The sequence below is a fragment of the Paucisalibacillus algeriensis genome (assembly GCF_000577245.1).
Classification (GTDB): domain Bacteria; phylum Bacillota; class Bacilli; order Bacillales; family Amphibacillaceae; genus Ornithinibacillus.
In genome coordinates, this window is record NZ_CBYO010000005.1 from 1 (window position 1) to 230,686 (window position 230,686).

The window sequence follows — 230,686 nt, forward strand, 5'->3', positions numbered from 1 at the left end:
AACTGCAGATAATTTTTCTTCAAATGTATATTTAGCCATAAAAAAACTGCACCTCCAATTGTTGTTTGTGTGTCCAACAATTGGGGTGCAGTTCAGTTTTGGGTCTGTCTCAGAGTTTCAAAAAGGAGAAAAAAAGAACGTTGAATAAATTCTAATTTGGATTACCCCTCTGTAAAGTAATTCACAGAGGTGTAATCCCCATATAACAAGAACTAATTAAGGCCAATACCAGAACTGTGCACCGTATGGGTATTCTATTCCGCTATCTACGTGAACATAGGTACCCCCATTATAAGAACCACTAAATCCTGAAGATCTAGTTGCATTTAAAAGAGTATTTAAGGAAATACCAGGAGCTTTAATATCGGCTGCAACTCCATACATGTGCTGACTGTTCGAATGAGCATTTGGAATGCTACTATTATAGGCAACACTTCTAAATCCAGAGTTGACTACAATTGGTTTATTACCAATCTTAACACGAACAGCTTCTAGTTTATACATCTGCCTACGTACATTTTCTTTAACCGTTGTTGCTGACACTTCACCACCATTAAAACCCTGCCCATCACCGGAATAAAATTCACTATACGTAAAGTTTTTGGTTCCAGTTGAACTTTCTAATGAATTTAACTTTGCTTGTGTAGCGGAACCAACAATTCCATCAGCTACTAATCCATATGCCCTTTGAAAACGTATTACCGCTGCTTTTGTTGCAGGACCAAATTGTCCATCAACAACAAGATACGTTTTTGTAGGGGAATCAGCAGCCCAACCGACCACCCTTATTTGTGATTCTCGCACATCGGAACCGCTGGAACCTTCTTGTAATCTATTTTTGAGTAAGGACTTTTGTATGAGGATAGACTTTTATTCTATAGACAAGATAATCCTGAAAATTTAATTACACCCGTCCCACTAAATAGTTGAATATGCTATTCTATAAATAGCGTGAATTTTAATAAAACCATTTAGGTGACAGCATACTATCTGAGAATTTTGTACTAATATCTATATAAGGGGAATAGCTGTAATGAAAAAATTATCTATACTAATTCTATTTATTGGAACTTCGTTATTATTTGGATGCAGTCCAGCAACTTTGTTTCAGGTTGACATGAAATTTGATAGTGAAAAGGTACAAGCTCACTATGAGAATGGTGAATTTGAAGAAGCGTTATCATACATCGATGAAAGAATTGAAAAGTATCCAAATGATGCAAGTCTACATGGAGAGCGCGGATATCTCCTACTTGAGCTTGGACGAGCTGATGAAGCATTAGTTTCATTAGATAAGTCGTTGGAGATAGACCCAGCCTTTGAAGCATCGCTAAGTAATAAATCTTGGGCTTTAAATGAGTTAGGTAGGTTTGAAGAGGCAATTGACTTTGCAAAAGAAGCTATTAATTTAAAGCCAGACGATGATACGGAATATATTAATATGGGAAATGCACTGTCAGCAATGAATCGAGATCAAGAAGCATTGACTTACTATGAAGAAGCGTTAAAAATTAATCCAAATAGTGAATATGCCTTTTATGGAAAAGGGATTGCTAATTATTTTATCGGTGAATATGAAACAGCATTAGAAGCGCTTAACAAATACAACGAATTGATTCCAGGGGATATTGATGCATTGTGGTATTTGATGTATATCCATGATGAGATTGGAAACCTTGAAGAAGTAGTGGCGTTTAGTAATCAAATTATTGCCTTAGACCCTTCACAAATTGATGCTTACTATTACAAAGGTTCCGTATTAGTTGATTTAAATAAGGTAGAGGAAGCTGTTAACGTGTACGACACGATGATCGAGAAGTTTCCCGAGTCCCCATATGGATATTATGGGAAAAGTCTTACGTTAATGTACATGGAACAAAAAGAAGAAGCACTTAAGCTGTTAACCAAAACGATAGAGATTGATCCAAGCTATAAGGATTGGGCATACGAAGACCCCATGTTTCATAACTTAATCGAAGATGATGCATTCTTAGAGATTATCGGATACTAACTTAGCAAATAGTGTTTTATCTTAACGTCATGTAAGAGTACGAAACCCATAAAAAAGAACAGATTTAAACCCATATGGTTTCATCTGTTCTTATTTTCATATTTGATGTTGAAATATATTTTAAAAAATACAAAACATATTAAAATAAAATTATTCTGAATTTCATTATCTTATTGTAGTATATTTGTTTTAACTAGCAATATAAGAGACTTGGTGAATTTAATTGAAATATTATTTCAAAAAATGTTGTTGACTAGTGGAATATTATTTAATATACTTGGTTTGGGTAAAAGAAAAAGCCCAAATAATTTTTTCCTCTAATTGAAAGGGTTTACATATGAATGGAATTTTAAATCTACTAGATTAGTAGAATAGTCCACTTCTGGGGGGAATTAGGGGAGAATTATTGCTTCATAAGTAAAATCATAAGGATGAAAGGGGAATAATTATGAAGAAAAAATTAGGTTTATTAGCCTTTGTACTTGTTATATCAATGCTTGTTCTAGCAGCATGTGGTAACAATGACAAAAAGAGCTCAGATGAAAGTAAGGGGTCTTCTAGTGATGATGAACAAGTCACTATTGAATTCTGGACAATGCAATTACAACCAACGTTTACAGATTATATCAATGGTATTATTGAGGATTTTGAGTCGGAAAATCCAAATATTAAAGTGGATTGGTTAGATGTACCGGCAGCAGATTTAAGTAAGAAAATCCTTACTGCTGTAAGTACTGACACAGCACCTGATGTTGTAAACCTTAACCCAACATTTGCATCTCAGTTAGCTGAATTAGATGCACTTGTAAATATGGAAGAAGCAGTATCCGATGAAGACAAAGCATTATATGTAAAAGGTGCTTGGGAAGCAAACCAAATCGACGGTAAAACGTTCGCTATTCCTTGGTATCTATCTACATCTGTAACATTAAATAACAAATTAATTTATGAAGAAGCAGGACTAGATCCTGAAAAGCCAGCAACAACTTATGAAGAAGCAGCAGAATATGCAAAAATCATTAAAGAAGAAACTGGTAAATACGGATACTTCCCATCAATGGATTTATCATTAGTACTTCAACATATGGTTATGATGGGTGCTGAATTAACAAACGAAGATGGAACACAAGCTGCATTCAATACAGCTGAAGGACTTTACGCCTTTGAATACTTCACAAATCTATACCAAGACGGATTAATTCCTAGAGAAGCATTAACTGGTGACCAACGTTCTACAATTGACATGTACCAAGCAGGTCAAGTTGCATTCTTTGATGGTTCACAATTCATTGTACAAGTTAAAGAAAATGCACCAGAAATCTATAAAAACACATTACCATCTGAAGCAATCACAGGTAAGTCTGGCAAGAAAACAATGTCCGTACAAAACGTTGTTGTTCCAAGTCAAACTGAACATGAAGAAGCAGCAGTTAAATTCGCTTTATTCTTAACAAACGGTGAAAACCAATTAGAATTCTCTAAATTAACACCAATTCTACCATCTAACGTAGAAGCTTTAGCAGATCCATTCTTTACAGAAGCTGGGGAAGATGCTGAAGCAACTGATCTAGTACGTATCGTATCTGCATCTCAATTAGACAGTGCAGAACTACTAGTACCACCAATGGAAAACTATGATGAACTAAGACAAGCGATGTACGACGCAATCTCAGCATCCATGCTAGGCGAAATGGAACCACAAGAAGCCCTAGATCAAGCAGAAAAAGCATGGAACGAAATCCTAGCAAAATAATAGGAACTAAAGGGTAAGGAAATCTATTACTTTCTTGTACTTTTATTGCATAGAATATTTTGTAGGAAATGATAAGTTTATAGAAAACAAGTATTAAATGAAGCACTGAGCGGCCCGAATACACGGAGACTCTTTGAAAAAGAAGAGCGCTTTTTCTGCGTGAGATGTTACGCTGACGAAGCGCTCCTTGTCCTGTGGGAAGATAGGCATAGGTGAGACCCCACAGCAGGAATTAGGGGTTCAAAGGCTAAGATCGCCACTTCCCTGTGGCAACGTCTTTGTGACCAACATCCTTGAAAAAGAAAAACACTTTTTCTGCGTGCGATGTCAATCAAGGAAGATATCCTTGTCCTGTTGGCCCGAGGCTCACCAGCCGCCCATGGAAATCGGAGTGTATTCGGGCCGCGGTCTTCATTAGGACCTAAAATAGATCAAAAACCTCAAAAAGAACGGGGTGGAATCCTTGAGAAACAATAAGCTTACACCATACTTATTTTTATTACCAGGCTGTATCATACTAGGAGCATTTATCTTCTATCCAATGCTACAAGCAATCTGGATGAGCTTCACTGACTATAACATGATCACCGATCCATCATTTGTAAAATTCGATAACTATACACAACTTTTCCAAGATGACCTATTCTGGAAAACACTAACCAATACATTAATTTACCTTGTTGGGGTAGTACCAGCACTTGTAATTGCACCGATTTTCTTAGCAGTACTAGTAAACCAAAAGCTAAAGGGAATCGCATTTTTCCGTAGCGCTTACTATATCCCAGTAGTAACATCCCTAGTCGTAGCAGGTATTGCTTGGGACTGGGTTTATAAAGAGAATGGACTTTTAAACTATGTACTTGATCTATTGAATATAATTTCTGAACCAATTCCATGGTTAACCTCTACCCAAACAGCATTATTTGCTGTCATGGTTGTTACCGTTTGGAAGGGTTTAGGTTACTATATGATTATTTATCTAGCAGGCTTACAATCTATACCTGATAGTTTATATGAAGCAGCGGATATTGATGGTGCAAACTGGTGGCAAAAAATGATCCGTATTACGATTCCGATGTTAATGCCATTTGTTCTGATTGTAACAATTATGTCTTCCATTGCTGCTATGAAAGTATTTGAAGAAATCTACGTCATGACTGGTGGGGGACCACTTCATAGTTCGGAAACACTAGTATTCTATATTTACACAGAAGCATTTGACCGATTAAATATGGGGTATGCAAGTGCCGCTGGTGTAATATTATTCTTATTAACTCTAGTATTCTCACTCATTAACTTAAAAGTTATGGGTAAGGATAATTCGGAATAGGGGGAATCATGATGGCTAAACAAAAGAAACAAGCACCTAATCGGAAAATAGTTAAGAAGATATCCCTTTATATTCTTTTAATCGCTGTGACACTTTTTATGATTGGACCCTTTCTATGGTTATTATCTACAGCATTAAAATCTGGAAGTGAAAATATCTTTCAATATCCACCTAAATTATTACCAGAGGAGCCAACATTATCAAACTTCTCCACAGTAATGGAGGTATTTCCTTTTTGGCGATACTTATTCAATAGTGCTGTAGTAGCAGTATTAACCGTTGTATTGAACGTACTATTTTGTTCTCTTGCAGCATATCCACTAGCAAGGATGAATTTCAAAGGGAAAAATATCATTTTCGTTCTAATCATTGCAACCATGATGATTCCATTCCAACTATTAATGATTCCAGTTTATATTATTTCATTAAAGCTAGGCTTACAGAATACGTATCTTGGTATGGTATTACCACATGTGACAACGGCATTTGGTGTATTCCTTATGCGTCAAGCATTCATGACGGTACCAAAATCATTGGATGAATCAGCTAGAATGGACGGAGCGAACAGTTTCCAAATTTGGCTACGTGTCTTAATGCCACTGGTAAAACCGGCTATGGTGACTTTAACTATTTTTACATTTGTATCGGCATGGGGAGATTTCCTATGGCCATTAATTATAGTAAATGATAATGATATGTATACCTTACCACTTGGACTTAACATGTTATCTGGAACATTTACATCAGATTGGCGATTAATTGCAGCTGGAGCAATCATTTCTATGATTCCAATCATAACCATTTTCCTTCTTCTGCAGCGGTTCTTTATCGGCGGGGCAATGAAGGGTGCAATCAAAGGTTAAGCGGGAGGAATAACAATGAAACTCGGCTTAGAAGTTTTTCTAGAAAAATATACAGAAGAATATGTTGGGAAGCGAATTGGTTTGTTAACCAATTTAACCGGAGTCAACCACAACTTAGAATCAACCATCGATTTGTTTTTTAAGCATGAAAACATACAATTAACAGCTCTTTTTGGACCAGAACATGGTCTCAGAGGTGAAGTTCAGGAAGGGAAGTTAATTGATTCAAGTGTGGATGCTTATACAGGAGTCCCAGTCTTCAGCTTATATAACAAAGAAAAGAAACCTAATGTAGATATGCTGAAAAATGTAGATGTAGTTTTTTGTGATTTACAAGATATTGGTACTCGTTACTATACGTTTATATACTCTTTAGCTAATACCATGCAAATTTGTGGGCGAGAAGGAAAGAAAGTAGTCGTACTGGACCGTCCAAACCCAATCAATGGTAATACCGTTGAAGGGAATCTGGTAGAAGAAGATTTTCGTTCCTTTGTTGGTAAATTTCCTATTCCAGTACGTCATGGGATGACGATTGGTGAGTTAGCACACTTGTTTAAAAATGAGTTCTCCATTGAATGTGAGTTGGAAGTTATTCCAATGGAAGGTTGGTCAAGGGATTTGTACTTTGATCAGACGGATCTATTTTGGGTTTCACCGACACCAAATACAACCACGATGGATATGTGTGTATTATATCCAGGAACCTGTTTAATAGAGGGAACCAATCTATCCGAGGGAAGAGGTACAACGAAGCCATTTGAAGTAATTGGAGCTCCTTTTATCGATGGGAGAAAATTGGCAGATGAAATGAATGCGTTAAACCTAGATGGGGTTCGCTTTCGTCAAGCTGTTTTTAAACCAATGTACTCCAAACATGAGGGCGCAGTCTGCGAGGGTGTTCAAGTTCATGTGTCAGACCGTCAAACCCTTCATGCCTTTGAGATTGGAATCTCATTACTAGAAACAATCTATCGCCTTTATCCGGATAGACTCGAATTTATTCAAGCTGGTAAAAGAAATCAATACTTCTTGGATTTGTTAGCGGGTACTGACCAATTACGTAAACAAATTGAGTTAGGCGATACAAGTGCTTTACGGGCTCAATCAGCAGAACAAAATCAACAATTTGAGAAAATTAGAAAGAACTATTTATTGTATACAACATAAGACAATGCGTAAAGGAGAGGTGAACATGACACAACACTTAGATCAAATGGCTGTGGAGGATTTGCTTACCACCATGAATAATCATGATAAATCCGTGCCATTAGCTGTAGAAAACGCATTAACTCAAGTAAAACCTGTCATTGATGCATGTGTCGAAGCAATTAGAAATGGTGGAAAAGTAATTTATATGGGATCTGGTACTAGTGGTAGATTAGGGGTTCTTGACGCATCTGAATGCCCACCAACTTTTGGAGTAAGTACAGACGTATTTACAGGGATTATTGCTGGTGGTGATCGAGCGATTCGCTTTGCAGTTGAAAATGCTGAGGACGATCAGCTACAAGGAGCAATCGATATTGAAAATATCTTAACTGAAAAAGATGTGTTAATCGGGATTGCTGCTAGTGGTCGAACCCCATATGTCATTGGTGGAATTGAAAAAGCAAAGGAATTAGGGGTTTTTACGGCAGGAATTGTTTGCAAGCCGGATTCTAAAATAGCGGAACTTGTGGACGGACCAATTGAATTACTGGTCGGAGAAGAAATTGTCCGTGGTTCAACACGTTTAAAAGCTGGAACTGCTCAAAAGCTTGTACTCAATATGATTTCAACGATAACGATGATTAAGCTAGGGAAAGTATATGAGGATTATATGGTAGATGTTCAAGCATCAAATCACAAATTAAGAAATAGAACTATTGGTATTATTTGTGAGATCGCAGAAGTCGATGAAGATACCGCCAAGGAAGCGCTACTAGCTTGTGATAATCGTTTGAAAGCTGCTGTACTAGTGAGTAAATTTAGCATTTCATCAGAGGAAGCTTTCGAAATTCTAACTGACTATGAAGATAATTTGCGAGAATCCATAACATATCTAGAGACAAAAAGTGCTGTATTAGGGTGATGTAAAATGAATTATGTAATTGGAATAGATGGTGGCGGAACAAAAACTCAAGTGGTATTAGCGGATAAGGCTGGGAATGTCCTAACGAATAAGCGATATGAATCGACTAATCCCAATGCTGTCCCCCGTGAAACATTAAACGGTATATTTAAACAAATATTCCAAGATATCGAGAGAGAAGTACCAGATAGCTTAAAGCAAGTTACCAGTGTTTTTGCTGGTATAGCAGGAGCAGGTACAAAGAAATCTGCCTTACATATTGCGGAAATCATGACACCTTACTTTTTACCCGAAACAAAAATTAAGGTAGTGCCTGATTCGGTCAATGCACTTTATTCTGGAACGTTTGGTAAACCTGGAATCGTTCAAATTTCTGGAACCGGATCCATTACGTTTGGGGTGAACCGTAACCAAGAACAAGGTCGTGTTGGTGGTTGGGGTTATCTTTTAGGAGATGAAGGTAGTGGTTTTGATGTCGGCAAAAAAGGAATTCAATCAGCATTACAATTTGTGGATGGTCGTGGACCCAATACCGTGTTGTTAGATATGCTTTTTGAATTATATAACGTTCGTACAGGTAGAGAACTTATCGATAAAATATATCATTCGGATAGTCCAAGATTAGAAATATCTCGACTATCAAAGCTTGTATTTGAAGCGGTTGAGAAAAAAGATGCCGTTTCTGTTAATATTCTACGAAAAGTAGCAGAGGAAATCAGTCAAAGCATTATCACTCTTGATCAGAAGCTTTTTAAAGAAGAAGAAAAGGTTGAGGTTATTCTGTGTGGTGGATTATTTTCAAATTCCAATATTCTTTCTGCATTACTTCAAGATGCACTGATTGATTATCCGAAGAGAATGTCATTAGTCACTCCGGAACTTCCACCAGTGTTCGGCTCGTTGATAGGTGCCTATTTAGAGATTGGTAGCTGTGTGAAGGCAGATGTTGAAATGAATCTTCGCAGGTTGATGAATAATAAACAATAAGGTAGGTGTATAACGTATGTCCCATTTGAAGGGCGGATTAACCATCATAAAAGAAATGGTAGATAGCCTACCAAAATCAGAAAGAAAAATTGCACAATTTATTCTGGAGCATCCTAAAGAAGCGGTTTTATTAACTGCCCAAGCCTTAGGACAGGAGAGCAAAACAAGTGGGGCAGCGGTGATACGCCTTTGTAAATCATTAGGTTTTAGTGGTTTTCAGGAATTAAAGCTACGTGTTGCTGGTGACCTTCAAGAAGGTAGTAGCTCTGAATTTCGAGATATTGAACCTAATGAAGATTATCTTAAGATTATTGAGAAAGTAACTGCGAACACGATGCAAACCATTAAGGATACAGTGAATATGGTAAGTATTTCGCGTTTGAAGGAAGCTGTGAAGACGTTAATCCATGCAGATTCTATTACATTTATAGGATTCGGAGCCTCTTTTATAACAGCAAAAGATGCAGAGCAAAAGTTCATTCGTATTAATAAACATGTTCATGCCTACTCTGATTTACATATGGCATCAACTGCAATTGCGAATAAAGGTCCCAATGATGTCGTTGTAGGGATCTCTTTCTCGGGTAATACGATTGAAGTTGCAAAGCTCTTGGAGCTAGCCCAAAAGAAGCGTACGAAAACCATCAGTATTACGAAATATGGGAATACTATGGTAACCAATTATGCTGATATTAACTTATTCACTTCCTCTGCAAGAGAAGCGGTAAATCGAAGTGGTGCAACATCATCCAGAATTGCCCAGCTTCACTTAATTGATATTTTATTTATGTGTGTTGCTTCGGTGGAATATGAGAAGACTGTGGAACGACTTGATGCAACTCGAGAAGCGGTGGAGTATTTTAAAGGACAAATGAATGCGAAAAATAAATAATGGACAAATCCTGAATTGAAAACTAATTTTGCTGAAAGGCTGTCTTTGGGGCAGGTGATTCCTCGTACGGGGAAAGGGATTCGTATGGAATGGCAGTGGACCTAATATACGAGAAGTTAGATGAATACGGAGCGCGTTTTTATCCTGTCCGATTAGAAGAATGAACATCCGAAAATAAAGACCTAGAAAACTATGAAGGGTTGGCTAAAGGAGTTTTACAACTAATACAGGAAAAGGAAATTGGATTAACGAGATAAGTTCTCCTTAAATTGATTCATATAGATCTCAAGCATTGGAAAAAGGCCAGCTTAACACTGACCCTTTTATAAATAAAATTAATACCGCTCTTCAAGTTCAATTCCTGTATAGAAGTGCTTCAGTATCTCTTCATAGGAATACCCATATACTGCCATTCCCATTGCTCCTACTTGGGACATTCCAACACCGTGTCCCCAGCCACCGCCTTCTGCGACAAAGCCTGTGACAGTATCTGTCTCCTCATCTATGATTGGCTCAATTTGGAAAAATGTGCTTCGTAAAACACTCTGGCTACCATTATCATTGATATACTTTAGAGCCCAACGAATCTGGTCTTTGTATTCATAGAAGGTTCCATTATCTGTTACAAATTCGATTTCTATTACTCTACCATTGGAGTAGTTTAGTGCATTAATTTCATGGACTTCATTTACTTCTACACTGAAGTGATCACTAACTACTTGACTCATCTCTTCGTTTGTCCACTCATGACTCCAGCGATAATATCTGGACCATTCTTTTTCAAACTCAATCATTCTATTAATTCGTTGAGAGTTTCTACCTTCTTCTTTATCAGCGGACATCACCCGTTCGCTAACAGGAACGGAACGTAAATAAGGAATCGGACCCGAAGACCAGACATCCTCATTATTTGATGTTATACCACCGCTTGTAGAGTGATAGACAGCGCTTATTAAATCCCCATTGTAGGTTGCAACAACCCCCTCTGTTTCGTGAACAGCTTGAGTGGAGATAGGGTGCTCTGCATCATATCCTCCATACACTTGATCAGAAGTAGTGGGTAGTAAGTCATACCCATCTGAACTACGTTTTCCTAATCCTGAAATGGCATAAGTTCTAGCAGCTACTGCTTGGGACTTCTGGGCTTCAAGTTCATCGTAAGGAGCAGGTGGTAATTCTAGCGGTACTACACCATATAAGTATTCTTCTAATGGTAATTCATTAATTCCTGCTAATGTGCCATTGCTATTAAAACCAACTTCACCGATACCGCGATATTGCTTACCATTAATCTTAATTAATCCATTTTCGGAACTTATTTGAACGGCAGCAGGTATAATCTCATCAAATCCATCAGCGACCAATCGCATCTCTGATTCTCCAGAAGAGATCGTAATTAATCGCCAATACGAATCATTTCCAGCAAATCCTTCTGCAATCATCTGTTGACGAAATGCCTCACGTTCTCCCCAACCAGCATTCTCAGGGAACTTTCCAATTAATAGACGCCATCCACCATTGTAATCTTCAATGTAGGTCTCATGCCCTGCCGCTTCAGCCCTGTTTTTCCAGTCTAGCATTCTAGTTTCATCAGAGGTCCAGGCAGTTTGAAGACGATAATTTGTTTCAATTGTAGAAGTAGAGGATAATTCTATTGAAACTTCATCGCCCTCCCCATTGTAAATGATTTCACCAGTATCTTTATTTGTTATCGTAAAATCATGGCCACTTCCAATACTGACTGAGTCAGTAGATGGCACAACTCCAATACGAATCAATTGTGTCCCGCTCTCAGCACTAGTAGTAATAGCTTGTGTGATAAAAGCTAGAAAGGCTACTAAACCGACAAGAAGTATGGTACATATTTTCTTCGACATAACGAACACCTCCGTTTTTTATAAAGTGCTTTATACTATTACTATTCAACAAACACAAAAATAAACCTCCTTTATTTTTGTAGGTATAAATAACCTTTTTATAGATAAATTAGGTAAAATGATATATTTTGTTGAAATATGAAAACATTTTTTTGTAAAAAATTATGAATCAGTATTTCAATTAATTGATATTAATGTATAATAATAGTGAATTATGGATGAAGAAATGATGAATCTTTTAAATGGAGTTTTCTGAATTCCGGATAATTTCATATTTTTAACAGTGAAATGTAAGCGATATCAAAGATTCATAGTTTAATACCAAAAAAGTGAGGTGTGACAAATGAACGAGAAGAAACATCACGTAATGGTAGTTGGAGCACATTGTGGAGATGCTGAAATCCAAGCAGGAGCAATTGCACACAAATATGCTAAAGCTGGTCATGAAGTAACATTCCTACACTTAACAGCAGGTGAAAAAGGAAATCCTCCTCACATCCAGCCTAACGAATATCGAGAGCAAAAGATAAAAGAAGCGGAAAAGGCGGCAGCCATACTTGGTGGAAAAAGTATAACACTAGATTACAAGGATGCAGAATTAAAAGAGGATGAAGATACTGTAACTAGAGTAGCGAAGATTTTCCGAGAACTGAAACCAAATATTGTGATCACACATTGGGAGAACAGTATGCATCCGGATCATGCCCTTTGCCCTAGAATTGTTCAGGCAGCATGGTTAAAAGCAGCCCTCCCTGGATTTGATATAGATGGATTAGTACCACACTCTCTTACTAGAATGTTTCATAGTGAAAACTGGGAGGATATGGAAGGGTATGTGCCAGATATTTTTGTAGATGTGTCGGATGAATATGATACCTATTTAGAAGCTTTATCACAATATTGGTTCATCATGAACTCTAGTGACTTTCGATATTATGACTATTATAAGGCACTTGGTACGGTAAGAGGATGTGTAGCAAGAACAACGTATGCACAGACTTTAAAATTCCCGATAGGTATGAATACTAGAAAAGGTAAATCTATCCCTGGATTTGAACTATAGACAAACTTGGAGTGATACATATGGATAAAACAATGAAGCAAAAGATTGGACAGTTAATGGTGTTTGGATTTAAAGGGAAGACTGCAACACCAGAGATTAAAAAACTTATTCGAGAACATCATGTTGGTGGAATTATTTTATTTGCTAGAAATATTGGTACACCAGAACAAGTTCTAGCGCTAACAACCGAATTACAACGAGAAGCGAAAAATGCTGGGCATGAGAAACCATTACTAATATGTATAGATCAAGAAAATGGGGTTGTCCGTAGACTTGGAGAAGGTGCAACTATTTTCCCGGGTTCTATGATACTAGGAGCGACTGGTAGAAGTGAAAATGCTTATATCACAGGACTTCTTACAGGACGTGAATTAAAAGCATTAGGAATTAACTGGAACTTGGCTCCAGTGTTAGACGTTAATAACAATCCAGATAATCCTGTCATTGGTGTTCGTTCTTACGGGGAATCTGCTGAAATGGTTTCGGAGTTCGGTAAGCAGGCTGTTAAAGGGATGCAGGATGCTGGGATAATTACGACGTTAAAACATTTCCCAGGACATGGGGATACTAATGTAGATTCACATCTTGATCTACCAACAATTGCTCATGATATGGACCGATTGAAAGAGATTGAGCTAAAACCATTCATGGATGTTATCGAGCAAGGAGCAGATACTATTATGTCAGCACATGTATATTTTCCCGCAATTGAGACTGAGAAAAATGTACCAGCGACATTATCCAAAAAGGTTATTACAGGATTACTTCGCGAGGACCTTGGGTACAATGGCGTCGTTACGACCGATTGTATGGAAATGAATGCGATATCGGAAGGGATTGGAACAGCGGAAGGGGCTGTCGAGGCGCTGAAAGCTGGTGTGGATTTAATTATGATCTCCCATCTTCAAGCAAGACAGTATGAGGCAATTAGTTATATACAGGAATCATTGATGACTGGTGAGATTTCAGAGGATATAATAAATGACGCCTATCAGCGTGTCATGGAATTGAAAGACAAATATTTAAATTGGAATGATATATCACTAGGTTCAGAGCCAATTGTTGCTAATGTTGTAGGTTCTAAGCTCCACGAGGTTGAAGCATATGAGATTTACAAACAAGGAATAACGGTTGTGAAAAATGAAAATATACTTCCTTTAGCTGTAGATGAGTCAGATCGTGTATTGGTTGTTTATCCGAAGAACAGCTATGCCACTCAGGTGGAAGATAAACGATATGCTACGTTTTCTTTAGGAGAAACAGTACAGAACTTACATGACAATACGGAGGTATTTGAGTTATCAAATCCACCAACAACTGAAGAAATAGCAAGTGTTAAAGAGATTGCAAAAGAATTTAAAGCTGTAATTGTTGGAACATTATCGGTTAAACCAGATGACCAACAAGTGAAAATGGTGGAAGAGCTTTTCCAGGTAAACTCTCATGTAATTGTTATCGCAACAAGAAGTCCCTATGATATTTCTTATTTACCAGATGTTAAAGCATATCTTGCAACATATGAGTTTACAGCACCAGCATTACAAGCTGCTATTGAAGCAGTGTTTGGAAAAGTGAAAGTAAAAGGGAGATTACCGATTACACTTCCACAATAAGAAGGGATGATGACCTTGCTTTTTGAGAACGGATTTTGTTATGCGGTTGGTATCATGTCAGGGACTTCCTTAGACGGAATCGATGTTGCTGTAGTAAAGATTTCAGAGGAAGAGGAGAATGTTCAGTTGGAACTGACGCATTTTGATTCCATTCCTTACTCGGCTGAAGTGAAACAGGAAATATTAGAGCTTTGTGATCCAGCAAAGGCAAACATACAAATGATTTCCAGTATGAATATGTTGCTTGGTAGATTGTATGGAGAAGCAGCTTTAACAGTGATTAAAGCCTCTGGTTTACAACCAGAGGATATAGCCTTCATTAGTTCCCATGGTCAAACTATTTTTCATCAACCTGAAGCAATAACAATCGGAATTCATAACGTAACATCTACCCTGCAAATTGGTGATATTAGTACGATAGCGGAACAAACAGGAATTACAACCGTTGGAGATTTCCGTACTCGAGATATGGCGGTAGGTGGCCAAGGAGCACCACTTGTTCCCTATGCAGACTATCTACTTTTCCGTGATAAGGAAATTGGTAGAGTACTAGTCAATATTGGCGGGATCACTAATTTAACCATTCTACCTGCAAATGGGAATGAGGATCTGGTGAAGGCATATGACACAGGTCCAGGGAACATGATTATGGATTATTTCGCAAAAAGAATAACAAATGGAAAACAGGGATATGACAAAAACGGTGAATTAGCTTCTGGTGGTAAGGTAATCCATGATTGGCTAGAGGATTTGTTAAACGAACCTTACTATGCGTTAGAACCACCTAAATCAACAGGTAGAGAGCTTTTTGGTGAAGAGTACGCAAGCTCGTTATGGGATACCGCAGATAAGCTTGCAATTAGTTTAGTAGATAGAATAGCAACGGTTACCAAGTTAACCGCTGTCACGTTAACAGATCAAATTAAGCTACATCTAGAGTCAGCGAATATTCAAGAAGTATTTATTAGTGGTGGAGGATGTTATAATCCGACACTAATGAGGGAAATTGAAAGCGGTTTACCAACAGATATTAAACTCCGAAAAATGGATGAGATTGGTATGCCTGCTGATGCCAAAGAAGCGATGGTCTTTGCGTTACTAGGGTATCAGTATTTGAATAAAAGAACGAATAATTTTCCGCCAGCTACAGGAGCTAAACGTAAAGTCATGTTGGGCAAAGTAGCTTGGGGAACGTTAAGGAGGTGAATAGTTTTAGCATTCATACATTAGTTTTTACTTATTATCTCAAAAAACGTTAGGGGGAAGTTAATCATGAAAGGAAAAATGAAGTTATTTGTCATGATGCTACTTGCAATCAGCTTTGTACTAGTACTTAGCGCATGTGGCGACAATTCAGACGGTGAAACAGGTGAAGATGGTGAATGGACTGGTAAAATCACTATCTGGGATGGTCCTCGTTGGGCACAAGAAGGGGATACATCTGGTGAAGAAGGTAAAGGAAACCAATACTTCTGGTTAGAAGGAAAAATCGAGGAATTTGAAAAAGACCACCCAGGAGTAGAAATTGAATTAGTTCAAGTTCCTTGGGCTGAAATGCCTGACAAACTAGGTGTTAACATTGCAGGTCAATCTTGGCCGGATATTGCACCTGTTGACATCAGCGGAAGTGCAGTAAGTATTGACCATATCGACCAAGGTGTTATAGAACCACTAAATGATTTCTTCACCGAGGAAGAACTTGGCGATTTCTATGAAAATGCTTTAGATGCTTATACGTATAATGATAAATTGTATGGTATTCCAAACTCTATTACTGTTCACTCTATGCTATTAAACTTAGATTTATTTGAAGAAGCTGGTGCAACAGTACCTGAAAATGGCGAATGGACTTGGGATGAGTTTGTGGAAGCAGCGGAAAAATTAACATTTGACCGTGATGGTGATGGAGAAATCGATGTATATGGCTTCTCAACATATATTCTACCTGGGTATTATGAAGCATGGCCGTTCTTCTATATGAATGGTGGTCAGCCTCTAAGTGATGATCTATCTGAATTCACATTTGATTCACCTGAAGCAGTGGAAGCTATTCAAGCGTTAGCTGATATTAAACTTAAGAATGAAGCAGCTCCTGTATCCATGGGTGGTGCTGATGTAGGTGGTACTTTCCAAGCTTGGGCAAGTGAAGAACAACGTACAGTAGCAATGGAACCATGGGCAACATGGGCAATCTCATCTGCTCAAACAGCTTACCCAACAAACTTCATGGTAGCAAACTATCCAACTGGTTCCGCGGGTGAGCCTGTAACAATTGGTGGTGTAGGTGGCTGGACAATGTTCAAGCAAGACAGCGATGCTAAAAAAGAAGTTGTTGCTGAGTTTATGAAATCTATCTCTGACACAGATGAGCAATTCTTGATGTCTCAATCTTATGGAATCTTCCCTGCTCGCATTAGTGCAGCAGAAATGGATCCATTTGCAGACAACCCTGAAATGGCTCGTGCACAAGAAATGTCTGAACAAGTTGTGATGCTTCCTCGTCATCCAGAATGGAAGAAAATCGACGAAATCATCCAACGTGAACTACAACTAGTATTCAACGGTGAGAAAACAGCTGAAGAAGCTATGGCAACAGCCAAACCTGAAGTTGAAGCATTACTAGGAGAATAATTTTGTAGTCTGGTAGACTTCGGTTGGTCCGGAGTCTACCGAATTTTATTGAATGTCAGTGTTGGGGTGAAGCTATAATAATAGCTACTTTCAAGTACATTTCAAGTGGAAAATCGGATGAAAAAGTACATGACAGGTTCTCTCAAGTACATTTCAAGTAGAAAAGCGAATGAAAAAGTACATGACAGGTGCTCTCAAGTACATTTCAAGTAGAAAAGCGAATGAAAAGTATATGACAGGTTCTCTCAAGTACATTTCAGATGCAAAAGCGAATCAAAAAGTACATGATAACCAATTTTATTTAAAATTGAAATAGTAACAAATAGTTACATACCCAAGAAAGACAGCGGGGAGGGAGAAATTTGCAATTATCAGCTCGATTTAAAAATGCTGGAGAGAGTTTAAAAAGAACAGGAAAACAAATGCGTAAAAACTATGCGGCATACCTCTTTTTACTCCCGAAGTTGATTTTATTCACATTGTTTATTGCCATACCAGTTGTATGGGCATTTCTATTATCCTTCCAGGAATATCGGATTGTAGAATCAAACACATTTGCTGGAATTGATAATTATATGAAAGTTTTTGAAAGTGAAGCATTTAGAGAAGCGTTAGTTAATACGACCATTTATACCGTAGTGACGGTACCTTTTAACGTTATTACGGCATTAATTGCAGCATCGTTAATCCATTCGTTAGGAAAGTTTGCTCAGAACTTTTTCCGTGCAGCATTCTATTTACCTACCGTTACGTCCATGGTAATCATTGCGATGGTTTGGCGTTGGATGTATAACTATGAGTTTGGTTTATTTAACCATGTCATTGGTTGGTTTGGAATGGAGCCTATAAACTGGCTCGGACAGACGGATTCAGCATTATGGGCAATTATCATTATGCAAATGTTAATTCCATTTGGTGTTGGAATTATTCTATATATGGCTTCTATGAGTTCCATTTCTGACTCACTTTATGAAGCGGCTACGATTGATGGTGCAAATGCATTTCAAAAATGGCTTAAAATCACCATCCCAATGCTAACACCTTCAACAGTATATTTAACACTTCTAAGTACCATTGGATCCTTCCAAGTGTTCACGCAAATTATTCTGATGACTGGTGGAGGTCCAGGTTATGCAACTGAAACATTAGTACACTTAATCTACAAAACTGGTTTTAGAGACTTTGAATTTGGATTAGCTGCAGCACAATCTGTTGTACTATTTGTTATTATTTTCATCATATCAGTATTACAATACAAAGTTCTGAATCGGAATAAATAGGAGGGAAATACATGAAGAAGCGATTTAAAGTAAATAAGCTAATTACTTACTTGTTGTTATCAGTGGCAGCTGTTATTTCCCTTTTACCACTTTATTGGGTCTTTAGTACATCCTTACAGCTTAAAAGTTTTCAGGATGAAGAGTTGGAGCGCCCAACCTCCTATGTAAATGCCAACCCACCAAAAATGTATCCGATTGGGATTTCGGAATACTTGGAGCATTGGGGAAAAGCAAGAGATGCTGAAAAGGCTGGTGATGCCGAACAAGAAGCATATCATCGTGAGGTAATGAGTACGATTGTTAGCGATACATTCTCTGGATTTAAAAGCTTGTTCCAGAAAAATCAAATGGGCATGTGGTTTTTTAACAGTCTCTATATCGGAATTGTTGTTACCATTGGAATACTATTACTAGATTCGATGGCCGGCTATGTTCTCGCCAAAAAGCGATTTCCAGGACGAAATCTCATCTTCTGGTTAATTATCTCTACGATGATGATTCCATCACAAGTAACACTTGTTCCAATGTTTATTATGATTCGTGACCTGGGATTAATGGACACACACTGGGCACTTATCTTACCAGATCTATCCATGGTATTTGGGGTATTCCTCATGCGGCAATTTATGCTTTCCATTCCCGATGAATTAATTGAAGCCGCAAAAATTGACGGAGCAAGTGAATGGAAAACGTATTGGAAAATTGTCCTTCCACTAGCAAGACCAGGTCTTGCAGCACTAGGAATCTTCACGTTTATGAACGTGTGGAACTCATTCCTATGGCCAATTATCGTCTTAAACAGTGCAAAGCTTTACACACTACCAGTTGGTTTGAAAACTTTACAGGATGCAAACCTAGCCGATTTCAAACTACTGATGAGTGGTGCAGCAATAGCAGCAATACCAATGATTATTGTATTTTTAATCTTCCAACGTCACTTTGTAAAAGGATTGACCCTGGGAGGCGTGAAGGAGTAGTGGGATTGGAATTGGTATAGAGGAGTTTGTTTTAGTTGGTGGAATATGGGGGACCGAGAATTTGGATTAACGTCCAATGGGGTGATTGATGTGCCTAAAAATTAGGACCATGCGCCCAACTGAGTGCTACATGTGCCCGGAAACGCTGACGATGCACCCAATTAAGTGCATCATGTGCCCGAAATCCAGGCACCAAGCGACCATCAAAAAAACACACTCCAAAGCCATACTAGCCAACCCTTACCCAACAACCAAAAGAAATAAAATAGGATGGTATGCGAATGAATAAACTTTCAGCTTTGGTTACGGAAATGAGAAATGAGCATTCGATGGCAATTGATAATATGTCGACTGAGGAGATTTTGTCGATAATTAATAATGAGGATCTTAAGGTGGCTCTGGCTGTTCAGCAAGTTTTACCGCAAGTGGAGCAGGCTGTGGAAAAAATCTATCATTCTTTAAAAAATGGTGGAAGGTTATTTTATGTTGGTGCTGGTACTAGTGGAAGACTTGGGATCCTTGATGCGGTAGAATGTCCGCCAACCTATAGCACACCTCCTGACCTTGTTCAGGCTGTAATGGCTGGTGGAGCGAAGGCAATTGAGAAGGCTGTTGAAGGTGCAGAAGATAGTGAAGAATTAGGTGCCAATGACCTAGAAGAAAGAGGGTTAACCGAAATTGATGTGGTAGTTGGGATTGCTGCAAGTGGTCGTACTCCTTTTGTAGTTGGCGCTTTAAAATATGCACAAAAAGTTGGAGCTGCAACTGTTAGTCTAACAAGCAATCGAAATGCTATTATCAGTCAATTTGCGGAAGTGAATATTGAGGTGGTTACTGGTCCAGAAGTGATTACTGGTTCTACTAGAATGAAAGCAGCCACTGCACATAAGCTTATTCTTAATATGTTGACCACGACTACCATGATTAAGATAGGTAAGGTTTATGAAAACCTTATGGTGGATGTGAAAGTAAGCAATCATAAATTAAAAGAACGAGCAATTAATATTGTATCAACGATTACAAATGTTTCGTATGAGAAAGCAAAGGAAACTTTAGAGCAGTCGAATTATGAAGTTAAGCCGGCAATCGTAATGATTAAGGCGAATGTAAAATTAGAAAAAGCAAAGAATGCCATCCACCATGCAAATGGTTTTGTTCGAAAAGCAATCGAAATCGCAAGAACTGGCAACTGAAGGGGGATTCCACATGATAACATATCGAAGCTATCAATCTGGGGATGAGGTTCAGATCGTCAACCTATGGAACAAGAGTCTACAACGAGACCCAATTACACCATATAGATTTCGAAATTTAGTTTTACTAGACGCTAACTTTGATCCAAGAGGACTTTGCTTAGCATTTGATAAGGGAAAATTAGTAGGAGTTGTATACGGTTTACGTCGACTTCTACCGATGATTGGAACAGAATTAGAAGAAGAAAATGGTTGGATTACTTTCTTTTTCGTTGACCCAGAATACTACCACAGAGGTATTGGTTCTGAACTAATGAATCAAGTGGATGAATTCTTCAAAGAAAATAACCGAAAAAGTATATTCTTTGCCTCTTATGCGCCAAACTATATTTTACCTGGCTTGGATGAAGAGACATACCCAGAAGCATATAAATTTTTACTTCGTCTTGGTTACCAAAAGTTGTATTCACCAGTTGCAATGGACCGTAATTTGTTAGATTTTCAGCTTACGGTTGATATTCTTGAGTTGAAAAAGAAGCGAGAGGCAGAAGGATATAGTATTTCTATTGCAAAAGATAAGGATTTATACGAAGTTATCCAATTTGCTAATAACGTATTCAACCCAGACTGGGGAAGAGCAATACGGGAGGGACTACTTCAAGTCTTACCAACGGAAAGGGTTTTAATTGCCAGACACCAGGAAGAATTGGTAGGATTTTGTTTATATGGTGGATATGAAGGGATACCAGAGCGGTTTGGTCCATTTGGTGTGGACCCAAATCAACAAGGTAAAGGACTTGGAAAGCTTTTACTTCATGAGTGTTTATTCCAGATGAAGGCAGAGGGACTTCATAACGCTTGGTTTTTATGGACTGGTGAGAAGAGTGCTGCTGGACATTTGTATTTAAAAACTGGATTCCATATTACACGAAAATTCCATGTAATGAAAAAGGATATATAGGAAAAGAGATGATCTCATGTCCTACATGACAGGAGGTTTAACGATGCTAACGGAAATGTTACCCTCGTTACCTCCCTCAGAGAAAAAAATTGCAGCTTTCATCATTGAACAGCCGGAGGAAGCTATAAAGCTAACAGCGCAAGAATTAGGAAGAAGAAGCGATACGAGTGGGGCTGCGGTCATTCGACTTTGTAAATCTCTAGACTTAAAGGGATTTCAGGATTTAAAGTTCCGAATAGCAGGGGATTTACAAAAAACTACGAATGAAGGTTTCCGTGATATTAGACCAGATGAAGGATTACAATCCATTATCGAGAAAATGACAACGAATAGTATTCAAACTATTAAAGAGACAGCTGAACTTCTACAGATAGATGAATTGGAAAAGGCTGTACAATTGTTATTGCATGCAAAAAAGATTCATTTTATTGGTGTTGGTGCATCAGGAATTATTGCCAAAGATGCACAACAGAAGTTTTTACGAATCAACAAAACTGTGCATGCGTTTTCGGATATCCATATGGCAGCAACACTTGTCGCTAATGGGGATGAAGATGATGTTGTGGTTGGGATTTCGTTTTCCGGTGAAACAAATGAAGTTGCAAAAGTACTTGAATTAGCAAAACAGAAGAATATGAAGACAATTAGTCTAACACGATATGGTAGCTCGAAAGTGACTGAGCAAGCTGATATTAGGCTATATACATCTGCTACAAGAGAGCCGACGTTTAGAAGTGGTGCTACTTCATCGCGTATCGGACAGTTGCAAGTTATTGATATTCTGTTCATGCGTGTAGCAACATTGAAATATGATGAAACAGTGGAGTATATCGATGTCACTAGAGACGCAATTAACTTTATTACTCAGAACGGCAAGAAAAAGTAAGAAAATAGGCTAACTCCATATGGGTTGGCTTATTTTACTTAAGGAGGAAAAGTCATGCGGTATATGCCTTGGCATATTGAACGGTTGAATGAATTGGTAGCTTTGTGGAATAAGGAATTGCACGTTAGTTTTCCAATGCGAACAGAACTCTTTAAACAAAATAGTTTTTTAGATAAAAATATCTCCTATGAAGGGTCGCGTATCGTTGTTAATGATCATGACGAGGTAATTGGCTTTGTTATCGTTAAGTTTTTCAAAGAAAAAACAGTGGTGAAAATGCGCGATGATATTGGCTGGATTCAAGCTATTCTAGTAGATTCCGCTTATCGTAACCAAGGCATTGGGTCGGAACTTCTTAAACATGCTGAAGCAATTATTAAACAGAGGGGGTTAAATCTTATCTATTTAGGTAGAGACATGTATCACTATCTTCCAGGAATACCAAAAGAGAATCAGCACACAAGAGCATGGTTTGAGAAAAGAGGATATCAACATGACCAATCCAATGTAGATATGACACGTTCCTATGATCCTAACGAGGAAATTTTTTGGCCAAGTAAACCAGATGCTGAGTTTAGTATATTACAAGAATCAGAGAAGGAAGGATTCCTAGGTTTTCTTCATCGCTGCTTCCCTGGACGATGGGAGCATGAGGCAGTACATTATTTTCAAAAAGGTGGAACTGGTCGCGAATTTGTTGTGTTAAAAGAGAAGGATGAAATTGTTGGATTTTGTAGGATAAATGACGCAGCTTCTCCAATTATAATGGGGAATATAAACTGGGCTCCACTATTTGATGGTAAACTTGGTGGTGTAGGCCCGCTTGGTGTCGATGCTGAGAAGCGGAAAAAAGGCTACGGTCTTGCGGTTGTACAAGCTGGTATTGCCTTTCTCAGGGAAAGAGGAATTGACCAGATCGTAATTGATTGGACGGGACTAATTGATTTTTACAGTAAATTAGGCTATGACGTTTGGAAAAGCTATGAAGGCTATCAAAAGGAGATATAATCATGCGTGAAAAAGTAATCGATTTTTTACAAAGGGAAGTAGAATTGAACCATATTCCAGGTGCGGTTGTACATGTTTCACATAAAGGGAATGTGATTTTGCAAGAAGCGGTTGGAAATCGAATCGTATTTCCAGAAGAAGCCCCGATGAAGCTGGATACTGTTTTTGACCTTGCTTCTCTAACTAAGGTGGTGGCAACTTTACCAGTATTGTTAAAACTGATGGATTCTGGAGAAATCAGATTGGATGATCGCGTATCATTTTTCCTACCAGAATTTGGTCAACAAGGAAAAGAAGATCTTACATTAAGGCATTTATTAACGCATACTTCTGGTTTACCATCACATATAGAATATTTTAAAGAAAATTTGAATACCGAAGAGATTTTGAATCGTATATATAACCAAGAACTTGTCTATCCAACTGGGGAGAAAGTGGTATACAGTGACCTAGGATTAATTACACTATACAAAATTGTAGAGACCATAACAGGTGAGAAGTTTGCTGAATTTGTAGGGCGTGAGATTTTTGGCCCGCTAGAAATGCATGAGACCGGGTTTAATCCGAGCTTTGAACAGGAACGTTATGCTGTCACAGAGTTTAGCGAAACACTTAAAGTCTATAAATCTGGTATTGTTCATGACGAGAATACAGAGTCTATGGGTGGTATTAGTGGTCATGCTGGGCTGTTTTCTACGGTTGGTGATCTTGCGAAGTTTACCCAAATGATTGAGAATAATGGTGTATACAATGGAAAGCGTATCTTATCAGAGATAGCCCTCCATCTATCTCGAAAAAACTATACCGGATTTGATGCGGAACATCGTGGACTTGGTTGGATATTAAAGAGTCCGACATATTCCTCATGCGGTGATTATTTCTCGGAGAGCTCCTATGGTCACACAGGTTTTACTGGTACTAGTATCTGGTTTGATCCTGAGGTAGATTTACACGTGATTCTATTAACGAACAGAGTGCATTTTGGTAGAAAACCTCCTATACTAAGATTACGTCCGAGACTGCATAATATTATTCGTTCAAACTTTTGATAGAAAGGAAGAGATGGCTTGCTGAAGCGTAAGTATGGGAACCGTCATGATTGGCAGCGGATTACGAAGAGACGATATGCTCAGTCTTTTTTAGATGCTGAATCGTTTAAGGGGTATATTACCTTAATCGATATGGTTAAAGTAAGGGAACCCCTCTGGATCACATATGAAAATAGAGAGTTATGTTTAGTAGATGATGGTTACATGTGGCTTCAGCAATTTCCTTTTGGTAAGAATCATATGGTAACCACCACATTCGATTGGGAAGGAAATATCGTACAGTGGTACATTGATATTTGTCATGAATATGGGACTGATAAAGGAATCCCAACTATAGATGATTTGTTTCTGGATATTGTTGCGCTTCCTACAGGAGAAGTGTACCTATTGGACGAAGATGAGTTGGAAGAAGCTCTTGCGACAAATGTCATCAATCAAGAGATATATGATTTAGCTTGGGCAGAAGCCGAGCGTTTGTTGAAAGAAATAAAGGAAGGCATATTCGAACTGTTTGATATAGCTGATTTACATAAGAAAATGCTAGAACCGACATTGGAAAGTTCTGTTTAAGGGGTGATCAAGATACTTTCATATAAATATTATCTTTGGGTGTATTTTATCCTCTTTTATCTGGTATGGACTATACGTGAGCTCTGGTTGGTAGATTATATAAATGCAATGGACCCTACTGTCGCTGCAATTGTTGGAGCGGTGATTAAATTACTCTTGTGGGTTGTGCCTGTAATTATACTAGTTAAACTAGTTGAAAAGAAGGACCCATTACACTTCTTAGGATTAAGGAAGAACTTACGAAAGGGGTTTGGCTGGGGAGCTTGGGTTTCGATTGCATTGGTCATTTATTTTATAATGGCAAATCTATTATTCTTACAAACCGATTTAAATTTTGACTTAGGGCTTCATACATGGCTAAATATGGTCATTCTAGTAGGTATTACTGAAGAAATCGTTTTTCGTGGCTTCATCTTGAGAAAACTCTTGCAACAGTTCACTTTTTGGAAGGCGAATTCCATAACAGCATTACTATTCTTAACGATTCATTTTCCAATCTGGTTCCGGCATGGGTTGTTTGAAAGTCCTGGAATCCTCTTCACATTCATCCAGGTCTTTATTATAGGTTTTATATTTGGTGTTATTTATAAAAAATCGAACTCCTTATGGTCTGTCATTATCATTCATTCCGTTTACAATCTTGGTGTATCCATTTTCATATAGAAAGCTAGGTGTATTAATTGAACAAAGAATCAGTTCTAGAAATCTGGGAAGCGTATAAAAAAACTAATCCGAATGCTCCGGATAAGTATGAAGCGTGGGCGTTTGGTAATTCCAAAGAATTAGCTGATAAACTACTTGGACTAGTCCTTGAAGGAACTAAAACAGCGACTGCATCAAATTATAACTATTTTGGTGGAGATAACGAACCAGTACCACAAGTCGGTGATTTAAGCATTATCCTTAACGGTGATGGAGAAGCAGTAGCCATTATCGAAACAACATCTATCGACATCGTGCCATTTGATGAGGTGACAGAGGAATTTGCTTATTTAGAAGGAGAAGGGGACCGTTCATTACGATATTGGCGAGAAGTTCATGAATGGTTCTTCAAAAAAGAGTTAGAAGGAACAGATGAAGAGTTTCATGATAAACTCCTTATTGTTTGTGAGGAGTTTAGGGTAGTATATAAAAAATAATGTTATTACTAAGAAGAGCTGAGTTTTCATAATGTACTTAGCTTTTTTATTCCCATTCAAAATAGTCTAAATACTTCATGCGATTTATGATAGGATGGAATTAAAAGGAAGTAGATGGGAGTATTTGATATGGCAAAAATAGTTGGATTTGAGATTAGTAGTCAAGAGCCGGAAAAAGCTGTAGTATTCTACGAAAAGGTATTCGGCTGGAAAATTGCAGAGCCAAAATGGGATTATTGGGCCGTGTCTACAGGAGAAGATACGAATGGAAGTAGTCTTCAAGGTGGAATTAGTAAAGGCCCACATGATTACCCACATGGTACCCGCATTCAAATCGAAGTGGATTCCATTGATGAGACTATCGTAAAAGCTGTCGAAAATGGTGCACTTGTCGTGAGGGAGAAGATGGAGTTTGATGAATTCTATCTTGCTTATTTAGTAGACCCAACAGGTGTTGGCTTTGGACTTGTCCAATCGAAATAAAGCATGGAGGAGGACTTCTGATGAGAAGAGGTTTCATCATCTTCATGTTCTTTTTGTTAGTCGGATGTAGCCACACCCAGGAACAAGAGGGAGCGGGTAGTCCACCACCTGTACCTTTGGAGGTAGAAGAAACACAGTATAGTATTAAGATGGGTAGCTATAGTTGGACAAAAAAAGGGCCATTTACCTCAGTTACCTCTGTTACGGATGCTCCTTCACCCAATCAACTAGCCGCAGAAATGGAACCTGTTTATGTGAAAGGGAAAAGTGAAATTACAATCGACACGACGGGGAACCCAATTTTAACTGTGAATCTTTGGAATGAAGAAGAGTTGGAAAAAGAAATTCCTAGCCAAGGAAATCAATTTACAGTTCCAGATCAAGCAGGTTAGTACATATATGAAGTCTTTGCCGAGTGGAAAGAAGGGGAAGGCTCCTTTACGATTGTGTTTGAGGTCGAATAAACGGTGGGTAGGAAATGATGAAAAGAGTAATGTTAGTATTTGGGATAATATTGATGTTTGCACTTTTAAGTGCATGTAATAATGTGGATTATGGAAGTGTTCGTGAAGCTAATTTATATCAAGATGAGAACAGAATTTTCAAGTTTACGGATAACGAGCATGCGGAGGAGATTAGGGTATTAGTTAAGGTGGTTAATAAAGTAAGAAGTCAAGTCGGGATGGTGGATATGCCTCGAAGTGATTATCAACTCGAGTTTGTTTTGGACGATGGGGAAGCTATGAGATATTCATTATGGATTGATCCGGATTCATCTTTCCTATTTGAAAATTCTACTTCAGATTATGTGGAGTTATCTTCTTCAGATACGGAAAAGTTGAATCAGGTTATTACAGAATTGGATGCTAGTGGGATTAAACATTTTAATTTCTACTATTTGGTTATGCTAATTCCAGTACTGATTGTTATTCCAATGTTGTTTGATGTTGTGGGAAGAAAACGAAGAGCTAGGTAAGGTAGGGGAAGGATTTGATTTGAGAAATAAATATCTAAAGGAGCAAAATTTTGTTCGAGATATTGGGACACCTACTAATCAATAGTACTTAATAAAAGTAAGGGGTGAAGAATAGATGGAGGCTTTTGGACTTTTTGGTTTGTTTTTTTCTTTAATTGGTTTAATTATTCCTATTGCGGTTACTGTTTTTCTTCTGGTATGGATTCATGGAATTAAGGCAAATAGTGAAGTACAAGTTCAACAAAATCAGAAAATCATTGAGCTTTTGGAGGAAATAAATAATAAATAGGAAAGTGCCATTTCTGCTCTTGAATAGGGCGGGAAATGGCACTCTTTTTGATTAGTTAGATTTAATAAAGTCCTCTAGTATTCTATTAAACTTTTCTGCATGTTCCCAAAACATCATATGTCCACCAAGAACTTCAATTTTAGTGTCTAGGGATAGAAATTTTGTGAATTCAACGGCAGTTTCTGCCCAATGCTCCGCAACAACCGTTAATGTTGGAAGTGTTTCATACGCTTGCTTGGCCTCTTTCCGGTAGTCCGCAAACATTCCCGATGCAAATAGGTTACCAGCAATGTAACATGGTGTTTTCATAGACTGTTCAACCAGCCAAGTCAACTCATCCTCACTCATATCCCGCTGAACCATCACTCCAGTTATGTAGGCTTTTATAAACTCACGCTGCCCTTGTGGAGTTCTAAGAGAGTTATTGTATATAGCAGCAATATCATCCAGTGCCCCTTCAACCCAATCTTCTGGAACAACGGAAAGTGACTTCGGCGGCATATCCACAAATACCATTGATTTAATACCCTCTGTACCATATTCCTTGAAGTATTCCCAAGCAGTCAGACAGCCAAAGGACCATCCCACAAGTGTAGCATCTTTTACTTCTAGTTGCTGCATTACACTGGCTAAATCTGAACCATGTGTAACATAATCATTGCCATGTACCGTTATCGTAGACCTTCCGTGACTTCTTGGGTCGATAACAATTACTCTATTCGTTTTGGAAAAGTACTCCACTTGTTTCTCAAACACCTCGGTCGTAAACGTAAACCCTGGTATAAATACAATTGGATCCCCTTCCCCAACATCCTGAACATAAAGCTCTACACCTGAATCTACTTCAATATATTTACCAGACATAAAGACTCCCCCTCTCTATTAGTTAAAATATATTTTCCTAGTAGGCATAATAGAACAAGTTGCCCCGGTTATTGATCATTTTGATGTGGGTTTTGTGTTGAAGTGAAGATTGATAGAGTCTCTTGGGTCATTTGGTGATGGATTTGGAGGCGAAATGAAGATTGAGAGTTTCTTGTACATCATTTCGGAGTGGACCTGGTGTCGAAGTGAAGAAGAAGAGAACCATACGCATCATTTGAAAAGCAGAATCTAGCATGAAATGAAGAATAAAGCCCCTATCCTCCCCTAACTCCCAAGAAACCAAGATCCACCAAGAGAGGATTGGAAGAAGGAATTTTTTTCTAGCATGTATTTGAAAGTTGTACATATATTTTTAGGAGAAAGAAGGGTGGAATATACTAATGCTTTTCACCTGGATTTTGTAAGTATGTAAAAATAAAGGGGGTTAGTTTGTGGAGGTCAAGAAGCGTTTATGGTTCATGTTGATGATTACATTCCTAATTACATTTGTGGTAGCTTGTTCAGATGATACGGACTCTAGTTCAAATGTTGGAAAAGATGGCGAAATAGCCGGGGATTTGGAAATTCAATATTTTGTTGGTGGTTATGGGGATTCCTGGTGGAAGGAAGTAATCGCTGATTTTCAAGAAGCCTATCCAGATGTCAATATTATCGAACATGCAGGACCAAATATCAATGAAGAAATGCGTTCCAGATGGGTATCCAATGATCCACCTGATGTAGTGTACATTGATGGTGCAGGATCTAGTGAAACACAAATGGTTGAAGATGGTCAGCTATTGGATTTGACAGAATGGGTGGCTGGTATTGAACTTGAAGGTGGCGATAAACTGGCAGATAGTTTTATTGTAAAACCAGCTGACTATGACGGGAAAATTTATTCCTTACCACTTGTATTTGATACGTGGGGAACATGGTATGACAAAGCATTATTTGAAGAAAGTGGATACACAGTACCAACAAATTTTGATGAGTTTATGGAATCGATGAGTGAAATTAAAGCAGGTGAAGGAATTGATCCGTTTGTGACATCTGGTCAACATCCATATTACTTCCTACGCGGAATGCTTTATCCTGCATTTGCAGCAGCTGGTGGGGAAGAGTTACTTGCCGATGTGATTACCGGGAAAGAAGGCGCATGGTCTAGTGAGCAAGTCTTAGAGATTATGAAACGTGTTGAAACAATGGTAGAGGAAGGGATGTTTGATTCTGGTCTAGGTGCATTAAACCATACTCAGTCGCAAATGAACTTCTTACTTCATGAGAATACTTTCATACCAGTTGGATTCTGGTTACCAAATGAGATGAAAAATGATATTCCAGAGGGATTTGATTTTGGATTTATTCCATCACCAATGAATGCTGCAGATGAAAAATATGCAATTGTCCCGGATCTACGTCCGTTAGCTATTGCTCAGGAAGCGGAAAATCCAGATGCAGCGAAAGCATTTGTAGAGTTTGTTTTCACAAGAGAATATGCTAGTTCATTCTCCGAACATACAGGTGCAATCATGAATTTAAATGGTGTCGACTTAACACAGAATGAAAATGTTCCAGAATACTTAATGGAAGCAAATGCGATGATTAATGATCCTGACCTAGTCCAAATCTATGAAAAACCACACCCAATGAGTGCCGACTTGGAAACGCCAATTGGCAATGCCTTAATCTCGTTAATGCTAGGTAACATGACAGCAGAAGAATTCGTAGCAGAAGCAGAAAAAGCAGCTGAAGAATACCGCACAGGACTAGAATAAGAATGAAGGGGACAGTCCCTCAGCGCTTTAAAGTGCTGAGGGACTGTCCCCCAAAAGGAAATGAGTGATTGGATGGTACAGTCTAAAAAGCAAAAATATATGTTTTTGGCTTTCTGCTTAGTTCCTACTTTTATATTGTTTTCTATTTTTACGTTGTATCCATTGTTTAGTGGACTATATTATTCGTTTTTTGATTGGTCTGGATCGTCTAGTAATAAGGAATTTATAGGTTTTGCAAATTATATCAAGTTGTTTAAGGATGCCATCATCCCCGATACGATTATGCATGACTACTTTCTAGTAGTGACAAAAATATTGGGAATAATGGTACTAGCCATGTTCTTTGCAGTTGCACTTACCCAATTGAAAATTAAAGAAGCACCGTTCTATCGAATTGTGTTCTTTTTTCCAAATATAATGTCAGTTGTGGTCATCGGTATTTTATGGACGTTCATTTATAACCCAAGTTTAGGATTAGTAAATTCAGGGTTAGAGTTTTTAGGTTTGGAAGGTTGGGCAAAGCCTTGGCTTGGAGATGAAAAGTGGGCCCTACCGAGTATTGTTCTACCAGCAGTATGGGCTGGTATAGGACTGTTTATGTTAATGTTAATGGGCGGGATTGCTAATATCTCGAAAAGTTATTATGAAGCAGCGAGAATTGATGGAGCTTCGGAATGGCAGCAGTTTTGGAAAATTACCTTACCACTAGTGTGGCCACAGGTGAAAGTTTCTATCTTGTATATTGTCATTACCACATTAAATGGATCATTCATCCTTGTCCAAGTTATGACGGGCGGAGGACCGAATAATTCCACACATGTCATGGGTTCTTACCTATATCAGCAAGCCTTTAAACAATATAATTTCGGTTATGGAGCCACCATTGGCGTAATGATTTTGGTGTTGTCTTTGATAACCGTACTATTCATACAGTTTCTAATGAGACGAGAAAAAGTAGAGTACTAAGGAGGGGTGGACATGAAGCGTAGTGTTGGACAAATATTGGGTAGGACGGGTATTCGAATACCGCTAATACTGTGGACCATTGCTGTTCTGTATCCAATCTTTTGGATGTTTCTTGGGTCGTTTAAATCTAATGCAGAGATCTATCGTAATCCTTGGGGAATGCCAGAAACATTTAATTTTGCTAACTTTGGTCAGGCTTGGACGAATTACAATATTGATATTAGTGTGTTTAATAGTTTGCTTATCACATTGCTTGGTGCCGTGTTAACACTTGTCCTAGCAATCCCTACTGCCTATGCTATTGAACGAATGAACTTTCGAGGAAGTAAAGTACTATTCACGATTTATATATCTGCCATGATGATTCCGATGGTATTAGGTTGGATACCATTATTTTTCCTACTGGACGATTTGAATTTGCTCGATAATATTTTTGGTCTAGCTATTGTCTATGCAGTCAGTCAATTACCTTTTAGTATCTTTGTCCTGACTAGCTTTATGAGCACCATCCCAAAGTCATTGGAAGAGTCCGCTGCGATTGATGGCCTTTCTCCATATGGAATTTTATTTAAGATCGTAACGCCACTTTCCATGTCAGGCATAATAACCGTGACAATTATGAACTGTATTCAATTTTGGAATGAGTATTTTATGGCACTCATCTTCCTACAAACAAAAACCAATTATACGCTGGCTCTAGCAATCGATTATATTAGTAATGAAGCGCAGTATACGAATGCTTGGGGGACTTTGTTTGCAAGCCTTGTGATTGCGATTGTGCCGGTGATTATTCTTTATGGGATATTCCAGAGAAGGATTGCTAAGGGAATGACGGAAGGGGCTATTAAGGGGTAAGATAGAATGTTTGTTCACTTTTGTATGAGGTAAATGTTATAATAGTTTTAGCAATTATATAAGCATGGTGGGCGGTTGGCCATCTTCCTTAAAGGTGAGGTGGTGGAATGACGATTTATGAAGCGGCTAGCTTTACAATACAAACAGTAGTAGCTGTGATAACAGTTATTAGCCTGATTGTTACTATAGTCGTCATTTAAACAGAAAATTACCGCCCCCATTGACCAGTGGATGTGGCGGTTACTTCCATCATAGAATATATATAATGCTTTTCTCGAGGTCAACCGCTCTTTATACGGTTATAATTGTTACTACCGGGTGGTTCCAGCCACTCGTTTTCTTACTTTTATATCATAAAACTGTTCCTATATAATAAAAAATAGATATTACATACTTAGCTTCTTGTGCATGAGTCACTTTTCATTCTTTATCCCTTTTGATTCAATTGTTTATTCATAGAAGCTTCAATTCTCTTAAAATATAGAAGAAAACCAACCCAATATAGACCATAAAGAACAGAAAATAACAAAATACCCACCACAATGGATAGTGGAGTAAACGGAATCCAACCGACAGGAAGAGCAATTAAAAAGTATACCGTAATCGAAAGTGTGAAATGAATGATTGTTTTTTTCAATGGACTCCATTTATCGGTTTCATATATAAAGGATGCTATACTAAAGTATATACCTAAAAGAAAGCTTGCTAACATATGATTCCAAACCTCAGCAGCGCTTTGTTCGATATGGGCAAATTTAATAATGGTAAGGGCAATAAATGTCGTAATACCACCAAAAGCAATTCCCATTATTCTTCTTTTTACTATTACCTTAATCATTTGATTCCCCTCCCATTAAGAGTTTTTCTTTTACCTTTGCCACATAACTTCGCGTGATATATTCTTTATTTCCCGAATGAAAGTAGACACAGAGATTCCCATTAAAAGATAACTCAAATCGTTGAATATGGTTTAAATTACCTATAACAAATTTAGAAAATCTCATAAAATAGTGGGGGATCAAAATTTCTTCAATCTCATAAAGTTTCATTTTTACTTAGATGCTCCTGTTAGGAAGAGCAGCAAATACTTTTCTATTTTCCGCATAAATATAATCGATGTCCCCAGGCTCTAACAATACAGTTTGATCGTGTTCCATACCAAATAGACGCTTTGGTTTTCGCTTTTGAAGGACTTGGATGAATTCCTCCAGCTCCTCTGGCCATTGATTCGCCTGAATCGTAATGGATGTCTCTTTATATTTATCATCAATATCAATGTTGACTTTCATCCCCAAAATGCATCACTTTGTCTTTTCCTCGACCTGATAGGCCGATATCATGTAATACTTCCGTTGCTCTCTTCTTTAGTTCCTTTCCACTTAGTCCATAAAGTTTTCCATAGAAATACAGATTGCTATAGGCAGAAAGGGTTTGTTCAAGGCATATCTCCTGTGGTACATAGCCAGCTATTTTTCTTAGTTGGTCGTTCTTACTAATAATGTGTATGTTACCTTGATAATCTTGGACAATAGAAGCTAAAATTTTTAATAAGGTGGACTTTCCAGCACCATTTGGACCAACTAAACCAAAGCAAGAACCTGCTGGAATCGTAAGTGACACATTATCCAAGGCTACCTTTTTTCTGTATTGCTTTCTTACATTTTTTATCATTAACAAAAAACCACCACCTTTTTTCTTTATTATGACAATGGTTTTTGAATAAAAATGGTGAGTAAGTATAACTTGTTGTTTTTCGAGGATGAATTAACAGAAGTGGTGTATGAGTATTAGATAACGCTTACCTTCCAAGCATACCAATTCATGCTTAATTCTTTTACATTAGTTAAGTCAATGAATTCTATTAAAAAAACTTATATAAAATATCAAAAAAACTATTGAATTACCTAACAAAAACTGCTATATTTTTTTTAGCAAATAGGAAAGTATTATAATCTTTCCCGCTTGCATAAGAAAAACTAACACATTCGTTAAGGGACGAACGAATATGAGTTTTGCTATGTGCAAATCCACCTAACAAGTGATATGTGCTAGATGACTTACATACATTAATGGGGAAAGGACAGAAAGCCTCTTTATAGAGAATTTTAATAAATCGATTTCGTAATACCATATAGTTTTACCGAACAGTACGCACCCAACGGGTAAGGACAGCTTGCGTTATGCAACTCCTTTGCCTGGTAGAGAAGGGTGTATTTTTAATGCCAAAAATTATGACTGATTGTCAGTCTTTCCCAAGATTGTATGTAAAAAAGGCTTAACCTATCGATTTTTCGGGCATTTGTATAGTTATACGCCATAAGGAAAAAGTAAATGTTATGGTAGTGACTCATGAAGCATAGAGGACTGTCCACCTCTAGCGAAAGATTAAAGGAGGGATGTAGTTGGGTGTTCAGATGGTGCAATTAGAACATGTAACAAAAGAGTTTGATGAAACAAATGTAGTAAATGATATAAATCTAGATATAAGAGCTGGGGAGTTTTTAACTTTGCTAGGTCCGTCTGGATGTGGGAAGACAACAACGCTTCGTATGATTGCTGGGTTTGAAAAGCCAACATCAGGAAAAATTCTTCTTAATGGTAAACAAGTTGATGACATGGAGCCATATAAACGAGAAGTAAATACAGTGTTTCAAAGCTACTCTCTTTTTCCACATATGAATGTTTACGATAATGTGGCATTCGGATTAAAGATGAAAAAAGTAAGCAAAGACGAAATTAGAGAGCGTGTGACAAAGGCCCTTAAACTTGTACAGCTTAAGGAATATGGTAATCGTAAACCGAAGCAATTAAGTGGTGGGCAACAACAACGAATCGCCATTGCCCGTGCAATTGTGAACAATCCAAAGGTCCTTCTCTTAGATGAACCGCTAGGAGCATTGGACTTAAAACTACGTAAACAAATGCAGTTGGAATTAAAACACCTCCAACAAACCTTGGACATTACGTTTATCTATGTAACCCACGATCAGGAAGAAGCATTAACCATGTCCGATCGAATCGTGGTCATGAATAAAGGAAAAATCGAGCAGATTGGTCTGCCTCGTGAAATATATGAAAAACCAGTAACACGATTTGTGGCTGATTTTATTGGTCAAACCAATATTATTGAAGGGAAGGTCACAGCGATAAACGATGACACTGCCACAATGGAATTCTCTGGCCAAGCTATTGAAATCCCGAATAGCCAAGATATCGCACTGAATGAAGAAGCATTTATCTCGGTACGACCTGAAAAAATGAAGGCTGGAACGGTTCCATTTGAGGGAACTATCAATTTAAAAGGTACTTTCAAAGAAAGAATTTATGTTGGCTCGGTGACGAAGATTGTGGTTACTATGCCAAATGGGGAAGAGCTTACGATTCATGAATCCCATGATAATATCGAGGAATTAACTAATACTAATGATGTGTACGTAAGCTGGAACCCGAAGAATACGGTTGTTCTAAAAAAGTAACATATAACAAATAAAAAATGAATTGGAGATGGGAAAGATTGAAAAAGTTTCTTGTATTTGCACTTTTAAGTATGTTAATCGTTTTTCTAGCAGCATGTGGTTCCGATAATGAGGACACAAATAATGCTGGTGGAGAAAAGGAATTAAGTGACGAGCTTATCGTTTTTAACTGGAGTGAGTACATTCCTCAGGGTGTAATTGATGATTTTGAAAAAGAATTTGGAGTAGATGTAGTGTACTCTACATACAATTCGAATCATGAAATGCTTACAAAAGTTCAAAGTGGCACTGTTGCTTATGATTTAGTTTTTCCATCAGATTATTATGTGAAGCAAATGGTCGATAATGACCTGTTGCTAGAAATTGATTTTGATAACATTCCAAACTACGAAAATATCGCAAATGCATGGCGTGATATGCCGTTTGATCCTGAAAATAAATATTCCGTTCCATTTATGTATGGATATGACGGAATTGCCTATAACAAAGAATTTGTAAAAGAGCCACCAACTAGCTGGGAAGATTTATGGAATCCAGAATATGCTGGAAAAGTTCTTTTACTAGAAGAATCTAAAGAAGTTTCCAATATGCTTCAACAGCTGTTAGGAAATGATATGAACGACCCAACAGAAGAGCAACTTCAAGCAGGATTCGATAAACTACAGGAATTACTTCCAAATGTTTTAGCATTTGATGGAACACCATCTGACCGTTTAGTTAGCGGAGAAGCTTGGATTGCCCATGGATATTCCGGAGCAGCTGCAACAGCATGGTTAGAAAATGAAAATATTGATTTTGTACTGCCAGAAGAAGGCGGTATCGTTTGGTTAGATGCAATGGTTATTCCAAAAACATCGAAAAACAAATATACGGCAGAAGTATTCATTGACTACCTACTTCGTCCTGAAGTAAGTAAACAGCTTTCCGAGTTCATTCCTTATGGAAATCCGAATGAAGAAGCATTGAAAATTCTACCAGAAAACATTAAAAACAGCCCAGGAATAAACTTCCCTGAAGAAGTTATCAAGCGTGCTGAGTGGAACCTACCACTTGATGCAGATCGTACACAATTTTTGAACCGCTTGTTCCAAGAAGCAAAGGTTGAATAGTTAAACTTCTAGGGGGACAGTCCCTCACCACGTTAAGCGTTAATGTGCTAAAACGATGAGGGACTGTCCCTATAAGTATTCTTTTAGAAGGTAGGTGGAAAATGATGAGACCTAGAACGAAGAAGATTTTGTTTTCGTTTTCCCTACTCGTCTTTTTATTTTTTTATATTCCAATATTATTTGTTATCATATTTTCATTTAATGATTCGAAACTGGGTACTGTTTGGACGGGATTCACACTGGAATGGTACGGCTCTATATTTAAGAATAGCCAGTTAATTAATGCGACGATGAATAGTATTTATCTAGCGGTTATCACAACCATTATTTCAACTATTCTTGGTACTTTAGCAGCGTTAGCACTGCATCGATACACCTTTATCGGGAAAAAGTCCGTCGAATTTCTATTCTATATTCCAGTAGTTATTCCGGATATTGTCGTTGCGGTTGCGTTACTTGCGATTTATGGATTATTGAATATGTCTCTTGGATTAAATACGGCCGTTCCTGGGCATGTGGCGATAACAATCTCTTATGTGATGCTGGTTGTGCTTGCGAGATTGTCTTCGTTTGATAATTCATTGGAGGAAGCGGCTAAGGATTTAGGGGCAAATGAATGGCAAACTTTCTGGAAAGTTACATTCCCATTAATTTTCCCGGGAGTTCTTGCTGGGGCACTATTAGCCTTTACGATCTCTCTTGATGAGTTTGTTATTTCATTCTTCACATTGGGACCTGGAGACAACACACTTCCAGTACTGGTTTACTCGATGGTTCGCCTAGGAGTATCTCCAGAGGTTAACGTACTTTCTACTATTATTATAGCGATTATGTTCATTGTTGTTTTTGTGGTCGGATTAAGAATGCGAAAAGGGGGAGACGTTAAATGAGGAAAAGTTTTAAAAAAGCTTATTTATTGCTATCCCCTAGTCTATTTTGGCTAACGCTATTCTTAGTCATTCCGGTTATCTTTATCGCGATTGTCAGCTTTACAACAAATGGCGATTTTGGCGCAATTATTTACGAATTCAGTACAAAAGCCTATACGTCAGCATTTAGTTCTTTGTATGCGAAAGTCATTTGGCAATCTGTTTGGTGGGCATTTGTTGCAACTGTAGTTTGTTTAGTGATTGCCTATCCGTTTGCTTATTTCATTGCAAATGCTGGTAAGTGGAAAAATATTTTGCTGTTACTTGTAATGGTGCCGTTTTGGACCAATTTACTGATTCGTTTATACGCTTGGATTATTTTATTAAATAATCAAGGTGTTATAAACAATTTCTTACTAGACCTAGGATTTATTGAGGAACCACTACAATTGATGTATTCTCCAGGAGGGGTAATTCTAGGATTGGTATACGGATTCCTTCCATTTATGATCTTGCCGATTTATTCTTCTATTGAACAGTTGGATAAGACTTATTTGGATGCCGCTGAGGACTTAGGGGCGGGGCCAGTGAGGACGTTCTTAAATGTTACCTTGCCATTAACGTTCCCTGGAATTCTTGCCGGTTTTATTATTACATTTGTACCAGCTATTAGTGTGTTCGTGGTGACGGACTTGTTCACTGGTGGAAAACTATTGATGGTTGGTAATGTAATTCGAGATGCATTTCTAGTGGAAATGAACTGGCAGCTTGGTGCAGCACTATCGTTATTATTAATGATATTGGTGTTGTTGTCGTTAATGATCTTTATGCGGTTTACTAATAGGAAGGATCGGAAGTTGTTGGTATAATATAGTTGATGAAAAGCGTGCTCCGGCATGCTTTTTTCTTTACAAAAATTTAATCACCAAAAAAATAATACTTTCTTATCAAATTTTGTCGAATTATGGAAATATTTATAGTATAATGGCACTAAATAATATAGGTTTTACCGAAAAAGGCAAACTTACTGAAAGGTGAGGACGCAAAGCCAAGGGCCTAAGGCACTATTGTTATGGCAGCCTAGCTACCGAAGAAAACTGGGACTTGGTATAGGAAGGAGGACCATTTCTTTGGTTCTCCTTTTTGTTGTGAATGGTGACCTAACTTTTTGGAGACTAATTTTAGGGTTGGGAGGTGTTTGGATTGGAATACAGGATATGGATTTATATTCTTATAACTACTGTTCTTGTATTGATTTTGACCTTATATTTACTTATTAAACGACTTACTAGAAAACCTAAAACAGAAACAGTAGCAACAAAGGAAAAAAGAGAAGTTCCTAAATACCCTACCTATTCAGGAATAAATCATAGAGAAAACTTCCGTGTTAACTTAGAGGATGTACACTGCTTTATTGAATTCCTTGATGTCGATAATGAGGAATTAAATCCTAAGTTCTTTAATGCGGAACTGAAGAATATCAGTGTTGGTGGAGTGAAGTTCGTTTGTGAGCATGAATACCACGTTGAAGAGGATATGCTGATTAAAGTAAGGTTTTCTTTGAAGAATAGTATGTTTATTTTAAAAGGGAGAATTGTTAGGAAGGAACTTTATGCTGTTAGAGATAGATTTGGATATGGGGTGCAATTCACGAGTTTGTTTGATGAGGAACGGGAGTTGTTGTATCATATCTTAAACCGGATTATGGTGGAGAGACGGCGCAAGTTGAAAGCGAATAGTTTGATTGGTGAGGAGTCTATGGTTTAGTGCCATGGGCTTTTTTGTTTCTTCAATACTAATGTAATTGGAGTTTATCTCAAATTTCTACAAAAAAGAATAAATTTTTTCAAAAAAGATTAAACATCTATTTTTCTTGCCGATATAATAGGTACAACATCATAGATGTTAGTAAATGTTTTGGCCAAACATTTAAAATGCGAGACATAAGGATGTGACTCGCAAAATAAAACAATTACATGGAGGTAATACAAAATGATTATCAATCACAATATTTCTGCGTTAAACGCACACCGTCAATTAGGTGTAAACGCTGGAAACACTCAAAACTCTTTAGAAAAACTTTCTTCAGGTCTTCGTATCAACAAAGCTGGAGATGACGCTGCTGGTCTAGCAATCTCTGAAAAAATGCGTGGACAAATTAAAGGATTAGAAATGGCGTCTAAAAACGCTCAGGACGGTATTTCTTTAATTCAAACTGCTGAAGGTGCTTTGAACGAAACTCATGCTATTTTACAACGTATGCGTGAATTGACTGTTCAAGCTGGTAATACTGGTACACAAGAGCCTGAAGATTTAAAAGCTCTTCAAGATGAACTTAATTCATTAAAAGAAGAATTAGGTGGAGTTTCAGGTGGAAGTCCAGGGATTTCAGATCGTACCGAATTTAACGGAAAGTCACTTCTTAATGGAGATTTAGCTTCTGGTGGCTTAACTTTCCAAATCGGTGCTAATGCAGGTCAACAATTAACATTAGAAATTCAAGACATGAGTGCATCAGCTCTTGGTGTTAATGATATTTCATTTGTTTCAGGTACTGGTTCAGGTATGACTGCAAGTGTTTCTTTTGATACTGATATTGCATTAATTGATAAGGCGATTAATACAGTTTCAACTGAACGTTCTAATTTAGGTGCTGTTCAAAATCGTCTAGAACATACAATCAACAACTTAGGTACTTCAGCTGAAAACTTAACTGCAGCAGAATCACGTATCCGTGACGTTGATATGGCGAAAGAAATGATGGAATTCACTAAGAACAACATCCTACAACAAGCAGCACAATCTATGTTAGCTCAATCCCAACAAATGCCACAAGGAGTTTTACAACTTCTAAGGTAATGTTGGCGGGCGTCTAATCCGGTAACGGATTAGAGAATTACTGGGTGAATTGCTGGAACTTCCTAAAGTGTTTTGTACCACAACATAACCGGAAACGGTAGATGTGAAGGTTTGAAAAACAAAACAATGAAACAATGGATAATCAGCAGCCAAGCGCCTGTGGTGAAAGCCTGGCGAAGGTTCAACGACTAGAATGCACTGCCTAAAGCAATGCCATGGCAATGAGATTCGTAGGATGATAGATATCATTCGAAGTGCCCAGCCCCTTAATAGAATTAAGGGTGAAGATATAGTCTATTCTATGATCGAAAGACATAGCGGCAAAGCAAGCCAACCAACAACCACAAGGAGTATTACAATTACTTCGTTAATAAACACTTTTTACAAAAAAAGGGAATCCTTTGTGGGTTCCCTTTTTCTTTGTGTGCCAGGCATGGCGACCATGTAGGTGTTGGAAGTCCACTGTAGGGGTACACATCAACTAACCATTAGAGAATTGCAAGGCTTATCATGAGGTTAGTGCTGAAAGAAGCTTGTATCAAAATCTTGGGTGATGAAAAATTCTGATAAGGCATCAAAACAAGTCAAAGCCCAAAAGATTAACCTCCGTTGTTGGGTTACCATTTTCCTAAACAAAAATGATGTTAATGTAAAGAATTGTAAAAGAGTGATGACCGGAAATGTATATATACCAATAAGTCTATTTTTCATTCTGGTTGTGGCGATGGGCAAACAATTATAATAACCTTCTAAAATTCCTTTATACAAGATTCGACAAACTTCTTTATATTTCCACTTAATGATCCGATAATAAAACTATAGTATAATTCCATCGGAGGTATTTAATAATGCAATTAATCCATAAAAATGAACACTTTTATATCAATAATGGTAATGTCGTAAATGAAATTTTTACAAAAATTAATGAAATAATTGAAAAGGAAAAATTGGTTTTCAGTCATTTAATCATTGATGGTGTGGAAGTATACGAAAATCATGAAGAATATATCAAAGAATACCTAGAAAATATTGAGAAAATAGAAATTACAACTCGAAATATTAATGAAATGATTTGGGAAACGATGGAATCTATTCATTCTTATTTGCTACGAGCAATTCCGGCATTAACAGAATTGGTTGATGTAGGCTATGAAAATTTCTCGAAAAAATCATGGGATGGAATTAACCAATTAGCGGAGGGGATGCAATGGATACTACACTTTATGGAATTTGCGAGATCTGCACCACAACAGCCTGCAAATTGGGTAGAAATCGAGAAAAGTCTAGAGCTATGTGAAATAAGTTTCACTCAATTGCTAGAAGCTGTTAAGGACCAAGACACCGTATTAATTTCTGATATCTTGTCCTATGAAATCACTCCTGCTTACGAATCTTTAAAAAAGAATATGGCAATGTCTCTAAACGACGAGGAGTATTTAAAAAATGTTAATTGAAAATACGTTACTTTTAAGAGAAAGATTCCCTGACATTCGTCATTATTTTCGAGACAATGAGGATGGGGTGGGTAGAAATCATATAACTGTATTGGATTCAAAGGCAGGACCTAAAACTATTCGCTATGAAACGGGAGAAAATAAGCAGCTCATGATTCATAGTCTATACGATCCGATACGGGAAGCTGATAGGATTATTTCTAGCCATAAAGGTAAAATAGGTAAGGATACACATGTGTTTTTCTATGGAATTGGGATGGGATATCATATTGAGAAGTTTCAGGAGTTGTTTCCTGGAAATAGCTATTCAGTTTATGAACCAGTTCAAGAAATATTTTTAACGATGACAGAGCAAAGACAATTAAAACAGATTATTACAGCAAATACAAGGAACTTATATGTTGATACTCATGACACAGAATCAAATGGATATTTGGAGGAATTTGTCACAAATAATAGGAATATCTATGTCATCACATTACCAAGTTATAACAATATTGATAAAGAAAAAATCCTGCATTTCCATAAAAAATTAAAAAAAGGAATTCTTGACCAGCACATGGCACTAAATACAAATGCGAAGTTTCAAAAACTTTGGGTGAAGAACAGTATCTTAAATTTTAATACCGTTTTAAATACACCAAACATTTTAAAAGATATCAATAGGACACACTTCTCGGGAAAACCAGCAATCATCGTATCAGCAGGACCTTCACTTGCTGAAGATATTCAACACCTTAAGTATATTAAAGATAATAATTTAGCTTATATCTTTTCAGTTGGATCAGCAATTAATAGTTTGATTGAGTATAATGTAATACCAGATGCTGTTTGCACTTATGATCCAGGTGAGCAAAATTACTTAGTTTTTAAGAAAATGATTGAGCATAATATTACTGATATTCCAATGCTTTTTGGATCAAGTGTTGGGTATGAGACGTTAACCAGATATAAAGGACCAAAAGTACACTTTATAACTACACAGGATAGAACGTCTCTCTATTTATTAAACAATCAATTGGACTTAAAACAGGATCTTATATTTGATTCTCCATCTATTGCAGTTATGACATTTCAAGTATTAAATAAGCTAGGTGCAGACCCAATTATTTTTTCAGGACAAAACCTTGGTTATTTACATGAGCGGAGATACTCAGAAGGGATAGAATATGATTTCATCCAATCAACTGTTGGTGAAGAAGAGTTGGAAAGATCGATTACTACAGAAGATGTCTATGGAAATCAAATTAAAACAAATTTAGGATTTATTAATATGCGTGAAAGTATAGAGATTTTTGCTAGTAAATATACGGGAGGAACTTTTATTAATACAACAAAGGGCGGAGCTGCAATAAAAGGTGTGCCATTTCAACCGATTGAAAAAGTTATTGAAGAAAATTTACTTCAAACTATTGAAAAAAGTAATTGGTGGGAGTACGAAAACAATTATGATCAAAGTGGAATAGAAAGACAATTAGAAGACCTAAAAAAGGGAAAGCTTGAATTTCAGGATCTAACGAAAGGATTCAAGAAAGTATTAGAATCTATTTCTACTTCAATAAAAATAAGAAACAAATCAAGCCTTATAATAGCGTTAAATCAATTTGACACCCTATACAACCAACAACTTGAAAATGGTTATTATAGTAATTTCCTTTCCTTCTATATCCGTATTCATGTGGAGTATTTGGGGAATGAGATTAAGTCGTTAAATCAGGAGCGAGATGTTTTCACTAAGGGTGAGGAGATTGTAAGGTTGTTTTCTGGTTTTATGGAAGAGTGTAAGCAAGGTTGGATTGATCTAGATATAATAAGTTTAGAGACAATTTTAAGCAGGAAATAACTTTTCAGAAACAACATGAAGTAAGAGAGGATTTAATACATGAAAGCTATAGTTTTTCAAGGACAAAGTCAATATGATGTATTAAGAACTTTTAGTAGTTTTTATACCCAACAATTACAAGAGTATGGGATTGAAGCTATAACATGCGATATGAACATTATAGACAGTAAGATGTATTTAGAATTAGTAGAAAAAATGAAGCCGGATTTCACGATTGGCTTTAATCCAGTCACATATTTTTATGAGAATAATTTAAATCATTATCAGAAAACTAAAATACCACATATAGTAAAATTGGGTGATAATCCATTTTATCATGTTTTTCAAAGAGCATTGAAAAACCCTAATGATCCCTATGTATTTACAGTAGCTCCACAGAAAACCTATCAGTATAGCTTTAATGAATTGGGAGTTGAAAGATTTTGTATTAGTTCTCATAACTATGCTCAAACGAATTATAAAGTTGGATTTAATAATAAGATATTCCCAACAGTATTTTTTGGTTCATTTACTTATCCTGAAAGTATACTATTAAAATTAAAAGAGGTTACTAATTCAAACCAAATTTATAAAATAGTTAATGATTTTTGTTTTCTAATTAAAGAGATTGTAGTAAATATGAAGGAATTACTTAGTGAACCAATTGAAATATTCTTTTCCAATTATTTGGAAAAAGAATATAAGCTTGAGAAGAACCAAATTACTAAATTAACTTTACAGGTGTTTTATTATATTGACAGTTACTATAGAAATCTAGTCCGTCAAGTAGTATTAACTGAATTCGCAAAAGAAGGCTTAGAAATGATTGTATTCGGTAGAGAGGATACAGAGAAACTATTGAGTGAGTATTCTAATGTTAAGATACAACAACCAATTAATTATCATGAGTATATTAATGTGCTCTCTCAAAGTAAAGTTTCAGTTAATATTACACCAATGTTTCAAAGTAGTCATGAAAGGATACCGACAACTTTATTTAATTCCACTGTTCTTTGTACTAATATAATGGATGATTTAATACAAAATAATCCAGGTATTCTTGAAAGTTCTATCTTTTATAATTTAAGTAATTTAAAAGAAACCGTAAATGCCATAAAAGAAGTATCAGAGAACGAAAATGTATACCAGGAACTAATAGACAAGGGGTTAATTTTAGCTAAACAAAATTTTACTTTTGAAAGAGATATTAAGTTAATGTTGGACATATATCAAAGATATTTTAACTGAAGTCTTTGTAATGCTATTTTATAATAAATTAATGATAGTTGAGTGATTTAAATGAAATTAGGAATAATGCAACCCTATTTTTTCCCTTATATTGGATATTGGCAACTAATTAATTTAGTAGATAAATATGTTATTTATGATGATGTAAATTATATAAAAAAAGGTTGGATAAACCGTAACAAAATATTAATGTACAATAAGGATATTTTCATTAATTTACCAATCCATAAATCTAGCCAAAATAAATATATTAATGAGTTAAGTTTATCAAACGACATAATTGACCATAAGAAGAAATTACTTAAGACAATTAGAACATGTTATAACAATGCACCATATTTTAATGAGGTATATAGTATTGTTGAAGATATAGTTACAAATAATGATTGGAATCTAGCTTCATATTTACAATATTCTATCCAGAAGGTTTGTGAATTTTTATCTATAGATACTGAAATTATTGTTTCATCAAATATCAATAAGAATAATTATTTAGAAGGACAAGATAAGATAATCGAAATTTGTGAAGTATTGAAAGCTAAGGAATATATAAATGCGATTGGTGGAAGAGATTTATATACCACTAATGTTTTTAATGATAAAGATATAAAAATTAAATTTTTACAAACGGAAAATATTGAATATCAACAATTTGGTAATAAGTTCATTCCTAATCTTTCTATAATTGATGTAATGATGTTTAATTCAAGAGAGCAAATAAGTGGAATGCTTAATAACTACTCTTTGAGATAAAAAAGTTGGTGGTAAAATTGAAGAAATATAATGTTTTAATATACCCAGCAGGAACAGAGATTGGACTTGAAATTTACAACTCATTAAAATATAATTTGCATTTTGATATATACGGTGCTTCAGGTAAATCAGACCATGCAAAATTTATTTATCCACAGCATCGTTATTTTGAAGATGATTCACTATATATATCAAAACAAAATTTTATTGAACATTTTAATACTGTTTTAGATCATTTTGATATTGATTATATATTCCCAACGCATGATTCAGTAGCATTATTTTTATCTTGCAATTCTGAATTAATTAATGCGAAAGTAATTTGTTCAAGTTATAGAACAACGAAAATATCAAGAAGTAAAAAAGAGATATATAAAGAATTATATAACTATAAATTTACACCTAGAACATATTATAAATTTGAAGAAATATTAAACTATCCTGTCTTTTTAAAGCCAGATATTGGTGAGGGTGGAAAAGGTACTAAGATTGTATATGATCAATTTGAACTTGAAAAAATATACTCAAGAAATATTGATTATGTTGTGAGCGAGTATTTACCTGGGGAAGAGTATACAGTAGATTGTTTTACGAATAGAAATGGAGAACTGTTGTTTATTGGTCCTCGAACTAGAGAACGAATTACTTTCGGAATTAGTTTTCATTCAAGAAATATCTATTGTAGTGACGAGTTTAAAGAAATTGCTAATACTCTGAATGAGAAGTTCAATTTTAGAGGAAGTTGGTTTTTCCAAGTTAAGGCTGATGGAAATGGGCAACTTAAATTATTAGAGTTTTCTGTGAGGCAAGCATCTACCATGGGATTATATAGACAATTAGGTGTGAATTTTGCACTACTCTCGCTTTTTGATTTTATTGGTTATGATGTTAAAGTACTTTTTAATGATCTCAATATAGAACTGGATAGGAGTTTTAGTAATAGTTATAAAATTGATTATGAATATGAACGGGTATATGTTGATTTAGATGATACATTAATTGTTAATGGTGAAGTTAATACGCTACTAATGAGGTTAATATTCCAATGTATAAATAAAAAAAAGGATGTAATTTTAATAACAAAACACATTTATAATTTAGATAATACTCTTAGAATGTATCGAATTAATAAAGAATTATTTGCTGAAATTGTGTTACTTAGTCCTGATGAAAGTAAAGCAGATCATATCAAAGGAAATTTAAAATCAATATTTATTGACAATCATTTCTACGAAAGAATGTCTGTGAAAGAAAAGTGTAAAATACCAGTATTTGATGTTGATGCTATAGAATGTCTAATAGATGCAAGTAAAATATAGAAAATTTGGTGGTAAAGGTGAAGAAAAAGATAGGTTTTGTTGGACCATTTTCGACTGCTAATTTTGGTGATTGGAGTATGCTTGTAAACAATATATATGATTTAAAAACTGAAAATCCTATTATATTTACTTATTCTCCACGTTTTCCAAAGCAATCTCTGAGAGAGTATATCGAGGATATTAATGTGAAATATATAGAGGTTAAATTAAAGGATAGTGTAGAAAGTACTAATGTTAATAATCCTACTCCTTTAGATGCATTAGTTAGCTTAGATAATGCTAGTGAAGTTTATGAGGCAATAAACGAAATAGATATTTTAATTGTAAGCGGTGGGGGGTGGATAAACCATTTTTGGTCGCAGCGAATAGATAAATTATATAAAATACTCATTCCTATATATATAGCTAACCAGAAGCAAAAACAGATTGTTTTTACCGCTAATGGAATTGGACCATTTGATGAAACTAGAGAGTTATTTCGCTACTTCTTTGGTTATATAAAAGGTGCAAAAATCGCGGTGCGTGATAATCTATATTCAATGTCACATCTTCATGAGGTTGGAGTTGAAGGAAAAGAAGTCTTTCACTTACCTGATGATTTATATTTGATAAATCAGAGTATAATTAATAAAAATACACATATTGAAATTTTAGAAAAGGATTATATTGTAATCGAAATGTTTTATCCAACAAACATGTTAAAAAAACATGAGAAAATACTTTTGGATTTTTCGAAAAAAATTTATGAAAAGTATGGACTAACTATAGTATTGTTACCATTTGATTTAGTTCAATTTGGATCAGAACAGGCAAAATATCTTCACTCTATCTTCGAAAAATCCAAGCTAGTCGATATAGATGAATTAGGTTACTTACCCATGCAAGACGCTTATTCAATTATAAAAAATGCAAAACTAATGATAACTTCGCGTTATCATGGGTTAGTATTGTCCTTAAGTGCAGAAACCCCAGTAATCTTTAGGCTTTATGATAAGATGGGGGATTTTAGGTATTCATATAATAAGGGTTTAGGTATGTTGCGGACAGCTTTTGATGGTATAGAGTTTTCTGAACAAGATTTTTTGCAGATTGATTTAATCACTATTTTAAATAACGTTGAAAATAATCTTCAAGATATAGTATTTAATCAAAAGAATATTTATTCTAGTAAAATATTTAAACAAAATAAACTAAAATTAAAGCAAGTTAGATCTAATTATCTACAAGACATCTTAGAACAATAGTTACAAGTACCATTTTTTTATTAATAGTTAAACAAGAAAAGGACGAATGATTTATGAAAGGCGTCATCCTGGCCGGAGGAAACGGAACAAGGCTACATCCAATAACTCAATCTATATCTAAACAATTATTACCAATATATGATAAACCAATGATTTACTATCCGCTTTCAGTACTAATGCTTTCGGGTATTCGTGAGATTTTAATTATTACAAAACCGTTGGAATTACCACTCTTTAAAAATTTGCTTGGTGATGGATCTAAATGGGGATTACAAATTGAATATGCAGTACAAGAGAATCCTAAAGGGTTAGCGGATGCATTTATAGTTGGGGAGTCATTTATAGGTGATGACAACATATGTCTGATACTTGGGGATAATATTTTCTATGGACAAGGGTTTTCTCCATTATTAAAAAAAGCAGCTAAACTGGAAGAAGGTGCTGTTATTTTTGGATACCAAGTTAAAGATCCGCAGCGCTTTGGTGTTGTTCAATTTGATGAGAATTACAACGCAATATCAATAGAGGAAAAGCCTGAAAATCCGAAGTCTCAATATGCAGTAACAGGGCTCTACTTTTATGATAATAATGTAATTCAAATTGCCAAAGAAGTTCAACCTTCTGTTAGGGGAGAACTTGAAATTACTGATATAAATACAGAATATTTAAAAAGAAAAAACCTTAAAGTAGAGTTGTTAGGTAGAGGATTTTCATGGTTAGATACAGGTACTTTCGAAAGTTTACTTCAAGCTGGACAGTTTGTAGAAACTATTGAGAAAAGACAAGGTTTTAAAATCGCCTGTTTAGAGGAAATTAGTTATCGAAATAATTGGATTTCTAGAGAAGATATACAAACACTTTCTAAACAATATAAAAATGAATATGGGATTTACTTGCAGCAGTTGGTCAATGAAAGGTTTTGATAAAAAATGATTCCAGTTTCTCGTCCATTTCTCCCTCCATTAGAAGATTATAATAATCTGATTAACAAGTTATGGGATTCTAAGTGGTTAACAAATAATGGTCACTACGCTCAGGACTTAGAAAGAAAATTGAAGGATTACTTAACTGTGCCATCACTTCATTTTGTAAGTAGTGGTACATTAGCTTTACAACTATCTTTGAGAACTTTAAATATTTCAAATGAGGTTATTACAACCCCCTTTTCATTCGTTGCAACTACAACATCTATACTCTGGGAAAATTGTACTCCTATATTTGTAGATATTAACCCACAAACACTATGTATTGATGCAAATAAGATTGAAGAAGCAATTTCAGATAAAACTGAAGCGATTTTAGCTACCCATGTATATGGTATTCCATGTGATGTTGAAAAAATTGAACAAATTGCAAAAAAATATGATTTAAGAGTTATTTATGATGCTGCTCATGCTTTTGGAGTACGATACAAGGGGAAATCATTATTAAACTATGGTGATATCTCTACATTGAGTTTTCATGCGACAAAACTCTATCACACTGTGGAAGGTGGAGGAATAGTCAATAATCTTGGTGAGGAAGTAAATAGGGATATTCAGATGTTAAGAAACTTTGGATTTGAAAATGGAATTCTCCAACAGCTAGGTATTAATGCGAAGAATTCAGAGTTTCACGCTGCCATGGGTCTATGTAATCTAAAATATATTGATTATATTATAGAGGAAAGAAAAAATATTACTAAGATATACGATTCTTATCTAGGGGAATTAATTCAAAAGCCAGTAATACCTAATGATGTTGAATATAACTATTCTTACTATCCTATAATATTTGAATCCGAAGAAATATTACTTGAAATTCAAAAATGCTTAGAGCAAATAAGCATAGAATCGAGAAGATATTTCAATCCTTCTTTAAATACTTTGCCTTATCTAAATGAGAAAATACAATGCCAATATTCCGAGGATATTTCAAAAAGAATATTGTGCCTACCATTGTATAATGGTTTGGATTCAGACGTAGTTGAAAAAATAGCACATACAATATTGGAGAGAATAAAATGAACCTACTAGTTACAGGTGGTGCAGGCTTCATTGGTTCTAATTTTATTCCATATATGTTAGAACAGCATGAAGATATTAACATAATTAATCTTGATAAATTAACTTATGCAGGAAGTACAGATAACTTACAAGAGGTAAGAAATCATCCACGGCATACGTTTATTCAGGGAGATATTTGTGACGAAGAACTATTAATTCGTTTGTTTGAAGAATATCAAATTGAAGGTGTTATTCATTTTGCAGCAGAATCACATGTAGATAATTCAATTAAGAATCCGAAATCTTTTATTGAGACAAATGTTCTGGGTACTTATAATCTGCTTAATATAGCAAAAGGATTCTGGATGGATGGTATTGGTAGTTTTAAGCCAGAATTAGAACATGCAAGGTTCCTTCATATTTCTACAGATGAAGTGTATGGTACCCTAGGAGCTAAGGGTTTTTTTACAGAGGAGACACCATATGCACCAAATAGTCCATACTCTGCAAGTAAAGCATCTTCTGATTTACTAGTTCGAAGTTATTATCATACATATGGAATGAATGTCGTTACAACAAACTGTTCCAATAACTACGGTCCGAAACAACATAATGAAAAGTTGATGCCTACTATAATTAGAAAAGCATTAGCTTTTGAGAAAATTCCTATCTATGGTGATGGCCAAAATGTTCGAGATTGGTTGTATGTATTGGATCATTGTCGTGCAATTGAAAAGGTGTTTTTTAAAGGTAAGTCTGGAGAAACCTACTTGATAGGTGGACATAATGAAAGAAATAACCTTGAAATTGCAGAAAGCATATGTGAGAAGCTCAATAAAATGAAGCCAATTTCTGTAAAAGGTAAAGGAATATCAACCTATAAAGACTTAATATCATTTGTTGAAGACCGACCAGGACATGATTTTAGGTATGCAGTTGATGATAGTAAATTGATTAAAGAGTTGGGGTTTGAGATAAAGTATAGTTTTGATGAAGCGATAGAGAAAACAGTATCTTGGTACATAAGAAAGAATAAAGATAGGTAGCTTTTGGCTTAAGAATTTTAAACGTTTAGTTAATGTAGATTGGAGTATTACTATGCACCAAACATATAAGAGGGATTAAAGATAATCTTAAGTACGCAATAATTGGTTTAAGTTATTATAGTTTTCATTATGATTTGTCTTAAAGTTTAAATCAAGCAAGGGTGAATTATTATTATCCAATTGTTAAAACAATGCATAAAACTAGCTGAGAAATTAAACCGGGATATAGTGTGGTAGTTTATTATTCTTCCTAAACTATTCAATTAGTTATACTATAAAATTTCCGTTAGAATATGTTTTTTGGAATATAGTATAAAATCCTAGCCTTAGTTAGGTATATTCTATCTCGTATAATTCTTAAGTAGTGTTTTATGTAGTGATATAAGGACGTGACGCCCTCTTTATCTTTAGTTGTAATCGAATAACGTTAAACAAGATATAGAGGGGCGCCACCTTTATTGTAAAATCTTTTGAGGGTTGGTTGGGTGTTCTAAAATTCCATTTGTTTGAAACCACTATGGCTGTATAACTTTTTAAAATATTAAACAGGTCATTTGGAGTAGTTGATTTTTCCAAAATACAAAGAATCAACCCATCGCCCTTCTGTCCAATGTGTTTCTTTTAAAGTGCCTTCTAAATTGAAATTTAATGTATTGAAGAATGCACTTTTTTTATCATCTATTGAGTAAATCTCTGCCCACAGTCTATGTAAATTTAACTCCTCAAATCCGTACTTTTCCATTATCTTTGCTGCATCAATTGCAAATGTATCATCAATATAAAGATTATCCTTACCTATATAAATTGAAAAATCTGCACTTCTATTTATCCAGTCAATGTAGCACAATCCACATGCACCTATTAGTTCACCTGTATCCAACTCTGTAATTGCAAACATTCTGGTATTCGGATCATTCATGACATATTTCTCATACCATAGAAGTTGATTATTATAATTTAATTCTCTATATTCCCTGAAAAACAATCTAAACTCTGGTTTATTTCTCCATTCTAATAATGTTGACAAGTCATTTTTTTCAATAGCTCTTAAACCAACATGCTCTCCTATTAACATGCTTATTACTCCTCCAAATCATCCATGTAAATTAAATCACCCTTCGTTTTGTCAGTAATTAATTTCTTTTTAATAATTTTATCGGCTTCATATGGAAAATAAGAATTATTGGGAGCAGGTCTTAAGAATTCAATATCATCTTGCTGAATGATACTGCCTGCTGGGAGATCCCTTTTTAAGTATATTGCTCTTCTTTGGACTACAACTGTTTCCTTTTCATTTTCTTCAATACTCTTAATTCCGTTTCCAAGAGCCAGTTCTAATTCTCTAGATTTGTCAACCATTTCTCTCCAAGTATGTGGGTTCATTGAAAATGGATGGTCAGGTCCGATTCTATCATTATCATCTGTAAAGTGTTTCTCAACTACTCTTGCCCCAAGTGCTACTGCACCTAGGACTGTTGAGTGTCCCGGAGTGTGATCCGATAGTCCTAGAATCATATTTGGGTACATAGTTGCATAGGTTTTTAAAACATTTAAATTAATATATTTAAAGTTCTCAAGACTACCAGTATAATTTGTATTACATTGCATTAAAACTACTTGTTTATTATATTTTAATACACTATTTACAGCCCTTTGAACATCTTCAAAATTAGAAGCACCACTTGCTAGTAATGTAGGCTTTCCTTTTTTTGCTACATACTCAATAAAATCAGTCCAAGTTATGTCACCAGACCCAATTTTATAGGCTGGTAAATATTTATCAATTTGGTCTACAGCATTATAATCATAAGGAGTTGTGAAAAAGTCTATTTGGGCTTTCTCGGCCTCCAATATTAGCTCTTGGTTCCAATCTCTATTGAATTCAGACTCCTTAAACACATCAAATACACTTTTACTCCAGTTTGATTGGTGACTAGCTTGATTTCCCAATATTTTAAAGCCCTTATCACTAACAATTTTTTCTGCTTTAAAATGTTGAAATTTTACTGCGTTTGCTCCAGATTGTTTAGCTAACCATATCAATTCTTTAGCTCTAGAAAGTTCTCCATCATGATTCGAGGCTATATCTGCTATGAAATAAGTGGGACTGCTAATTGATATTTTTGTAGATCCGATTTTAATTTCATTATCATAATTCATGAAATACACCTTCTTTATACTTTATAATTAAGTTCATTATGACTTCTTCAGAAGAAGGGATAGTATGATGTTTTAGGTAGGTATTAAGTTTATTTATATCTAATCCTAAAGAGTCTGCTCGTAATATTTCCTTTTCCTTTTTTAATTCCCCTTGGTTTACAAGATCCTGCAAACCAAGGATTTCAGCAAAGGATTTGATGAATTGGTATTTTGAGATGACTTCGTTGGACGCTAAATTTAGTATGCCTGTTATTTTATAATTGATTATTTCCCTTAAAATTGCGGAAAAACTATATACATCGATACTAGAAGTGTAATAGTTATTATACCCTGTAATAGGTTGTTTTGAATCAAGGGATTTAATTATCCACTCAATAAAAGATAAATTATCTGGCTTATTTCTATATCCTACAATATTAGTACGAACGACAAGGCTATTCTTATAATTTAATGCATATATTTCTCCTGCATATTTTGTGCGAGCGTATTCGTTTAAAAGGGTAATTTGATCCATTTCAGTATGCGGTTTCTTTTTATCATTAGTATAATAGTGATCCGTGGATATTTGTATAAAATAACTATTTGTTTTTTGGCATGCTAATGATATTAATCCAGGTAATCGAGCATTAATTGTATATGCATCCCCTGGATTTTGTTCGCAATAATTTAAATTGACAATGGCTGCACTGTTAATAATAACATCAGGGTTTTCGTGCTCAATTATATCTATTATATGTTTTCCTTCATTTAAAAGATCCAAATTGTAATCGCACTGATTTCTAGCAACAGTTACTACCTGTTTGTTTTCGCTAATAAAGTCATTATTTAAAGCTTGTCCTAACATTCCAGTTGCTCCGATTAATAAAATTTTCATGAGTCATTCCTTAACTTCTTTTGCTCAATATGTTTGTTAATTTCAATTAATTCTGGTTGATTTATCATTTTTTTAATTATATCGTCTAAAGTAAATAATGGATTCAAAGAATAAAGATCTTTAATTAGAATAGAAATTAGTTTGAAATCTTCTTTTGTATCAACAGTTAATCTGTATTTGCTATTATCCGTCTTAGATACAAATTGACCTATAGAATAGATATTAGGATTTATATATAAGTAGGGCGTTACATGCTCCTTTTCGTAATATTCACTAGCTTGTAGATATGCTTCTTCTAAATTTTTTATTGAAAATACTTCGGTATCCATTCCTCTAGGAAAAGTCCTAACAAGTGTATTAGAAACATAGTCATAGTTATTATCCAAATAAAATTTAATAACATTATCAATTATTTTTGGGTCTATCAACGGACAATCGGATGTCATTCTAACTACAATGTCTGCTTGGTGATGTTTAGCAGCTTGATAATATCTTTCTAATACATTTTCCTCTGACCCTTTATAAATTGGTATGCCTAATTTGCTGCATATATCAACTAAAGGTTTCTCCGACCCATTATTTGTTGTAGCAACTATAATTTGATTTAATAGTTTCGATTGCATAACCCTCTCAAGTTGATACTCAAGTAAAGTAATTCCGTTAACTTTCTTCATTACTTTTCCAGGTAATCTAGTAGACGTCATTCTAGCTTGTATGATACCTGTGATGTTCATCTAATCCACCTCATAATTTTTGAACTAATTAGTAATTGAATAAATAAACACACTACAAGTTATCAATTAGTTCTCTTAATTGTTGAACGGTTAACCAATCACCATTTGTATTACTTTCATAACTAAACCCATCTTTTAAATCTTTACCATCATGTGCAAACTCAGATTTCCACCATGGGAATTCTGGCTGAATGATATAATAATCACCCATATCTATGGTTCTTCGTGCATCATCTGTCGTAATCATCGCTTCATGAAGTTTTTCACCTGGCCTAATTCCGACGAATTCTATTTGACAATTTGGTGCAATGGCTTCAGCTAAATCAGTAACTTTCATACTTGGAATCTTTGGTACAAATAATTCTCCGCCATGCATTCGATTAAAGCTATCGATTACAAATTGAACACCCTGATCTAGTGTAATCCAAAATCGAGTCATTCTTTCATCGGTGATAGGAATTGTTCCTGTATCTTTCATTTTTTTAAAAAATGGTACAACACTTCCACGGCTTCCTACTACATTTCCGTAACGTACAACAGAAAAAGCGGTGTTTTTATCCCCTGCATAGGAATTGGCTGCAATAAAAAGCTTATCAGAAGCTAATTTAGTAGCACCATATAGATTTATTGGGCTACATGCTTTATCCGTACTAAGGGCTACAACCTTTTGTACTCCACGGTCAATGGCTGCTTCAATAATATATTGTGCACCATTAATGTTTGTTTTTATTGCTTCAAATGGATTATATTCGCAGGCATCTACATGTTTCATTGCAGCAGCATGTACAACGTAGTTTACTCCATCAAATGCTCGGTATAAACGATCTTTATCACGGACATCACCAATAAAGAACCGCATCCGTTTATCTTTGAATTCTTGCTTCATCTCATATTGTTTTAGTTCGTCACGGCTGAAGACAATTACTTTTTTAACATCGTATTTCAATATATTTTTAATAAACTTTTTGCCAAATGATCCTGTTCCTCCGGTTACAAGGATTGTTTTATCTTTAAAATTATTCATAATGTATACCTTCTTTGTAATTTAGTCACTTTTTATATCGGTTAATATTGGGCAATTTTGAAACATTAATAACTATTTTATTTTAGCCAGTTAGAGTGCCGAAAGTCAATGTATTCCAGATAGATAGAGCGATGCTGTAAGAGTAGACCAGAACAGGAGATAGCTAGATGTAGTTTGATAAAAGCTTTTTAATGGAACAAATCCATTATTGTAAAGAAAAATCATACTCTAGAATCCTTCAGATTTACCTAATTTTTACCTAAAATTAATATTCATCATGTTAAATATAGGTAAATTTATTTTATCTTATATTAACTATCAATCAGATTATCAAAGTGTAACTAAGACTGATGGTTTCTTATAAACTTTATTTCAACACGCATAGTTCTTAGAAAATCTTCATTAAAATATTAGTAACATAGAGGACTTTAACATGCACATCGTTATCGGTGATTTAACCAGTGAATCCGTAAGTGTAAAACCTTCCACAAAAAATGAGGAAGTATATGCCATTTTTGGAAACTATCCATCACTAGAAGGGATTGTTATTGGGATAGATAATAATCCAGTTGGAATCATCATGAGGACAAATTTTTTCCAAAAGATTTCTATTGAATATGGGTTCGATCTTTTTATGAATCTATCAATTGATCTAGTCATGAGTCAAGATTTATTAAAGGTAGAGCAATCTGTTCCGCTTATGGAGGTAAGTTCACTTGCCATGAATGGTAAATAGGATAATCTTTATGACTAGTCATTGTCACCGAGGGTGACAAGTTATATAGAGTTGTCAGTATACGAGAACTGGTAAATAATCTGTCCGAAGTGCAAATCAATATTGCGAAGTACTCCAATCCATTAAGTGGACTTCCATTTAACCATATTATTGAGGAAACATTACAAGAGTAGTATAAAAGGCAAGATTGGCATTGATATGAACAGTATGTAAAAAGTATGTAAAAATTGCCGAAGTATAGTTCAGAAGCGGGTATTAGTACCACCCTTAAATTTGTTCAGTATTATTTCTATTTCCCCTCTTCACATATCCCGAATTCGTACGATATAAATAGTAGGTCTAAAGTTACAACCACAAAACTGACAAAGGCAAACTTACTGAAAGGTAAGGACGCAAAGCCGTGGGTCTAAGGTTTTCTTAACTACGATTGCCAGGCTACCAATGATAGATATCGATATCTAATTGGCTATTCTTTGGTAAGGATAGGCTTTTTTATTTTATATTGGAGGTTTACACATGGATAAATCATCACTAATCGGAATTATTTTGGGAATTCTTGCAGTAGGGGTTGGAATGGTGTTAAAAGGTGTCGGGCTAGGTGCACTTATAAATCCTGCCGCTATTATCATTATTATTGTTGGGACAATAGCATCTGTCATGATTGCTTTCCCAACAAGCACATTAAAAAAGATTCCAGCACTATTTAAAATTCTTTTTACCGATAAACAAGAACAAAGTGTAGAGGAATTAATTCATCAGTTTTCAGACATGGCAGACATAGCACGTAAAGAGGGTATTTTATCCTTGGAGGCTAAAATAGACCATATGAATGATCCATTCTTAGCATCGGGTATACAACTTGCTGTAGATGGCCAGACCCCGGAGTTTATCCGTGACGTTATGTTAGAAAAAATCGAAGCAATGGAAAACCGCCATCAAGAAGGAGCAGCTATCTTCTCGCAAGCTGGTACTTATGCTCCAACACTTGGGGTGCTTGGTGCGGTAATTGGTTTAATTGCGGCACTTGCTGATATGGCGGATATTACTGCATTAGGAAAAGCAATATCTGCAGCATTTGTTGCGACATTACTTGGTATCTTTACTGGTTATGTGTTGTGGCATCCATTTGCGAATAAGTTAAGACAAAAGTCTAAGAAAGAAGTTGAGATTAAGGAAATAATTATCGAAGGTGTTGTTTCCATCACGGCAGGGGAGTCTGCAAAGGTCGTGAAGGACAAGCTTGGTTCATATTTAACAACTAAAGAGTTAGCACGAATGAAGGAACAGGATAATGCGTAAACATAGGCGCAATAAAGAAAATCATCATGTTGATGAATCATGGTTACTCCCCTATTCTGATTTATTAACATTACTCGTGGCTTTATTTATTGTGCTTTTTGCGATGAGTGAGATTGATATTCAAAAGTATGAAGAAATGTCTGCGTTTTTTAAAAGTGAATTTTCAAGTGGTGATAAAGGGATTATGGAACATCCCAAATCAGTTCCTGAAGTAGAAAATCAAGAAAAGGAAGAACAGGAAAAAGAAGAACAACCAGATGTAGGTCAAACGGAATTATTACATTTACAAGAGCTTCAGAAAAAGATAAATAACTATATTACGCAAAATAATCTGACCGAATCCCTTGCAACAGACTTATCGGATGAAGGGTTAATGATATCCATCAAAAATGATGTTTCCTTTGATCCTGGAAGTGCAGAAGTAAATGAAGGTGGTCAAGAAATTGCAGCAGAAATTTCGCAACTCCTGTATACGGATCCACCACACCAAATTATTATAAGTGGTCACACAGATAATGTACCAATGAACAATGCGAGATTTGGTTCAAACTGGGAATTAAGTGTTATGCGTGCGGTTAATTTCATGAGTTTAGTTTTGGAAAATAACCAACTGGATCCAGCGAAATTCAGTGCCAAAGGATTTGGGGAACATCAGCCTATCGTACCTAATGATAGTGAAGTGAATAGATCGAGAAATCGACGTGTTGAAGTATTGATCTTGCCGAACTATGATATCGGAAACCATATTGACTAAAGAATACAACATAGAGGAGAACACTAATGAAAAATTTATTTAACTTTAAAACTATACGTGTGAAAATGTTACTAGCTTTTTCGTTTGTCATGATTTTGGTAATATTATTTTCTGCTTTTACGCTATTATCACTAAATAAAATAAACAAAAATGCTGAGGAAATAATAAACAAACAGCTCACATTGCTTATTGCAGATGAAGATATTTCTTTTGATATGGCAAACCGGACCGGATTAATGCGAGCTTATTTTTTATATGAAGATGAAAAGTATAGACAATTATTTGAAAATCAAACAGAAAACAGTATTGCCCTAGAAAATCAACTGCTAGAATTAAGTGATTCTGAAGAAACAAAAGAATTAATGGATAAGAAGTTCCAATGGGGAACCTTAACAGACGAAGCTTTTGCAGCGTATGATCGTGGAGACATGGATGAAGTAATACGAATTATGGAAACCCAGATGAGCCCTTTGGAGTCTGAAATTATTAGTGGTTTCTCGGAAGCTTCTACAAATCGCAAAGAAGTTATCACTGAAATGGGACAATCCGTAATAGATAATGGTCAGATAACCATAAGAATAAGTTTCTTCTTAAGTATCGCAGTAATAGCATTAGGTATTTTTCTTGCTTTCTTCTCAGCTAATATGATGTCCAAGCCAATTCATAAAGTATTGGCTAAAATGAAGGCAATTTCAAATGGTGATTTAAGTCAAGAAGCTATTAAAACGAATAACCGTGACGAAATTGCGCAACTAGTTCATGCATCCAATGAAATGAATGATAGTATTCGTGGATTGTTATTTCAAATTCAATATGTATCAGAAACTGTATCTAGCCAAAGTGAAGAGCTTACCCAATCAGCTAGTGAAGTTCGAACCGGTGCAGAGCAAATTGCTATGACGATGGAAGAATTGGCACATGGCACAGAGAACCAAGCAAATAGTGCAGGTGACCTTTCTTCTGTGATGAGTTCGTTTACCAAGAAAACAGAAGAGGCAAATGATAAAGGTGAGAATATTGTTACGGATTCGAAAGATGTTTTACGTTTGACAAATGAAGGTAGTAATTTAATGAAAACTTCAACTACACAAATGCGTAAGATTGATCAAATTGTTCAAGATGCGGTGGTGAAAGTGGAAGGACTGGAAACCCATACCAAACAAATTACTAATCTAGTTTCGGTTATTAGAGATATTGCAGATCAAACGAATTTACTAGCTTTAAATGCTGCAATTGAAGCAGCACGAGCAGGGGAACATGGTAAAGGATTTGCGGTAGTGGCTGATGAAGTTAGAAAACTAGCAGAACAAGTTTCGTTATCCGTGAATGATATAACTGGAATTGTAACCAATATCCAAAGGGAATCAACCAATGTAACTGAATCGCTACAAGGGGGGTATAAAGAAGTTCAAATCGGTACAGAAAAGATTGAATCGACTGATGAGACATTTGCTCATATCAGTACTGCTGTAACCAATATGGTGGAAAACATAGAAACTATTACGGACAATCTTTCTAGTATTGCTGCTAGTAGCCAGGAGATGAACAGCTCGATTGAAGAAATTGCAGCCATATCCGAAGAGTCTGCAGCGGGAGTCGAACAGACTTCAGCTTCTGCCCAACAAGTAAGTGGATCAATGGAAGAGGTTGCAGGAAGCTCAGAGCAATTGGCTAAATTAGCCGAAGAGTTAAATGAGTTAGTAGGAAAGTTTAAACTATAAGGTTAAGGGGACAGACACAGAATATTATGCTGTCTGACTTCGTTACCAAAATTTGTGCAACTCTATTTAGTTTTTTTGATTGCATTTTTTACTAGATATGGTTTACTATAAACTGTAGGTAAAAAGTTATATAAATCAAATTGAAAAAGGCAAACTATCTGAAAGGATAGGACGCAAAGCTAAGGGTCTAAGGTTGGGAGACTATGATCGCCTGGTTGCCAAAATGGATTGCAATATTTTGGCTATTCTATTAAAGAATAGCCTTTCGTTATGCAAAAATTCATATTGGCGATTTCTACCATTAAGACAAAGAAAAAACAATGGATGGGAGAATCTGCTATGTGTGAGATTACACTAATTAAAGAAAAAGATTTAGTACGTGATATTATTGTAGAAAAACTAGAAGAAAATCTACCAGAGAATACATGGAAGGCTTTTGATACTGCTGAATTTAATGCACTTAAAAATACGATAACTAGTGACTTAGTTATTATAGACTTAAATACCAAAATTGATATCATAGCTACCATTGAAGACCTTTTAGAAAAGAACGTACGTGTTGCGGTATGGACAACCGATATCGACAGTCCTTTATTGCGAGATCTTTTCCGCTATGGCCTTAATGGCTACTTTTATAATGGGATGGAATTAAGCGAATTAGTATTTGCAACAAAAATGATGCTAAATGACCAGCAGTATATTCATACGAAGCTTTCAACGGTCCTCTTACATGATTATGTGAAATTAACTCGTAAAGAACCAAACAGACCAGCAGGTATTTTAACCGAACAAGAATGGAATGTGCTAGAAGAATTAGGCAGAGGCTTGAATAATGGAAGCATTGCGAAAGAGCTTTACATTTCAACAAGAACAGTAAATAACCATGTAAGTTCTATATTGAAAAAACTACATGTTTCAGATCGTACAAATGCTGTCATAAAAGCAATTAAAAATAACTGGATAACATTATAAAGTATAAAGGGTTAGCCCCGCTGTAAGTGAAATTTACAGTTTGGCTAAACCCTTTTATTTTTTTGAAGAAGGTATGAAAAATTACACCTATGTCCTAATACTCAGAAAATACGAAATAAACCGTTGAATTTTGATTGAAAACAAGTATACTTATAGTTAGCTTCTAAAATTTCGTTCATGACATACACATGTACCTTTCATAATAATAAATTGAAAACGTTACCATTGGGAGCTAATACTACATATAAAAGGGGTATGTACATGAGAAAGATGAAAATAGTAGGGATGGTTGGAATTTTATTAAGTATGGTCCTTGTCCTTGTAGCTTGTGGTGGAGAGGCTAAGAATATTGCAATTGGACCAGCTGGAAGTGCGACAAATACAGTCTCAAAGCTTATTCTGGATTCTTACGGTATTGAAGAAGGAGATTACAATGCATATGAAGAGGGATTTGGAGATGCTGCAGATGGAGTGCAGGATGGAAACATTGATATTTCTATCGGTATTCTAGGTTTACCTGCTGCAAGTATTTCTAACCTACAAGCATCAGCAGGTGATGTGAAGATGTTAAGTCTGTCGAAAGATGCAATTGCACATATCGAGGAAAATAGTGCTTACAGAGAATTTACGATCCCGAAAGACGCTTATGATTTCCTTGAAGAAGATGTTACGACGGTTACAGCTTATGCAATTCTAATGGGGAATACGGATACGATAAGTGAAGAATTAGGTTATGAATTAGCAAAGGTAATGATTGAGAATTCTAGTGAAATTAGCCATGCACAAGGTGCTCAAATGACACTTGATAATGCATTAAATGGTTTAGAAGATTTACCAATCCATCCAGGAGCTGCAAAATATTATCAAGAACAGGGCTTAGATTTCGATAATCCAATAGCTGAATTAAATGTTTCTGATCAGCCATCTGAATTAGTATTAGGAACAGGTAGCTCTGGTGGAACCTACTATCCACTAGGGGGAGAAATGGCAACAGTTTGGAATAATAACATTGATGGAATCAACGTAACCAATAGAGAAACAAGTGCATCCTTGGAAAACTTAGCAGCAATGCGTGATGGTAATATGGATTTAGGAATGACTGTCCATGGTCCAGCAATAGACGCTGTTAAGGGACAAGGAGATTTCAATGAACCAATAACAAACGTAGCATTTATTGGTCATATCTATCCAGAAATCATCCAAATCGTAACACGCGAAGCAACAGGTATTGAAAGCTTTGAAGATCTAGCGAAATAAGTTATATGTAAATAGGAAAGGGGGTCTTTCTAAAAGGAGATCCCTTTCTTTCTAATGAAACATGATAGGATGTGGTTGGATGAAAGAAAATCATGAAAACAAGCACGTTCAAAACGAGCAAATTGATGCGAAAGAAATCCTTGAAAAATATGACAAAGAAAGTAATTTTCGCGTAAAGCTTGGTAAATGGGCATGGGTTGTAACATTTTTAGGCGTTTCACTCACTGTTTTTCATTTATATACTGCCTTCACTAGTGTTCTACCCTCACAACAACAAGGTGCAATTCACTTAGGTACCGCACTTGGAATTATCTTTTTATTATTTCCTGCAAAGAAAGGATTACAAAAAAAGCAAAGGACAGTTCCGTGGTACGATGTTCTCTTGGCATTCGTTGCTATGTATGCAGGCTACCACAAGATTATCTTTTATGATGACCTTACACTAGCAACCATAAATGGATATACCACACTAGATGTTATCGTATCCATAATCGGTATTTTATTATTACTGGAGGCTACTCGTCGTACGGTTGGGGTACCAATTGTCATTGTAGCTAGTATCATGATTCTGTATACAATATTTGGAAATTTAATTCCTACAAAGGTGTTATCCCACGCAGGATTTGCAGTGAATGATATGTCCACAAATCTATGGTTCCGTAGTAGTGGTGTCTTTGGAACACCAATTCAAATATCTGCCAAGTTCATTTTCCTATTTCTATTCTTCGGAGTCATCCTTGTGCACACGAAGATCGGGCAATTCTTTAATGACCTTGCACTATCTCTAACCGGGAGATACACAGGTGGTACGGCAAAAACAGCTGTTGTTGCCAGTGCCATGACTGGTATGGTATCGGGGAGCTCTGTAGGAAATACTGTATCTTCTGGTTCATTCACCATACCAATGATGAAAAAGTCTGGATTTAAACCGGAATTTGCAGCTGCAACGGAGGCTTCTGCATCTACTGGGGGCCAACTTATGCCACCTCTAATGGGGGCAGCTGCATTTATCATGATGGAATACTTGTCAGTAGATTATTCAACCATTATGCTTGCGGCGATTATACCGGCAATTCTTTATTTTACTGGTATTTTCATAGGAACACACTTTGAAGCGAAAAAACTTAAAATTCATGGTCTACCAAAATCAGAGCTTCCAAGTTTCCGGAAATTAATGATGAAAAATGGATTCATGCTTCTCCCATTAATTATTATTGTCGGAACCATATTAGCAGGCTTTACACCACAACGTGCAGCATTAATGGGAGTTGTTTCTGCATTTCTTATTAGTTTTATTCGTAGAGAAACACGAATGAATCTCAGACAAATTGTTGAGGTTTTTGAACAAGGTGCGCGAGTTGCCCTTCCAGTTATCGCGGCCTGTGCTACTGCAGGTATTATTGCTGGTGTTGTTAGTATTACAGGATTGGGTACAAAATTCGCAGCTGGTATTATTGCATTATCAGGTGGGATCTTACCATTTGCGCTGTTCTTTACGATGATTGCATGTATTATTTTAGGCATGGGATTACCGACAACAGCAAATTATGTTGTAACAGCAACAATTGCTGCGCCAGTTCTCATCAATGAATTTGGTGTTGCAGCAATAGCAGCACATATGTTTGTTTTCTATTTCGGTATTGTGGCTGATATTACACCACCAGTTTGCTTGGCAGCGTATGCGGGTGCGGGTATAGCTAGGGCAAATCCGTTTAAGTCGGGGGTAACTGCTGTTAAACTCGCCATAGCCGCCTTTATCATTCCGTATATATTTATCTTTAATCCGATATTAGTATTAGTAGATGTAACACCAGTGAAGTTAATCTTTGCACTGACTACCTCACTAATAGGAATGATAGCAGTAAGTAGTGCAGTAATTGGTTTCCTAGTTCGTAATTCAAGAGTTTGGGAACGTCTTGTATTATTTGTAGGTGGATTATTAATGATTTATCCAGAAATAATCACAACTATTATCGGACTTGTCATGATGGGGACTATTTGGTTCATTCAAAAGCAACGAAAAGATGATAGTGGAGAATTGGAGTTAAGAGCTACAGTATAATATTATGACATGGGACGGGGAGAGTTATGCTCCTCGTCCCATTTTTGTTTTTATATTGATACAATCTCCATTATATATTGAAATCTAAAATATTTTAGGAACGAAATGCATCTTTTTAATGTCTAATAAGCAGAAGTATTTATATAGTTGGCCAACTATTGTAGTAAAATGAATGCGAGAGGAGGGAGCCTATGTCTATTTTTAAATCTAATAACAAAAGAATAGATGAGCAGACCTTTGAAACCTTGGTTGTTAGTGAACAGAAAAAGTTATATAGAATTGCGTACACTTACGTGAAAAATGAACAAACAGCCTTAGATATAGTACAGGAAACGATCATTAAAGCATATAAAGCTTTTCATAAATTGTCTATTTTCTACTTGGATAACAAGAATTCTAATCAATACCTCCCTCGATTATATAAAACGTTCTATTGATGTTATTCCGTTGGATGTTGAATGGTATCGAACGGGCATTGATGAGGAAAGCAATGCCATTATGTCAATGGACTTAGCTTCAGAATTCGAAAGTTTACGACCTAATCAAAAGACATTACTTTTACTTCGATTTTATTACGGATATTCGATTCCAGAAATTGCAGAAATAGTAGAAAAACCTGAGGGGACAGTAAAATCCCAATTACATAGAACACTTCAAGTCCTCAGGAAAAAGTTAACGAATGGAGGAGATGTGTATGGAGAAGCTTCAACATGAGATTAGTAGTATGGTAGATGACATTCCGGTCCCTGATTTAAAGCTAGACGAGACGGTTCAGACTGCTTTAATCAAAGCTAGAAAACAGGGTAACCAAACAATGTTTAGAAAACAAAATATAATTGCAATCCTTGCATCTGTTTTTGTAGTGGCTTTCGGATTAATGTTGTTACAATCTTTTCAGGAAACGGCGAGCGGGGATATTGGTAATAAAAGTATTTTATTCCAGCAAGGTGATGTCGGACTACAAAGAATGGTGACAGAGGGGCATACTCAAGAACTTGGATTGGAAGAGGAAAATGAAGGTTTAAAAGTAATTCTAGAAGAGAGTTATGTAGATAATCATCAGATGGCTATTTCCTTTCGACTGGAAACAGAAAATGCGATAGAATCCTTACCCAAACTAACACAAATTACATATGAGTTGTTTGTGGATGGGAAACCCCAAGGTGAGGGAATTAGTTTTTTTAATACGAAAGAATTATTAGCAAATGGAGAAAGGTTTACTTTTGAACATACAAAAAATATTGAAGCACATTCAGAATTAATGCTTCAAATAACAGAAATTAATGGAGTACAAGAAGAATGGAGCTTTATATTTGATTCGGAAAAGCAAACAGAATATCTTGTGCTTAAGGACATACCTAGTAAAGAGGATGATTTAGGGAATTCGTTCGATGTGAGAAATGTTGAAATGACTCCCACTACTTTAAAAATCAATGCCAATACTGATTTATTGGTAGATAACTCTATAAGTGGTTATAAAACTTTTCATATTGAAGTAATTGGAATAGGCGAAGATGGTGAAATGTTTCTACCAGAGTCGGTTAGTATATCAAGTTATGTTGATTCAGAAGTCAATTTTTCTAGAGTTGAAAGGTTTTATGATTTGATTAAAGTTTCACGAGAAGCAAACCTTTATTCATATAAGATCATTCCCTATATCGTAACCCAGCAAGGAGTAGAAGTTAAAGATGAACATGGGAAAGGTTTTATAGCAAATGAGCACACCACTCCATTTAAAGAAGGAGAAATAATTGGTTCCAACTCGGAGTTTAAGGTCGAGAGTATTAAACATGAGAAAGATGCTACAATCGTAACCTATGAATTGAGCACTTCAATACCTGATTTTCCTAGGATTGTTAATAAGGAAAAAGATGAATATACTTATGCAGTTTCCTATAAAAATAATGGAGACAAGGTAGAGGTTACATATCCTAGAGTGGCTGTAGATAAGAAAACAAAATTCCTAATATACGATGCAAGTTATCAAGTCTTTCCGGAATTGGAAACACAAATAGATCTGAAGTAATCGTAAGAAGATGTGGAGTATTTTCCGCATCTTCTTTTATTTGCAGATAGAAATAACCTTCCCACCAAAATCAGAAAAACAAACACATGAAGTGCTTGTATTATCATATTGCAAAATTACTCAAGGAGAGCACTCCTATTCTTCATTTTACCCACAATCCTAGCATTGATGTATGGTAAAAGCATGACATAAAAAACTAGTCCTGATTCGACAAAATCCTATTATTTCCGAGGAAATAATAGGATTAAAGTAAGTGGCAATCGACTAAAAACGGCCTCATACCAACCATACTAGTCCCAGAGTAAACTACTTATTTCTCTAGCAACTTATTAACTAAACCACGGAATCTAACTTTTTCCCTCTCAACCTCCAATATGCTATAGTAATGTCAGTAACCATTCGGAAGGGGTAACAACTTTGGGGCTTGATCAACATGTGTACAAAGAAAATCAATTATATAAATTTTTATTGTTATCAGGAATCATACTTATAGCATTTAACCTTCGACCAGCCATTACTTCTGTTGGTCCATTAATGAGTACGATACGAGACGATGTTGGTTTATCCAACTGGAGTGTAGGGTTGTTAACAAGTTTACCTCTAATTGCCTTCGCGATTATGTCACCTTTTGCTGCAAGACTAGGTAATAGATTTTCGAATGAGCGTGTTATGTTATGGGGATTATTTTTCCTCTTAATCGGTATTTCTGTTCGATCAATATCCATGATAATTTTGCTGTTTGCCGGAACGTTATTAGTTGGTGTTGGGATTGCGATTTGTAATGTTCTATTACCTGGAGTAATTAAAGATAAGTTCCCATTAAAAGTAGGTTTAATGACCAGTATTTATTCAACAGCAATGAATATTTTTGCAGCGACGGCTTCTGGTGTGAGTGTTCCACTGGCTAGTGGGTTGGGCTTAGGATGGCAATTTGCTTTACTTGTATGGGTCATTCCTGTCGTTCTTGGTATCGTCGTATGGATGTATGTGACAAAAAATAGTAAGACAACTACAAAAGAAACACCATTTTTAACGGATAATGATACAAATCTTTGGAAATCTCCATTAGCATGGCAAATAGCATTATATATGGGATTGCAGTCATTCTTATTTTATGTGACAGTTTCTTGGTTACCAGAGATTTTACATTCAACAGGTATGAGCATGGAGACCGCAGGATGGATGTTGTCATTTACACAGTTTATCGGGTTGCCAGCCAGCTTCATTGTTCCAATGCTAGCTGGGAAGTTTGCATCTCAACGTATGATTGTAATAGCCTTGGGAGGATTTTCTGTTTTAGGATTTTCTGGGTTGTTACTTGGCTCCTCACCTATAGCGCTGTTCATTAGTATTATCCTAATCGGACTCGCCTTGAGTGGAACCTTTGCCTTGGCGCTTACATTCTTGGGGCTACGTGCTAGAGATGCTAAACAGGCTGCGGCACTATCAGGAATGGCTCAAGCTTTAGGGTATATCCTTGCAGCTGTTGGGCCAATGTTTATCGGATTTTTATATGATATTACTCTTGATTGGACAGTTCCGCTAATTACGTTAATTATTGTTGCAGTGTTAGTCGTACTTTTTGGTTTAGGTGCAGGAAGAAATAAATTAGTTTAAAGGAGAGTTAATAATGAAAAAACTATTACTGACAGGATTTGAGCCATTCTTGGAATTCCCTATTAATCCAACAAATGAAATAGTAACTACCTTACATGGTAAAACAATTGGTAGCTATGAAGTTATTGGTGAGGTATTATCCGTAGACTTTCATAAGTCAGGAGAGCAATTATTAGAACTGATTGAAAAACATGATCCAGACACGGTTATATCCCTAGGATTAGCTGGTGGTAGAAATTGTATAACACCTGAGAGGATTGCCATTAATTGTAATGATGGCCCAGTAGACAATAACGGATATAAGCCAAATGGTGAAAAAATAGAACAAAGTGGTCCAGATGCATACTTTTCGAAACTTCCTATCTATGAAATCGTACATAAATTAGAGGAATCCGGATATCCGGCAAAAATATCGAATACGGCTGGTACATACTTGTGTAATAATGTGATGTATCACGGACTTCATTATTTTAGCCAACATAAGATAGATCGTCCATCGGGGTTCATCCATATACCAGCTTCACACAAGTTGGCTTTAAAGAAAAACATACCAAGTTGGTCTCAGGATGATTTGACGGAGGCAATTAAACTTGCAATTAGCTGTATGTAAAGGGGGATAATATGGCACATCCAAAAATAAAAGTGGAGGCATCGACATACGAAAAGACCTTTAACTTTCTGTCTGTTCTTATCATAATAGGAACTTTTGGTTATACCTTTTATATGTTTAGTAGCTTACCGGATCAAATTCCGACACATTTTAATGGTGCAGGTGAGGCAGATGGATGGGGGAGTAAGACAACGGTAATATTTTTACCCGTCTTAGTTATATTACTATTCATTGGTATTTATATCCTTTCTAAGTTTCCTCATATTTTTAATTATCCAATTAAGGTTACAGAGGAAAACGCATCAAGGGTATATCAAATTGCTCGCCAGTTAGTAGCCATTATTAATTTTGAAATAGTGGTGCTCTTTACCGTCTTACAAATAAAAATTATTCAGTCTGCTAATACTGGAGTTTCGAATATCTCACCTATTTTTTCTGTTCTCTTCATATTTATACCATTAATCACATGTATCGTGTTCTTTATTAGATTAGATAAGGCTGAAAAATAGACAAAAAATATTTCATTTTCTCCATTGCTTTCGATACTCAAATATATTAAAATTACCTAGTTAATGAATAATTGAATGTGAGATGATGAGAATGCCAAGGTATATTTGGCTTTTAGCGATTGCTACAACCATTAGTGTAACTGGTGGTTCTTTTTTATGGCCACTTAATACGATATACATGCATAATGAATTAGGGAAAAGCTTAGCATTTGCAGGGTTTATTTTAGCTTTTAACCAAGGTGCTAATATTATTGGAAACTTAGTTGGTGGTGTTTTGTTTGATAAGTTTAGTGCCTATAAAACAATTTTATTAGGAACTATTCTTTCAACTGGAGCTGCTGTTGTTTTATCCTTTAACCACGATATTTGGACATATTCTATTTGTCTATTAATTATAGGTCTTGGTTCTGGTATTACGTGGCCAGTGATGTTCGCCATGGCGGGATCAGTTTGGCCAGAAGGCGGAAGACGTGCCTTCAATGCTATTTATGTTGCACAAAATTTAGGTGTTGCACTTGGAGCGACGATCGGTGGATATGTAGCTAGTATCTCGTTCGATTATATCTTCATCGCCAATGCATCCTTATTCTTTGTCTTTACAATGATTGTTATTTTCGCATTCCGGGGTATGGATGAAGAGAAGAATCGTCATATGCATACAACTGTTTTGGAGCAAAGAGGTAAAATCAAAGATAAATCAGCATTTACAGCACTCCTAATTTTAAGCGGTGGATTTTTTGTTACATGGTTTGCCTACAGTCAGTGGCAATCAACTATTGCATCCTATACACAGGATATTGGTGTGCCACTCGAACAATATAGTGCACTTTGGGCCATCAATGGATTTTTAATTGTCTTGGGCCAACCACTATTAAAGTTATTTACCGATAAAGTCACTTCACCGAAAAAGCATATATATATCGGTGCAACAATATTTATATTCTCTTTTGTGATTGCCACGTATGCAGAAGCATTTACCATGTTTGCAACAGCTATGGTAATTCTTACGATTGCAGAAATGCTAATTTGGCCAGCTATACCAACATTGGCAAATGAACTAGCACCACAGGGTAGAGCAGGATTTTACCAAGGATTTATCAATAGTGTAGCTGCTGCAGGAAGAATGCTAGGGCCATTCTTAGGTGGTCTGGTAGTTGATTTATTTAATATAGAAGTTTTATTCTATGGATTACTCGTTATCTTATTTATTCCATTCCTAACAACAAAACTGTATGATAGAGGTATACATTCAGAGCAAATTTCTGAAAAACAGGCATAAAGGAGTTTTACGATGCGGGACATTAAGTTAATTGCATTAGATATGGATGGTACCTTATTAAATACAGACCATAAGGTTGATGATCGTACGAAAGAAATTATACAGAAGGCCATGACTAAAGGTGTGCATGTTGTATTAAGTACAGGAAGATCATTTGGTACCTGTTATCCTATTGCAAAGGAACTAGAACTCACATCTTACTTAGTTACATGTAATGGTGGAGAAATTTGGACAATGGAACAAGAATTACTAGAACAGCATTTAATAGATACAGAGGTATTGGAAAAGCTTTGGATTTTAGGTGCTGGACTAGGTGTGCACATGTGGATTATTTCTACAGAGGGCTTCTATCATGGTGAACGTCCTGAAAACTTCTATGACCATAAATGGTTAAAAATCGGTTTTGAATCTACTGATACCGATAAATTGGATCAACTAATTAAGGAAATTTCATTGCTCGGTGATTTTGAGATAACGAACTCTCTACCAACTAATATTGAAGTTAATCCTCTGGGTGTAAGTAAAGCAAGAGCACTTCACCGTGTATGTGAGGAAATAGGTATTACAATGGATGAGGTAATGGCGTGTGGAGATAGCTTAAATGATATTAAAATGATTCAAGAAGCTGGTCTCGGTGTCGCAATGGGAAATGCACAAGAAGCAATTAAAAAAGTCGCGAATCATGTGACAGATACCAACAATAATTTTGGTGTTGCAAAGGCTATTGAAAAGTTTGTACTTTAAGGTGTTGACAAGTAATTCCAAGGTCCCTTTCATTCAGCTCAAAAAAAGAGTATAATGGTATTACAACGATGAAAGGGGATGCTGTCATGTCTTTTTCAAGAGGACCTAAAGAGCCAGTCCCAGAAGTTGAAACAACCATATGGGCATGCACCAGCGATGAGTGCAAAGGTTGGATGAGAGAATCATTTAGCTTCAACCAAGAACCAGAATGCCCACTATGTAAATCCACAATGACACAAGAAGTACGCGTACTACCAGAAGTAAAATAAGGACAACATAACTATAATACCCAAATAAGCACCCCCAACAACTCAACGGGGGTGCTTCCTTATAGTTATTGTATAGAAGTTATTTAACGAGATTGAATAGATGGGGTTTTGTAAAGGGAATAAAATTACATATCTGCTGTATTCGGGTTGCGTACAACATTAGAAAGTACTACTAATCTTAATATCCAAATGTAATAATAATGTTAGAATAATTCACCACTTAGCCCACCTATACATAAATTAGACTATAATATTTTAATTAAAAAAGGATGTGTCTTTTTGCCAAGTAAAATAGGTTACTACGTCAGTGGAAACACAGCAGAAGGCTTTGTGAATTTTCTATCCACCAACACTCCCAATTTCCATCACCACATAATCCTAAAGCATCCATCCAATAAAATAAAAACAACCATAATCAATGAAATCATAAAAAAATATGAATCAGATCACGATATCGAAGTTCTTTATAGCTCCATTGGAAAAGAATATTTAGAAGGGGTCATTATTCGTGATAAAAAAGTAGCCATTATAGATGAAAAAATTGCAACAGCAGACTTATCTGGCTCATTTGAAATCGACCTATCACTATTTTTCGCCCAAGATATAACGAATATAGATTTATCAACAGACATAAACAAAATCACTCAACTCACGCAAAACGCTTATGATAATTTTAGAACTGGATTAAAGGTTCATGATGATTTAGAAGAAGTCTACATTAAGGAAATGAATTTTGATGCTGCTAATAAACTTGCTGATGAATTTATTGATACATTATTGAAGTACGTTCCTAAGCAGAATAAGGAAGCTACGGTAGTTCATCGTTTATTTGGTACGAACACAAGAGATGGTGTCGTCAATGTTGTACCAGAAATATTGAGCCAATTATCAAAGAAATACTTTATCAAAGGTCGTGCTGGAACCGGTAAATCAACCCTTATGAAAAAAATAACGGCAGCAGCCCAAGAGCATGGCTTTGATGTTGAACTTTATCATTGTAGTTTCGACCCTAACAGTGCGGATATGGTGTTAATCCGAGATTTAGAATTCTGTATATTTGATAGCACAGATCCTCATGAATTTTTCCCAAATGGACCGGGGGAAGAGGAAATAGATATGTATGAAAAAACCGTAACCCCTTGTACCGATGAGAAATATGAAAAGGAAATAACGGAAATAAATTCACGTTACAAATCATATATGAAAAAAGGTGTTGTCGAACTAAAAGCTGCTGGCGACATCATTAATAAGATAGAACAGAAGTTTACAATGGATCCACGAGAAATAGAGAAAATTACATCATTTATTTCTGGAAAAATAATTGAATAAACTGTGGTTCTGTGGGCGAATAAAGACTTACAGGGCTTTTTCCCTAGCTAGGGACCTTTTGACTAAAAACAGTCAGTAAACTTAAATTTCTCTTGTATTTTGTTATAATATCATGTAAAATAAATTAACTGAAAATTATGAGAAGATAAATAACGGGAGGTGGAAAACGTGATATCTGTAAAGATGCTAAAGCCATATTATATAAAGGCAGACGATCAGTTTGTCCGAATAATTTTGGCGTATCAATACTTTTCAGTCGTGATTAATAAAATAGTATATCAATTTATTCCAATTGAAGGTAAAGAAATTCGCATCAATCGCAGAACACGAAAAGTAGAAAATGTCGGTAGTCGTTTTGCTTTTCAAAAAGGTAAAGAAATTATTTATTTGACGATGACCGAACTAATTACACTTCCCGATTTTCTAACGCAATTGCACAACATTGCCAAACCATATTATAATACAGGTCAAGAAATTAATGAGGTTAATGCGGAAATTGAACTTGTAATGGAAGAACTTGTAAAGATAAATATAAAACGTTTAATAGATAAAGCACTTGACGAACGCGACGAAGAAACGTTTCGCAAACTCGTGAAGCTGTTATGAACCAAAAGAAGTATGCCCTAATACCTAAAATTTAGGTGGGCATACTTCTTTTGGTTCATCTTTAAATATATATGTTTAATAAATAGATTATGGGGTACTAAACATATAACAAATAATATTCCACTTGAGGTATTGGGGGAAATAACAATGGTTACAGTTAAATTATTAAAGCCCTATTGTATAAAGACTGATGCTGAAAATATTTATGTTATTTTAGATGAAGAGCATTTTACTATTTCCATCCAGAATGAATCATATCAATTTATACCGATTAAATCGAAGGAATTTATAATAAATAGATATACGAAAAAAATTGAGAACCTAGATGCAACATTTGCGTTTAAGAAAGATGATAAAATTTTTCATCTTTCCATGAGTGAATTAATCAATATTCCAGATTTTTTAATTAAATTATACTTCCTAACAAAATCCCATATTAATTATGATAGAGAAGAAAACATGAATGATAATATTGATGTCATTATGGATGAATTAGAACATCTCAATGTGAAACGATTAATTGATAGAGCCTTGGATGAACGTAATGAGGAAGCATTTTATGATTTGATTACGATGCTGTAGTTCACATGACATTCGATTTTCTGTGTTTTAGGCTTTCGTGTAAAATTTACTCCTTAACAGGGTACACAGCCCGTAAACACTTCGCTTTTACTGCAAAGCACAGAGGCAACATCTACTCGGGAAAAAACCATCGCAGTATCTACCTTGGGATGGCGGGGCTGGAGTCTTCTCCTATCCTATCCTCCCATTGGCGACACCGTGTCTATGGGCTGCTCCAAGTGAAATGAATTTTCGATTCTTACAACAACACCCCGAGCTAATATTATCTAGCCCGGGGTGTTGAAATTTACTTGATTTTCTCCATAACCTCGGTAACTTTCTCTACTACTAATGCGCTTGCGCCTTTGTCTTGTACTTTTTCCATCATCATGGCGATTAGAATGTCTTGGTCTTCTGAAGGATAACCAACAAACCATCCGTTTTCTGCTCCATCTTCTTCATCCAATGTAAGCTTTAACTCGGCAGTTCCCGTTTTTCCTGCTACCGGGAAGGATGCATTTTTAGCGTAACTTGCAGTTCCTTCTGTTACAACTTTTCGCAATGTATCTCTAATAATGGCTGCTTGTTCTGGTGTTACTAAATTTTCTTTCCATACTTGTGATTTTTCTTCTTCCATTAAGATGACAGGCTTTAACATGATTCCATCATTTAAAAATGGTGTGTACATTGTGGCCATGTGAAGGGCGCTTGTTTCGATTTCTCCTTGGCCATAACTTGTATTTGCTACTAATACTTCACCATCTAGACTTCCGGTTGTTGAAATACTAGAAGAAGAAATTGGTAGATTAATTGGCAATTCCTCACCAAATCCAAATTGCTCAAGGCCAGTTACAAGCGCATTTCCGCCCATTTCGACACCTTTCATTGCAAAATAAATATTATCGGAGAGGGTCATTGCAGTTAATAAGTTAACAGGACTTGCACTTGCTACACGCGTTACCTTATAATCACCCCAGCCTTCACCATTACCCCAGGTTAATCCTTCAATTTCAATCTTTTCTTCTGGGTCAATAATCCCATTTTGTAGTCCAATTGCTGTTGTTATTGGCTTGATAACCGAACCAGGTGCATAGGTCGCATTGTTACGGTTAAATAATGGTTGATCCGGGTTGTTCTGTAATTCTTCCCAATCAGGTTGTGATATTCCATAAACCATCTTGTGTGGATCGAAGGAAGGACTGCTGGCAAGTGCTAAGGTCTCTCCTGTTTTTGGTTCTATGGCTGCTGCAGTTCCTGATATATCATCAAATGATAAATAAAGCTCTTCCTGAACTGTACTATCAATAGTTGTATGAATGCTTTCCCCATTTTGGACTTCTACTTCAGCTAAAACAACATCATTTTCGCCTTCTTTTTGAACGTAAATCTTGACACCGTTTTTACCTTTTAGCCTATCTTCAAAAATACGTTCCAATCCGGTCTTTCCTATCATGTCATTGGCTGTATAAAGATTTGGATCTAATTCTTCTAAATCTTTGTCTGTAACTTTTCCAACATATCCAACTAGATGGGTAGCGGCTTCACCTAATGGATAAATTCGTCCTAAAGTTGTTTGCCCCATAATTCCGTTAACCTGCCATAGCTGATCTAGTAATTCTGTATCGGATTTAGGAATTTTCTTGTTTAATGGAACAAACATATCCGGCTGTACCCAGTCCGCATTAAGGGCCTTATCAATGGAATCAACAGAAATATTTAATAAAGAGGCAATCTTCTTCTTATTTGCATCCGGATTATCTCCAAGTTTTCCAGGTACAATTCCGATATCCCACACCTCACCGTTTAGTGCCAATGGGAGTCGATTACGGTCTAAAATTTCACCACGGGTGGGTTCTGTGGTAGCAATTCTTATATCTCCACCATCTTTAATGTGAGGAAAGATAAATCCGGGATCCCAATTAATAAACCAATCTTTTTCTTCTTCTTCTCCTTGTTGCGTAAGGGTGACTTCGTAGTCAAAAGTAATGGGTCCTGCCATCGAGTCCATTTTTACCGAAAATGGTAAGGTTGCAGTGCCTTCTTCCATCGCAAGCTCAAGCTTTTCCTCCGATAACTTGGTGTAAGAAATTTCTACATTATCTATTTCTAAATCATCATAAACTTTCTGATAACGATCTATGTATTGATCAGTTGGATAAGCTTCTTTCGAATCAAGAGTTAGCATATCATACATGTTTGTAAAATTACTCTCACTCCAAAGTTTTACATAATCATCAAAACGTTCATGTGGTGTTACTTCATCTTCTGAACATCCTGCAATGAACAATATAGAGGTAATAACTATTAATATAAAGCGTTTCATTTTAATCCCCCTGATTAATGAATTTACTTCAACACATATTATACCATCTATGCTAAATGATAAAAGAATAAAAAGTCATCTGACTTTTCGCCAGATGACTTGATTATATTTTATTTTGCCTCCATATGGGCCTTGATCTCAGTAGATATCCGATTAAACTCAGAATCTGGAACAATGTAATACCATATCGATCCAATAATTTGACCACTACCTGAGATTTGCATGGTTTCAATATTTGCTCTCGTTCCTAAGTAATTGGAAAATAGATTTTGGATGTTTTTCATTTGAAGATCTGTGTTTACATTATCGCCAAGAATCTCAAGGATATCTCCTACTTTAGTTATGCTAGTAAAACTTGCTGCTTCATTCATTGCTGCAGTAATAACGGCACGTTGTCTTTCATTACGTCCCATATCTCCTTGAGGATCACTTTTACGCATTCGAACGTATGAAAGTGCTTCTTCTCCGTTTAAATGTATTTCACCTACAGGGAAATTAATCCCATCTTGTGTGAATTCCATTTTATTGTTAATGTTCACGCCACCAAGTACATCAACACCTTGTTCAAAACCTTCCATATTGACCTTTCCATAAAAGTGAACTGGGAGATCAAATGCTTCTTCCACCGTTTGAACAGATAGTTCTACATCACCAAAGGCATAGGCATGGTTTATTTTATCCATTCCACGTCCAGGGATATTAACGTATGTATCTCGTGGTATGCTTAACATTTTCATGGAGTTCGTATTTGGATTTAAGGACATTAGAATCATCGTATCAGAACGTCCCTTATCCCCATCACGTTCGTCAACACCTAATAATAGAACATTTAGTGATTTCTTATCTTTAAATATGTCTTTAATTTCTTTTTGGCGTTCTGGATCCTGGTCCCTATCTAGCGGTTCGTGCATATCGCCTACTGTGTCGTGAATCTTATCCCACACATACCATGCAAAGCCTCCACCAATAAGTAACAATGCTAGGAGGATTCCTCCAACCCAATATGGCCATTTTCTTTTTTTCATTTTCTTGTTTTCCACTCTCGATTTAGCCACTTTTAAAATCTCCTTATAATTACTAACTTTTGGAAATAATTATATCGAATCCTGTCGTATTAGTCTATCTCAAACTCAGAGTGATTACTCATTATTTTTAGAAACTGGATGTGCCGTAATAATGTAACGATCTGGTGCATTGCCAATGAAGTTAAATGGATAGCAAGTGGTTAGTGTTAATACTTCATTAGGATAAGTTGGTGCAATTACGGTTCGATCATCAGCGCTCACGATATACGTATCCACTATTTCATAAGAAAAATCCCCATAAGGTAATTTGATTGTTAAGATGTCACCAAGTTCTAATTCACCCATCCGACGAAAAACTGTTTCACGGTGTCCAGATAACACAATTTGATCTTGTTGAAGCGGATATGCTGTTCCTTTATAATGTCCAACCCCTTTATCTAATTCATCTGGATCGGTTCCTTCTACTATAGCGATGTCTGCTTCCAGTTTTGGGATGTGAAGGAGTCCGACTGTTTCTCCAGTGACAGGGTTAAAGTTGGATGGGATAGTTGAACCTGTTTCCTCTTTAGTACTATTTATTTGGTTATCTTCTATTGGAGATTCTTCTAGTAGAGATTTGGCTTCTGCTAATGCTTCATTTTGATTAGCATTTGTTTTTATGAATTCATATAAGCCTATTCCGACAAAAACAAAACCGACAATGATAATTAAAAGGGCAATTTTTTTCATTTAGGACGAACTCCCTATAATTTATTTTTCATCTTACGATTGATTGTAGCACATTACTAAACATTTATAGTCGTGATATATAGGTATTTTAACATCTTTGTTGTTTCTAATAAAGAACATATTGTTCTTTAAAAAGCATGAAATAGTAAGTAATTGAAAGAAAATAAAAGAAAAGGAGAGCAAAACATTTAAATAGGTTAAAATTCGGGCGTATTTGGGGTTTTTCTTTCTGAGTATTATATCCTATACTTCAATTAAGGTTGTTCTTTATAAGGAACAAAAATGTCTTATTAAAGAACAATTGTGTTTAGCTAGTTAGATACATAAGGGAAGGTAAAAATTTCCAATTATCTTCTCAGTACGTTTAGAATGGCGCAATCTAAACGTATAACGTTCTTAATAACGAATATAGGGAGGAATTTGAGAATGAGTATTAAAAAGAAATTAGGTATGGGTATTGCAACAGCTGCACTAGGAATCGCATTAGTTGGTGGAGGAACATTTGCTTACTTTAGTGACACAGAAGTATCAAACAATTCATTTGCTGCAGGTACTTTGGATTTAGCAGTTAATCCATCTGTTGTTATTGATGTTGATAACTTAAAGCCTGGAGATACAATGGTACGTGAATTTGTATTAGAAAACAATGGTTCTTTGGACATTTCTACAATAGATCTTGGAACTGTATATAATGTTATCGATGCTAATAATAATAACACTGATGATTTTGGAAAGCACATTAAGGTTCTATTCTTAGAGAATGCTGATAAGACAGGTGATGGTTGGGTAATTGGGGATTATAATGATGTAATCTCTGAAACTACATTGTATGACCTACAAAATATGACTCCAGATGCATCTGAAAACTTACAGTCTTGGATCACTTGGTTACTTGGATTGAACGGTGAAGATAGTGGTCTAGCAGCTGGAGATAGCGACCAAATGTACGTAGCATTCGAATTCGTTGATAATGGTGAAGACCAAAACGAATTCCAAGGCGATGCTTTAGAGCTTGAGTGGACTTTCACTGCACACCAAACTGAAGGTGAACTTAGATAATTAATTTATAACATAGAGAGGAGAACTAACCCTTCTCCTCTTATCCATTTTAAGTATCATACATAGATATTTGAATCATAAATTAGCTTTAATAATCATATAAAAGGGGATGTAGCAAATTGAGTATCAAGAAGAAATTAGGAATGAGCGCTGTTGCTGCTGCGTTAGGAATCAGCTTAATCGGTGGCGGAACTTTTGCATACTTTAGTGATACTGAAGTAACTAACAATTCATTTGCTGCTGGAACGTTAGATATTCATTTAAAAGGTGTAGATGATAGAGAAGAAGTGGATTTAAGCATTGATAATATGAAGCCTGGTGATTGGAAAGTTCACCAAATTCGTGTTTATAACGGCGGAAGTCTAGATGTTAATGATGTAAAGCTAAATGTAGATTATGAAGTTACAGATGCAGATGATAACAATGATGGAGAAGATTTTGCAGACCATATCTTAGTTCATGTTACTAAGATGGGATCAAATGAGGTAGTTGCAAATTGGGTACCTCTATCTCAACTTGAAGATGTTATTGTAGCAGAGGATTTAAAGCCAACTTCAAATAAACCATATCAAACCGATAATCGACAAGTACTTAGATTTGACTATAAATTCAATGACAATGGTGAAGACCAAAACATCTTCCAAGGTGATGGAATTGACTTCGAGCTATCATTTGAAGCAAGTCAAAAGGAAGGCGAACTTAGATAATATTAGTTGAACATGGGTGAAAGGTGTGGGGCTTCTTTCACCCATTTCTAAGTAATATATTATTTTGCTTTCTTAAGATTTAGCAAGTCTGCAATTTTTAATAAAGCAAAATAAAGTCGTCTTAAAAGGAGGGAAGGTCTTTGGAAATGAGTCGCCTTCAAAAATACAAGAATCTAAAGAAAAAGAAGTTAGTATTATTTAGCAAAATTATTGTGGCATTCTATCTAGTAATCTATTCATTTAGCTATCTAACAGGAGGAACGATAGCATACTTTAGTAATTCAAATCAAGGTTATGTAAGTTTAACTGCTGGTACATGGTTTGATGGGAGTAAACTAAAATTTGTTGGTAATAATGGAACTGATGTTGACCAATCTTGTCCCACAGTTGAAATCTCAGCAGATTTCATGAATGTAGGTCATAAAATGCAAGGACCAACTAAATACGAAGTTTACTATACAGAGCAAGGGAGTAATGGTGGCGGATCGCCAGAAAATCATGGTTCCCCAATTTATGCAGGACAAATTCAAGCTTTAGAAAAGGACGAAGTAATAACACTATCTTTTGTAACAGAAAATGAAGGATTTTATGTATTTAAAGTATACCAACGAGAAGGCTTTGAAGGAAAAGATAAAGAAAAAGAAATTTGGAGCAATAAATTTAAGATTCAATGTAAAGATGATAAAGATAAAAACAACAAGAATGAAGAATTCCCAGAAAAAGACACCGTAACAAGTGAAAAAGCTGTAGAAGAATCTTCACAGCCCGAAGAACAAAAGAATAACGAAATAGGAATAGTTGAAGAACCAACTGATGAGCCAGTTGAATCAGATACTTCTAAACAAGATTCAACTAAGGACAAAAATAATCAATCAAATGAACAAAATGACAATACTACAGAAGATGTGCCAGAAAAACAAGGTAATACAGCAGAAGAAACATCGAGTGAAGGAGCAACTAATACGAACAATCAACCTGATGGGGAAGGTGAAACGAATGAAGAAACCGATTAAGAAAAAAATACTAAATATCATTAACCACCTAACGACAGTTGTTCTATTATTACTATTAATTAGTATGATGTTCTTCGTTATTTCATCTAAAGCATCTGGCGGAGAACCTGAGGTGTTTGGTTATCAGTTAAAGACTGTACTTTCCGGTTCCATGGAGCCAGGTATTAAAACAGGTTCGATAATAGCAGTGAAACCGGGCGGAGATATGACAAGATTCCAGCCAGATGATGTTATCACGTTTATGGAGGAAGATGGAAAGTTAGTTACCCACAGAGTAACCGAAGTAATAGCAAGCGGGGACAGTATCATTTATCGCACAAAAGGGGATAACAACAATGCAGAGGATATTAATCCAGTACTGTCTGAAAATGTAGTTGCGGAATATAAGGGGTTTACTATTCCATATGTGGGATATTTTATAAACTTTTCACAGTCTAAAAATGGTGCTTTTCTTCTATTAATTCCTGGATTCCTTTTACTTGGGTATGCCGGAATCAGCATTTGGAGAGCAATAAGAGAATTAGAATTGCCTAAAGAAAGTGTTAAAGAAGAAGAAAAAAGTAGTAGTTTAACATAATTAGGATGATAAATCTTGCCTGAAGAGGGGGCAATTAAATGAAACGGATTTTATTGATTATCGTATTCGGTGCTTTATTTAGTATTATGTTTAGCCCCATATTAAGCTTTGCTGATGATTCTGTAGATTCAAATGAAAAATACAATATTGATCTAAGTCTAACTCCTGGAGAAGTATTGTTCAATATTGAAAATATGAAGCCGGGGGATTGGGCTCCAAGAGATATTGTGGTTAAGAATAATGGGAAACTGGATTTTGAGTATCAGATGCATATTAAAAATGAAGGCGACGATAAGCTGTATAATGAGCTATTATTAGAAATTAAGGATGCAAAAACTACATTATATAGTGGGAAGTTAGCAGACATTGATAAGCTTTCACCAAGGTTTCTTAAAGTAGACGATAGTGAAGAATTGCAATTTACTATCCGCTTCCCAGAACATCTAGGAAATGAATTTCAGGGGCTCAGTGTAAACTTTCAATTACAATTTGTTGCTGAGAAAAGCAGTGCACCTACAGAACCAGAAAATCCTGAAGACCCGGAAGATCCTGAAGACCCAAATAATCCAGAAGATGATAAAGAGCAGCCAGGTGGTTCAAAAGATGATTCTGGTAAAGGTGGAAAAAAGAAGGACGTTGAAAGTGTAAGTGGTGTTGTAAACAATAATAACTCTGGGGGGCAACTCCCTGATACCGCGACAAACATGTTTAATTTTATCATCATTGGGGTAAATCTGCTACTAGTTGGTGGACTAATATGGATGATATCAATCAAAAGAAAGTCTAAAGTTAGGCGAGTATAGGTAAGTTCCCATTATTTTACAATATTTGCAACTATTTTTATCAAAACTAGTTGCTTTCTGACAAAACAAGACACACACAAAGTACTAGTTCTTTAGTATAATGAGTTTAGAAAATATTCCATCTATACAAAGGCAAACTCATTGGAAAATGAGGACGCAAAGTTTCAGATCCAATGCTTATGAATGGATGGCTGGGCTGCATAGATAGTAAGTAATGGGGGATGGGAAATTGAATAAAGTTCAAAATGGGTTAAAACTTGATTATGAGTGGATTAAATTAATCAAGGAGGCAAAAAATCTAGGAATGAGCGTTGAAGAAATCCGTCTATTTCTTGCAGAGTCGAAATAGTTACATATTACTTTAGTTGTAATTTTCGTACTTTATATAGAACTACTCACCCATTTGTGTTATAATTCGCTTGAAAGAGGTGAGTCGACTTGATCGGAGAAAAAATAAAACAACTACGTAAAGAAAAAAAAATGTCTATATCTGAACTTGCCGAAAAAGCTAATGTTGCAAAATCTTACTTAAGTTCAATCGAACGAAACCTCCAGTCGAATCCATCCATCCAGTTTATCGAAAAAATAAGTACCGTTTTAGGTGTTTCTGTAAATGAACTTATAAATGAAGGTGAATCAGTAGAACTTGAAGATTTAGACGGCGAATGGCTAAGTATTGTGAAGGAAGCCATGGAATCAGGTGTAACAAAAGAAGAATTTAAAAACTTCTTGGAATTTAATAAATGGAGAAAAAACCAAAATTAAGACCGTAGGAAACTGCGGTTTTTTATTTTGTGCATTTTTTGGTATAGTAAACTAGAACTTATTAATGAAATATGGTGGAATTATGCAGAAAAACTATTTATATTGGCTCTTGCCAACATCCTGGATGGCGATCGTTTTCTTCTCATCATCAACACCATATGAAAAACAGGATATAAAACCAATTCTATCAGATATGATTGATTTATCTATATTGCAGCCTTATGTTAGTTGGGTATCTTTCCAATATAACCATTCAGAGGTCAGCATTAATGCTTTAGGAGTGAACGGTCTCATAGAATTTTTCATTCGGAAAGGTGCACATTTTGGAACATTTTTTATATTAATGATCCTTTTTTATATAGCTTTTCGGAAAACCGCTAAATGGCCATTACATAAAATTCTAGTTATCTCATTTTTTAGTACCATTGCATATGCTATCATAGATGAAATCCATCAAGGATTCACACCAAACAGAACCCCTTATATTGGTGATGTTATGATAGATGGTTTTGGTACTTCAATAGCATACTTGATTCTATTGTTCTGGAAAAGAAAAAAAATTAGTGAATTGTCATAATTTGTTAATGAAATTAGTAGACTTTATGGTATGATTAGTTCTATAATCCTATAACACTTGGTCAGGGCGGTAATGTAATGGTTGAACGCGAGTTTTTTAAGAATATGATGAAAAAAGTAATTGATGATACTGAAAAGAATAAAATACGTTCTTCTGATGAGTTAATCCAAACATTAATTAAAGAATTAAGTGATCAAAAAACGATTACACAAAGTAAACGAATGATAAATTAGAGCTTAGGGGCTATCATCATGTAAATGGTGTAGTCCTATTTTTTATTAGAGCAAATACCAGTAACTTCCATTTAGTACGTACGAAACTGGACATTCCTACATACCATGTGCTAATTTGAGAATGTGAATTGAGAAGGGTAGGGACTATACATTGATTGAAAAAGAATCATTTTTAATTAAAAATGTAAACATATATGTAGAAGATGAAATAATAGATCGTGGTAAACTGTTAATCTCACAAGGGAAGATTAGTGCTATCTATACGGAAAATGAACAACCTAATAGCTATCCAAGTCGATTTAAAATCTTGGATGCAGAGGGACTAAATGCTGTTCCAGGGTTTATTGATGGGCATATCCATGGAGCAAATGGATCCGATGTGATGGATGGAACCGAAAAAGCCCTAGATTCTATTGCAAAGGTTCTTCCACATGAAGGTACCACAAGTTTTTTGGCAACTACGATTACACAATCAAAAGAAAACACTGAACGTGCACTTGTAAATGTTGCAAACTATCATTCTAAAGAGGGTTATGCTGAAATAATCGGTATTCATTTAGAAGGACCTTTCATTGAGCCGAATAAAAAAGGTGCACAACCATTGGAACATATTCGGAAACCAGATATTGAACTGTTTGATAGATGGCAGGGACTATCTAACAATACGATTAGAACCATAACGATAGCACCTGAACATGATGAAGATGGTTCATTTATTAGGCATTTAAGAGAAAATGGTGTCAATGTTTCAGCCGGGCATACAGATCTGGATTTTAAAGGTATGAAGGAAGCAGTTTCCAACGGGGTTAATCAGGTTACACATCTCTGTAATGCAATGAATGGTATTCACCATCGTGATGTAGGAGTTGTGGGAGCTGCTTTCTTTCTAAAAGAGTTACATGCTGAGCTAATTGCAGATGGAATTCATGTTGCACCAGAAATGTTACAAATAATATATCATAATATGGGTAGTGAACGATTACTATTAATTACAGATGCAATGCGTGCGAAATGTCTAAACACTGGTACATTTGACCTTGGAGGACAGAAGGTAATAGTAGACGAAGAAAGAGCTGTTCTCGAAGATGGAACCTTAGCAGGCAGTATTTTAAAAATGAAAGATGCTATACAAAATATGCTAAAGCTTGATGGGGTCGAATTTAAAGACGTAATTAAAATGGCAAGTATTAATCCCGCCAAACAACTTAAGGTTTTTGACCGCAAAGGCAGTATTGCAGTAGGGAAAGATGCCGATATTTTATTAGTAGATGATGAATTTATGATAAAAGAAACATTTTGCCGTGGAGTAAAGTCTAATAGGGCGGGCAAACTGATGTAAGGATTATTGCAGATGAACGACATTGTCTAAAGTGAAAAAGTAAAAATAAAAAAACATGGCGTTCCCAATTATATGGTGCGCCATGTTTTTTTGTTGAGCACTGGTTTCCGGTACCAGATTGAAGTGTAGTCATTCCTTCGTACTCTCCACTTCAATCTCCACATACTTCTCCTCAACTGGTTCAATAACAGCCTGTCCACTTGTCAAATCTATCATCCACTCCTGAAAAGTTGTTTCCTTTCCATCTTCCACAAATACAACAAATTCTACATTTTCCAAATAATTAATAGTTTCTAGTATATGTTCTGAGTTTCTTATTTCATTTTCTAGTTTTCCTAGTAAAGCATAATCAACTATGATAGAGAAGCCTTTCATTAATTGTCTTTTCATAATGCCGACAGCTTTTATAGCTTCTGAGGTAGAACTACCATATGCGCGGATTAGTCCACCTGCACCAAGTTTTATTCCGCCAAAATATCGAGTTACAACGACTGCTGTATCCTTAAGATTTTGTTTCTTTAGAACTTCTAGCATAGGTACCCCAGCTGTACCACTAGGTTCACCATCATCATTTGCTTTCTGTATTTGATCATGTTCACCTATCATATAGGCAGAACAGTTATGTGTCGCATCGTGATATTTCTTTTTCATTTGTTGTATAAAAGATTGTGCTTCTTCTTCTGATTCAACTCGTTTCAAGGTACCAATAAACCTAGACCTTTGAATGACGATTTCATGGGCACCACCATCTTTTTTAACAGTATAATATTTTGATAACAATGGAAGAGTCCTCCTATTTATAGTATTAGGTAGATAGAAAAGAACTATATTCTTTCCCTCCTGTATAATAAAAACTAATCCGTTCACTAAAAAATAAGCGAATATGAGTTTTTCTTATAAAATTATAATAAAATCTGTTTATTAAATGAAAAGTTTGGGTATTATCTACTAGGGTTTCATAAATATTTATACATATTTTAAAAGTTTTTTCCATATAACCCTATAAAAAAAACGTAATAGCACGTATAATTATACCATAGGTTGGTGAGTGCTGATGGCAGTGAAAACTAGGGATAAAGATTTAGATTATATCCTTGATGAAATGGTCGATGTCGTTGAAAATAGTAAAGGCGAAATTTTTCACATTAGTGAAGAGGCTCGTTCGGAACATGAGCAATTGCTTAGGGAATTAGAGTATACGAAGCAAAAAGTTCTCGAATATATAGAGGACGGAGACAAGCTTGAGCAAAATGTTCGCTATTCTAGAAAACGTTTATCGGAAGTAAGCAAGTATTTCGATCGCTATTCAGAGGAAGAAATTCGCGAGGTTTATGAATCTACTCATGAGCTTCAAACTAAATTAGCAATGCTTCGTCAGGAAGAAAGAGCTTTACGAATGAAGCGTGATGATTTAGAAAGAAGACTACAAAACCTAGACAATACGATTAAACGCGCTGAAAACCTTGCAAACAAAATTTCGATAATACTCACTTACATAACTGACGATTTTAGACAAGTAAATGAAATGATTGAAGAAGCAAAAGAAAAACAGGAATTTGGTCTGAAAATTATTGAAGCACAAGAAGAAGAACGTAAACGTATTTCTAGAGAAATCCATGATGGACCAGCTCAAATGTTAGCAAATATTTTGCTTCGTTCAGAACTTGTTGATCGTACATTTCGAGAAGGCAGTCCTGATGATGCATTGGCTGAGATTAAGAGTATGCGCAAGATGGTCCGCTCATCACTTTATGAGGTTCGACGTATTATTTATGATTTAAGACCAATGGCACTTGATGACTTAGGCTTAATTCCTACGATAAAAAAATACATCAATACAACCTCTGAATATAACAATGTGAAAATAGAATTTACCTCTATTGGAGAAGTAAAACGTATTAATCAAAAATACGAAATTGCATTTTTTAGACTTGCACAAGAAGCAATCCAAAATGCTGTTAAACATGCAGAAGCCACATTAATTACAGTGAAAATTGAAATCTGCACAAGAAACTTAAATCTAGTAATTACCGATAATGGTAAAGGCTTTGATCCTAACATTAAAAGAGATAAATCTTTTGGATTAATGGGTATGAAAGAGCGAGTTGAAATGTTTGATGGTATAATAGATATTAAGTCAACAATCGGAATAGGCACAAATATAGCAATACGAGTTCCTTATGAAAGAGCTCTTATATAAAAAATAGAGATAAAAGATTATTGTCTATCATGGAACGTAATAGGGGAATTTTTAATATTGCGTATTGGGGAGGAAAAGACAATGAGTTTCGAAAAAACAGTTAATATAATATTAATTGATGATCACAAATTATTCCGTGAAGGGGTAAAGCGTATTTTAGAATTTGAACCATCGTTTAATGTTGTGGCAGAGGGTGATGATGGTATCATGGCTGGTAAGCTTGTAAAAGAATACAACCCAGATGTCATTCTAATGGATATCAACATGCCAAATATGAATGGTGTACAGGCTACTGCAGAACTAGTCCGTAACCATCCAAATTCAAAGGTAATCATTCTTTCTATACATGATGATGAAAGTTATGTAACACACGCTCTTAAGACTGGTGCACAAGGATATTTATTGAAAGAAATGGATTCAAATTCATTAATTGAAGCAATTAAAGTAGTAAGTGAAGGTGGGTCATACTTACATCCAAAAGTAACCCACAATTTAGTGCAAGAATACCGTCGATTAGCAAAAGAGACAGTAGCAGTTGGAGTAGGTAATCACCGAGTGGAGTACCATCGTCCATTACATTTACTAACAAAGCGTGAATGTGAAGTTCTACAGCTTCTTGCAGATGGAAAAAGTAATCGAGCTGTTGCAGAAGCGTTATACATTAGTGAAAAAACAGTAAAAAACCATGTAAGTAACATACTCCAAAAAATGAATGTGAACGACCGTACCCAAGCAGTTGTATCTGCAATCCGTAAAGGTTGGGTTGAGGTTTTATAATGAAATATATTAAAATGAGAATCGCTCTTTTAATTTAAGAGAGGATTCTCATTTTTTATAGTCTATTTAATATCGAAAACATTTTGTACTCCCTCTTCGTCCATTCACAGGATAAGGAAGAGAGAAATCGTTCCCTTCCCTGTTATCCCTTACGAAGCATTTCGGTACAAATAACATCAAAACATCACCTGCTTTTTATGTCCAAATCCTTCTCTGGTGTCAATATTATCTTTAAAGCTTGTTTCAATGTACTAAAAGTTGGAATTTCTTTGAAGTTATTTTGATATTGAACAATCGACTGTGCAACTTCGGGTTTTACACCTGAAATTGCGGTGGTAATCCCTAATACTTGAAGCAAATAAATTACCTGGCAAAGATCGTTAGCTAGATTAGAATCCAAGAAAGGTATCCCAGATAAATCGATAAATAAATATTCAACATGTGATTCTACTACTTTTTCGGGGACTGTTTCATATAGATGTTTCATTCTTAGCCTATCTACATTTCCGTTTAATGGTAATATGGCAATCCTATCACTGATAGGAATGACTGGCGTACTTAGCTCATTAATTAAGTCCTGTTGACTAGATAAACGTTGCTTGGTTAAAGTATAGTGCATTTCAGAGTACAATGTAGTCAATTTATTGAAAACATTATTAAAGAGATTAAGCCAACGGATAATGTCATCTTTGGTTATCTGATCTTCATTAACATGGATAAATGAGTAAGTATATTCGAAAAATATTTCCTTTGCATTGTTAATGGCATGAATAACTTCATGTAAAGGTGTATCAGTTTTTACTCTACTTTCCGAAACTACATGCACCCACTCATTTATGTAGTTGTCTACTACTGCTTGATCGTTGAGCAAAGCACTCATTGCTGTTTTATTTGTAAGAGTATTCTGCTCTCTGAGCATTTGTACAACATTCATATTCGTGTCAGCAGAATAAATGGATCCTTCCTCCACCTTCCGCGTATTTAACCATTTGTCAGTGATAGAAGTAATATTACGTAATAGAAAATCATATAGTTGTTTGTCTATTTCATTCATTATGAAACCTCATCATTAATAATATTTATACTTTTAAATTTATTTACATAAGATTAACATATTTTAAGTGAATACGTGATATTTAATGCGAATAATTTTTAATCTGTTTTCTCTTCTACATACGATGGTGCATTTTTTTATACATTCATGTAAAATATAAGAAGCGAACAATACAAGATATATAAATAATAGGGGAGGATGTTGGAATGAAGGTTGCTGTAATGTCTGACAGTACAGCGTATATCCCTGAAGATATGCGTAAAGCTTATGGGATACATATGATTCCTCTGAGTGTGAATTTTGGGGATGAAACGTATCAAGAAGAAGTTGATATTACCACCAAGGAATTTTATCAAAAGATAAGAGATGTTAAAGAACTACCAACTACATCACAACCTGCAATTGGACTTTTTACACAAAAGTTAGAAGAGCTCAGTAAAGATTATGATGCAGTTATCTCAATTCATTTATCTAGTGGTATAAGTGGAACATACCAAGCTGCAGTAAGTGCTGGCGATATGGTTGAAGACATTAAGATGTATGCTTTTGATTCAGAAATTAGTTGTATGGCTCAAGGATTTTATGCGCTTGAGGCAGCTGAAATGGCGAGAGAAAATAAATCTGCAGAGGAAATCATGGAGCGTCTTAACGAAATGAAGAAAACGATGCATGGTTACTTTGTTGTAGATGATTTGACAAACCTTCACCGTGGAGGAAGATTAAGTGGGGCACAAGCACTTATGGGAAGCTTGCTCCAAGTGAAGCCCGTGCTACATTTTGTAGATAAGCTCATTGTTCCATTTGAAAAAATTCGCACACGCAAAAAAGCGATAAACCGCGTAATGGGCCTTGTTGAAGAGGATGCTAAGGCAGGGAAGATTGCCAAAGTTGTATTTGTTCATGCAAATCATGAGGAGCATGCATTAAGTTTACGAGATGAGTTTAATGAAAAATACCCTGACGTTGAAACACTGATTAGTTATTTTGGTCCAGTTATTGGTACGCATGTTGGGGAAGGTGCAGTTGGAGTTTGTTGGTATTATAAATAAGCAATCATTTTTATATTATAATTATTTGACTGCCAGGTATCTGGCAGTCCATATTATATAGAAAGCGAGTGAGTTAATGACCCCTAAAGTGAAAACCACTGATAGAATACCCTCTCAAAACCTCCGTCAATATGCTGGGAAATTGTTACTACAAAATGAAATTCCTCCTGAATTAGCTAGCCATTTAACGCAAATTCCATCGATTAAACGAAAAGTTCTATATCATGAGTGCCAGAGATGTGGCAATCAAAAGAAATTCTTGTTTGGGACGATTCCTTGTGCAAAATGTAAAAAACTCCATTTATATTGTAGAAATTGTGTGGAGATGGGGAGAGTAATGGCATGTGAGCCTTTATATTATTGGTCTGATGAGGATTCGATATGGACAAGCTATGATTCGCCATTAAGTTGGAAAGGTACCTTAACAGATACACAGCAAAAAGCCTCCGATCAACTTGTGGCAGCAATAATAGAGGGTAAAAAGGAATTTCTAATATGGGCTGTATGTGGTGCTGGTAAAACAGAAATGCTTTTTCAAGGAATCGAAGCGGGTCTTAAGCTTGGAAAACGAATATGTATTGCCACTCCTCGAGCAGATGTGGTACGGGAATTAAAGCCTCGTATCCAGGAAGCTTTTCAGAAAGTACCTGTACAGGCATTATATGGTGGCAGTGAAGATAAAGAAGGTTCATCTCAGTTAATCATTGCAACTACCCATCAACTTCGCAGATTCTACCAAACATTTGATATCGTGATTATCGATGAAATAGATGCTTTTCCCTTCCACAATGATGAGTCCCTTCCTTTTGCAGTAAATAGAGCCAAAAAAGAAAGAAACACTACCATATACTTAACAGCAACCCCAAGACAAAATCTACGACTGAGACTAGCACTGAAAAAACTTCCCCATACGTTTGTACCTGTTCGATATCATGGTAATCCATTGCCAGTTCCCACACTGAAAATCTGTTATTCCCTGAAAAAATCTTTACGAAAGCAAAAGATCCCAAAAATCTTATTGGAATGGATTACAAATAGAAAGAACCAATCGAGACAGCTACTCGTATTCGTATCGTCAATCAAGTTAACCAAAGATGTTAAAATTTTTCTCCAAAATTGTCTAGCCAGTCAACTAGGTGTAATTGTTTCTGTTCATTCAGAGGATGAACAGAGAGTCGAGAAGATAGAACTATTTAGAAATAAGAATATTGATGTCCTTGTAACTACCACCATATTGGAGCGTGGGGTGACATTCCCATCAGTAGATGTCGTGGTGTTAGATGCGGGACACGCTGTTTTTGATGAAGCGGCACTAGTTCAAATTGCTGGGCGGGCTGGCCGAAGTGCAGATGACCCAACAGGAGATGTTATTTTTCTCCATGATGGTAAAACCGATGCAATGGTTCAAGCGGTACATTCGATAAGAGCAATGAATAGAAGGGGAGGTTTTTCGTTGTGAATTGTCTTTGGTGTCATGAAGAATTGATAATGGAAGTTAATTGGAGTAATGTTACATTCCCTACAAAAGTACAACGAATTTGTGAAATATGTGAAAAAGAATTAGTGCTACTATCTGGAAATCGTTGTCGAAGGTGTAGTCGTGAAACAGAATCAGATGTTTGTAATGATTGTTTGTGGTGGGAGAACTATCATCAGGGGAAGGATGTAATAGAATATAATTACTCTGTCTTTCAATATACTTCCCATATTCAGGACATAATTGCAAAATGGAAATATCGTGGAGATTATGAGCTTGGGCATATATTCGAAAAAACTTTTTATCAACATTTTCAGCAAACATTTAAGGAGATAAAAAATGCTGTAGCGGTGCCAATTCCACTAAGTAGTGAGAGGATTCAAGAAAGATGCTTTAATCAAGCTAGTATGCTTACGGCATTTTTGCCTGTTCGAAAATTGGATATATTATCCCGAGTTCATGGCGAGAAGCAGTCCAAAAAAACACGTCAAGAAAGAATCTCCTCTGAGAACCCTTTTATTCTTCATCAAACACTAAACAATCCAGTGATTCTTGTCGATGATATATATACAACGGGTGCTACTTTACGTCATGCAGCTAGACTATTAAAAAAAGCTGGCTGTACTAATGTATATACGTACACATTAGTTCGTGGATAGTTGATATGATATGATATTGTAGTAAGGAGATAACCAAATGGCAGAATTAGCAAATTGCTTACAATGTGGGAAAGTCTTTGTGAAACAATTGAAAGACATTTGTCGTAATTGTTATAAAGAGGAAGAGGTAGCATTCAAGAAAGTATATGAATTTTTGAAGCAACAAAAGAACAGAGAAGCTACCCTTTATGAAGTAGTGGAAGCAACAGGGGTTGAGGAAACATTAATTACGAAATTTATTAAGGAAAAAAGACTACGTACTTCCATGTTTCCAAAACTAGGATTTCCATGTGAACGATGTGGCACATTAATCGTTTCTGGAAAGTTATGCATGAATTGTTCTGTAGAGCTAAAAAATGATTTACAACAACTTGAATCAATCGAAAAAATAGCCGAACGGAACAAAGAAGTAAAAACAAATCATGGTATTTACTATACACTTGATAAACATCGAAGATAATACTTTAAATTTGATAAAACTAACCGATAATAATGATAGATGTAAGTTCGACGTATGGTTGTTCGAAAAATGATGGGGTGATGTAATGAAGGTTAATGGACCGAATCAAACGAATTTTAATCCATATAAAAACCAAATACAAAAGCAGATGGAAATGAAAAAAGTTGGAAAGCAACAAGACCAGTTAGAAATTTCATCAGAAGCAATGAAGTTGCAAGAAAATACAAAAGTAAATGCTAAGCGTGAAGCATATGTACAAGAAATTAAGAATCGAGTAGATTCTGGACAATATGAGATTAATTATGAAAAGACTGCACAAAAAATGATCGATTTTTGGTCGAAGCAATAAGAGGGGGACGGCACCAGTGCCCGTACAATCAATTATTGAAAAACTAGAAAACTTAACAAAGATTCATCATCAGCTAATCGTGCTTTCTCAAGAGAAAACAGCGGTTGTTAAAAAAGGTAATGTTGAACAATTACAAACTATTTTGGTGAGGGAACGGAAAATTGTTCAACAATTAGAGCAGGCGGAACAAAGCCGTCAAAAGGAAGTAATTTCATGGTTTGCGAATCACGGAAAATCATCAGAAGATGCAACTATTACGAATTTGTTGAATCAACTAAAAGATGATTTCGAAAAGAAAAAACTTGAGGATAGTGCGGTACAGCTAACCGAATCTATTGTGAAATTGAAACAACAGGAACAGTTGAATATGGCATTAATTCAGCAATCGATGCAGTTTGTTCAACTTTCTATTGAACTAATGAGTCCTTCTTTGAAAAATATGAACTATGGTAAGGACAATCATCAACCAACCATGAATCGTTCCGTATTCGATTCAAAAGCTTAACGAAACTATAATGAAGGAGAAATTCAATGAGTACATTCCACGGATTGGAAATGGCGAAACGTGCGCTATTTACACAACAATCAGCTTTATATACAACTGGTCATAATATTTCAAACGCAAATACCGAGGGGTATACTAGACAACGTGTGAATTTTGAAACACTACCAGCATATCCAAATGGTGCACGGAATCGCCCGCAAATTCCAGGGCAACTTGGACAAGGTGTACAAGCTGGTTCTGTAGAGCGTATTCGTGATAGTTTCCTAGATTTGCAGTATCGAGCAGAGAATAGTAAATCAGGGTATTGGGAGACAATGTCCAATTCTCTTTACCGAATGGAAAGCTTATTAAATGAACCATCTGAAAGTGGTTTAGCAAATACAATGGATAAGTTTTGGCAATCGTTACAGGATTTATCTGTTGACCCTGAGAATGCTGGGGCAAGATCAGTAGTAGTTCAGCGTGGGCAAGCTGTTGCCGATACATTTAATTATTTAACTGGAAATCTAGAAACCATGAAGTCTGATATTCGTAGACAAGTAGATGTGACAATTAAAGACGCCAATTCATTAATACGTCAAATCAATCAGATTAATAATCAAATTAAAGAAACAGAGCCACATGGCTATCTAGCAAATGACCTTTATGATGACCGGGACCGCTTAATTGATGAATTATCAGGGATTGTTAATATAAAAGTACATCGCGTAGCCAGTGCGGAAAGTTCTCCAGATATTGCAGCTGGCCTTACACAGATTGAACTTGTCGATGATAATGGTAAGTCTCTACCAAATGGCCCAGTGTATCTGGTAGATCCTACTTCAGAATCAGGTTCTACCTATCAGGAATTTTCTCTAAATGAATCGGATGAAATCAATGAAATTCAAATTGGTAATAATATGTTGCAAGAGCTTCCATCCGGTTCATTAAAATCGTTGATTGAAGCTCATGGCTATGATGGTTCGAATCCAAATGCTGTTAGTTACAAGAATGTACTTGATAAGATAAATACGCTTGCACAAGAATTCGCCACTGCATTTAATGGTGTCCATGAAGGTGGATTTGATTTAAATGGAGATGCAGGCAAAGCATTCTTTGTAGTAGATAGTAACGGTAACTTAACAGTAGCTCAAGAAATAATGGATGATCCTGCTTTATTAGCGGCTAGTTCCGTTGCATTTGAAACGGGTAACGGTCAAAACGCATCAAATTTAGCAAATGTATTTGATGATAAAATAGGTGGTTCTTTAGGAGTAGATGCCTCCGTAAAGAGCTTCTATGAGGGGTTAATTGGAAGCCTAGGCGTCGCTGCACAGGAAGCTAACCGTATGGCAGCAAATACAGGTGCTCTTAAGTCACAGGTACAAGAGCAACGTATGTCTGTAAGTTCAGTTTCTTTAGATGAAGAAATGACAAATATGATTAAATTCCAGCATGCTTATAATGCTGCAGCTAGAAGTATGACCTCAATGGATGAAATATTAGACCGAATAATTAATAACTTAGGAATCGTAGGAAGGTAGGGAAAATAAATGCGCGTAACACAATCAATGTTATCGAACAATATGCTACGTAATTTGACCAATAGCTACAATAATATGGGCACATATATGGATCAACTTACAACTGGTAAGAAGATCAACCGACCTTCAGATGATCCGGTTATTGCTGTAAAAGGTATGGATTATCGTAGTCAGCTTGTAGAAGTAGAGCAATTTAAGCGGAACACAAATGAAGTTCATAACTGGATGGATAATTCAGATGATGCACTTGATCAAGCAACAAAAGCCCTTCAACGTCTACGTGAACTCGCTGTACAGGCTAGTAATGATACCTATGATTTAGAAGAACGCCATAAAGTCATGGAAGAAGTAAAACAACTAAAAACTCATCTCATTGACATTGGCAATACAAAAGTCAATGGAAAATACATCTTTAATGGAACTAATACAGACGTAAAACCAATTGATGGAGGTTACCCAACCAATACTACAGATGTCAATATTGAAGTTTCTAATGGAATTAAAATAAAAGTCAACGTTGATGCTGATGAAGTATTTGGTGAAGAAGCATTCGCAAATGTGGATAGTTTTATCACCGCATTAGAAAATGGTGACCAAGGTGAAATCGAAAAAAGTATCGCTCTTCTTGATGAAAACATTAATAATGTACTAAATGCGCGTGCAGACCTCGGAGCAAGAATGAATCGTCTTGAATTAATTGAACATCGTCTTGGCTCCCAAGAAATCTCCGCTACAGAAATGATGTCGAACAACGAAGATATTGATTACGAAAAAGTCATCACACAGTTAATCACACAAGAAAGTGTTCATCGTGCGGCACTCTCTGCTGGCTCACGAATTATACAACCATCATTACTTGATTTTCTACGGTAAACAAGACCCTAGCCCGAATAAGGGGTTAGGGTTTTGTACTTTGTTTTTTAGAAAATGATTGTTAGTTGTGGTTTTAGAGGAATGTAATATGGATAACCTCGGAGTAGCCAGTATACACGTAAACTCCTTGAAAAGAAGAATGCTTTTTCTAAGTGCGATGTCAATCTGACGAAGTGTTACTTGGGACTGCGCTTACTCGCCCCACCGAAACCATTGTCCTGTGGGAAGAAAGGCATAAGGGAGACCCCACATTGCGGGACCACGAGTAGGCTCACCAGCCATACGCGGCAAGGCAGACACTGTGAGGTCTCTTCGAACAGATGTATGTCGCCCCTATGCTCGGATGTAAAAGCGAAATGTATACTGGCTGCGGAATACAATTAACAACAAATTCTTAGGTAACATCCAATTTCTTATCGAGGGAGGAATTAGCATGGAAGTACCACAAATACGAATGCAATCACAGATGGCGAAGATAAGTATATCGACTCAGCCTGCTATGCAAGAGATACATCAACCAAAAGCAGATTTGTCCATTCAACAGCCACATGCAGAAATATCAATGCAAACAACTCCTTCAAAACTTACAATAGATCAAACACAAGCATGGGAAGATATGAACCTAAGAAGTGCATTCAGGTTAACAGAGAAATTGGCGCAAGATGGACAACAAGCAATCGCTGAGGGAACAGGAAGACGGGCATCCCAAGGTACAGAACTAATGAAAATTGAAAACAAGGGGAACCCTTTGGTTAGTCAAGCATTTCAAAATGCTTATGAACCACCGCGTTCTCTTGGAATAAAGTTTATACCTTCTCTACATGCAGTTAAGATAAATTACGAACCATCTAAAGTAGATGTTAATGTAAAACCAAATAAACCTATTATAGAAACTCGAGTTAATAAGCCAGAAATAAATTACGTACCAGGTTCTGTTGATATTTCAATGGCTCAACATCAAAATTTAGAGATTGATTTTGTCAATTTATTTTCAAAATAAGAAAGGGTGACAAGCATGAACATACAAACTAAATACTTAGGGGAACTAGAGATTACTGATAAACAAATTGTACAATTCTCATCTGGTTTACCTGGATTTTTAGATGAAAAAGAATTTGTATTACTAGATATACCAGGTAATCCTATTTTTCAATTTCTTCAATCGGTTCATTCCAAGGATTTAGTTTTCGTGGTAACTAATCCTTATCATTTTTATAAAGGATACCGTTTTGAATTAGATGAGACTACAATTGATGCATTACAGATCGAAAGTGAAAAGGATGTCGTTGTATTAACAATCGTGACATTAAAGGATCCATTCGATGCCAGTACAATCAATCTAAAAGCTCCATTAATCATTAATCAGCATAAATTGCTAGGGAAACAATACATCCTAAATTCGGATGAGTATGATAGTAAGGCTTTCATTCAACCTCCTTCTGCGGAGAAGGGAGTGTAGTTATGTTAGTACTTACACGAAAACTTAATGAATCTATTCAGATTGGTGATGAAATAGAAATTAAGGTTTTAGCAATTGAAGGGGATCAGATTAAGCTAGGAATTGCTGCTCCTAAGGCAGTTGAGATATATCGTAAAGAAATTTATATGGATATTCAAAATCAAAATAGTGAAGCTGCAAATTTGTCTGTAGATTTATTAAAATTACTCCATCAAAAAAATGAATAGCAAATACTTAACTATATGATTAATTAATCCGATATAAGAGAAAAAGCTTGTGAGGAGTTGCATGGGGATGCGAGTAGAATCTATCACAGTTGTATCACAACCCTTGCAAAACAGTGACACTAGTAAAATTACATCAGAGAACAAATCTGTGATGCAAGAAACTCATAATAATAAGCAGATGGAAGATACAAATGGCAATCAAATTAAAAGTGCCGTTGATCATTTAAATGACTTTATAGAACCACTTAGAACAAACCTTAAATTCGAATTTCATGAAGAGCTTAATGAATATTACGTGACAGTCGTAAATCCGAATACAAATGAGGTTATAAAGGAAATCCCCTCTAAAAAAATACTTGATATGTATGCAGCAATGGGAGAATACATGGGTTTCCTAATTGATAAAAAGATATAAAAAGAGGTGTTGTAAAATGGTAATGCGTATAGGCGGTTTGGCTTCTGGTATTAATACAGATGAAATAATACAAAAATTAATGACTGCAGAAAGAATGCCATTAGACCGCATGGAGCAAAACCGTACATTATTAGAATGGCAACGTGACGGTTACCGAGAAATCTATCAAAAGCTTTATGAAATGGATACGAAATTAATTTTAGATATGAAAAAGAGTAGTACTTATAATTCGAAGTCAGTGAGTTCTTCGAATGAGAGTGCTGTTACGGCTACTGCTAGTAGCAGTGCACAAAATGGATCCTATAATATTGAAGTAACAAATCTGGCATCCTCTGCAATAAAAGTTGGAGGAGAAATTTCATTTAATCCGAATACCCCATTAAACGAATTAGACGTACCAGTAGAACCAGGAATAGTTACCTTCCAAACATATGACGTGGAAAAAGGTGAAATGGTCAAACATGAGGTTTCTATTGATGCTGGTGATTCTTTAAATGATATTTTAAAGGAAATAAATAATGATAAGAGTAATAATGTAAGAGCATTCTATGATGAACAGTCGAAAAAAGTTATTTTCGAAACAACAAGGACTGGAAATTATAATGGTCAAGGTGATGAAATTATTTTTGACAGTGATTTTTTCAACACAACATTAAATTTTAACGGTGTGACTGAAACCGGTGGAACAGATGCAGCATTTAAATATAATGGAGTAGATTTTACATCTAAGTCTAATACCTATTCATTGGGTGGAGTTACTTTTGAATTTAAGAATGTTACAGAGACAGGAAAAAAGGTTAGCTTAACCGTAGACAATAACGTTGACGCAGCATTCGATTCCATTATGAAATTTGTCGATAAGTACAATGAGATTGTCGATTTAGTTAATAAGTCCCAAACCGAAGAAAGATACCGTGATTATAAACCATTAACGGAAAAGCAAAAAGAGGAAATGGAAGATAAGCAAGTAGAGCTTTGGGAAGCGAAAGCAAAAAGTGGTATCCTTCGAGGGGATTCTATTTTAACTAGTGGGCTATTTGATTTACGACAAACATGGTATTCTTCTGTTGATACTGGTGGAGAGGTTACAACTTTAACTCAAATAGGTATTTCAACAACAGCAGATTATATGAACGGTGGAAAGCTTAAAATTGATGAGGGTAAACTAAAGGAAGCTTTACGTGAGAATCCTGATGAAGTATATAAGCTCTTTTCAAATAATACGGAAGACAAAAGTGACCCAAGTCGCGGGTTAATTAATAAACTAGAAGACTCTGTTGAGTCGATGATGAAACGAATTGAAGAACGTGCCGGTAAAACAACAAGTTCACTAGATAACTATACATTAGGAAAACGGATTAAGGATTTAGATACGAGAATGTCAGACTTTGAGGATCGTCTATTGCGTGTGGAAAGTCGCTACTGGAACCAGTTTAATGCAATGGAACAAGCGATATCACGATTGAATGCACAATCAGCACAGCTCTTCTCACAGTTTGGTGGCGGAATGTAATCCAATATTTCTACAAAGGAGTTTTACCTTATGGCTTTAAATAAACCATATCAAGCATATCAAAATAATGCTGTTAATACTGCCTCCGGCGGTGAATTAACACTAATGCTTTATAATGGGTGTAATAAGTTTATTAAACAAGCAATTCGAGATATCGAAGAAAATAATATTGAAGCAAAAAATACGAACATTCAAAAGGCTCAGGCTATTATTCAAGAGTTAATGATTACATTAGATCAAGAAGTCGAGATTTCTAAGCAAATACTGCCACTTTACGATTTTATGTATCGACGTTTAATGGAAGCAAATTTGAAGAATGATATCGAGATTTTAACAGAAGTACAAGGGTTTGTGGTAGACTTTAGAGATACTTGGAAGCAAGTCATCTTAAAAACAAGACAAAAACAATATGCACAAGGTGAACATGTATAATGAATCGTATCCAGCCAATATTTGAGATTACGGAAGATATGGATAAAATCCTCAGCGGCGATATGACTAATAATGATCGCCAACGAGTAATAGAAGAAATCAATACATTACTAATAAAAAGAGACAGCTATATGGAGCTTATTTCTGAGCCGTATTCGGATGAAGAATTGGCTCTTGGTAAAAAGCTTCTGCCTACTAATCAAAAAATTCAACAAAAAATGAATCTATTATTTGCTGAACTAAAAACAGAAATGAAGCAAATGAAAAAACAAAAGAATTCCAATCGCAAATATACAAATCCATACGAAAATGTTCAAACGATTGACGGCATGTTTATGGATAAAAGAAAATGATAAAAAGGGATGCCCTAAAATCTGGGACATCCCTTTTGAAAAATTACTGTAAATGCTAGGTAAACCTCCTTATATCAGACGATTTCAGTGTTTTACCTACTTAACGACATAAAATGTTAATAATTTATTAAAGTTTAAGCAGGAATTTTATAGGTAAACATAGTATACTATATATAAAGATACATGAAGGAGGACACTTTAATGAAATTCAACATTCGTGGTGAGAATCTAAAAGTTACGGAATCAATTAGAGAGTACGTAGAGAAAAAGATTGGTAAACTCGAAAAATATTTTGAGAGTCCTATAACCTCAGATGTACATGTGAATTTAAGTGTCTATAATGATAAGCAACGTATCGAGGTAACGATACCAATGTCAGGCCTTTTATTACGAGGCGAAGTAGAACATACAGATTTGTATGCAGCAATTGACCTAGTTGTTGATAAATTAGAAAGACAGATTAGAAAATATAAAACAAAGGTTAATCGTAAACCTCGTCAAAATAATATACCTAAATTCGTAACATCTAATTTAGCAGAACAGTTAGACGAAGAATCAGATGATATCGAAATTGTAAGAACAAAGCAATTTGATTTAAAACCAATGGATTCTGAAGAGGCAGTTCTACAAATGGATATGTTAGGTCATGCATTTTATGTTTTCCAAAATGCGGCTTCTGGTGATACTAACGTTGTTTACCGTCGTAAAGATGGTAAATACGGTTTAATCGAACCTAAATAATAAAATTTGACGAATAAATATACTAACGGGCGATCTCATAAATGGGATCGCCTTTGAAATTTTCGTATACGGATAGATGGTATAGCATAACAATGTAGTTGGCATATAGATTTAAGTAGTGTTATTATTTAATATATAATAATAGATATGAGTTTAAAGAAAATGGATAGTGAACCTATTATCATGAGACTTTAGTAATAGCGAGTAAGAGATACAGGATTAATGATAATCCGCATTGATTCACTATTGGACCAGAGGAGCGTAACGATGGCAGGTTTTCTAAAAAAATTATTCGATGGTAATAAAAAAGAATTAAACCGAATTCAAAGTATGGTGGACCAAATTGAATCGTTGGAGCCAGATATTGAAAAATTAACGGATACACAATTAATGGAAAAAACAGAAGAGTTTAAATCCCGCTTTGCTAATGGCGAAAGCTTGGATGACTTAATGGTTGAAGCATATGCGGTAGTCCGTGAGGCTTCTAAAAGAGTATTAGGGATGCGTCCATTCGCTGTACAGTTAATGGGAGCAATTGTACTTCATGGCGGTAATATTGCAGAAATGAAAACAGGGGAAGGTAAAACATTAGCTTCCACCATGCCAGCATATTTAAATGCCATTGCCGGTGAGGGAGTACATATCATCACGGTTAACGAATACTTGGCGGATCGTGACTCAAAACAAATGGGTCAATTATTTGAATTCTTAGGCCTAACTGTTGGCTTAAATACCAATGGGATGTCTAAAGAACAAAAACGTGAAGCATATCAAGCAGATATTACGTACGGTACTAATAATGAATTTGGTTTTGATTATTTGCGTGACAATATGGTTCTTTACAAAGAACAAATGGTTCAGCGCCCATTGAACTTTGCAATTATTGATGAGGTCGATTCCATTTTAATTGATGAAGCTAGAACTCCATTAATTATCTCTGGATCTGCGCAAAAATCAGCTTCATTATATACACAAGCAAATTCGTTTGTTACAACATTAAAGCTTGAAACAGATTACACATACGATGAAAAAACAAAAGGTGTACAGCTAACAGAAGAGGGAATCAATAAGGCTGAGAAATACTTTAACATAGAGAACCTTTTCGATTTAAACCATGTAACCCTGACACATCATATTGGTCAAGCATTGCGTGCACATGTTTCGATGCATCGTGATACAGATTATGTGGTAGAAGAAGGTGAAGTTGTCATCGTCGACCAATTTACTGGTCGTTTGATGAAAGGTCGTCGTTATAGTGATGGATTACACCAAGCGATTGAAGCCAAAGAAGGCCTGAAGATTCAAAATGAAAGCATGACACTTGCTTCGATTACATTCCAGAACTTATTCCGTATGTACAATAAACTTGCTGGGATGACAGGTACTGCGAAGACAGAAGAAGAAGAATTCCGCAGCATTTATAATATGGGTGTGGTTGTAATTCCAACAAATAAACCAATTGCTCGTGATGATCATCCAGATAAAATCTACAGTACCATTAATGGTAAGTTTAAAGCTGTTGTAGAAGATATTAAGGAACGTAATAAAGCAGGTCAGCCTGTACTTGTCGGTACGGTAGCAGTGGAAACATCCGAATTAATTTCTCAGTATTTGAAAAAAGCTGGGGTTAAGCATGATGTATTAAACGCAAAGAACCATTACCGTGAAGCAGAAATAATTGAACATGCCGGTCAAAAAGGTGCTGTTACCATTGCAACAAACATGGCTGGTCGTGGTACCGACATTAAGCTAGGAGAAGGAGTTTTAGAGCTTGGTGGTTTAGCGGTAATTGGTACCGAACGCCATGAATCTAGACGAATCGATAACCAGTTGCGTGGACGTTCTGGACGTCAAGGAGACCCAGGTATTTCTCAATTCTATTTATCCATGGAAGACGAATTAATGCGTCGCTTTGGCTCTGACAACTTAAAAGCCATGATGGACAAAATGGGAATGGATGATTCTCAACCAATCGTAAACAAATTTGTCTCCCGTGCAGTTGAATCAGCTCAAAAACGTGTAGAAGGTAATAACTATGATGCACGTAAAAACGTTTTAGCATATGATGACGTATTACGTGAACAACGAGAAATCATTTATAAACAACGCTTTGAAGTAATTGATGCGGAAGGCAATGAACTTCGCGCAATTATTGAGAATATGATTAACTCCTCACTTCAGCGTGTTATAAACACCCATACACAAGATGACGATGAAACGAACTGGGATTTACAGGCTATCGTAGATTATGTTAATGGTAACCTATTAGATCAAGATTCATTATCTGTGGATGACCTAAACGGTAAAGAAACAGAAGAAATTCAAGAGCTTGTTATGGAAAAAGTTAGAGTGAAGTATAATGAAAAAGAAGAAGAACTTTCCGAAGAGCAAATGCGTGAATTTGAAAAAGTTATCTTACTAAGAACAGTTGATACAAAATGGATGGATCATATTGATCAGATGGATCAACTTCGTCAAGGTATCCATTTAAGAGCGTATGGACAAAATGATCCACTACGTGAGTATCAATTTGAAGGATTTGCGATGTTTGAGGGCATGGTAGAAAATATCGAGGATGAGGTTGCTCGTTATATTATGAAAGCTCAAATCCGCGATAATCTAAAACGTCAGGAAGTAGTCAAGAATACACAAGCTGTTTCTGGCGGGGGCGAAGAAAAGAAAAAAGTTCGTAAGCCTTATGTGAAGAAGGAAACTGTTGGAAGAAATGATCCTTGCCCATGTGGCAGTGGCAAAAAATACAAGAATTGTCATGGTCAGTAAACCTTAACTAAACACTCCCAGCATGCTGGGAGTGTTTTCATGCCAATGTTAAAAAGTGAAACTGGATTAAACAAATAAACTATTTTTAATAATAACCTAGAGGTGACATGATGGAATTTAGTGAAATTAGACATGAATTAGACAATATGAATAACCGCATTGCGGATTTTAGGGGGTCTCTTTGACTTAGATGCAAAGAAGGCTCGCATACAGGAATTAGAGCACGATATGACGGCACCTGGATTTTGGGATGATCAAAATGCTGCTCAAACTACTATCAATGAAGCAAATGGCTTAAAAGGGTTTGTAAATAGCTTTGAAGAAATTGTTAATCGCCATGAGGATTTAGAGGTAACCTATGAGCTAGCCAAAGAAGAAAATGATGCAGAGTTACTTGCTGATTTAGAAGAAGAGCTTGGTTCATTGAAAAAAGACATTAATGATTTTGAATTACAAATGTTATTAAGTGAACCGTATGATGCGAATAACGCAATTTTAGAATTGCATCCAGGTGCTGGTGGTACGGAATCACAGGACTGGGCAAGTATGTTACTTCGAATGTACCAACGCTGGGCAGATCAGCGTAATTTTTCGGTGGAAACATTAGACTATTTACCAGGAGAAGAAGCAGGGGTAAAGAGTGTTACATTGTTAATTAAAGGTCATAACGCCTATGGTTACTTAAAAGCTGAAAAAGGTGTACATCGCTTGGTTCGCATTTCCCCATTTGATTCTTCTGGCCGAAGACATACTTCTTTCGTTTCATGTGATGTTACACCTGAAATGTCTGAAGACGTGGATATTGAAATTCGAAGTGAAGATATTAAGGTTGACACGTATCGTGCGAGTGGTGCCGGTGGACAGCACGTTAATACAACTGACTCTGCCGTAAGAATTACGCACATTCCGACAAATATTGTAGTTACATGCCAAAATGAACGTTCCCAAATAAAAAACAGAGAAGCAGCCATGAAGATGTTAAAATCAAAACTGTATCAATTAGAAATTGAAAAGCAACAACAAGAACTTGCGGCCCTTCGTGGAGAACAAAAAGAAATAGGTTGGGGCAGCCAAATTCGTTCCTATGTTTTTCATCCTTATTCTATGGTAAAAGACCATCGAACAAACGTTGAAATAGGAAACACCCAAGCCGTAATGGATGGAGAACTAAATCCATTTATTGATGCCTATTTACGATCGCAAATTTAATGTGAATTAACTTAAAATGTCCGTACCAATAATGGTTACGGGCATTGTTTGATTGAAGGACTAATAGGAGTGCTTTATTACATTATTTTGGCAGGGTATCTCGGTTAAAATGAGGAATGAGAGCACTTTATACATCATTTTGACAAGGAACCAGGGTAGAAATGAAGAATAAGAATGATTTTTTCTATTCATAAAAGAAATTGAAATGTAGATGATCCATTTCAACTTGTTTAGACTTGTCCAATATTGGGAAAAGCTATAAAAGAATTAATAATTTTGTCAAAAAGTCTCATCAGGCTAGATAACTCCTCATGTTTAACCAAAATATGGCAAATCTGTGACTAGTATATTTTCAATTAAAGGATATACTAAGAATTGACAAGTAATTCTAAACAAGGATTGGGGGATTTCTCAATGAAAAAATGGTTATTAGCTATTCTTTTTGGAATAGCATTAGTTCTAGGTGCTTGTGGTGGCGACGATAATGGTGACGACAACGGAGCAACTAGTGATTCTGGTCAAGAAAGTGGCGAAACAACGACAGCTTCTGCAGAAGATATCTATGAAACAAACTGTGCATCTTGTCATGGTGCTGACTTATCTGGTGGTGCAGGTTCAAATCTTACTGCAATTGGAGCAGACTACTCTGTTGACGAGTTAAAAGACATCATTGCAAATGGTAAAGATGGTGGAATGCCAGCATTCAGTGGGAGACTATCTGATGATGAAATACAAACATTAGCAGATTGGTTAGGCGAGAAAAAGTAATTAATCGTTCAAAGGTTTAGACTGTACAAACAGTTTAAGCCTTTTTATTTTGTCTAAAATAAGACTTTTCTCCTATAATCATTTTTAGCTACCATAATTCTACAAATCTCAACAATATTTTCACCTTTGAAATATAAATGTAATATTTTTTTGTCAAAAAAAGTTGTTGAAAGATGTTATAATGAATTAGAAACTCGAACAAAATAAGTCTTTTTGACTAATTTATGTAAAAGGTGATAAAACATGATTTTAATGAAAGATATATATAAAACATATGGAAATGGTGTCACAGCTTTAAATGGTATTAACGTCGAAATTGAACAAGGTGAATTTGTTTATATTGTTGGACCAAGTGGTGCTGGTAAATCATCATTTATCAAATTAATTTATCGTGAAATTAAACCAACACGCGGTTCATTGCAGATCAACAATAGGGACATTAGTGAATTAAAGGAAAAAGAAGTTCCTATGCTACGTAGAAATATTGGCGTTATCTTCCAAGATTTCCGTCTTTTACCAAAACTATCAGTCTATGAGAACGTTGCATTTGCTCTAGAGGTAATAGAAGAGTCTCCTCGTAATATTCGTAAACGAGTAATGGAAGTATTAGATCTAGTAGGTCTTAAGAACAAATCACGTTTCTTTCCAAATGAGCTATCTGGTGGGGAGCAGCAACGTGTTTCTATTGCACGTGCTATTGTAAATCGACCAAAGATAGTTATCGCTGATGAGCCAACTGGTAACCTTGATCCAGATACATCATGGGAGATTATGCGAGTATTTGAAGAAATTAATAACAGTGGGACAACCATTATCATGGCTACACACAGTAAAGAAATCGTAAACACAATTAAGAAGCGTGTAATTGCAATTGAGGATGGCTTAATTGTAAGAGACGAACAGCGAGGTGATTACGGTTATGAAAGCTAGAACAATAAAAAGGCATTTTCGTGAAGGTTTTAAGAATATTGCACGTAATGGTTGGATGACAGTAGCTTCAGTCGGTGCAGTAACTATGACACTACTTTTAGTTGGTGCATTTCTTGGTCTAATTTTGAATTTAAATCATATGGCAGAGAAAATCGAAGACGATGTAGTCATAAAGGTTCTTATTGATTTAGCTGCAGATGATGAAGATGTTATTGCACTTGGTAAGGAGTTAGAGAAAGTTCCAGGTGTAGAAAATGTTATTTTTTCATCCAAAGATGAAGAATTAAATACTTTAATTGATAGCATGGGTGAAGGTGGAGAAGTTTGGGAGTTATATGAACAAGAAAATCCATTAAACCATGCTTACATTATTAAAGCAACAGACCCACATGATACAGATGGAATTGCTACTGAGGTTGCAAAACTAAACGCAGTTGACTCAGTATCTTATGGACAAGAAGTTGCTCAAAACTTATTTAAGTTTACAGATTATGCACGAACAGTTGGTATTATCCTGATTGCTGGTCTAGTATTGACCGCTATCTTCCTAATTTCTAATACCATTAAATTAACAATTATGGCAAGAAGTACTGAGATTGGGATTATGAAATTAGTAGGTGCTACCAATAGTTTTATTCGTGGGCCATTCTTTGTTGAAGGCCTGCTACTTGGAGTACTTGGCTCTATTATTCCAATTACAGTTGTATTATCAGGCTATAAACTAATTGAATCGAGTATTGGCGGTATTTCTTCCATTGGTTTCGTGGAAATGCTTCCGTTCAACCCATTTGCTTGGCAACTAGCTGGAATAATTCTCATAGTTGGTGCTGGTATTGGAATCTGGGGTAGTTTGATGAGTGTTCGTAAATTCTTAAAAGTTTAACGATACAACTAAAAAAATATCTGTTATCTACTGGTGCTATTATCCCCACTTACTCTTCTAATGCTTCATTTTGAATGGAAGTGGGGGTTTTAGTAATAGTTACATAGCCTAAAAAAGCTAGATTACGAGATTACTTGAAGGGCAGGGGAAACGATGAAAAAAAAGTTAGGAATATCTTTATTAATTGCCCTTATGGCATTTGGAACAGTCTCATTTGATTGGAACCTTGTTTCCGCTCAAACAGAAGAAGATATTGAGCAAGAAATCAAGGAACTAGAAAATGAACAGTTACAGCTTGGAGAGCAGAAGAAAGAAGTTCAAAACAATAAAAGTGAAACAGAAGAAAAGATTGAAGAAAATTTAAATGAACAAGCATCTGTTCAAAGTCAGATTGATTCACTTGATCAACAATTAAGTGATACAAAAGCATCTATCTCTGCAAAACAAGGTGAAATTGATGCGACAAATAAAGAAATCAATGAGCTAACTGCCCAAATTGATGAATTAACAAATCAAATTGAACAGTTAAAAGAAGAGATAGAGGTATTGTTGGAACGTATTACTGACCGTGAAGAATTACTTACCGAACGTCTACGCACTATTCAAAGAAGTGGTGGGGCCTTGAGATATTTAGAAGTACTTCTTGGTTCAAAAAGTTTCTCAGATTTTATCTCAAGAACGGCAGCAGTTAATATTATGATGGATCAGGATAAGGCAATCCTTGAATCTTTAGCGAATGATAAAAAAGAGGTAGAAAACAAAAAAGTAACTGTAGAAAGTAACAAAAAAGATATTGAGTCAAAGCGCCAAGATGTTGAAGATAATAAAGTAGCGTTAGAAGGACAGAAGAATGAATTAGTTGCACTTGAAAATCAATTAGATGAACAAATGGCTGAGAGACAAATTTTACTGGCACAGCTAGAGGAGGAACATCATCATTTAGAGCAATATGTAATTACTTTAGAAGATGAGCAACGATTCCTTGCACAACAAGAAGAAGCTGCAAAAAAAGCTCAGCAAATAGCAGAACAGCAATTGGCAGCATTATCACAAAAGACTGAAGGTACAAATACAAATGCAAGTAGTCCCAATGCAGGAACAGGTAATTTTATTTGGCCAGCTTCCGGATCGAGAACATCAAACTTTGGTTGGAGAGTACATCCAATATACTTTACAAAGAACTACCATGGTGGAGTTGACATTGGTGCGCCACAAGGTACTCCAATCTATTCATCAGGTGCTGGTGTTGGTGTTGTTAGTACTGCAGAATATCACCCTTCTTATGGAAACCATGTAATGATTGTGAATATTATAGATGGCCAAACATATGTAACTAACTATGCACATATGTCAAGTATTGCTGTTAGTCCTGGACAACAAGTTGAACAGGGACAAGTAATTGGCTATATTGGTTCAACTGGTGATTCAACCGGACCGCACCTTCATTTTGAGATTCATTTAAATCGCTATCTTGGTGTAAATCCTAACACTACAAATGCAGTAAACCCTATTAATTATTTGCCATAAATAATCAAAAGAGACATTACACAGAGTTGTGTAGTGTCTTTTATTAATTGTTAGGAAAGCGTATTAATCTCTCTTGCTTGAATGGGTTTGGTTGATAAATTGAAGTATACGAAATACGGTTTTTATGTATAAAATATGGTTGTAGATTTTAAATAGAGGTTGATGGGCTAACAGATTCAATTGATATTTTTATAAGTATAGACAAAACCCTGAGATCAATATAACTCGCAAGTGTAATATGGCCTATGGGGTGGTTTAATATAATGTTCTTAATAAAATAGAAAGAAAAAGTTTGGCGTGTTTATCCATTTTCCTATATGATTATAGAATAAGTAGTTAGACTCTCAGCGAGAAAGTTTATTATTATTTTATTTTTTGAGTGTTTAAGACAGCTACCTTACATATAACTATTACTGGGGTGATAAAATGAAACTGAATAAGATACACATTGCACTTATCCTGGTCGGTGCATTACTTCTCGGATTTATTGGGGCTTATGTTGGAGTAGCAATAGCAACTTCTGACCAAGCCGTGCAGAACATTTCAGGAAATGATAATGAAGAGAAAGAACAAAATAACGGACAGGATATGGAGCAAGATACTCAGGTACCTGGGGAGTGGCAGAAAGTTGCTCAGGCCTACAATATTATTAAGGAAAATTACTTAGAAGGTACAGAGGAACAACAGTTAATTGAAGGTGCTATTGAAGGTATGCTTGCGACATTAGGTGACCCGTATAGTACTTATATGGACCTTGAGACAATGGAAAGCTTTAATGAGCAAATTGAGGCTTCTTTTGAAGGTATAGGTGCCGAGGTTAGCATGGTTAATGGATTAGTAACCATTGTCGCCCCAATTAAGGATTCACCTGCTGAGAAAGCAGGACTTAGACCAAATGACCAAGTTCTTGAGGTAGATGGGGAGTCTCTCGAGGGGTTTAACTTGAACGAAGCAGTAGCATTAATTCGCGGTGAAAAAGGTTCTGAAGTAGTGTTAACAATCCTTCGAGCTGGAACTGCTGAACCTTTTGAAATTTCGATTACTCGTGATACCATTCCAATTGAAACTGTTTATTCGGAAATAAAAACGCAAGATGGAAAGAAAACTGGCGTAATTGAAATTACTAATTTTGCCGAAACAACATCCAAAGATTTTAATACACAATTAAAGGCTTTAGAAGATGAAGGTATGGAAGGCTTAGTTATTGATGTTCGTGGTAATCCTGGTGGATTATTAAATTCAGTCGAAGAAATATTGCTGAATTTTATTCCAAAGGATACACCGTACATCCAAATAGAAGATCAACAAGGTAATAAACAGCCATATTATACGAAATTAAAAGAGAAAAAAGATTATCCAATTACGGTTTTAGTTGATGAAGGAAGTGCCTCTGCATCAGAAATTCTTGCAGTAGCAATGAAGGAAATTGGATATGATGTAGTTGGACACACTTCCTTTGGTAAAGGGACAGTACAGCAAGCTGTTCCACTAGGTGATGGTAGTACGATTAAATTAACATTCTTTAAATGGCTATCACCAGAAGGGAATTGGATTCATGATATTGGAGTTGAGCCGACTGTTGTTGTCGATCAACCAAAATACTTCTATACAAACCCAGTACAAATTGAGGAACCTTTAGTATACGATAACACTGGTACGAATGTGGAGAATATCCAACTAATGTTGAAGGGCCTAGATTATACAATAGATCGAACAGATGGATATTTTAATGAAGTAACGGAAGAAGCAGTTAAAGCTTTCCAAGAAGATAATGATTTAGACGTAACTGGAAAAGTAGATCAAGAAACGGCTGGTATGATGGAAGCAAAAATTATCGAAAAGATTCGTAGCGGCGAAGATGATTTACAATTGGATAAAGCACTAGAAGTGGTGTATCAGTAATCATAGGAAGGAATCCAGGAAGTGGATTCCTTTTCTTTTTGACAGAACAGAAAATTGTTTTCCGGAATAAGCAGGAAAAAATTCGACAAATGGCGAATATATAGGGTTATAATTAGTTTTGACGGGACTGCAGTTGGAAGGTGATAATGTATGCTACAAGATTGGTTAATAGAAATTGCAAAAGGGATTGGAAAGTTATTTCTCAACCCACTATTATATTGGTCGGTTATTTTCATTATTTTAATCGGCATAAGAAGAATCAAGCAAGAAAGAAGATATTTTGGAACAAAGGTTTTTGATGTTTTATCGGAATGGAAAGATACATGGGGATTCTCTGTCATTATCGGGATATTTTATTCAATCGTCATAATCGGAATTGGTATGGTTATTTCTTATGAAGCTATTATTATTTTAAGTATTGTTACGATTTTACTAACCTTAACATTCCGGTTTACAATGCTTTCTCCTAGTTATACGATTGGGATTACCATCATTATTCTATTGTTATCCCCTTCATTATCAGAATACTTACCAATTCATGGAGAAATAAATTTATCGACACTTGCAATATTATTAGCATTATTTTTATTTGTTGAAGCACATTTTCTTAGTAGAATTAGACAGAATGAAACATTTCCTGCCTTAGTATTGGGAGAAAGAGGTAGCTGGATTGGAAGACATTGGATCAAGAAATTCTCTATCATTCCTTTATTTACTCTAGTTCCATCAGGTCTAATTGAACCGTTTGCGGCCTACTGGCCGTTTCTCTCTATTGGCGGAGACGATTATGCATTAGTTCTTATTCCATTTGTATTAGGATTTGAGTTTCCAGTAAGAGGAAGCATGCCCTATAAAGTTGCTAATCGATTAGCAATGAAACTTTTGGGATTAGCTGTTATTGTTTTAGCTATTGCAATTGGAAGTATTTTCATTTCCTGGTTAACCATTGTTGCGGTTGTTGTTGCTATTTTCGGTAGGGAGTTTATTAATTATCGATTCCGGACAGAGGATCATGCAAGAAGACCATTTTTTAATCATACGCATGATGGATTAAAAGTATTAAGTGTCATTCCGGGTTCGCCGGCAGATAGATTGAATATCCTAATTGGAGAGATAATAACGAAGGTAAATGGCCATAAAATCCATAGTGAAGAAGAGCTTTATGTGGCCCTTCAACAGACAGGTTCATTCTTTAAAGTAGAATTGTTTGATAATAATGGAGAGATTCGATTTGTTCAAAGCGCCATGTATGAAGGCGATCATCATGAACTAGGCTTAATCTTTACCAGTGAGCCTTATAGAAAAATTAAATAAGTAAAAAGTAAATCCGTATCACGAAAAAACGTGGTGCGGATTTTTTAGTAGAGTGGAAAGTATTTCTTTCCACCTGCATAAGCGCGCAGACTTTGGCATTCGCCGAAAAAAATGGCGAATGTCAAGTTTCCTAATAAATTTCCTTTTTTCATGCAAACTAATAATACAATTATTTAAGGAAGGAAGATTATATGGATGAAAAGCTATTTACTAGGGGTTTGGAATACATTAGACCCAGTATATTATTCTTTTTCTAGATTGAAGTATGTTAGAGATTTGGAGGAAAATCGTACATTATTCCGTGTTCGTTTAACAAGATATAAAGGAAGGAGCACCGTATTAAAAGACGGTACTATTATTTATAAAAATGACTTACTTCTAAAAATTCACCTACATAATGTGAAAATCATGAATGAGTTATATGCAGTGACAAGTGATACCAGACGTGCTGTCTATATCTATCACATGGTAAAAAAAGGGATGCCTATGCTAGCAAAGTATGTAGAGAATCATGAACGCTATAATGAAATAAAAGGGATTATTGGAATCACAAGCCTACATAAAGGTTCTAAACGTCTTGGATTTGATAATATTACAATCCCAAATGCATGGTATCGAACTTATAAGCAAATGACCTTTACTCCGATCAATTATATAGCTAGCTCATCCAGACATGAGGAACCAATGTACTTATTTATGTCAAAGGACGAGCTAGTTAATCGGTATGGTTAAAAAGATTAAATCGCTATATCGTGAAAAGTAATCTCGGGCCGGCTGCCGACTCGAATATTGACACCTGTTTGGCCAAGCCCCTCACTAATATAAAATGGTGAATCATTATGGGAATGGAGCCCCTTAATCATATTTAATTTAGGAAGTTTTCCCATTTTAGCAAGGTGATAGGCTTTCGGATAGCGAATCTGCCCTCCATGAAAATGACCTGCTAGTAAATAATCAAATGGATATTCTTCCATGTAAAGTACGATATTTGGATCATGTGTTAACACAATATTGATTCCAGCTTTTACTTGTTTATAGGATTTTAGAAGGTCGCTTCGTTTTGTACTGTAATCATCAATACCAATTATGTTAATAGTTTGATGATCAACTTCAATTGTATGGCTAGAATTCTGCATGACCATACAGTCGTATTGAGATAGAAGCTCTTTAAGTCTGTTTAAATGTACTTCACTTAAAACATAATCATGATTACCAAGAACAGCATAAATCCCATGTTTCGGTTTCATACTTTGTAAAACTTTAAGATAAGGTACTAACTTTGGAATGGTACGTTTTCTGTCAAGAAAGTCACCAGTTAGCGCAATAATGTCAGGATTTTCACTTTGAAGCTTCTGCGCTAGGTCTTCAGGTGTAATCGAAATATTTTCAAGGTGCAAATCGGATAAGTGTAAGATGGATAGGCTAGATTGATTGGTAGGTTGTTTGGAAGAAATTTGGATTTTATTGATTTTAACGTCTTTCGTATTTTGGTTTGCTTTATATATGAATAAACTAATTAACATTATAACTATAGTAAAAATAATATACGTCATTTAAATTCCTCCCCAAAGTGGATTATAACATGCTTGAAGGTAAGGACGCATTGGTAAATGAAGGGATTATATCGAACTTGATAGGGTGAGAAAATGGATATGATTCAAAAGGATGAAGCACTATTTCTACCATTTATGCAAATTCCAACTGGCCATCATCACGTTGCTGATGCAGTTATAGAGGAACTGCAACGTTCTGTCAAAGAAATGACTTGTGATAAAGTTGATATTCTTTCTTATAGTTATGGAAAAATAGAGAAACTTGTATCCACGACTTACTTACATTGGATCAAAGTGATGCCCAAAGCTTATGATCTACTTTATAAAAGCCTTGCTGTTAAAAACCAAACAAAACGTTCCAGACAATTATTGTATGAGGCAATGTTTACATCCTTTTTTATGAGATTAGTAAAAGAAAATCAGCCTCGTATTGTTTTTTGTACACATTGCCTACCTTCTAATATCGCAAGTATTTTAAAGGAAAAAGGAAAATTACAAGCAATTACGGTCAATGTCTATACAGATTACTTCGTGAATCGGGTTTGGGGAATAACGGGAATTGATTACCATTTTGTTCCTTCTATTAGGGTGAAAGAGTTTCTAGTGAAATTAGGAGTTGATAAGGAAAAAATATTTTTGACTGGGATTCCCGTTCATTCTGTTTTTCAAAAACAAACTAAACAAACAACAAGTAAACAATCTCAGGTATTGATAACTGGGGGTAGTTTAGGTGTAGGTGCCATTGAAAAAATAATTCCAATAGTACCAGAAATAAGATATAAAGTACTTTGTGGAAAGAACCAAAAGCTATATAATAGGCTACGTTCACTAAATCATCCACTCATAGAACCCATTCCATATTTAACTATAAAAGACGATATTAACAAACTATATGATCAGGTAGATGCGGTCATCACAAAACCTGGTGGTGTCACCGTAAGCGAATGCCTAACCAAACGGGTACCAATCTTCACAACAAACGCACTCCCAGGCCAAGAAAAAGTAAACGAATTGGAATTACAACATTTAGGAGTAGCCAACACTCTAGACCCATTGCAAAATATAGAAAAACAAATAATTGAATTCTTCCAAAGCAAAGAAAGGCAAGAAACCTATAACCAAAACTTAGACACCTATCATAATCAACTAGAGAAAAAGTCATTATCAGATATTTTGTTAGAGATATGTAATTAAGTTTTAGGAAAACAACTGCATATTATGGTAGTTGTTTTTCTTTGTCTTATTAAAAGTTTAATCCAGTAAACAACAGTGGCACTGAGCGGCCCGGAGACAACAATGGGAGGTTCACCAGCCACCCATAGCAAGATAGGCACTTCGATGGATTACCAAGCAGATGTCGCTCCTGTGCTCTGGAGTAAAAACAGAGCGAATTCGAGCCGTGATGCACATATTCAACTAATTTATTGTCTAACCCTTGAATACTAAGTTAAAAATAGTTACTATGTAACTATACAAACAATCGAATGTTAGTTCGTATTTGTGTTAATATAGTGGTATATTATGGTACACTATTAAAGAAGGTTTTAGGATGGAGGGAAGGCATTGGAAAATAATAAATTTGAACTGGTTTCAAAATACGAACCACGCGGGGACCAGCCAAAAGCAATAGAAGAATTAGTTGAAAGAGTTCTAGCTGGACAACGACACCAAACATTATTAGGAGCAACAGGAACAGGTAAAACTTTTACGGTTTCAAATGTTGTAAAAGAAATTAACCGACCTACATTGGTCATTGCCCATAACAAGACATTGGCAGGGCAATTATATAGTGAGTTTAAAGAGTTTTTCCCCAATAATGCAGTTGAATATTTTGTCAGTTATTATGATTATTACCAACCAGAGGCATATGTCCCTTCCACCGACACGTTTATTGAAAAAGACGCGAGTATCAATGATGAAATAGATAAATTACGTCACTCAGCAACTTCAGCATTGTTTGAACGCAATGATGTATTAATCGTTGCGAGTGTTTCTTGTATATATGGTTTAGGTAATCCGGAAGAATACGGAGCACAAGTGCTATCACTAAGAATGGGAATGGAAAAAGATCGTGATCAACTACTACGAGATTTAGTTGATATTCAATATGCCCGTAATGATATAGATTTCCAACGTGGGACTTTCCGTGTTCGTGGAGATTCGGTTGAAATTATCCCGGCATCTCGTGAGGAACACTGTATTCGTATTGAGTTTTTTGGAGATGAAATAGATAGAATTCGAGAAGTAGATGCATTAACTGGAGAGATTGTAGGTGATCGTGAGCATATTGCAATTTTCCCAGCATCTCACTTCGTAACTCGTGAAGAAAAAATGAAACTAGCAATTGTTAATATCGAAAAAGAACTAGAAGAACAATTAGAAAAACTTCGTAGTAATAATAAATTACTAGAAGCACAACGTTTGGAACAAAGAACTAATTATGATCTCGAAATGATGAAAGAAATGGGATTTTGCTCTGGCATCGAAAACTATTCTCGACATTTAACACTAAGAGAATCTGGTGCAACACCGTATACACTAATAGACTATTTTCCAGAAGATTTCCTTGTCGTTGTAGACGAGTCCCATGTTACGTTACCACAAATTCGAGGAATGTATAATGGTGACCAAGCTAGAAAACAAGTTCTGGTAGATCATGGTTTTCGTTTGCCGTCTGCTCTGGATAATAGGCCACTTAAATTTGAAGAGTTTGACAAGAAAGTTAATCAAATTATCTTTGTATCTGCTACTCCTGGCCCATATGAGTTAGAACACACACCAGATATGACTGAGCAAATAATTCGTCCAACTGGATTATTGGATCCTGTTGTAGAGGTTCGCCCTATAGAAGGTCAGATTGATGATTTAATTGGTGAAATTAATGAACGGACTAAGAAGAATGAACGTGTGCTTGTTACCACTTTAACGAAGAAAATGTCTGAAGATCTAACTGACTACCTGAAAGAAATTGGAATCAAGGTAGCCTACCTACACAGTGAAATTAAGACATTGGAGCGAATTGAGATCATTCGTGATTTACGAGTAGGTAAATATGATGTCCTTGTTGGAATCAACTTACTACGTGAAGGATTGGATATTCCAGAGGTTTCACTCGTAACCATTCTTGATGCAGACAAGGAAGGATTTCTACGTTCGGATCGCTCTTTAATTCAGACAATGGGAAGAGCGGCTCGTAATGCTAATGGGCGAGTTATCATGTATGCAGATAAAATAACCGACTCCATGCAAAAAGCGATTGAGGAAACGGAAAGACGTCGTGAGAAACAAATGGCGTACAATAAAGAACATAATGTAACACCGCAGACAATTCAGAAAGCCGTTCGTGATGTAATTCGTGCAACTGTCGCAGCAGAAGATCAAACAGAATATCAAGAAAAAGCAAAGAGCCTGTCAAAATTAACGAAGAAAGAACGAGAAAAGATTCTCCAAAATATCGAAAACGAAATGAAAGAAGCTGCCAAAGCGCTTGATTTTGAAAAAGCAGCAGAACTTCGTGATGTATTATTTGAACTTAAAGCGGAAGGATGACCTGAATGCCAAGTAAAGTAATTAATGTAAAAGGTGCAAGGGCACATAATTTAAAAAATATCGATATATCCATCCCAAAAAATAAGCTAGTAGTTGTAACCGGTCTATCTGGCTCAGGAAAATCATCGCTAGCATTTGATACAATCTATGCAGAAGGACAAAGACGATATGTGGAATCATTGTCTGCCTATGCACGACAATTTTTAGGGAATATGGATAAGCCTGATGTTGATACGATTGATGGATTGTCCCCAGCGATTGCAATTGACCAAAAGACAACTAGTAGGAACCCACGTTCAACAGTTGGAACTGTAACAGAAATATATGATTACTTACGATTATTATTTGCAAGAATAGGGCATCCTGTATGTCCTACACATGGAATTGAGATATCTTCGCAAACAATTCAGCAAATGGTTGATCGGATTATGGAATACCCGGAACGAACAAAAATGCAACTACTCGCCCCAGTGATTTCTGGACGTAAAGGGGAACATGTAAAGGTTTTGGAAAACCTTAAAAAAGAGGGCTTTGTTCGTATTCGTGTGGACAAAGAAATGCGAGAGGTAACCGAGGATATAAAGTTAGAGAAAAACAAAAAACATACCATAGAAGTAGTAGTAGACCGTGTAGTAGTCAAGCATGGGATTGAAGCACGGTTAAGTGATTCTCTTGAAACAGCATTAAGACTTGGTGAAGGAAAAGCAATCGTAGATGTTATGGGAGAAGAGGAGTTAGTTTTCAGTGAAAATCATGCTTGCCCTATTTGTGGATTTTCAATTGGTGAGCTAGAGCCAAGATTATTTTCCTTCAATAGTCCATTTGGTGCTTGTTCAACTTGTGATGGTCTAGGAACTAATTTAGAAGTTGATGTTAACCTAGTGATTCCTGATTGGGACAAATCATTAAGTGATCATGCAATTACAGCATGGGAGCCTGTGAGTTCACAATATTATCCACAACTTCTGAAAGCTGTTTGTGATCACTATCAAATTGATATGGAAATCCCGGTAAAAGAAATTCCTAAGGAACAGATGGATAAAATCCTCTACGGTAGTGGTAAAGACAAAATTCATTTCTACTATAAAAGTGAATTCGGAAATACTCGTGATAGTATGATTAACTTTGAAGGTGTGCTAAATAATATTGCTCGTCGTTATAAAGAGTCATCTTCTGATTTTATTCGTGAAAGTCTAGAAAAATATATGAGGAACAAAAACTGTCCAACTTGCAAGGGACACCGTTTAAAGGAAGAGGCATTAGCTGTAAAAGTAAATGGTATACACATTAGTAATGCAACAGATTTTTCTATTACAGAAGCAATGAACTTTTTCCAAGAGCTAGACCTTAATGAAAAGGAAAAACAGATTGCTAAATTGTTAATTAAGGAAATTAACAATCGACTAGAATTCTTAAACAATGTTGGCTTAGATTATCTAACACTTTCTCGTACTGCAGGAACGCTTTCGGGTGGAGAAGCACAACGTATCCGTTTAGCTACTCAAATTGGTTCTGCCTTAACAGGAGTTCTGTATGTACTTGATGAACCATCAATTGGACTACACCAACGTGACAATGACAAGTTAATAGGAACATTGAAAGAAATGCGTGATTTAGATAATTCCTTGATTGTTGTGGAGCATGATGAAGACACAATGCTAGCAGCAGATTGGTTAGTAGATATTGGTCCAGGTGCTGGTGAACATGGTGGGCAAATTATTGCCAGTGGAACACCAGAGGAAGTCATGAAAAATGAAAAGTCATTAACAGGTCAATACTTGGCTGGAAAAAAATATATTCCTATTCCAGCAGAACGAAGAAAGCATGATAAACGATTTATCGAAGTAATTGGAGCAAAGGAAAATAATTTAAAGAATGTTTCCGTGAAAATCCCTGTAGGTTTATTTAATGTGGTTACCGGGGTTTCAGGTTCAGGAAAAAGCTCACTCGTAAATGAGATTATTTATAAAACTCTATCTAGAGATTTAAACCGTAGTAAGCAAATACCTGGAAAACATAAGGAATTTAAAGGGCTGGAACATCTTGAAAAAGTAATCAATATCGACCAATCTCCAATTGGCCGTACACCAAGGTCCAACCCAGCGACATATACAGGTGTGTTTGATGATATTCGCGATGTGTATGCCTCTACTAATGAGGCGAAAGTTCGTGGCTATAAAAAAGGACGTTTTAGCTTTAATGTAAAAGGTGGCCGTTGTGAAGCTTGTAAGGGTGACGGAATTATTAAGATCGAAATGCACTTCTTACCGGACGTTTATGTACCATGTGAAGTGTGCCACGGTCAGCGATACAATCGAGAAACATTAGAAGTGAAATATAAAGGAAAAAGCATTGCTGAAGTGCTAAATATGACCATTGAAGAAGCGGCTGAGTTCTTTGCAAATCTCCCAAAAATCAAACGAAAGATTCAAACTATCGTGGATGTTGGTTTGGGATATGTAAGGCTTGGACAGCCAGCAACTACATTATCTGGTGGAGAAGCCCAACGTGTGAAATTAGCTAGTGAATTGCATCGTCGTACTAATGGTAAGACCCTTTATATTTTAGATGAGCCTACTACAGGCTTGCATGTTGATGATATTAGCCGTTTACTTAAAGTACTTCAGCGACTAGTTGATAATGGAGATACCGTTTTAATCATTGAACATAACCTAGATGTGATTAAGACCGCTGACCATATTATTGATATTGGACCAGAAGGCGGAGCACGTGGGGGCCAAATCATTGCTACTGGAACTCCTGAACAGATTGCTGAAAAGGAAATCTCATATACTGGAAGATATTTAAAACCAGTTTTAGAGAGGGATTCTAAGAGGCAAACAGAAGCATTAAAGGAAAAAGAAGAAATTAGCTCGAAATAATATTGGGGGAGGATGTCTTAAAAGTATGAGGGCTTTTGAGGTATCCTTCTTATTTTACATAGCGTTAATCTTGAACTGAAATTGTGCATACTTCTAAGTTTAAACTTTTGACGAATATTTGATGATTCGGTAATGTTAAAAATAGATAGGTAAGGAGGAAGCCTGATGAAACCGATTGATCTTGATAAGGTCCAAGAAAAACTTGAAAGCTTTACAGATAAAGACGTATATGTGCACTTAGAAACCACTAATGGTGCATATGCAAGTCATGTAAATGCCAAAGCATATAATGTAGGAGTTTATATACGAAATGCCAAAGTCCGTTTTAACCAAGCTAAAATAGTTGGTGACGGGAAATCTTATCGTGCAGGTTTGAAAATGGAAATCGGCTGGATTTATGCGGAAGGATTAACGGACTGGGAAATGTTCGAAGGTGAGAAGCTACTGATGGCTGGACATGACCGTGAAGGACGTTTAATGGTTGCCTTGCAAATAAGCGAAACACCATTTAATTATTAATAAAGGATTGAAAGAGGTGAACAAAATGGAAAAGCACGTTGTTGTTATATATCCACATCCAGATGATGAATCATTTGGTGCTGCTGGAACAATAGCTAAGTTTCGTGAGCAAGGGGTACCTGTTACTTATCTCTGTGGAACATTAGGGGAGATGGGACGAAACATGGGTAACCCAACATTTGCAAATCGTGAAACATTACCAGAAATTAGAAAGAAAGAACTTATCGAAGCATGCAAAGTCCTTGATATGGAATTAATAATGCTAGGATATCGAGATAAAACTCTAGAATATGAAGATCGAAACGAAGTGGCCGGGCATTTAAAAGGTATTATTGAAAAGATTGAACCTAGTTTAATCATCACTCATTATCCTGAACACGCTGTTCATCCGGATCATAATGCACTAGGAGCTGCAGCTATTGAAGCAGTGCAATTAATCGACACTGAAAAACGTCCAACTGTTTGGGCACAGGCAATTACCAACACACATGTAGAGGATTTGGGTAAGCCAGACGTTATAAACGATGTTCGAGATAATTTTGATACGAAGATGGATGCTATACTCTGCCACCAGTCACAAGCAAATGGTGTTATTCGGAGCTGGAATCAAAGTGAAGGTATGGATAATGATTTAAAAGAAGAAGCAATGAAGCGATTAGGTTTTGAATCTTTTTATATTTGGAAGTATTAATATACGCCCCCCTACACTTTTTAGTGTGGGGGTATTTTACTATTTAGATTTGTAATTAAGAGGTTGTAAGGTTATCTCCGCATGCTCTCAATCTAGTGAAACAAGTGCCTTATTTCAATTTCCATGTGACCAAAACAAAAAAGTATGCCCCCAAAACTCTATACCTTGTGCCCGCTCGCTCGTAGCTACCAATATTACGAGCAAACCCTAAACATCCATTCAAAACGAATCTTTCCAAGATGAAGTTAATAAACTAAAATTAAGACAACCCCAAGAAGGAGAATATATATAAATGTCGAATAAACTATCATGAACCATAGGAAGGGTGGTGGATACTTTGCTTTTGAGAGGCATATTGTCGATTGTTTTAAATGCTATTGCACTAATCGTTGTTGCACAGCTTTTTGAAAATTTTCATTTAGAAGGATTTAGTACGGCATTGTTAGCTGCATTGATCTTAGGAATTCTTAATATCATTGTTAAACCAATTCTAATCATATTAACTTTACCCTTAACTATTTTCACTTTAGGATTATTCCTATTTGTTATTAATGCGGTTACCTTAATGATTACACAAGGTGTTATTGGAGATGATTTTGTCATTGATGGATTTGGAACAGCATTATTTGCAGCAGTCATTCTCTCTATCTTGAACTTATTGCTAAATAGATTAGTAAAAGATACACTAACTTCAAAATAAGAGCATGGGCTTTAGCCTATGCTCTTTCAATTTCCACATATTCCACTAAGTTCATCTTTTTTCCTTCCATCTGTTAAAATATGCTACAATGGGAAACAGTTAGGACTGGTAATGGAGGAAGGTTAAATGACAACAATTGTACGTACCAAAGATCTACTTGAAAACTTCAATTTAGAATTAGTTGCTGGTGAAGAAGGCATACATAGGGAAATTACCACAAGTGATATTTCGCGTCCGGGAATAGAAATGACGGGCTATTTTAAATATTATCCAAAAGAAAGACTACAATTAATCGGAAGAACCGAGATGACCTATTTTCTAGACTTAAGTCCACAGGAACAAATAGACAGAATGACAGAGCTTTGTACAGATGTAACACCTGGGATTGTGATTTCAAGAGGAATGGCTATTCCACAGGTAATGATTGATGCGGCTAATAATTCAGGTGTGCCAATTCTACATTCTCCGAGAAAAACAACCAGAGTGGTGAGTAGGCTTACCAATTATTTAGAAGCAAAATTTGCTCCCTTTACGGCTATTCATGGGGTTCTTGTAGACATTTATGGTGTTGGTGTTTTAATAACTGGTCAGAGCGGTGTTGGTAAAAGTGAAACAGCTCTTGAACTGGTAAAAAGAGGACATCGACTTGTTGCTGATGATAGTGTGGAAATTAGACAAGAGGATTACGATACACTGATTGGGAATTCGCCACCATTGATTGAGCATTTATTAGAGATTCGTGGATTAGGAATCATCAATGTGATGACCTTATTTGGTGCAGGAGCAGTTCGGAGTCATAAAAAGATTTCGATGATTATAAATTTAGAAATTTGGGACCCCAAAAAGCAATACGATCGCTTAGGATTAGATGAAGAAAAAATGAAAATTATGGATGTTGATCTTCCGAAAGCTACCATTCCAGTACGTCCGGGTAGAAACTTGGCTGTTATTATCGAAGTTGCAGCGATGAATTTCCGTTTAAAACGGATGGGCGTCAATGCTGCAGAAGAGTTTTCAGAGCGATTAACCAATATGATTGTACAAGAAAAAGAACAGGAATAGGAATAGGAGAGTGGAAATATGAGTTGTGCTGCACCATCGCTTGATCGTGTCTTCTTGCAAATTGGGAACTTACCAATTTATTGGTATGGGGTTATTATTGCGGCAGGAGCATTTATAGGACTCTACATTGCAATGAAAGAGTCTGATCGATTAGGAGTAAATAAAGATTTAATTGTGGACTTAGTAGTATTCGCAATCCCAATTTCAATTCTTTTTGCAAGAATTTATTATGTTATATTTGAATGGGACCGTTATGCAGGTGGCCCATGGTGGAAAGTGTTTGCGATTAGGGATGGTGGAATTGCAATACACGGAGCTTTAATCGGTGCGGTTTTAACTGCAGTTGTATTTACAAAAATTAAAAAAATTCCGTTCTGGCAGTTGGCTGATATTATTGCACCAAGCTTAATCCTAGGACAAGCAATTGGTCGTTGGGGAAACTTCATGAACCAAGAGGCTCATGGGGGGCCTATTACTGATCAAGCTGTTATTGATACACATTATGCCATGTTACCTGATTTTATCATGAATCAAATGTGTATTCAGGGTACGTATTATTATCCAACATTCCTCTATGAGTCATTATGGAATGTGGTAGTTCTTATTTTATTGATTTGGTTACGTCGTAAAAATCCAATTCGTGGTACAGTATTCTTGACTTATTTAGCGGCTTATTCAGTAGGGCGTTTCTTTATTGAAGGAATGCGTACAGATAGCTTATATATTATTGGAAATCTTCGTACAGCACAATTTATCTCTGTATTACTATTTGTTGGTGCTATTGTACTTATTATCTATCGCTACAAAAAAGTTAAGATGCGATATGAGGATGTAGATACGAAGAAAAACAATGGAAAGAAAAATACCGGAAAGAAAAAGAATACAAAAAAGAATACAAAAAAGAAAAAATAGCATAGTTGAAAAGAGGGAAACGATACATGTCTGGTATTTTTACACGCGGTTTGAGGCAGGGACTTCAAACAACCTGGACATTAGGAAAAGTGATTTTTCCGATCACATTAATTGTTACGATTCTTCAATATACTCCCGTGTTACCTTGGATTATTGAAAAACTCAGTCCATTAATGGGACTAATCGGTTTGTCTGGAGAAGCGGCTGTACCTATTGTGTTAGGAAATGTTTTGAATTTATATGCCGGTATCGGAGCCATTATTTCGTTTGATTTTACAGTGAAAGAAGTCTTTATAATGGCAATCATGCTTTCTTTCTCTCATAATTTATTTATTGAATCTGCTGTTGCATCAAAGGTTGGAGTCAAATGGTGGATCATTGTTGGTGTTCGTATTGGGCTTGCTCTAATAGCTGCTAGTATAATCAATCTAGTTTGGAATGGCGGGGGAGAATTGGCCCAGTACGGATTCATCTCACAAGATGGGGCAACTATTACCAGTTGGGGAGAGATTACTCTTAATGGAATACAAACTGCAATCATTGCAGTCATTCAACTTGCAGCCATCGTTATACCATTAATGATAATCATGCAATTGTTACGTGAAAAGGGCTGGCTAACAAAACTTTCTAATGGATTTGCACCAGCAACCAAGATTCTTGGTATGGAGAAAAACACTTCGATGACATTAGTTGCAGGACTTACAGTTGGTCTTGCCTATGGGGCAGGATTAATGATTCAAGCCATTAAAGAAGATGGCGTTTCAAAACGAGATATGACATTAGCGTTAATTTTCCTTGTTTCCTGTCATGCTGTTGTTGAAGATACGTTTATTTTTATTCCATTAGGAATTCCCGTTTGGCCATTGCTAATCATCCGTTTAATTACAGCTATCCTATTAACAATGGTTATTGCGTTTCTATGGAAAAAAGAGGAACAACGTAAAAGAAAGGAAATCACCAATGAACATTCATACAATACTATTTGATCTTGACGGAACATTGATTGATACAAACAAATTAATTACCGAATCTTTCTATCATACGTTTAGTCAATTTGGCCTTGAATTTACGCATGATGAAATTCTTGCTTTCAACGGGCCACCATTAAAAGAAACCTTTGAAAAAATTGATTTAGATAAAGCAGAGGCGATGATTACGACTTATCGTGATCATAACCTTGAGCATCATGATGCTTATGTAAAGATATTCCCAAATGTAAAAGAAACATTAAAGAAATTGAAAATGCATGGCATTCAAATAGGAATCGTAACAACGAAAATGCGTGGGACTGCAATAAGAGGAATGAAATTAACAGGTATTTATGATTACTTTGATACCATTATTGCAATCGATGATATAACAAATCCGAAACCACATCCAGAGCCAGTATTAAGTGCCATGAAAAATATACAGGCAGATCCAGAAACAACGTTAATGGTGGGGGATAACCATCATGATATTGAGGCAGGACAAAATGCAGGAGTTAAAACTGCCGGAGTAGCCTGGTCCCTAAAGGGTGAAGAATTCTTACGTAGGTATCATCCAACCTATATGTTACATGATATGAAGGATTTACTTGAAATCATTGGGGTGTAGATTATGAGGAACACGGAGCGGCATCCAGTAAAAGATGCAAACTCGCTTTGGCAAATATATAAAACGGTTTCCTTTTGGAAAGTTGTTAAAAATTTTATCATCATCCAAATTGCCAGATATACTCCTTTCGTTGGTGTGAAAAATTGGCTATATCGCGTTTTCTTACGCATGAAGATAGGAAAGAAAACCGCTTTCGCATTAATGGTAATGCCAGATACGATGTTCCCTGAAAAAATTACGGTTGGAAACAACTCGATCATTGGCTATAATACGACAATTTTAGCTCATGAATACTTGATTAAGGAATATCGACTTGGTGAGGTTATTATTGGTGACGAAGTTTTAATTGGAGCCAATAGTACGATCCTACCTGGTGTTACCATTGGGGATGGTGCAATAGTTTCAGCTGGAACTTTGGTACATAAAGATGTCCCTGCTGGCTCCTTTGTCGGTGGTAATCCAATGCAAATAATCTACACTAAAGAAGAAATGAAAAATAGAGAACAGCTAAATATCTCAGATTAAATGTAAAAACCACAGATCTGCTAGAGTCTTTGAACTGCACCCCAATTGTTAGATTTTGTCTAACAATTGGGGTGCAGTTCACATTCTCTAGTTCGTTTGTGGTTTTTTCATTGAAAAAGATTGTAATAGTAAGTGAGGTGTTTAGACACCAGCCAATTTTTTTAGAGAATTAATTCTAAATATCATGGACTTACAAATAGTATTAATAATAACAAACAAATTTTAGGGGGTTGCAACAAATGGGGGATTTTTCTAGTTTTAAACGAGCAGAGATACTTCGAAAAATGAAAGAAGAAGAACTAGATTTGCTAGTGATTGGTGGTGGGATTACTGGTACTGGAATTGCATTAGACGCTGTGTCAAGAGGATTGAAAGTAGCATTGGTAGAAATGCAAGACTTCGCATCTGGTACCTCAAGCCGTTCAACGAAGCTGGTTCATGGAGGACTTCGATATTTAAAGCAATTTGAAGTGAAAATGGTAGCAGAAGTCGGAAAGGAAAGGGCAATCGTGTATGAAAATGGCCCCCATGTCACAACACCTGAGTGGATGCTATTACCGTTTCATAAAGGCGGGACGTTTGGACCGTTTACAACAAATTTCGGTTTGCGAGTTTATGACTATTTAGCCGATGTAAAGCGTAATGAACGAAGAAAAATGCTATCCCCGGAAGTTGCCCTACAGATGGAACCCCTTATCCGAAAAGAAGGACTTAAAGGGGCTGGATATTATGTGGAATATAAAACAGATGATGCACGTTTAACTATAGAAGTGATTAAAAGGGCTGTGGAAAAAGGTGCACATGCCATTAACCATACAAAGGTAATTTCCTTTCTCTATAGTGATCGTGGGAGAATTATCGGTGCAATAGTAAAGGATCAAACGAATAGAAAGCAACATGAAATCTACGCAAAGAAAGTCATTAATGCCTGTGGTCCGTTTGTTGATCAATTACGTGAATTGGATGGATCCAAGCAGGGAAAACATCTTCACTTAACAAAGGGGGTTCATCTAGTGTTTTCCCAGGAAATAATTCCATTAAAGCAAGCTATCTACTTTGATACACCAGATGGAAGGATGATTTTTGCAATACCAAGGGATGATAAGACCTACGTTGGTACAACGGACACTACTTATAATGGAGACATTGCCCATCCAACCATGACAACAAAGGACCGTGACTACATCATAGACGCTATTAATTACATGTTTCCATCTCTTCAAATTACTGCAGACGATTTGGAATCGAGCTGGGCAGGCTTACGGCCATTGATAGCCGAGGATGGAAAAAAACCTGGAGAAATCTCTCGAAAGGATGAAATTTTCATTTCTAATTCAGGGTTAATTTCCATGGCAGGAGGGAAATTGACAGGATACCGCAAAATGGCAGAGCAAGCTGTAAATACGGTTACTAATCAATTGAAAGATGAACTGGGTATACTCTATTCTAATTCTGAAACGAAGTATCTTTCTATTTCGGGAGGAGATGTTGGTGGCTCAAAGGGTTTTGAGCAATTTAAAAAGGAAAAAGCTAAAGAGGGTGTTATGATTGGGTTAGAACATAAGGAAGCAATGAAATTAATCCAAAGATACGGTTCTAATGTTGATAAAGTATTTGAATTGTATATGACTAGAAAAGAAGAAGCAGTACTTGAAAGTATCGATCCCATTGTATTTGCACAATTAAACTATGCATTGGAACATGAACTTGCTTATAAACCGACAGATTTCTTTGTTAGAAGAACTGGAGCACTGTTTTTTAATATTGAATTGGTAAAGTATCAAAAGGACATGGTAATAGCCTATCTACAAAAGAAATTAAATTGGAATGAACAACAAAAGTTAAGCTATACTGTCGAATTAGAAACATTGTTAGATGAAGCAGTAATGCCAACAGAATAAAATCTATTCGTTATCAGGGGTCTGCTTTTGGAAATGCAATTATTTCCTTGAAGCAGACCTTTGTCCATTTATTAATATTGATGTATGAATAAGGTGTATAATTCTCGATTTAATTATGGTATACTTTGTTTCGATATGTGAAAAAATAGGGGGATATGCATGCAACCAGTAGAAAAGAAGGAAAACACAACAAAATCTAATAATGTTATCCCTTTTATCCCTACAGGTGATTTTTATTTTGCGAAAGGTGTTGAAGCTTTTCGGAAAAGAAAGTTTGATATTGCATTAAAGTGGTTAACAAAGGCTGTTGATACGGCACCAGATAACCCGTTATATCAATGTCAAATGTCAATCATCTATACCGAAACAGGTGCTTTTCATAAAGCAAATCAAATATTAACGAATGTATTGCAAGCAACTGGCGATCAATATGTAGATTGTTATTATTTACTTGCCAATAATTATGCCCATTTGGGACTGTTAAATGATGCGAAAAAGTTTGCCGTTTCTTATCTTGATAAAGAACCCGATGGTGATTTTAGTGACGATGCTAAAACATTGTTGGATTTAATTGAAATAGATGATGATTTCGATGGTGAAGATTGGGAGCTTGAAGAAGAGGATGAACTTCTTGTTTATCAAGAAACCGTCTTTCATCATTTAGAAAATAAAGAGTGGGATAAAGCTTTAGCTTTATTAGAAGAGATGATTTTAATATTCCCAGACCATAAAATAGCTCATCATGAATATACTTATGCGCTATTCTTTTCAGGGAGACAAGAAGAAGCAATTGAAAAAGAGCTAGAATTGTTAAAAGATGACCCAAATAATTTATATAGCCACACTAATTTGGCTGTGTTTTATTATGAGACAAATGCTACAAAAGAATATGAAACTCATATAAGAGCATTACTAAATATATATCCAATCCATGAACAACAAAAGCTACGTGTTGCGGTGACATTAGCAAGGACTGGCTTCTTAAAAGAAGCATATCCACGATTTCGAATGCTTGATAAAGCAATCGTAAAAAGTCATATTTCCTATTATCGTTGGTTTAGTATGACGGCTTATCGTTTAGGTGAGCCTTCTAAAGCATTAAGTTTATGGGAAGAAGGTTGCCGTCGTCATCCCAATTTATCAGATGAACAGGGACCATGGAAAGAGTAAGCAGATAATTAGACGGAATTTCATAAATCTTATACCCTTTAAGTAGAAAGTACTAATTGACACAGAAAGGGGCGCTTTTAATGTCCGAAGAAAAAATTTATGATGTGATAATTGCAGGTGCTGGACCTGCTGGAATGACAGCAGCTGTTTATGCCTCTCGTGCTAATCTTGATACGTTAATGATTGAACGTGGTATTCCAGGTGGACAAATGGCGAATACAGAAGATGTAGAGAACTATCCGGGCTATGATCATATTCTTGGGCCGGATTTATCTAATAAAATGTTTGACCATGCAAAAAAATTTGGTGCGACGTATGCTTATGGTGATATAAAGGGTGTTGAGGATCATGGCGACTATAAATTAATCAAGGCCGGATCAAAGGAATATAAAGCTAGAACGATTATAATATCAACAGGAGCACAATATAAGAAGCTAGGTATACCTGGTGAAGAAGAACTAGGTGGACGTGGGGTTTCTTATTGTGCAGTATGTGATGGTGCTTTCTTTAAGGAAAGAGAGCTAATCGTAATAGGTGGTGGAGACTCTGCTGTGGAAGAGGGAGTTTACCTCACTAAATTTGCAAGCAAGGTAACGATTGTTCACCGTCGTGATGAATTACGTGCTCAAAAAATCCTTCAAGAACGGGCATTTGATAATGAAAAAGTTGATTTTATCTGGGACACAACTGTTGAAAAAATCAATGGCCCAGAAGGTAAAGTAAGTAGTGTAACATTAAAAGATGTAAACACTGGTGAAGAATATGAAAAACCAGCTGATGGTGTATTTGTCTATATTGGCATGGTACCATTAAGTGAACCATTCCAGTCTCTTGGTATCACGAATGACGAGGGTTATATTGAAACCAATGCAAACATGGAAACAGCTGTACCAGGAATATTTGCTGCGGGAGATATCCGCGATAAAAAACTAAGACAAATTGTAACTGCAACTGGTGACGGAGCCATTGCCGCCGAAGCAGCACAAGCATATTTAGAAGAACTGAAAGATAAAACCAAAGCAACAAATTAAGATAAATTTGATAAAGTAAAAACATCTTAACCTTGTTGTAACACGCACGAAACATTAATAAGGTACAATGAACTTAACTAATTGACCCCCTTTTTAATAGATAGATTAGTTATTGGCGCAGATCCTAGGATCTGCGCATTTTTTTGTTCATGCTTTGGGATATGTAAATAGGAATAAGGTACATGCGCGGTAGGTTTGGTTGCATGTACTAAATAACCGTGTACATAAAAGGAATTAGTCACATGCGCACAAATACCAGGCACATACTCGAGTTTTACAGTAAACTTCCTGTAAAGCTTCGGTTTAATCCTCCATATGGCCCCTTCGTTCTTGATTACATCAAACAAAAGGAAAAATAATCATTTTCTTGTAGCATTAAATGCCTTACATGTATAATAGATATAGTATTGTATACAAAACTATCTTACGAGATGTAGTTCGTGGTATAATAGATTCTTTAGAACGTAAGAGGTGATTCGATTGGCAAATATAGAACAAGAGACAAAGATGGTTATTATTACGGGAATGTCTGGCGCAGGTAAAACTGTTGCAATCCAAAGCTTTGAGGATTTAGGGTATTATTGCGTTGATAATTTACCACCTGCTTTACTGCCTAAGTTCCTTGAACTAATGCGAGATTCAACTAATAATATACACAAGGTGGCACTCGTCATGGATCTTCGTGGGCGAGAATTTTTTGACTCCTTATTTGAGGCACTTGACTTACTAGGTGAAGAGGAATGGTTAGATGAACATATTTTATTCCTGGATGCCAATAATGAAAAGCTTGTAACGAGATATAAAGAAACAAGAAGATCTCATCCATTAGCAATCGGTGACTTACCTCTAAAAGGAATTAAACAAGAAAGAAAAATCTTAGATGAAATGCGTGGACGCGCTAATAAAATAATTGATACTTCGAATTTGAAGCCACGTGAATTACGAGAGAAGATTCTGAAGTTTTACTCTGAAGAAACACAAGAAATATTCTCTGTAAATATGGTTTCTTTTGGCTTTAAGTATGGAATCCCGATTGATGCAGATTTAGTATTTGACGTACGATTTTTACCAAATCCACATTATGTTGCCCATTTACAGCCTTTAACAGGATTGAACCCGGATGTTTCCTCCTATGTATTCAAATGGTCAGAAACGCAAAAGTTCCAGGAAAAAGTGTTAGATTTATTACAGTTCATGCTTCCTCAATATAAGAAGGAAGGTAAATCACAGCTTGTTGTTGGAATAGGATGTACGGGAGGGCAGCATCGTTCCGTTGCATTGGCAGAGTATTTTGCTAGGAAATTAGCTGGAAACTATATAACACATGTGACACATCGTGACATAAATAAAAGAAAGGGCCATTAACAGATGACAGAACAGAATCTTCCAAGGATTGTGGTTATTGGTGGGGGAACTGGTATGCCAGTTCTATTGCGTGGCCTCAAAAATTTACCAATTAAATTAACAGCATTAGTTACTGTTGCAGATGATGGTGGGAGTACAGGGAGAATTAGACAAGATATGGCCATTCCTGCACCAGGAGATATTCGAAATGTAATTGCCGCATTATCGGAAGTTGAACCAATGCTTGTACAATTGTTTCAGCATCGTTTTGCGGATGGAAATGATTTATCTGGCCACTCGATGGGGAACTTGCTTTTAGCAGCCATGACTTCCATTACCGGAGACTTTTATACGGGGATAAAGGAGATTTCCAGAGTCCTAAATGTAAAGGGGAAAATATATCCCATTTCTAATGAGAATATTTCACTTTGTGCAGAAATGGTAGACGGTACGATTGTACGAGGAGAATCTAATATTCCGCTCCAAGGTAAACAAATTAAACGGGTATTTTTAGACCCTGAAGATGTTACACCATTACCTAATGCAATTAGAGCTATTGAAAAAGCAGATTTAATTGTCATCTCACCAGGTAGTTTGTTTACGAGCATCATGCCCAACCTGATTATTCCGCATATTGATGAAGCCTTACGCCAGGCGGAAGCAAAAATCGTTTATGTTTGCAATGTGATGACGCAAAACGGTGAAACAACTGGTTTCACTGCGAGTGATCATGTACAAGCAATTATTAATCACGTCGGCCAAGAGGTGATTGATGCTGTCGTAGTTAATAATAAAAAAATTGACCCTGAAATTCAGGATGTTTATGCATATGAGAATGCAACACCAGTTGTCTATGATACGGACAAATTATTGGAGTTGGGCTTAGAAATTATTGAGGGCGACATCATTGACGATTCCAGAACAATGATTCGTCACGATACCAATAAAATCGCTAAGCTTTTATTTTCATTGATACAAAAATAAAAGGTGAAGGAGGGGGAAAATATGTCCTTTGCTTCTGAGATTAAAAAGGAGTTAACATCTGCAGAAATTGAAACTTGTTGTGCTAATGCAGAATTGACTGCCTTAATTCGAATGAATGGTACAGTTTCTGTATCTCAATTCAGATACACCTTAGATGTGCAGACAGAAAATGCAGCAATTGCAAGACGTATTTATATGTTAATAAAAGCAAGCTTTTCTTCGATACCAGTTGAATTACTGGTTCGGAAGAAGATGAAGCTTAAGAAAAATAATGTGTATATTGTCCGTTTAAAGGAAGATGTACATGAAATGTTAACTGAGCTCGGGATTATGAAGGATTCCTATACATTTGTACGTGAAATTTCGGATCAATACCTAGAGAAAGATTGTTGTAAGAGAGCATACTTACGAGGCGCATTTCTTGCGGGTGGTTCTGTTAATAATCCGGAAACCTCTTCCTACCATCTAGAAATTTCAAATACAAGTGAAGAGCATAATGAGGCATTATGTAATCTTCTAAATTCCTTTGGTTTACGTGCAAGAGTATTGGACAGGAAAAAGGGATATATTGTTTATATTAAAGAGGCAGAAAAGATCACAGAATTTTTGAGTGTAATTGGAGCAAACATCGCACTGTTTAAATTTGAAGATGTCCGAATTGTCCGTGATATGCGTAACTCTGTTAACCGTCTGGTAAACTGTGAAACAGCTAATCTAAATAAAACAATTGGAGCTGCTATTCGTCAGATTGAAAACATAAAATTAATTGAAAGAACCGTTGGACTAGAAGCGTTACCGGAAAAGCTACGTGAAGTAGCAATACTTAGAGTACAGCACGAGGATGTTTCCCTGAAAGAACTAGGTGAACTTGTATCGAGTGGACAAATCTCCAAATCCGGAATAAACCACAGATTAAAGAAAATTGATGAGTTTGCAGAAAAAATTAAATTAGGTGAAAATTTACCTTAACTTCAATTGTTATTTAAAATATTCATGATATAATTAACTATCATGAATATTTTTTTATTTAATAAGTATTATTAATGGAGCGCAAATAGAAAGATGCGCCTCTGTAATACTTTTTTTAAAATTAGAATGAATTGTTAACGCTTACTTTAGGGGAGGATGAAGAGGAAATGGTTGAGAGAGTTGTTACAGTTGAGCTTGAGACAGGTTTACAGGCTAGGCCTGCTGCGCAATTTGTTCAGGAAGCTAACCGCTATGCAGCACATTTGTTTTTAGAAAAAGAGGGAAAACGAGTAAATGCAAAAAGTATTATGGGGCTAATGAGCTTGGCAATTACTACTGGCGAATCTATTAAACTAATAGCAGATGGGTCTGACGAAAATATAGCTATGAACCATTTGGTTTCATTTGTTAGCAATAAATAATTTATATAATAGATTATGTGAAAAAGATAACATTGGAATAAATTGGAATTAAATACCTTAAGTTTTCGTAACATTGATTGCTATTTTTTGCCTTTGATAGAAACTGTACGGTAACTAAGGATTCTGGATTGAGCATCATACCCGCTACGGAAATAAACTCCGCTTTCCACGGACGGCTGGTGAGCTTCCTCGAAAATAAAAAACGATTTTCTTCGTGCGATGTTAATGCTGCCGAAGCTTTCCTTGGGACTGCGCTTACTCGCCCCTGTGCTGGAAGTAAAAGCGGTGTATTCTCTATAAGCGGTAGTTTAGACTATCCAAAGATAAGTATTACCGCACAGTTTATACAAATTGTGTAATTAACAACAATCTATTAGAAAATAGCCATACGAAAAGAGGGTGAATCCAAAGGATCCACCCTCTATTGCTAACATTAATCTGGTTTGCGCTCTAATATTTTGTCGATTAAACCATATTCTACTGCACCAGCAGCTGACATGAAGTTATCACGCTCAGTATCACGGTCAATTACATCGATTGGTTGACCAGTTCGTTCAGATAGAATCTTGTTTATGCTCTCTCTCATTTGGATGATTCGTTTTGCGTGAATTTCAATGTCTGTAGCTTGACCTTGTGTTCCACCTAAAGGTTGGTGGATCATTACTTCACTGTTAGGTAACGCATAACGCTTTCCTTTTTCACCAGCAGCTAAAAGGAATGCTCCCATAGATGCCGCCATCCCTGTACAAATAGTGGAAACATCTGATTTAATGAAATTCATTGTGTCGTAAATTGCCATCCCAGCAGTAATGGAACCACCTGGGGAGTTAATGTATAGGGAAATATCTTTTCCAGGATCTTCTGCTTCTAGGAAAAGTAACTGTGCAACGATTGAGTTTGCAACGTTATCGTCAATTGCACTTCCTAACATAATAATTCTGTCTTTTAAAAGTCTAGAATAAATATCATATGCGCGTTCACCACGGTTTGTTTGTTCAATAACTGTAGGTATTAAATTCATGGAAATTCCTCCTTAAAGATTTATTTCTAAAACTAATTATCCAAACTTTGGATATTTTCATCATATACCAATGGTCAATGAAGGTCAAACAAAAACGTTCGACAAAATTACGAGCCCGTATATGTAGTAAAAATCACACTCTCCATCATGCCCGACAGTCTACAGATATAAACCTTTTCAACTAAAAATACTTGTTTATTGAGTATTCAGGGGGTATAATAGCGTATGTGTCGATTATTTACAGTCTTAACTTAATATGCGCCCATAGCTCAGTTGGATAGAGCACTGGTTTCCGGTACCAGGTTTGTCGGGGGTTCGAATCCCTCTGGGCGCGTCCTTTAAACTAATTGTAGTAAGGGTTTGAGTGATGCTCATTCCCTTGCTATTTTTATGGAATTCTAACCAAATTCTAACCTTCGAATTCCAAAATTTTTTTAAAAAATTATTTATGATTGATGGAAAAAAAGTTTTCTGGAACTTATGTTCATCTAAAAAAGATTCGATGTGATGATGTTCTAGTTTATTCATTTTCTAATTTCCAAATCCTGGAGTTTGGTAGAAAAAGCAGAAATACCAGGACTTACAAGACCTAATTTAATTACTTGAAGCCATCTGGTTTTAACAACATTAATCCACATATTCCACAAGGATTGGGACATCATTCGAAGAAGAGGACGCATGTTGTACCATTCAAAGGGAGGGATTAGATAGTGAAGTTATCAGATATAGTTGGAAAAGACATAAAAATCATTTGTACTGATGATACGGAATTGCAAGTACGTGTTTTGAATTACACGTCAGAACTCGATAATGAACCAGATGATGATGACAATTATGGTGGGGCTTATATCTACGTTAGAACATTGAAGCCTACTGATCATTTTAACACAGGTGGGGAATTTTCAGTCCACGAATATGAAATTAGGAACATATCAGGATTAAATTATCAAGCACTTGACTAGAAAAAGTTAAGTGCTTTTATTATGTCATAAAAGAAAGCAATCCGTTATCTTGGTTGGTAGCGAGGAAGGCGTGAAATACGTTGCACCAGTTCATTTAACGATTTATTAATCTATTAGTTTTTGAAGATTTAATAAAATGAATCTAGTGAATACGAATCTAGTCCAAGCTTTTTCCTTCTTAATTACGTAGGATGGCAGCAGGAAGGGATGGGAAATTAACGTGTCAAAAATCTATTCATACAACTGTTAAGATGTTAAGAAGTGCACAAAAAAACAACTTGAAATTACTCCAAGTTGTTTTCCTTTAGGAATTGTATAACTTGTCCTTTATGGTGGTTATCGTGGTCTGTAAACTCATTAATAATATATATCAGTGAATAAGGCGTTCCAGTATGTGGACAATGAGTTACACCGTTTGCAGTTAATGGTTTGTTTAATTTTTCGGTAGGTATTTCGTTAAGTATTTTAACTAGTAGTTCTCTTGTATCTATTGCTTCTTTAAGTAGTTTTGACTGTGATATACCTGATTTTGCGTAATCAGATGCTTTTTTATTATGGGTATCAAAGTCGGGAAACTCCATTCCCTTTTCATTCCTTACTGCTGGGATTACTTCGGATAAAAGGTGATTATCCCAATTTATAATATGGGAAATTATTTCACTTACAGACCATTTACCTTTGGCAATTGGTTTTGTCCATAATGCTTCACTCATATCCTCTATTGTGTTTAACCAAGAAGAATATTTACCAAAATCACTAATTATGTTTGTTTCTTCGCTCATTATTTATTCCCCCTATACTATGTTAATTAATAATAGTATAACATAAAACTATACCATAACAAAACATATGTTCCTATTTTGTTGAAATTATATTCGCTTTAAAAACAACAACCTTTCTTTTATTTTTTTTGAAGTACACAATGACTCTTTACCATCATACCTGGAGGAAGATGTATTTTATGAACTGAAAAGAAACCAGAAGATAAAAAAGCGGATCATAAAATAATTCGCTTTTTTATCTTCTGGTTTCCAAATCCTATCATTAATCTCGAATTCTCTAGCTTTATCCCCAAAAAAATACTCACTCATAACTTGTTGAGTGAAACTTTTCAAATCCTCAGAAGTATATTCCACAATTTCTTTATTAATTTCATACTTTTTCTTTTCTATTCTTTTAATATCATTTCAGTTTTAATTTTGAAATAGTCTTGGTGCATTCGTTCGATAATCGAATAAATCATATCCTGATACAAATTCCTAAGTTGAAATTCTTTAAATCGCTCTTTATCCGGTTTGAAAACTGTTATTGCCATTGGAATGGCAATGTACTTCATAATTAGAACATCCATTATTTTTCCTATCGTTTAAGGGCATTTGCTACAATATTGTCCAGAGCTTTCTCTTCTACATGATAAGTATTCAGACCACTTAACTCTCTGCCGTATCCTTTTGGATCTACAATTATTTTTCCTTCCCTTGTATCTTTCTTAATTGAATTCATTATAACCTTCCTTTTTATCGATTTAAAATTTCGATATCTGCAAGCATTAACCCTGCTAGAAATTAGTGTTTTCTGTTTCCGGAATTAGTGAATTTATACGAGCTTATATCCCCATTTTGGAATGTTTCTGGAAATCATTGATATATGACCAAAAAAATCTCCACTCTAATAATGGAGAAAGTTCATTATTTATTTTGTCTATCCTTTTCAACTAATGGCTTTTTAGTTACAATATTTTCATAGAACTTCTTTCAAGAATTCTAACGAAATTTCTATCATAAAGAAAAGAACTAACATTTAATAGAAGACTAATAGATTAAAAGTAAAAGTTAAAAATGTTTAAAACGTAGTAAAATGCGCTTAATTGGTTTCCGGTACCAGGTTTGTCGGGGGTTCGAATCCCTCTGGGCGCGTCTAAGCCTAGCTTATTTTGCTGGAATTTTTATTTTGCCTACGGATATACGGATCAAATGACATAACATTATATCAAACGGTAACAAAGCAGTTTCTCACTAATCCCTTTTTCTTAAACAATGTAGTCTCATTTCCTTGAAGAGAACGATGAAGTAGTTACAGAGTAATTAATACCCATCTCATTCCCCCTTAGAAAAGCAAGATATATAAACCTCTAAGTTAAAAGAATACAAAAAATTGCTCCCGACAAAACCATCCCTTATACTATAATCGAGTTCAACATAAAGAAGGTGACAAACAAATGGAAAAAGTAGTTTTTTACACAAAAGAAATCTGTTCCTTATGTGATGATGCTGAAGCACTACTAGAAATGTTCCAACAGGACTACGAATTTGAAATCGAGAAACGCGATATATACACGAATGATGATTGGCTTGAGAAGTATCATCTACTTATTCCAGTGGTTGAAGTTAAAGGAATCCAGTTGGATTGTGAACATGTGGATTACTTTACAATGGAAAGAACTCTAAAAGAGAATCTATCTTCTCGAAAAAAATAAAATCAATTTATTTGTATATTTTCCTCAGTGTGATAAGATAATAATGTACATAGGATTCTATGTGTATTTTTTTGGGACATGTGGGACACTTTATGACCTAGCGGGACATTTTTGCACCCGATGCTGAAGGGGAAATATCATGAGAGCATTAATCGAATTACAAAAAAAGCTAATTCCAGACTTGTTAGATGTAATGCATGCACGATATTCTCTATTACACAGTGTAAACCTTTCTCAACCAATTGGACGAAGGGGGCTTGCTGAGAGTAGTAACTTAACGGAAAGGCAGGTCCGGAGTGAAATTGACCTACTTCAAGGACAAGGTTTGATAGAAGTTACTACGAAGGGAATGCTTATTACAGAGCAAGGAAAAGCAGCTCTTGAACAGCTCACTCAGGTTATGAGCGAAATTAGTGGGTTACATGTTTTAGAAAGACAAATTAAGGAAACATTACAAATAGAGAATGTAATTGTTGTTGCTGGAAATAGTGATGAAGCAGAATGGGTAAAGCAAGAAATGGGAAAAGCTTGTGTAGCTTTCCTTAGAAAAATCATAATGCCTAGCGCAACTATTGCTGTAACTGGTGGAACAACAATGGCATCTGTTGCAAGTGTCATGACTCCATTTGACAAAGATGACAACTATCTGTTTGTACCAGCCCGTGGTGGTATTGGGGAAAAAGTAGAAAACCAAGCCAATACTATTGCTGCACAAATGTCTTTAAAAGCACAAGGGAACTATCGTTTATTGTATGTACCGGACCCACTGAGTGAAACATCATATCTGAACATAATTCAAGAACCTTCTATCATTGAAGTTCTACAATTAATTAGGAATTCCGATATTGTATTACACGGTATTGGCGATGCTTTAACCATGGCCGAACGTCGGAAAACTCCGGAAGAAATCTGGACAAAGCTAATTGAAAACAAAGCGGTTAGTGAGGCATTTGGTTATTATTTTGACCAACAAGGTAATGTTGTTCATAAGGTTCGAACTGTTGGGCTACAGTTAGAGGATTTAAATGAGATGAAATATGTGATTACGGTTGCAGGTGGTAAATCAAAGGCAAAAGCAATAGAGTCCTATTTTAAACATGCAAAAAGTAATTTGCTCATTACAGATGAAGCAGCAGCGGAACAGATTTTAAGGGATTCTTCCCTTTAAATATATTAATTAAAGATTTTTAGGAGGAATATTCAATGGCAGTAAAAGTTGGTATTAATGGATTTGGACGTATTGGACGTAATGTATTCCGTCAAGCTCTTAAAAGAGATGACGTAGAAATCGTAGCAGTTAACGATTTAACAGATGCAAACATGCTTGCACACCTATTAAAATATGACTCTGTACATGGAGTATTAGAAGAAGAAATTTCTGTAAATGGAAATAATATTGTAGTTGCTGGAAAAGAAATTCAAGTTCTTGCTGAACGTGACCCAGCTAATCTTCCATGGGGAGATCTTGGAGTTGAAATAGTTGTTGAATCAACAGGACGTTTCGTTGACCGCGATTCTTCTCAAAAACATATTGATGCTGGTGCAAAAAAAGTTATCATTTCTGCACCTGCTAAAAACGAAGATTTAACGATTGTTATGGGTGTTAATGAAGAAAAATATGATGCAAGTAACCACCACATCGTATCGAATGCTTCTTGTACAACTAACTGTTTAGCTCCATTTGCAAAAGTGCTTAATGATAAGTTTGGTATTAAACGTGGGTTAATGACAACTGTTCACGCTTATACAAATGATCAACAAATTCTTGACTTACCACATAAAGACTATCGCCGTGCTCGTGCGGCAGCTGAAAACATTATCCCTACAACAACTGGTGCTGCTAAAGCAGTTGCTCTAGTATTACCAGAGTTAAAAGGAAAATTAAACGGTATGGCTGTTCGTGTACCTGTTCCAGACGGTTCTATGGTAGACTTAGTAGCAGAGCTAGATAAAGATGTAACAGCGGAAGAAGTTAACCAAGCATTCAAAGATGCTGCTGAAAACGAATTAAAAGGTGTATTTGAATATAGTGAAGCTCCACTAGTATCAAGTGATATTGTTGGAAATACACATTCATCTATCCTTGATGGTTTATCAACAATGGTAATGGAAGGTAACATGGTTAAAGTTCTTTCTTGGTATGATAACGAAATGGGTTACTCTACTCGTGTTGTTGATTTAGCTGCATACATGGGACAAAAAGGACTATAAGAGCAACACTAGATAAAGAACCGAAAAGGTGGGGAAGAAGATTCTCCTCCTTTTCTCATGTTCTTTCTTCTTTTATGCTGAGTAATAACTCTAGTTTTGAGGAAACCTATTAAGTAATGCGTACATATAGTTTGGGAGGAAATTCATATGAATAAGAAAACAGTAAAAGACCTTGATTTAAAAGGAAAAAAGGTATTTTGTCGTGTTGATTTTAACGTCCCAATGAAAGATGGAGAAGTAACAGATGATACTAGAATAAGAGCTGCTTTACCTACTATTCAGTATTTATCTGAGCAAGGAGCGAAAGTGATTCTCGCAAGTCACCTTGGTCGTCCTAAAGGGCAAGCTGTCGATGAATTACGTCTCGATCCAGTTGCAAAACGTTTAAGTGATTTAATTGAAAAAGAAGTTGTGAAAACTGATACTGTTTATGGGACAGAAGTTGATGAGGCAATTTCTACATTGCAAGATGGCGATTTATTATTAATAGAAAATGTTCGTTTTGAAGCAGGGGAAGAAAAAAATGATCCAGCTCTCGCGGAAGCATTTGCTAGTATGGCTGACATCTATGTGAATGACGCATTTGGTGCTGCACACCGTGCACATGCATCAACTGCAGGTATTGCAGAAAAACTTCCATCTGCAGCTGGTTTCTTAATGGAAAAAGAAATTTCTGTATTAGGAAAAGCACTTGAAAATCCAGAACGTCCATTTACAGCAATTATCGGTGGCGCTAAAGTAAAAGATAAGATTGGTGTTATTGATCATTTATTAGAAAAAGTTGATAACCTTATTATTGGTGGTGGATTAGCTTATACGTTTGTAAAAGCCCAGGGCCATGAAATTGGAAAGTCACTTCTAGAAGAAGATAAGATAGATTTAGCAAAAGAATTCATGAAAAAAGCCGAAGAAAAAGGTGTTAATTTCGTATTACCAGAAGATGTTGTCATAGCAGATGACTTCTCAGAGGACGCTAATACTAAAGTAGTTGCAATCTCAGAGATACCATCCGATTGGGAAGCACTCGATATTGGACCGAAAACAAGTGAAAAATATGCTCAAATCGTGAAAGATTCCAAGCTAGTAATTTGGAATGGACCTATGGGTGTATTTGAGTTAAACGCATTTGCAAATGGTACAAAAGCAGTTGCAGAAAGCTTAGCAAATACAGATGGTTACACGATTATTGGTGGTGGGGATTCCGCTGCTGCTGTTGAAAAGTTCAATTTAGCAGATAAGATGGATCACGTATCTACCGGTGGTGGAGCTTCCTTAGAATTTATGGAAGGTAAAGTGTTACCAGGTGTTGCATTACTAAGCGATAAATAAGACCTAATAAATTTATAGAGGTGATACCATGCGTAAAAATATCATTGCTGGAAACTGGAAAATGAATAAAACATTGTCAGAAGCTAAACAGTTTGTTGATGATGTGGTAAACAAGATTCCATCCGACGAAAAAGTGGAAGCAATTGTTTGTGCACCATACCCTTATCTTGCTTCTCTAGTAGAACAAGCAAAAGGAACTAACTTAAAAGTAAGTGCCCAAAATATGCACTTTGAAGATAATGGTGCTTATACTGGGGAAGTTAGCCCTGTTATGTTAAAAGATTTAGGGGTAACACATGTTGTTTTAGGACACTCTGAGCGCCGTGAATATTTTGCTGAAACAGACGAAACTGTAAATAAAAAAGCACATGCTGCTTTTAATCACGGCCTAACGCCGATTGTTTGTGTTGGTGAAACACTAGAACAACGTGAAGCGAATGAAACAAAGTCTTTAGTAGGTTCCCAAGTGAAAAAAGCAATCGAAGGCTTATCCAATGAACAAGTAGCTCAAACAATCATTGCCTATGAACCAATCTGGGCAATCGGTACAGGGAAAACCGCTTCTAGTGAAGATGCTAATGAAGTATGTGCGCATATTCGAAATGTCGTGAAAGAAGCAACGGATGAAACGACTTCAGATGCTGTCGTTATTCAGTATGGTGGAAGTGTAAAACCATCGAATGTTGATGAATTACTAGCACAATCTGATATTGATGGTGCATTAGTTGGCGGTGCAAGTTTAGAAGCTGAATCATTCCTACAGTTAGTGGAGGCTGGAGCAAAATGAGTTCACAAAATCTAGCTGCGTTGATTATTTTGGATGGCTTTGCTATTCGGGATGAGGTGGCAGGTAATGCAGTAAAACAAGCGAATAAACCAAATTTCGATCGGTTTTGGAACACATTTCCACATAATCAATTAATGGCAAGTGGGGAAGCTGTTGGGTTGCCTGAAGGACAAATGGGTAACTCAGAGGTTGGACATTTGAATATTGGTGCTGGACGTATCGTATATCAAAGTTTAACTAGAGTGAACCTGTCTATTCGTGAAGGGGATTTCTTTGAAAAGAAAGCATTCTTAAAATCGATGAACAGCGCGAAAGAAAAAAATAAGGCACTACATATCTTTGGTCTATTGTCAGATGGTGGAGTTCATAGCCATATTGAACATTTATATGCATTACTGAAACTAGCTAAGGATCAAGGGCTTGATAAAGTTTATGTTCATGCATTTTTAGATGGCCGTGATGTAGGTCCACAAACTGCAAAAGGGTATATAGAAGCAACAGAGTCTAAGATGAAAGAACTGGGTGTAGGTGAAATTGCTACAGTATCTGGACGATATTACTCCATGGACCGAGATAAGCGTTGGGACCGCGTGCAGAAATCCTATAATGCAATGGTTTATGGTGAAGGACCTACCTACAAGAATGCATTAGAGGTCGTGGAAGACTCTTATCAAAATGGTATTTTTGATGAGTTCGTTATTCCATCTGTGATTGTTGAAGCAAATGGTGAAGCAGTTGGAAAGGTGGAAGATGGAGATTCTATTATTTTCTATAACTTCCGACCGGACCGTGCAATTCAAATTTCTCGTACGTTTGCTAATGAGGACTTCCGTGATTTTGACCGAGGATCAAACGTGCCAAAAAATCTAGATTTTGTTATGTTAACACAATTTAGTGAATCAGTTGATGGATTTGTTGCATATGAACCAGCAAACCTGGATAATACAATTGGAGAAGTTCTTTCTCAAAATAATATGAAACAATTACGTATTGCCGAAACAGAAAAATATCCTCATGTTACATTCTTTATGAGCGGTGGTCGTGAGCAGGAGTTTCCAGGTGAAAAACGTATTTTAATTGATTCACCAAAGGTTGCGACCTACGATTTGAAACCTGAAATGAGTGCATATGAAGTAACTGATGCACTACTTGCAGAGCTTGATAAGGGCGAGATTAATGCGGTTATTTTAAACTTTGCAAATCCAGACATGGTTGGACATTCGGGAATGCTAGAGCCTACGATTAAAGCTATTGAGGTGGTGGATGAATGCCTTGGAAAAGTAGTGGACAAAATAACCGAGTTGGGTGGTCATGCAATTATAACTGCTGACCATGGTAATTCAGATGAAGTTATTACTCTTGAAGGTCAACCAATGACGGCTCATACAACAAATCCAGTTCCAGTAATCGTAACAAAAGGTGGAGTGGAATTACGTGATGGCGGGATCTTAGCTGATTTAGCTCCGACATTACTTGATTTATTATCAATTGAAAAACCAGAAGAAATGACAGGAACTTCATTAATTAAAAAGTAAAAGGAGAGAATATTATGCCATACATTACAGACGTATATGCACGCGAAGTATTAGACTCACGTGGTAATCCAACAGTAGAAGTAGAAGTTTACACAGAATCAGGTGCTTTTGGTTCAGCAATGGTCCCAAGTGGAGCATCAACTGGGGAATATGAAGCAGTTGAACTTCGTGATGGTGACAAAGGCCGTTATCTTGGAAAAGGTGTTGAAAAAGCAGTTCATAATGTAAATGAAATTATCGCACCAGAATTACTTGGACTTGATGTAACTCGTCAAAATATTATTGATGCTTTAATGATCGAACTTGATGGAACTGAAAATAAAGGTAAATTAGGTGCTAACGCAATTCTTGGAGTATCTATGGCAGTTGCTCATGCTGCAGCTAACTTCCTTGAAGTACCTTTATACAACTACTTAGGTGGATTTAACGGAAAAACTCTTCCAACACCAATGATGAATATTGTTAACGGTGGAGAACACGCGGATAATAATGTTGATATTCAAGAGTTTATGATCATGCCAGTTGCAGCTCCTACATTTAAAGAAGCTCTTCGTACTGGTGCAGAGATTTTCCATTCCTTGAAAAAGGTTTTAAGCTCAAAAGGATTAAATACTGCAGTAGGAGATGAAGGTGGTTTTGCGCCTAACCTTGGATCTAACGAAGAGGCTCTACAAACAATTGTAGAAGCAATCGAAGCTGCTGGCTATAAGCCTGGTGAAGAAGTTAAACTAGCAATGGACGTTGCATCTTCTGAATTCTATGAAGATGGTAAATATGTCCTAAAAGGTGAAGGTGTTACTCGTACTTCTGCAGAGATGGTTGATTGGTACGAAGAAATGGTAAACAAATACCCAATCATCTCAATTGAAGACGGTTTAGATGAAAACGACTGGGAAGGTCATAAACTACTTACCGACCGCCTAGGTAAAAAAGTTCAACTTGTTGGTGATGATTTATTCGTTACAAACACGAAGAAACTTGCACAAGGTATTGAACAAGGTGTAGGTAACTCAATCCTAATTAAAGTAAACCAAATTGGAACACTTACAGAAACATTTGATGCAATTGAAATGGCAAAACGTGCAGGCTACACTGCAGTAATCTCTCACCGTTCTGGTGAAACAGAAGATGCTACTATTGCAGATATCGCCGTTGCTACAAATGCTGGTCAAATTAAGACCGGTGCTCCATCCCGTACGGACCGTGTTGCGAAGTATAATCAATTACTACGCATTGAAGATGAATTAGCTGGTATGGGAGAATATGCTGGACTGAATGCATTTTATAACTTGAAGAATAAATATTAACGCTGAAAAGGCTGCCTTTCGAGGGCAGCCTTTTTACGTGTTAGGCTAAATAGGTTGCTTTTAGCTTTTGCAGAAAAATTAGTAGTTAGATTACTAATAGAACCATTCTAATGGACAGAATGCATGGAAACACGTGAACTATGTCTAATAAAACCGTTCTAATAGACAGATTCAATACAAAAAACAGCTCTAAGTTAATTACACAAACCATTAAATTGAAATTCCACCTTTTACCACTAAAAATATTTTGTCACGGGACAAAACTAACCAGAAATAACCTATAAAGACAACTAAATCTTGAAAGGAAGAGACAAGTTGGTAAAAAAGGTGTTACTTTTTGGTGATATTGGAATTGATGATATTATAGCACTAATATATGGCTACCTAAATGATGAAATTGAAATTGTGGGTATAGTAACGGAGTATGGAAATATTCCCCAGGAAAATGCTCTTGAAACTGTCCGATATTTGAACGATCAAATTTTGCCCACAGAAGAATCTCAACGAATTATACCTATTGCTGGAGCTGTGAATCCAATGACTGCAGAAACTGTTGAGTATTTTCCAGAAATTCATGGCGAGTATGGAATGGGTCCAATTGTTCCTGAAAATCCCCAAGATGGGTTTACCTTAGAAAACTTTTTTTCTATTATTGATATTATTGACCAATATGGTGAAGATTTATATATTGTGAATATTGGTAGATTGACATCACTTGCAACTATGTTTCTACTATATCCAGAAAGAATGAAAAAAATAAAGCAGATTTATTTAATGGGTGGAGCCTTTTGGGAACCTGGAAATATTACGGCTGTTTCAGAAGCAAATTTTCATGGTGACCCAGTGGCTGCACAAATTGTACTAACTTATGCTGAAAGAGTTACTATTATACCTTTAAATGTAACGAAAAATGCAATTGTCACACCAGAAATGGTAAATTATATTGATCGCGTTGGCACCATTGATATTATTAAACCAATGATTGATTACTATTATGATTTCTACAAAGAAAGGGATCCCTCCGTACAAGGTAGCCCATTTCATGACGTTTTAACACTAATGGCGGTTAACAATGAGGATATGTTTACATTTGAGGAATATCCTGTTCACGTTGTGCAAGCAACCAGAGGAACAGAACGTGGCCAAAGTATAGCTGATATACGACCGTTTGGTAATTTAGAAGAAGAAACAGAAAAAGAGATTAAAAGGCATCGAATTGCTTTTGATTTTGATTATCGAAGATTTTTTAGGGATTTCATGACAACCATGTCTGGTCAACGGTTCAGATCAAATTAGGGTACTGATTTTTCAGTGCTCTATTTTCTTGATATAATAAATAAAAAACAGGTGAGAGGGATGACATTGTTAGAGACGATAAAAGCACGTCGAAGCATTCATACTTTCCAAGAAAAAGAAGTAGATATTAAGATATTAAAAGAGATTTTTACATATGGTTCCTATGCTCCTACTCATTATATGAAAGAACCTTGGCAAATCAAATTATATCAAGGTAATGGGAAAGAATTCCTCGTTGAAGCTATTATCAATAGTTACCAACGAATCGGAATGATTAAGAATAATCAAGAACCAAAAACAATAAAAATGAGAGAGTCGATGAAAAATTTTCTACGTGCTATTCCACATCATGCGGTTATTTATTTTGAAAAAGATGAAGACCCTATTCGTTATGAGGAGGAATATGCAGCTGTCTGTGCTTTTATTCAAAACGCACAACTTGCAGCATGGGAGTTTCATGTAGGCATGCTTTGGACTATAACTCCATATATGCATGATTCCGGGTTTTATGAAGAAATTGGGCTTGATATTAATTCGGTAAAAATAGCAGCTGTAATGCAAATAGGATATCCAAAGAATGTGCCTCATGATAAAGGGAGAACTTCAATTGAAGAAAAGTTGGAGATTATAGAATAAACAAATTAGCTCAGAGATCAATCTCTGAGCATGACATACATATTGGGCTACCATTACAATCTAATTATATTATCATTCTTTTACCAGTTTTAGTATAAAGTCCTTCATATCCACAAATCGTGGGTATCTAGGTTTCATATTAGTTCCTGCAATCACCAATGGTACCAATGATTCCTGTCTATGTAAAGAACCGTGTGCTGCTCCGCTTAGATGGAATGGTGTAGATTGGGCTTTAAAGTCACATCCTGGTTTTGCATTCACAACGATAAAGCGCCCTTCATGTGAGTTTAATGCACTGCTCAACCTAGCAAGCGCATCAGGGAAATTCCCATAGGACAATTCATTGTTCTTAGTTATGTGGAGATCCAAAAGTTCCGGATTTCCTTCAATATTCCAAGTTTGTTTATATACATCTATATAATTTCCATTTGGACTATAGCTCAATGTACCTTCTCTCAAACCAGAAGCTACGTTGATAGATTCTTTGTCCTTCCATGCAATGATATCTATACGATGATCACCTTTCAAACGCTCGATAATAGATTGGAGTCGAAGTTTTTTATCTAATACGTAAATATAGGCCATACGTTGATTAACACAAAGAACAATCTGATCCTTTTTTTGAACAGGCCTTTCAAGCCTAGCTATGTGGTATTTTTTAAGTGTTTTCCTCAAATCAATTATAAACCTTCTGTAATTGGTACCTGTTGCTGAATGCCCATTGTCACCTATGACCATCCATATATTTTGGTTGATTGCTTCTTCCCAACTCGAATACATATTTAATATTTTTTGAATCTCCTGATCAATCTTAGTAATAACTTTTATATCCTGTGGTCCTTTAAAATGAATACGAGCGTCCATATCCTGAAAAATACAGAATGTAAAGGCGGGGAGTCGATTCTTTCGAATAAGGTGTCTAAGTTCCTTCGCTGTGTATTTATAATTACCTGCTGCTATTTGAGCTGTGATCCCGAGGGGCCTCAATTTAGAAAAAACCCCCAACGATAATACGGGTGGGGCTTTAGTTGTCCATTCCCCATCCTCAAAGCGAGTTAATGTACTTAGAAGCTTTGGGACATGCATACGTTTGGGAATGTTACCGCGATAAACAAAAGAATTAATAGAAGCAGAAGGAATTCCTACTTTAGCTAAATCCTCATAAATTGTAGTTACATCATTGCTCATATGCACATTATTCAGTAGGTAAAGCATATTATGAACAGACCTGCGCATTCCTAATCTGAATGTTTCGCGAAAACCGGTCCCGTAGTTTATCATTTCTTTCTTGCTAGCATCGAACCAGTTTAAACCGGGAATTTGGTGTTTGTCGGCATATGTACCTGTAAGGAGAGTACTGTCAATTGTAACGGACATGGTAGGAAAAGCACTTACCATATCGGATATATAATTTCCTTTTTCCATTAAAAATTGTAAAGCTGGAGCCTTTCCTGTTTGGGTAGCTACTTCCAATGGTCCAGGCATCAATGAATCGATGTTAAGTAAAATTACTGGTTTAATAAATTGAGGATTTTCATTCATTTATTTTCATCCTAACTATAATTTTAACATTATTAAATCGTGTAAATTATCCATTCTGTTATATGCGAAATAGATAGAAAGGATAAAAACATTTTTCCCGAAGAGAATGTTTATTATGCAAGGAGGGATAATTACCATATTCCTGCAATGGGTCGTTTGAAATGAAAAAACGCTTAGGTCACAGACCTAAGCGCAAACTAATCTATTATTTTGTTTTTTCTTTAATAAATGCCTCTACTTCTTCGGCTGTTGCCATAGTTAATAGCTTGTCTTTATAAGAAGCCATTTCCTTCTTAGAAATACCTTTTAACTGTGTACGTGCAGGTAGGATAGATGTAGCACTCATACTAAATTCATCAAGTCCAAGACCAAGTAAGATTGGAATAGCAATTGGATCTCCTGCCATTTCACCACACATACCAGCCCATTTTCCTTCACTGTGAGCAGCTTCAATAACATTATTTACAAGATTCAAGATTGCTGGGTGGTATGGTTGATATAAGTATGAAACTTGCTCATTCATACGGTCAGCAGCCATTGTATATTGAATTAAGTCATTAGTTCCAATACTAAAGAAGTCTACCTCTTTAGCAAATTGTTTTGCGATAACTGCAGTTGATGGGATTTCTACCATTATACCTACTTCAATGCTATCGGAAACTTGATGGCCTTCTCTTTTCAGGTTTTCTTTTTCATCCAGTAAAATCTCTTTTGCTTTACGGAATTCTTCTAGTGTTGCAATCATTGGGAACATGATTTTTAGATTTCCATAAATACTTGCACGAAGTAAAGCGCGAAGTTGTGGACGGAAAACATGCTCATTATCTAAACAGAAGCGAATTGCCCTAAAACCTAAGAATGGGTTCATTTCTTTTGGTAGATCAAGATATGGAAGCTCTTTGTCTCCACCAACATCTAATGTACGAACGACAACAGGCTTGTCTCCCATTTGCTCTAAAACTGATTTATATGCTTCGTATTGTTCTTCCTCAGAAGGTAGTTCGCTTTTACCCATATATAAGAATTCTGTACGGTAAAGACCAACACCTTCACCACCGTTATTGATAACACCAGTAACATCATCCGGAGTACCAATATTTGCTACAAGCTCAACTTGCTCTCCATCAGAAGTAAATGTAGGCTCGTCCTTCAATTCAGCCCAAAGAGCTTGTTGTTTAGCAAAGTTTTCATGTTTTTCTTCATATTCTTTTACCTGTTCATCTGTTGGATTCACAATTACATTGCCATCAATACCGTCGATAATTACTAAATTACCTTGAGAAGCTATTTTTGTAACTTCTTTAGTTCCAACCACAGCTGGAATTTCAAGTGATCTAGCCATTATAGCAGAGTGAGAAGTACGTCCACCGATATCAGTAGCAAATCCTTTAACAAATTGACGGTTTAATTGTGCTGTATCAGATGGTGTTAAGTCATTTGCAATTACAATCACTTCTTCATCAATTAATGCTGGATTTGGGAAAGAAACTCCTAGTAGATGTGATAGTACACGTTTTGTCACATCGCGGATATCAGCAGCACGTTCACGCATATATTCATTTTCCATGCTTTCAAACATTTGAATGAACATATTTGCTACTTCTTCTAGTGCAGCTTCCGCCATCTGCTTTTCATTTTGGATTTTGTCTTTAATTGGATTAATAAGTTCAGGATCTCCAAGAACTAGTAAATGAGCCGAGAAAATTTCTGCGTGTTCTGCACCTAGTTCTTTTAAGGTATGTTCTTTAATTTTTTCTAATTCTTGCTTTGAAATTGCCACTGCTTCATCTAAACGTTTTACTTCACTATCAGGATTATCAATCGTTTTCTTTGTATATGATAAGTCTGGTGTTACCAGTTGGTAAGCTTTTGCAATTGCAATTCCTGAAGATGCTGCTATACCTTGGATGTTTGTCATAATTCGACCAACCCTTCAAATTTTGTTTAAAAATGTCTTATAAATTCTATTGTATACTTATCATTTTTCACAAATCAAGTTATTGATTCCTAGTGTTATAAAAAGTTCAAAATGAAGGCGTTTTCTTGTTTAAATAACTATTTATCCAGTTATTAATAGCCTCATAAACCTCTTCTTTGTTCAATTCGTTTAGTAATTCGTGGTGACCATTTTCAAAGAGCATGGTGGTGACATTTGATAATCCTGCCTCTTCAAATATCTTTACGACTTTCCAAACTCCCTTGCCATAGTTTCCAACTGGATCTTGATCTCCAGATGTTAAAAGAATAGGTAGATCATGTCGAATTGTTTTATTACTATCTTTGTTATGGATGGCTTCAAGTCCTGTCATTAAATCAAAAAAGAATCTTGCAGTAGGTATAAATCCAGTATATGGGTCAGACATATAATCTTGAACAACTACTTCATCCCCCGAAAGCCAGTCAAAGTTAGTCTTCCTATTCTTGATTTTTCGATTAAAGGTACCGAATGACAGTTTATTCATTAAAGGTGATTTTTTCTTAGGTGGGAGTTTGGATGAGAGCATTTTGCCGAATGTAATTGTTGATTTTGTATAAAAACCTGTACCTGATAAAATAACACCGTCAACTTCTTCACTATGTTCTTGAATATAAAGACGCGCTAGGAAAGAGCCCATGCTGTGCCCTAACAAGAAAATAGGCGTGTTAGGATATTCATTTTTGATTTGTGTTGTAAGTAGATATAAATCATCCGCTGTTTTGTAAAAGCCATCCTCATCTGCAAAATACCCCATGAGCCCTTGTTTTTCTCCTGTTTTGCCATGTCCACGATGGTCGTTACCGAAAACGAATATATCATGGTCAACTAGATTTTGTGCAAAATTATTATAGCGACTGATATGTTCTACCATTCCATGGGCTATTTGTACAATTGCTTTTGGTTTTTTATCTGGTTCATACCATTTCTCAACATAAATTTCTACATTATCTTTCGATTTAAACCAAAATGTAGACTTCAATTAATTCACTCCCCAAAATAAGGTTCTCTAATTATTTTAATAATAGATTAAACTAGCTGGAAATGCTATTCTTGATAGAGGAAATAGTACTAAATTATAAGAAATAGCTTGATAAAGTATTCAAAATTATGCTAAAGTATGATTAGTTAACTGTCTCATAAGTTCAGGAGGTGTCATGGAAACATGGCTAGTTTTGTAAATGTTCTACTAGTGCTAGATGCAATTATTATGATCATTCTTGTTCTTTTACAAAGTGGTAAAAGTGCTGGTCTATCAGGAGCTATCTCCGGTGGGGCAGAGCAATTATTCGGTAAGCAAAAAGCTAGAGGTATTGACTTAGTTCTTCATAGAACAACTGTTGTAACAGGAGTTCTGTTTTTTATACTAGCTTTCTTGAGTGCTTACGTATTACAATAGTAAAAAACAAACCCTTATCACTAGAGTGGTAAGGGTTTTTTACATTTAAGTAAGTGTACTTTGTTGTAGAAAGGGTAAAGTATATACTAGAGAAGGAGTAATATAACATGAAAGTTATTCAACCAAAGCCATTTACATTTGAAGCGGGACCTAGAGCTGTGCTGCTATTGCACGGCTTTACTGGGCATACTGCAGATGTACGTATGTTAGGCAGATTCTTAGAGAAAAAAGGGTATACCAGTCATGCGCCGATTTATCGTGGGCATGGACTTCCTCCAGAGGATTTAATTGTTACACGTCCTGATGAATGGTGGGAGGATGTATTAAAGGCATACCAACATCTAAAAGACTTAGGTTATAGTGAAATTGCAGTCTGTGGATTATCACTTGGTGGAGTGCTTAGTTTAAAACTAGCTTTTTCTGAAAATGTTAAAGCTGTAATCCCAATGTGTGCACCGATGTTTTTTGATAATGAAAGACAACTGACTACTGGATTTAAAGCATTTTCAAGAGAATATAAGCAATTAGAAGGCAAAGATGAAGAGACAATTAATTCAGAAGTAGATTACCTTATGAATAAATCAAAAGAAATGTTTGTGGCATTAGGTAAACTAATTAAGGATGTTCAGAATGATGTTGATATGATCTACACGCCGACATTGGTTGTTCAAGCTCGATTAGATAAAATGATTAACCCGGAAAGTGCTACATATATCTTCGAAAACGTAGAAGCGGAGCAAAAAGAAATAAAATGGTATGAGGAATCTGGCCATGTTATTACAATTGATAAAGAAAAAGAACAATTACATGAGGATATTTTACAGTTTTTAGAATCATTAGATTGGGAAGAATAAAAGATAAAGTTATTGTAAGGAATTAAGTAGGTAAAGAAAGAAGGTGTATTATGGAAGAAATAATGATCGATAAACTACGCGAGTTTTTTAAGACATATGATTCCAAGCCACTTGCCGTGGAAGACTTAGAGGAAATCCTTGAAATTACAGATGTGGTGGAATTTAAAGAACTGGTAAAAGCATTAAATGAATTAGAATATAACGGTGAACTAGTTCGTACTAGAAAAAATCGATTCGGTCTACCTGAAAAAATGAACTTGATACGTGGCCGGATTCAAATGCATGCTAAAGGATTTGCTTTTCTTATTCCAGATGATGAAAATGAAACAGATGTTTATATCCATCATTCAGATTTAGCATCGGCCATGAATAATGACCGGGTTCTAGTCAGAATTGAAAAACAAGATATCGCAGGAAACCGTCCAGAAGGAACTGTAATTCGTATTTTAGAACGTGCTACTACAGAGGTTGTTGGGACGTTTGAAAATAATAAAGCATTCGGCTTCGTAATAGCAGACGATAAGCGAATTCCAAATGATATTTTTATTCCTAAAGGTAATATAAACGGTGCAGTAGATGGTCATAAGGTTATTGCACGAATTACAAAATATCCGGAGCAACGTATGAGTGCCGAGGGAGAAATTATTCAGATTCTGGGTCACAAAAATGACCCAGGCATTGATATTATATCGATTATTTATAAGCATGGAATTAAAATGGATTTTCCAGCTGAAGTGTTAGAACATGCGGTGAATACCCCTGATGAAATTGATCCATCGGAACTTGAAAATAGGCGGGATTTACGTGATGAAGTTATCGTTACGATTGATGGTGCAGACGCCAAAGACCTTGATGATGCGGTGACCGTTAAAAAGCTTGAAAATGGTAACTATAAACTAGGTGTTTATATTGCAGATGTTAGTTACTATGTTCAAGAGGGTTCTCCAATAGATAAAGAAGCCTTTGAACGTGGGACAAGTGTGTATTTAGTTGACCGGGTAATCCCAATGATTCCTCATCGATTGTCCAATGGGATATGTTCCTTAAATCCGAAAGTGGATCGATTAACATTAGGTTGTGACATGGAAATTGATTCAACTGGTAAAGTAGTCAATCATGAGATTTTTCAAAGTGTCATCAAGACAACGGAAAGAATGACTTATAGTGATGTGAACAAGATATTAGTTGATAAAGATGAAGAACTTCGTGAAAAGTACAAGCCTCTTGTACCGATGTTCGAACAAATGGAAAAGCTAGCATCTATTTTACGCGGAAAGCGGATGGGACGCGGTGCTATTGATTTTGATTTTAAAGAAGCAAAAGTATTAGTAGATGATAAGGGCAAAGCAGTTGATGTTGTAATCCGTGAGCGTTCTGTTGGAGAGCGTTTAATTGAAGAATTTATGCTTTGTGCCAACGAAACGATTGCTGAACATTTCCACTGGATGGATGTGCCATTTATCCACCGAATCCATGAGGACCCTGATCAGAGTAAACTCCAGCATTTCTTTGAATTTTTAGGCGGACTGGGTTATAAGGTGAAAGGAACCTCAAATGAAATCCATCCACAAAGTTTACAAAAGGTTTTGGAAGATGCTGAAGGTGAGCCAGAAGAGATGATTATCTCTAAGTTAATGTTGCGTTCTATGAAGCAAGCAAAATACGACCCACAAAGTGTTGGGCACTTTGGGCTTGCAACAGAGTTCTATACACATTTTACATCACCTATTAGACGTTATCCGGACTTAATTGTTCATCGCTTAATACGGACGTACTTGATTGAAGGTACATTAGATAGTAAAACAGTCGGTGCTTGGAAGGAAAAACTTCCAGAGATTGCGCGCCATACTTCGGAAAAAGAGCGCACAGCAGTAGATGCAGAGCGGGATACAGATGATTTGAAAAAAGCAGAGTTTATGCAAGACAAAATCGGTGAAGAATTTACCGGTGTTATTAGCTCTGTAACTAGTTTTGGATTATTTGTGGAACTAGAAAATACTATTGAAGGTCTAGTTCATGTTAGTTTCTTGACGGATGATTATTATCATTTTGATGAGCGCCATTATGCGATGATTGGTGAGCGTACTGGAAAAGTATATCGTATAGGTCAAGAAGTTAAGGTTCGGGTAACCGGTGTTAATATGGATGAGCATGCTATCGACTTCGAAATAGTTGGTGGTGGAACAAAGGGTAGTAAGAAGGACTTTATTAAATCGGAAAAACCATACACTGGTAAACGACGTGATAAAGGTAAATCTGGTAAAGGTTCCACTAAATCCAAAAAACCAAGTACAAGAAAAAGAAAATAGGCGCATGAACCATGTGAGGTGCATAGACTAATTCTGTCTTCTAAAACAGGATTAGTCTATTTTCATATCTGACTGGATTTTTATAATGAATTATGAATATTTTTATTGCACATTTTTAGTTTATCGAATATTATATACCTATAACTAAAATGTTTCCTTAGGTAAACATTAATAGAACAGCACAACTTTGAGAGGAAGAAGTAAAATGTCATACGATGTATTACTGGCATTCTTATTTACATTAATGGCTGGTTTGGCAACAGGGATCGGAAGTTTACTGGCCTTTTTTGCGAAAACAACAAATACCAAATTTCTATCGTTTGCTTTAGGATTTTCAGCAGGAGTCATGATATATGTTTCGATGGTTGAGATATTTGTCAAAGCACAAGATTCACTAGTAGCGGAATTAGGATCAAAAGGTGGCCAGTGGTTAACCGTTAGTGCATTTTTTGGTGGAATGCTTTTGATTGCATTAATTGATCGCTTTGTTCCATCAGGCTCTAATCCCCATGAGTTAAAAAAAGTGGAAGACATGAAAACAAATGGAGTAGTAACTAAAAATCCTGAACTATTAAAAATGGGAATATTTACAGCGCTTGCTATTGGGATTCATAACTTTCCCGAAGGTATTGCGACCTTTATTTCTGCTATTCAAGATCCTGCGTTAGGATTTGCAATTGCTATTGCAATCGCAATTCATAATATTCCTGAGGGTATTGCTGTAGCAGTTCCTATTTATTATGCCACGAATGATAAAAAGAAGGCTTTTAAATTTTCCTTCTTATCAGGGCTTGCTGAACCGGTTGGAGCAATTGTAGCATTTCTAATCTTAATGCCATTTTTAAATGAATTGATGTTTGGTGTGATATTTGCAGGAGTTGCAGGTATCATGGTATTTATTTCACTAGATGAATTGTTACCAGCAGCAAAAAAATATGATGAAGCCCATGTCTCGATTTATGGATTGATAAGTGGAATGGCATTGATGGCGTTGAGTTTGTTGTTGTTGCCGTAGTTGTTAGGAACCCAAAAGTTAGAACTATTCTGGCTTTTGGGTTTTTTATTTAGGTACTTTTTAATCAGTGGAGTTATGATAGATCTAAACATCATTTTGAGATAGAATTGAGGTAGAAATGAAGATTGGGCTTGCTCTAAACATCATTTTGCATGGAAGTCGGGGTTGAAATGAAGAATGGAAATGCCTTATACATCATTTTTAATTAAAATTGAGGATAAGTTAAGCACTAAGCACAGAAGAGGCAAAGTTAAATTTCCTATTGGAATAACGGGGGATTATTTGGTAAAATTGATGTCACGGAAGTTTTAGGAGGGCGAATCAATGCCTAAAGGTGAAGGTAAAGTAATTGCACAAAATAAAAAAGCATCACATGATTATTTTATAGAAGATACATATGAAGCAGGAATTGTATTGCAAGGTACAGAAATCAAATCGCTTCGTGCAGGACGTGTAAATCTTAAGGATTCCCACGCAAGGATTGATAGAAGTGGCGAAGTTCAATTAATCAATTTACATATATCTGAATATGAGCAGGGGAATAGATTTAACCATGATCCAACTAGAACACGAAAGCTATTACTCCATCGGAAACAAATTGATAAATTAATTGGTTTGACTCAGCAAGAGGGATATGCACTTGTTCCTTTAAAAATCTACATCAAAAATGGGTTTGCAAAGGTTTTAATTGGTTTAGGTAAAGGGAAAAAGAAATTCGATAAACGGGAAGACTTGAAGAAGAAACAAATGAAACGTGATATTGACCGGGCAATGAAAGATTATAACAGGTAAGGATTTTCCATCAGCTAGAATGAAGATACTGGCTGGTGGTTTTGTACTATATAAGGGGGATATGTTTATGGGAAAATCTCTTATGTTGAATTGCCGTGATGAGGTATTAAATCTTACAAAGCAATTGGTTTCTATTCGTAGTATCGTCAACACAGACGGGGAAAGTGTTATTGCTCATTCTCTATATACAATGATTTCTGCTTATCCCTATTTCCAGGCCAATCCTGAAAAGGTTGTAATTGAGAAAACGATTAATGATGAAAAGGCACGCTATAATGTTTTAGCATATGTAAAAGGTACGAAGGGTAAAAGCAAACGCACCGTAATAATCATGGGACATATGGATACGGTTGGGGTAGATGATTTTAATCAACAGGAAGACTATGCTTTCAAGCCAGATGAGTGGATGGAATTATTAAAGGGTGAGGAAATTCCTAATGTTGTTAGAAATCATCTAAATCCGGATGAATGGTTATTTGGTCGAGGTGCCCTGGATATGAAAAGTGGGGTTGCAAGTAACCTATTCTTGTTAAACTATTTCTCTGAACATCCAGATAAACTCGATGGAAATCTTGTATTCATTGCAGAGTGTGATGAAGAGGATGGCTCACATGGTATTTTATCCGCTCTTCATACTTTGAAAAAATGGAAAGAGGAGCAGGGGTTTACGTATATAGCAGCCATAAATGCTGATTTTGTTTCTCCATTATATGATGGGGATCAAAATCGTTATGTTTATAAAGGTACCGTTGGAAAACTGCTTCCTGGCTTTTACATTGCAGGTGCAGAAACACATGTTGGTGCTGCTTTTGAAGGGCTTGATCCAAACTATATTGCTGCAGAATTAACAAGGCAAATAAGTTATAGTTCGGATCTTTGTAATCTTGCACTTGGTGAATACACATTACCTCCAGTTACATTAAAGCAGATGGATTTGAAAACGGAGTATACGGTGCAAACGGCTTTGAGTGCCTATGTGTATTATAACTTCTTCATTCACTCATGGACTCCAAAAGAAGCACTTGAGATATTAAAAGAACAAGCAAAAATTGCGTTTCAACATTCCCTTGATTCTTTTGAGAAAAGGTATAAGGCTTATTGTAAATTATCAGGCAAAAAGTTTAATGGCATCCCTTGGAAACCGCGTGTTATAACCTATGAAGAAATGAATGAGTCGCTAATCCAAGCACATGGGAGTAATTATATAGAGGCAATGGACCAATTCAAAAAGAATCTTCTACATGATGATTCACTTGACCTTCGTATGTACGCATTACACGTAGTGGAAGAAGCATGGAAATGGATGCAGGATAAGAATCCGGCTATTATTCTGTTTTATTCTTCGTTGTATTATCCTCGAATCGAATTATCGGGAGAAACAATAGAAGAACAAGAATTAAGTAATGCTTTAGTTACTGCGGTAGAAAAAATCAATGATCTATATAAACAACCAATTAAGGTGAAAAACTTTTTTCCATTTATATCTGATATGAGTTTTCTGTCATTGAGTGATGACGAAGCGGCTATTCAAGCGGTTAAGGATAACAATCCTGCATGGGGAACAAAACATTATGTAGACTATGATTTAGTACGGGAAATCAATGTTCCAGTGATTAATATTGGACCATACGGAATGGATGCTCATAAGAAATTAGAAAGAGTGGAGATTGAGTACTCTATGGAAGTTGTGCCGAATATGACGAAGCTAGTGATTGAGGGTATGCTCCAATGTGAGTAAAGTCAACTGGAAAACGTTTGGGTGACTGGGAAAACATCCCATGGTAGAGACCTTGAAATTGTCTAGTGATATGTTATAATGAATTATGTCGCCACTGGGCGATCAACAATTTAATCAAAACTTTGTGCTCGTATTTATCCCCGAGCGTTTTCCTTTTATGGGGACGTTACGGATTCGACAGGGGTAGGTCGAGCTCAGGTTGCGCGTCGAGGTTACGACTCGTAAAACGTTAAACGCCTAATAACTGGCAAAGAAAACAATTACTCTTTAGCAGCTGCGTAAGCACTAGCTAAAGGATCCTTCCTACTCTCGCCTGTGGGGTAGTACTTGAAGGGTCTCAACTTAAGCAGGCTATCCTGTCATCCGCCGTCTGAGGATGATTTGGGAACCTAATCAGACTAGCTACTCGGAAGCCTGTTGGTAGGCTGAAAAGTTAGCGAATGATAATATACCAACTACACGTGTAGAAGCCTGAGTGTCGTTACCTTTGGACGTGGGTTCGATTCCCACCGTCTCCACCAATACATATGTTGGTGGTTTTTTTGTGTTTGTGACTTGAACTATAATATTGCCGTTTTGGCAAGTTTATGCTTCAAAAAACTTTCGGCAAACTTATACTTCAAAAAAAATTTAAAAATTGGAGATATAATCCTAAAAGGTTCCGTTCTGAGGGGCGATCTAAAGATCACACATAGATTTAGTTTGGAAAATAGACATTAAAAGAGCAAAGGTATCCTCATCAATGACGGGATCTTCTTTGTGTTTTTTTCAGAATAATGAGTTATATAATCTAAGTAATGATATAATTGTACAAAGATTGTGAAGAAGTATACTTAAACTAACGGGGCAGTTTAGTGCAATAACTAACAATGTGAAATAATAATAAAAGGTAATTATTGATAAGTGAAGGGTGAAAAATTTGAGGATTAAAGTTTACCTATTTTTAGTTCCTTTTTTAATACTCGTTGGTTGGTTCCTAATAAAGAAGAACTCTGATAAACCTAATGGAGGGTACACAATCTTTAAACCGACAGGAGTTAGACACGAGTTTCCATATGTAGATTTAGAACAAAAACGAGTAATTGGTACGGTATCATATAAAGGTCAAACATATATGACGGTGGTTATAGATGTAGAAAACGATACTGTTCAAATTGAGGGAAGTGTTGATGAATTAGGAAATTTAACTATGGACAAGGACTCTTATGTTGATATGTTTAAAAGCCAAGCAAAATATTTCATTGAAAACAATATTGATAACCCTACAAAGCATTACGAGGAATTAAAAGAACATTCTTCTTAAACAAACGGAGTAGGTTAATTGAACAAGGTAAGTAGAGGTTTGAATAAGGGGGTAAGCATTTGTTCAAAAGAAAAGTAATTGTTGCACTGTTTTCGACAATTGTATTTAGTTTAATTTTAGCTTATATAGATTATACTCCTGTATCAGAAAGACTTCCAGACACATCATACGGCTCATTTTTTTCCCCGATTCCGTTTTTAATTATACTAACTGGTGTACCATATATTCTCGGTGGGATTCCCGTTTCAATGTTGATTGATAAATATGTTGATAAACTTATCGTAAAACTCCCATTATACTTAATGGGTGGTTACATTGTAGGCGTGATTACTATGGTAATAAGTTTTGGAACATTTTCATTTTCACCTGAATTTTTATGGTTAGGTATTTATGGTGTTGTTGCTAGTTTAATTTTCTTTGTTATTATGTCTTTGAACGCTCGATTAAAGAACTTGAACTAACGGGTGCATTACTCCAAGACGGAATGATGCACCCTTTATTCAACTACTGGGGCAGTTTTAGTTAAAAAGGAATACAAAGACGATGAAGATATCTCTCCCTGTTTTAAAGTAAGTTAATTTCCCACTAATAGTCAGATGTTATTGGGTACAATTCCCACTTAAAAAATGGATATATATACCGATAATATAAAAGTAGATATTAATCCAGAAAAGGATGTTGGAATTAGACATTATTAATTTGCAATAATGGATGTTTTAGACTAACAAAGCTTGAATTTTATGAAGGTGACAAAGTTGCGTATATTAGACTGTTCAACAATTGAAACAACAATAAAATCTCTTTCTCATTTGCTTAAAACCAACAAAAATACTGTAAATTCTTTTATTGAAAGTAACAAATACCGAGTAACTAAAAAAGATAAATACTGGCATTATGATAATCTCTATATAAATGATGTACTAAATTATTTTAATTTACACGAAGACGAAATTTTTCCTGATAAATTACTTATGTTCCATCTAACTTCTGGCATAGATGATAGTAGTTTTCGGAATAATGGAATCTTAAATTTAGATTCATTAATCAAATCTCAAACTTTCTCCGCTTTTTTTGCTGGTTCTGGGATCCATATTCATTATGTGGAAGAGTCTCCACCAATAATTGAATTTAACGGAAAAAAGATAAAAGATGAGATGCTCTTCCACCGTTTTAACCGAGATAATTGTATAAATGGATTTTTAATAAAAGAAGATGCTGAAAACAATCCAAATGTAAGACATATTAGGGAATGCCCTGAATTTATATGGGATATTAGCAAACTTATTAAAATGCCTGAATTAGTTGGTAAGTGGAAAGAAAGTGCCAAACCTATGATGCTATCCCTACTTGTAAATTTCAAGGATATCGATTATTTTGAACCCTCAGAATATGTGATGAAGGCAATCGAGTATGTTTTATTTAAAAAAACAGGTTATTGGGGTCCAGATAATAACTTTATGGTTTTTTTACAGGGGGATGTATGTATTGCACCTGTAAATATAATTGAGATCACTGAACTTATATAACATAATAGTTTGCATTGTCATAAGGCATAAATAAATTAATCCAATTTATACAGAGTTAGTTAATAAATATATTACGAATAAGGGGTATATAATATGCGTAGAAGAATTAACGGTGAAGAAACATGGTATCGATTACGAGATTGGACAAAGGGCCAAGCAGCTTCAGAGAGACTTGGAAGTCATATTTTAGCCTCTGAAGGTTTCGAATCAATAGATCCCTCTCACCCATTAGGAGGCCCCGATGGAACAAAAGATTTTATATGTATTAAGAATGGGTTAAAGTGGATTGGTGCTTGTTATTTCCCAAGGGGGCAGAAGGAGTTTAATGAAGTTAAAAAAAAGTTTATTGGTGACTTAGAGGGAATTGAAAAAAATAAGGTGGACGGTCTAGCGTTTATAACAAATCAAGAATTATCAGTTGGTAATAGAGAAACATTAAAGGGATTATCTAAAAATCCTGTGGAAATTTATCATCTCGAGCGGCTTACCCAAATATTAAATAAAACCGAAAATTACGGAGTTAGACTTGAATACTTAGATATTGAAATAACTACTGAAGAACAATTAGCTTTTTTTGCATTGTTTACAAACAAGGTGGCAGAATCAGAAAAGAAATATGAAAAAAAAATCAGTAACCTTTCTAAAGCATATCAAATGGAGAGAAAAATTGAACAGAAACGAACAACTGGAGTAGATTCAGTTGAAGAAAATCACCAGCCTCAAGAAGAAAGAAAAGAAAAAGGAAGCGAAATAAAAGAAGCAAAACTTAATCGAAAAATCCTTAATAGAGTCAAAAAAGGGGCTGTTTTCTTTGCAGACTTAGGCGCGCCTATTGGGTATGAACAAGCAGGAACAAGACCTGTAATCATTGTTTCCAATAATATAAATAACAAATACTCACCCACTGTAACTGTAATTCCTGTCACTGGAAAAATTAGTAAGACAAAATTACCGACCCATGTTGACTTAGGAAACCAGTTAAATCCTAAATTTAGAAGTATTGGTTTAGTGGAACAAATAAAAACAATAGACAAAAGAAATTTACTAAAATTCATTACTTTTTTAAACCGGTCTATTATGTCAGATGTTGAAAAAGCTATAAAAATACAACTTGACTTGTAAATCAAAGGACCTTCTTTAAAAGGGTCTTTTTTAATTTAATGTTTATAAATGTAACCAAAACAAGCTATACAAGTCAGAGAGTGAAAAATTGTACTTAGAACGGGGGATTGCCGGAGAAGTCATTTTTGCATTTCCTTCGTATTTTCTATATTCTACAATTGGACGCTTTTCTTTAATCAAAAAGGCGTCTTTTCTAATCAATCAGATTCTAGAGCAACACATTTACTGATTGGAGTATATTAAGGTGTAGAAGAGATTGTGAAGGATTCTACTTAAACTATCGGGTGCAATAGTTCAACAAGGAATTTACAGATATTTTATCTAAGGGATAGGTGTGTGTACTTGAAATGAAACGGGAGATAACGATTTTTGCACTGCCTTTCCATTGCGTTATATGTTTGGTTAGTTATATTTGATTACATTTCTTCAAGTGAATTTAATTGGGGAGAAAATGCGTTACAAGCAGTTATTACTTTGACAGTTATAAGAATTTTATTGTGGGCTTTTAACACTAATAAAAGAAAGTCCTAAGAATTACCAGAGATTCTAAATCCAAGTAATCTTAAACTATTGGGTGCGTTAGATAAAGAAGGTGATCCTAATGGCATCGCCTTTTTCTTATGATTAAAATTCTATTTCTACGGGTACTTAGTTAACTGATAAAAATAGTAACTGTGTAAAATTAGAAGTACATAGTTAAAAAACAATGTAAGATTTTGTCGAAACGGTTTTAATTCTATTTATTCTCCTGCATAATATCTTTGAAGGGAAATGAGCATATGATAAATAATTCTGAGGAGGGCTATTTATCAGCTACTTAAATAGAAATGATTTAAAGTTTGATTAATTTTATTAATATTAGTAAGTTTAATTGTAATATTAATTGTTAATAATCACTCCATACCGGGTCGGCAGTTACATTTACTTTCGCAAATATTAATTTATATTACTTAGAGGTGTTTTATTAGTGAAAAGATCTCCATTACTGATTAGTTCAATGGAATGTATTGCACATTCAACAGAATTAATCTCGCAAAAAAATAAAATAAAGTATAAATTTGTTATACTTCACTTGGCAAATGCTATAGAACTTATTCTTAAAGCAAAATTAATAGAAGAAGGTAAAAGTATATATATAAATAATAAAAGTCAAACATTATCAGTTTGGGAGACTATTAATCAACTAAGTAAGATAGGTGTAGAAATAGAAGAACGTCCTATTTTCGAGTTGCTTTTTGATGATCGCAATACATTACAACATCGTTTTGGGTACCCCAATCTTGACACGGTTGAATATTATTTTTTTAATGTAATTTCATTCTTTAAACGATTTCTATTTGAGGAGTTTAATACTGAACTCCAAAACGAATTAAAAATCCATTTAGAAAACAGGTATTATGACTACTTAGGATTCGAACAAGATATTTTTGAATATTTAAATTCAGTATATAATAAGACACCAACAGCTGCAGTATTAGAAACTTACAATGAAATAAATAAAGAACTTATAAATCAATTTAACTTGCACGGCATATACTTTTCTAACGTCACCTACATAAACTTTTCTCATCCTTCATTTGTTAAGATATTACGAATCTTGATAAGGGATGATTATCTACATGAAAACGTTATGAACCAATTACATATTCTATCGGAAGTTAGAAAATCCATAGTTTCTCATCCCAAAATTAATAATGAGTTAAACTTAGATCTAAAAAGTACTTTTAGTTTGTTAAAGGAATTATTAAAAGGGGTAAGAAGTGCAATAGCAGACGGTTATTTCAATGAGACAATTATAAAGGAATTATTTAACTTCTAATTGGCATTTAAAAGAGGAAAATAATCATATTCTATGTTTAATGGAGAAGGCTAAATACTTTTAATACTAAAATTTCTTAAAGGAATAAAGGTTATCCGGAATGAAGGGAACTATTATGAATAGGTACCTAGCAAGATGATTTATTTTGTACGGTTTTTGCAATATGAATATAGAACAAATTAGGTAAAGCGTATTTTAACTTGCCTTTACCTAATTTTACTTGTGATGACTTTAGTTGAGTACTTGTGTTTGCAATGGTCTAAATTAACTACAATAATCTAGTTTAATATGGTGAAAGTATAGAACTGGACCTTATTGCTTATGGGGGATCAATCGTATACTCTGGATAATAATAGTATGTTTGATTACTTTTCTAACATCAAAGCTTTAAAAAATTGTATTTAATATATAAAGAGGATAGAGATATTACCCATAAATAAACCGAGATTGTTGGCAGCATTCAAGTATTTTATAATGCTAATGTTCGGGCAGGCTCCCCTTCCCGGACACTATGTTGAAAAAGAACCTCACCCTACATTGATTTTGTCATCAAGGGTGAGGTTCACTTTTTATAAATAAAATCATTCATTAATTGTCTAATGAAGTTTAACGGTGTCATCGCTAAAAGAGTTCCAGATGCAAAAGTAACTCTGTTACTACAATCTCCTTCAACATCCCCTCCCACCCGTCAACAATATTATGCTTGCCTTGACTTTATCTGTTAATTACCAAAAGGCAAGAAATTTAGCTATCTTTAGCCTTATTGTCGGGAAACTGACCTGGTTCTTGTTCGTGCTCGTTATCTGGATTAACTTGTTCATCAGTATTCCCGTTAGTGAACTCATAAGAATTACCATTGTGATATAGGGCAGTAGTAATTAAATAAGAAGACAACAGAAGAATGCTAATATACTTTTTCATAGATTTTACCTCCATTTAATCATGATAGATTTCTTTTAGGGTTTGATTTGCCCGTGTGTAATAATCGGCTGCTGATTTATATCGTCGCATTCTATAGTAATAGTCCGCCAATATTATGGAATAAATATGCTTTTGGTATTCTAACTTATTTTTCTCCAATAAAGGAAATACCTCCTTTAGAATTATAAATTCTAATCTTGGACTATATTTATATGTAAGTAACTGTTCATAAACTTTAAAATCTAATACAAGAATAGATTTTTTTTCATCTAATGTTCTTGTTAGTATTAATCCTTGTTGCAGCCAATAAGAAGCCTCTTTACGATCACCGATTTTATAACACTCCTTCATTAGACTTGCTATTGGAGTCAATAATTTTACATTGTCTTTTCCAAGAAGAGTTTCATAATTTTTTTTGAAGTATTCAATTGCCTTTTGACTATCACCTATAGATGAATAAAGCGCTCCAATGTTTTGATTAGATAGGGAAACTAAATAAGTATTTGCTAGGGAATCGCCTATCTGTATTGCTATTTCATAGTTTTGTTTTGCTCTTTCCAAATCGTTAATTCGTCTATAGGATATACCTAGTAATATATGGCAGTGTGCACATTTTAATAAATTATATTGACTTTGGTAGTATTGTAATGCCTTTGAAACATATTTTAAGGAGATATGTACTTGTCTAACCTTACTTGCGGCTAGTCCTATCAGATAGTACAAATCATTTTCTTCTTCTTCTCTAAAATAGAGGTCTTTAGATATCAATTCTTCTGCTCTTTTAAACAAATCAAAAGCTTTGTGATACGAACCTTTTGAGAAGTAATAGTTACCACTGAATTTTAGCCAATAATATTGTTCCAAATTACTAAATGCTTTATTTTTCCTTGCTAACACCTTTATTTGTCTAGTAGCTTTGTAATTTTGTTTAGTGAGCACATAATAACGAAGTTTATTAATCTCTATTAGATTGATCATCTTTTCGTCGGTGAATTTATTGGAGTTTATATTCTCTCTAAAAAGTTCTGTAGACTTTCCTTTATCACCCAACAGTAAACTTTTGAACCACTCTTTACACGCCATAATATTTTTTTTAAAATATGATAATTCTTTAGGACTAATATCTAACTTATTGCAAATTAACCCAATAACCTCTGGATCAGGAGAGGCATTTCCATTCTCAATTTTTGATAAGTAAGAGAACGATATTATTCCATTTGCTAATTCAGATTGTGTCAAGCCTTGCTTAATACGATGGTATCTTATTTGGCTTCCTATATGATTCAACTAACCACCTCCTTTATCTTAATTATAAAAATATTGGGTAGTTTTTACCATTAATTTTGTCCGTTAATAAAATTATTCAAGTTTTCCTAAAAGAGGCTAGTTTGCTACGTTATTAAGGACTGTTTTAAGAAAATTTTCCTGCAATTGGATTAAAGAGAAGGAGGGACTGGGCAAATAGAAAGATTTAAGTGTGTAAAAGAAGATGAAAAATTCGTAAAAATTTAGTGAGTGGATGAATGAAAGAAAAGTACTTATTTTTAAATATAAAAGAATACTTAGGAAACTATTCATCTCACCAATCATATTAATAAAAAAAAGAAGCCCAACAGAATTATAATCTAGTTGGAATCTTCTTTTTTCTCACCCATGATACAAATCCAAGTGATCTTAATTTATTGATTCTGCAATTTTAAGAACAGCGTCTTTTTCAATTCCTTGCGCTTCTATTCTGTGACTCACCTCGTTGTCACGAAAACTAATTACTATAAATTTCTTTTCTGGTATCTCTAACAATTCTCCCTCGACATCATTTATCTTAATCGATTCTAATTGATATATATTACTGGCTATACTTACATCTGCCTCTTTAACAACATAAGTAAACGACTGCTCATTATTGTTAGAATAATAAAACTTTACTTCTTTTAGCTTGTCGATAGATGATGAATTTGCAAAAGTAGATGGGGGTTCATTGTAAAATGATTCTTTTAACTCCATACCCTCTGGAATGAATTTTGGTTGATTAATAGAAACGTTAGGCATCAAATTTTTAACATCTGATGAATCAATCTTTTGATCTAGTTCATTTGAAACTACCTCAGTTGGTGTAATTTTAGATGCTGATGCATCTTCGTTAGAAGAATCTTCTTGAAATGCAAATACAATACTTGTTGATAATACTGAAATAGACAGAACCAATAAAGCTGCTAATATTTTCTTATTCAAACTAAAGACCTCCTTTAATTATGCCAAGCAAAATAATCATATGAAAAATAATGTCCATACTGTGTACCATTCTGACAGTTAGTATGGATATCAAGTCGAGTATATAAATTTTCATGATCAGCCCGGTAATCGCGTAAATCTACAAACTTTTCACCTTTAACTGCATCTCCCATTAAGTCATAATATATTTTTTCAGTAGTACCAACACTATCCACTATACGGTACATGTAAAAACATGAATCATTGGAAGTGGCATTATCGATTAACATACCACTAAAATATGCAGAATCCCCCGACTTATCTATAAATTCTGTTCTAGAGTAACTGTAACTTCCATCGGTTCTCCAATCATCCCAACTCATATTGGAAAAGTAAGAATTATATCCATTTTTAAGATAAAAACTAGCTGTCTCACCCGCACTAACTTGAGTACCGAGTGCAACACAGAAGAGGATTAAAATTAAAACAACTCTTTTTATTTGCTTATTCATAGCTACAACCTCCATTGTTATTAAGGGCACATCCCTGCAAATAGGTATACAGTTAAATTTAAATTATAATAAAATACTATATTATGTCATTGCTATCCTCCCTTCTGAATGAACTTTTCTGAGTTGTTAGAAAATATCATTTATCCATTAAGAATTTACCATTGAATTATTGTTATTACAAGGATGGGACGAAGGAGGTAAAGCACCATAAAAAATATAATTGCTACTTTAAGAATACTTTTAGGAAAATTTTCCTTACAATCATTTTATTAAAACAATCGTTAGAAGATTGATAGATTTATGGGGAAAAGTTGAAAATTTCTAAATTCTCATAATTAAAGAGAAAAAGTTAGTATTTTGATTTTCATACGAAATTATGTTAATGTTTAGATAATTCACTTATTACGAGGTCTATTTAAAATAAACAATATCACATGTATCAATATATCGTATTTCGATGAAAAAAGTTGGAGGTGATTATACTTTGCAACTATGGATGGTAATATTAGTTATTTTTTCTGGACTTATATTAATTGGAGTAATATTTGACTTCATTGCTAAAAAGAAAAAACTCCGGTTTGATGCAGAAGAAGGCATTAAAGAAACTAAAGAGTATGAAAGGGTATATAAAGAAGCCCACTTAAAACAGTCTATCACTGATATTAATAGTCCCGAATAGCATCGTTAATTAACGATGCTTTTTTTGATTTATGATTTAAACTTAATTGTAAAATCATCATTATGTAGTATTCTCCTTTAAGAAGAAAATATTAAGAGAAATTATTTTCTTAAACGCCACAGAGTTTTCTATGTAAATAAAAAATTAGGATATTAGACACTAGTACCTAGCCGATTGGAAAAAGGATAATATAGTTTAAAAAGATTTTTTGTAATAGCCAAGAAAAGGTGCACTAATTCAAAATGGATTCAACACTTTTATGTTTTGTGGGAACCAAACCTAATTTACTGTCGTCTATTGAGGTGAGGTGGAAGGGGGAAGAAAATGAAAAGGGAATTAGAAAATACTGAGGAGGGTAAGATTCATAAAGTTGAATCATTACTTAATCAGTATGGGACTGAATTAAAACGGATTGCTTATCTCTATGTTAGAGACCATTCCCTTACTGAAGATATTTTACAAGAAGTATTTATTTCTTGTTTTAAGCAAATGGACTATTTCAGAGAGGAAAGTAGTTATAAAACTTGGTTAATTAAAATTACAATCAACAAATGCAAAGATGCATTGAAAAGATGGAGTTTCCGAAATATCATTTACAAAGATAATCTGGATTCGAGTTTAGTAGAGACAAGAACACCAGAAATTGATACTCTTTCAAAATTAGAAGATATACAATTAGCAAAACATATTTTAGCTTTGCCTATAAAGTTTCGAGAAGTAATTATTCTCTTTTATTATCAAGACCTAAGCATAGGGGAAATAAGTCTTCTTCTAGATTTAAAAAATAATACCATAAAAACAAGACTTCATAGAGCAAGAACAAAGTTAAAAGAATCATTGGAAAGGGGTGGTTTGAATGGATGAAAAATTAAAATCAGTGAGAGACACATTAAACCAAACGGTCCTTCTCGATGTCACTGTTTCACAGGATGAAAAGGAAAAAATAATAAGTTCTTTAACAAGTCAAGAGAGAAAGCGCATTCCTTATGCATATTTTTTCTCCATTTTGGGTGTTGTAGCAATATTATTTATCTTGCTATTTCCAACTATATCTGACCAACTTAGTCCGACTGCCAGCGTTGTCAAGTCATTCGAAGACCAGATAATTGAAGAAATAGGAACTGAGGTTTTTATACCTGAATTTACTGATTATCAAATTTTATCAGCGGAGATTATATATCCTCCAATAGGTGATAAAAGAGATTTGGTAGTAGTTTATTCTAAGGAAAAAGGCGTATTGCAAAACAAAGATTACATCAAACAACACGAAGAAGATATGAACTCAAAAGTATTGTATGGAATTTATAACGGAGAACCCCCTTGGCTTGTTAGAATAACTTATAGCACATTTAAAATCAATGTAGGTGATAGTGTTGAAACTAAGACTATAAATGGTTTTGATGTTCATTATACTAAACTTAATAGTGATAACGCTAATATTCTTATAGCTCATTTTAATGTTGGAAAAGGTTCATATTCCACTGAATTTACACTAACAGAAAGACTAACAGAGGAAAGAGCATTTGAAATTATAGAAACAATTACAAAAGAAAACAACTCATAAATACATCACAGTCTTATCAAATAAAGAGTGTATTGGTTATGGGAGGTGAGGGTATGCCATTATGGTTATTTCTGCTTATTATTTTCGGTGGTTTACTGGTTGTCGGACTAATATTCGATTGGGTTGCAAAAAAAAGGAATATAAAAACGGATTTCCAAGAGGGTATAAAAAATGCAAGTGAGTCTGAAAGGATTTATACAGAAAAAGCATTAGATGATGTAAGGCATAAAATAGGTAATGATACTAATAATTGGTAAGTTTATTGTTTAAGGGTTTTCGTTGGGTATAATTAGTAGTTGTTTCTAACAGATAGTTGGATTTAATAATACTTATTAGATTACTTGTGCTAACGGGTGCGTTAGTTTAAGAAGTTAGTGTTCAATAATGAAGGAGCTTGTTATATAACAAGCTCCTTTTCTTGTGAATTATGACTTGAATATATTGTGAGAAAGTCTGTGATTTAACTCGGTGAACACCTTGTAATGGAATCCGTTACATTGTGGTGAACTATTTTTGTTTTACAAATTTTGGAGGGAATTTCCTATTTGTGTCGAAATATATGTATAAGTACCTATAAGATCTATTATTTGAACCAAGGTAAGAAACATAATGAAGGGTAAAATCATATTTAATCAGGTGATTATATGGATCTGTCTAATAAGTTTTGGTTGGCAAATTAGTTCTGTAGTATAGAACACTTAGTAGAAAAAAATCACTAGGGGGTGAAATATATGATACAAAACTACCTATTATCAAATTGCCTGATAATTATTGAAGATTTGAATCAAAGGTTTGACAGATATGAAAAAGAGGAAATTCAACAATTTGCAGTAAGTGAATTTGATGAATCAGATTTAGTTTTTCTCGTAGCATATCCTTTTAGGAACTTAATGAAAATAAGTATGCAAGGAAGGAATGAAGACATCAAAGTAAATAATTTAGATTTTGTTATCGAGGTGAAGTACTTATATGCTACTAAAAGTTCTGCAGGTAATTACTCTAATAAGAGACAATTTGAAGAATCGTTTTTTAAGGATTTTAGTTGGTTATTAAATGAAATTAAGAGAGGAAATAAAGGAAAAACAGCATTCGTTATAGGTTGGTTTAATACATATCAATCTTTTGCAAATATAATGCAGTTAGGCAAAAACACTGGTAAGAATCCAAAAGTTAACATGGATAAGATTAAGTATTTTCCTTTTCTCTATACTCCGAGTGTAGAATGTCATGTAAACGAAATAACTTATAGATATAGTATGAATGATTCAATATATAAAAATGAATCATATATTCCTGATATGGTTTATGTTCCTGACTTAAACGAAGGTAAAGTAAACTGCATTTTTCTTGGAAGGAAAACTGATAAGTTCCATTTTGCGATTTATTATTAGCAAAAATAGAAATTCAATAATAATACTTATAACAAGATTAAATTAACTACTTATTTCAAAGTAATAATATAGAAGTTTATATGGATAGAATATTAGATAAATTAGGGTGGTATTGATGAGGGAGAAAAATGATGAGATGTTACAAGATTATGAGGAACCTAGTTTAGAAGAAGATTTTAATACTGAAATCGAAAAAGCCGAATATTTACAAAGGATTCTAATTAATGTTAGTACAAACGATGGGCCTTATTCTGAGGAACATTACGTTAAACTAAGAAAACATTTCATTAATGGAATTACAACTAAAAATCTATTGCCTAGTTTTGTTATAAATAATAGGGACACTTCGCAGTTTTGGCACTTTATTAAAAATAGGTTTTCAACTTATGCTGAAAGAAGGCAATTTATTTGGAATGAATTCACTAGACTGATAGATTACTTTGAGGCTCAAGAATTTTCGCCAATAGATGAATCAATAGATAAGCACTTAAAAGTATTCAGTTCTGATTATGTTTTGGATTATTGGAAAAGAGCCATTGAAAGAAAGGAAAACGATCCTGAGGGTGCTATAACATTATCGAGATCACTTATGGAAGCTGTACTGAAACATATATTAGAGGAAAAGAATATAGGATACAGTAACAGTGCTGATTTACATGAAATATATAAACAAGTAACGAATGAACTAAATCTTACGCCAGAAAAACACGATGTGAAAATATTTAAACAAATTTTAGGTGGCTGTTCAGCAGTTGTAAGTGGTCTTGGAAATTTACGAAACAGTCAAGGTGATGCACATGGAAAAGGAAAAAATAGATATTATAAGCCATCTAGTCGCCATGCCGAACTGGCGGTAAATCTAGCAGGCTCCATGTGTTTATTTTTAATACAAACACTCAAGAAAACTGAATAAGAGTGAATACATATATTTATTATCGTTATAGAAAAAGCTAATATAATAAGTTATTTAAGTTAATTTTTTGATCAATTTATTGAATTAGAAAAAGTACACTAAGACTTTATGTTTTACTAAAAATTATGTTTTTCAAACCAGCGGGAGAGAGATACATAATGAACTGAATATAGGAGTGAAGCGGAGTATGGTTTACGATGAATTACTGTTTAATACATATGATCTTTACAGTGTTATTGAGATTAGACAGAAAGAAGTAAAGGATACAATAATAAAAGAAGACGAAGACTACCTTCTTAATGTTGGGCAGGAACAATATATAATGTATCTGAAAGATAAATTTCAAATGGCTACATTGGTATTAAAGTTAGATGAGGTTGATGCTGATGTTAAAGAAGAGCAGATTAGAGCTGAATTTTTTCCTCAATCTTTTTTTGTAAGAGATGGGCAAACATATCCTAGAGAGGTTTATTATTTTCATATTCCGTTTGAAGGTGAAAGTGATTTATTTAAATGTAGACCTTCAACATACACACTTTCTCCCCCTCGTGCTGAAGTTAAAGGTAGAGTCATAATTAGGCGTTTCATACAATTTCAAGAGGATATCGAAAATATTAATAGTAAGTATAAATCCTTCTTAGATAATTTATCTAATATGGTTTCCAATGTGAATAAGGACGTAAAAGAATATAATAATGGTCTTGAAGATCTTATCAAAAGTTTATTTCACGAAAGAAAGGCACAAATACTAAAAAGAAGGAATCAACACTCTGGTTTAATTGTTCCAATTAGAAAGAAGTCAGATGTTCCAACTACTTTTTCTATCCCATCACCAAAAGTAAAAAAGAAAGTTCAGATTAAGCCAATTCAGAATAAGCAAGACTATACGCCAGTCCCTACTTTAAATAATGATGAATATCAAGATATATTAAGAATTATTAACGACATGGGTAAAGAATTTGAAAGAAAACCTTCTGTATATAAAGAAAAAGGGGAAGAGGATTTAAGAGACCATTTCTTAATGATGTTAGAGCCGAATTTTGAAGGGAGTGCAACAGGGGAGACCTTTAATAAAAGTGGTAAGACAGATATTTTATTGAGGTATGAGGGAAGCAATGTTTTTGTTGCAGAGTGCAAATTCTGGACTGGTCCAAAAGGATTTTTAAAAACTATTGATCAACTATTAGGATATTTAACTTGGAGAGATTCTAAGGCTGCAATCATCATGTTTGTATCAAATAAGGATTTTTCAAGCGTGATAAAAACGGCGAAAGATACAATTGGTAACCATCCAAATTTTATTAAATACAATAATGCTTCAGATGAATCATGGTCAAACTATACCTTTCACACTAATGGTGACAAGAATAATGAAATTAAACTAGCTTTAATGCTTTATCACACACCATAATATAATGTAACAAAAACCGTAGCTTTAAATGATATGATGATTTAGATATTAAAATAAATTATTTGCATTATATATATTTATATGTTATGTTCTAATATATCTTTTAGGAAATCTACAAGATACAATTAATAAAAAACTAAACAACTTTATAATCTATAATAATGTGGAAGTACCACTAATAAACGATGGGTTTCGTACCTGCATCGTAAACGATAGGTCTAGTACCCTATCGTGTTTATTAGTGGTGCTTTTTTTGTTTGGTTAACGATAAAGGAGGTAAGTTTTACAAGGTATATAACAAAATTTCAATGTTGCATAAAATACTATTTTTGACGAATAATACCCCGAAAGTAGGGGGTAGAAAAATTTGGAAAGAAGTATTTTATATAATATTAAACCCATTGGTTTAGGGACTCCTTTTGTTGAATCATTAACAAGTTATATTACCAGAATAGCAGAAGCGCATTGTGTTCTGACTGGGGATTTAATTTTTATGGTATATGCTCCACTTTTAAATAAAGAGTATTTATCAAAAATTTCCAAAAGGGGTGGTAATGGATTTTTTGATTCAGCAATAGGAATGAATGGTAGAGGTAAACTTGCAAAAGAGTTTATTGAACTTACTGAAAAACTAACTGGAAGATCAGATATAAGTTTTACTACATTATTTAGATTTTCATCTATATTACCAGAGAGGGGCTTATTGAAGAGAACCAAATCATGGTGCCCTAAATGTTATGAAGAATCTAAACTTAAAAGTGAAGATATATATGATCAATTAATTTGGAATTTCCAGTGCGTAGATCTTTGTATTATACACAAAACACCGCTTTTGGATTTATGTGAGCATTGTAAATATGCAGTGCCATTAATTAATAGAAAATCAATGCCAGGCTATTGTTCAAGATGTGGAAATTGGTTGGGTTCTATCTTTTACACAAATGATAAATATAGTGGAGATACAAATGAATTTATTACGGATATTATGCTGATTGGAGAATTGCTTGCTAAAGATGATATGGATTTCTCAAATGCTAATCTGGGAAGAACGTTAAATTATTATGTTACAAAAGTCTTTGAAGGTTCTCAAAATAAAGCTGCTAAATATATGAACATACCCAAATCGACTTTCAGGGGGTGGATTTCTGGTGAAACTCTACCAAATATTTATTATCAGTTACGAATCTGTAAAGTACTTGGAGTTTCAATCATTGATTTACTTCAAAGACAAGAACCCGTAAAGAAACTAGATAGCAGTGACACTGTAAGTTTAGGAAAGAAAAGCTATGATCATGAAGAAATTAAGAAGACTTTAAATAAAGTAATTATGGAAAAAACGCCAGTATCAATAAGTGCCATAGCCAAAATAATTGGCTGTGACCGTAAATTACTTACGAGAATGTACGAGATAGAATGCAACAAAATTAAAGAAAATTATAATGCCTTTTTAAAGGAGAAAAAGGCAGAAAACTTACATATAAAAAATGAAAAACTTAAAGAAGCTTTCAATTCACTATTAAAAAAAGGAGTTTATCCGAGTAGAAGACGGATTGAAGAAACTTTAGGAACTGGATTTTTAAGAGAAAAAATAATACAAGATAGTTGGGATGAATTAAAAAGGAGCCATGATGTATGAAAGTGGAAATGAAATATAAATCGGAAATTCTGGTCAAAAGAGATAGTTTTTCTAAGCAACTTATAGGGGTTATATTTCCATTAAGTAAACCTACTTACAAATCTAGTGCCCTGGCCTTAAAGGCATGTGTTAAAAATATTTGAGGTAGCCTGGTAATTGGGTGCTAATAATCTTTAGGTTATATTTTAAAAGTTGCAAAAACAACATGAAAGATATGGCCATATTTTCAAACTAAAAGTAAATAGTTGAGGAGTTTATGTATGATTGAAGATTTTGATTTATTTTGCACTAAAAAGGAGATTAATGAAGAAACAAAAAAATATATCAACAACAGTATTAGGAATTCTGAACCTGCACGTAGAGTACAAGGCAGGTTTGGCAATGTCAGAGGGTTCTACTCGAGTAAAAAGATGGGTTTAACTATACAATTTGAAAGCCACAAGCTTGAATTATGTGCAATTTATTTAATGGAATTTGATAAAAGTATTTATGAATATTACGACCAACCACAGAGCTTCACAATAAAATACATAAAGAATGGTAGAAATAGGGGGCATAAATATACTGCAGATTTTTTTGTGATTTCAGAGGATTTTATTGGTTGGGAAGAGTGGAAAACGGAAAAAGAACTATCAAAGAAGACTGAAGAATCACCAGAAAGATATATTTTAGATGAAAATGGAAAGTGGAGATGTCCACCTGCCGAAGCGTTTGCAAAGGAAAAAGGTCTTTCTTTCAGAATTCGAACCGATGCTGAAATTAATTGGAACTTACAAAATAATATTCGCTTTTTAGAAGATTATCTTTTAGAAGAAAATCCAACCGTGTCATTACCAAATCGAAATATAATTCTTAATTATATTCAGTCCACACCAAACATTACATTAGCTGACCTACTATCTGTTGAAGGGGCTGTGTTTACAGCAGATGACATATATAAACTCATCATTTTAGGTGAAATTTATGTTGATTTAGAACAGTTTCTTATATTTAACTATGATAAATTCCCATTATACATTAATAAAGAAACTGCTGATGCTATTTTAAATGCAGAACAATCGATGAGTAATACACCCAATGAAAATATAGGTAATGTAGTCAATATTGAGGCGGGCAAGGAAATTATTTGGAATGGTAACCCATGGACAATAATAAATGTAGGTGAAGCGGAAATCTCTTTATTAGATAAATCAGAGAGTATCATACCCTTACCTTTTAATGCATTTGAAAAGTTAATTAAAATGGGTGCAATTAAATCTCTAGAAAATAATGCAGCGCTTCAAGAAAAGACAACAAAAGAATTTTTAGATATTATAAAGTCTGCTAGTCCAGCTGAACTGGCTCGTGCAAATGAAAAATACGATAAACTACAACAACATTTTAATGGTGAGAAGGTAGATGTTTCCGAAAGGACATTAAGATATTGGAAAGAAAAGTTTCGAGAAGCTGAAAAGATTTTTGGTCGGGGATTTGTTGGTTTAATTACAAAAAATCATAGGAAGGGGAATTATACAGATCGGCTTAACCCGGATGTTGCTAAATTAATGGAAGATTATATAGAAAATCATTATGAAAACAAAAAGCAACGAAATAAGTCATCGGTCTATAACTCATATAGAAATGCTTGCTTAAGTAAAGGGTTAGAACCTCCAAGTAGGAAAACTTTTTACAAGTATATTGAGGACAGACCTAGTTACGAACAAGATTTACAGAGAAGGGGCCCGAGAGCAGCTTATGATAAAGAGCCCTTCCATTGGGAGTTATCTCTTTCAACTCCTAGACATGGCGTAAGACCTTTTGAAATTGCACATATGGATCATACAGAACTAGATATTCGACTAATATGTTCAAAAACAAAGAAGGATTTAGGGAAACCATGGTTAACTATACTAATAGACGCATTCTCTCGAAGAGTTTTGGCATTTTATTTAACATTTGATCCACCGTCATATAAGTCATGTATGAACACGATCAGAGAATGTGTTTCAAAGTACTCTAGACTTCCGAAGACATTAGTAGTAGATGGTGGAAAAGATTTACAAAGTGTTTATTTTGATACTTTACTTGCAACCTATTATTGTAGTAAAAAAACAAGACCAGGTGCAAAACCAAAATATGGCTCAGTTTGTGAAAGGTTTTTTGGTACTGCTAATACAGAGTTTATTTATACTTTAGCAGGTAACACACAACTGACAAAATTAGTTCGCCAAATGACGAAAGACTTTGATCCAAAAAACTTTGCTATCTGGACATTGGAAACTTTAAATGAATATTTAACACAATATTTTTATGAGATTTATGATACACAGATTCACTCCAGTCTTGATCAAAGTCCTCGTGATGCGTACCAACAAAGTATTCTAAGAACAGGTGAGAGAAAACAAACATACATCAGATATGATGAGAGTTTTGAAATGCTTACTCTTCCAACTACAACAAAAGGTACAGCTAAAGTTCAGCCAGGACAAGGAGTTAAAATTAACAATAGTTACTACAATTCATTTGAGCTAAATAATCCTTCTATTGAGGGTAAACAAATACCAGTTAGATTTGATCCATTCGATTATAGTAAGGCTTATGGCTATGTTGGAAATTACTGGGTAGAACTAAACTCACAGTATGAGTTGGAGTTTGAGGGGAAATCATTGAAGGAAATTAAAATTGCTACTGCTGAAATAAAGAAAAGAAAAAGTGAAACTCAAAAATCAAAAAATACAGGAGTTTCTGCAGCAGAATTAGCGAGTTTCTTAGATACAGTAGAAGCTCACGAACTATTAGAGATACAAAGATTAAGGGATGAAGCAGTTAAGAATACATTTATGGTTATTGATGGTGGTAAAAACAATGATTTTAAAAATAACTTAAACGATTTATTATATGAAGAAAATACTAGTAATGCTAATGTGAAGAAAGCTATTCTAAAGAAAAATACTACTACAAAGACTGAAAATCAATCAGAATTTGAAATGTACGGGGAGTTTTTCTAATGGATAAAAATTTTCCAAGAGATTTATTATTACAGCCAGTGGGTGAACGGATCAATTATTTTAAAAAGAAATCTGTAGCTCACCCAACCTTAGTTAATAGTTATATTAATTTAATGGAAAAAGTTGAAGTTGTAGAAGAAGGAAAAGTCTTATTAGTTTATGGTCCGAGCGGTGTAGGTAAAACTACATTATTTGCTAAAGTTAAAAATGAATATTTGCAACGATATCATGATGAAATGGTAAAAGATAAAGGATTAATTCCTGTTTTGGCTATAGAAGCTTTTGCTAATGAAGACGGCAAGTTTGATTGGATTAATTTTTACACTGAGGCATTAGAAGAACTTAAAGACATATTAATTGATGAAAAAAGATTGCCATTAAACGAACTTGGAGTAGAATTGCCAAATAATCCAAATGAAAAAACAAAGAGGAAGTTACGTAAATCCTTGGAAAACGCAATTAAGTGTCGAAAGGTAAAAGTTATCTTAATTGATGAGGCGCAGCATTTGACTAAAGTAGGGAATTCAAAAGGATTAAGAAATCATATGGATTCAATAAAATCATTAGCCGCGAAATTTAATGTTCCGATAATTCTATTTGGGACCTATGAATTATTAAGTTTTCGAAATTTGAACGGGCAATTAGGAAGAAGGACTATGGAAGTTCACTTTCCAAGGTATAACTCTGAAGAACAAAGAGATATTGATGCTTTCAAGAATGTTCTTTGGTTTTTTCAAAAGGCTTTCCCTTTACAACAAGAACCCAATCTTGTTGATGAATGGAAGTATTTTTATAGACTTACTATAGGATGTGTAGGTACTCTTAAGGATTGGTTAGATAATACCTACGATTATATTATGGAGAATAATGTGGAAACAAAGATATTAAAAATCAGAGACTTTAAAAAATTTGAGCCTACAATTGATCAGGCATATATAATGGCTAAAGAAATTACAAGTGGAGAAAAGAGCCTAACCGAAAAAAGAAAAGAGAAAGAAGGAAAGCTAGATGCTTTGTTAAAGTTGGATCAATTAGATGATATAGAAGTAAAGAAAAAGAATGGTAATAAGAGACCGGGTGAGAGGAAATCGAAAAGGGATAAAACAGGAACTGATTTGTAGTATAACTATGTTAATTTTTAATTCTTTGTTACTACTTCAATAAAATATTAAAGCGAGTGGTGAAAATTAATAGAATCTTATACGAGAGTCTTGAAATTGAAAATATAAATTCGCCAACTAGGAGTACGCTTTATAACTTGGAACCAATTGGGCTGGGTACCTCTTATGTTGAAAGTTTAACAAGCTATATACTAAGGTTGGCTGAATACCATAATTTAAAAGTTACAAAATTAGTGAGTAAAACTTTTATTCCATACGTCCAAATAAATCACCTTAAAAAGTCTTTTATGGATGGAAGTTTAGGACCAAGAATAAAATATGTTAATGGTAATAGTCCGGTGAGTTTAGATTATGTCTTAGCACTAGAACAATTGACAACCAGAAATGATTTGATTTATTTAACAATGAATATATGGTCGGGACTCTTTTCGGATAATATAGTTGGTGGTACTAGAAAGTGGTGTCCAAAATGTTTAGAAGAAATGAAAATGAAAGGTGAAGGAGTCTACGAACCACTTATATGGTATATAAGAGGTATTCAGAATTGTGATATACATAAAGTAAAGTTAGAAAATAGTTGTCCAAAATGCGGAAAGAAATTACAATTTATGCATAAAAATTTGATTATAGGTCATTGCCAATACTGTTTTGCTTGGTTAGGCGACGCTACTAAATTTGATTCTATTAATCTATCAACATTTGAAAGCTTTCTAATTGATTCCTTTAAAGAAATGATTTCAAACAGCCAAAAGTTAGATGTCTTTCCTACTAATCAAAAAATAGGATCAGTTTTGAAGAAAATAATGGACGATAATAATTTTAGTAGCATTAGACAGTTTTCAGATTTTCTAGGTGTCAATAGAGCAGTGGTCCCAGAATGGATTAATAATAAACGAAAGCCAACCACAGAATCCATGTTCAAGATTTGCACCAAATTGAATCTATCAATCTATGAAATGTTTTGTACAGATATACCACTAGTAGATGTTAATTTGCAAAGGTTAGAGGAAGGGAAAGATAGAGTATCAATAAAAGAAATAGAAGCTGTATTAAAAAATGCAATAGAAAATAATAGTTATATAAGTCTTCATAAACTGTCGGAAGAAAATGGTTTTGATTCTCGTACAGCCAAGAAAAATTATCCTGCTTTATGTGAGCAAATAATAAGTGCCAATTTAAAACATAAAATAGATATGGAAAATCAAAAGAAAATGGATATCAAGCATAAATTAGAAACTGCCTTAAAAAAGGATATCCCGATAAGTTTAAAGCAGTTTTCATTAGAATTCGGTGTCTCTATCAATGAGGTTAAAAAGTATTATCCTGATTTATCAAGGGAATTAATTAATCGACGTAAGAATTATAAGTTAGAGATGCAAAAACAAAGAGCAGAAAATATTATTAGTGAAATCACTAAAGTTGTTAGATATTTGCATAATAGTGGGGTATACCCTGGAATTAAAACCGTTAGAAAAATAGTGTCTAATCCCAATTGCTTTATAAAGCCGGAATACAGGGAGGTATGGAGAAAAGAACTAGAATTATTAGGGTATAAGAATAACAATTGGCCGAAATAATTACTTTCCTTCATTAGAACAAAAAAAATGACATTTCCGGTCACATTTACTTGGCGTAACTATATAAATATATAAAAAAATAACCATCAAATCAGTTTGATGGTTATTTTTTATAGTAAATTGGATAGCCGCGCTTAATTACTACTTTTAAATTTGTCTTCACCATAAATATCATAGTCCATAATACCGTGTTCACGTTCTTCTTCAATGTAATCCATTTTACAAAATTCAAGTTTCTCGTTTGTTTCTTTTATAATAGTTACAACTAATTCATACATTAGCTTAAGTTCTTCTTTTTGATACTTTTCCAACAAACTAGGAACACTTAGATCTTCCTTTAAATAATACTCATGACAGAACCTATATGCAACAGCTAATTTAAGTAATTTAGGAGAGGCATATTGTTTCTTTTCAATAATCAAATTAGCTATATGGGATTTATTAAACCTAGTCAAATCAGTTTCTTTATCCACTTCCTCTCTAGTTATCCTTCCAGTTTCTATATTTGTAACAACTTTCATTACTTTATTTTTGAGTTCTAAAAAAGGGAGTTCCATAAAGGAAAATTGTTCGTTAAAATCATTAAAATATCTAATGAATTCTGATTGAGAAACCACTCCATAAAGTTCAAGATATAGCTCTTTAAGTTGGCTATAGTAATGGTCTCTTTTGAATATTTTTGTTTCACTAAACCAATCAAAATAATTCTTTAGGTAATGAAATATTAAATTAGCTAAGAAAGTGATAGCAATTGTTATTAAGGCAATCTGTAATGATTCTTGAAAGTTCATAAAAATATCCCCTTAAAAATCTTGATTAGATAATACTCGAAAAAAAGGAAGTTTATTCCTGTTTAACTTACAAAAAGTATATTTGCAACCAAATATATAGGCCTAATAAACCAGCTAAACCTAACAAAAAGTTGTTAATAGATCTCAAAGCAGGAATCAGCTTTATGATTAATACTACTACTGCCATACAAACAAATATTATTCCTGCTAGAAGTACTAATTTTAAAGCCATTCCATCTAAGGTTCCTTTCATTGGTTCATATAAAGAATTCATAATTTCACCCGCTTTCAAATATAAATTCGACAAAATACGAGTGAATTCCTGCCTGCTATCTAACATATATAGGCTAATCAACATTGAAAAGAATAACTAATAGCGTCATACAAACCACCCCCCGATAATACAAAAAGACACCAAATGACAGCTAAAATTCTGTCATTCAGTGCCCTTCAGTAGTTGGAAGGACTAGTTAATTTTTTGATAACCTGTAATTTATGGCTAAAATGGTTTTAAACCTTATTAATTCTTTATTAAGTCCATAAAGATTATATAATTCATTTAGTGCTTCTAGTAAAAGTTTGCTAACTATTGATACATTCATATCATTATTTTTATATCCTTCTAATACAAATACTTGATTCTTTTCAAAATGCCACCTTTTCATTATATCCATTGAATGAACCTCATTAGACAGGATTCTGTATGCAAGTTCATATTCTGCGAACATATCTAGTTTAATACATAACTGTTCAAAATTTTTAGTCTTACCATCAAGATTATACCATTTTTGATTTTCTCTTCTTCTCTCAAATACATCTGAAAATTGCTCCTTTAAATCCTTTAGCTTTTCTTCTGTAGCACCAAAATTTGTTGCTTTTTTTATATCATCAATTCCCTTTCCTAATAGTTCACGAATCTTTTTACCATTTTTATTATCAGATGTAATTTTATTATACATTGATAATTCTCTAAGCTTTTGTGTTGCCATATAAGAGCGTGCATATAAACGTCTTTCCCTTAAGAAAAGAAGTTTTAAATAAACATAGCTTTCTAATATGCTCCGAGTTATCAAATCAATTGAAGAACTCTTTTCTTTTTCAGCGAGGGTTGTAAATGAATCGATTTTTCTTACCATATCTTCAAAAAATCCTAAAGTAACTGCATCCTCTATCTCTAACTCTTTATTAATTTTACTAAATGCTTTATCAAAAACTAATTCTAAAGAACCCTCAGCTTCCTTTAATATCTTTTTTAGAATCTTCACAACGCATCCCCCTCTGCAAACCTAACCCTTTTTAAACTTTTCTTTATGAGTTATTACTTTCGCTTCTCATGATGTGGTGATAAATATTTTTGCCTCTATCTTACAATATACGACAATAAAGCAAAAATTCCCTTCTTATAGATCAATATCAATGTTTAATTTCCTTTTTTAATTCTTCTAGAAGAGAATATAAACGCATATTGAATCCTCTTTATTAGTTAATTTAAATAAGGGAAAGAAAGTTTCTGACATCCGTAAGAAGAACTTATATTTAACATGACACCATTATTGCACTGATGGGTGTATAACTTTGAAAAGGAAGTGTGGGGAGAAAGTGGAAAGTAAGTATCCAAAACACACTATAGCTGTATCTGCTTACTATATAGATCATCCTATACTGAGAAAACTTTTAGATAACAAAATTGTATATTACTATAAGTTTGCCGAAAGTAAAAATGCGAAGCATAAGCTTGCCGTAAGAAATAGAAATCTTACCAAAGGTTATAAAATTTAATTTTAATATGAGTATTTATCAATTTTTAATTTCGAAGAATCATTATAAACCGCTTAAAGACAGTTGTTGGCAAGTATATGGGTAAACAAGTGGCAATGTTACGGTTCAAGTCACAGTGTTTAAATGAGACTTCAAGCATAAGTTTTCAAAATTGAAAGTTTATGCTTGAATACCAATATACATAAAATTGCAGAGAATAAAATAAAAGGCTCTAATGAAAACTAATTTCATCAAAGGCAATATGGAGTTTGTGAAGAAATAATTTAAACGCTAACTGGGCAAAAGAGTTCAAGAAGCTCTTCGGAGGTGTAATTTTATGCATTAGAATAGGAAGTAATAAGTTGTTCAACCGAGCATCAGAAGAGATCTAATTTCGGTTTGGAATTTCTGGTAAGTCCTGCATTGAGTATGGTTTGTTAAGTAGTTGCTTTTTTGTTTCTCAAAAAATAAAAAAATGCTAACTAAAATAGGCGGGAACGAGCTTCTTACCCTCCCGCATTCTTTACATTTATTTAGTTTGATTAAGGAAGAGAAATCCATGTTGTTTATAACCACTTTACTTATTCATCAGACCGTGTTGAAAAGCATAACTTGCTAGCTGAACTCTATTGTCTAAATGAAGTTTACTTAGTATGTTTTTTAGATGACTTTTAACCGTATGTTCCGAAATAAATAGAGTCTCCGAAATTTCTCTATTTGACAAACCTTCGGCTACTAATTGTAGCACTTCCAATTCTCGGGTTGATAAAGGTGTCTTTTCTTTCTTTTTTACCTTTCTTTGAGGGAATTCTTTTAGAATTTGGAACGCAATTTCTTTGGACATAGGGACTTCATCTAAGGCAAAAGCTCTTAAATGTTCACACCATGCTTCTGATCGAATATTTTTTAATAAATATCCTTGTGCGCCTTTCTTTAATGCATCAAATAAATCTGTGATATCATCTGACACAGTGATCATCACAATTTTTACATATGGAAATTTGAGTTTAATTCTTTTAGTTGCTTCTAGTCCATCCATAACTGGCATTTGAATATCCATTAGAATAATATCAGGCATTAATTCTTCGGTAAGTTGAATTGCCTCTTTTCCATTTTTACCTTCTCCTACAATAAGAAAATCGTCATGTTCTTCTAAGATTTCTCGGATTCCTTCTATTGCATGAGCGTGATCATCAACAATTAGAATGCGAAAAGGTTGCATTTATTTTCTCTCCTTTCTTATTTCAATAATTGTTTCATTATCTAATTTCTTTATCGAAAATTCCCAATCCATATCTCTGGATCTATCCTTAATGATTTGTAGTCCATAGCCTTTTTTAGATTGATGCTCTTTATTTGTAAATCCTATTCCTCTATCCTTAACTTGACAAATCCATCCATTATCTATTTCAATTGCATGAATCCATACTTGATTTGTTTTTGCGTGTTTAATAACATTAAAAATGGCTTCTTTAATACACGCAAAAAGCTCTACTTTCTCTTTCGATGATAATGTACTTTCCCCGATTTCCCATTTTAAATGAACATCCATTAAATGCTGATTCTTAAGTTCTTCTACATAATGTTGGATTGTTTCTGTCCAACTAAAGGAGTCTTCATTTGGTAAGTACTTCAAGTCCGTAATAGCTTGACGAGTATCTTCGTGTACGTGCTGTAATGTTTGTTTAATTTTTTCAAAATCCGGGTCGTGTTCGAGATGATTCTTCCTTCCAAATTTATTCATCTTTACAGATAATAGAAATAAAGATTGGGCAATTCCATCATGGAGTTCCCTTGCTAACTTCTCCCTCTCAATAAGTGCAGCTTTCTTTGTTTTTGCTTTCCTTAGCTCTTCCTGTATATTTTCTAAAATTGAAAACAAGTGTCGTAAAAAGACGAGTGTTACGATAAAGACTAATATAGGGGAAAGTAGATTACCTATATCCATTGAAATATAATCAAGGAGAAATTCATGTCTAATATACTCCCATAAGGCGATAGTAATAGTTGGTATAGTTAAAATAAGCCATTTTACTTGCTTATACTTCAATTCTTCACCACATTTCTATATTAAGATGTATTTTATTCTATCATTTATTCGAACTTTATTAACAAATATGTTTTAAATCACTCTTTTGAGGGATTATTTATTATCGAAATTGTATTTTATAATGTTTTAGGATAACTCGCGAATCATACAAAACAACATGGTTAGCGATATAAAAAAGGGAGGAATTTTTTTGAAACGTATATTTACCTCAGTAATAGTAGGCTTACTTGCAATGTTTATTTCTACTAGTGTGTTCGCACACTCACATTTAGAAGAATCAAACCCAGCAGATGGTGACACTGTAAAGGAGCCATTAAATGAGATTGTTCTTGAATTTAATGGTCCAATTGAACAAGGTAGTTTTATAGATGTAACAACTACTGAAGGAGAAACTGTTGAAATACAAGAAATAATTATTGATGAAGGTACATTAACAGGTGCTTTTTCTGAGCCACTTGCAAATGACGAATATCTGGTTAATTGGAATATTGTAAGTGGGGACGGTCACCCATTAGAAGGGGAATTTTCATTTACAGTTAATGCAGAAGTTCCTGAATCAGAAGATGAAGTAACTGAAGAACCATCAGAACCGGAAACGACTGAGATGGAAGATTCAACAGAATCCGCTGAACAATCGACGGAAGATCAAGAATCATCTTCTATGATTTACATTCTTATTGTAGCTTTAGTTATCATTGCGATAGTCGGTTTTACTTTGCTTATTAAAAGGAAGAAATAGTAAATGGATATAGCACTAATGATTAGTCAGGTGCTTTTATATATATGCTTTTCAGTTTTACTAGGAAGTTTTGTATTTCTACTTGTACCAAATAAATATCGTCCTGATATAAACATTCGAAAGCGTATTTTTCTTATAAGTGCCGTAACACTACCTATTTTTGCTTTTGTTCCTGTACTTGATATTATCTTATTTATTGCTCCACGGTTAGGTTTATATGAATCAATTAAAATGGTTTTAACTACCTATACCGTTGGGAATGCATGGAGTTTTACCCTTCTCGGTTCCGTTATGTTAGTATTACTAATTGCCTTGGCGAGGCCTAATGAAAAACGTCTCTTCGCATTTTTAGGAATGCTTCTAACAGTTGGGTTGATATTTACCGTTGCTTGGTCTAGTCATGCGGGTGCTATTAATCCACTCACGGGAATTATAGCCCACTTTGTCCATTTATTTGCTGTTAGTCTATGGAGCGGTATTCTGCTTGTTTTGGGCTGGTGTGCGACCAATTATAAAAATTGGCTTGTATTTTTAGGTTGGTTTTCATTACTCGCTATTGGGTGTTTAGTTATGACAGGTCTTAGTGGCTTACTGTTAATGGATGTAATAGTAGATGATTATGTGGATTCTTGGATGGTTTCTTACGGACAAGGGCTTTTAATCAAACATTTATTCCTACTGCCACTTGTATTTTATGCATGTGTAAATGGTATTATTGTGAAAAGTAAACTATCAAAAGATGCTACATTTAATCCTATTTCTTGGGTTCGTGTAGAGGGATTGATATTATTTGTAATTTTTGCGATTACATCTATTTTTTCACAGAAATCACCTCCCCATGGTAACTATCTAACGAATGATGCAGTATCTCCATTATTCCGTTTATTCCATGATGGAACCATCGACTCAGGAAGTACAATTAACTTGACCGTGAACTTAAATACACTATGTTTCTTCATCCTAACTATTTTATTTATGGGATTAATTGTACTATCGTTTTACAAAAAAACATCCATTATTATATCTTTTCTATTTAGTTGCTTATTTGTAATGAGTTTATATCTTATGTTAATGATGACTGTAGTGATTCGCTAAAATGAGAGTGATTCAAAAGTTATAATATATTAAAAGATATAAAGTAATTAGTAAATCGATTGTAAGTTTATATTTGTTTCAACATACCCCTTATTAAGGGTGTTATGATTAGCTATTCAAGAATAAGGAATACTATAGTTAAATAAGGCGAACTACAAAAAGGGGCATTTCTCAACGAGAAAGCCCCTTTAAAATAGTCTTATACTTGCGCACAAAAGGACTTGAAAACGAGTGGGAAGGTGGTTACATCCCACGATGGGCAATAGTGATATACCAACATCTAGTATATGATGATCTGAATGAACTTGTGTTAAAGTATTTAGAATAACTTATACACGATTCATGATAAGCTCACTACTTCAGGCTTTCAATCGATTTTTCTTAATTAGCGGAGGAACTATAGCTGTTTGCTAGTATTCCTTTAAACTCTTTCAAAATGGAAGGAGGGTCATATATGTCCAAATATGTCATGGTAAAACAAGTATATATTATTAAGACAAATTAACAAAAATTGGCTTTACTTCAAAAAGAATTTTCTGTATACTGATGTAGTAATAAAGATTCTGAAATTTATTAAAAGGAGGTTGTATGTCATGATCAAATTTAACGCAAACGTTACAAAATTGAATAACAGCTTAATACAACCTACTGGTTACTTAAAACTCTAATCAAAACTGATTATCGAATTTATACCATAGGATGTGTTATGCACTCCTATGGTTTTTTAATTCAATTTTTCATGGATTAATCACTTTTAGATTAATTACTGAATTAAAGAACCCTTCTTTTGAGCAGAAAGGAAAGAATAAAAAGCTTTCCTACATGCTTATGAAAAACTAATTCGCTAATATCAAGCGAATGTAAGTTTTTCTAGGAGTGGTTCTTTTTTGTTTTGGCTAAACTTATGGGATTAGTAACTAAGGGTTTTGGAAGAAAAGGGAGATGGGATTTTTATGGAAATCAGCATTGTAAAGTACGATGAAAGTTATGCAGCAAGAGTTGCTGATATGTGGAATCATAGTCGTGACGGCTGGGGTGGAGCTAATACGGTGGATACTGAAGAGTCCATATTGCATCGGGAAAGAAACTCGACTAATATTCATACATTTCTTGCTCTCGAGGGTGAGAAAGTTGTGGGATACTGTGGATTTAGCGAGTATCGAGATGATGAAGGGGCTTTGTATATACCACTTTTAAATGTACGAGATGATTATCATGGTAAAAAGATCGGAAAGAAATTACTTTTAATTGCTTTGGAGGAAGCAATCAATTTAAAGTGGCCTAGACTAGATCTATACACATGGCCAGGTAATACAAAGGCAGTACCACTATATAAAAAATGTGGCTTCTTTTGGGAAGAGCGAGATGATACAACGCATCTAATGAACTTTATGCCAACCGTATTACATACGGAGGCGGTACAGGGCTTCTTTCAGGATACTAATTGGTATGATAGTAGCACTAGAGAAATTGAAGTGAAGCCAGATGGTAGAGTGGAGAATGATTTTCATTTCTATGAATACGCTTGGGAGAGAGAAAATGAATCACTAAGGATGGAATTCGAACGTACTGGAAGAGGCATTCGATTAATCGAAACAACAGATTACCATATTTCCGTGAAGGTACCTGAACACCGTCTCGTATTTGGAGATCAGTACCATGTTACTTATTCCATCATAAACAAAACCGGTAAGCCGCTTCATATCGACTTAAAAGGTATGAGTGATAAAAACATCGAATATGCTTTGGAAAAATCAATTGAGGTAATTGATAAAACAGAAATTAACGGAACATTTTATGTCAATCCAATTAATGAAGAACAAAATACTTTCCGTACCCACCCTTGTGTGAAAACATTGGTGACAATCAATGGTAAGCAGGCAGAAATGAGGGTAGGAATATTACCAAAATATCCAGCTCAGATTTCTGCACAATTTCCAGAGGATATGAGTTTTATCGGTAATGAGAGTGTATTTTACCTTGATATGATGAATAATTTCTCAGAAAAAATGCATTTTGAATTGGAGTTCCCATCTTCACCAGTTATGGAGATAGATATCCCAAAAATATCGCTAGAAATGGATCCAAAGGAAAGAAAATCAATTCCGATAACATTTAAGGTCCTAAACCATGGTTATTATGATGCAAAGTTATCCATTAAAGCTAAAAAAGACCACGGTGAAACAGTTGAATTTTCAAAAGTCATTGGTGTCCCATTAAGGGGAATCGGTGCGAAGTTTTATGGGGAAGACGAGAAGAAAATTCAATTATTCAATGGTCAATACTTTGCTAAGCTAGACAAGGATGATAATAGTATCGATGCAGGTAGGAAGCAACAAGAGGAAAGTATTTGGATTATGCCACCGAAAGTTGGAAAACCATACTCAGAAGAAATGGCCAAGGCAACATACACTGATTTAGAACTTTTGGAGGGGGAAGGCTATATTGGTGCAAAGGTTGCGTACCGTTTAGTAGCTTTACCATCTATTAAATTCCATATTGTTATGAAACTATATAGTGAAGGTCTTGTGGAAAACTATTATGAAGTGGAAAACATATTGGATGTGCAAACAGAACAGTCCATTTTTGTTAATCAATCCATCTATTTAGAATTAGAAAAAGCTGTTATTCCTTATCGAGGGGAAATTATTGAATTAAAGGATTCCATCGGTAATTCCTATGAAAATTGGGATGAAAGTCAAATTACTGAGAATTGGATTTTTGTAAATGGGAAAACAGAACCAATCGGTATCTGCTGGAATTCAAATGAAAAAATTCACTTTGGTTCTTGGTTTAATTACCTCGAGCATCAAGTGGGTAAGGTAGAACCAAATTCAATTAGAAAAACAAACCCAGTATATTTTTCATTAGGAGCATTCCATGATATAGAGAGTTTCCGAGCGTTTGCCAAACAGTCTTCTAAAAAGAAGAAAAACAAAACTGTTAATCATTTACGTGTTTCTTTACCAAATAACAATCCAGTTGTTGAAGGTGAAAAAATGACTTGTAAGGTGACAGACTATAAGTCTAATTACCTTCATGGGGAAATGTCTCTTTCACTCTCCGATAATAATGAAATAGTAATAGAGCAGTTTGATCGAAAAGAAAAACAAACAGAGTGGGTTACAGAAATACCTATTGATCATGTACCTGCTATTTCAACTGTTAAAATGAATGCTCGATTGGATGCTGCCATTCATGAACGAGAAACTCTTGTGATTCGAAAACAGAATGTAGATATCAAACAAGATATTGTACATGAGCATGGAATGGATACATGGACAATGAATAATGGAGTAATTGAAATTAAAGCAACTCCAGACTTTTTTCCTTCATTACATTCTCTAACTTATCAGGAGCAAGAATGGTTAGATACACCTTTTCCAGCTCTTGAACCCAAATTATGGTGGAATCCTTGGGCTGGGGGAATATCAAGTAGAATAGCAGATATACAACCACATTCATTAAAAAAGGAAAAAACAAGAGGCGAGTTTACTAGCATTCAAGATAATAAAGGGAATGAATGGCGAGGAATCAAGCTAGATACAGCCATTGAACAAAATGAAGATTATAAAGGACTGAAACTTAAGCAATATTTTCTTCTACTTCCAGGCGTACCTGTTTTATGTCATGTATCTGAAATTGAACAAAATACAGGAAGATTTTTCAATGATAAAGGTTGGCAAACATCGGCATTCTTTAGACCAGGAGCATCTATTAAAGATAATTGGGTCAACTTTCAGGATAAATCTGGTAACTGGATGAAAGTTATTGCTGGTTATGATGAAAATGAGTTAATAGTAGATCGTAATATTATCATTGGTTGTCATACTAGCAATGACCTTCTACAATTAATATCTAAGTCGGAAAGTACGAAGCAAGAAGTCTATATAAATAAAGAAGTTGTGTTAACTTCTGTAAGTGAGAAATTAACCTTGCCGTCCAATTCAACTTATTTTACGATTCCTAACTTCTACGTCTTTAATAATAGTGTTATAAATGATGTCGCACAACTTGACTTACAAGAGATTAGATTTAATAAGTAGTTTTTAATAACCCTGAATTACAGGTATCAAGATATTATAAGCAATTGAAGTATTGTTAAATCCTATTAGAAAAAGAGACTACAGAACGTCGACAAGATATCCAATGATGTTTTGTGGTCTCTTTTTGCCTGCGTAGTTCGGGATTAATTGGAGGTATTGACAAACAAAAATATCACTATTATAATTAAACTTAATTAAGAATAAATTAATTCATAATATATTAAGTTATACAATTATCATGGTATTATTTTTTTGTCTTAAATTGTCTCGATTTCGAGATATATATTGATTGCACTTCACCAGAATCATTAATGATGTAATTTAATTTGGTAAAAGTATAGAAGGAATAGTGTTTTGAATTAGAAGGAGTGATATTCGTGAAAAAAACAGAAGGAATTCACCATATAACAGCAATTGTTGGTCACCCACAAGAGAATGTTGATTTTTATGCAGGTATCTTAGGCTTACGGTTAGTGAAGAAAACCATTAACTTTGATGATCCAGGCACATACCATTTATATTTTGGTAATGATGGTGGACGACCAGGAAGTATTATTACATTTTTCCCTTGGGCAAATGCTTATCAAGGAAAAATTGGTGGCGGACAAGTTGGGGTAACAACATATGCGATTCCAACAGGGAAAATGAACTATTGGAAAGAAAGGTTAGAAAATTTTAATATCAATTTTACCAATTCAGAGAGATTCGGGGAAACGTACTTACAATTTGAAGACTTCCACGGACTACAGTTAGAGCTAGTGGAACGAGCTGATGGTGAACTAAATAAGTGGACATTTGGTGATGTAACTCCAGACGTTGCTATTAAGGGATTTGGTGGTGCTATTTTATATTCTATAAACCCTGAACAAACAGCTGAGACGCTTCTAGATTTAATGGGATTAGAAAAAGTTGGTGAAGAAGGAGATATACTCCGCTTTAAGTCCTATGGGGAGATTGGAAATATCATTGATATTAAGAAAACAGAGATGGAACGCGGACAAATGGGGGTTGGAACCGTCCATCATATTGCTTGGAGGGCAAAAGATGATGAAGATCAGTTAGATTGGCAACGTTTTGTAGCTGATAAGGGATATGGCGTTACTGCTGTGAGAGATAGAAATTACTTCAATGCGATTTATTTCAGAGAGCATGGCGAGATTCTATTTGAAATTGCAACAGATCCACCTGGATTTGCTCATGATGAATCTTTTGATACAATGGGACAAAATCTTAAGTTGCCTGAACAATATGAGCAATATCGTGAAAGACTTAATAATACCTTAATCCCGATTAAGGTAAGAGAATTAGACTAGGAGGGATACTATTGCTATCCTTTGACCCAAAAGCAAATACGGAAAGGGAAAATTATAAATTATTAATTGGAACCATTATTCCAAGGCCCATTGCTTTTGTTACAAGCGTAGCGGAGGATGGAACAATAAATGGGGCGCCGTTTAGCTATTTTAATATTGTTTCTGCTAATCCACCTATGATTTCCTTGGGACTTCAACGGAAAGAGGGGATAATGAAAGATACAGCAAGGAATATATTCCATAAAAAAGAGTTTGTCGTTCATATTGTGGATGAGTCTAATGTGGAGGCAATTAATATAACAGCCGCATCCTTGCCACCTTACCTAAGTGAAGTTGAACAGGCAAAATTATCTCTAGTGCCGAGTGAGAGTATAACAGTTCCTGGGATTAAAGAGGCTAAGGTCCGATTTGAATGTACATTAGAACATGCTCTAGAGTTGGGGGAAGATGAAAAGGTAGGCGTTGATTTAGTAATAGGTAAGATTACACGGTTTCATATTAAGGAAGAGATATATGAATCGGGTAGAATAAACCACGAAAAACTCGCGGCTGTAAGTCGACTTGCTGGTACTAATTACGCCAAGATTGGAGATACATTCTCCATTGAGCGTCCAAAGTAAATGATTTAGGAACAAATTCGGAGATCATCAAATCGACCTGAAGCATAAAAACTAAATAGCTATTGAATTAATTTAACCAACTATGGAGAAAAGATAAACTAATAATTTGGAGGAATCATACATGAATCAATTAAAAGGTGTACACCACGTAACAGCAATTACAAGTAGCGCGGAAAAGAACTATGAATTTTTTACTTTTGTATTAGGTATGCGATTAGTTAAAAAAACAGTAAATCAGGATGATATTCAAACCTATCATTTATTCTTTGCAGATGATAAGGGCAGTGCAGGAACAGACATGACATTCTTTGATTTTCCGGGCATTCCAAAAGGTGTGCATGGTACAGATGAAATTTTTAAAACATCATTCCGTGTTCCTACTGATGCAGCACTAGACTATTGGGTAAAACGATTTGATCGATTAGATATTAAACATACTGGTATTAAAGAACAATTTGGTAAGAAAACACTTTCTTTTGTAGATTTTGATGAGCAACAATATCAATTAATTTCTGATGAGAATAATGAGGGTGTTGTATCTGGAACACCTTGGCAAAAAGGACCAATTCCTTTGGAATATGCTATTACAGGTTTAGGACCAGTGTTTGTACGTGTATCGAATTTTGATTATTTTAAGGCTGTTTTGGAGCAGGTTTTCCTATTTAAAGAGATTGCAAAAGAAGGATCTTTCTATCTTTTTGAAATGGGCGAAGGTGGAAATGGCGCACAGGTAATTGTAGAATATAACACCGTACTTCCACGAGGAAGACAAGGATTCGGTACTGTCCACCATGCAGCATTCCGTGTAGAAGATCGTAGTGAATTAGAAGCGTGGATGGAGCATTATGCCTCATTCCGTGTACCTAATTCCGGTCATGTAGACCGTTACTTCTTTGAATCATTATATGCCAACATTGCTCCAGGTGTCTTATTTGAATTAGCAACCGACGGACCAGGATTTATGGGTGATGAACCATATGAAACATTAGGAGAGAAATTATCACTACCTCCATTCTTTGAGGACAAACGAGATGAAATTGAAAAATTAGTCCGTCCAATTGATACGGTCAGAAGTACAAAAGAATTTGTTAAAGAATATGAAGATTAAACAAAGAAATAAGGTAACTAAATATGTTTCAAGAGATAGCGCTATTTTAAAATAAAATAGCGCTATCTTCTTTCATTGCCTGTTTATCGGGAAACTTCTATAATGGACGTAGAATACAACTTTCATAGTTTTTGTAGGGGAGTGAAATAATGGACATACAAACTTTGAAGAAACAACAGCAAAAAGTAACTCTTCTCCGAGCAGAAGGAAAATACAAGGAAACAATAAAAGAATCCTATAAACTTCTCAACTTAGGCAATGAGTTAAACGATTATAAATCCATTCTAACAGCCCATATCAATAATGCAGCTTCATTCTATAGTATTGGAGCTATTGAGGATGCTTTTCAAAGCATTGATGCTTATACAGAGGTATGTAATGATCATGGAGATGTAGCAGATACCTTAAATTTATATAACGTATTGTTCTTGCTTCATGATTATAATAAAGAATACGGGAAAGCAAAAGAAACCCTTTCTAAGACTATACAACTTGGGAAAGAAATTGAAAAATACAATATTGTTAGTAATGCGTACAGTAATTATAGTCATGTTAGTATACTTGAAGAGTGTTATGATGTGGGTCTTCAGAACGGAATGATGGGCTTAGAAATGGCTAAATTACATAAACCCGAAAGTCGGATACTTCAGATCAGAGTAATGTTAAATATTGCTCAATCTCATATTGGTTTAGGCAATCTTGATGATGCTAATCGTATAATTGAAGAAATAATGGCTGATCCCATTTTAGAATCATTCGTAAGGGAAAAATCGCAGAGTTACATTTTATTAGGAAACTGGTATGCGAAACGTGAGTTGTTTAAAGAAGCATTTGAATCCTATACTGTAGCAAAAGAATTAGTCGAAAGCTATAACGATATTTATTTGTTAAAGACCATTCAGTTGGAAAGAAGTAAAATGTGCGAGCAAATGAACGATATACAATTAGGGTACCAAGTTCAAAAAGAATACATCTCGTTATTAGATGAGATTACTAATCGCGAGTTGACTCTAACAGCTTTAAAATTAGATATTAAACATAGCATATCTGCTATGAAAAGGAAGGCAACTACTGATTTTCTAACAGGTTTATACAACCGGGATTATTTAGAAACGACTACAGATAATTGGCTGAAACAGGCTTCTGTTAACGATGAAAGTATCGCATGTATTGTGTTTGATATTGATTCCTTTAAATTAATAAATGACGAATTTGGGCATCTATTTGGAGATGAAGTAATTAAACAAGTAAGCCAATCCTGTTCTTCTATTATACAAGATAACGAATTAATGGGTCGTTATGGTGGAGATGAATTCGTTGTGATTTTACCTAATACATCCATTGAAAAAGGGGAAATAAGAGCAAAACAAATACAGAATACAGTTAGAAGTATGAAGATATCCAAAGATGGTCGGAATATCTCTTTATCCTTAAGCATTGGTGTAGCTGATAATTCAGGAGGTAACATAAAGACATTCCTTGAATTGTTCCATGCTGCTGATGAAGGTTTATACAAAGCCAAACAGAATGGAAAAAATCAGGTCGTATCAACTAACTAGCTAAGATAATCACTCAAACGATTTTGGGTGATTTTTTTATTTTTAAAGAACTTGAAACAAAAGTGAATCTGAATCGACTAGTTATCAAAGGGGGGAAGTCATGAATGACAAGTTGGATATAGAAGTATTGTGTCAGGACTATTATTTAGATATTTATCATTTTTCCTTATACTTCTCCAATAATAAGCAAGATGCGGAAGATATTACCCAAGAAACGTTTCTCAAGGCAATAAATAGCCTTAGTTTACTTAGAGATTCTAATAAGGCTAAATATTGGCTGTTATCGATTGCAAGGCATACTGCAATTGACAATATGCGAAAAAAGAAATTTAAAACTGTATTACCAGACCTTATAGAAAAGATGTCGGCAAATAAAGAACTAGAAAATACTACTATGGATCAGTTGCTTGTAAAGGAGAAATGGGAAGAAATTCAACGAGCTTTATTGAAAATAAAACCCCATTATAGGAGTTTGTTGATTTTACGAGGTATTCAGGAATTATCTGTAAAGGAGACTGCAGTGGTATTAAAGTGTACAGAATTAAAGGTTCGAGTTGACTTTCATCGTGCTATAAAGGTGTTGAAAAAGGAATTGAGTAGGTTGGAAGGAGTTGAGCAAGGTGAAAAAAGTAGAAAGTCCTTTTCAAGAAGCTAAACAATTACTTCATCCAATAAAAGAAAGACCAAATCTAGATCCAAGCCCAGAGTTTCTGGATAATTTACACAAGCAGATAGTCCAAAAAAATATAAAGAAGCGACCAACATTCAGACCGTACCCATTATTAGCGATAGCTTCTCTTATTCTAATTGTAACGGTTGTCATCCTTTCCACCCAAACTCAAGAGCAGCTAGCGACTGAAAAAGAAGGGACATTTACTATCGCAGAAACCTCGCAAATTGAACTAATCGATACGTTTGTATATGGAGAAAGTGAAGGAAAAGTAGGTCTTAAATTTTTAGGGGAGAGACATACACTACCAGTTAATGTTGCATCCTTTGATGTTCAAAATGGTGTCATATACATTTTGGATGAAGCTAGAAATCAAATATTAATAAGAAAGGGAGATACAACAACTTCATTTCCTATTCAAACATATCTAGTAGACTTAGAGGATAGCCTCGAAGACATTTTGGTAACAGATAATGGCGATATTTATGTGTTAAGTACGATTGAAAGCCTTGTCTACCAATATGATGTGGATGGAGTACTAGTTGCGTCCTTTGACTATTCAGATTTGGATATGTTTCACGCGGATTCTTTACATGAATTCGCAAATGGGGATATCGTCTTGAGTCAAAACCAGGAAGAATTTGTAAACTTGGATACAATGAGTCTAATAGCTGATGAAGAACTTCCTTACCGTTTTGAAACGGTTAATCGTACGGAAAATAAATTATTTATAAATAATGAAAAAAAAGACCTAGAACTTACTATTTCTGCAGATTTAGGTATTGGAAGTAGGTCTGTTCTGGCAATTAACAAAGAACAAATTATTGTTACAAAAACTGTAACGGCTCCTGTATTTGCGCCAATATCTGAAACACATGTACTCGCGTTTAATAAGGAAGGTGCAATAATAGGTGGCGTTCGAATACCGAATGAAACGTTTATGGAAAAACCAGTAAGTCCAGAAAAATATATTGATATAGATGATGATAAAGTTTATGTACTTGTTCCAGAAACGAATCTAGTCGTATTATATGAATTAACTTTAGGAAAACAATATGAAAGTTTTATTAAGCAACAAGCTGATTTAGTTAAAATGGGCTTTGATTATCAGACATTCGGGGATCCTTTCCCTGAATTGGAAAAGGAAATAAACGACCTTCTTACAAATAAGAAATTACAGTATGGAAACGAGGATTCGTTAAATGGTGTCGCTATTAATGAAGAGGGCACGGTTGTTATTGACTTTGAAGATTTTCTAGCACCAAGCCCGGCAAGTGCGGAGTCGCAACAGCTATTTCAAACACTTAATTCGGTAACATTTGAAAAGTTTCCAGAAATACAAGAAATCTATTTTCAGTTTGATGGTAGTTTTAGTGCTTGGTGTTATTGGTTGGGAAGTACGGAAGAACCAATGAAGAGGGTAGATAGTGCAAGGGATTCACTAGCAAATAATACAATTGAAATCTCTGAATATGGCTCAATAGATGAGTGGATGCAAGATATGAAAAGGTTAATTGAAGCAGAAATACCTCCCAATATGACGAAAGAATCGTATGAAATGCACATTGGGGCATCGTCTGTTACGTATGCAAATTATTATTTGGACCGAACAACTGAGGAGAAAATAAGAGAAAAATTGTATGCAATTAAAGAAAAGGGATTGGACATAGATTCTGAAATGGATGCTGTAAAACGAGAAGAGTTATTACATGAATTATATAATTTGATTGATTAATAAAAGAAAAAAGGATTTGTCTACTAGGCAAATCTTTTTCTTTTTCCAAAGAACTATATAATAGAATCATAGAATCTTAAGAAAGTCTTAAGAAATTTAATAAAAGAATGTTAAGATTTACTGTTTATGATAGAGACAAGTCAGAATGCGCTGAAGGTAGGGTTAAAGATGGCTAATTATAATGTGTTAGTAGTGGATGATGAAAAGGAAATCCGGGATGCGATAGAAATTTATTTAAAAAATGAAGGTGTTACTGTACTTAAAGCTAGGGATGGATACGATGCATTAGAGATTTTGCATGATCATGAGGTCCATTTAATTATTTTGGATGTGATGATGCCTAGATTAGATGGAATATCTGCTACCTATAAAATCCGTGAGCAGAAAAATATCCCGATTATTATTTTGAGTGCTAAGAGTGAGGATACCGATAAAATATTAGGTCTTCAGGTTGGGGCAGATGATTACATAACAAAACCATTTAATCCGATGGAACTGGTGGCCCGTGTGAAATCTCAACTAAGAAGATATGTGACCCTTGGAACCTTTGAGGGGGCAAACAAAGTAATTGATTTAAATGGCTTAACCCTAGACCCATCTTCAAAAGAGGTAACTGCTCATGGTGAAGTAGTAAAGCTTACTCCCATTGAGTATAAAATTGTCGAACTTCTTATGACCAATGCTGGTCGAGTTTTTTCGATTAATGAAATTTATGAGCGAGTTTGGAAAGAACCAAATTATAATGCAGAAAATACGGTTGCGGTACATATCCGAAAAATACGCGAAAAGATTGAAATTGATTCTAAAAATCCGAGATTTTTAAAGGTGGTGTGGGGTATTGGGTACAAAATGGAAAAGTAGTATAGCAATTTTACTTACATGTTCTATACTTTTTACTTTTGGGGTAATTGGCTTATTTTTACTTGGTGATTATGGCTATTATTTTGCACATAAGAATTATTTCCACACATCGGATTTTCAATATGAAGAAGTGGATCAGTTTACAAGTTACTTCATTATGTTTGAAGCGAATGATAAGACATTAAAAGAGGCAATGGAAGGGATAACCGTAACGAAAGAAGAAATCGAGGAGCATCGATATCGGTATGGAGAATTACCAGAACAACTTGAAAGTATCAATCAACGATATGAGGAACTTATTCAGAATGCACTGGATGAAGATAATCAAGAGGTTGCAGATGCCTACATAAAAGAACGGGATGCTAAGATAAACGACATTACAAAGAACTTTGAAAGTGATGAATATGTGGAAGGGAAAATAATAAAAGAGAAAGAAGAAATTCTTAAAGAATATTACAAGGAAAGAGAACAGTACCGTTCACATTATAATCAGTTAAAGGATAGTTTTCAATATTATTTTACGGAAACTACTACTGGAAAAGTCTATACTAATCTAGTTAAGAATGAAAAAGAAGCATCTGTTAGTGATATTAACGAAAGCAGCATGTTATTTTATAGTAATCAATTGTTTGGCCCTTGGGATATATATTATGATTTCAGTGATGAAGCCCAAAGTATGTTGAACCTTGAACAAATCGAGTTGGAAGGAAGAATAGGTATTCCGAATAATTTATCCTCATCCAATCAATTTATGGACCGCTATGAAGAATATAAAATTCAACAAATTGTCTTTTGGTCTATTACTGCTCCAACTCTATTAGCGCTTTTCCTGTCCCTTTTTATTTTCAAAAAGGCTAAAAAGACACGTGCGGAAGTAATGCGTTGGAAAAAATATTATGACAAACTTCCTATTGATATGAGGGTATTATTATTTGGAATATCGATGATTATTACGGCTATTATAGTAGTCGTATTGGTGCAAGAAATGCATTACATTACACATTCTTATATTCCGGATATTATATTTGGCGTTATAATATTTCCAATAGGATTGGTCCTAACCTTAATTCAAGCTATTTATCTTTTGAAAACGTTAAAGGACTGGAAAACCCTAAGTGGCCAGTGGAAACAATCCCTCTTGTATAAAGGATTTTTCATTTTAAGAAAATATTTAGTTAAACTAACTGATAAATTAAAAGAAGCTTTTCTAAATCAAACAACCGGTACACAAATAATCTTGATATTTGGATTGGTATTTATATTAGGCTTTGCTGCTGTTTTTAATGTTGGCCATCCAATACATAATGTTCTCTACATTATTTTCCTAGGTGGTGTTGGTATCCCACTCGCCCTATTGATTATTAACAAGATTGGGGAATTTAATCGCATTGTAGAAAATACCAATGAATTAGCAGCAGGAAACTTAAGTCACAACCTTGAGGTAAAAGGGAACACAGTTCTAGCGGCACTTGCGGACAATATTAACGTGCTAAAGCAAGGGGTTAAACAATCCCAAACAGAACAAGCTAAAAGTGAACGATTGAAAACGGAGCTAATTACGAATGTAAGTCATGATTTACGGACACCACTTACCTCAATTATTACGTATACAGAGTTATTAAAAGAGCAAAAGGATATAGGGGAAGAAAGTGCTGCATATTTGGAGATTATTGACAGGAAATCGAAGCGGCTTAAAATTCTTATCGACGATTTATTCGAGGTATCCAAGATGGCTAGCGGGAATATTGAATTGAGAAAAGAAAAAGTTGACCTTGTCCAGTTATTGCAGCAAGCATTAGGAGAATATGATGACATGATCAATGAATCCACTTTACAGTTTAGGGTGTCACATGATGATCCACCGCTAATTGCTGTGGTCGACGGGCAAAAACTATGGCGTGTGTTTGATAATCTTATTGGAAATATACTGAAGTACTCATTAGAGCATTCTCGGGTGTACATTAATTTATCAGCCAAGAAGGGTAAGGCAATGATTACCTTTAAGAATGTTTCCAAATACGAACTGAAGGAAAGTACGGATGAATTATTTGAGCGATTTAAACGGGGCGACACATCCCGTCATACAGATGGAAGCGGACTTGGCTTGGCAATTGCACAATCCATCGTTGAGCTTCATGATGGAGAACTTGAAATAGATACAGATGGTGATTTATTTAAAGTAACCATTACAATACATGTCCAAGATTAAGGGGAACAAAGAGGGGGTCTTATTGGTGGGAACAATGGATATCTCAGAAATATATAAATTACATTATAATCGGTTAGTTTACCAAATCAACGCCATGGTGAAGGATCTTCAACTAGCAGAAGATGTTGTTCAAGAAACATTTATTAAAGCAATGAAGAACAGTGACACCATTCAGTCGACAGAGAAAATTGCTGCTTGGTTATCTGTTATCGCAAAGCGAACAGCAATTGATATGATTCGGTATGAAAAAAGTAAAAAAGGAATACTGATGGATCAAGATGAGCTTATAAGACTTAATTCAGTAAACAATCAACATGTGGAAAATGAAGTGGAATTGGCTGTTCTAGTAGAAGATGTTGAAGAAGAAATACTTGGATTAGGCACGATTTATCGGAATGTTATGGTACTTAAAATCAAGGAATTAAAAACGGACGAAATCGCATGCGAATTAAATCTTAAACTTTCTACTGTTAAAACAAGAATTAGCCGTGCAAGAAAGCAATTAATGGTTCAATTGCAAGATCAAATTAGTGCTTAATTAAACTCCCCAGCGATGAACTTTTCTGGGGAGTTTTGATTTTCAACAAAAGTTTTCTACATATCTTCGTTGTCTTTATCGTTATCCTTACTGGAGTTAAGTACTAACGATATATTATTGTTGTTTACCAATTGGTCTATATCTTGACCATCTTTTTTATCGTCATTGAAGTAATTGTTTAGTTCTATGTTAGCTTTTTCAGTTTCCGTTAGTTTTTTCTTCATGTAATTTATCCCTCCTTAACGTTATTCTTTCCAAGTATCTTCAAGCTATGTTCATTTAGGTCTTGAATGGTAGAGCAATTCATACTTGAGGTGGAAGTCAATGCAACATGTGTTTGTTATAGTTATAAAAAATAAGGAGATACAAACACAGGTGGAGGGATAGCGTTGGAGATTTTAAAAAACAGAAGCTTCTTCTTCATACTTTTAGGAAGAATTGTAACGAATATCGGGGATAGTATCTATTATGTTGCGGCTATGTGGCTTGTTTATAGTTTGGGAGGGAATGCGTTTTACTCGGGACTGGCAGGATTTCTTACCCTCCTTCCAGCAGCATTACGGTTTTTAATCGGGCCTTTTGTTGACAGATGGCCGATTAAACGGACTTTAATTATAACTCAGGTGTTGCAATCAATTTTAGTATTAGTTATCCCTATTGCCTATTACTCTGATGTTTTAACTGTTCAATTAGTCCTCATTGTGATGCCAATTGTCTCATTTATTGAGCAGTTCGCATATCCTTCTCAGTCAAAAGCGTTACCTCTTTTATTAACAAAGCAAGAGTTGGTCAAAGGTAATGCACTTTTTTCTTTTGCTTATCAAGGGATTGATTTAGTCTTTAATGCTATGTCTGGAATACTAGTAGCATTTATTGGCGCAGTCACACTATATCTTGTAGATTCCTTCACCTTTGCAATAGCAGCATTATTCTTTAGTTTGATTAAAATACCTTCATCAAAGGACAAAATGGTTTCCAATGAAAAAGGATTGAAAAATGGACTTATTACTTATTGGGTAGAATTGAAAGAAGGATTTTCAATTGTTTTTGGCTCGATTATGGGAACATTTTTAATTGGTTCAGTAGTTGCTAACTTTGCTATTGGAGGGGCTCTTGCCGTTTTGCCTGCCTTTGCTGATCAAAATGGTGGATCTGGAATATACGGGTTTTACTTAGCAGCAATGTCTACAGGTGGTTTATTCGGTGCAATTTTGTCTTCCTGGATGGGGAAATTTCTATTAGGTTATTTTAGTATCATTTCGTTTTTTTGTTCGGCACTTTGTTGGGTATTGGCTGCAATCATACCTTGGCCAAGTTTGGGTGTTATTTTATACGGGATTGCATGGATTCCTATTGGTGGTACTAATGTTATTTTTGCATCAGCTGTTCAAACGGTTATTCCAAACCAGTTACTTGGTCGCGTAAGTTCAGTTTCTGGTAGTATGGGGACTATGGCTATGCCGATTGGTTCCTTGGCCGGTGGGTACTTAGCATCCGTTACAAATAGCACATTAATTTTTGCACTAACTGGACTTGGACTTTTGTTTGTATCCACTGTTTGGGTTCTTCACCCTAGATTAAGAACATTACCAAAGGCAAATGATTTATCGCCTGAAGTATTTGGAATTGATTTTGAAGAGAGGTTGATTGAGTCGAAATATAATTGATTTTCAATTAATACTTTAAAAGTATAAGTTATTATGCAATAATAATAGAAATACTTAACAGCGATGATAAGGAAAGTAAATCAATAAATTTTCTCATGCAGAGAGCTTCGGTAGCTGAAAAGAAGCAGAAAATTGTTGATTGAAAATGGCCTTTGAGCTTCAAAGTCGACTATTTCATCTAAAAATAGGCTTTGACGAGATTTGCTACTCGTTATCAATAGCAGAGTATAAGAGTGCTTAGACACTCCGTACTTGCTGAGGCTAATAATGAGAGTTATTAGTGAATTAAGGTGGTATCACGAGCTAATCCCTCGTCCTTAGATTTTTTAATCTAGGGACGAGGGATTTTTTATTTTTATAAAGGAGGAAAATAAAATGAGTATTTTTATAGGAGGAGCGTGGCCATATGCAAATGGTTCGTTGCATATAGGGCACTTATCGAGTCTTTTACCAGGAGATATTTTAGCTAGATATTTTCGATTGAAGGGAGAAGAGGTGCTATACGTTTCGGGAAGTGATTGTAATGGAACGCCGATTGCTATTAAGGCGAAGCAGGAAGGGATTTCCCCAAAAGATATAGCTGATAAATATCACAAAGAATTTATGGAAACCTTTGAAAAATTAGGGTTCACCTATGACTGCTATACAAGAACAGATAGCCAACAACATCATATGGTTGTGCAAAATGTTTTTCTTCAGTTATTGGAAAGTGGAAAACTATATAAAAAGGAAGAAAAACAATGTTACTGTAGTACATGTGAACAATTTTTGCCTGATCGATTTGTGGAGGGGATTTGTCCACATTGTGGTGCACAGGCAAGGGGTGACCAATGTGATTATTGCTCCAATTTATTGAATCCAACTGAACTAAACGATAAGATCTGTAAGACATGTGGAGATAAGCCAATAATAAGATCCACCGAACATTTATATTTTGAGTTGAGTTCCTTGCAAGAGGAGCTTGAGGGGTATGTGTCACATGCAAAGTCAAATGGGTTATGGAGAGATAATGCCATTCGGCTATCGGAGAGATATTTAATAGAGGGTCTTGTGGACCGAGCGGTTTCAAGGGATCTTCCAAATGGTGTAAGTGTACCAGTGAAAGGACATGAGGATAAGAAGATATATGTTTGGATTGAAGCCGTAACAGGTTACTATTCTGCAAGTAAGCAGTGGGCACTAGAAAAAGGGAAGGATGACACAATATTCTGGAATGAAAAGACAATTTCCTATTACGTACATGGGAAAGACAATATACCATTTCACTCGATTATCTGGCCAAGTATTTTAACAAGTATCGGAAGTAAGGCACTTCCAACCCATATTGTTTCGAATGAGTATTTAACCATCGAACAGAAGAAATTGTCAACTAGTAGGAATTGGGCAATTTGGGTTCCTGAAATGCTGAAAACTTATCATCCAGATTCAATTAGATATTTCCTAATCGCAAATGCACCGGAAACACGAGATGCGGACTTTTCCTGGCGAGAGTTTGTGTACAGTCATAATAGTGAGCTGCTCGGAGCGTACGGTAACTTTGTAAATCGGACTTTGAAGTTTTTAGAAAAATCATTTGGTGGGATTACACCAAATGGGAAAATTGACACAGATGTGAGAGTAATAGTAAATGACTTGTACAATGAGGTGGGGTATCTAATTGAACGTACTCAATTTAAAAAAGCTTTAGAAAAAGTTTTCTCACTTGTGCGTGCTTCAAATAAGTACTTTGATGAACAGAAACCGTGGATTCAGGTGAAAGAGAATCATGATAAATGTACAGATACATTGACAACATGTGTATACTCTATTGCAAATCTCTCCCAACTATTAAATCCATTCATTCCTTTTTCAAGTGAAGCAGTTCGAAAAACATTGGGAATCAAATATTTTAATTGGGAAGAGATTGAGCTTGCATCGATCACCCTAAGAAAAGTACAACCACTATTTGAAAGAATTGATAAAGGAGTAATGGACGAAGAAATCTCAAAATTGAAGTACAATTCTATATAGTTAATACAGAAAATTATGTTAGGGTTATTGTATTGGATGATAATCGAAAGAACCAAGGGGGAAGCTGAACATGGTATGAGCTGATTAACCACCAATTTTTTTGTAAACTCAGTTGGGCATATGAATGATCTTAAAGAGTACAATGTGTCCTATCTACTTAAAGCCGAATTTAGTAATTATAAACAGAAATAGCATCAGAAATAGAGTGAATTCACTCACTCTATTTTTGTCGTTCTATTAGTGAAATATAATACTTGATTGTTTAAGGGGAGAAAGGTTTCATGTTAAACCGTGTTATTGAACAATTTGGATTAGAGGTATTATCCATTAATGAGGTTGAAGAATCTTTTAGTTCGACAGTTTATAAATGTAAACTGGTAAGTGGAAAAAATATTTTTTTAAAAATTCCTTATACAAAACTAAAGTGGCAGCGAGAGATAGAAGCATATGATATTTTAAAGGGAAATATTGTTATTCCTGAATTGTTAGATTATTGGCCCGGTAATGAGGAATGTCCGGGCGCATTTTTATTATCCGAATTAACAGGTGAGATGTTAACAACCAATGTACCACCATCCGTAGCGTTTCAAGTTGGGGTCCTCCATGCGTCCATGCATGCCATTCACCCGCCTAGAGAAATAGAATTGACCGGAATACAAAACGAATTTCCGAACTGGTCTAATTTTATTGAAAAACAATTTTACAGTTTTGCCAAGGATGTAAAAGATATTTTGGATGAACGCTTATACCAACAAGCTATTGATATGTTTGAGAACATGAAGCAACAACTCCCCACTCCAGATGGTCCAAGCTTTGTCCATATGGATTTTCGCCCAGCAAACATTATTGTTGATAGTAATAACGTAGCGGTAATTGATTTTGAGAGTGTGCGGTTTGGTTCAACAGAAATCGATTTTACTAAACTGTATCGTGATTTTCTTCGCTTTGATTCAAACCTATTTCAGGCATATCAAGAAGGATATAACAGTATCAGACCATTAGTTGATTTAGAAGTTGTCTTGCCTTTTTACCGATTTACAGATGCTTTCAATAGTATCGGATGGTGTAGGCGACGAGGGATAGAAAAAAACGCTACATTTCTAGAAGAAAATCTGACTAGGCTAAAACAAATGGTGTTATAGAGTAGGGTATTAATCGTCTTCTAGTTCTCTCTTTTCTTCTATGGAATATGGTACTATTAGGTTTAAGATAGGTAGGTGTTTGGAGATATGCTAAAAGTACGAAATATAACCCTTGGTAGTGGTATTCCGAAGATTATAGTTCCACTGGTTGGGTGCATGGATACGGAGATAATAGAAGAAGTACATTATGTTATGGAGCTAAAACCAGATATCGTCGAGTGGCGTATTGATACGTATCATATGGTAGACAATTTAGAAGCGGTTCAAGCAATGCTTTCAACATTACGAGAAATTTTAGTTGATACTCCATTACTTTTTACATTTAGAAGCTCTCAAGAAGGTGGAAAAAAGCGAGTTTCTGTAGACTTTTATCAAGAGCTGATTAAAGTGGCTATCCATTCTAGGTTAATTGATTTGGTTGATATTGAACTATTCCAAGGCGACGAATTGGTTAATGAATTAGTTTCTCTTGCAAAGAAGAATGGAGTCTATGTTATTATATCCAATCATGATTTTCAAAAAACACCTAGTAAGGAAATCATCCTCACTCGTTTACAAAAAATGGGGGAGTTAGGCGCCGATATTCCAAAGATTGCAGTCATGGCAATGAACACCCAGGATGTCATTACATTATTAGATGCTACGAATACAATGAAGGAAAAGTATGCAGATCGTCCTTTCATTACTGTCTCAATGGGCGGAAAAGGTGTAGTTAGTAGATTTACTGGTGAAGTGTTTGGATCTGCTGCTACTTTTGCATCAGGTAAAAGTGAGTCTGCACCGGGACAAATTGATGTAATGGAATTACGTCGTACAATAGATTTTTTACATAAAAATATATAGGACAAAGACTTGGCCAAATATGGTTATTTTGATTGTGGTAGTGATATTCGATTAATTGCTAGAATAACATTATGGTACGATGATTTGGTTTTTTTTGATAAAGCGATGGCTAACACAGTACGTAATTATTCCTTGTTCAAGTTGCAGTAAATTGGTCATAAGAAATGAGGTGAAATCATGACTAATCAACATCATGGGATTTTCGCTTTAGTATGTTTTATCAGTTCAATCTTGGTTTGGATACCTAATATTGTCTTCAAGGTAGCGACCCCGTTGGTGTTACTTATATTTATCATCCCAGTAATCGGATTAGTATTTGCCATATTAGGAAAGAAGATCTGGTTGATTGTGGGGAATGTAGTCATGTTTTTTAGTTTTTTTATACTTATGGCTGTTGGGTATATAATAAATTCATAGATTTTATGAAACTATTAACAATGCTGTTATTACAAATTATGATAAATTTCTATTTAAACGGATCTTCGAATAAGAATCTAGAACTTAGTTTGGTGTTAGTTAAATAGATACTGAATATTCTTGATAAACAAGTATACTTATGATTAACCTAATTTACAAACTATCTATACATGTTATAATGGAATTAGAAAAACAATATAATAATAAAAACCGTCCCATGCTGGTACATGGAACGGCTACAACAGACTGGCCCCAACAAGAGGGGTGGCGCAAGGGAGAAAACCCTCATGGCCGAGCTAAAGCACATGAGGGATTAATCTTGTTTGGACATGACAAAAGCAATTAACATGCTGAATGAAATCATCAGTGTTAAGACTTCGAACATATCCATGGGCAACACCTCCTCTCAGGGGAGAACCATTGAAATGAAGTGCGCCAAAACCCCTCACGTGAAGCTTGTCTGTTGTATTTTATTTTATCATAATAGAACATATGTTTCTATGAATAATTGGAACCATTTAGCACTTTTCTGTCATTAGAAAGGTGCTATTTTATTTGCTTCCATTTATGGAGTCTTTTGCATGATATAATTTTTATTAATTATTATATTTCTTGCAACTTATTTTACATAGACCGCATCTAAGTATCAGAGAGGGGGAGAGCCGGCTTGCATCTCGTAGATAGAGTAAAAGAAAAAGATGAAAGTGCACTTATTGAATTGATGGAGCAGTATGGTGATTATTTGATACGTACGGCATTTCTTTTGCTAAAGGACCACCAAACTGCGGAAGAAGCGGTACAGGATACATTTATTATTGCTTTTGATAAAATGATGCAATTAGATGACCCAGCAAAATTAAAAAGCTGGCTCACCTCAATCGTGACAAATTGTTGTCGCTCCCGAATGCGGAAATGGAGTTGGAAAAATATCTTACTTCCATTCGAGAATGATCGTGTTCATGAAGATAAGACTGTAGATTCCCCAGAAGAAGAACTACTTGGAATGATTTGGAACAAGAATCTAAGTTTTGCAATTCATGAATTGGATTATAAATATCGTGAAGTAATTACCCTTTACTATTTTAGTGAAATGAAAGTAAATGAAATTGCTCAATCTACCGGTGAAAAGGAAAATACAATTAAATCAAGGCTAAAAAGAGCTCGGTTTCAGTTAAAGGAAATTTTGATGAAGGGGGAGGATTTTCTTGAAGAAGGTGAACAAGCAATTAAAAAGACATCTAGATAAAGAATTGGAGCACATTCACTTTTCAAGACAGCAGGATGTATTGAATAAAATTAAACATTCAACTTGGAATGAAAAACTTCATAGGATTTGGAATAAAGAAATCTCCATTCCTCTCCTCCCAGTTAGCACTGCCTTTATTATATTAATTGCAGCTATAAGTTATGTTGAACTTTCACCCATGGAACAGATAGATAATGAAAATCAAAACAAGAAGTTAATTCAGGTTGCTGGAAATTATTATTGGAAGGATGATTTTGAAAGGGCGTTGTTGAAGAATGAAAATTAGGATGAAAGTAAAGCATCTTGTATTCATGATTGCTGGAATCATGATCCTTATTCCATTACTTACGAATGTCTTATTCCCACGAGTTGAGTTGTATCTAGCTGAAAAAAAGATAAATGCAGGTAATGTGGAAGAAAAACAGGAAATATTGGAGTTGTTAAGGACAACACCAATTGAATCAAAAAAATGGGAAATGATTCAAAGGTACATGATTGAGGATGGGGTGTCCGGACAATATGATATTTATGTGAGTCCTTCTTTTACGATAGGTGGATATTCATTGGAGGAACAACCGATACGCTTTACTCCGGAGGAAAAGATACCTTATCTGGAGGATTACGTTAAGAATGGTCCAGTTGATTGGTTTTTACAAAGTGCTGCCAGTATTTTATCATTTATTTACCAAAGTGAGGGTAATTTCAATAAAGCAAAAGATGTTTTATATGAGACTTCACAACGGTTTCCTCTAACAGAAAGTTATCTTCGAGATGAACTACTAGTAGAGCGTATTCGACTTGCAAAGAATCATGGAGAGTATGACGAGGCAAATCAATATATTGAAGAGCTATTAGGTATAGTTGAAGAAGAACATCCGGATATAACGGCTCAAATAGCCCAGTTGAGAGCGGAGATAATCCTCCAACAAGGTGACGCTGACTTAGCACTAGATGAAGTGAAAAACGCTATACAGGATTATGAAGTAGAGTTTGAAAAAGAAATGAAAGAAATACCAGAATCCGAGAGGGATCATTATGATTCGATCGAGAACCGTGTTTATTATCAAAGTTTAAAGGCATTGGAAAGATCGTTAAGCCTAGAAAAATCTGCAGTCAAATCGATTACCCTTGCCGGAAAGATTTTGCGTAGTGATGGTACAGCTATGGAAGGTGTAGGTGTATTTTTAAGAGATAAAAATAATGCAAGTCGAAGTGTAAGCCCAGAGGACACTTTCCAGGTAGTAACAGATCATAACGGACGTTTTGAGTTTAATGGAGTAGTTCCAAATAATTACCAAATAACACTAGGTTTCTTTTCAAATCAAATTAGTGGCTGGAATTGGCCAGTTACTTTGGATGAGTGGATTGAGGTAGATGGAAGTGAAGATATTACGTATGACGTTGTACTTCAAAAATTAATTGAGATAGAGAAACCAGTTAATGAGCAGGTTATTAAAGATGATGTTGTTCATTTTGAATGGGAAGCAGTCAAAGGAGCAGCCTATTATGATATCGGGTTTGGATTTGATATTGAAGGTGGTTCCATGAGTACTGGGTTTATTAAGGATATTACAGATACTGAAATTGCTGTACCGGTTGAGGATATCTATAACTTAAACGGTGGAATATCAATTGATGAAGATGGAGTAGTTGACCCAGTATCATTATTAGCATATACCAACCCAGATAATCGTTTTCACTGGAATGTAACAGCATACGATAAGGATGGAAAACTCATCACAAAAAGTAATGGACATCGTTTAGATGATAAAGCAATTGGAAACTTACCATTCTTTTATTTGAAAGAACGAGATTTAACCAATGCGGACCGATTATTATTAGATTATAAAGCGGGTAAAGCATTAGATGAATATAAGAAAAATTATCAAAATAACCCTGATGATCTTCATAGCTTGCGGATGATCACTAGATTAATTGGGGTTAACGAGGAAGATTATCGACTTACAGAAAAAGAGGAAACAATCCCATATCTGGAAGAACTAGCATTAAAATCACCATCTGGAGATACGACATTGCGGTTGGCCATGCACTATTATGACCATTCTGATTGGGAAAACTTTCATAAATGGTTTGATCTTTATCTTGATATGGTAAATAAATTAGATTCGTACGACCAATCCATTTATGCAAGTGCATTAATGAAACAAGGTAAACATGTAGAGGCAAATAAGCAATTTAAAGAAGCCATGAAAAAAGATGGTAGTAATCGCTTTGTTGGGCATTGGATTGCTAATGAGTTATATCGAATGGGGCTAAAGGAAGAAGTAGTCCATATTGCAAGAGATTATCCGTATCATTTGTATGGAGGAGAAGCTGGTCCAAATTGGTTATTGTTAATGAATTCCATTATGAAAGAAAGTAAAAACCACAAGGATTACGAAAAAGAATTAAATAACGTCCTAGAAATGTACTTTACTAATAATAAAGAAGCCCTAGAAAACTGGCTAAACACCACTAACAAAGTCAACATGAAAAAATTAATAGAAGCAATTCAAAAAGTACATTAATCATTAAGCGCTATTCGAAATAGAATAGCGCATTTTTGTCTGGTGGTGCCTGTCACTCCTCGAATCTTATCTAATTATGTCGAAAATAAAAATAAAAATGAATGAACATGAAAAATAATGAACTAAAATATTGACAAACGTGAACAATAAGGCATAGTATAGAACTAACAAAAGACACATAAGGGGCTAAAGTTATGCTTGCTGAAGAGCGTAGACAGAAGATAATGGAAATCCTTCAAAAAGACGGTAGGGTTATTGCGAAGGATCTATCCGATATATTTCAAATATCTGTAGACTCCGTTAGAAGAGACTTGACTATAATGGAAAAGCACGGGCAGCTTCAAAAGACTTATGGTGGAGCAGTTTCTTTAAAACCACAATCAAAAGTCAGAACATTACCATCACCTGAATCCAAAAGATATAGTCAACCTGCTGCTCATCAAGACGCTATTTCTAAACGTGCTGCTTCTTACATTCATGAACATGATACAGTTTTTATTGGTAGCGCAGGAATTCAGTATGGAATGCTAAAATATCTTCCAACTGACAATCCATTTACACTTGTTACCAATTCCATGAAAATAGCAGAAGTTGTTAGAAGTAAAGAAAACATTACTTCCTATCTTATTGGTGGAAAACTTAGACCAAATTCAGCTAATAGTATGATTGATACGATTGCAGTGGATATGGTTAGTCGATTTTCTTTTGATATGGCTTTTCTTACTGGTGGTGGAATTACAGCAAGTGGAATTAGTACGGCAACACCAGAGGGAGCAGCGTTTCACAGAAGGGTTGCAGAGATTTCACGTAAAAACATTTGTTTAGCTCCCCACGAAAAACTTGGCCATCAAATGTTTATTAGCTCCGTACCGATGGATAGAATAGATGTTATCATCACAGACCAGGCAGCTCCGGAGAAAGTTATACAGGATATTGAAAAAAGAAATGTGGAAATTATTTTTGCAGATGCATAAGAGGAGTGAATATATTGAAAGCAATACGTGTAGATTATTCACCGAACATAAACGGTAACGTACACATTCCGGGTTCGAAAAATAGTTCATTAGCATTACTTGCTGCTGCTTGTTTATCAGATGGAAAAGTAACACTTAAAGGAATACCAAACATTGCAGACTTTCGAGTAATTAAACAAATGGGAAAAGATGTAGGTCTTCAAATCGAACGTGATTTACTAGGTGATGTGCATATTAATCCAAGCACGATTCATTCAACAGAATTTGATCCAGAAAAGTCATCATCGTTTCGGACAGCATATTACTTTGTTGGTGCTTTACTTTCTAAATTTGGCAAAGTAAAAGTTGGCTATCCTGGTGGCGACGACTTTGTAAGTAGACCAATCGATCAACATGTAAAGGCCTTTAAATCCCTGGGTGCAACATTTTCCTATTTTAAGGATTATTATGTTGTGGAAGCAAAGGAATTAAGAGGGGCAAGTATCTATTTTGATACGATCACTTCTGGAGGAACAATAAATGCTATGTTAGCTGCGACGCGTGCAAAGGGTGATTCTGTACTATTTAATGCTGCTCGTGATCCAGAAGTAATCGATACGGCGATCCTACTAAATGAGATGGGTGCCAAAATCATAGGAGCGGGCACGGATACCATCCGTATTTCTGGTGTTAAATCGTTAAATGGATGTACACATCGAGTAATCCCGGATCGATTAATAGCCGGTTCATTTTTAATTGCTGCAGGCATAGCCGGTGGAAGTGTAACGGTAAAGGACGTTATCCCTGAACATTTAGGATCTTGTATTTCTAAACTAAGGGAAGTTGGTTTAGATATAGATATAAAGGGAGATCAAATTACTGCAAATTCAACTGGGAAATTAAAAGCAACTAGAATTAGGACAGCGATGTATCCAGGATTTGCAACAGACATACAACAACCTATGACAACGTTGCTTACCCAAGCTTCTGGTAAAAGTTTTGTTGCAGAAAAAATATATCCAAACAGATTTAATCATGTCAGTCAGTTACGAAAAATGGGGGCAGATATTAAAGTCAGATCTGGAGTTGCCTATATAAAAGGTAAAGCACCGTTAAGAGGGGCAGTGGTCTCAACATCGGATATTCGAGCTGGAATTTCCTTAATTCTAGCTGGTATGGTGGGGGAAGGTACTACCTTTATAACTGGGGTTGAGCATATAGAAAGAGGATACGAGGATGTCGTGTCTGCTTTTCAATCCCTCGGGGTAAAAATCAAAAAAGAAAAACTTATGTATGGAATTAATGATAACCTTATAGACGATGTGAAATGAAGGGCTACTTGAATAGCTCTTTATTTTTTTGAAACTTTGTCCATTTTTTTGCGTATGTATAATTAGATAGAGCAAGGGGGAAGTTTAATGCTGAAAAAAATAAATGAAGAAATTGTTCAAATAAAAGGTGAGTTGCATAGGAAAAAGAAACTGGAGTTACAACTAAATGATTTCCAACATGAAAGATATGAAATGGAGCAAACCATCACTAAGTTAAAGAACCAATTAACCAATGAAAAAAGAGATGTAAAAAAGTTAGAAGGGCTTAGTATCACAAACATCTTCTCCACTATTTCTGGAACAAAGTATGAAAAATTGGATAAGGAAAAACGAGAAGTAATGGCTGTTCAGCTTCAATTAGAAGAGGCAGAAAAAACTATTAGCGAAATTAGCGCATCTATTATGGAAGTGCGAAAGAAACTTAGTGAGATAAATCTAAGTGAATTAGAATATCAAGAGCTTTTGAAAAAGAAGGAACAATATATAAAAGAGAGTAATTCCCAGTATGCCAATCAATTATATGCCATTAGTGATCAAGAAGGAGATGTTTTAGCCTATGTTAAAGAATTAAGGGAGGCAGTTACTGCTGGTAGGTATGCCAAGGATGCACTCGAGAATGCAGAAAAATCCTTGGAGTCTGCGGAAAGTTGGGGCACATGGGATATGTTTGGTGGAGGCATGTTATCTACTGCTATGAAACATAGTAGTATGGATGATGCTTCAAACTATATTCATATTGCACAAACGAGAATGAGAGAATTTCAAAAAGAGTTACTGGATATTGGTGAAATGATTGAAGTTGATATGGATGTTTCTGAGTTATTGAGGTTTGCAGACTTTTTCTTTGATGGATTCATTGTAGACTGGATGGTTCAAGGAAGAATACAAGATTCTCAAGGCCAAGTATGGGATCAGTTAGCAAAGGTTGAAAAAATTATGGACACATTGGAAGAGGAACTTGTAAATCGCGAAGAAAAATTAATTGAACTTCAAATTGAAAGAAAATTACTTATTGAAAATATATAAAGAATGTAGCTCCTTTGGCGTAATGTAATGGGTTCGATTTAGGGAGAAATTTAAAATACATAGAGAAGCTATTAGCAGTCAATTAGCTTCTCTTTTTTAGCATTCTAAATATGTTAATTTTTTTGCTAAAATATAGCGGATATTGCATCATAGAAAAAAAGAACAATTAGCCACGCTATAAGCTAATTATCCTTTCATATCATATGCTTTATTCAATTTTTAACATTGGATCCGTAAACGGAACAACTATTTAGTATTTACCAAGTTATTATCTTGTCCTGTAAAAACAGATGATTTTAACTCATGCAGTCCTTTTTCATGCTTGTCGAGCATAATCTGTTCTGGCTTAATCCCCTGATCACGCAATACTTCCATGTTCTGCACTAGAAACTCGTCGCTACCAACAATATAGAAGAGTCCATCCTTGTCAGCAGCTAGATATTTTACTTCTTCATAATAGTCTTTACGGTTATCAACAAATTGCGATATGAATTTCTTGTCAGGTATAGATTTAAAGATATTAGTGAATAGAAAATCTCTTGATGTATCAATGTTTAGGGAATGAATTTGATTGACGTTGTCAGCACGTTCGAAATAATCAAGTACAAGCGGTCTGAAGGTAGCTAAGCCAACACCTGATGATAGCAGATAAACATTTTTATCTACTCTTTTTAGCGGTACATTCGAATGCGTTTTAAATATGGCAACTTTAGTACCAACTTCGAGATTTCTTAAAATCGTCTTAAACTCAGAGCATTGCTCTCTAATGCGTGTTGTGATACCAATTGAATTTTCATGAGGTAAAGTTGAAATTGACATATGGCGAATAAGGCTCCTGTTTGGCTTTTCTCCGGCATTGAATCCTTCTAGTGCAAAGTGAGTGTGGGAACCTTCTTCCCATGTGAATTCTTCCGGACAGTCAAGCAGGTACGTTTTAACTTCAGACGTTTCATCAATTATCTTATTGATATTAGTCCAGTATATTTGCATAATAGATTCTCCTTAAACAATTATATAAATCGTTACTATCTACTATACAATAAATGATAACAATTCTCAATTATAAGGATTGATTATTTCAGATTATCGTACTATATTTATTAAATTCAGAAATATATTAAAAGAAAAAGAATACTATTATAGTGATTATTCCTTACTGCTATGCTTTAAACGAGGGAACTATCATTGTGTCCTATCACAAGGCTATACATTGAAGTACGAATTAAATAGGGCTTTAATCCCTTTTATCAGGTGTTGGACGGATACACATTAAAAATTATTAAAAAGAATGAACAAGATCTAATAGGATTAATGGGGATGAAAAATAATTAGCCATACTTCGAAGTTTAAGAAGTTTTTTTCTAATTGCTTTTCCTATATAATGGAATCAGTATTTATTTGGAGGTAACATAATGAAAGAAGTAACAGCAGCTGAATTAGCAGAAAAGATAAACAAGGACGAACAACCGAACATTATCGATGTAAGGGAAGACGAAGAAGTGGAAATGGGGAAAATTCCTGGTGCGCGTCACATTCGATTAGGCGATCTTGCTGATAGTTTGGATGAGCTTGATAAAAACGAACACTACTATATGGTTTGTCGCTCTGGGGGAAGAAGCATGATGGCTTGTGAATTCCTTATTGACCAAGGCTATGATGTAACTAATATGGTTGGTGGCATGCTTACTTGGGAAGATGAATTAGAATTTTAATTAACTAAGAAAAGGGGTGGGAGATAATATGGAAATGAATGAATGGTTACTAATAGCTTGTATCGTCATTTTAATCGCTACCCGATTAATTCCAGTAAAGGGTATTACAAATATCACGACATATGAAGCCATGGCAAAATTTGCAGAGAAAAACATGCAATTTATCGATGTTCGAACACCTGGAGAATATACCCGAGATCACAAGAAGCCATTTCGTAATATTCCACTTTATGAGCTGACCCAGCGTCTTACGGAATTGGATAAGAATAAAGATGTAGTCGTGATTTGCCAAAGTGGAATTCGGAGTTCTAAAGCAGCCCGTGTTTTAAAAAGAAAAGGATTTACACAGATTTATAATGTAAAAGGCGGCGTGAGTGCCTGGAATAGAAATATGAAAGAAAATTCAGCGGCAAAATGATTTCATTTCGTCGTTTTATTTTTCTGTTAAATCTTTTGAATAAGCGTTAAGATAGGATTATGAATAGTTTGAAAGGAGTTTTAATTTGTCTACATATCCAAATGTTCAAGAAACAATAGACGTAATAAAAAAGCTAGTATCTATTCCTAGTCCAACAGGATTTACAGCTAATGTTATTCAATTTGCAGAGGATTACTTGCAAAAACTAAATGTAGAAACAAAGCGTAATCGTAAAGGTGGTCTAATTGCAACATTGCCAGGGACGAATAATGATGAGCATCGCATGCTCACTGCTCATGTTGATACCCTTGGTGCCATGGTAAAAGAAGTTAAAAGTAATGGTCGCTTACGCTTGGATTTAATTGGTGGTTTCCGTTATAACTCCATCGAAGGGGAATACTGCGAAATCCATACCTCTAGTGGAAAAGTGTATACAGGTACCATTCTTATGCGTCAAACATCTGTCCATGTCTATAAGGACGCTGGAAAAGCAGAAAGAAATCAGGAAAATATGGAAGTGCGTATTGACGCTGAGGTAACTAATGCAGAAGATATCCGTGCTCTCGGTATTGAGGTAGGAGACTTTGTTTCTTTTGATCCTCGTGTTCAGACAACGGAAAATGGCTTCATTAAATCACGTCACTTAGACGATAAGGCAAGTGTCGGGATTTTACTGCAGTTGATTAAACGATTAAAAGAGGAAAAAGTACAACTACCCTATACAACCCATTTCCTAATTTCGAATAATGAAGAAATCGGTTATGGTGGTAACTCCAATATTCCACCGGAAACAGTAGAATACTTAGCTGTGGATATGGGGGCTATGGGTGATGGTCAATCAACAGATGAATATACTGTGTCTATTTGTGTAAAGGATGCTAGTGGCCCTTATCATTATGGATTACGTAAGAGATTAGTAGAACTTGCTGAAAAGAATGATATTGAGTATAAGCTAGATATTTACCCATATTATGGTTCTGATGCTTCGGCAGCGATTAAATCTGGGCATGATATTGTTCATGGACTAATTGGCCCTGGAATTGATTCTTCCCATGCCTTTGAACGTACACATGAGAAGTCATTGATTAATACGGAGAAATTGGTTTATCATTATGTGTTATCTGATATGATATCTTATTAAGGAAATGGCGCACCCAAAACGAGTGCGCCATTTATTCATTTATCGCGAATGCCACGCTTTTAACATATTTTCCAATGTTAATTCTACTGTGGAATAAACGAGATAATCTGCTTCTTTTAGGTATTCTGCATCACCGATGCCTACCGCGAACATTCCTGCTTTTTTTATGGCTTCAATCCCAGCATTAGCATCTTCAATTCCGATACATTCAGTTGGTTGAACTTTTAGAATAGAAGCGGCTTGTAAGAATATATCGGGTGCCGGTTTTCCTTTTGCTATGGTACTTGGATCTGCTTTAGCTTCAAAGAATTCATCTATCTCGAGAGATTTCAATAGGGTGGGAGCATTTTTACTAGCGGAAGCTAAACCGATTTTATAACCGTCACGTTTCATCTCTACTAATAATGGTTGGATTCCAGGAAGTATGTCTTTTGGACTTACATCTAAAATTAACTTCTTGTAATACTCATTTTTTTCTTCTGCCAGTCTTTGTTTTTCTTCCATGGAATATTGATTTGCTATCCCACCGTAATCCAAAATTCTATTCAATGAACCCATTCGGTCTACACCTTTTAATTGCTCATTAAAAGACAAGTCAATGGTTAGCCCTAGCTTCTCAGCACATTTTCTCCAAGCTTCGAAATGTAAGTCAGCCGTGTCCGTAATGACACCATCTAAGTCGAATATAAATGCTTTAATCAATGGTAAAACTCCAATCATTAATTCGTAATAACTAATGAATTATCTGTTGTAATTGTATACTTTTTATCCCAAATATAAAGGTCGACTTGGTCTCCTGATAAAAGCTCGACGATAAAGCTATCCTTTTGATTTCTAATCATTAGTAATTGACCATGGTATTGGATATGAAAAGCATAGCCATCCCATTGCTTTGGTAACTGTGGTCGGAAGTATAGGCCATTTTCTTTTAAACGCATTCCAGCAAATCCAGCCACAATGGCCATCCAAGTCCCACCCATATTAGCCATGTGGAGTCCGTCTTTTGTATTGCCTTGGATGTTATCTAAGTCTAATCGTGCAGTTTCGATAAAATAGTCATATGCTTTATCTAAGTAACCTACGCGCGCTCCCATCATGCTGTAGACACAAGAGGATAGTGAAGAGTCATGAGTGGTTACTTTTTCATAATAGTTATAAGAAGCCTTCATGACATACTCAGACTGTTCATCTTCAACTAGAAAATGAGCTAGAACGGTGTCTGCCTGTTTGCAAACTTGATAACGATAGATTGTTAATGGGTGATAATGGAGGAGCAATGGATAGTGTTCCGTTGGAGTTCCTTCAAAATCCCATTTTTCCTTTTGTAAAAATGTATCGTCTTGTGGATTAATATTTAATGTTTTGTCCATAGGCAGATACATAGCATTAGCTGCCGATAGAAATCTTTCTAGCTCGGAATCATCTAATGATAGTTTGTTTTTCAAGGTTTGCCAGTATATTGGATCTTCTTCTTGTATTAATAACGAAAATTTATGTGCCCATTGTAAATTATATTTTGCCATCACATTGGTGTAGTAATTGTTATTCACGATTGCTGTATATTCATCTGGACCTGTAACTGCATCAATTCGAAATTCATTATGTTGATAATGCCCCACTTCTAGCCAAAGTCTAGCTGTCTCTAGTAGAACTTCTGTACCAAAATCTTTTAGAAAACTTTTATCATTTGTTGCTAGATAGTACTGAACATAGCTATAGGCAATATCTGCGCTAATGTGATATTGTGCGGTCCCTGCCGGATAGTAGGAGGAGCATTCTGTTCCGATTATGGTCCTCCATGGATAAAGAGCACCTTTTTTATGCCCCATTTCTTTTGCTCGTTCTCTAGCAGAGTCTAAAATGGAATATCGATAGTGTAATAATTTCCTTGCAAGCTCAGGGTTGGTCATGGTGAACATCGGCAGTAAATATATCTCTGTGTCCCAGAAATAATGTCCCTCATACCCCTCACCAGATAAACCTTTTGCTGCAATACTAGTTTTTCCATCTTGTCCAGCGGATTGTAGTAAATGATATAAATTAAAACGAATAGCCTCTTGAATTTGATCTTCACCATCGATTGTTACATCCGTTTTATTCCAAAAAGATGCCATATATTCTTGTTGTAGTTTAGCTAATTCACTAAAAGATAATGAGGCAGTTTTATTGTTGATAGCGAGAAGTGATCCCTGTAAATCTTCATAACGAGTTGAATCAGCTATAAATGTTCTTTTATCTAACGTCATTTCTTTATTTAAAATCATCTTCATGATTGTTTGTATCGAAGCACCGTCGTTAATTTCATAACGATAAGATATAGATTCAGATGAAACAGATACAGTCGATAAAACAGCTGCATGTAGTTTAGAACTTTTCGTTTGAACTTCTACAAAACTACTTTCATCTGTCCATGATAGATTGCTTATAGATAATCGTTTCTCGTCATCACTGGCAACACGTGGATCATCCTTATCCGCAAAGTTCTTCACATCTCCATTAACGGAAGAGACAATTTGTATGGGTATATCCTTACTGACTGGTGTAAGTGTGATAAATTGATGAAAAAGTTCTCTTGTATGGAAGGATACAAGACGCTTAAAATTAACTATTAATTCATAGCCTTTATTTGATTTCCAATGTAATACTCTCTCTGTGATTCCTTTATCTAAATGGAGTATTCGTGTGTAGTCTAGAACCTCACCAGAGTGGAGTGACACTTTTTCCCGATAATTATCTTCACCAACCCATATTTCAATTCCTTGAGCATCAATAATATTTAACAATTTTTGTTGTTTTTCTGGAAAAGCGAATAGTTTTTCTCCGTATGGAATATCTACAATATCATGGAATCCGTTAATATAGGAGCCTCGAATTGTTTTTGCATGTTTTGGTAGACCCTCTTCTAAATTTCCGCGAATACCAATGTAGCCGTTGCCATTGAAGAATAAGCTTTCTTCTAATAATAATGTATTTATATCTGTTGCATTGGATTGTACCTTCCAAGACAAGATGTTTCACTCCTTAATCTGCTAGAAATAGTGTATGTTTGTTACCAAATTATTCCTTAACACCACCGGAGGTTAATCCTGAAACAATCTGCCTTTGGAAAATTAATACGATAATCAATGTTGGGATGGTTACGATAGTAGTTGCGGCTGCAACTTCTCCCCAAAGGATTGAAAATTGATCACGTAAGAACGAGATTGCAACTGGAACCGTGTGGAAATTTGATTCTGTGTTTAAGGTAATCGTTAATAGAAATTCATTCCATGCAGCGATAAAGGTAATAATTGCTGTCGTAAATACCCCTGGTGCTGCTAATGGGAACACTATTTTGGTTAATGTTTGTATTCTAGTAGCCCCATCAATTTTTGCAGACTCCTCAAGTGCTAGTGGGATTTGATTAAAATGTGTAACAAGTATCCATACCGCCATAGGTAAGGTAATGGTAGAGTATGGAAGAATGACAAAGTAGCTATTTAACCATCCCAAATCATAGAATAAGTTATAAACTGGACCAGTAATAATCATTTGTGGAAACATCGATACCGCTAGTACTAAACCTAGTAATATACTTTTTCCTTTAAAATGAAAACGGGAAATGGCATAGGCACAGAGAGATGCTACGACTATGACATATATGGTTGTTGATATTGCAACCACAAAACTGTTTATAATTGCTCGTAATATACCTTTTTCAAAGAGAATGACAGCATAGTTTTTCAATGTTGGATCTTCTGGTATAACATTAAATGCACCGGTACCAAAAATCTCACCACTTGTTTTAAAGGAAGTAATGAAAATCCATAAAAAAGGAAAAACCATGATGAATAAATAACCGGACACAACAATACCAAACATAATAAGTAATTTTCGTTTAGAATGTTTCATTTGCTTCCCTCCTTAATCGCGGTCGAGTAAATTCGTACCGAGTAATCTAACAAAGATAATCGCGATAATTGCTACACATACAAACATAATCATCACTACAACAGAGCCATATCCAAAGTTAGTCTGTCCAAACATCGTCTTATAGGCATAAATAGACATTGTTTCGGTAGCCCCACCTGGACCTCCCCCAGTTAATACAAATATCAAGTCAAAGACTCGAAATGCATCAAGTGTACGGAAAAGTAATGCGACTAATATAGATGACTTTAATAATGGTAATGTGACGGTGAAAAAGCTTTTAAACTTGGATGCGCCGTCTATGGATGCAGCTTCATATAATGAACTAGGAATATTTTGAAGTCCAGCCAGTAATAGCAGTGCCATGTACGGTGTTGTTTTCCAAACGTCTGCAAGGATGGTAGACACCATTGCCCCGCCTTGACTCAGTAGTAAATCCTGTGATTGGCTAATTAGGCCAAGGTTTTCAAAGAAATGTGCTACAATCCCACTTGTTCCATCATAGAGATAACTCCACATTAAAGCAGCGACCGCTGTAGGGATTGCCCAAGGAATAAGGGATGTTGTGCGAACTAACCCTTGCCCGAACATGGCTTTATTTAATATTAAGGCTAACCCTAAACCAAGAACTAATTCGATAGCGACAGATACAACTGTAAATAGAATCGTGTTCCATAAGGCAGTATGAACCCGTTTATCACCTATGGCATCTTTATATGCCTGTAGTCCGATAAAATTGGAAGGGATAATACTTTTATTGAAATCTTCTACTAATAATGGAAGACTCTCTGCATGTGTTAATGTGTACTTCTCATTTAAATCTTCAATTATGACTTTGGTATTTTCATAGAGTGTGGTAATATCAGTACGTTCCTCTTTTGAAATGACAATAACGCCTGTTGAATCTATATAAGGATTAGCGACTGAATCGACTTGCTGCAAAATCTCTTCGGCCTTTATCTTATCTTCGTTTCCAGTGATATTTGATAAATCTTCTGATAAAAACAAATCAATATATAATGCCGTTTCATTGAATAAATCGGTGTTAAATCGTTCATTCAAATAAAGACCAGCCTTTTGTTGATCATTCAGTTTGTAATCAAATAATGTATACGTGACAGACTGTACAACTGGCCATAAAGAAAATATCCCAATAAGGATTAAGGTGGGTAGTAAATAGAGCCAACCACTGAATCCCAGCTTTTGTTTCAATGTATTCACCTCTCAAAGGTATATAAAGTGGAAACTCCTTATGAAGATTGGTCATAAGGAGTTCCTTTGTTAATGCTATTATTCTGCGGTAGCTGCGTCTTCAATTGCAGCAGCTGCTTCTTCAAGTCCATCACCAGAGCTTAAATATTTATGTGCCTCTACTTGAATAGTATCAGATACAGCATTGTAGTCAGGAGATACTGGACGAGCAAGTGTATTAGCTAGTGCGTTTTTGAATCCTTCATAAGAAAGCATTTCGTTTCCAGCTACAACTTCCTCATCTTCTAGTAATGCATTAAATCCAGGTAGGTAACCACCTTCAGTTGCCATTATTTTTTGTCCTTCTTCTCCAGATGCAAAGGCTATGAATTCCCAAGCACCTTCAATGTTTTCAGAGTTTTTGTTAATACCGAGTAGCCATCCACCAACAGAGCCACCATTTGGCAGTGGTGCAATTCCAACTTGATCTAATGTAACGGTTACCCCGTCTTCTTGACCTTTAATACGACCAAATTGATATGGCCAGTTTCGTTCGAAAATAGCATTTCCTTGTTCGAAATTCGTATGAGATTCTGCTTCCGTATAGTTTAATAAATCACTTGGTGAAAAATCAGCAGTTGTAAATTTGTACATAGTTTCTAAGCCAGCTTGAACATCGGAAAAAGAGTTTGTAAACTCGGTAACATTCACTGTTAGCCCTTCGTACTGCTTAGACTGATAAAGGAAGCCATATTTTGTTCCTTCTTCACCAGTATATTCATCAGCCATAGCATATAAATCTTCATATGTGTAATCGCCACTTTCTAATTTAGCAGCATCTTCCTCACTAACAATATCACTTCTGAAGTATAGAAGTCCTAAGTCTGGGAAGAAAGGTAATGTATATTGCTTACCTGTATAGTTTCCAGATGCCATGGAACCAGCGTTAAACTGGTCTTTACTAAGCCCTTCATCATTCATGAAAACATCAATAGGCTCTAAGAAACCTGCACCTGCGAATTCCCCAGCCCAAACTACGTCTAATGAAAGAACATCGTATTCACTAGAACCACTATTTAAAGAGTTTAATAGTTGGTCATGCATTTGAGCAGAGTCATTTGTTAGTGGATCCCACTCGACAACATATTTATCCTGGCTTTCGTTGAATGCATCGATTAAAGCTTGAGTAGCAGGAGTATTATCATTTTGTGCACCTAGTTTAATCGTAACTTTTTCATCAGATGTAGCGACATCATCATTATTTTTGTCTGAGTTTGAATCTGAATTATTTGCATCATCCCCACCTGAACATGCTGCTAAAACTAATAGTGATAAGACGACGAATGCAAAGAATAATGATTTAAATAATTTCATTTCTTGTCCCCCCTAAATTTTGTGCATTCTAAAATAAAATGCTGTCTAACCTAATTGTATTGTAAAGGCTTACAATATATAATTATATTGAATTTTTAATATTTTTATAAAAAAATTAAGGTTTGGGGAGAGTGGAAATGAGACCGTTATCGACTATTCAACAAGATGTAATTAAGCAATTTTTGATGACAAGGCAAGAAAATGAGGAATCCTTTTTTGCGCATCCTTCATACCAGTTAGAACAGGAGTTACTCCATTGGATTACACAAGCTAATGTAGATAAAGCTAAAATTGTCCTTGATAAAATTAATAATCTGGAAAGGGCTAGACTTTCAAGTAACCCAGTTCGCTCTTTAAAGAATTCGCTAATCTGCTCTTGTACAATATTTACAAGAGCTATTATCAAAGCAGGCGTAATTTCTGAATATGCATTTGATTTAAGTGATGTCTACATAAGGGAAATTGAGAAGATGGATTCTTCTCAGGAGTTGAAGAAGCTAGAATATGAAATGGTTATTACGTTTATAAAAGCTGTACGTGACTATCGAAGAGACCCCTATCAAAATGATATTGTGGATAAAGCAATTCATTATATTCATGACCATATTTTACAACCAATATCTTTAACGGAAGTTGCAGAAGAAGCAAATGTAAGTCCAAACTATTTATCTAGTTTATTCCGGAAAACAGTAGGAATTTCATTAATAGAATATATTAATAGAAAGAAAATAGAGGAATCGAAGTACTTCCTGGAACATACCAACTCATCCTTACTAGACATCGCTCTACTTTTTGCCTTCAACGACCAGAGCTACTACACGGCATTGTTCCGTAAATATAATGGGATAACACCAAAAAAGTATCGACAACTAGGAAGTACAACTAGCAATAAAAACTTTTCTAACTAATTAGATAGGGGAACGTATACTAAGGAATCAAAAGGTCTCATGTTCTAGGAATTTTATTTCTGGTGGGGGATGAGTATCTTAATCCAATCCTGTATTAACACATTTGAAATCGTTGTAAAAAAATTAAACAACGGAGATCGAATTAAAATGGTAAATATCAATGGTGTTCCAACATACTTTCCAGAAAACTTTAATGATATTGATTGCTATCAGGTATTAATGGAAGAGTAAATTGTTCTACGGGAGGAAAGGCATGGGTGAGCCCCCGTAGAGGATTAGTACTAGGGGCTCACCAGCCACTCAGTGAGTGTGGAGCAAATTTCATTTATAAAACAAAATAATAAACACAAAGAAAGTGGAACAAACTTCCGACTAAAATAAAAATATGAAAAATTTCATGAAAGCCCATATGCTTGAATTCTAAAAACTTCGGTTTCAACCAGTATATTAATGCCCCAACTGTATAGGAAAGACCACCAAGTAGCAATAAAACCATACCTGTTGATGAAATTACCTCTAATAAGGAAGGACTAAAGAATATAATAATCCAACCCAAAATAACATATAGTGCAGTGGATAACCAACGAGGAGCTTTAAACCAAATCAATTTATATAGTACACCAAGTAATGCTAGTCCATTTATTACAAAAAAGAGTGTCCAACCGGTTGTCCCACCAAGGCTGATAAGACAAATAGGAGTATAAGTTCCGGCAATTAGGACAAAAATCATGGAGTGATCAATCTTGCGTAAAAAAGCAATAATATGATCTTTGGCAATAACCATATGATATGTTGCAGATGCGGAATAAAGTAGAATTAGGCTTACTCCAAAAATAATGACAGCTGTTATAACTAACGGCGAACCATAATCCATCGATGCCTTTATGACTAAAGCTAATAGTCCGACAAAGGAAAATAATGCTCCAAAAAGATGGGTAAAACCATTTATTGGTTCTCTAATATAAGTACTCAAATTAACAACACTCCTTCACGTAGTTTTAATAACTATGTATAACAATACACCTATATCATCATGTAGTCAAGGTTTACTTTTAGTGAAAAAGTACCGTATAATGGACTAAAAATATATAGAGGGTTAGATGATGAAAAATTTAGATGAAATTCTTGAAGGTTTGCATTTGGATAATCATTTAGTAGTTGATGAGATGCCCGACTTAGATTTATACATGGATCAAGTCATACAAATTTTTGAAAATAAACTCGAACATTCCAAACGAAGTGAGAAAGATAAAGTATTGACGAAGACGATGATTAATAATTATGCGAAGGGAAAGTTGTTTTTTCCAATTGAGAATAAAAAGTACTCCAAAAGGCATCTCATACTTATTAGTATGATCTATCAATTAAAAGGAGCACTTTCCATCAATGATATTAAGGTTACATTAGAAAAGTTAAACGAAAAGATTGTAGAAGAAGATTTTGATGTTGAAAAGATTTATCAAAGTTATCTAAAACTATCTAATAATAATATTGAAAGATTTCAAGTAGATGTGGAAGAATGCACAGAAGAGGTTGCTAATGAAATTTCCTTGTTGGATGATGACGATTTTGAGTACTTGGAGCAATTTTTATTAATTGCATCATTGGTTAATATGAGTAATTTCTATCGTAGGCTGGCAGAAAAACTTGTGGATGGTTTAAGTGAATCTGAAGAATGAAAAAAGGTAGGTAAATAAATTGAAACTAAGCATATTAGATCAAGTACCAATAGCTTTGGGACAAACAGCACAGGATGCATTATTTGAAACGTTAAACCTAGCAAAACTTGGTGATGAATTAGGGTATCATCGTTATTGGGTCGCAGAGCACCATAATCTAAAAGGGCTCGCATGCCCTGCTCCAGAAGTATTGCTAGGAATTATTGGAGGGCAAACTAAAAAGATTAGAATTGGTGCAGGAGCGATTTTACTTCCTCATTATAAACCTTTTAAGGTTGCAGAGACTTTTAATTTACTCGCTACGATGTATCCAAATAGAGTAGACCTCGGGCTTGGAAGATCACCAGGAGGTTCAGCTGAAGCGTCTGTTGCTTTGTCGGGTAACTTCCTAGAAAATGTAAGGAAGATGCCGGAGCTAATAGATGAACTTCTCCGCTTTTTCAATGGGGATTTTAAGGCTGAACACATGTTTTCTAATTTAAAACCTGCTCCAGTTCCGAATGTTTTACCTGTACCATGGTTATTAGGTACAAGTGAAAAGAGTGCGGTATTAGCAGCGGAAAAAGGTTTACATTATGCATTTGGTCATTTTATGAGTGAAGTAGATGCAAAGCCTATCATCTCTAAATATAGATACAGCCTAAAAGAAAAATATCCAAACAAGACTCCAGAGATTATCATGGCTATTCAGGTGATTTGTGCAGAAACGTCTGGTGAAGCAGAAAAATTAGCGTTGGAGAGTTTTAAATGGAGCAGGATTAGAGGGGAATACAGTAATTCTCCTAACAATATCGAGGATACTCTTTCAAAGGAAGAACAAGATGAATATGATATTGCCAAACAGAAAATGATTGTTGGCAATCCCCAAGAAGTAAAAGAAAAATTAAACGAACTACAACAAAAGTATCAAGTAGATGATTTTATGATATTAACGAATACACCTACATATAGTGTAAGGAAGAAATCTTATCAGTTACTAGCTGAAGAGGTAATGAAATTGGCGTAAGATAAAGTCACTACATGTGGCTTTTTATTTTTGGAAAGGAATTGTGATTAAATCAATAAGCTACATAACAGAATACTTTGACCTTTTTATACCAGCGTAATTTTCACTTCATTAGTATAGACGTGGACCTATATTTTTAGATATAGTTAAGTGTGCATATTTAAACAGGTTGTTGATTATA

At 35.2% G+C, this 230,686-nt stretch carries 221 protein-coding genes, 1 tRNA gene, 1 other RNA gene, 4 riboswitches and 1 other annotated feature; of the genes, 181 read left to right on the top strand and 42 right to left on the bottom strand.

Translation table 11 applies throughout. The annotated features are described in order from the left end of the window. Window positions 1-216 precede the first annotated feature (216 nt). The gene (locus tag TY11_RS02400; protein ID WP_231495756.1) at window positions 217-804 is read right to left on the bottom strand and encodes a D-Ala-D-Ala carboxypeptidase family metallohydrolase; all 588 of its coding nucleotides are present in this window, start codon (window positions 802-804) and stop codon (window positions 217-219) included. Window positions 805-1,033: 229 nt separating this feature from the next. Here TY11_RS02400 and TY11_RS02405 point away from each other — a divergent pair, with 229 nt between their 5' ends. The 8 genes from TY11_RS02405 (at window position 1,034) to TY11_RS02440 (ending at window position 9,910) form a co-directional block, all read left to right on the top strand. Beyond that, window positions 1,034-2,011 (top strand): tetratricopeptide repeat protein, encoded by a 978-nt coding sequence (locus tag TY11_RS02405; protein ID WP_042142494.1) that lies wholly within the window; start codon window positions 1,034-1,036, stop codon window positions 2,009-2,011. A gap of 448 nt (window positions 2,012-2,459) precedes the next feature. Further along, window positions 2,460-3,764 carry an ABC transporter substrate-binding protein gene (locus TY11_RS02410; RefSeq protein ID WP_042142496.1) on the top strand — a complete coding sequence of 435 codons (1,305 nt, stop codon included), beginning with the start codon at window positions 2,460-2,462 and terminating at the stop codon, window positions 3,762-3,764. Window positions 3,765-4,227: 463 nt separating this feature from the next. After that, the gene (locus tag TY11_RS02415) at window positions 4,228-5,094 is read left to right on the top strand and encodes a carbohydrate ABC transporter permease (protein WP_042142498.1); all 867 of its coding nucleotides are present in this window, start codon (window positions 4,228-4,230) and stop codon (window positions 5,092-5,094) included. A gap of 11 nt (window positions 5,095-5,105) precedes the next feature. Next, window positions 5,106-5,957 (top strand): carbohydrate ABC transporter permease, encoded by an 852-nt coding sequence (locus TY11_RS02420; RefSeq protein WP_042142500.1) that lies wholly within the window; start codon window positions 5,106-5,108, stop codon window positions 5,955-5,957. Window positions 5,958-5,972: 15 nt separating this feature from the next. After that, window positions 5,973-7,127: an exo-beta-N-acetylmuramidase NamZ family protein gene (locus TY11_RS02425; protein WP_042142502.1), complete on the top strand. Its 1,155-nt coding sequence runs from the start codon at window positions 5,973-5,975 to the stop codon at window positions 7,125-7,127. A 4-nt stretch (window positions 7,128-7,131) separates the two neighbouring features. Further along, window positions 7,132-8,031, top strand: coding sequence for an N-acetylmuramic acid 6-phosphate etherase (gene murQ / locus TY11_RS02430; protein WP_042143067.1), 900 nt, complete (start codon window positions 7,132-7,134; stop codon window positions 8,029-8,031). 6 nt (window positions 8,032-8,037) lie between these two features. Further along, the gene (locus TY11_RS02435) at window positions 8,038-9,018 is read left to right on the top strand and encodes an N-acetylglucosamine kinase (protein WP_042142504.1); all 981 of its coding nucleotides are present in this window, start codon (window positions 8,038-8,040) and stop codon (window positions 9,016-9,018) included. 16 nt (window positions 9,019-9,034) lie between these two features. After that, window positions 9,035-9,910, top strand: a complete 876-nt coding sequence (locus tag TY11_RS02440) for a MurR/RpiR family transcriptional regulator (protein ID WP_042142506.1) — start codon at window positions 9,035-9,037, stop codon at window positions 9,908-9,910. A gap of 335 nt (window positions 9,911-10,245) precedes the next feature. Here TY11_RS02440 and TY11_RS02445 read toward each other — a convergent pair whose 3' ends face one another. Beyond that, window positions 10,246-11,787: a SpoIID/LytB domain-containing protein gene (locus TY11_RS02445; RefSeq protein ID WP_042142508.1), complete on the bottom strand. Its 1,542-nt coding sequence runs from the start codon at window positions 11,785-11,787 to the stop codon at window positions 10,246-10,248. Window positions 11,788-12,130: 343 nt separating this feature from the next. On the opposite strand from TY11_RS02445, the gene TY11_RS02450 reads away from it, so the two are divergent. The 18 genes from TY11_RS02450 to TY11_RS20615 all read left to right on the top strand — a co-directional run bounded on the left by TY11_RS02450 (window position 12,131) and on the right by TY11_RS20615 (window position 27,905). Further along, window positions 12,131-12,850: a PIG-L deacetylase family protein gene (locus tag TY11_RS02450; RefSeq protein WP_042142510.1), complete on the top strand. Its 720-nt coding sequence runs from the start codon at window positions 12,131-12,133 to the stop codon at window positions 12,848-12,850. Between the two features lie 20 nt (window positions 12,851-12,870). Further along, on the top strand, window positions 12,871-14,463 hold the full coding sequence (nagZ, locus tag TY11_RS02455) for a beta-N-acetylhexosaminidase (RefSeq protein ID WP_042142512.1): 1,593 nt from the start codon (window positions 12,871-12,873) through the stop codon (window positions 14,461-14,463). A gap of 15 nt (window positions 14,464-14,478) precedes the next feature. After that, window positions 14,479-15,669 carry an anhydro-N-acetylmuramic acid kinase gene (locus TY11_RS02460; RefSeq protein ID WP_231495758.1) on the top strand — a complete coding sequence of 397 codons (1,191 nt, stop codon included), beginning with the start codon at window positions 14,479-14,481 and terminating at the stop codon, window positions 15,667-15,669. Window positions 15,670-15,735: 66 nt separating this feature from the next. Next, window positions 15,736-17,094: an extracellular solute-binding protein gene (locus tag TY11_RS02465; protein WP_042142516.1), complete on the top strand. Its 1,359-nt coding sequence runs from the start codon at window positions 15,736-15,738 to the stop codon at window positions 17,092-17,094. Window positions 17,095-17,456: 362 nt separating this feature from the next. Further along, complete coding sequence (locus tag TY11_RS02470) at window positions 17,457-18,374, top strand: carbohydrate ABC transporter permease (protein WP_042142518.1); 918 nt, start codon at window positions 17,457-17,459, stop codon at window positions 18,372-18,374. A gap of 11 nt (window positions 18,375-18,385) precedes the next feature. After that, window positions 18,386-19,351, top strand: a complete 966-nt coding sequence (locus TY11_RS02475) for a carbohydrate ABC transporter permease (protein WP_042142520.1) — start codon at window positions 18,386-18,388, stop codon at window positions 19,349-19,351. Window positions 19,352-19,632: 281 nt separating this feature from the next. Further along, window positions 19,633-20,544, top strand: coding sequence for an N-acetylmuramic acid 6-phosphate etherase (murQ, locus tag TY11_RS02480; RefSeq protein WP_042142522.1), 912 nt, complete (start codon window positions 19,633-19,635; stop codon window positions 20,542-20,544). Window positions 20,545-20,557: 13 nt separating this feature from the next. Beyond that, window positions 20,558-21,505: a GNAT family N-acetyltransferase gene (locus TY11_RS02485; RefSeq protein WP_155982649.1), complete on the top strand. Its 948-nt coding sequence runs from the start codon at window positions 20,558-20,560 to the stop codon at window positions 21,503-21,505. Between the two features lie 43 nt (window positions 21,506-21,548). After that, a complete protein-coding gene (locus TY11_RS02490; protein WP_081755805.1) occupies window positions 21,549-22,391 on the top strand; it encodes a MurR/RpiR family transcriptional regulator in 843 nt (280 codons plus the stop codon). Between the two features lie 54 nt (window positions 22,392-22,445). Further along, window positions 22,446-23,399 carry a GNAT family N-acetyltransferase gene (locus TY11_RS02495; protein WP_042142527.1) on the top strand — a complete coding sequence of 318 codons (954 nt, stop codon included), beginning with the start codon at window positions 22,446-22,448 and terminating at the stop codon, window positions 23,397-23,399. A 2-nt stretch (window positions 23,400-23,401) separates the two neighbouring features. Next, a complete protein-coding gene (locus TY11_RS02500; protein ID WP_042142528.1) occupies window positions 23,402-24,448 on the top strand; it encodes a serine hydrolase domain-containing protein in 1,047 nt (348 codons plus the stop codon). Between the two features lie 18 nt (window positions 24,449-24,466). After that, a complete protein-coding gene (locus tag TY11_RS02505; RefSeq protein WP_042142530.1) occupies window positions 24,467-25,018 on the top strand; it encodes a ribonuclease FAU-1 family protein in 552 nt (183 codons plus the stop codon). Between the two features lie 87 nt (window positions 25,019-25,105). Further along, window positions 25,106-25,681, top strand: coding sequence for a CPBP family intramembrane glutamic endopeptidase (locus TY11_RS02510; RefSeq protein ID WP_052345696.1), 576 nt, complete (start codon window positions 25,106-25,108; stop codon window positions 25,679-25,681). A 17-nt stretch (window positions 25,682-25,698) separates the two neighbouring features. Beyond that, window positions 25,699-26,157, top strand: coding sequence for an ASCH domain-containing protein (locus TY11_RS02515; RefSeq protein WP_042142534.1), 459 nt, complete (start codon window positions 25,699-25,701; stop codon window positions 26,155-26,157). A gap of 129 nt (window positions 26,158-26,286) precedes the next feature. Beyond that, window positions 26,287-26,640: a VOC family protein gene (locus TY11_RS02520; RefSeq protein ID WP_042143072.1), complete on the top strand. Its 354-nt coding sequence runs from the start codon at window positions 26,287-26,289 to the stop codon at window positions 26,638-26,640. A gap of 20 nt (window positions 26,641-26,660) precedes the next feature. Next, a complete protein-coding gene (locus TY11_RS02525; RefSeq protein ID WP_042142535.1) occupies window positions 26,661-27,032 on the top strand; it encodes a hypothetical protein in 372 nt (123 codons plus the stop codon). An 86-nt stretch (window positions 27,033-27,118) separates the two neighbouring features. Beyond that, entirely contained in the window at window positions 27,119-27,616 is a 498-nt protein-coding gene (locus TY11_RS02530; protein WP_042142537.1) for a YhfM domain-containing protein, read from the top strand. Window positions 27,617-27,731: 115 nt separating this feature from the next. Next, window positions 27,732-27,905, top strand: a complete 174-nt coding sequence (locus TY11_RS20615; protein ID WP_197025046.1) for a hypothetical protein — start codon at window positions 27,732-27,734, stop codon at window positions 27,903-27,905. 51 nt (window positions 27,906-27,956) lie between these two features. Here the strand turns inward: TY11_RS20615 and TY11_RS02535 are convergent, their stop codons facing one another. Then, window positions 27,957-28,769, bottom strand: coding sequence for an alpha/beta fold hydrolase (locus TY11_RS02535; protein WP_042142540.1), 813 nt, complete (start codon window positions 28,767-28,769; stop codon window positions 27,957-27,959). A 479-nt stretch (window positions 28,770-29,248) separates the two neighbouring features. Between TY11_RS02535 and TY11_RS02540 the strand changes: the two genes are divergently transcribed. The 3 genes from TY11_RS02540 (at window position 29,249) to TY11_RS02550 (ending at window position 32,368) form a co-directional block, all read left to right on the top strand. After that, a complete protein-coding gene (locus TY11_RS02540) occupies window positions 29,249-30,547 on the top strand; it encodes an ABC transporter substrate-binding protein (protein ID WP_042143074.1) in 1,299 nt (432 codons plus the stop codon). A gap of 72 nt (window positions 30,548-30,619) precedes the next feature. Next, the gene (locus TY11_RS02545; RefSeq protein WP_042142542.1) at window positions 30,620-31,513 is read left to right on the top strand and encodes a carbohydrate ABC transporter permease; all 894 of its coding nucleotides are present in this window, start codon (window positions 30,620-30,622) and stop codon (window positions 31,511-31,513) included. Window positions 31,514-31,525: 12 nt separating this feature from the next. Continuing rightward, on the top strand, window positions 31,526-32,368 hold the full coding sequence (locus TY11_RS02550) for a carbohydrate ABC transporter permease (RefSeq protein ID WP_042142544.1): 843 nt from the start codon (window positions 31,526-31,528) through the stop codon (window positions 32,366-32,368). Between the two features lie 427 nt (window positions 32,369-32,795). On the opposite strand, the gene TY11_RS02555 is transcribed toward TY11_RS02550, so the two are convergent. The 4 genes from TY11_RS02555 to TY11_RS02565 are packed head-to-tail and all read right to left on the bottom strand — an operon-like array spanning window position 32,796 to window position 34,039. Continuing rightward, window positions 32,796-33,206 carry a DUF3021 domain-containing protein gene (locus tag TY11_RS02555; protein ID WP_042142545.1) on the bottom strand — a complete coding sequence of 137 codons (411 nt, stop codon included), beginning with the start codon at window positions 33,204-33,206 and terminating at the stop codon, window positions 32,796-32,798. Further along, entirely contained in the window at window positions 33,199-33,417 is a 219-nt protein-coding gene (locus TY11_RS20775; RefSeq protein ID WP_255342648.1) for a LytTR family DNA-binding domain-containing protein, read from the bottom strand. Before TY11_RS20775 ends, TY11_RS02555 begins: the two co-directional genes overlap by 8 nt. Window positions 33,418-33,423: 6 nt before the next feature. Continuing rightward, a complete protein-coding gene (locus TY11_RS20780) occupies window positions 33,424-33,657 on the bottom strand; it encodes a hypothetical protein (protein WP_231495759.1) in 234 nt (77 codons plus the stop codon). Next, window positions 33,641-34,039 carry an ATP-binding cassette domain-containing protein gene (locus TY11_RS02565; RefSeq protein ID WP_231495768.1) on the bottom strand — a complete coding sequence of 133 codons (399 nt, stop codon included), beginning with the start codon at window positions 34,037-34,039 and terminating at the stop codon, window positions 33,641-33,643. The genes TY11_RS20780 and TY11_RS02565 overlap by 17 nt, the downstream gene beginning before the upstream one ends. Window positions 34,040-34,782: 743 nt before the next feature. On the opposite strand from TY11_RS02565, the gene TY11_RS02570 reads away from it, so the two are divergent. The 15 genes from TY11_RS02570 to rfbB all read left to right on the top strand — a co-directional run bounded on the left by TY11_RS02570 (window position 34,783) and on the right by rfbB (window position 51,552). Then, window positions 34,783-35,844, top strand: coding sequence for an ABC transporter ATP-binding protein (locus tag TY11_RS02570; RefSeq protein WP_042143079.1), 1,062 nt, complete (start codon window positions 34,783-34,785; stop codon window positions 35,842-35,844). A gap of 38 nt (window positions 35,845-35,882) precedes the next feature. After that, the gene (locus TY11_RS02575) at window positions 35,883-36,953 is read left to right on the top strand and encodes an ABC transporter substrate-binding protein (RefSeq protein ID WP_052345698.1); all 1,071 of its coding nucleotides are present in this window, start codon (window positions 35,883-35,885) and stop codon (window positions 36,951-36,953) included. Window positions 36,954-37,057: 104 nt separating this feature from the next. Next, complete coding sequence (locus TY11_RS02580) at window positions 37,058-37,843, top strand: ABC transporter permease (RefSeq protein WP_042142550.1); 786 nt, start codon at window positions 37,058-37,060, stop codon at window positions 37,841-37,843. Further along, complete coding sequence (locus TY11_RS02585; RefSeq protein ID WP_042142552.1) at window positions 37,840-38,691, top strand: ABC transporter permease; 852 nt, start codon at window positions 37,840-37,842, stop codon at window positions 38,689-38,691. Before TY11_RS02580 ends, TY11_RS02585 begins: the two co-directional genes overlap by 4 nt. Before the next feature lie 138 nt (window positions 38,692-38,829). Beyond that, a riboswitch (cyclic di-GMP riboswitch) is annotated at window positions 38,830-38,914 on the top strand. Between the two features lie 111 nt (window positions 38,915-39,025). Then, window positions 39,026-39,589, top strand: a complete 564-nt coding sequence (locus TY11_RS02590; RefSeq protein WP_042142554.1) for a PilZ domain-containing protein — start codon at window positions 39,026-39,028, stop codon at window positions 39,587-39,589. Window positions 39,590-39,814: 225 nt separating this feature from the next. After that, entirely contained in the window at window positions 39,815-40,681 is an 867-nt protein-coding gene (gene hag, locus TY11_RS02595) for a flagellin Hag (protein WP_042142556.1), read from the top strand. Between the two features lie 848 nt (window positions 40,682-41,529). After that, on the top strand, window positions 41,530-42,135 hold the full coding sequence (locus TY11_RS02610; protein WP_042142561.1) for a DUF8042 domain-containing protein: 606 nt from the start codon (window positions 41,530-41,532) through the stop codon (window positions 42,133-42,135). Next, window positions 42,125-43,978 carry a motility associated factor glycosyltransferase family protein gene (locus TY11_RS02615; protein WP_042142562.1) on the top strand — a complete coding sequence of 618 codons (1,854 nt, stop codon included), beginning with the start codon at window positions 42,125-42,127 and terminating at the stop codon, window positions 43,976-43,978. The genes TY11_RS02610 and TY11_RS02615 overlap by 11 nt, the downstream gene beginning before the upstream one ends. A 39-nt stretch (window positions 43,979-44,017) precedes the next feature. Then, window positions 44,018-45,205, top strand: coding sequence for a hypothetical protein (locus TY11_RS02620; RefSeq protein WP_042142564.1), 1,188 nt, complete (start codon window positions 44,018-44,020; stop codon window positions 45,203-45,205). Between the two features lie 51 nt (window positions 45,206-45,256). Then, complete coding sequence (locus tag TY11_RS02625) at window positions 45,257-45,958, top strand: WbqC family protein (protein WP_042142566.1); 702 nt, start codon at window positions 45,257-45,259, stop codon at window positions 45,956-45,958. A gap of 17 nt (window positions 45,959-45,975) precedes the next feature. After that, window positions 45,976-47,277, top strand: a complete 1,302-nt coding sequence (locus TY11_RS02630) for an ATP-grasp domain-containing protein (RefSeq protein WP_042142568.1) — start codon at window positions 45,976-45,978, stop codon at window positions 47,275-47,277. Window positions 47,278-47,294: 17 nt separating this feature from the next. Next, window positions 47,295-48,521: a polysaccharide pyruvyl transferase family protein gene (locus tag TY11_RS02635; RefSeq protein WP_042142569.1), complete on the top strand. Its 1,227-nt coding sequence runs from the start codon at window positions 47,295-47,297 to the stop codon at window positions 48,519-48,521. Window positions 48,522-48,574: 53 nt separating this feature from the next. Continuing rightward, window positions 48,575-49,444: a glucose-1-phosphate thymidylyltransferase RfbA gene (rfbA, locus tag TY11_RS02640; RefSeq protein WP_042142571.1), complete on the top strand. Its 870-nt coding sequence runs from the start codon at window positions 48,575-48,577 to the stop codon at window positions 49,442-49,444. 6 nt (window positions 49,445-49,450) lie between these two features. Beyond that, a complete protein-coding gene (locus TY11_RS02645) occupies window positions 49,451-50,527 on the top strand; it encodes a DegT/DnrJ/EryC1/StrS family aminotransferase (RefSeq protein WP_042142573.1) in 1,077 nt (358 codons plus the stop codon). Next, window positions 50,524-51,552 carry a dTDP-glucose 4,6-dehydratase gene (gene rfbB / locus TY11_RS02650; RefSeq protein ID WP_042142575.1) on the top strand — a complete coding sequence of 343 codons (1,029 nt, stop codon included), beginning with the start codon at window positions 50,524-50,526 and terminating at the stop codon, window positions 51,550-51,552. The genes TY11_RS02645 and rfbB overlap by 4 nt, the downstream gene beginning before the upstream one ends. Window positions 51,553-52,102: 550 nt before the next feature. Here the strand turns inward: rfbB and TY11_RS02655 are convergent. The 5 genes from TY11_RS02655 to pseB are packed head-to-tail and all read right to left on the bottom strand — an operon-like array spanning window position 52,103 to window position 56,344. Next, window positions 52,103-52,627 carry a GNAT family N-acetyltransferase gene (locus TY11_RS02655; RefSeq protein WP_042142577.1) on the bottom strand — a complete coding sequence of 175 codons (525 nt, stop codon included), beginning with the start codon at window positions 52,625-52,627 and terminating at the stop codon, window positions 52,103-52,105. Window positions 52,628-52,632: 5 nt separating this feature from the next. After that, a complete protein-coding gene (locus TY11_RS02660; protein ID WP_042142580.1) occupies window positions 52,633-53,712 on the bottom strand; it encodes an N-acetylneuraminate synthase family protein in 1,080 nt (359 codons plus the stop codon). After that, the gene (locus tag TY11_RS02665; RefSeq protein ID WP_042142581.1) at window positions 53,702-54,586 is read right to left on the bottom strand and encodes a dTDP-4-dehydrorhamnose reductase family protein; all 885 of its coding nucleotides are present in this window, start codon (window positions 54,584-54,586) and stop codon (window positions 53,702-53,704) included. Before TY11_RS02665 ends, TY11_RS02660 begins: the two co-directional genes overlap by 11 nt. Further along, window positions 54,583-55,320, bottom strand: coding sequence for a cytidylyltransferase domain-containing protein (locus tag TY11_RS02670; protein WP_042142583.1), 738 nt, complete (start codon window positions 55,318-55,320; stop codon window positions 54,583-54,585). Before TY11_RS02670 ends, TY11_RS02665 begins: the two co-directional genes overlap by 4 nt. 52 nt (window positions 55,321-55,372) lie before the next feature. Then, window positions 55,373-56,344 (bottom strand): UDP-N-acetylglucosamine 4,6-dehydratase (inverting), encoded by a 972-nt coding sequence (gene pseB, locus TY11_RS02675; protein WP_042142585.1) that lies wholly within the window; start codon window positions 56,342-56,344, stop codon window positions 55,373-55,375. Window positions 56,345-56,777: 433 nt separating this feature from the next. Here pseB and TY11_RS19735 point away from each other — a divergent pair, with 433 nt between their 5' ends. The 19 genes from TY11_RS19735 (at window position 56,778) to TY11_RS02765 (ending at window position 74,716) form a co-directional block, all read left to right on the top strand. Beyond that, a complete protein-coding gene (locus tag TY11_RS19735) occupies window positions 56,778-57,080 on the top strand; it encodes a CBS domain-containing protein (protein ID WP_052345699.1) in 303 nt (100 codons plus the stop codon). 357 nt (window positions 57,081-57,437) lie between these two features. Further along, window positions 57,438-57,523: riboswitch (cyclic di-GMP riboswitch) on the top strand. A gap of 73 nt (window positions 57,524-57,596) precedes the next feature. Further along, complete coding sequence (gene motA, locus TY11_RS02685) at window positions 57,597-58,379, top strand: flagellar motor stator protein MotA (protein WP_042142586.1); 783 nt, start codon at window positions 57,597-57,599, stop codon at window positions 58,377-58,379. Beyond that, a complete protein-coding gene (gene motB, locus TY11_RS02690; protein WP_042142589.1) occupies window positions 58,372-59,133 on the top strand; it encodes a flagellar motor protein MotB in 762 nt (253 codons plus the stop codon). Before motA ends, motB begins: the two co-directional genes overlap by 8 nt. 26 nt (window positions 59,134-59,159) lie before the next feature. Next, on the top strand, window positions 59,160-60,854 hold the full coding sequence (locus TY11_RS02695) for a methyl-accepting chemotaxis protein (RefSeq protein WP_042142590.1): 1,695 nt from the start codon (window positions 59,160-59,162) through the stop codon (window positions 60,852-60,854). A gap of 138 nt (window positions 60,855-60,992) precedes the next feature. Next, a riboswitch (cyclic di-GMP riboswitch) is annotated at window positions 60,993-61,077 on the top strand. Window positions 61,078-61,193: 116 nt separating this feature from the next. Further along, the gene (locus tag TY11_RS02700; protein ID WP_052345700.1) at window positions 61,194-61,826 is read left to right on the top strand and encodes a response regulator transcription factor; all 633 of its coding nucleotides are present in this window, start codon (window positions 61,194-61,196) and stop codon (window positions 61,824-61,826) included. 261 nt (window positions 61,827-62,087) lie between these two features. Further along, complete coding sequence (locus TY11_RS02705; RefSeq protein ID WP_231495760.1) at window positions 62,088-63,083, top strand: TAXI family TRAP transporter solute-binding subunit; 996 nt, start codon at window positions 62,088-62,090, stop codon at window positions 63,081-63,083. A gap of 79 nt (window positions 63,084-63,162) precedes the next feature. Beyond that, complete coding sequence (locus tag TY11_RS02710) at window positions 63,163-65,145, top strand: TRAP transporter permease (RefSeq protein ID WP_042142594.1); 1,983 nt, start codon at window positions 63,163-63,165, stop codon at window positions 65,143-65,145. Window positions 65,146-65,336: 191 nt separating this feature from the next. After that, on the top strand, window positions 65,337-65,582 hold the full coding sequence (locus TY11_RS20785; protein ID WP_052345701.1) for a sigma factor: 246 nt from the start codon (window positions 65,337-65,339) through the stop codon (window positions 65,580-65,582). Beyond that, window positions 65,578-65,859 carry a sigma-70 family RNA polymerase sigma factor gene (locus TY11_RS20790; RefSeq protein ID WP_231495769.1) on the top strand — a complete coding sequence of 94 codons (282 nt, stop codon included), beginning with the start codon at window positions 65,578-65,580 and terminating at the stop codon, window positions 65,857-65,859. The genes TY11_RS20785 and TY11_RS20790 overlap by 5 nt, the downstream gene beginning before the upstream one ends. Further along, the gene (locus tag TY11_RS02720) at window positions 65,840-67,171 is read left to right on the top strand and encodes a hypothetical protein (RefSeq protein ID WP_042142596.1); all 1,332 of its coding nucleotides are present in this window, start codon (window positions 65,840-65,842) and stop codon (window positions 67,169-67,171) included. Before TY11_RS20790 ends, TY11_RS02720 begins: the two co-directional genes overlap by 20 nt. 417 nt (window positions 67,172-67,588) lie before the next feature. Then, window positions 67,589-68,788 (top strand): CynX/NimT family MFS transporter, encoded by a 1,200-nt coding sequence (locus tag TY11_RS02725; protein WP_081755809.1) that lies wholly within the window; start codon window positions 67,589-67,591, stop codon window positions 68,786-68,788. Between the two features lie 13 nt (window positions 68,789-68,801). Continuing rightward, window positions 68,802-69,398 carry a pyroglutamyl-peptidase I gene (locus tag TY11_RS02730; protein WP_042142598.1) on the top strand — a complete coding sequence of 199 codons (597 nt, stop codon included), beginning with the start codon at window positions 68,802-68,804 and terminating at the stop codon, window positions 69,396-69,398. Between the two features lie 11 nt (window positions 69,399-69,409). Further along, window positions 69,410-69,907, top strand: coding sequence for a DUF1648 domain-containing protein (locus TY11_RS02735; protein WP_042142600.1), 498 nt, complete (start codon window positions 69,410-69,412; stop codon window positions 69,905-69,907). Window positions 69,908-69,998: 91 nt separating this feature from the next. After that, window positions 69,999-71,186, top strand: a complete 1,188-nt coding sequence (locus tag TY11_RS02740; protein WP_042142602.1) for an MDR family MFS transporter — start codon at window positions 69,999-70,001, stop codon at window positions 71,184-71,186. Window positions 71,187-71,198: 12 nt separating this feature from the next. Continuing rightward, window positions 71,199-71,930, top strand: a complete 732-nt coding sequence (locus TY11_RS02745; RefSeq protein WP_042142605.1) for a Cof-type HAD-IIB family hydrolase — start codon at window positions 71,199-71,201, stop codon at window positions 71,928-71,930. A gap of 86 nt (window positions 71,931-72,016) precedes the next feature. Then, complete coding sequence (locus TY11_RS02750) at window positions 72,017-72,199, top strand: cold-shock protein (protein WP_042142607.1); 183 nt, start codon at window positions 72,017-72,019, stop codon at window positions 72,197-72,199. Window positions 72,200-72,478: 279 nt separating this feature from the next. Beyond that, window positions 72,479-73,528, top strand: a complete 1,050-nt coding sequence (locus TY11_RS02755) for a hypothetical protein (protein WP_042142609.1) — start codon at window positions 72,479-72,481, stop codon at window positions 73,526-73,528. A 168-nt stretch (window positions 73,529-73,696) separates the two neighbouring features. Next, a complete protein-coding gene (locus TY11_RS02760; RefSeq protein ID WP_042142610.1) occupies window positions 73,697-74,134 on the top strand; it encodes an IDEAL domain-containing protein in 438 nt (145 codons plus the stop codon). Between the two features lie 147 nt (window positions 74,135-74,281). Then, window positions 74,282-74,716, top strand: a complete 435-nt coding sequence (locus tag TY11_RS02765; protein WP_042142611.1) for an IDEAL domain-containing protein — start codon at window positions 74,282-74,284, stop codon at window positions 74,714-74,716. 286 nt (window positions 74,717-75,002) lie between these two features. Here the strand turns inward: TY11_RS02765 and TY11_RS02770 are convergent, their stop codons facing one another. From TY11_RS02770 to TY11_RS02780, 3 genes are all read right to left on the bottom strand, one after another. Next, on the bottom strand, window positions 75,003-77,018 hold the full coding sequence (locus TY11_RS02770; protein ID WP_042142612.1) for a penicillin-binding transpeptidase domain-containing protein: 2,016 nt from the start codon (window positions 77,016-77,018) through the stop codon (window positions 75,003-75,005). Between the two features lie 110 nt (window positions 77,019-77,128). Next, window positions 77,129-78,043, bottom strand: a complete 915-nt coding sequence (locus tag TY11_RS02775) for an LCP family glycopolymer transferase (RefSeq protein ID WP_042143085.1) — start codon at window positions 78,041-78,043, stop codon at window positions 77,129-77,131. 114 nt (window positions 78,044-78,157) lie between these two features. Continuing rightward, window positions 78,158-78,772, bottom strand: a complete 615-nt coding sequence (locus TY11_RS02780; RefSeq protein ID WP_042142613.1) for a class D sortase, LPxTATN-specific — start codon at window positions 78,770-78,772, stop codon at window positions 78,158-78,160. A gap of 426 nt (window positions 78,773-79,198) precedes the next feature. On the opposite strand from TY11_RS02780, the gene TY11_RS02785 reads away from it, so the two are divergent. From TY11_RS02785 to nagA, 10 genes are all read left to right on the top strand, one after another. Further along, window positions 79,199-79,831 carry a CalY family protein gene (locus TY11_RS02785; RefSeq protein WP_042142614.1) on the top strand — a complete coding sequence of 211 codons (633 nt, stop codon included), beginning with the start codon at window positions 79,199-79,201 and terminating at the stop codon, window positions 79,829-79,831. A 119-nt stretch (window positions 79,832-79,950) separates the two neighbouring features. Beyond that, window positions 79,951-80,538: a TasA family protein gene (locus TY11_RS02790; RefSeq protein WP_042142616.1), complete on the top strand. Its 588-nt coding sequence runs from the start codon at window positions 79,951-79,953 to the stop codon at window positions 80,536-80,538. A gap of 146 nt (window positions 80,539-80,684) precedes the next feature. Next, window positions 80,685-81,551, top strand: coding sequence for an amyloid fiber anchoring/assembly protein TapA (gene tapA, locus TY11_RS02795; protein ID WP_231495770.1), 867 nt, complete (start codon window positions 80,685-80,687; stop codon window positions 81,549-81,551). After that, the gene (gene sipW / locus TY11_RS02800) at window positions 81,535-82,128 is read left to right on the top strand and encodes a signal peptidase I SipW (protein WP_042142620.1); all 594 of its coding nucleotides are present in this window, start codon (window positions 81,535-81,537) and stop codon (window positions 82,126-82,128) included. The genes tapA and sipW overlap by 17 nt, the downstream gene beginning before the upstream one ends. 38 nt (window positions 82,129-82,166) lie before the next feature. Next, window positions 82,167-82,931: a TasA family protein gene (locus TY11_RS02805; protein WP_042142622.1), complete on the top strand. Its 765-nt coding sequence runs from the start codon at window positions 82,167-82,169 to the stop codon at window positions 82,929-82,931. A 121-nt stretch (window positions 82,932-83,052) separates the two neighbouring features. After that, a riboswitch (cyclic di-GMP riboswitch) is annotated at window positions 83,053-83,135 on the top strand. 25 nt (window positions 83,136-83,160) lie between these two features. Beyond that, a complete protein-coding gene (locus TY11_RS20015; RefSeq protein ID WP_081755810.1) occupies window positions 83,161-83,280 on the top strand; it encodes an anti-repressor SinI family protein in 120 nt (39 codons plus the stop codon). A gap of 89 nt (window positions 83,281-83,369) precedes the next feature. Then, window positions 83,370-83,696: a helix-turn-helix domain-containing protein gene (locus TY11_RS02810; RefSeq protein ID WP_042142624.1), complete on the top strand. Its 327-nt coding sequence runs from the start codon at window positions 83,370-83,372 to the stop codon at window positions 83,694-83,696. A gap of 82 nt (window positions 83,697-83,778) precedes the next feature. Then, the gene (locus TY11_RS02815; protein ID WP_042142625.1) at window positions 83,779-84,273 is read left to right on the top strand and encodes a VanZ family protein; all 495 of its coding nucleotides are present in this window, start codon (window positions 83,779-83,781) and stop codon (window positions 84,271-84,273) included. Window positions 84,274-84,350: 77 nt separating this feature from the next. Continuing rightward, window positions 84,351-84,506 (top strand): hypothetical protein, encoded by a 156-nt coding sequence (locus TY11_RS20620; protein WP_197025047.1) that lies wholly within the window; start codon window positions 84,351-84,353, stop codon window positions 84,504-84,506. A gap of 154 nt (window positions 84,507-84,660) precedes the next feature. Further along, window positions 84,661-85,845, top strand: coding sequence for an N-acetylglucosamine-6-phosphate deacetylase (nagA, locus tag TY11_RS02820; RefSeq protein ID WP_042143087.1), 1,185 nt, complete (start codon window positions 84,661-84,663; stop codon window positions 85,843-85,845). A gap of 129 nt (window positions 85,846-85,974) precedes the next feature. On the opposite strand, the gene TY11_RS02825 is transcribed toward nagA, so the two are convergent. Beyond that, the gene (locus TY11_RS02825; protein ID WP_042142626.1) at window positions 85,975-86,625 is read right to left on the bottom strand and encodes a YigZ family protein; all 651 of its coding nucleotides are present in this window, start codon (window positions 86,623-86,625) and stop codon (window positions 85,975-85,977) included. A 274-nt stretch (window positions 86,626-86,899) separates the two neighbouring features. Here TY11_RS02825 and TY11_RS02830 point away from each other — a divergent pair, with 274 nt between their 5' ends. Then, complete coding sequence (locus TY11_RS02830; RefSeq protein ID WP_042142628.1) at window positions 86,900-88,045, top strand: sensor histidine kinase; 1,146 nt, start codon at window positions 86,900-86,902, stop codon at window positions 88,043-88,045. A gap of 81 nt (window positions 88,046-88,126) precedes the next feature. Then, window positions 88,127-88,822 carry a response regulator gene (locus TY11_RS02835; RefSeq protein WP_042143089.1) on the top strand — a complete coding sequence of 232 codons (696 nt, stop codon included), beginning with the start codon at window positions 88,127-88,129 and terminating at the stop codon, window positions 88,820-88,822. 184 nt (window positions 88,823-89,006) lie between these two features. Here the strand turns inward: TY11_RS02835 and TY11_RS02840 are convergent, their stop codons facing one another. Next, window positions 89,007-89,876 (bottom strand): STAS domain-containing protein, encoded by an 870-nt coding sequence (locus tag TY11_RS02840; protein ID WP_042142630.1) that lies wholly within the window; start codon window positions 89,874-89,876, stop codon window positions 89,007-89,009. A 206-nt stretch (window positions 89,877-90,082) separates the two neighbouring features. On the opposite strand from TY11_RS02840, the gene TY11_RS02845 reads away from it, so the two are divergent. From TY11_RS02845 to TY11_RS02965, 25 genes are all read left to right on the top strand, one after another. Beyond that, a complete protein-coding gene (locus TY11_RS02845; RefSeq protein WP_042142632.1) occupies window positions 90,083-90,925 on the top strand; it encodes a DegV family protein in 843 nt (280 codons plus the stop codon). A gap of 76 nt (window positions 90,926-91,001) precedes the next feature. Further along, window positions 91,002-92,384, top strand: coding sequence for an ATP-dependent helicase ComFA (locus TY11_RS02850; protein ID WP_042142634.1), 1,383 nt, complete (start codon window positions 91,002-91,004; stop codon window positions 92,382-92,384). Continuing rightward, the gene (locus tag TY11_RS02855; RefSeq protein WP_042142637.1) at window positions 92,381-93,061 is read left to right on the top strand and encodes a ComF family protein; all 681 of its coding nucleotides are present in this window, start codon (window positions 92,381-92,383) and stop codon (window positions 93,059-93,061) included. The genes TY11_RS02850 and TY11_RS02855 overlap by 4 nt, the downstream gene beginning before the upstream one ends. Window positions 93,062-93,098: 37 nt before the next feature. Continuing rightward, window positions 93,099-93,521, top strand: coding sequence for a TIGR03826 family flagellar region protein (locus tag TY11_RS02860; RefSeq protein WP_042142639.1), 423 nt, complete (start codon window positions 93,099-93,101; stop codon window positions 93,519-93,521). 85 nt (window positions 93,522-93,606) lie between these two features. Continuing rightward, on the top strand, window positions 93,607-93,870 hold the full coding sequence (gene flgM / locus TY11_RS02865) for a flagellar biosynthesis anti-sigma factor FlgM (RefSeq protein WP_042142641.1): 264 nt from the start codon (window positions 93,607-93,609) through the stop codon (window positions 93,868-93,870). 16 nt (window positions 93,871-93,886) lie between these two features. Then, window positions 93,887-94,375: a flagellar protein FlgN gene (locus TY11_RS02870; RefSeq protein ID WP_042142643.1), complete on the top strand. Its 489-nt coding sequence runs from the start codon at window positions 93,887-93,889 to the stop codon at window positions 94,373-94,375. Between the two features lie 26 nt (window positions 94,376-94,401). Beyond that, on the top strand, window positions 94,402-95,898 hold the full coding sequence (flgK, locus tag TY11_RS02875) for a flagellar hook-associated protein FlgK (protein ID WP_042142646.1): 1,497 nt from the start codon (window positions 94,402-94,404) through the stop codon (window positions 95,896-95,898). A 9-nt stretch (window positions 95,899-95,907) separates the two neighbouring features. Further along, window positions 95,908-96,771, top strand: coding sequence for a flagellar hook-associated protein FlgL (flgL, locus tag TY11_RS02880; protein ID WP_042142648.1), 864 nt, complete (start codon window positions 95,908-95,910; stop codon window positions 96,769-96,771). A gap of 433 nt (window positions 96,772-97,204) precedes the next feature. After that, window positions 97,205-97,771 carry a DUF6470 family protein gene (locus TY11_RS02885; protein ID WP_042142651.1) on the top strand — a complete coding sequence of 189 codons (567 nt, stop codon included), beginning with the start codon at window positions 97,205-97,207 and terminating at the stop codon, window positions 97,769-97,771. Window positions 97,772-97,786: 15 nt separating this feature from the next. Beyond that, on the top strand, window positions 97,787-98,230 hold the full coding sequence (fliW, locus tag TY11_RS02890; protein WP_042142653.1) for a flagellar assembly protein FliW: 444 nt from the start codon (window positions 97,787-97,789) through the stop codon (window positions 98,228-98,230). 2 nt (window positions 98,231-98,232) lie between these two features. Further along, entirely contained in the window at window positions 98,233-98,457 is a 225-nt protein-coding gene (gene csrA / locus TY11_RS02895; protein ID WP_042142655.1) for a carbon storage regulator CsrA, read from the top strand. A 67-nt stretch (window positions 98,458-98,524) separates the two neighbouring features. After that, window positions 98,525-98,872 (top strand): flagellar protein FlaG, encoded by a 348-nt coding sequence (flaG, locus tag TY11_RS02900; protein ID WP_042142658.1) that lies wholly within the window; start codon window positions 98,525-98,527, stop codon window positions 98,870-98,872. 16 nt (window positions 98,873-98,888) lie between these two features. After that, window positions 98,889-100,385, top strand: a complete 1,497-nt coding sequence (locus TY11_RS02905) for a flagellar hook-associated protein 2 (RefSeq protein WP_042142660.1) — start codon at window positions 98,889-98,891, stop codon at window positions 100,383-100,385. Between the two features lie 30 nt (window positions 100,386-100,415). After that, the gene (gene fliS, locus TY11_RS02910) at window positions 100,416-100,817 is read left to right on the top strand and encodes a flagellar export chaperone FliS (RefSeq protein ID WP_042142661.1); all 402 of its coding nucleotides are present in this window, start codon (window positions 100,416-100,418) and stop codon (window positions 100,815-100,817) included. Further along, window positions 100,817-101,170, top strand: a complete 354-nt coding sequence (gene fliT, locus TY11_RS02915; protein ID WP_042142663.1) for a flagellar protein FliT — start codon at window positions 100,817-100,819, stop codon at window positions 101,168-101,170. The genes fliS and fliT overlap by 1 nt, the downstream gene beginning before the upstream one ends. 201 nt (window positions 101,171-101,371) lie before the next feature. Beyond that, a complete protein-coding gene (gene hpf / locus TY11_RS02920) occupies window positions 101,372-101,911 on the top strand; it encodes a ribosome hibernation-promoting factor, HPF/YfiA family (protein WP_042142665.1) in 540 nt (179 codons plus the stop codon). Between the two features lie 267 nt (window positions 101,912-102,178). After that, the gene (secA, locus tag TY11_RS02925) at window positions 102,179-104,692 is read left to right on the top strand and encodes a preprotein translocase subunit SecA (RefSeq protein WP_042142668.1); all 2,514 of its coding nucleotides are present in this window, start codon (window positions 102,179-102,181) and stop codon (window positions 104,690-104,692) included. Between the two features lie 110 nt (window positions 104,693-104,802). Further along, a protein-coding gene (prfB, locus tag TY11_RS02930; RefSeq protein WP_231495762.1) for a peptide chain release factor 2 occupies window positions 104,803-105,901 on the top strand; the annotation gives its coding sequence in 2 pieces (ribosomal slippage) (window positions 104,803-104,865 and window positions 104,867-105,901; 1,098 coding nt in all). 414 nt (window positions 105,902-106,315) lie between these two features. Continuing rightward, window positions 106,316-106,669 carry a cytochrome c551 gene (cccB, locus tag TY11_RS02935; RefSeq protein ID WP_042142673.1) on the top strand — a complete coding sequence of 118 codons (354 nt, stop codon included), beginning with the start codon at window positions 106,316-106,318 and terminating at the stop codon, window positions 106,667-106,669. Window positions 106,670-106,912: 243 nt separating this feature from the next. Further along, window positions 106,913-107,599 (top strand): cell division ATP-binding protein FtsE, encoded by a 687-nt coding sequence (gene ftsE / locus TY11_RS02940; protein WP_042142676.1) that lies wholly within the window; start codon window positions 106,913-106,915, stop codon window positions 107,597-107,599. After that, window positions 107,589-108,482, top strand: coding sequence for a permease-like cell division protein FtsX (gene ftsX / locus TY11_RS02945; protein WP_042142679.1), 894 nt, complete (start codon window positions 107,589-107,591; stop codon window positions 108,480-108,482). The genes ftsE and ftsX overlap by 11 nt, the downstream gene beginning before the upstream one ends. Window positions 108,483-108,635: 153 nt before the next feature. Then, complete coding sequence (locus TY11_RS02950) at window positions 108,636-110,009, top strand: murein hydrolase activator EnvC family protein (protein ID WP_042142681.1); 1,374 nt, start codon at window positions 108,636-108,638, stop codon at window positions 110,007-110,009. Window positions 110,010-110,435: 426 nt separating this feature from the next. Then, complete coding sequence (locus tag TY11_RS02955; RefSeq protein ID WP_042142683.1) at window positions 110,436-111,911, top strand: S41 family peptidase; 1,476 nt, start codon at window positions 110,436-110,438, stop codon at window positions 111,909-111,911. A 150-nt stretch (window positions 111,912-112,061) separates the two neighbouring features. Beyond that, the gene (locus TY11_RS02960) at window positions 112,062-113,225 is read left to right on the top strand and encodes a PDZ domain-containing protein (protein ID WP_042142686.1); all 1,164 of its coding nucleotides are present in this window, start codon (window positions 112,062-112,064) and stop codon (window positions 113,223-113,225) included. Between the two features lie 195 nt (window positions 113,226-113,420). Further along, window positions 113,421-113,957: a YkoP family protein gene (locus TY11_RS02965; protein ID WP_042142688.1), complete on the top strand. Its 537-nt coding sequence runs from the start codon at window positions 113,421-113,423 to the stop codon at window positions 113,955-113,957. Between the two features lie 5 nt (window positions 113,958-113,962). On the opposite strand, the gene TY11_RS02970 is transcribed toward TY11_RS02965, so the two are convergent. Further along, on the bottom strand, window positions 113,963-114,778 hold the full coding sequence (locus TY11_RS02970; RefSeq protein ID WP_042142691.1) for a metallophosphoesterase: 816 nt from the start codon (window positions 114,776-114,778) through the stop codon (window positions 113,963-113,965). A 93-nt stretch (window positions 114,779-114,871) separates the two neighbouring features. Here TY11_RS02970 and TY11_RS02975 point away from each other — a divergent pair, with 93 nt between their 5' ends. The 18 genes from TY11_RS02975 to TY11_RS03060 all read left to right on the top strand — a co-directional run bounded on the left by TY11_RS02975 (window position 114,872) and on the right by TY11_RS03060 (window position 135,035). Next, a complete protein-coding gene (locus TY11_RS02975; RefSeq protein WP_042142693.1) occupies window positions 114,872-115,972 on the top strand; it encodes an MGDG synthase family glycosyltransferase in 1,101 nt (366 codons plus the stop codon). A 369-nt stretch (window positions 115,973-116,341) separates the two neighbouring features. After that, on the top strand, window positions 116,342-118,327 hold the full coding sequence (uvrB, locus tag TY11_RS02980; RefSeq protein ID WP_042142695.1) for an excinuclease ABC subunit UvrB: 1,986 nt from the start codon (window positions 116,342-116,344) through the stop codon (window positions 118,325-118,327). A gap of 5 nt (window positions 118,328-118,332) precedes the next feature. Beyond that, window positions 118,333-121,209, top strand: coding sequence for an excinuclease ABC subunit UvrA (gene uvrA / locus TY11_RS02985; RefSeq protein ID WP_042142699.1), 2,877 nt, complete (start codon window positions 118,333-118,335; stop codon window positions 121,207-121,209). A gap of 165 nt (window positions 121,210-121,374) precedes the next feature. Beyond that, entirely contained in the window at window positions 121,375-121,728 is a 354-nt protein-coding gene (locus TY11_RS02990; protein ID WP_042142701.1) for a YojF family protein, read from the top strand. Between the two features lie 25 nt (window positions 121,729-121,753). Further along, window positions 121,754-122,419 (top strand): bacillithiol biosynthesis deacetylase BshB2, encoded by a 666-nt coding sequence (bshB2, locus tag TY11_RS02995; protein WP_042142703.1) that lies wholly within the window; start codon window positions 121,754-121,756, stop codon window positions 122,417-122,419. A gap of 337 nt (window positions 122,420-122,756) precedes the next feature. Continuing rightward, window positions 122,757-123,119: a phage holin family protein gene (locus tag TY11_RS03000; RefSeq protein ID WP_042142705.1), complete on the top strand. Its 363-nt coding sequence runs from the start codon at window positions 122,757-122,759 to the stop codon at window positions 123,117-123,119. A gap of 126 nt (window positions 123,120-123,245) precedes the next feature. Beyond that, a complete protein-coding gene (gene hprK / locus TY11_RS03005; RefSeq protein WP_042142707.1) occupies window positions 123,246-124,181 on the top strand; it encodes an HPr(Ser) kinase/phosphatase in 936 nt (311 codons plus the stop codon). An 18-nt stretch (window positions 124,182-124,199) separates the two neighbouring features. Beyond that, a complete protein-coding gene (lgt, locus tag TY11_RS03010; RefSeq protein WP_042142709.1) occupies window positions 124,200-125,093 on the top strand; it encodes a prolipoprotein diacylglyceryl transferase in 894 nt (297 codons plus the stop codon). Between the two features lie 26 nt (window positions 125,094-125,119). Continuing rightward, window positions 125,120-126,079: a nucleoside recognition domain-containing protein gene (locus TY11_RS03015; protein WP_042142711.1), complete on the top strand. Its 960-nt coding sequence runs from the start codon at window positions 125,120-125,122 to the stop codon at window positions 126,077-126,079. Next, window positions 126,054-126,689 carry a pyrophosphatase PpaX gene (ppaX, locus tag TY11_RS03020; protein ID WP_042142713.1) on the top strand — a complete coding sequence of 212 codons (636 nt, stop codon included), beginning with the start codon at window positions 126,054-126,056 and terminating at the stop codon, window positions 126,687-126,689. The genes TY11_RS03015 and ppaX overlap by 26 nt, the downstream gene beginning before the upstream one ends. A gap of 3 nt (window positions 126,690-126,692) precedes the next feature. Beyond that, window positions 126,693-127,214 carry an acyltransferase gene (locus TY11_RS03025; protein ID WP_042142715.1) on the top strand — a complete coding sequence of 174 codons (522 nt, stop codon included), beginning with the start codon at window positions 126,693-126,695 and terminating at the stop codon, window positions 127,212-127,214. 239 nt (window positions 127,215-127,453) lie between these two features. Beyond that, complete coding sequence (locus TY11_RS03030; protein ID WP_042142717.1) at window positions 127,454-129,115, top strand: glycerol-3-phosphate dehydrogenase/oxidase; 1,662 nt, start codon at window positions 127,454-127,456, stop codon at window positions 129,113-129,115. 159 nt (window positions 129,116-129,274) lie between these two features. Beyond that, the gene (locus tag TY11_RS03035; RefSeq protein ID WP_042142718.1) at window positions 129,275-130,285 is read left to right on the top strand and encodes a tetratricopeptide repeat protein; all 1,011 of its coding nucleotides are present in this window, start codon (window positions 129,275-129,277) and stop codon (window positions 130,283-130,285) included. An 80-nt stretch (window positions 130,286-130,365) separates the two neighbouring features. Beyond that, entirely contained in the window at window positions 130,366-131,316 is a 951-nt protein-coding gene (trxB, locus tag TY11_RS03040; RefSeq protein ID WP_042142721.1) for a thioredoxin-disulfide reductase, read from the top strand. A 507-nt stretch (window positions 131,317-131,823) separates the two neighbouring features. After that, the gene (gene rapZ / locus TY11_RS03045; RefSeq protein ID WP_042143091.1) at window positions 131,824-132,681 is read left to right on the top strand and encodes an RNase adapter RapZ; all 858 of its coding nucleotides are present in this window, start codon (window positions 131,824-131,826) and stop codon (window positions 132,679-132,681) included. A 3-nt stretch (window positions 132,682-132,684) separates the two neighbouring features. Continuing rightward, entirely contained in the window at window positions 132,685-133,644 is a 960-nt protein-coding gene (locus TY11_RS03050) for a gluconeogenesis factor YvcK family protein (protein WP_042142722.1), read from the top strand. 21 nt (window positions 133,645-133,665) lie between these two features. Next, window positions 133,666-134,613 (top strand): DNA-binding protein WhiA, encoded by a 948-nt coding sequence (whiA, locus tag TY11_RS03055; protein ID WP_042142725.1) that lies wholly within the window; start codon window positions 133,666-133,668, stop codon window positions 134,611-134,613. Window positions 134,614-134,780: 167 nt separating this feature from the next. After that, window positions 134,781-135,035 carry an HPr family phosphocarrier protein gene (locus TY11_RS03060; protein WP_042142727.1) on the top strand — a complete coding sequence of 85 codons (255 nt, stop codon included), beginning with the start codon at window positions 134,781-134,783 and terminating at the stop codon, window positions 135,033-135,035. Window positions 135,036-135,468: 433 nt separating this feature from the next. Here TY11_RS03060 and clpP read toward each other — a convergent pair whose 3' ends face one another. Further along, window positions 135,469-136,056, bottom strand: a complete 588-nt coding sequence (clpP, locus tag TY11_RS03065; protein WP_042142730.1) for an ATP-dependent Clp endopeptidase proteolytic subunit ClpP — start codon at window positions 136,054-136,056, stop codon at window positions 135,469-135,471. A 258-nt stretch (window positions 136,057-136,314) separates the two neighbouring features. Here clpP and TY11_RS03070 point away from each other — a divergent pair. Together TY11_RS03070 and TY11_RS03075 are read left to right on the top strand one after the other, a co-directional pair. Then, window positions 136,315-136,390 (top strand) — tRNA-Arg (locus TY11_RS03070). Window positions 136,391-136,766: 376 nt separating this feature from the next. Next, complete coding sequence (locus tag TY11_RS03075) at window positions 136,767-137,018, top strand: hypothetical protein (RefSeq protein ID WP_042142732.1); 252 nt, start codon at window positions 136,767-136,769, stop codon at window positions 137,016-137,018. Window positions 137,019-137,302: 284 nt separating this feature from the next. Here TY11_RS03075 and TY11_RS03080 read toward each other — a convergent pair whose 3' ends face one another. From TY11_RS03080 to TY11_RS20345, 3 genes are all read right to left on the bottom strand, one after another. Next, entirely contained in the window at window positions 137,303-137,800 is a 498-nt protein-coding gene (locus TY11_RS03080) for a DinB family protein (RefSeq protein WP_042142734.1), read from the bottom strand. 386 nt (window positions 137,801-138,186) lie between these two features. After that, window positions 138,187-138,354, bottom strand: coding sequence for a YhjD family protein (locus tag TY11_RS03085; RefSeq protein WP_155982654.1), 168 nt, complete (start codon window positions 138,352-138,354; stop codon window positions 138,187-138,189). Window positions 138,355-138,377: 23 nt separating this feature from the next. Then, window positions 138,378-138,521: a hypothetical protein gene (locus TY11_RS20345; RefSeq protein WP_155982655.1), complete on the bottom strand. Its 144-nt coding sequence runs from the start codon at window positions 138,519-138,521 to the stop codon at window positions 138,378-138,380. Between the two features lie 715 nt (window positions 138,522-139,236). On the opposite strand from TY11_RS20345, the gene TY11_RS03090 reads away from it, so the two are divergent. From TY11_RS03090 to TY11_RS03130, 9 genes are all read left to right on the top strand, one after another. After that, the gene (locus tag TY11_RS03090) at window positions 139,237-139,494 is read left to right on the top strand and encodes a glutaredoxin family protein (RefSeq protein ID WP_042142738.1); all 258 of its coding nucleotides are present in this window, start codon (window positions 139,237-139,239) and stop codon (window positions 139,492-139,494) included. A 139-nt stretch (window positions 139,495-139,633) separates the two neighbouring features. Further along, complete coding sequence (locus tag TY11_RS03095; RefSeq protein WP_042142740.1) at window positions 139,634-140,662, top strand: sugar-binding transcriptional regulator; 1,029 nt, start codon at window positions 139,634-139,636, stop codon at window positions 140,660-140,662. Window positions 140,663-140,697: 35 nt separating this feature from the next. Beyond that, a complete protein-coding gene (gene gap, locus TY11_RS03100) occupies window positions 140,698-141,705 on the top strand; it encodes a type I glyceraldehyde-3-phosphate dehydrogenase (RefSeq protein ID WP_042142742.1) in 1,008 nt (335 codons plus the stop codon). 147 nt (window positions 141,706-141,852) lie between these two features. Continuing rightward, on the top strand, window positions 141,853-143,034 hold the full coding sequence (locus TY11_RS03105; RefSeq protein WP_042142744.1) for a phosphoglycerate kinase: 1,182 nt from the start codon (window positions 141,853-141,855) through the stop codon (window positions 143,032-143,034). A gap of 28 nt (window positions 143,035-143,062) precedes the next feature. After that, complete coding sequence (tpiA, locus tag TY11_RS03110) at window positions 143,063-143,821, top strand: triose-phosphate isomerase (protein ID WP_042142746.1); 759 nt, start codon at window positions 143,063-143,065, stop codon at window positions 143,819-143,821. Then, complete coding sequence (gene gpmI, locus TY11_RS03115) at window positions 143,818-145,356, top strand: 2,3-bisphosphoglycerate-independent phosphoglycerate mutase (RefSeq protein WP_042142748.1); 1,539 nt, start codon at window positions 143,818-143,820, stop codon at window positions 145,354-145,356. The genes tpiA and gpmI overlap by 4 nt, the downstream gene beginning before the upstream one ends. 14 nt (window positions 145,357-145,370) lie before the next feature. Then, window positions 145,371-146,663, top strand: coding sequence for a phosphopyruvate hydratase (eno, locus tag TY11_RS03120; RefSeq protein WP_042142749.1), 1,293 nt, complete (start codon window positions 145,371-145,373; stop codon window positions 146,661-146,663). Between the two features lie 315 nt (window positions 146,664-146,978). After that, window positions 146,979-147,959 carry a nucleoside hydrolase gene (locus tag TY11_RS03125; RefSeq protein WP_042142751.1) on the top strand — a complete coding sequence of 327 codons (981 nt, stop codon included), beginning with the start codon at window positions 146,979-146,981 and terminating at the stop codon, window positions 147,957-147,959. A 60-nt stretch (window positions 147,960-148,019) separates the two neighbouring features. After that, window positions 148,020-148,595, top strand: a complete 576-nt coding sequence (locus tag TY11_RS03130; protein ID WP_042142753.1) for a nitroreductase family protein — start codon at window positions 148,020-148,022, stop codon at window positions 148,593-148,595. 72 nt (window positions 148,596-148,667) lie between these two features. Here the strand turns inward: TY11_RS03130 and TY11_RS03135 are convergent, their stop codons facing one another. From TY11_RS03135 to TY11_RS03145, 3 genes are all read right to left on the bottom strand, one after another. After that, window positions 148,668-150,137 carry an alkaline phosphatase family protein gene (locus TY11_RS03135; RefSeq protein WP_042142755.1) on the bottom strand — a complete coding sequence of 490 codons (1,470 nt, stop codon included), beginning with the start codon at window positions 150,135-150,137 and terminating at the stop codon, window positions 148,668-148,670. Window positions 150,138-150,342: 205 nt separating this feature from the next. Further along, window positions 150,343-152,055: a phosphoenolpyruvate--protein phosphotransferase gene (gene ptsP, locus TY11_RS03140; protein WP_042142758.1), complete on the bottom strand. Its 1,713-nt coding sequence runs from the start codon at window positions 152,053-152,055 to the stop codon at window positions 150,343-150,345. Between the two features lie 106 nt (window positions 152,056-152,161). Continuing rightward, the gene (locus TY11_RS03145; protein WP_042142759.1) at window positions 152,162-153,094 is read right to left on the bottom strand and encodes an alpha/beta hydrolase; all 933 of its coding nucleotides are present in this window, start codon (window positions 153,092-153,094) and stop codon (window positions 152,162-152,164) included. A 183-nt stretch (window positions 153,095-153,277) separates the two neighbouring features. Between TY11_RS03145 and secG the strand changes: the two genes are divergently transcribed. From secG to TY11_RS19750, 12 genes are all read left to right on the top strand, one after another. Next, window positions 153,278-153,511, top strand: coding sequence for a preprotein translocase subunit SecG (gene secG, locus TY11_RS03150; protein WP_042142761.1), 234 nt, complete (start codon window positions 153,278-153,280; stop codon window positions 153,509-153,511). A gap of 107 nt (window positions 153,512-153,618) precedes the next feature. Next, on the top strand, window positions 153,619-154,365 hold the full coding sequence (locus TY11_RS03155; RefSeq protein ID WP_042142763.1) for an alpha/beta hydrolase: 747 nt from the start codon (window positions 153,619-153,621) through the stop codon (window positions 154,363-154,365). Window positions 154,366-154,415: 50 nt separating this feature from the next. Next, entirely contained in the window at window positions 154,416-156,674 is a 2,259-nt protein-coding gene (rnr, locus tag TY11_RS03160; protein ID WP_042142765.1) for a ribonuclease R, read from the top strand. Window positions 156,675-156,879: 205 nt separating this feature from the next. Further along, window positions 156,880-157,689 (top strand): zinc transporter ZupT, encoded by an 810-nt coding sequence (zupT, locus tag TY11_RS03165; protein ID WP_042142766.1) that lies wholly within the window; start codon window positions 156,880-156,882, stop codon window positions 157,687-157,689. Window positions 157,690-158,013: 324 nt separating this feature from the next. Further along, the gene (smpB, locus tag TY11_RS03170; protein ID WP_042142769.1) at window positions 158,014-158,481 is read left to right on the top strand and encodes an SsrA-binding protein SmpB; all 468 of its coding nucleotides are present in this window, start codon (window positions 158,014-158,016) and stop codon (window positions 158,479-158,481) included. 82 nt (window positions 158,482-158,563) lie between these two features. Continuing rightward, the gene (locus TY11_RS03175; RefSeq protein WP_042143094.1) at window positions 158,564-160,219 is read left to right on the top strand and encodes a M20/M25/M40 family metallo-hydrolase; all 1,656 of its coding nucleotides are present in this window, start codon (window positions 158,564-158,566) and stop codon (window positions 160,217-160,219) included. Between the two features lie 159 nt (window positions 160,220-160,378). After that, window positions 160,379-160,740: a transfer-messenger RNA gene (gene ssrA / locus TY11_RS20020) on the top strand. A gap of 398 nt (window positions 160,741-161,138) precedes the next feature. Beyond that, window positions 161,139-161,522 carry a hypothetical protein gene (locus TY11_RS03180; protein WP_231495763.1) on the top strand — a complete coding sequence of 128 codons (384 nt, stop codon included), beginning with the start codon at window positions 161,139-161,141 and terminating at the stop codon, window positions 161,520-161,522. Window positions 161,523-161,581: 59 nt separating this feature from the next. After that, window positions 161,582-161,983 carry a hypothetical protein gene (locus TY11_RS03185; RefSeq protein ID WP_042142771.1) on the top strand — a complete coding sequence of 134 codons (402 nt, stop codon included), beginning with the start codon at window positions 161,582-161,584 and terminating at the stop codon, window positions 161,981-161,983. 294 nt (window positions 161,984-162,277) lie between these two features. Beyond that, window positions 162,278-163,048 carry a hypothetical protein gene (locus tag TY11_RS03190; RefSeq protein ID WP_042142773.1) on the top strand — a complete coding sequence of 257 codons (771 nt, stop codon included), beginning with the start codon at window positions 162,278-162,280 and terminating at the stop codon, window positions 163,046-163,048. 93 nt (window positions 163,049-163,141) lie between these two features. Beyond that, the gene (locus tag TY11_RS20625; protein WP_197025049.1) at window positions 163,142-164,170 is read left to right on the top strand and encodes a type II toxin-antitoxin system PemK/MazF family toxin; all 1,029 of its coding nucleotides are present in this window, start codon (window positions 163,142-163,144) and stop codon (window positions 164,168-164,170) included. A gap of 967 nt (window positions 164,171-165,137) precedes the next feature. Continuing rightward, entirely contained in the window at window positions 165,138-165,989 is an 852-nt protein-coding gene (locus TY11_RS19750; protein ID WP_052345703.1) for a hypothetical protein, read from the top strand. Between the two features lie 744 nt (window positions 165,990-166,733). On the opposite strand, the gene TY11_RS20350 is transcribed toward TY11_RS19750, so the two are convergent. From TY11_RS20350 to TY11_RS03215, 4 genes are all read right to left on the bottom strand, one after another. After that, complete coding sequence (locus TY11_RS20350) at window positions 166,734-166,910, bottom strand: hypothetical protein (protein WP_155982656.1); 177 nt, start codon at window positions 166,908-166,910, stop codon at window positions 166,734-166,736. A gap of 15 nt (window positions 166,911-166,925) precedes the next feature. Continuing rightward, a complete protein-coding gene (locus TY11_RS03205) occupies window positions 166,926-168,197 on the bottom strand; it encodes a helix-turn-helix domain-containing protein (RefSeq protein WP_042142775.1) in 1,272 nt (423 codons plus the stop codon). A gap of 387 nt (window positions 168,198-168,584) precedes the next feature. Beyond that, window positions 168,585-169,142 (bottom strand): DUF4367 domain-containing protein, encoded by a 558-nt coding sequence (locus TY11_RS03210; RefSeq protein WP_042142777.1) that lies wholly within the window; start codon window positions 169,140-169,142, stop codon window positions 168,585-168,587. 14 nt (window positions 169,143-169,156) lie between these two features. Next, window positions 169,157-169,633 (bottom strand): hypothetical protein, encoded by a 477-nt coding sequence (locus TY11_RS03215; RefSeq protein ID WP_042142779.1) that lies wholly within the window; start codon window positions 169,631-169,633, stop codon window positions 169,157-169,159. A gap of 484 nt (window positions 169,634-170,117) precedes the next feature. On the opposite strand from TY11_RS03215, the gene TY11_RS03220 reads away from it, so the two are divergent. The 11 genes from TY11_RS03220 to TY11_RS03270 all read left to right on the top strand — a co-directional run bounded on the left by TY11_RS03220 (window position 170,118) and on the right by TY11_RS03270 (window position 182,912). Then, the gene (locus TY11_RS03220; RefSeq protein WP_042142781.1) at window positions 170,118-170,312 is read left to right on the top strand and encodes a hypothetical protein; all 195 of its coding nucleotides are present in this window, start codon (window positions 170,118-170,120) and stop codon (window positions 170,310-170,312) included. A gap of 324 nt (window positions 170,313-170,636) precedes the next feature. Next, the gene (locus TY11_RS03225) at window positions 170,637-171,176 is read left to right on the top strand and encodes a sigma-70 family RNA polymerase sigma factor (protein WP_042142783.1); all 540 of its coding nucleotides are present in this window, start codon (window positions 170,637-170,639) and stop codon (window positions 171,174-171,176) included. After that, on the top strand, window positions 171,169-171,876 hold the full coding sequence (locus TY11_RS03230; protein WP_042142785.1) for a hypothetical protein: 708 nt from the start codon (window positions 171,169-171,171) through the stop codon (window positions 171,874-171,876). The genes TY11_RS03225 and TY11_RS03230 overlap by 8 nt, the downstream gene beginning before the upstream one ends. Before the next feature lie 53 nt (window positions 171,877-171,929). Next, the gene (locus TY11_RS03235) at window positions 171,930-172,133 is read left to right on the top strand and encodes a phage holin family protein (RefSeq protein ID WP_052345704.1); all 204 of its coding nucleotides are present in this window, start codon (window positions 171,930-171,932) and stop codon (window positions 172,131-172,133) included. A 474-nt stretch (window positions 172,134-172,607) separates the two neighbouring features. Then, complete coding sequence (locus TY11_RS03240) at window positions 172,608-173,267, top strand: hypothetical protein (protein ID WP_042142789.1); 660 nt, start codon at window positions 172,608-172,610, stop codon at window positions 173,265-173,267. Window positions 173,268-173,382: 115 nt separating this feature from the next. After that, window positions 173,383-174,180 carry an abortive infection family protein gene (locus tag TY11_RS03245; protein WP_052345705.1) on the top strand — a complete coding sequence of 266 codons (798 nt, stop codon included), beginning with the start codon at window positions 173,383-173,385 and terminating at the stop codon, window positions 174,178-174,180. A gap of 187 nt (window positions 174,181-174,367) precedes the next feature. After that, window positions 174,368-175,591: an SET domain-containing protein gene (locus tag TY11_RS03250; protein ID WP_042142791.1), complete on the top strand. Its 1,224-nt coding sequence runs from the start codon at window positions 174,368-174,370 to the stop codon at window positions 175,589-175,591. A 367-nt stretch (window positions 175,592-175,958) separates the two neighbouring features. Beyond that, complete coding sequence (locus tag TY11_RS03255; protein ID WP_042142793.1) at window positions 175,959-177,227, top strand: TniQ family protein; 1,269 nt, start codon at window positions 175,959-175,961, stop codon at window positions 177,225-177,227. A gap of 260 nt (window positions 177,228-177,487) precedes the next feature. Next, complete coding sequence (locus tag TY11_RS03260) at window positions 177,488-180,214, top strand: TnsB C-terminal domain-containing protein (RefSeq protein WP_042142795.1); 2,727 nt, start codon at window positions 177,488-177,490, stop codon at window positions 180,212-180,214. Next, window positions 180,214-181,335: an AAA family ATPase gene (locus TY11_RS03265; protein ID WP_042142797.1), complete on the top strand. Its 1,122-nt coding sequence runs from the start codon at window positions 180,214-180,216 to the stop codon at window positions 181,333-181,335. The genes TY11_RS03260 and TY11_RS03265 overlap by 1 nt, the downstream gene beginning before the upstream one ends. A gap of 137 nt (window positions 181,336-181,472) precedes the next feature. Further along, window positions 181,473-182,912 carry a helix-turn-helix domain-containing protein gene (locus TY11_RS03270; RefSeq protein ID WP_042142799.1) on the top strand — a complete coding sequence of 480 codons (1,440 nt, stop codon included), beginning with the start codon at window positions 181,473-181,475 and terminating at the stop codon, window positions 182,910-182,912. A gap of 134 nt (window positions 182,913-183,046) precedes the next feature. Here TY11_RS03270 and TY11_RS03275 read toward each other — a convergent pair whose 3' ends face one another. The 5 genes from TY11_RS03275 to TY11_RS03300 all read right to left on the bottom strand — a co-directional run bounded on the left by TY11_RS03275 (window position 183,047) and on the right by TY11_RS03300 (window position 187,511). After that, on the bottom strand, window positions 183,047-183,703 hold the full coding sequence (locus TY11_RS03275) for a hypothetical protein (RefSeq protein ID WP_042142803.1): 657 nt from the start codon (window positions 183,701-183,703) through the stop codon (window positions 183,047-183,049). Between the two features lie 67 nt (window positions 183,704-183,770). Then, entirely contained in the window at window positions 183,771-183,977 is a 207-nt protein-coding gene (locus tag TY11_RS03280) for a hypothetical protein (protein WP_155982657.1), read from the bottom strand. Between the two features lie 196 nt (window positions 183,978-184,173). After that, on the bottom strand, window positions 184,174-184,968 hold the full coding sequence (locus TY11_RS03285) for a DUF5677 domain-containing protein (protein ID WP_042142807.1): 795 nt from the start codon (window positions 184,966-184,968) through the stop codon (window positions 184,174-184,176). Window positions 184,969-186,038: 1,070 nt separating this feature from the next. Then, the gene (locus TY11_RS03295; RefSeq protein WP_042142812.1) at window positions 186,039-186,683 is read right to left on the bottom strand and encodes a response regulator; all 645 of its coding nucleotides are present in this window, start codon (window positions 186,681-186,683) and stop codon (window positions 186,039-186,041) included. Further along, the gene (locus TY11_RS03300; protein ID WP_042142814.1) at window positions 186,684-187,511 is read right to left on the bottom strand and encodes a sensor histidine kinase; all 828 of its coding nucleotides are present in this window, start codon (window positions 187,509-187,511) and stop codon (window positions 186,684-186,686) included. Between the two features lie 190 nt (window positions 187,512-187,701). On the opposite strand from TY11_RS03300, the gene TY11_RS03305 reads away from it, so the two are divergent. The 12 genes from TY11_RS03305 to TY11_RS03360 all read left to right on the top strand — a co-directional run bounded on the left by TY11_RS03305 (window position 187,702) and on the right by TY11_RS03360 (window position 204,004). After that, a complete protein-coding gene (locus TY11_RS03305) occupies window positions 187,702-188,250 on the top strand; it encodes a copper resistance CopC family protein (RefSeq protein WP_042142816.1) in 549 nt (182 codons plus the stop codon). Between the two features lie 3 nt (window positions 188,251-188,253). Beyond that, the gene (locus tag TY11_RS03310) at window positions 188,254-189,345 is read left to right on the top strand and encodes a copper resistance D family protein (protein WP_042142818.1); all 1,092 of its coding nucleotides are present in this window, start codon (window positions 188,254-188,256) and stop codon (window positions 189,343-189,345) included. Window positions 189,346-190,298: 953 nt separating this feature from the next. After that, on the top strand, window positions 190,299-193,391 hold the full coding sequence (locus TY11_RS03315) for a GNAT family N-acetyltransferase (protein WP_042142820.1): 3,093 nt from the start codon (window positions 190,299-190,301) through the stop codon (window positions 193,389-193,391). A 377-nt stretch (window positions 193,392-193,768) separates the two neighbouring features. Further along, on the top strand, window positions 193,769-194,704 hold the full coding sequence (locus TY11_RS03320; protein WP_042142822.1) for a ring-cleaving dioxygenase: 936 nt from the start codon (window positions 193,769-193,771) through the stop codon (window positions 194,702-194,704). An 11-nt stretch (window positions 194,705-194,715) separates the two neighbouring features. After that, window positions 194,716-195,324 carry a flavin reductase family protein gene (locus TY11_RS03325; RefSeq protein ID WP_042142824.1) on the top strand — a complete coding sequence of 203 codons (609 nt, stop codon included), beginning with the start codon at window positions 194,716-194,718 and terminating at the stop codon, window positions 195,322-195,324. A gap of 121 nt (window positions 195,325-195,445) precedes the next feature. Then, window positions 195,446-196,432, top strand: a complete 987-nt coding sequence (locus tag TY11_RS03330) for a ring-cleaving dioxygenase (RefSeq protein WP_042142827.1) — start codon at window positions 195,446-195,448, stop codon at window positions 196,430-196,432. Between the two features lie 149 nt (window positions 196,433-196,581). Beyond that, on the top strand, window positions 196,582-197,991 hold the full coding sequence (locus TY11_RS03335; protein ID WP_042142829.1) for a GGDEF domain-containing protein: 1,410 nt from the start codon (window positions 196,582-196,584) through the stop codon (window positions 197,989-197,991). Window positions 197,992-198,091: 100 nt separating this feature from the next. Beyond that, the gene (locus TY11_RS03340; protein WP_042142830.1) at window positions 198,092-198,646 is read left to right on the top strand and encodes an RNA polymerase sigma factor; all 555 of its coding nucleotides are present in this window, start codon (window positions 198,092-198,094) and stop codon (window positions 198,644-198,646) included. Then, a complete protein-coding gene (locus TY11_RS03345) occupies window positions 198,612-200,396 on the top strand; it encodes a hypothetical protein (protein WP_042142832.1) in 1,785 nt (594 codons plus the stop codon). The genes TY11_RS03340 and TY11_RS03345 overlap by 35 nt, the downstream gene beginning before the upstream one ends. Before the next feature lie 168 nt (window positions 200,397-200,564). Continuing rightward, window positions 200,565-201,257, top strand: a complete 693-nt coding sequence (locus TY11_RS03350) for a response regulator transcription factor (protein ID WP_042142835.1) — start codon at window positions 200,565-200,567, stop codon at window positions 201,255-201,257. Further along, window positions 201,235-203,466, top strand: coding sequence for a HAMP domain-containing sensor histidine kinase (locus TY11_RS03355; RefSeq protein WP_042142837.1), 2,232 nt, complete (start codon window positions 201,235-201,237; stop codon window positions 203,464-203,466). The genes TY11_RS03350 and TY11_RS03355 overlap by 23 nt, the downstream gene beginning before the upstream one ends. A 34-nt stretch (window positions 203,467-203,500) precedes the next feature. Then, a complete protein-coding gene (locus TY11_RS03360) occupies window positions 203,501-204,004 on the top strand; it encodes an RNA polymerase sigma factor (RefSeq protein ID WP_042143105.1) in 504 nt (167 codons plus the stop codon). A gap of 56 nt (window positions 204,005-204,060) precedes the next feature. On the opposite strand, the gene TY11_RS20355 is transcribed toward TY11_RS03360, so the two are convergent. Beyond that, entirely contained in the window at window positions 204,061-204,228 is a 168-nt protein-coding gene (locus TY11_RS20355) for a hypothetical protein (protein WP_155982658.1), read from the bottom strand. A gap of 165 nt (window positions 204,229-204,393) precedes the next feature. On the opposite strand from TY11_RS20355, the gene TY11_RS03365 reads away from it, so the two are divergent. The 10 genes from TY11_RS03365 to TY11_RS03420 all read left to right on the top strand — a co-directional run bounded on the left by TY11_RS03365 (window position 204,394) and on the right by TY11_RS03420 (window position 217,167). Continuing rightward, window positions 204,394-205,671 carry an MFS transporter gene (locus TY11_RS03365; protein WP_042142839.1) on the top strand — a complete coding sequence of 426 codons (1,278 nt, stop codon included), beginning with the start codon at window positions 204,394-204,396 and terminating at the stop codon, window positions 205,669-205,671. A 54-nt stretch (window positions 205,672-205,725) separates the two neighbouring features. After that, window positions 205,726-205,993: a binding site (T-box leader), on the top strand. Between the two features lie 53 nt (window positions 205,994-206,046). Further along, window positions 206,047-207,681, top strand: coding sequence for a methionine--tRNA ligase (gene metG / locus TY11_RS03370; RefSeq protein WP_042142841.1), 1,635 nt, complete (start codon window positions 206,047-206,049; stop codon window positions 207,679-207,681). A 281-nt stretch (window positions 207,682-207,962) separates the two neighbouring features. Beyond that, window positions 207,963-208,823: a phosphotransferase family protein gene (locus tag TY11_RS03375; protein WP_042142843.1), complete on the top strand. Its 861-nt coding sequence runs from the start codon at window positions 207,963-207,965 to the stop codon at window positions 208,821-208,823. An 87-nt stretch (window positions 208,824-208,910) separates the two neighbouring features. Beyond that, complete coding sequence (aroD, locus tag TY11_RS03380; RefSeq protein WP_042142845.1) at window positions 208,911-209,666, top strand: type I 3-dehydroquinate dehydratase; 756 nt, start codon at window positions 208,911-208,913, stop codon at window positions 209,664-209,666. 1,084 nt (window positions 209,667-210,750) lie between these two features. Next, window positions 210,751-211,329: an RNA polymerase sigma factor gene (locus tag TY11_RS03395; protein WP_042142851.1), complete on the top strand. Its 579-nt coding sequence runs from the start codon at window positions 210,751-210,753 to the stop codon at window positions 211,327-211,329. Next, window positions 211,289-211,615 (top strand): hypothetical protein, encoded by a 327-nt coding sequence (locus TY11_RS03400; protein ID WP_042142852.1) that lies wholly within the window; start codon window positions 211,289-211,291, stop codon window positions 211,613-211,615. The genes TY11_RS03395 and TY11_RS03400 overlap by 41 nt, the downstream gene beginning before the upstream one ends. After that, the gene (locus TY11_RS03405) at window positions 211,605-213,857 is read left to right on the top strand and encodes a carboxypeptidase-like regulatory domain-containing protein (protein WP_042142855.1); all 2,253 of its coding nucleotides are present in this window, start codon (window positions 211,605-211,607) and stop codon (window positions 213,855-213,857) included. The genes TY11_RS03400 and TY11_RS03405 overlap by 11 nt, the downstream gene beginning before the upstream one ends. 194 nt (window positions 213,858-214,051) lie before the next feature. After that, window positions 214,052-214,831, top strand: a complete 780-nt coding sequence (locus tag TY11_RS03410) for a DeoR/GlpR family DNA-binding transcription regulator (protein WP_042142856.1) — start codon at window positions 214,052-214,054, stop codon at window positions 214,829-214,831. A 14-nt stretch (window positions 214,832-214,845) separates the two neighbouring features. Beyond that, complete coding sequence (gene murA / locus TY11_RS03415; protein ID WP_042142858.1) at window positions 214,846-216,141, top strand: UDP-N-acetylglucosamine 1-carboxyvinyltransferase; 1,296 nt, start codon at window positions 214,846-214,848, stop codon at window positions 216,139-216,141. Between the two features lie 87 nt (window positions 216,142-216,228). Beyond that, window positions 216,229-217,167 (top strand): coiled-coil domain-containing protein, encoded by a 939-nt coding sequence (locus TY11_RS03420; RefSeq protein WP_042142860.1) that lies wholly within the window; start codon window positions 216,229-216,231, stop codon window positions 217,165-217,167. A 246-nt stretch (window positions 217,168-217,413) separates the two neighbouring features. Here TY11_RS03420 and TY11_RS03425 read toward each other — a convergent pair whose 3' ends face one another. Further along, on the bottom strand, window positions 217,414-218,157 hold the full coding sequence (locus TY11_RS03425) for a bifunctional nitric oxide dioxygenase/dihydropteridine reductase 2 (protein ID WP_042142862.1): 744 nt from the start codon (window positions 218,155-218,157) through the stop codon (window positions 217,414-217,416). Between the two features lie 422 nt (window positions 218,158-218,579). Here TY11_RS03425 and TY11_RS03430 point away from each other — a divergent pair, with 422 nt between their 5' ends. The 3 genes from TY11_RS03430 to TY11_RS03440 all read left to right on the top strand — a co-directional run bounded on the left by TY11_RS03430 (window position 218,580) and on the right by TY11_RS03440 (window position 220,438). After that, entirely contained in the window at window positions 218,580-218,879 is a 300-nt protein-coding gene (locus TY11_RS03430) for a rhodanese-like domain-containing protein (RefSeq protein WP_042142863.1), read from the top strand. Between the two features lie 28 nt (window positions 218,880-218,907). Further along, on the top strand, window positions 218,908-219,297 hold the full coding sequence (locus TY11_RS03435) for a rhodanese-like domain-containing protein (protein ID WP_042142865.1): 390 nt from the start codon (window positions 218,908-218,910) through the stop codon (window positions 219,295-219,297). A gap of 85 nt (window positions 219,298-219,382) precedes the next feature. Continuing rightward, complete coding sequence (locus TY11_RS03440) at window positions 219,383-220,438, top strand: M42 family metallopeptidase (RefSeq protein ID WP_042142867.1); 1,056 nt, start codon at window positions 219,383-219,385, stop codon at window positions 220,436-220,438. A 39-nt stretch (window positions 220,439-220,477) separates the two neighbouring features. On the opposite strand, the gene pgmB is transcribed toward TY11_RS03440, so the two are convergent. The 5 genes from pgmB to TY11_RS03465 form a co-directional block, all read right to left on the bottom strand. Then, a complete protein-coding gene (gene pgmB / locus TY11_RS03445) occupies window positions 220,478-221,137 on the bottom strand; it encodes a beta-phosphoglucomutase (protein ID WP_042143108.1) in 660 nt (219 codons plus the stop codon). A 20-nt stretch (window positions 221,138-221,157) separates the two neighbouring features. Continuing rightward, window positions 221,158-223,446 (bottom strand): glycoside hydrolase family 65 protein, encoded by a 2,289-nt coding sequence (locus TY11_RS03450; protein WP_042142869.1) that lies wholly within the window; start codon window positions 223,444-223,446, stop codon window positions 221,158-221,160. Between the two features lie 49 nt (window positions 223,447-223,495). Next, the gene (locus TY11_RS03455; protein ID WP_042142872.1) at window positions 223,496-224,329 is read right to left on the bottom strand and encodes a carbohydrate ABC transporter permease; all 834 of its coding nucleotides are present in this window, start codon (window positions 224,327-224,329) and stop codon (window positions 223,496-223,498) included. Between the two features lie 12 nt (window positions 224,330-224,341). Continuing rightward, complete coding sequence (locus TY11_RS03460) at window positions 224,342-225,568, bottom strand: carbohydrate ABC transporter permease (RefSeq protein ID WP_491630650.1); 1,227 nt, start codon at window positions 225,566-225,568, stop codon at window positions 224,342-224,344. A 69-nt stretch (window positions 225,569-225,637) separates the two neighbouring features. Continuing rightward, complete coding sequence (locus TY11_RS03465) at window positions 225,638-226,912, bottom strand: extracellular solute-binding protein (protein WP_042142878.1); 1,275 nt, start codon at window positions 226,910-226,912, stop codon at window positions 225,638-225,640. Between the two features lie 137 nt (window positions 226,913-227,049). On the opposite strand from TY11_RS03465, the gene TY11_RS03470 reads away from it, so the two are divergent. Beyond that, window positions 227,050-227,820, top strand: a complete 771-nt coding sequence (locus TY11_RS03470) for an AraC family transcriptional regulator (protein ID WP_052345707.1) — start codon at window positions 227,050-227,052, stop codon at window positions 227,818-227,820. Window positions 227,821-227,889: 69 nt separating this feature from the next. Further along, window positions 227,890-228,051 (top strand): hypothetical protein, encoded by a 162-nt coding sequence (locus TY11_RS20360; RefSeq protein ID WP_155982659.1) that lies wholly within the window; start codon window positions 227,890-227,892, stop codon window positions 228,049-228,051. Window positions 228,052-228,145: 94 nt separating this feature from the next. Here the strand turns inward: TY11_RS20360 and trhA are convergent, their stop codons facing one another. After that, entirely contained in the window at window positions 228,146-228,793 is a 648-nt protein-coding gene (gene trhA, locus TY11_RS03475) for a PAQR family membrane homeostasis protein TrhA (protein WP_042142880.1), read from the bottom strand. A 130-nt stretch (window positions 228,794-228,923) separates the two neighbouring features. On the opposite strand from trhA, the gene TY11_RS03480 reads away from it, so the two are divergent. Both TY11_RS03480 and TY11_RS03485 read left to right on the top strand, forming a co-directional pair. Further along, window positions 228,924-229,499: a DUF1836 domain-containing protein gene (locus TY11_RS03480; RefSeq protein ID WP_042142883.1), complete on the top strand. Its 576-nt coding sequence runs from the start codon at window positions 228,924-228,926 to the stop codon at window positions 229,497-229,499. A 19-nt stretch (window positions 229,500-229,518) separates the two neighbouring features. Further along, a complete protein-coding gene (locus tag TY11_RS03485) occupies window positions 229,519-230,505 on the top strand; it encodes an LLM class flavin-dependent oxidoreductase (protein ID WP_042142884.1) in 987 nt (328 codons plus the stop codon). Window positions 230,506-230,686 lie beyond the last annotated feature (181 nt).

Excerpts from the sequence above, each read along its gene's own strand:
- TY11_RS02530 (WP_042142537.1), top strand. The coding sequence starts at position 27,119 with ATGATGAAAAGAGTAATGTTAGTATTTGGGATAATATTGATGTTTGCA.
- TY11_RS02885 (WP_042142651.1), top strand. The coding sequence starts at position 97,205 with ATGGAAGTACCACAAATACGAATGCAATCACAGATGGCGAAGATAAGT.
- TY11_RS02750 (WP_042142607.1), top strand. The coding sequence starts at position 72,017 with ATGTCTTTTTCAAGAGGACCTAAAGAGCCAGTCCCAGAAGTTGAAACA.
- ptsP (WP_042142758.1), bottom strand. The coding sequence starts at position 152,055 with ATGACAAACATCCAAGGTATAGCAGCATCTTCAGGAATTGCAATTGCA.
- TY11_RS03090 (WP_042142738.1), top strand. The coding sequence starts at position 139,237 with ATGGAAAAAGTAGTTTTTTACACAAAAGAAATCTGTTCCTTATGTGAT.
- TY11_RS02780 (WP_042142613.1), bottom strand. The coding sequence starts at position 78,772 with ATGAAAAAAATTGCCCTTTTAATTATCATTGTCGGTTTTGTTTTTGTC.
- TY11_RS03420 (WP_042142860.1), top strand. The coding sequence starts at position 216,229 with ATGCTGAAAAAAATAAATGAAGAAATTGTTCAAATAAAAGGTGAGTTG.
- TY11_RS03240 (WP_042142789.1), top strand. The coding sequence starts at position 172,608 with ATGATACAAAACTACCTATTATCAAATTGCCTGATAATTATTGAAGAT.
- TY11_RS02670 (WP_042142583.1), bottom strand. The coding sequence starts at position 55,320 with ATGAACATCACAGGTATCATACAAGCTAGAATGACGTCTACTAGATTA.
- TY11_RS02475 (WP_042142520.1), top strand. The coding sequence starts at position 18,386 with ATGAAGAAGCGATTTAAAGTAAATAAGCTAATTACTTACTTGTTGTTA.
- TY11_RS19735 (WP_052345699.1), top strand. The coding sequence starts at position 56,778 with ATGCACATCGTTATCGGTGATTTAACCAGTGAATCCGTAAGTGTAAAA.
- TY11_RS03375 (WP_042142843.1), top strand. The coding sequence starts at position 207,963 with ATGTTAAACCGTGTTATTGAACAATTTGGATTAGAGGTATTATCCATT.
- TY11_RS03465 (WP_042142878.1), bottom strand. The coding sequence starts at position 226,912 with ATGAAATTATTTAAATCATTATTCTTTGCATTCGTCGTCTTATCACTA.
- hag (WP_042142556.1), top strand. The coding sequence starts at position 39,815 with ATGATTATCAATCACAATATTTCTGCGTTAAACGCACACCGTCAATTA.
- TY11_RS02700 (WP_052345700.1), top strand. The coding sequence starts at position 61,194 with ATGTGTGAGATTACACTAATTAAAGAAAAAGATTTAGTACGTGATATT.
- TY11_RS03235 (WP_052345704.1), top strand. The coding sequence starts at position 171,930 with ATGCCATTATGGTTATTTCTGCTTATTATTTTCGGTGGTTTACTGGTT.
- TY11_RS03105 (WP_042142744.1), top strand. The coding sequence starts at position 141,853 with ATGAATAAGAAAACAGTAAAAGACCTTGATTTAAAAGGAAAAAAGGTA.
- TY11_RS03295 (WP_042142812.1), bottom strand. The coding sequence starts at position 186,683 with ATGCAACCTTTTCGCATTCTAATTGTTGATGATCACGCTCATGCAATA.
- TY11_RS20620 (WP_197025047.1), top strand. The coding sequence starts at position 84,351 with ATGGTTGAACGCGAGTTTTTTAAGAATATGATGAAAAAAGTAATTGAT.
- TY11_RS02665 (WP_042142581.1), bottom strand. The coding sequence starts at position 54,586 with ATGAAAATTTTATTAATCGGAGCAACTGGAATGTTAGGACAAGCTTTA.
- TY11_RS03245 (WP_052345705.1), top strand. The coding sequence starts at position 173,383 with ATGAGGGAGAAAAATGATGAGATGTTACAAGATTATGAGGAACCTAGT.
- TY11_RS03435 (WP_042142865.1), top strand. The coding sequence starts at position 218,908 with ATGGAAATGAATGAATGGTTACTAATAGCTTGTATCGTCATTTTAATC.
- TY11_RS03310 (WP_042142818.1), top strand. The coding sequence starts at position 188,254 with ATGGATATAGCACTAATGATTAGTCAGGTGCTTTTATATATATGCTTT.
- uvrA (WP_042142699.1), top strand. The coding sequence starts at position 118,333 with ATGCCAAGTAAAGTAATTAATGTAAAAGGTGCAAGGGCACATAATTTA.
- cccB (WP_042142673.1), top strand. The coding sequence starts at position 106,316 with ATGAAAAAATGGTTATTAGCTATTCTTTTTGGAATAGCATTAGTTCTA.
- TY11_RS03350 (WP_042142835.1), top strand. The coding sequence starts at position 200,565 with ATGGCTAATTATAATGTGTTAGTAGTGGATGATGAAAAGGAAATCCGG.
- TY11_RS20625 (WP_197025049.1), top strand. The coding sequence starts at position 163,142 with ATGCGTAGAAGAATTAACGGTGAAGAAACATGGTATCGATTACGAGAT.
- TY11_RS02850 (WP_042142634.1), top strand. The coding sequence starts at position 91,002 with ATGACCCCTAAAGTGAAAACCACTGATAGAATACCCTCTCAAAACCTC.
- TY11_RS02785 (WP_042142614.1), top strand. The coding sequence starts at position 79,199 with ATGAGTATTAAAAAGAAATTAGGTATGGGTATTGCAACAGCTGCACTA.
- TY11_RS02730 (WP_042142598.1), top strand. The coding sequence starts at position 68,802 with ATGAAAAAACTATTACTGACAGGATTTGAGCCATTCTTGGAATTCCCT.
- bshB2 (WP_042142703.1), top strand. The coding sequence starts at position 121,754 with ATGGAAAAGCACGTTGTTGTTATATATCCACATCCAGATGATGAATCA.
- sipW (WP_042142620.1), top strand. The coding sequence starts at position 81,535 with ATGAAGAAACCGATTAAGAAAAAAATACTAAATATCATTAACCACCTA.
- TY11_RS02835 (WP_042143089.1), top strand. The coding sequence starts at position 88,127 with ATGAGTTTCGAAAAAACAGTTAATATAATATTAATTGATGATCACAAA.
- TY11_RS02440 (WP_042142506.1), top strand. The coding sequence starts at position 9,035 with ATGTCCCATTTGAAGGGCGGATTAACCATCATAAAAGAAATGGTAGAT.
- gpmI (WP_042142748.1), top strand. The coding sequence starts at position 143,818 with ATGAGTTCACAAAATCTAGCTGCGTTGATTATTTTGGATGGCTTTGCT.
- TY11_RS02545 (WP_042142542.1), top strand. The coding sequence starts at position 30,620 with ATGGTACAGTCTAAAAAGCAAAAATATATGTTTTTGGCTTTCTGCTTA.
- rapZ (WP_042143091.1), top strand. The coding sequence starts at position 131,824 with ATGGTTATTATTACGGGAATGTCTGGCGCAGGTAAAACTGTTGCAATC.
- TY11_RS02860 (WP_042142639.1), top strand. The coding sequence starts at position 93,099 with ATGGCAGAATTAGCAAATTGCTTACAATGTGGGAAAGTCTTTGTGAAA.
- murQ (WP_042142522.1), top strand. The coding sequence starts at position 19,633 with ATGAATAAACTTTCAGCTTTGGTTACGGAAATGAGAAATGAGCATTCG.
- TY11_RS02840 (WP_042142630.1), bottom strand. The coding sequence starts at position 89,876 with ATGAATGAAATAGACAAACAACTATATGATTTTCTATTACGTAATATT.
- TY11_RS02990 (WP_042142701.1), top strand. The coding sequence starts at position 121,375 with ATGAAACCGATTGATCTTGATAAGGTCCAAGAAAAACTTGAAAGCTTT.
- ftsX (WP_042142679.1), top strand. The coding sequence starts at position 107,589 with ATGAAAGCTAGAACAATAAAAAGGCATTTTCGTGAAGGTTTTAAGAAT.
- rfbA (WP_042142571.1), top strand. The coding sequence starts at position 48,575 with ATGAAAGGCGTCATCCTGGCCGGAGGAAACGGAACAAGGCTACATCCA.
- TY11_RS02905 (WP_042142660.1), top strand. The coding sequence starts at position 98,889 with ATGGTAATGCGTATAGGCGGTTTGGCTTCTGGTATTAATACAGATGAA.
- TY11_RS03130 (WP_042142753.1), top strand. The coding sequence starts at position 148,020 with ATGACATTGTTAGAGACGATAAAAGCACGTCGAAGCATTCATACTTTC.
- TY11_RS03225 (WP_042142783.1), top strand. The coding sequence starts at position 170,637 with ATGAAAAGGGAATTAGAAAATACTGAGGAGGGTAAGATTCATAAAGTT.
- TY11_RS02950 (WP_042142681.1), top strand. The coding sequence starts at position 108,636 with ATGAAAAAAAAGTTAGGAATATCTTTATTAATTGCCCTTATGGCATTT.
- TY11_RS03275 (WP_042142803.1), bottom strand. The coding sequence starts at position 183,703 with ATGAACTTTCAAGAATCATTACAGATTGCCTTAATAACAATTGCTATC.
- flaG (WP_042142658.1), top strand. The coding sequence starts at position 98,525 with ATGCGAGTAGAATCTATCACAGTTGTATCACAACCCTTGCAAAACAGT.
- TY11_RS02485 (WP_155982649.1), top strand. The coding sequence starts at position 20,558 with ATGATAACATATCGAAGCTATCAATCTGGGGATGAGGTTCAGATCGTC.
- trxB (WP_042142721.1), top strand. The coding sequence starts at position 130,366 with ATGTCCGAAGAAAAAATTTATGATGTGATAATTGCAGGTGCTGGACCT.
- smpB (WP_042142769.1), top strand. The coding sequence starts at position 158,014 with ATGCCTAAAGGTGAAGGTAAAGTAATTGCACAAAATAAAAAAGCATCA.
- TY11_RS03135 (WP_042142755.1), bottom strand. The coding sequence starts at position 150,137 with ATGAATGAAAATCCTCAATTTATTAAACCAGTAATTTTACTTAACATC.
- TY11_RS02830 (WP_042142628.1), top strand. The coding sequence starts at position 86,900 with ATGGCAGTGAAAACTAGGGATAAAGATTTAGATTATATCCTTGATGAA.
- TY11_RS02425 (WP_042142502.1), top strand. The coding sequence starts at position 5,973 with ATGAAACTCGGCTTAGAAGTTTTTCTAGAAAAATATACAGAAGAATAT.
- rfbB (WP_042142575.1), top strand. The coding sequence starts at position 50,524 with ATGAACCTACTAGTTACAGGTGGTGCAGGCTTCATTGGTTCTAATTTT.
- TY11_RS02765 (WP_042142611.1), top strand. The coding sequence starts at position 74,282 with ATGGTTACAGTTAAATTATTAAAGCCCTATTGTATAAAGACTGATGCT.
- TY11_RS03360 (WP_042143105.1), top strand. The coding sequence starts at position 203,501 with ATGGATATCTCAGAAATATATAAATTACATTATAATCGGTTAGTTTAC.
- TY11_RS02580 (WP_042142550.1), top strand. The coding sequence starts at position 37,058 with ATGAGACCTAGAACGAAGAAGATTTTGTTTTCGTTTTCCCTACTCGTC.
- TY11_RS02615 (WP_042142562.1), top strand. The coding sequence starts at position 42,125 with ATGTTAATTGAAAATACGTTACTTTTAAGAGAAAGATTCCCTGACATT.
- TY11_RS03095 (WP_042142740.1), top strand. The coding sequence starts at position 139,634 with ATGAGAGCATTAATCGAATTACAAAAAAAGCTAATTCCAGACTTGTTA.
- TY11_RS02815 (WP_042142625.1), top strand. The coding sequence starts at position 83,779 with ATGCAGAAAAACTATTTATATTGGCTCTTGCCAACATCCTGGATGGCG.
- TY11_RS02770 (WP_042142612.1), bottom strand. The coding sequence starts at position 77,018 with ATGAAACGCTTTATATTAATAGTTATTACCTCTATATTGTTCATTGCA.
- TY11_RS02565 (WP_231495768.1), bottom strand. The coding sequence starts at position 34,039 with ATGATAAAAAATGTAAGAAAGCAATACAGAAAAAAGGTAGCCTTGGAT.
- hpf (WP_042142665.1), top strand. The coding sequence starts at position 101,372 with ATGAAATTCAACATTCGTGGTGAGAATCTAAAAGTTACGGAATCAATT.
- TY11_RS20360 (WP_155982659.1), top strand. The coding sequence starts at position 227,890 with ATGAGTATCTTAATCCAATCCTGTATTAACACATTTGAAATCGTTGTA.
- TY11_RS02495 (WP_042142527.1), top strand. The coding sequence starts at position 22,446 with ATGCGGTATATGCCTTGGCATATTGAACGGTTGAATGAATTGGTAGCT.
- TY11_RS20345 (WP_155982655.1), bottom strand. The coding sequence starts at position 138,521 with ATGAATTCAATTAAGAAAGATACAAGGGAAGGAAAAATAATTGTAGAT.
- TY11_RS03330 (WP_042142827.1), top strand. The coding sequence starts at position 195,446 with ATGAATCAATTAAAAGGTGTACACCACGTAACAGCAATTACAAGTAGC.
- TY11_RS03335 (WP_042142829.1), top strand. The coding sequence starts at position 196,582 with ATGGACATACAAACTTTGAAGAAACAACAGCAAAAAGTAACTCTTCTC.
- nagZ (WP_042142512.1), top strand. The coding sequence starts at position 12,871 with ATGGATAAAACAATGAAGCAAAAGATTGGACAGTTAATGGTGTTTGGA.
- hprK (WP_042142707.1), top strand. The coding sequence starts at position 123,246 with ATGACAACAATTGTACGTACCAAAGATCTACTTGAAAACTTCAATTTA.
- clpP (WP_042142730.1), bottom strand. The coding sequence starts at position 136,056 with ATGAATTTAATACCTACAGTTATTGAACAAACAAACCGTGGTGAACGC.
- TY11_RS02645 (WP_042142573.1), top strand. The coding sequence starts at position 49,451 with ATGATTCCAGTTTCTCGTCCATTTCTCCCTCCATTAGAAGATTATAAT.
- TY11_RS03025 (WP_042142715.1), top strand. The coding sequence starts at position 126,693 with ATGAGGAACACGGAGCGGCATCCAGTAAAAGATGCAAACTCGCTTTGG.
- TY11_RS02570 (WP_042143079.1), top strand. The coding sequence starts at position 34,783 with ATGGTGCAATTAGAACATGTAACAAAAGAGTTTGATGAAACAAATGTA.
- TY11_RS02805 (WP_042142622.1), top strand. The coding sequence starts at position 82,167 with ATGAAACGGATTTTATTGATTATCGTATTCGGTGCTTTATTTAGTATT.
- whiA (WP_042142725.1), top strand. The coding sequence starts at position 133,666 with ATGTCCTTTGCTTCTGAGATTAAAAAGGAGTTAACATCTGCAGAAATT.
- TY11_RS03265 (WP_042142797.1), top strand. The coding sequence starts at position 180,214 with ATGGATAAAAATTTTCCAAGAGATTTATTATTACAGCCAGTGGGTGAA.
- TY11_RS20780 (WP_231495759.1), bottom strand. The coding sequence starts at position 33,657 with ATGAAAGTCAACATTGATATTGATGATAAATATAAAGAGACATCCATT.
- TY11_RS03050 (WP_042142722.1), top strand. The coding sequence starts at position 132,685 with ATGACAGAACAGAATCTTCCAAGGATTGTGGTTATTGGTGGGGGAACT.
- TY11_RS02655 (WP_042142577.1), bottom strand. The coding sequence starts at position 52,627 with ATGTTAATAGGAGAGCATGTTGGTTTAAGAGCTATTGAAAAAAATGAC.
- TY11_RS03030 (WP_042142717.1), top strand. The coding sequence starts at position 127,454 with ATGGGGGATTTTTCTAGTTTTAAACGAGCAGAGATACTTCGAAAAATG.
- TY11_RS02490 (WP_081755805.1), top strand. The coding sequence starts at position 21,549 with ATGCTAACGGAAATGTTACCCTCGTTACCTCCCTCAGAGAAAAAAATT.
- murQ (WP_042143067.1), top strand. The coding sequence starts at position 7,132 with ATGCGTAAAGGAGAGGTGAACATGACACAACACTTAGATCAAATGGCT.
- TY11_RS02550 (WP_042142544.1), top strand. The coding sequence starts at position 31,526 with ATGAAGCGTAGTGTTGGACAAATATTGGGTAGGACGGGTATTCGAATA.
- TY11_RS02695 (WP_042142590.1), top strand. The coding sequence starts at position 59,160 with ATGAAAAATTTATTTAACTTTAAAACTATACGTGTGAAAATGTTACTA.
- csrA (WP_042142655.1), top strand. The coding sequence starts at position 98,233 with ATGTTAGTACTTACACGAAAACTTAATGAATCTATTCAGATTGGTGAT.
- TY11_RS02585 (WP_042142552.1), top strand. The coding sequence starts at position 37,840 with ATGAGGAAAAGTTTTAAAAAAGCTTATTTATTGCTATCCCCTAGTCTA.
- TY11_RS03215 (WP_042142779.1), bottom strand. The coding sequence starts at position 169,633 with ATGAATAAGCAAATAAAAAGAGTTGTTTTAATTTTAATCCTCTTCTGT.
- TY11_RS03410 (WP_042142856.1), top strand. The coding sequence starts at position 214,052 with ATGCTTGCTGAAGAGCGTAGACAGAAGATAATGGAAATCCTTCAAAAA.
- TY11_RS02410 (WP_042142496.1), top strand. The coding sequence starts at position 2,460 with ATGAAGAAAAAATTAGGTTTATTAGCCTTTGTACTTGTTATATCAATG.
- TY11_RS20350 (WP_155982656.1), bottom strand. The coding sequence starts at position 166,910 with ATGAAAAAGTATATTAGCATTCTTCTGTTGTCTTCTTATTTAATTACT.
- TY11_RS03085 (WP_155982654.1), bottom strand. The coding sequence starts at position 138,354 with ATGAAGTACATTGCCATTCCAATGGCAATAACAGTTTTCAAACCGGAT.
- fliW (WP_042142653.1), top strand. The coding sequence starts at position 97,787 with ATGAACATACAAACTAAATACTTAGGGGAACTAGAGATTACTGATAAA.
- TY11_RS03175 (WP_042143094.1), top strand. The coding sequence starts at position 158,564 with ATGTTGAATTGCCGTGATGAGGTATTAAATCTTACAAAGCAATTGGTT.
- TY11_RS20615 (WP_197025046.1), top strand. The coding sequence starts at position 27,732 with ATGGAGGCTTTTGGACTTTTTGGTTTGTTTTTTTCTTTAATTGGTTTA.
- TY11_RS03230 (WP_042142785.1), top strand. The coding sequence starts at position 171,169 with ATGGATGAAAAATTAAAATCAGTGAGAGACACATTAAACCAAACGGTC.
- TY11_RS02610 (WP_042142561.1), top strand. The coding sequence starts at position 41,530 with ATGCAATTAATCCATAAAAATGAACACTTTTATATCAATAATGGTAAT.
- motA (WP_042142586.1), top strand. The coding sequence starts at position 57,597 with ATGGATAAATCATCACTAATCGGAATTATTTTGGGAATTCTTGCAGTA.
- TY11_RS02500 (WP_042142528.1), top strand. The coding sequence starts at position 23,402 with ATGCGTGAAAAAGTAATCGATTTTTTACAAAGGGAAGTAGAATTGAAC.
- TY11_RS02405 (WP_042142494.1), top strand. The coding sequence starts at position 1,034 with ATGAAAAAATTATCTATACTAATTCTATTTATTGGAACTTCGTTATTA.
- TY11_RS03080 (WP_042142734.1), bottom strand. The coding sequence starts at position 137,800 with ATGAGCGAAGAAACAAACATAATTAGTGATTTTGGTAAATATTCTTCT.
- TY11_RS02775 (WP_042143085.1), bottom strand. The coding sequence starts at position 78,043 with ATGAAAAAAAGAAAATGGCCATATTGGGTTGGAGGAATCCTCCTAGCA.
- TY11_RS03280 (WP_155982657.1), bottom strand. The coding sequence starts at position 183,977 with ATGAATTCTTTATATGAACCAATGAAAGGAACCTTAGATGGAATGGCT.
- TY11_RS02625 (WP_042142566.1), top strand. The coding sequence starts at position 45,257 with ATGAAATTAGGAATAATGCAACCCTATTTTTTCCCTTATATTGGATAT.
- secA (WP_042142668.1), top strand. The coding sequence starts at position 102,179 with ATGGCAGGTTTTCTAAAAAAATTATTCGATGGTAATAAAAAAGAATTA.
- TY11_RS03340 (WP_042142830.1), top strand. The coding sequence starts at position 198,092 with ATGAATGACAAGTTGGATATAGAAGTATTGTGTCAGGACTATTATTTA.
- aroD (WP_042142845.1), top strand. The coding sequence starts at position 208,911 with ATGCTAAAAGTACGAAATATAACCCTTGGTAGTGGTATTCCGAAGATT.
- motB (WP_042142589.1), top strand. The coding sequence starts at position 58,372 with ATGCGTAAACATAGGCGCAATAAAGAAAATCATCATGTTGATGAATCA.
- lgt (WP_042142709.1), top strand. The coding sequence starts at position 124,200 with ATGAGTTGTGCTGCACCATCGCTTGATCGTGTCTTCTTGCAAATTGGG.
- TY11_RS02710 (WP_042142594.1), top strand. The coding sequence starts at position 63,163 with ATGAAAGAAAATCATGAAAACAAGCACGTTCAAAACGAGCAAATTGAT.
- pseB (WP_042142585.1), bottom strand. The coding sequence starts at position 56,344 with ATGAATAATTTTAAAGATAAAACAATCCTTGTAACCGGAGGAACAGGA.
- TY11_RS03155 (WP_042142763.1), top strand. The coding sequence starts at position 153,619 with ATGAAAGTTATTCAACCAAAGCCATTTACATTTGAAGCGGGACCTAGA.
- TY11_RS03430 (WP_042142863.1), top strand. The coding sequence starts at position 218,580 with ATGAAAGAAGTAACAGCAGCTGAATTAGCAGAAAAGATAAACAAGGAC.
- TY11_RS20785 (WP_052345701.1), top strand. The coding sequence starts at position 65,337 with ATGTCTATTTTTAAATCTAATAACAAAAGAATAGATGAGCAGACCTTT.
- TY11_RS02720 (WP_042142596.1), top strand. The coding sequence starts at position 65,840 with ATGGAGAAGCTTCAACATGAGATTAGTAGTATGGTAGATGACATTCCG.
- TY11_RS02735 (WP_042142600.1), top strand. The coding sequence starts at position 69,410 with ATGGCACATCCAAAAATAAAAGTGGAGGCATCGACATACGAAAAGACC.
- TY11_RS03035 (WP_042142718.1), top strand. The coding sequence starts at position 129,275 with ATGCAACCAGTAGAAAAGAAGGAAAACACAACAAAATCTAATAATGTT.
- TY11_RS02450 (WP_042142510.1), top strand. The coding sequence starts at position 12,131 with ATGAACGAGAAGAAACATCACGTAATGGTAGTTGGAGCACATTGTGGA.
- TY11_RS03405 (WP_042142855.1), top strand. The coding sequence starts at position 211,605 with ATGAAAATTAGGATGAAAGTAAAGCATCTTGTATTCATGATTGCTGGA.
- TY11_RS02955 (WP_042142683.1), top strand. The coding sequence starts at position 110,436 with ATGAAACTGAATAAGATACACATTGCACTTATCCTGGTCGGTGCATTA.
- TY11_RS03250 (WP_042142791.1), top strand. The coding sequence starts at position 174,368 with ATGGTTTACGATGAATTACTGTTTAATACATATGATCTTTACAGTGTT.
- TY11_RS02555 (WP_042142545.1), bottom strand. The coding sequence starts at position 33,206 with ATGATTAAGGTAATAGTAAAAAGAAGAATAATGGGAATTGCTTTTGGT.
- flgL (WP_042142648.1), top strand. The coding sequence starts at position 95,908 with ATGCGCGTAACACAATCAATGTTATCGAACAATATGCTACGTAATTTG.
- TY11_RS02745 (WP_042142605.1), top strand. The coding sequence starts at position 71,199 with ATGCGGGACATTAAGTTAATTGCATTAGATATGGATGGTACCTTATTA.
- eno (WP_042142749.1), top strand. The coding sequence starts at position 145,371 with ATGCCATACATTACAGACGTATATGCACGCGAAGTATTAGACTCACGT.
- TY11_RS03480 (WP_042142883.1), top strand. The coding sequence starts at position 228,924 with ATGAAAAATTTAGATGAAATTCTTGAAGGTTTGCATTTGGATAATCAT.
- TY11_RS02705 (WP_231495760.1), top strand. The coding sequence starts at position 62,088 with ATGAGAAAGATGAAAATAGTAGGGATGGTTGGAATTTTATTAAGTATG.
- TY11_RS03315 (WP_042142820.1), top strand. The coding sequence starts at position 190,299 with ATGGAAATCAGCATTGTAAAGTACGATGAAAGTTATGCAGCAAGAGTT.
- fliT (WP_042142663.1), top strand. The coding sequence starts at position 100,817 with ATGAATCGTATCCAGCCAATATTTGAGATTACGGAAGATATGGATAAA.
- TY11_RS02540 (WP_042143074.1), top strand. The coding sequence starts at position 29,249 with ATGTTGATGATTACATTCCTAATTACATTTGTGGTAGCTTGTTCAGAT.
- TY11_RS03425 (WP_042142862.1), bottom strand. The coding sequence starts at position 218,157 with ATGCAAATATACTGGACTAATATCAATAAGATAATTGATGAAACGTCT.
- fliS (WP_042142661.1), top strand. The coding sequence starts at position 100,416 with ATGGCTTTAAATAAACCATATCAAGCATATCAAAATAATGCTGTTAAT.
- TY11_RS20355 (WP_155982658.1), bottom strand. The coding sequence starts at position 204,228 with ATGAAGAAAAAACTAACGGAAACTGAAAAAGCTAACATAGAACTAAAC.
- TY11_RS02960 (WP_042142686.1), top strand. The coding sequence starts at position 112,062 with ATGCTACAAGATTGGTTAATAGAAATTGCAAAAGGGATTGGAAAGTTA.
- TY11_RS02965 (WP_042142688.1), top strand. The coding sequence starts at position 113,421 with ATGAAAAGCTATTTACTAGGGGTTTGGAATACATTAGACCCAGTATAT.
- TY11_RS02465 (WP_042142516.1), top strand. The coding sequence starts at position 15,736 with ATGAAAGGAAAAATGAAGTTATTTGTCATGATGCTACTTGCAATCAGC.
- secG (WP_042142761.1), top strand. The coding sequence starts at position 153,278 with ATGGCTAGTTTTGTAAATGTTCTACTAGTGCTAGATGCAATTATTATG.
- TY11_RS03470 (WP_052345707.1), top strand. The coding sequence starts at position 227,050 with ATGAGACCGTTATCGACTATTCAACAAGATGTAATTAAGCAATTTTTG.
- TY11_RS03060 (WP_042142727.1), top strand. The coding sequence starts at position 134,781 with ATGGTTGAGAGAGTTGTTACAGTTGAGCTTGAGACAGGTTTACAGGCT.
- TY11_RS20775 (WP_255342648.1), bottom strand. The coding sequence starts at position 33,417 with ATGAAACTTTATGAGATTGAAGAAATTTTGATCCCCCACTATTTTATG.
- TY11_RS02435 (WP_042142504.1), top strand. The coding sequence starts at position 8,038 with ATGAATTATGTAATTGGAATAGATGGTGGCGGAACAAAAACTCAAGTG.
- tapA (WP_231495770.1), top strand. The coding sequence starts at position 80,685 with ATGAGTCGCCTTCAAAAATACAAGAATCTAAAGAAAAAGAAGTTAGTA.
- TY11_RS02520 (WP_042143072.1), top strand. The coding sequence starts at position 26,287 with ATGGCAAAAATAGTTGGATTTGAGATTAGTAGTCAAGAGCCGGAAAAA.
- TY11_RS02535 (WP_042142540.1), bottom strand. The coding sequence starts at position 28,769 with ATGTCTGGTAAATATATTGAAGTAGATTCAGGTGTAGAGCTTTATGTT.
- ppaX (WP_042142713.1), top strand. The coding sequence starts at position 126,054 with ATGAACATTCATACAATACTATTTGATCTTGACGGAACATTGATTGAT.
- TY11_RS02845 (WP_042142632.1), top strand. The coding sequence starts at position 90,083 with ATGAAGGTTGCTGTAATGTCTGACAGTACAGCGTATATCCCTGAAGAT.
- metG (WP_042142841.1), top strand. The coding sequence starts at position 206,047 with ATGAGTATTTTTATAGGAGGAGCGTGGCCATATGCAAATGGTTCGTTG.
- TY11_RS02620 (WP_042142564.1), top strand. The coding sequence starts at position 44,018 with ATGAAAGCTATAGTTTTTCAAGGACAAAGTCAATATGATGTATTAAGA.
- TY11_RS02660 (WP_042142580.1), bottom strand. The coding sequence starts at position 53,712 with ATGAATTATGATAATGAAATTAAAATCGGATCTACAAAAATATCAATT.
- zupT (WP_042142766.1), top strand. The coding sequence starts at position 156,880 with ATGTCATACGATGTATTACTGGCATTCTTATTTACATTAATGGCTGGT.
- TY11_RS02970 (WP_042142691.1), bottom strand. The coding sequence starts at position 114,778 with ATGACGTATATTATTTTTACTATAGTTATAATGTTAATTAGTTTATTC.
- TY11_RS02420 (WP_042142500.1), top strand. The coding sequence starts at position 5,106 with ATGGCTAAACAAAAGAAACAAGCACCTAATCGGAAAATAGTTAAGAAG.
- TY11_RS03015 (WP_042142711.1), top strand. The coding sequence starts at position 125,120 with ATGTCTGGTATTTTTACACGCGGTTTGAGGCAGGGACTTCAAACAACC.
- TY11_RS02525 (WP_042142535.1), top strand. The coding sequence starts at position 26,661 with ATGAGAAGAGGTTTCATCATCTTCATGTTCTTTTTGTTAGTCGGATGT.
- gap (WP_042142742.1), top strand. The coding sequence starts at position 140,698 with ATGGCAGTAAAAGTTGGTATTAATGGATTTGGACGTATTGGACGTAAT.
- TY11_RS02445 (WP_042142508.1), bottom strand. The coding sequence starts at position 11,787 with ATGTCGAAGAAAATATGTACCATACTTCTTGTCGGTTTAGTAGCCTTT.
- tpiA (WP_042142746.1), top strand. The coding sequence starts at position 143,063 with ATGCGTAAAAATATCATTGCTGGAAACTGGAAAATGAATAAAACATTG.
- TY11_RS02740 (WP_042142602.1), top strand. The coding sequence starts at position 69,999 with ATGCCAAGGTATATTTGGCTTTTAGCGATTGCTACAACCATTAGTGTA.
- ftsE (WP_042142676.1), top strand. The coding sequence starts at position 106,913 with ATGATTTTAATGAAAGATATATATAAAACATATGGAAATGGTGTCACA.
- TY11_RS03455 (WP_042142872.1), bottom strand. The coding sequence starts at position 224,329 with ATGAAACATTCTAAACGAAAATTACTTATTATGTTTGGTATTGTTGTG.
- rnr (WP_042142765.1), top strand. The coding sequence starts at position 154,416 with ATGGAAGAAATAATGATCGATAAACTACGCGAGTTTTTTAAGACATAT.
- flgM (WP_042142641.1), top strand. The coding sequence starts at position 93,607 with ATGAAGGTTAATGGACCGAATCAAACGAATTTTAATCCATATAAAAAC.
- TY11_RS03260 (WP_042142795.1), top strand. The coding sequence starts at position 177,488 with ATGATTGAAGATTTTGATTTATTTTGCACTAAAAAGGAGATTAATGAA.
- flgK (WP_042142646.1), top strand. The coding sequence starts at position 94,402 with ATGAGTACATTCCACGGATTGGAAATGGCGAAACGTGCGCTATTTACA.
- TY11_RS02975 (WP_042142693.1), top strand. The coding sequence starts at position 114,872 with ATGGATATGATTCAAAAGGATGAAGCACTATTTCTACCATTTATGCAA.